170 protein-coding genes, 1 tRNA gene, 2 pseudogenes and 1 other annotated feature are annotated in these 171,294 nt (G+C 48.1%); of the genes and pseudogenes, 69 read left to right on the top strand and 104 right to left on the bottom strand.

Translation table 11 applies throughout. From position 1 onward, the window contains the following. The 7 genes and pseudogenes from ACMHKJ_RS11020 to ACMHKJ_RS10990 all read left to right on the top strand — a co-directional run. A pseudogene (locus ACMHKJ_RS11020) lies at positions 1-298 on the top strand (phospholipase D-like domain-containing protein); the annotation flags it as partial. 3 nt (positions 299-301) lie between these two features. Continuing rightward, entirely contained in the window at positions 302-1,267 is a 966-nt protein-coding gene (locus ACMHKJ_RS11015; protein WP_413493909.1) for an SEL1-like repeat protein, read from the top strand. Between the two features lie 5 nt (positions 1,268-1,272). Beyond that, the gene (locus tag ACMHKJ_RS11010) at positions 1,273-2,271 is read left to right on the top strand and encodes an SEL1-like repeat protein (RefSeq protein ID WP_413493908.1); all 999 of its coding nucleotides are present in this window, start codon (positions 1,273-1,275) and stop codon (positions 2,269-2,271) included. 5 nt (positions 2,272-2,276) lie between these two features. After that, positions 2,277-3,275 carry an SEL1-like repeat protein gene (locus tag ACMHKJ_RS11005; protein WP_413493906.1) on the top strand — a complete coding sequence of 333 codons (999 nt, stop codon included), beginning with the start codon at positions 2,277-2,279 and terminating at the stop codon, positions 3,273-3,275. A gap of 8 nt (positions 3,276-3,283) precedes the next feature. Further along, entirely contained in the window at positions 3,284-3,487 is a 204-nt protein-coding gene (locus ACMHKJ_RS11000; protein ID WP_413493904.1) for a hypothetical protein, read from the top strand. Positions 3,488-3,500: 13 nt separating this feature from the next. Next, positions 3,501-3,764 (top strand): PAAR domain-containing protein, encoded by a 264-nt coding sequence (locus tag ACMHKJ_RS10995; RefSeq protein ID WP_413493903.1) that lies wholly within the window; start codon positions 3,501-3,503, stop codon positions 3,762-3,764. Further along, positions 3,761-4,888: a hypothetical protein gene (locus ACMHKJ_RS10990; protein WP_413493901.1), complete on the top strand. Its 1,128-nt coding sequence runs from the start codon at positions 3,761-3,763 to the stop codon at positions 4,886-4,888. The genes ACMHKJ_RS10995 and ACMHKJ_RS10990 overlap by 4 nt, the downstream gene beginning before the upstream one ends. A gap of 95 nt (positions 4,889-4,983) precedes the next feature. Here the strand turns inward: ACMHKJ_RS10990 and ACMHKJ_RS10985 are convergent, their stop codons facing one another. The 6 genes from ACMHKJ_RS10985 to ACMHKJ_RS10960 all read right to left on the bottom strand — a co-directional run bounded on the left by ACMHKJ_RS10985 (position 4,984) and on the right by ACMHKJ_RS10960 (position 8,448). After that, the gene (locus ACMHKJ_RS10985) at positions 4,984-5,271 is read right to left on the bottom strand and encodes a putative quinol monooxygenase (protein WP_413493899.1); all 288 of its coding nucleotides are present in this window, start codon (positions 5,269-5,271) and stop codon (positions 4,984-4,986) included. 67 nt (positions 5,272-5,338) lie between these two features. Continuing rightward, positions 5,339-5,794 carry a RidA family protein gene (locus tag ACMHKJ_RS10980; RefSeq protein WP_413493898.1) on the bottom strand — a complete coding sequence of 152 codons (456 nt, stop codon included), beginning with the start codon at positions 5,792-5,794 and terminating at the stop codon, positions 5,339-5,341. A gap of 81 nt (positions 5,795-5,875) precedes the next feature. After that, positions 5,876-6,235 (bottom strand): MmcQ/YjbR family DNA-binding protein, encoded by a 360-nt coding sequence (locus ACMHKJ_RS10975; RefSeq protein ID WP_413493897.1) that lies wholly within the window; start codon positions 6,233-6,235, stop codon positions 5,876-5,878. A gap of 871 nt (positions 6,236-7,106) precedes the next feature. Further along, positions 7,107-7,631, bottom strand: coding sequence for a hypothetical protein (locus ACMHKJ_RS10970; RefSeq protein ID WP_413493895.1), 525 nt, complete (start codon positions 7,629-7,631; stop codon positions 7,107-7,109). Positions 7,632-7,791: 160 nt separating this feature from the next. Continuing rightward, positions 7,792-8,190 carry a hypothetical protein gene (locus ACMHKJ_RS10965; RefSeq protein WP_413493894.1) on the bottom strand — a complete coding sequence of 133 codons (399 nt, stop codon included), beginning with the start codon at positions 8,188-8,190 and terminating at the stop codon, positions 7,792-7,794. Positions 8,191-8,265: 75 nt separating this feature from the next. Further along, positions 8,266-8,448, bottom strand: coding sequence for a hypothetical protein (locus ACMHKJ_RS10960; protein WP_413493893.1), 183 nt, complete (start codon positions 8,446-8,448; stop codon positions 8,266-8,268). An 877-nt stretch (positions 8,449-9,325) separates the two neighbouring features. On the opposite strand from ACMHKJ_RS10960, the gene ACMHKJ_RS10955 reads away from it, so the two are divergent. Then, positions 9,326-9,610 carry a DinI-like family protein gene (locus ACMHKJ_RS10955; RefSeq protein WP_413493892.1) on the top strand — a complete coding sequence of 95 codons (285 nt, stop codon included), beginning with the start codon at positions 9,326-9,328 and terminating at the stop codon, positions 9,608-9,610. A gap of 42 nt (positions 9,611-9,652) precedes the next feature. On the opposite strand, the gene ACMHKJ_RS10950 is transcribed toward ACMHKJ_RS10955, so the two are convergent. Next, complete coding sequence (locus tag ACMHKJ_RS10950) at positions 9,653-10,207, bottom strand: recombinase family protein (RefSeq protein ID WP_413493890.1); 555 nt, start codon at positions 10,205-10,207, stop codon at positions 9,653-9,655. Here ACMHKJ_RS10950 and ACMHKJ_RS10945 point away from each other — a divergent pair. After that, entirely contained in the window at positions 10,197-10,832 is a 636-nt protein-coding gene (locus ACMHKJ_RS10945; RefSeq protein WP_413493888.1) for a hypothetical protein, read from the top strand. The genes ACMHKJ_RS10950 and ACMHKJ_RS10945 overlap by 11 nt on opposite strands. Continuing rightward, the gene (locus ACMHKJ_RS10940; RefSeq protein ID WP_413493887.1) at positions 10,832-11,218 is read left to right on the top strand and encodes a tail fiber assembly protein; all 387 of its coding nucleotides are present in this window, start codon (positions 10,832-10,834) and stop codon (positions 11,216-11,218) included. Before ACMHKJ_RS10945 ends, ACMHKJ_RS10940 begins: the two co-directional genes overlap by 1 nt. On the opposite strand, the gene ACMHKJ_RS10935 is transcribed toward ACMHKJ_RS10940, so the two are convergent. The 42 genes from ACMHKJ_RS10935 to ACMHKJ_RS10730 form a co-directional block, all read right to left on the bottom strand. Continuing rightward, a complete protein-coding gene (locus ACMHKJ_RS10935; protein WP_413493885.1) occupies positions 11,202-11,639 on the bottom strand; it encodes a tail fiber assembly protein in 438 nt (145 codons plus the stop codon). The genes ACMHKJ_RS10940 and ACMHKJ_RS10935 overlap by 17 nt on opposite strands. Continuing rightward, the gene (locus tag ACMHKJ_RS10930; RefSeq protein WP_413493884.1) at positions 11,639-12,649 is read right to left on the bottom strand and encodes a gp53-like domain-containing protein; all 1,011 of its coding nucleotides are present in this window, start codon (positions 12,647-12,649) and stop codon (positions 11,639-11,641) included. The genes ACMHKJ_RS10935 and ACMHKJ_RS10930 overlap by 1 nt, the downstream gene beginning before the upstream one ends. A 50-nt stretch (positions 12,650-12,699) precedes the next feature. Continuing rightward, the gene (locus ACMHKJ_RS10925; RefSeq protein WP_413493882.1) at positions 12,700-13,293 is read right to left on the bottom strand and encodes a YmfQ family protein; all 594 of its coding nucleotides are present in this window, start codon (positions 13,291-13,293) and stop codon (positions 12,700-12,702) included. Further along, complete coding sequence (locus ACMHKJ_RS10920) at positions 13,290-14,429, bottom strand: baseplate J/gp47 family protein (protein ID WP_413493880.1); 1,140 nt, start codon at positions 14,427-14,429, stop codon at positions 13,290-13,292. Before ACMHKJ_RS10920 ends, ACMHKJ_RS10925 begins: the two co-directional genes overlap by 4 nt. Beyond that, the gene (locus ACMHKJ_RS10915) at positions 14,430-14,867 is read right to left on the bottom strand and encodes a phage GP46 family protein (protein WP_413493878.1); all 438 of its coding nucleotides are present in this window, start codon (positions 14,865-14,867) and stop codon (positions 14,430-14,432) included. It lies immediately after the preceding gene. Beyond that, the gene (locus ACMHKJ_RS10910) at positions 14,867-15,451 is read right to left on the bottom strand and encodes a phage baseplate assembly protein domain-containing protein (RefSeq protein WP_413493876.1); all 585 of its coding nucleotides are present in this window, start codon (positions 15,449-15,451) and stop codon (positions 14,867-14,869) included. Before ACMHKJ_RS10910 ends, ACMHKJ_RS10915 begins: the two co-directional genes overlap by 1 nt. Before the next feature lie 2 nt (positions 15,452-15,453). Beyond that, positions 15,454-16,524, bottom strand: coding sequence for a phage baseplate assembly protein (locus tag ACMHKJ_RS10905; RefSeq protein ID WP_413493874.1), 1,071 nt, complete (start codon positions 16,522-16,524; stop codon positions 15,454-15,456). After that, the gene (locus tag ACMHKJ_RS10900; RefSeq protein ID WP_413493872.1) at positions 16,521-17,921 is read right to left on the bottom strand and encodes a DNA circularization protein; all 1,401 of its coding nucleotides are present in this window, start codon (positions 17,919-17,921) and stop codon (positions 16,521-16,523) included. Before ACMHKJ_RS10900 ends, ACMHKJ_RS10905 begins: the two co-directional genes overlap by 4 nt. Before the next feature lie 69 nt (positions 17,922-17,990). Further along, positions 17,991-18,152, bottom strand: coding sequence for a hypothetical protein (locus ACMHKJ_RS10895; protein ID WP_413493871.1), 162 nt, complete (start codon positions 18,150-18,152; stop codon positions 17,991-17,993). Between the two features lie 13 nt (positions 18,153-18,165). Further along, the gene (locus tag ACMHKJ_RS10890) at positions 18,166-18,735 is read right to left on the bottom strand and encodes a hypothetical protein (RefSeq protein ID WP_413493869.1); all 570 of its coding nucleotides are present in this window, start codon (positions 18,733-18,735) and stop codon (positions 18,166-18,168) included. 42 nt (positions 18,736-18,777) lie between these two features. Then, a complete protein-coding gene (locus tag ACMHKJ_RS10885) occupies positions 18,778-19,572 on the bottom strand; it encodes a hypothetical protein (protein ID WP_413493867.1) in 795 nt (264 codons plus the stop codon). After that, positions 19,569-21,470, bottom strand: a complete 1,902-nt coding sequence (locus tag ACMHKJ_RS10880; protein WP_413493865.1) for a hypothetical protein — start codon at positions 21,468-21,470, stop codon at positions 19,569-19,571. Before ACMHKJ_RS10880 ends, ACMHKJ_RS10885 begins: the two co-directional genes overlap by 4 nt. 115 nt (positions 21,471-21,585) lie before the next feature. Next, the gene (locus ACMHKJ_RS10875; RefSeq protein WP_413493863.1) at positions 21,586-21,876 is read right to left on the bottom strand and encodes a phage tail assembly protein; all 291 of its coding nucleotides are present in this window, start codon (positions 21,874-21,876) and stop codon (positions 21,586-21,588) included. A 2-nt stretch (positions 21,877-21,878) separates the two neighbouring features. Further along, on the bottom strand, positions 21,879-22,247 hold the full coding sequence (locus tag ACMHKJ_RS10870; RefSeq protein WP_413493861.1) for a phage tail tube protein: 369 nt from the start codon (positions 22,245-22,247) through the stop codon (positions 21,879-21,881). 10 nt (positions 22,248-22,257) lie between these two features. Further along, the gene (locus ACMHKJ_RS10865) at positions 22,258-23,748 is read right to left on the bottom strand and encodes a phage tail sheath subtilisin-like domain-containing protein (RefSeq protein ID WP_413493859.1); all 1,491 of its coding nucleotides are present in this window, start codon (positions 23,746-23,748) and stop codon (positions 22,258-22,260) included. Next, complete coding sequence (locus tag ACMHKJ_RS10860) at positions 23,745-23,912, bottom strand: DUF2635 domain-containing protein (protein ID WP_413493857.1); 168 nt, start codon at positions 23,910-23,912, stop codon at positions 23,745-23,747. Before ACMHKJ_RS10860 ends, ACMHKJ_RS10865 begins: the two co-directional genes overlap by 4 nt. 12 nt (positions 23,913-23,924) lie before the next feature. Then, entirely contained in the window at positions 23,925-24,464 is a 540-nt protein-coding gene (locus ACMHKJ_RS10855) for an ATP-binding protein (protein WP_413493855.1), read from the bottom strand. After that, positions 24,464-24,802 carry a head-tail joining protein gene (locus ACMHKJ_RS10850; RefSeq protein WP_413493853.1) on the bottom strand — a complete coding sequence of 113 codons (339 nt, stop codon included), beginning with the start codon at positions 24,800-24,802 and terminating at the stop codon, positions 24,464-24,466. Before ACMHKJ_RS10850 ends, ACMHKJ_RS10855 begins: the two co-directional genes overlap by 1 nt. Continuing rightward, a complete protein-coding gene (locus ACMHKJ_RS10845) occupies positions 24,792-25,208 on the bottom strand; it encodes a hypothetical protein (RefSeq protein WP_413493852.1) in 417 nt (138 codons plus the stop codon). Before ACMHKJ_RS10845 ends, ACMHKJ_RS10850 begins: the two co-directional genes overlap by 11 nt. A 12-nt stretch (positions 25,209-25,220) precedes the next feature. Beyond that, positions 25,221-26,267: a major capsid protein gene (locus ACMHKJ_RS10840; RefSeq protein WP_413493850.1), complete on the bottom strand. Its 1,047-nt coding sequence runs from the start codon at positions 26,265-26,267 to the stop codon at positions 25,221-25,223. 74 nt (positions 26,268-26,341) lie between these two features. After that, positions 26,342-26,734: a head decoration protein gene (locus ACMHKJ_RS10835; RefSeq protein ID WP_413493848.1), complete on the bottom strand. Its 393-nt coding sequence runs from the start codon at positions 26,732-26,734 to the stop codon at positions 26,342-26,344. Beyond that, the gene (locus ACMHKJ_RS10830) at positions 26,734-27,345 is read right to left on the bottom strand and encodes a hypothetical protein (protein ID WP_413493847.1); all 612 of its coding nucleotides are present in this window, start codon (positions 27,343-27,345) and stop codon (positions 26,734-26,736) included. Before ACMHKJ_RS10830 ends, ACMHKJ_RS10835 begins: the two co-directional genes overlap by 1 nt. A 1-nt stretch (position 27,346) precedes the next feature. Further along, positions 27,347-28,201 carry a S49 family peptidase gene (locus ACMHKJ_RS10825; RefSeq protein WP_413493846.1) on the bottom strand — a complete coding sequence of 285 codons (855 nt, stop codon included), beginning with the start codon at positions 28,199-28,201 and terminating at the stop codon, positions 27,347-27,349. Next, positions 28,198-29,859 carry a phage portal protein gene (locus ACMHKJ_RS10820; protein ID WP_413493844.1) on the bottom strand — a complete coding sequence of 554 codons (1,662 nt, stop codon included), beginning with the start codon at positions 29,857-29,859 and terminating at the stop codon, positions 28,198-28,200. The genes ACMHKJ_RS10825 and ACMHKJ_RS10820 overlap by 4 nt, the downstream gene beginning before the upstream one ends. Continuing rightward, a complete protein-coding gene (gpW, locus tag ACMHKJ_RS10815) occupies positions 29,859-30,110 on the bottom strand; it encodes a gpW family head-tail joining protein (RefSeq protein ID WP_413493842.1) in 252 nt (83 codons plus the stop codon). The genes ACMHKJ_RS10820 and gpW overlap by 1 nt, the downstream gene beginning before the upstream one ends. A gap of 9 nt (positions 30,111-30,119) precedes the next feature. After that, complete coding sequence (locus tag ACMHKJ_RS10810; RefSeq protein ID WP_413493840.1) at positions 30,120-32,093, bottom strand: phage terminase large subunit family protein; 1,974 nt, start codon at positions 32,091-32,093, stop codon at positions 30,120-30,122. Continuing rightward, on the bottom strand, positions 32,068-32,649 hold the full coding sequence (locus tag ACMHKJ_RS10805; RefSeq protein WP_413493838.1) for an RNA polymerase subunit sigma-70: 582 nt from the start codon (positions 32,647-32,649) through the stop codon (positions 32,068-32,070). Before ACMHKJ_RS10805 ends, ACMHKJ_RS10810 begins: the two co-directional genes overlap by 26 nt. Before the next feature lie 239 nt (positions 32,650-32,888). Further along, on the bottom strand, positions 32,889-33,440 hold the full coding sequence (locus ACMHKJ_RS10800; RefSeq protein ID WP_413493836.1) for a hypothetical protein: 552 nt from the start codon (positions 33,438-33,440) through the stop codon (positions 32,889-32,891). 3 nt (positions 33,441-33,443) lie between these two features. After that, entirely contained in the window at positions 33,444-34,103 is a 660-nt protein-coding gene (locus ACMHKJ_RS10795; protein ID WP_413493835.1) for a hypothetical protein, read from the bottom strand. A gap of 247 nt (positions 34,104-34,350) precedes the next feature. Beyond that, positions 34,351-34,557 (bottom strand): hypothetical protein, encoded by a 207-nt coding sequence (locus ACMHKJ_RS10790; RefSeq protein WP_413493833.1) that lies wholly within the window; start codon positions 34,555-34,557, stop codon positions 34,351-34,353. A gap of 74 nt (positions 34,558-34,631) precedes the next feature. Continuing rightward, entirely contained in the window at positions 34,632-35,087 is a 456-nt protein-coding gene (locus ACMHKJ_RS10785; RefSeq protein WP_413493831.1) for a lysis protein, read from the bottom strand. After that, positions 35,084-35,773: a Rha family transcriptional regulator gene (locus tag ACMHKJ_RS10780; RefSeq protein ID WP_413493829.1), complete on the bottom strand. Its 690-nt coding sequence runs from the start codon at positions 35,771-35,773 to the stop codon at positions 35,084-35,086. Before ACMHKJ_RS10780 ends, ACMHKJ_RS10785 begins: the two co-directional genes overlap by 4 nt. A 189-nt stretch (positions 35,774-35,962) precedes the next feature. Then, positions 35,963-36,379: a structural protein gene (locus tag ACMHKJ_RS10775; RefSeq protein WP_413493828.1), complete on the bottom strand. Its 417-nt coding sequence runs from the start codon at positions 36,377-36,379 to the stop codon at positions 35,963-35,965. Next, on the bottom strand, positions 36,372-36,689 hold the full coding sequence (locus ACMHKJ_RS10770) for a phage holin, lambda family (RefSeq protein WP_413493827.1): 318 nt from the start codon (positions 36,687-36,689) through the stop codon (positions 36,372-36,374). The genes ACMHKJ_RS10775 and ACMHKJ_RS10770 overlap by 8 nt, the downstream gene beginning before the upstream one ends. Positions 36,690-36,918: 229 nt before the next feature. Beyond that, complete coding sequence (locus ACMHKJ_RS10765) at positions 36,919-37,077, bottom strand: hypothetical protein (protein ID WP_413493825.1); 159 nt, start codon at positions 37,075-37,077, stop codon at positions 36,919-36,921. A gap of 198 nt (positions 37,078-37,275) precedes the next feature. Then, positions 37,276-38,313, bottom strand: coding sequence for a DNA-methyltransferase (locus tag ACMHKJ_RS10760; RefSeq protein ID WP_413493823.1), 1,038 nt, complete (start codon positions 38,311-38,313; stop codon positions 37,276-37,278). A 351-nt stretch (positions 38,314-38,664) separates the two neighbouring features. Beyond that, positions 38,665-39,621, bottom strand: a complete 957-nt coding sequence (locus tag ACMHKJ_RS10755; RefSeq protein ID WP_413493821.1) for a hypothetical protein — start codon at positions 39,619-39,621, stop codon at positions 38,665-38,667. A 5-nt stretch (positions 39,622-39,626) separates the two neighbouring features. Beyond that, positions 39,627-40,217 (bottom strand): hypothetical protein, encoded by a 591-nt coding sequence (locus ACMHKJ_RS10750; protein WP_413493819.1) that lies wholly within the window; start codon positions 40,215-40,217, stop codon positions 39,627-39,629. A gap of 96 nt (positions 40,218-40,313) precedes the next feature. Further along, complete coding sequence (locus ACMHKJ_RS10745; RefSeq protein WP_413493817.1) at positions 40,314-41,093, bottom strand: antitermination protein Q; 780 nt, start codon at positions 41,091-41,093, stop codon at positions 40,314-40,316. Positions 41,094-41,102: 9 nt separating this feature from the next. After that, entirely contained in the window at positions 41,103-42,989 is a 1,887-nt protein-coding gene (locus ACMHKJ_RS10740; protein WP_413493816.1) for a toprim domain-containing protein, read from the bottom strand. A 112-nt stretch (positions 42,990-43,101) separates the two neighbouring features. After that, positions 43,102-43,917, bottom strand: coding sequence for a DNA-binding protein (locus ACMHKJ_RS10735; RefSeq protein ID WP_413493814.1), 816 nt, complete (start codon positions 43,915-43,917; stop codon positions 43,102-43,104). Beyond that, positions 43,914-44,168: a transcriptional regulator gene (locus tag ACMHKJ_RS10730; protein ID WP_413493812.1), complete on the bottom strand. Its 255-nt coding sequence runs from the start codon at positions 44,166-44,168 to the stop codon at positions 43,914-43,916. Before ACMHKJ_RS10730 ends, ACMHKJ_RS10735 begins: the two co-directional genes overlap by 4 nt. A 101-nt stretch (positions 44,169-44,269) precedes the next feature. On the opposite strand from ACMHKJ_RS10730, the gene ACMHKJ_RS10725 reads away from it, so the two are divergent. From ACMHKJ_RS10725 to ACMHKJ_RS10645, 17 genes are all read left to right on the top strand, one after another. Beyond that, complete coding sequence (locus ACMHKJ_RS10725; protein WP_413493810.1) at positions 44,270-44,977, top strand: XRE family transcriptional regulator; 708 nt, start codon at positions 44,270-44,272, stop codon at positions 44,975-44,977. Between the two features lie 30 nt (positions 44,978-45,007). Continuing rightward, positions 45,008-45,298, top strand: a complete 291-nt coding sequence (locus ACMHKJ_RS10720; protein WP_413493808.1) for a hypothetical protein — start codon at positions 45,008-45,010, stop codon at positions 45,296-45,298. Between the two features lie 108 nt (positions 45,299-45,406). Beyond that, positions 45,407-46,249 (top strand): protein rexA, encoded by an 843-nt coding sequence (locus tag ACMHKJ_RS10715; protein WP_413493806.1) that lies wholly within the window; start codon positions 45,407-45,409, stop codon positions 46,247-46,249. Positions 46,250-46,279: 30 nt separating this feature from the next. Then, positions 46,280-46,708, top strand: coding sequence for a biopolymer transporter ExbB (locus ACMHKJ_RS10710; protein WP_413493805.1), 429 nt, complete (start codon positions 46,280-46,282; stop codon positions 46,706-46,708). A gap of 242 nt (positions 46,709-46,950) precedes the next feature. Next, the gene (locus ACMHKJ_RS10705) at positions 46,951-47,160 is read left to right on the top strand and encodes a host cell division inhibitor Icd-like protein (protein ID WP_413493803.1); all 210 of its coding nucleotides are present in this window, start codon (positions 46,951-46,953) and stop codon (positions 47,158-47,160) included. Between the two features lies 1 nt (position 47,161). Next, positions 47,162-47,335, top strand: a complete 174-nt coding sequence (locus tag ACMHKJ_RS10700; RefSeq protein ID WP_413493801.1) for a hypothetical protein — start codon at positions 47,162-47,164, stop codon at positions 47,333-47,335. Next, positions 47,328-47,723, top strand: coding sequence for a hypothetical protein (locus ACMHKJ_RS10695; protein ID WP_413493799.1), 396 nt, complete (start codon positions 47,328-47,330; stop codon positions 47,721-47,723). Before ACMHKJ_RS10700 ends, ACMHKJ_RS10695 begins: the two co-directional genes overlap by 8 nt. A gap of 2 nt (positions 47,724-47,725) precedes the next feature. Beyond that, the gene (locus tag ACMHKJ_RS10690) at positions 47,726-48,220 is read left to right on the top strand and encodes a hypothetical protein (RefSeq protein ID WP_413493797.1); all 495 of its coding nucleotides are present in this window, start codon (positions 47,726-47,728) and stop codon (positions 48,218-48,220) included. Continuing rightward, the gene (locus ACMHKJ_RS10685) at positions 48,213-48,611 is read left to right on the top strand and encodes a hypothetical protein (RefSeq protein ID WP_413493795.1); all 399 of its coding nucleotides are present in this window, start codon (positions 48,213-48,215) and stop codon (positions 48,609-48,611) included. Before ACMHKJ_RS10690 ends, ACMHKJ_RS10685 begins: the two co-directional genes overlap by 8 nt. Before the next feature lie 73 nt (positions 48,612-48,684). After that, positions 48,685-49,026: a hypothetical protein gene (locus ACMHKJ_RS10680; protein ID WP_413493793.1), complete on the top strand. Its 342-nt coding sequence runs from the start codon at positions 48,685-48,687 to the stop codon at positions 49,024-49,026. A 42-nt stretch (positions 49,027-49,068) separates the two neighbouring features. Then, complete coding sequence (locus ACMHKJ_RS10675; protein WP_413493791.1) at positions 49,069-49,554, top strand: hypothetical protein; 486 nt, start codon at positions 49,069-49,071, stop codon at positions 49,552-49,554. Positions 49,555-49,564: 10 nt separating this feature from the next. Then, positions 49,565-50,398, top strand: a complete 834-nt coding sequence (locus ACMHKJ_RS10670) for an ORF6N domain-containing protein (RefSeq protein WP_413493789.1) — start codon at positions 49,565-49,567, stop codon at positions 50,396-50,398. A gap of 2 nt (positions 50,399-50,400) precedes the next feature. Further along, positions 50,401-51,009: a hypothetical protein gene (locus ACMHKJ_RS10665; protein WP_413493787.1), complete on the top strand. Its 609-nt coding sequence runs from the start codon at positions 50,401-50,403 to the stop codon at positions 51,007-51,009. Beyond that, positions 51,006-51,227, top strand: coding sequence for a hypothetical protein (locus ACMHKJ_RS10660; RefSeq protein ID WP_413493786.1), 222 nt, complete (start codon positions 51,006-51,008; stop codon positions 51,225-51,227). Before ACMHKJ_RS10665 ends, ACMHKJ_RS10660 begins: the two co-directional genes overlap by 4 nt. Next, positions 51,224-51,478, top strand: coding sequence for a hypothetical protein (locus ACMHKJ_RS10655; protein ID WP_413493784.1), 255 nt, complete (start codon positions 51,224-51,226; stop codon positions 51,476-51,478). The genes ACMHKJ_RS10660 and ACMHKJ_RS10655 overlap by 4 nt, the downstream gene beginning before the upstream one ends. Continuing rightward, positions 51,465-51,776, top strand: coding sequence for a hypothetical protein (locus tag ACMHKJ_RS10650; RefSeq protein WP_413493782.1), 312 nt, complete (start codon positions 51,465-51,467; stop codon positions 51,774-51,776). Before ACMHKJ_RS10655 ends, ACMHKJ_RS10650 begins: the two co-directional genes overlap by 14 nt. Before the next feature lie 2 nt (positions 51,777-51,778). Continuing rightward, positions 51,779-51,982: a helix-turn-helix transcriptional regulator gene (locus ACMHKJ_RS10645; RefSeq protein ID WP_413493780.1), complete on the top strand. Its 204-nt coding sequence runs from the start codon at positions 51,779-51,781 to the stop codon at positions 51,980-51,982. 22 nt (positions 51,983-52,004) lie between these two features. Here the strand turns inward: ACMHKJ_RS10645 and ACMHKJ_RS10640 are convergent, their stop codons facing one another. Together ACMHKJ_RS10640 and ACMHKJ_RS10635 are read right to left on the bottom strand one after the other, a co-directional pair. Next, on the bottom strand, positions 52,005-53,192 hold the full coding sequence (locus tag ACMHKJ_RS10640; RefSeq protein WP_413493778.1) for a tyrosine-type recombinase/integrase: 1,188 nt from the start codon (positions 53,190-53,192) through the stop codon (positions 52,005-52,007). A 174-nt stretch (positions 53,193-53,366) separates the two neighbouring features. Then, positions 53,367-53,454: transfer RNA gene (locus tag ACMHKJ_RS10635), tRNA-Ser, on the bottom strand. 201 nt (positions 53,455-53,655) lie between these two features. Here ACMHKJ_RS10635 and ACMHKJ_RS10630 point away from each other — a divergent pair. After that, positions 53,656-53,985, top strand: coding sequence for a TusE/DsrC/DsvC family sulfur relay protein (locus tag ACMHKJ_RS10630; RefSeq protein ID WP_413493776.1), 330 nt, complete (start codon positions 53,656-53,658; stop codon positions 53,983-53,985). A 248-nt stretch (positions 53,986-54,233) separates the two neighbouring features. Then, complete coding sequence (gene hspQ, locus ACMHKJ_RS10625) at positions 54,234-54,554, top strand: heat shock protein HspQ (RefSeq protein ID WP_190973062.1); 321 nt, start codon at positions 54,234-54,236, stop codon at positions 54,552-54,554. A 53-nt stretch (positions 54,555-54,607) separates the two neighbouring features. Here hspQ and ACMHKJ_RS10620 read toward each other — a convergent pair whose 3' ends face one another. Then, positions 54,608-55,021, bottom strand: a complete 414-nt coding sequence (locus ACMHKJ_RS10620; RefSeq protein ID WP_413493774.1) for a CoA-binding protein — start codon at positions 55,019-55,021, stop codon at positions 54,608-54,610. Positions 55,022-55,235: 214 nt separating this feature from the next. Between ACMHKJ_RS10620 and ACMHKJ_RS10615 the strand changes: the two genes are divergently transcribed. After that, positions 55,236-55,700 carry a methylglyoxal synthase gene (locus ACMHKJ_RS10615; protein ID WP_413493772.1) on the top strand — a complete coding sequence of 155 codons (465 nt, stop codon included), beginning with the start codon at positions 55,236-55,238 and terminating at the stop codon, positions 55,698-55,700. Here the strand turns inward: ACMHKJ_RS10615 and helD are convergent, their stop codons facing one another. Beyond that, the gene (gene helD / locus ACMHKJ_RS10610; protein WP_413493770.1) at positions 55,701-57,755 is read right to left on the bottom strand and encodes a DNA helicase IV; all 2,055 of its coding nucleotides are present in this window, start codon (positions 57,753-57,755) and stop codon (positions 55,701-55,703) included. Positions 57,756-57,922: 167 nt separating this feature from the next. On the opposite strand from helD, the gene yccS reads away from it, so the two are divergent. Beyond that, positions 57,923-60,148, top strand: a complete 2,226-nt coding sequence (yccS, locus tag ACMHKJ_RS10605; protein ID WP_413493768.1) for a YccS family putative transporter — start codon at positions 57,923-57,925, stop codon at positions 60,146-60,148. Between the two features lie 59 nt (positions 60,149-60,207). On the opposite strand, the gene ACMHKJ_RS10600 is transcribed toward yccS, so the two are convergent. Continuing rightward, positions 60,208-60,819 (bottom strand): TfoX/Sxy family DNA transformation protein, encoded by a 612-nt coding sequence (locus tag ACMHKJ_RS10600; protein WP_413493766.1) that lies wholly within the window; start codon positions 60,817-60,819, stop codon positions 60,208-60,210. A gap of 223 nt (positions 60,820-61,042) precedes the next feature. Here ACMHKJ_RS10600 and sulA point away from each other — a divergent pair, with 223 nt between their 5' ends. Together sulA and ompA are read left to right on the top strand one after the other, a co-directional pair. Beyond that, the gene (gene sulA, locus ACMHKJ_RS10595; protein ID WP_413493764.1) at positions 61,043-61,561 is read left to right on the top strand and encodes an SOS-induced cell division inhibitor SulA; all 519 of its coding nucleotides are present in this window, start codon (positions 61,043-61,045) and stop codon (positions 61,559-61,561) included. A 350-nt stretch (positions 61,562-61,911) separates the two neighbouring features. Then, on the top strand, positions 61,912-63,006 hold the full coding sequence (ompA, locus tag ACMHKJ_RS10590) for a porin OmpA (protein ID WP_413493762.1): 1,095 nt from the start codon (positions 61,912-61,914) through the stop codon (positions 63,004-63,006). Positions 63,007-63,062: 56 nt separating this feature from the next. Here ompA and matP read toward each other — a convergent pair whose 3' ends face one another. Next, a complete protein-coding gene (matP, locus tag ACMHKJ_RS10585; RefSeq protein WP_413493761.1) occupies positions 63,063-63,521 on the bottom strand; it encodes a macrodomain Ter protein MatP in 459 nt (152 codons plus the stop codon). A 262-nt stretch (positions 63,522-63,783) separates the two neighbouring features. Here matP and ACMHKJ_RS10580 point away from each other — a divergent pair, with 262 nt between their 5' ends. Further along, on the top strand, positions 63,784-65,529 hold the full coding sequence (locus ACMHKJ_RS10580; RefSeq protein WP_413493759.1) for an AAA family ATPase: 1,746 nt from the start codon (positions 63,784-63,786) through the stop codon (positions 65,527-65,529). 86 nt (positions 65,530-65,615) lie between these two features. Beyond that, positions 65,616-66,134: a bifunctional 3-hydroxydecanoyl-ACP dehydratase/trans-2-decenoyl-ACP isomerase gene (fabA, locus tag ACMHKJ_RS10575; protein ID WP_067364065.1), complete on the top strand. Its 519-nt coding sequence runs from the start codon at positions 65,616-65,618 to the stop codon at positions 66,132-66,134. A 69-nt stretch (positions 66,135-66,203) separates the two neighbouring features. Here the strand turns inward: fabA and rmf are convergent, their stop codons facing one another. The 6 genes from rmf to rlmKL all read right to left on the bottom strand — a co-directional run bounded on the left by rmf (position 66,204) and on the right by rlmKL (position 74,325). Continuing rightward, complete coding sequence (gene rmf, locus ACMHKJ_RS10570) at positions 66,204-66,371, bottom strand: ribosome modulation factor (protein WP_082970629.1); 168 nt, start codon at positions 66,369-66,371, stop codon at positions 66,204-66,206. Between the two features lie 346 nt (positions 66,372-66,717). Continuing rightward, complete coding sequence (pqiC, locus tag ACMHKJ_RS10565) at positions 66,718-67,308, bottom strand: membrane integrity-associated transporter subunit PqiC (protein ID WP_413493756.1); 591 nt, start codon at positions 67,306-67,308, stop codon at positions 66,718-66,720. A 1-nt stretch (position 67,309) separates the two neighbouring features. Next, on the bottom strand, positions 67,310-68,962 hold the full coding sequence (pqiB, locus tag ACMHKJ_RS10560) for an intermembrane transport protein PqiB (RefSeq protein WP_413493914.1): 1,653 nt from the start codon (positions 68,960-68,962) through the stop codon (positions 67,310-67,312). Between the two features lie 4 nt (positions 68,963-68,966). Then, positions 68,967-70,250, bottom strand: coding sequence for a membrane integrity-associated transporter subunit PqiA (pqiA, locus tag ACMHKJ_RS10555; RefSeq protein ID WP_413493755.1), 1,284 nt, complete (start codon positions 70,248-70,250; stop codon positions 68,967-68,969). 36 nt (positions 70,251-70,286) lie between these two features. Beyond that, positions 70,287-72,203, bottom strand: a complete 1,917-nt coding sequence (locus ACMHKJ_RS10550) for an ABC transporter ATP-binding protein (protein WP_413493753.1) — start codon at positions 72,201-72,203, stop codon at positions 70,287-70,289. A gap of 7 nt (positions 72,204-72,210) precedes the next feature. Further along, positions 72,211-74,325, bottom strand: coding sequence for a bifunctional 23S rRNA (guanine(2069)-N(7))-methyltransferase RlmK/23S rRNA (guanine(2445)-N(2))-methyltransferase RlmL (gene rlmKL / locus ACMHKJ_RS10545; protein WP_413493913.1), 2,115 nt, complete (start codon positions 74,323-74,325; stop codon positions 72,211-72,213). A gap of 143 nt (positions 74,326-74,468) precedes the next feature. On the opposite strand from rlmKL, the gene ACMHKJ_RS10540 reads away from it, so the two are divergent. Then, the gene (locus tag ACMHKJ_RS10540; protein WP_413493751.1) at positions 74,469-75,596 is read left to right on the top strand and encodes a YcbX family protein; all 1,128 of its coding nucleotides are present in this window, start codon (positions 74,469-74,471) and stop codon (positions 75,594-75,596) included. A 273-nt stretch (positions 75,597-75,869) separates the two neighbouring features. On the opposite strand, the gene ACMHKJ_RS10535 is transcribed toward ACMHKJ_RS10540, so the two are convergent. From ACMHKJ_RS10535 to pepN, 4 genes are all read right to left on the bottom strand, one after another. Further along, positions 75,870-76,415, bottom strand: coding sequence for a cell division protein ZapC (locus tag ACMHKJ_RS10535; protein WP_413493749.1), 546 nt, complete (start codon positions 76,413-76,415; stop codon positions 75,870-75,872). A gap of 184 nt (positions 76,416-76,599) precedes the next feature. Further along, entirely contained in the window at positions 76,600-77,610 is a 1,011-nt protein-coding gene (gene pyrD, locus ACMHKJ_RS10530; RefSeq protein ID WP_067364080.1) for a quinone-dependent dihydroorotate dehydrogenase, read from the bottom strand. Between the two features lie 277 nt (positions 77,611-77,887). Then, a complete protein-coding gene (locus ACMHKJ_RS10525; protein ID WP_413493747.1) occupies positions 77,888-79,099 on the bottom strand; it encodes a TPM domain-containing protein in 1,212 nt (403 codons plus the stop codon). Positions 79,100-79,431: 332 nt separating this feature from the next. After that, on the bottom strand, positions 79,432-82,050 hold the full coding sequence (gene pepN, locus ACMHKJ_RS10520; RefSeq protein ID WP_413493745.1) for an aminopeptidase N: 2,619 nt from the start codon (positions 82,048-82,050) through the stop codon (positions 79,432-79,434). A 270-nt stretch (positions 82,051-82,320) separates the two neighbouring features. On the opposite strand from pepN, the gene pncB reads away from it, so the two are divergent. The 4 genes from pncB to ACMHKJ_RS10500 all read left to right on the top strand — a co-directional run bounded on the left by pncB (position 82,321) and on the right by ACMHKJ_RS10500 (position 88,037). Next, positions 82,321-83,535: a nicotinate phosphoribosyltransferase gene (gene pncB, locus ACMHKJ_RS10515; protein WP_413493743.1), complete on the top strand. Its 1,215-nt coding sequence runs from the start codon at positions 82,321-82,323 to the stop codon at positions 83,533-83,535. A 224-nt stretch (positions 83,536-83,759) separates the two neighbouring features. Beyond that, positions 83,760-85,160 (top strand): asparagine--tRNA ligase, encoded by a 1,401-nt coding sequence (gene asnS, locus ACMHKJ_RS10510; RefSeq protein ID WP_413493741.1) that lies wholly within the window; start codon positions 83,760-83,762, stop codon positions 85,158-85,160. A 293-nt stretch (positions 85,161-85,453) separates the two neighbouring features. Then, entirely contained in the window at positions 85,454-86,548 is a 1,095-nt protein-coding gene (locus tag ACMHKJ_RS10505) for a porin (RefSeq protein WP_413493739.1), read from the top strand. A gap of 298 nt (positions 86,549-86,846) precedes the next feature. Next, a complete protein-coding gene (locus ACMHKJ_RS10500; protein ID WP_413493737.1) occupies positions 86,847-88,037 on the top strand; it encodes an amino acid aminotransferase in 1,191 nt (396 codons plus the stop codon). Positions 88,038-88,132: 95 nt separating this feature from the next. Here ACMHKJ_RS10500 and ACMHKJ_RS10495 read toward each other — a convergent pair whose 3' ends face one another. The 9 genes from ACMHKJ_RS10495 to cmoM form a co-directional block, all read right to left on the bottom strand. Then, complete coding sequence (locus ACMHKJ_RS10495; protein WP_413493735.1) at positions 88,133-88,780, bottom strand: MBL fold metallo-hydrolase; 648 nt, start codon at positions 88,778-88,780, stop codon at positions 88,133-88,135. 38 nt (positions 88,781-88,818) lie between these two features. Then, on the bottom strand, positions 88,819-89,367 hold the full coding sequence (locus ACMHKJ_RS10490; RefSeq protein WP_067364098.1) for a YcbK family protein: 549 nt from the start codon (positions 89,365-89,367) through the stop codon (positions 88,819-88,821). A 489-nt stretch (positions 89,368-89,856) separates the two neighbouring features. Then, on the bottom strand, positions 89,857-91,638 hold the full coding sequence (ldtD, locus tag ACMHKJ_RS10485; RefSeq protein ID WP_413493733.1) for a L,D-transpeptidase: 1,782 nt from the start codon (positions 91,636-91,638) through the stop codon (positions 89,857-89,859). 254 nt (positions 91,639-91,892) lie between these two features. Beyond that, complete coding sequence (locus ACMHKJ_RS10480; protein ID WP_413493732.1) at positions 91,893-92,444, bottom strand: GNAT family N-acetyltransferase; 552 nt, start codon at positions 92,442-92,444, stop codon at positions 91,893-91,895. A 247-nt stretch (positions 92,445-92,691) separates the two neighbouring features. Then, positions 92,692-93,405, bottom strand: a complete 714-nt coding sequence (aphA, locus tag ACMHKJ_RS10475; protein ID WP_413493730.1) for an acid phosphatase AphA — start codon at positions 93,403-93,405, stop codon at positions 92,692-92,694. A gap of 200 nt (positions 93,406-93,605) precedes the next feature. Next, the gene (gene mukB, locus ACMHKJ_RS10470; protein ID WP_413493728.1) at positions 93,606-98,120 is read right to left on the bottom strand and encodes a chromosome partition protein MukB; all 4,515 of its coding nucleotides are present in this window, start codon (positions 98,118-98,120) and stop codon (positions 93,606-93,608) included. Continuing rightward, the gene (mukE, locus tag ACMHKJ_RS10465) at positions 98,117-98,863 is read right to left on the bottom strand and encodes a chromosome partition protein MukE (RefSeq protein WP_413493726.1); all 747 of its coding nucleotides are present in this window, start codon (positions 98,861-98,863) and stop codon (positions 98,117-98,119) included. The genes mukB and mukE overlap by 4 nt, the downstream gene beginning before the upstream one ends. After that, complete coding sequence (mukF, locus tag ACMHKJ_RS10460) at positions 98,844-100,169, bottom strand: chromosome partition protein MukF (protein ID WP_413493725.1); 1,326 nt, start codon at positions 100,167-100,169, stop codon at positions 98,844-98,846. Before mukF ends, mukE begins: the two co-directional genes overlap by 20 nt. Next, the gene (gene cmoM / locus ACMHKJ_RS10455; RefSeq protein ID WP_413493723.1) at positions 100,166-100,951 is read right to left on the bottom strand and encodes a tRNA uridine 5-oxyacetic acid(34) methyltransferase CmoM; all 786 of its coding nucleotides are present in this window, start codon (positions 100,949-100,951) and stop codon (positions 100,166-100,168) included. The genes mukF and cmoM overlap by 4 nt, the downstream gene beginning before the upstream one ends. A 200-nt stretch (positions 100,952-101,151) precedes the next feature. Between cmoM and elyC the strand changes: the two genes are divergently transcribed. After that, positions 101,152-101,943 (top strand): envelope biogenesis factor ElyC, encoded by a 792-nt coding sequence (elyC, locus tag ACMHKJ_RS10450; protein WP_413493721.1) that lies wholly within the window; start codon positions 101,152-101,154, stop codon positions 101,941-101,943. A gap of 54 nt (positions 101,944-101,997) precedes the next feature. Here elyC and kdsB read toward each other — a convergent pair whose 3' ends face one another. From kdsB to ACMHKJ_RS10435, 3 genes are all read right to left on the bottom strand, one after another. Continuing rightward, positions 101,998-102,747 (bottom strand): 3-deoxy-manno-octulosonate cytidylyltransferase, encoded by a 750-nt coding sequence (gene kdsB, locus ACMHKJ_RS10445; RefSeq protein WP_413493719.1) that lies wholly within the window; start codon positions 102,745-102,747, stop codon positions 101,998-102,000. A 5-nt stretch (positions 102,748-102,752) separates the two neighbouring features. After that, positions 102,753-102,929: a Trm112 family protein gene (locus tag ACMHKJ_RS10440; RefSeq protein ID WP_082970632.1), complete on the bottom strand. Its 177-nt coding sequence runs from the start codon at positions 102,927-102,929 to the stop codon at positions 102,753-102,755. A 162-nt stretch (positions 102,930-103,091) separates the two neighbouring features. Next, entirely contained in the window at positions 103,092-103,307 is a 216-nt protein-coding gene (locus ACMHKJ_RS10435) for a cold-shock protein (RefSeq protein WP_067364129.1), read from the bottom strand. 954 nt (positions 103,308-104,261) lie between these two features. Here ACMHKJ_RS10435 and ACMHKJ_RS10430 point away from each other — a divergent pair. Further along, positions 104,262-105,284: an aldo/keto reductase gene (locus tag ACMHKJ_RS10430; RefSeq protein WP_413493717.1), complete on the top strand. Its 1,023-nt coding sequence runs from the start codon at positions 104,262-104,264 to the stop codon at positions 105,282-105,284. A gap of 129 nt (positions 105,285-105,413) precedes the next feature. Here the strand turns inward: ACMHKJ_RS10430 and ACMHKJ_RS10425 are convergent. From ACMHKJ_RS10425 to serC, 9 genes and pseudogenes are all read right to left on the bottom strand, one after another. Further along, positions 105,414-106,196, bottom strand: a pseudogene (locus ACMHKJ_RS10425) (transposase family protein); the annotation flags it as partial. After that, positions 106,186-107,184 (bottom strand): tetraacyldisaccharide 4'-kinase, encoded by a 999-nt coding sequence (gene lpxK, locus ACMHKJ_RS10420; protein ID WP_413493716.1) that lies wholly within the window; start codon positions 107,182-107,184, stop codon positions 106,186-106,188. The pseudogene ACMHKJ_RS10425 and the gene lpxK, both read right to left, overlap by 11 nt. Further along, positions 107,184-108,929, bottom strand: a complete 1,746-nt coding sequence (gene msbA, locus ACMHKJ_RS10415; protein WP_413493715.1) for a lipid A ABC transporter ATP-binding protein/permease MsbA — start codon at positions 108,927-108,929, stop codon at positions 107,184-107,186. Before msbA ends, lpxK begins: the two co-directional genes overlap by 1 nt. 37 nt (positions 108,930-108,966) lie before the next feature. Then, positions 108,967-111,294 (bottom strand): DNA internalization-related competence protein ComEC/Rec2, encoded by a 2,328-nt coding sequence (locus ACMHKJ_RS10410; protein ID WP_413493714.1) that lies wholly within the window; start codon positions 111,292-111,294, stop codon positions 108,967-108,969. 374 nt (positions 111,295-111,668) lie between these two features. Next, a complete protein-coding gene (gene ihfB, locus ACMHKJ_RS10405; protein ID WP_004235823.1) occupies positions 111,669-111,953 on the bottom strand; it encodes an integration host factor subunit beta in 285 nt (94 codons plus the stop codon). Between the two features lie 63 nt (positions 111,954-112,016). Then, entirely contained in the window at positions 112,017-113,690 is a 1,674-nt protein-coding gene (gene rpsA / locus ACMHKJ_RS10400) for a 30S ribosomal protein S1 (RefSeq protein ID WP_067364135.1), read from the bottom strand. A gap of 226 nt (positions 113,691-113,916) precedes the next feature. Then, the gene (gene cmk / locus ACMHKJ_RS10395; protein ID WP_413493713.1) at positions 113,917-114,606 is read right to left on the bottom strand and encodes a (d)CMP kinase; all 690 of its coding nucleotides are present in this window, start codon (positions 114,604-114,606) and stop codon (positions 113,917-113,919) included. 290 nt (positions 114,607-114,896) lie between these two features. Then, positions 114,897-116,177: a 3-phosphoshikimate 1-carboxyvinyltransferase gene (aroA, locus tag ACMHKJ_RS10390; RefSeq protein ID WP_413493712.1), complete on the bottom strand. Its 1,281-nt coding sequence runs from the start codon at positions 116,175-116,177 to the stop codon at positions 114,897-114,899. Positions 116,178-116,265: 88 nt separating this feature from the next. Next, positions 116,266-117,351, bottom strand: a complete 1,086-nt coding sequence (gene serC / locus ACMHKJ_RS10385) for a 3-phosphoserine/phosphohydroxythreonine transaminase (RefSeq protein ID WP_413493710.1) — start codon at positions 117,349-117,351, stop codon at positions 116,266-116,268. A 486-nt stretch (positions 117,352-117,837) separates the two neighbouring features. On the opposite strand from serC, the gene ycaO reads away from it, so the two are divergent. From ycaO to ACMHKJ_RS10360, 5 genes are all read left to right on the top strand, one after another. Next, positions 117,838-119,625, top strand: a complete 1,788-nt coding sequence (gene ycaO / locus ACMHKJ_RS10380; RefSeq protein WP_413493911.1) for a 30S ribosomal protein S12 methylthiotransferase accessory factor YcaO — start codon at positions 117,838-117,840, stop codon at positions 119,623-119,625. A 305-nt stretch (positions 119,626-119,930) separates the two neighbouring features. Then, complete coding sequence (gene focA, locus ACMHKJ_RS10375) at positions 119,931-120,791, top strand: formate transporter FocA (RefSeq protein ID WP_413493708.1); 861 nt, start codon at positions 119,931-119,933, stop codon at positions 120,789-120,791. Between the two features lie 54 nt (positions 120,792-120,845). Continuing rightward, on the top strand, positions 120,846-123,128 hold the full coding sequence (pflB, locus tag ACMHKJ_RS10370; protein WP_413493707.1) for a formate C-acetyltransferase: 2,283 nt from the start codon (positions 120,846-120,848) through the stop codon (positions 123,126-123,128). Positions 123,129-123,232: 104 nt separating this feature from the next. Then, positions 123,233-123,973 (top strand): pyruvate formate lyase 1-activating protein, encoded by a 741-nt coding sequence (pflA, locus tag ACMHKJ_RS10365; RefSeq protein WP_067364152.1) that lies wholly within the window; start codon positions 123,233-123,235, stop codon positions 123,971-123,973. Positions 123,974-124,093: 120 nt separating this feature from the next. After that, positions 124,094-125,275 (top strand): anthrax toxin-like adenylyl cyclase domain-containing protein, encoded by a 1,182-nt coding sequence (locus tag ACMHKJ_RS10360; RefSeq protein ID WP_413493705.1) that lies wholly within the window; start codon positions 124,094-124,096, stop codon positions 125,273-125,275. Positions 125,276-125,359: 84 nt separating this feature from the next. Here ACMHKJ_RS10360 and serS read toward each other — a convergent pair whose 3' ends face one another. The 5 genes from serS to lrp all read right to left on the bottom strand — a co-directional run bounded on the left by serS (position 125,360) and on the right by lrp (position 133,113). After that, on the bottom strand, positions 125,360-126,652 hold the full coding sequence (serS, locus tag ACMHKJ_RS10355; RefSeq protein WP_067364160.1) for a serine--tRNA ligase: 1,293 nt from the start codon (positions 126,650-126,652) through the stop codon (positions 125,360-125,362). A gap of 214 nt (positions 126,653-126,866) precedes the next feature. Further along, positions 126,867-128,210: a replication-associated recombination protein A gene (locus ACMHKJ_RS10350; RefSeq protein ID WP_413493703.1), complete on the bottom strand. Its 1,344-nt coding sequence runs from the start codon at positions 128,208-128,210 to the stop codon at positions 126,867-126,869. Between the two features lie 10 nt (positions 128,211-128,220). After that, entirely contained in the window at positions 128,221-128,832 is a 612-nt protein-coding gene (gene lolA / locus ACMHKJ_RS10345; RefSeq protein WP_413493701.1) for an outer membrane lipoprotein chaperone LolA, read from the bottom strand. A 66-nt stretch (positions 128,833-128,898) separates the two neighbouring features. Next, complete coding sequence (locus tag ACMHKJ_RS10340; RefSeq protein ID WP_413493699.1) at positions 128,899-132,480, bottom strand: DNA translocase FtsK 4TM domain-containing protein; 3,582 nt, start codon at positions 132,478-132,480, stop codon at positions 128,899-128,901. A 138-nt stretch (positions 132,481-132,618) separates the two neighbouring features. Continuing rightward, positions 132,619-133,113 (bottom strand): leucine-responsive transcriptional regulator Lrp, encoded by a 495-nt coding sequence (gene lrp / locus ACMHKJ_RS10335; RefSeq protein WP_004235807.1) that lies wholly within the window; start codon positions 133,111-133,113, stop codon positions 132,619-132,621. A 573-nt stretch (positions 133,114-133,686) separates the two neighbouring features. On the opposite strand from lrp, the gene trxB reads away from it, so the two are divergent. The 5 genes from trxB (at position 133,687) to infA (ending at position 139,306) form a co-directional block, all read left to right on the top strand. Further along, positions 133,687-134,646 (top strand): thioredoxin-disulfide reductase, encoded by a 960-nt coding sequence (gene trxB / locus ACMHKJ_RS10330; RefSeq protein WP_413493697.1) that lies wholly within the window; start codon positions 133,687-133,689, stop codon positions 134,644-134,646. A gap of 104 nt (positions 134,647-134,750) precedes the next feature. Continuing rightward, the gene (gene cydD, locus ACMHKJ_RS10325) at positions 134,751-136,520 is read left to right on the top strand and encodes a heme ABC transporter permease/ATP-binding protein CydD (protein WP_413493695.1); all 1,770 of its coding nucleotides are present in this window, start codon (positions 134,751-134,753) and stop codon (positions 136,518-136,520) included. A gap of 2 nt (positions 136,521-136,522) precedes the next feature. Then, the gene (gene cydC, locus ACMHKJ_RS10320; protein ID WP_413493693.1) at positions 136,523-138,268 is read left to right on the top strand and encodes a heme ABC transporter ATP-binding protein/permease CydC; all 1,746 of its coding nucleotides are present in this window, start codon (positions 136,523-136,525) and stop codon (positions 138,266-138,268) included. Beyond that, positions 138,268-138,963, top strand: coding sequence for a leucyl/phenylalanyl-tRNA--protein transferase (gene aat, locus ACMHKJ_RS10315; protein WP_413493691.1), 696 nt, complete (start codon positions 138,268-138,270; stop codon positions 138,961-138,963). Before cydC ends, aat begins: the two co-directional genes overlap by 1 nt. A 124-nt stretch (positions 138,964-139,087) precedes the next feature. After that, positions 139,088-139,306: a translation initiation factor IF-1 gene (gene infA, locus ACMHKJ_RS10310; protein ID WP_006813614.1), complete on the top strand. Its 219-nt coding sequence runs from the start codon at positions 139,088-139,090 to the stop codon at positions 139,304-139,306. Positions 139,307-139,402: 96 nt separating this feature from the next. Here the strand turns inward: infA and clpA are convergent, their stop codons facing one another. Further along, positions 139,403-141,688 (bottom strand): ATP-dependent Clp protease ATP-binding subunit ClpA, encoded by a 2,286-nt coding sequence (gene clpA, locus ACMHKJ_RS10305; RefSeq protein ID WP_413493689.1) that lies wholly within the window; start codon positions 141,686-141,688, stop codon positions 139,403-139,405. A gap of 33 nt (positions 141,689-141,721) precedes the next feature. After that, positions 141,722-142,042, bottom strand: coding sequence for an ATP-dependent Clp protease adapter ClpS (clpS, locus tag ACMHKJ_RS10300; RefSeq protein WP_067364181.1), 321 nt, complete (start codon positions 142,040-142,042; stop codon positions 141,722-141,724). A gap of 252 nt (positions 142,043-142,294) precedes the next feature. On the opposite strand from clpS, the gene cspD reads away from it, so the two are divergent. Further along, the gene (gene cspD / locus ACMHKJ_RS10295) at positions 142,295-142,522 is read left to right on the top strand and encodes a cold shock domain-containing protein CspD (RefSeq protein ID WP_413493687.1); all 228 of its coding nucleotides are present in this window, start codon (positions 142,295-142,297) and stop codon (positions 142,520-142,522) included. Between the two features lie 153 nt (positions 142,523-142,675). Here the strand turns inward: cspD and macB are convergent, their stop codons facing one another. From macB to ACMHKJ_RS10280, 3 genes are read right to left on the bottom strand one after another with little or no spacing between them, the layout of a single operon-like run. Then, entirely contained in the window at positions 142,676-144,622 is a 1,947-nt protein-coding gene (macB, locus tag ACMHKJ_RS10290) for a macrolide ABC transporter ATP-binding protein/permease MacB (protein WP_413493685.1), read from the bottom strand. Positions 144,623-144,625: 3 nt separating this feature from the next. Next, entirely contained in the window at positions 144,626-145,735 is a 1,110-nt protein-coding gene (gene macA, locus ACMHKJ_RS10285; RefSeq protein WP_413493684.1) for a macrolide transporter subunit MacA, read from the bottom strand. Between the two features lie 14 nt (positions 145,736-145,749). Continuing rightward, positions 145,750-147,435 (bottom strand): DUF2813 domain-containing protein, encoded by a 1,686-nt coding sequence (locus tag ACMHKJ_RS10280; protein WP_413493682.1) that lies wholly within the window; start codon positions 147,433-147,435, stop codon positions 145,750-145,752. 200 nt (positions 147,436-147,635) lie between these two features. On the opposite strand from ACMHKJ_RS10280, the gene ACMHKJ_RS10275 reads away from it, so the two are divergent. From ACMHKJ_RS10275 to artM, 6 genes are all read left to right on the top strand, one after another. After that, on the top strand, positions 147,636-148,535 hold the full coding sequence (locus ACMHKJ_RS10275) for a LysO family transporter (protein ID WP_413493680.1): 900 nt from the start codon (positions 147,636-147,638) through the stop codon (positions 148,533-148,535). Between the two features lie 43 nt (positions 148,536-148,578). Continuing rightward, the gene (locus ACMHKJ_RS10270; protein WP_413493678.1) at positions 148,579-150,027 is read left to right on the top strand and encodes a DUF2867 domain-containing protein; all 1,449 of its coding nucleotides are present in this window, start codon (positions 148,579-148,581) and stop codon (positions 150,025-150,027) included. Between the two features lie 118 nt (positions 150,028-150,145). Then, positions 150,146-150,874, top strand: a complete 729-nt coding sequence (artP, locus tag ACMHKJ_RS10265) for an arginine ABC transporter ATP-binding protein ArtP (RefSeq protein ID WP_067364196.1) — start codon at positions 150,146-150,148, stop codon at positions 150,872-150,874. Positions 150,875-150,913: 39 nt separating this feature from the next. Then, positions 150,914-151,648 carry an arginine ABC transporter substrate-binding protein gene (gene artJ / locus ACMHKJ_RS10260; protein WP_413493676.1) on the top strand — a complete coding sequence of 245 codons (735 nt, stop codon included), beginning with the start codon at positions 150,914-150,916 and terminating at the stop codon, positions 151,646-151,648. Positions 151,649-151,664: 16 nt separating this feature from the next. Continuing rightward, complete coding sequence (gene artQ / locus ACMHKJ_RS10255; protein ID WP_413493674.1) at positions 151,665-152,369, top strand: arginine ABC transporter permease ArtQ; 705 nt, start codon at positions 151,665-151,667, stop codon at positions 152,367-152,369. A gap of 2 nt (positions 152,370-152,371) precedes the next feature. Then, complete coding sequence (gene artM / locus ACMHKJ_RS10250; RefSeq protein ID WP_067364954.1) at positions 152,372-153,040, top strand: arginine ABC transporter permease ArtM; 669 nt, start codon at positions 152,372-152,374, stop codon at positions 153,038-153,040. 74 nt (positions 153,041-153,114) lie between these two features. Here artM and rlmC read toward each other — a convergent pair whose 3' ends face one another. The 3 genes from rlmC to ACMHKJ_RS10235 form a co-directional block, all read right to left on the bottom strand. After that, a complete protein-coding gene (rlmC, locus tag ACMHKJ_RS10245; RefSeq protein WP_413493672.1) occupies positions 153,115-154,239 on the bottom strand; it encodes a 23S rRNA (uracil(747)-C(5))-methyltransferase RlmC in 1,125 nt (374 codons plus the stop codon). Between the two features lie 36 nt (positions 154,240-154,275). Continuing rightward, positions 154,276-154,788 (bottom strand): type III secretion system chaperone family protein, encoded by a 513-nt coding sequence (locus tag ACMHKJ_RS10240; protein WP_413493670.1) that lies wholly within the window; start codon positions 154,786-154,788, stop codon positions 154,276-154,278. Positions 154,789-154,896: 108 nt separating this feature from the next. After that, on the bottom strand, positions 154,897-155,208 hold the full coding sequence (locus tag ACMHKJ_RS10235) for a DUF1418 family protein (protein ID WP_413493668.1): 312 nt from the start codon (positions 155,206-155,208) through the stop codon (positions 154,897-154,899). 140 nt (positions 155,209-155,348) lie between these two features. On the opposite strand from ACMHKJ_RS10235, the gene ACMHKJ_RS10230 reads away from it, so the two are divergent. From ACMHKJ_RS10230 to ACMHKJ_RS10205, 6 genes are all read left to right on the top strand, one after another. Beyond that, positions 155,349-155,480, top strand: a complete 132-nt coding sequence (locus ACMHKJ_RS10230) for a hypothetical protein (RefSeq protein WP_413493666.1) — start codon at positions 155,349-155,351, stop codon at positions 155,478-155,480. Positions 155,481-155,491: 11 nt separating this feature from the next. Further along, positions 155,492-155,755 carry a GrxA family glutaredoxin gene (locus ACMHKJ_RS10225; RefSeq protein ID WP_067364212.1) on the top strand — a complete coding sequence of 88 codons (264 nt, stop codon included), beginning with the start codon at positions 155,492-155,494 and terminating at the stop codon, positions 155,753-155,755. Between the two features lie 411 nt (positions 155,756-156,166). After that, positions 156,167-156,775 carry an undecaprenyl-diphosphate phosphatase gene (ybjG, locus tag ACMHKJ_RS10220; protein ID WP_413493664.1) on the top strand — a complete coding sequence of 203 codons (609 nt, stop codon included), beginning with the start codon at positions 156,167-156,169 and terminating at the stop codon, positions 156,773-156,775. A gap of 909 nt (positions 156,776-157,684) precedes the next feature. Next, positions 157,685-159,007 carry an HAAAP family serine/threonine permease gene (locus tag ACMHKJ_RS10215; RefSeq protein ID WP_413493662.1) on the top strand — a complete coding sequence of 441 codons (1,323 nt, stop codon included), beginning with the start codon at positions 157,685-157,687 and terminating at the stop codon, positions 159,005-159,007. A gap of 1,079 nt (positions 159,008-160,086) precedes the next feature. Further along, the gene (locus tag ACMHKJ_RS10210; RefSeq protein ID WP_413493660.1) at positions 160,087-161,406 is read left to right on the top strand and encodes an HAAAP family serine/threonine permease; all 1,320 of its coding nucleotides are present in this window, start codon (positions 160,087-160,089) and stop codon (positions 161,404-161,406) included. A 132-nt stretch (positions 161,407-161,538) separates the two neighbouring features. Further along, entirely contained in the window at positions 161,539-162,903 is a 1,365-nt protein-coding gene (locus tag ACMHKJ_RS10205) for an L-serine ammonia-lyase (RefSeq protein WP_413493658.1), read from the top strand. Between the two features lie 93 nt (positions 162,904-162,996). Here the strand turns inward: ACMHKJ_RS10205 and ACMHKJ_RS10200 are convergent, their stop codons facing one another. The 4 genes from ACMHKJ_RS10200 to ACMHKJ_RS10185 all read right to left on the bottom strand — a co-directional run bounded on the left by ACMHKJ_RS10200 (position 162,997) and on the right by ACMHKJ_RS10185 (position 167,196). After that, entirely contained in the window at positions 162,997-163,518 is a 522-nt protein-coding gene (locus ACMHKJ_RS10200; protein ID WP_413493656.1) for a LemA family protein, read from the bottom strand. Between the two features lie 279 nt (positions 163,519-163,797). Continuing rightward, complete coding sequence (locus ACMHKJ_RS10195) at positions 163,798-164,565, bottom strand: alpha/beta fold hydrolase (protein ID WP_413493654.1); 768 nt, start codon at positions 164,563-164,565, stop codon at positions 163,798-163,800. Positions 164,566-164,760: 195 nt separating this feature from the next. Next, positions 164,761-165,726, bottom strand: coding sequence for a 23S rRNA (adenine(1618)-N(6))-methyltransferase RlmF (gene rlmF / locus ACMHKJ_RS10190; RefSeq protein WP_413493652.1), 966 nt, complete (start codon positions 165,724-165,726; stop codon positions 164,761-164,763). A 267-nt stretch (positions 165,727-165,993) separates the two neighbouring features. Beyond that, positions 165,994-167,196, bottom strand: a complete 1,203-nt coding sequence (locus ACMHKJ_RS10185) for a serine hydrolase (RefSeq protein WP_413493650.1) — start codon at positions 167,194-167,196, stop codon at positions 165,994-165,996. A 338-nt stretch (positions 167,197-167,534) separates the two neighbouring features. On the opposite strand from ACMHKJ_RS10185, the gene ACMHKJ_RS10180 reads away from it, so the two are divergent. Then, positions 167,535-168,155: a glutathione S-transferase family protein gene (locus ACMHKJ_RS10180; RefSeq protein ID WP_413493648.1), complete on the top strand. Its 621-nt coding sequence runs from the start codon at positions 167,535-167,537 to the stop codon at positions 168,153-168,155. A 3-nt stretch (positions 168,156-168,158) separates the two neighbouring features. Here ACMHKJ_RS10180 and ACMHKJ_RS10175 read toward each other — a convergent pair whose 3' ends face one another. After that, entirely contained in the window at positions 168,159-168,986 is an 828-nt protein-coding gene (locus ACMHKJ_RS10175; RefSeq protein WP_413493646.1) for an SDR family oxidoreductase, read from the bottom strand. 160 nt (positions 168,987-169,146) lie between these two features. Here ACMHKJ_RS10175 and hisL point away from each other — a divergent pair, with 160 nt between their 5' ends. The 3 genes from hisL to hisD all read left to right on the top strand — a co-directional run. Then, the gene (gene hisL, locus ACMHKJ_RS10170) at positions 169,147-169,194 is read left to right on the top strand and encodes a his operon leader peptide (protein WP_101495319.1); all 48 of its coding nucleotides are present in this window, start codon (positions 169,147-169,149) and stop codon (positions 169,192-169,194) included. Further along, positions 169,170-169,293: a sequence feature (His leader region), on the top strand. (Overlaps the previous gene by 25 nt.) A gap of 34 nt (positions 169,294-169,327) precedes the next feature. After that, complete coding sequence (gene hisG, locus ACMHKJ_RS10165; protein ID WP_413493644.1) at positions 169,328-170,227, top strand: ATP phosphoribosyltransferase; 900 nt, start codon at positions 169,328-169,330, stop codon at positions 170,225-170,227. 5 nt (positions 170,228-170,232) lie between these two features. Continuing rightward, positions 170,233-171,294: histidinol dehydrogenase (gene hisD, locus ACMHKJ_RS10160; RefSeq protein WP_413493642.1), on the top strand; the 1,062-nt coding region annotated here is incomplete at its 3' end.

Below are 171,294 nucleotides of genomic sequence, written 5' to 3'. Positions count from 1 at the left end.
TGATACCTTTTTAATTCAGGGCTCTGCCAATATCAATTTACGCAGTATGGCATTTGATAGTGAGATTGCAGTGATATTACAGGATACGGATGATTTTTCGATAGTGAAGCCATTAAGAGAAAAGCTATGGGGATTGCATAAACGGACAGGGAATACAAACTCAGATTTGACAGAGGAATTTAAAGAGTGGGGAAACATTATAAAAGAAAATTCTATTAAAAAGAAAAATAAAATAAAATCGATTAGTTCATTAATTTATTTTGAAGATAAAACCATTAGCTTAAAAAATTCGGATTAGCCAATGAAAACACGGATAAATATTACATTATTATTGGGTATTATTTTACTGATAAGTTGTAAGCCAACGGATAAAAAGGAAGCCATTGTGACTCAAAAAATTGAGCCGGATTTAACTTTTACCTGTGTCTATGAAAAAGACACATTGCCGCCCATCGACCCTGAAGCTGATATTTGGTTTAAACAAGCGCGTGAGCTGGAAAAGGTGGATAAATATAAACGTGATTATACCAAAATTGGTGAACTTTACCGCAAAGCCGCCGAGCGTAATCACCCTAAAGCCATGCTGAACTTAAGTAACTTAATTAGTTATGGCAAAGTGCTACCGATAGCAGGGATAGGCCCTGCCCAAGAGGCCTGGGATATTAACCGAAAAATGGCAAAACTGAATATCAGCTATGGTTATTACCAAATGGGCCATTATCTGGACACGGGTTATGGCGTAGCTGCTGATCGCACAAAAGCGTTAGCTTATTTTCGCCAGGCAGCAGATTTAGGGAGCCCTGAAGCCCAATTTGTTATTGGGGATATATTTATATCACAACGACTATCCAATACAGACAACCCTGCCTATAGACCTAATATCGGAAAAGCCATGTTAGCTTGTGCTACGCAGCAAGGACATGGGGAAGCAGGATACAATCTGGCCGCGTATTCAAGAGATGTGGAAAAAAATATTGATAATACTTTAAAATTTTTTCAAATATCTGCAAAGAACGGGTATCGAATGGGAGCTTCGATGCTAAGTAAAGCATTTGCTTCAAATACAACACCTAAAGATTATTATTATCTCCCTATTAAACCCGATCCAGAACGTTCTGCCCGTTATGCTGCCATTATTAAAGAAATTGACGTATCTGATGAAATAGCTACGTTTCCTGATATTGATAAAATTGTTCCCCTTCCTCCCGCTGAATTACCTGAATGGGATGGCAGCTTTGAATATAAAAAACAGGCTGAGGGGCAATAATAAATATGATGACCTTTTTATCCTGTACTAAATTAATCACACACCGCCTGTTTAAATACAGTGTGCTGGTTTGGGGGTTATTGCTGCTTGTCAGTTGCAATCCTGTGGATAAAAAAGAAATAAATGTGAGTCAAAAAACAGAACCCGATTTAACCTTTACCTGTGTCTATGAAAAAGACACATTGCCGCCGGTTGATCCCGAAGCTGATATTTGGTTTAAACAAGCGCGCGAGCTGGAAAAGGTAGATAAATATAAACGCGATTACGCCCAAATAGGTGAACTTTACCGCAAAGCCGCCGAGCGTAATCACCCGAAAGCCATGCTGAACCTTAGTAATTTAATCAGCTATGGTAAAGTGCCGCCATTACCGGGAATAGGTCCCGCGCAAGAGGCGTGGGATATTAACCGAAAAATGGCAAAATTGAATATCAGCTATGGTTATTACCAAATGGGCCATTATCTGGACACGGGTTATGGCGTAGCTGCTGATCGCACAAAAGCGTTAGCTTATTTTCGCCAGGCGGCGGATTTAGGGAGCCCAGAGGGGCAATATGTTATTGGTGATATTTTCCTGGCTCAACGTTTATCTGATAGCGATAACCCTGCTTATCGCCCTGAGATTGGTAAAAAAATGCTTGATTGTGCTGCTAAGCAAGGAAATGGTGAAGCCGCGTACCAATTAGCTATATATTATCAAGATGTAGATAATGAATTAGGTATAGCCTTGAACTACTATCAGCTCGCTGTAAAAAATGGTTTCAGAACTTCGGCATCAACGTTTATGGAGGCGTTTAAGCCTGACATAAAAGAAAGTTCTATTTACTATCTACCAATAGCACCTGATCTTGAAAGATCCACCCGCTATAAGTCTATTGTTGCCGAAATTAGAAATAACCCTGACGCCCGTTTCCCTGATATTGATAAAATTGTTCCCCTTCCACCTGCTGCATTACCTGAATGGGATGGCAGCTTTGAATATAAAAAACAGGTTGAGGGGCAATAATCAATATGATGACCTTTTTATCCCGCACCAAGTCATTCACTCACAGTCTGTTTAAATACAGTGTGCTGGTTTGGGGGTTATTGCTGCTTATCAGCTGTAACCCGGAGGATAAAAAGGAAATCACAATAACGCAAAAAACAGAACCCGATTTAACCTTTACCTGTGTCTATGAAAAAGACACATTGCCCCCCATTGACCCTGAAGCGGATATTTGGTTCAAGCAAGCACGTGAGCTGGAAAAGGTGGATAAATATAAACGCGATTATAACAAAATTGGTGAACTTTACCGCAAAGCCGCAGAGCGTAATCACCCGAAAGCCATGCTGAACTTAAGTAATTTAATCAGCTACGGTAAAGTGCTGCCATTGCCGGGAATAGGTCCCGCGCAAGAGGCGTGGGATATTAACCGAAAAATGGCAAAATTGAGTATCAGCTATGGTTATTACCAAATGGGGCACTACCTTGATACCGGCTACGGCGTAGCTGCTGACCGCACAAAAGCGTTAGCTTATTTTCGCCAGGCGGCTGATTTAGGGAGCCCTGAAGCCCAATTTGTCATTGGTGATATTTTCCTTTCTAAAAGTCTGGATAATATGCAAAATAACCCAGCCTATCGCCCTGAAATTGGTAAAAAAATGCTGGATTGTGCAGTACAGCAACAACATGGAAAGGCTGCATACTATTTAGCAACATATTATTTAGATGTAGATAATGATTTAGATAACGGGATGAAATATCATCAATTAGCTGTAAAAAATGGTTATCGATCTTCAGCCTCAGCATTAGCAGAAGGTTTTAAGCCTAATGTAAATGAAAAATCAATGTATTATCTCCCCATTAAACCCGATCTTGAGCGTTCTGCGCGTTATGAAGCTATCAAATTAGAAATTAGAAATAACCCTGACGCCCGTTTTCCTGATATTGATAAAATCGTTCCCCTTCCTCCTGCTGAATTACCTGAATGGGATGGCAGCTTTGAATATAAAAAACAGGCTGAGGAGTAATAATAAATATGATGACCTTTTTATCCTGTACTAAATTAATCACACACCGCCTGTTTAAATACAGTGTGCTGGTTTGGGGCTTAACACCATCAGAAAGCTACCTTAAAAATATCTATTTTCTTTATGGTACAACAATTAGTGAGATTGAGATCAGAGGTGCGTTATTTCTTATTCTGCTTCAACGAATGGAAAAACAATCTGTTAATCAATAACAAGGATATTAAGATGCAGGCACTCGTTCGGTTAGGAGATAAAACAACCCATGGTGGTGAAGTGATCACTGCCTCGGGCTCTATAATGTATGGTAAGCCGGTAGCATTAGTCGGAGATAAAGTAAATTGCCCTGAAAAAGGCCATGGCGTGAATGCTATTTTACCCGGTTCAACACGTATATTAATATCAGGGCGCCAAGCTGCATTAAACGGTTTTCCGACAGAATGCGGCTGTACATTAATAGCCAGCCTGTCATCATCAGGAGAACAATCATGATGAGTTGGCGCACTCCCTCATTAGAACATCCGCCTGCCCCTGAAACACCACGCTTCATACTCTGGGTATTCATTATGTTAGTCGTGGGCATAACAGGGTTTGGTATTGGTGTTTATTTATCCGCAAATGAAATGCTGCCGGATACAATGAACAATATGATGATAATATTGGTATTCGCCGTGCTTCCTGCCCTTTTGATTCCTTCAATAGGATATTTTATTTATTCACTGGCCGTCTATCGCCATCAGTTATTTACTGACATGTTAGATGATTCCCACCAGGAATGGCGTTTATGGGCAGGAAAACATCTCGGATTATTAGCGCATTCCCGGCTGACTAAAATCAATGAAGAAAATAAAGATGGGCTGATATTATCATCATTACCACCGAATAAAGATAATGTACTGACACTCAATTTATTAAAATTACTGCCTTCATGGGAAAAAAAAGAAAAGGCAATCCAGACATTACTCACCCCTGTCGCGGAATATTATCATCAACACACACTAACCCAGCCAATTACATTTTATTGGCAAGCTGAACAGAGTGATACCGATTTAACTTCACTCATCAGGGAAGAAGCAACGCGTTTGTCATTAAATATTGAATCCATAGAACCACTTGCGTATGCAACGCTCGCTGAATGGTTGTCAGCACTCTATGAAGAACCTTTTGACCTTAAACTATATGCTATTCTTTCGTATCAATCCGATGATACAGATCTCAGTGAAGAGGCATCATGCTTACTTCTTTCCCCGCAAAAACTATACGAGCGCTTACATATTCCGGCTAACATAAAATTACTCCGACCGTTATCAACCGATATTAATGATTTTCCTCAGGCCTTAAAAATACAATGTGAGTTTCAGTTAACAGGTGCTCAATTAACTTCGGTTTGGCATAGCGGGGTCACTGACAATAACAAAAAAAAATGTACCGAAAGCTATTATCTTCAGGGTATAACCTGCATTTCAGAGCAACTTTACGATGCTGATACATTTTTAGGTAAAGGGGGCTGTGCCCGTCATGCTGCAACACTTTCTCTCGCGGGTGAGTATCCGAAAAATCAGCTTGTTGTTTATCAAAACCAGGAAACGCTGCTGCTACAACAAATACTATCCTGAAGCATTTAACTCTGTATCAATTGAAATTTTAGCCATTCATCATTACCAAACTTGTCAACTATCCGGAAATTCCGGATAGTTGAATCCGCAGTGTTTTAAATTTGTTTTAATAATTTAATGTCCAGCACATCAAGCTTCCCATCAATTTTATTAATTAATTCTTTAAAATGCGGCGTTTCATTATGCTCATCTAAAGCATGCTGTGACTTCCATATTTCAAAAAATACATAGGTTCCATCGTGTTGCATATCCTGATGTAACTCATATTTAATATTTCCGGCTTCCTGGCGGCTCGGTATTACAACGGCCTTGAGTGCATCATATACATCATCTTTGTATTCTTCTTTTGCTACCATTGTGGCAACAATACGGATCTCATTCATGTCCGGCTCCATCAGCTCTTAAAAAGACAAAATACACTATACGAACAGTGTTATAACAATATATAAATTAATAAATTTCAGCTATTAACGCTATCTCAACACAAACGCCGAATGGCAACTGAGCTACCGTATACGCATTACGACTGTGCTTTCCGGCTTCTCCGAATACATCATGCATTAATTGTGAACAGGCGTTAGCAACCACATGCGGCTCTGTAAAATTGAGAGTTCCGTTAACCATACAGTTTATATTCACTATTCTTTTTACCTTACCGAGGTCACTTAATGCCCCCTGCAATGTTCCGATTAAATCGATGGCAACTAACCGGGCTATCTTCGCCCCCTGTTCAGTCGTCATATCATCGCCAAGCTTACCAACGACTAACTGACCATCTATTTTGGGTATATGGCCAGATAATGTAATTAATTTATCAGAAATAACATAGGGTTCAAACTTTGCATCAGGTACAGTTACAGATGGTAATTCAATACCCAATGATTTTAAGCGGTCATATGCGTTCATGGATTACTCCCCTTATAATTAAAAATTAAACTATCCTGGCCTGCCTTCTTATTCGCTCATTTAATGGCGGCTGGTTCTGTGCTATTTTTGAGTTAACCTGTAGCTACCATCAATCAATGATTTAAGTTCAGACTCACTAAAACCATCATCCAGTTTTATGGTAATCCAGTGCTCTTTATTCATATGATACGCAGGAAAAACCCCCTCTTTTAAGCGAAGCGAACCGACCAGTTCAGGCTCAACCTTAACATCTACGATATCAATGATAGTCCCTGAATCACCCTCATGTAATTTATCCGCAGATACATCCATAATGAGTGCAAACCATTTAGAACTACCCTGATGTCTGAATACAACATAATTTGGGTACTTATCCCATGGATATTCAGGAGATACCCCATAATTATTTTGGATATAACTAATCAGATCATTCCTGTTCATGTTGCCACCTTAAAATGAATCATCAACTATTACAGTTAACGCCATTTATCGCAGTCAATCAAGCTGACTAAGCGGTTTTTGTACCTGCCAATAGTTTATGATGTAATACATGCAGATATACCACCGGCCCTGTCCACATAATAAATCGTTATTCACACCGACCTCCGGTTTTAAACAGGCGCTATTTATGCTTAGCTGATAGTACCTATTCACAACATGAGATTAGCTAAAGGAAAAACTCACTTTTTGAATTTCAGGTACAAAAAAATCCGCGAGTGATAGAAATGATCCCACACACAGCTTGGACGTACAGATGTGCGTGAGATTCATTCTGTGGCGGCATATATGAAAAAGACCCGTAATGCGCAACCCGTGAATGAATAATTGATTGAAACAGGTTATACCGATATCGCTACACTATCGCGTTAATGTATAAATATAATCGTCAAACGTTTTGCTACCTATCACATAATTATTTTCAGGCATCAGATCTGATATGAACCTCATAACATCACTATTCATATGCAACTCTTTAACAAATGGCCAATCAGTCTGAAGTATTTTTGTTAAAACAAAATCCATAAGCCCCTCCGGCGATACTGAACTACTATCATATCAAAATAGAGAAGCCTACCTGATTATGTTGTGATCTACGCTATCCGGACATTACGGAGAGTTAAACCTGTAAGCTCAAATTGAATTTCAGGCAGTAAAAAATTCCGGTATTCAATAGATTTCAGATACTCAGGAAGATAACAGGAGACGTTGAAATAGTGGGGAGGAGAGAGCAATGCATGACACATAACCAATTGATATATAGCAATTATTTAAGTTACTGGCTCGCGCCGGATCTTCCACCAACCCGTTTTTTTTACTCAACCGCTCCATCTGAAAATTTATATGTCGTTGTTCCAATAACTCCCAGTCCAGATGCACGATATAATTTCAGTTTCACTGTCCCATAAGCTGTTTTCACAGTTTTACTGTAATTCATCAACCTGTTTTTATTTTGGATATCACATATTTCTTCATAGCCACTAAACTGGCTGATATCAACACCAAGGCTGTCAATGTAGCTGATTTCTTTTTTAGTTTTATCACAGAGGGATTGGGTGTCTATTTCTTCATCTGAAGTAGAGACAACAACAGATACTAATTTTCCATTCCTGAAAACCAATGCAGTATCTTCATTCCAGTCATTAAATTGTTTTTTTTCTCCCAAAAAACAGACTAATTCTTCATTCGTCCCTTTGCATTTTTTTGCTTTAATAAGGCTGATTTCCTCGGGTTTATCCCCCCAATGCAACCCAAATGGAATATTCTCTTTTGACGATATTTCAGTTGCTGATGCAGTCGTACTCAACAACGTTAATGCTAATAAAATTATCTTTTTCATTATAAGATCCAGAATAATGGTTTTTGATTTTGCTTTAAATAAACATTAACATCATAACAAAATCTGTTCATTAAGATAAATCTGTTGGCAGCGCCAGCTTCCCCGCCGCAGTTTTCGTAATTTACTTTACAACCGGAAAGTACCGATAAATCGTCGATACTCACACACCATAGATAACAACATCAGCATGGCTCAGTAATGAAAATGAATTTTCCGGATCTGAGAATGGGTTCATTATTATATTTTTATAACTGTCACATGAAATATCTTTACCCATATTAAATACAATTACTTTATAATCATTAAAATTACCAAGACACTCTAATAACATGCCTATCTGATAGTCGGACAGGCATCTGTTATCCTGTGAGCCATACGGGTTAAGTATTAATATCTTTTCATCAATACTATTAGCAAAATCATGTCCTTTTGAAAAATTAACATCATCAAAGCAAAGAGATGTCTTAAAACCGATGCTGACACCTAAAAGAGAAAGCACATCGATCATTCGTCCGGATACATACTCAGCTTTATTGGCAATAATATTTGTGTCAAACATTGATATCTTTGGTTGATTAAAGCCTGTAGCATGATGTGGGTTGATGTATTTCAGCGATTTTTCCCGATAGTTTATTTAAGTATCATAGTCTGAAAAATCAATAACCAAATCAACTCTCAGATCACCTAATTTATTCTTTACATTACCTTCATCACTTTTATCAAAAATAATAACAACATCAACATTAATGACAGTTGGAAATAAAAATAACAACCTATCAGGAATGATAACGTAAACTTTAAATCCAGCGATTATCATCGCGTTAATAAATCCTGATGTTACAACGGCATCACCAACAGACTAATACACAAACCGATACCACCCCATCAGCATGATATAGGCATTTACCACAGATACAGATAATCCTGAACCATTGTTACCTATAGTTCCGGAGACTGTGTGATTATGACTGCCAATATTAACGATGTGAGAATGATCACCCCCTACCCCAGCTAGCTCAGGGTGAATCAATTCCTGATTTATGATTGTGATTTCACCTGGTATTTGTCGTCTTAGACCCGTGATCAACGTTTGATGTAGTGCCGGAAAAACTATGACTATGTAATGAGGTCAGAGATATTTACTTCCGCTGGTTTTGACAAGCAGGACAGTCCGCCGCCATCAGAGAGCTTATAATCTTTCTCTTTGGCTTTACTGGCATCAATTTGTTTACCGTGAGCTTCATAGAGGAGGTTGCTATCAAGAGATAACAGGAGACGCTAATTTTGCTGTAACGCTTGATTTATCAGGGTTTGAGAGACTTCACAGGATGGTGGGAGACGTTGAAATGGCGGAGGAGGAGAGAACAATACACATCAGTTAATCTACTGATATATAATAGTTATTTAAATTATAACTTTCATTCTATACAATTTTCTATACAACAAAGAACTGTACTGAGTTTCTTCTTGCGCCTCACTTAGCCACACCAATAAAAATTGTTGTATTGCAAAAATATCATCATTACAGTCAGGCGTTGCATATCTATCAACACGTTATTGATATTCAACTCTATGCGTCAGGTTACATTCATTTCGCTTTTCCATCTACCCCACCAACAAACAAGCTTGACATCTGCCCCCTCTGTTATTTACATTGCACTGTATATTTAACCAGTTAATTAAGAGGTGACCGCATGCTCCGTATTGATATTATTTTCAGCAGCAACCAAAAAGAGATGATGCCGCCAGGCATATTTAAGGCTCTGGAAAAGGAAATTGACCGAAAATTACGCGCTCAGTATCAGGATATGAACGTTCGTATTGCGTGGGGAACTAATGCATCGATGTCAGCAACTGGCGGGAAAAATGATAAGGATAATAAAAAAGTGAAGGAAATACTGCAGGAGATTATGGAGGATGACGGCTGGGTACCGGAAGTGGAAGGTGCTTCTGATGATGTAGAGTATTTTGATAAGTAACTGGCAGCCGCGCCGGATATCCACCAGCGCGGCTTTCATAATTTAGCTTGCAGCCGGAAAATACCGGTAAATCGTCGATACCCCCACCCCATAGATAACAGCCAGTTTCTGCCGTGAGTGACCCTTTGCCAATAGGCGGCTGATTTGCTCCCGGTCATTCTGTGTCAGTGCCGCAGGTCTGCCTCCAACTCTGCCCTGTGCTCTCGCTGCGGCTAATCCTGCCAGCGTCCGTTCCACTATCAGCTCACGTTCCATTTCTGCCAGCGCCGACATGACGTGGAAGAAAAAGCGCCCCATTGCAGTGCTGGTGTCGATACTGTCCGTCAGTGACCGGAAGTGTGCGCCGCGTTCGTGTAGATCAGATATCAGGGCTATCAGGTTTTTGACACTGCGCCCGAGTCTGTCCAGTTTCCACACAACTAATGTGTCTCCGGGTTGAATGGCTTTCAGTGCCCGTTTAAGTCCCGGTCTGACGGCTATTTTGCCACTCATTTTATCCTCAAAAATATGGTCACAATTTACGCTTATGAGCGCATTTCGCTGCAAGTCACTGTTTTGGTCAGTTGTTGATACGCGGATATAGCCGATGACCGTCATTGTTTTCCCTCATGTTTGCTGTAATGACGGGATTATTACGGATTTATCCTGTTATGGCTGTATTCCTGAAAACCTTGGTTTACCGGAAAAGTATCAGACGAAGGGGAATTATGCATCCGGAACAATATTTTATTACAGCGGTGGTGAAAGAGGTATTCACGGAAGTAACGGTGAAAGCCTCATTGTCGGCAATGCATCAGGTCATACCGGTGTTTATAAAGATGGCTGGTCATGGATGTTTAATGCTTCCGGCGTAATGATTTATGGTGATATTCCTGTTGCGAGAATTTCTGATTTAAATACAAAGCTGTTTGGTGTCGGACAGTCAGTACAGAATGTGACATCGCAGCGCAGTGTTGGCACCACATACAAAAATAATACAGGGAAGGCGATTTGCGTCTCTGCCGGTGGCACGGCAAAGGCAACCACTGACCCTGTATTCCTGTCTCTGGAAGTTGATGGTTATCTGATGGCAACAAGCAAGACAGCAACAGGGGGTGGGGGCAATGGTATGCCCCATGTCTATGTTTGCGGTACTGTGCTGCCGGGCTCGTCATATATCGTTAAAGACGGCACGGCGGGTAATGACAAAGTTGATTTAAAATTTTGGACGGAGGTGCGCTGATGGAAACCAACATCATTGAGCAACGTTTTTTTAAAGACGCTGAAAATACGGTTTTTTGTCTGGATATCATGCCGATGAATCAGGATTCATGGCAATCAGAAACTCAGGACGGCTGGCAGGAAATCAGCAAGAAAGAAGCCGATAAAATCAGAAATCCGCCGCTGACGAAAGGGCAACTGATTGAACAGGCAGAGGTCAAAAAGCAGTTTCTGATCGCAGAAGTCACCGCCGAAACAGAAATGCTCCGGACAAAACTCGCACTTGGCCGAATCAAAGAAGATGAAAAGGCGCTGTTAAACGCCTGGCTGGATTATCTGGATGAACTGGAAGCAGTGGACGTATCCACCGCTCCCGATATTATCTGGCCGGTTAAGCCGGTGGCATAGGCCATATCACATCAGCCCCGGGTGATGTATCAACACGATTTAGCATCACCCGGTATTTTTTCCATTCTTTCAACAGGGCTTCTTCTTCTGGTGTCGCCATGTCCAGATCGACGGCATCCTGAAGCGGGGCAATCACTGTGGTAGCCCTTGATAGCAATCGCTGCTTCTGTATTTCAGCCGCGGCGATCATTTGTTCTGGTGTGGGCGGTGGCATATTAACCCATGCCGGTTTTCCTTTAAGAACGCCGCGTACCTTACCATCGGGTGGTGTTCCGGAAAATTCAGCAAACACATTATTCTCTACGTTCACCAAATCATCCGGCAATGTTCCGGCATCCCGGTAATCATCAAGCATCGCCTCCGGATAAAAGCTGACCGTTGACGGGCTGAAAAAATACTCTGGTTTATTTTCTGTCTTCATTAGTAACCCAATGCCTCCCAATATGCCGGATAATTTTCATTCCCGCCGTGGTACAACTGAACACCGGACAACCCCGGTTCGCCGGTATAAACGGACTCATTACTGCCGGTTGTGGTCGCCGATGACCGTATTAACAGCATCCCCACGCCAGTACACTTTGACGGGAACGGAATAGGGAATTTAGCCGGATAGCCATTGCCGGCAGCAAAAGGTGTTGTTCGCCCCCACTGACGTATAAGTCCGGTATTCTCATCTTTCTCGTACCCGCTATCGCCTTTAATGATTGTCCTGATCCTGCTGTATCTGGCATCAAATGTTGAATAGTTTGATAATTCCAGCGTACCGTTAATGTAGGTGTCTTTATTCAGAGATATGCCGTTCACATGCAGGGATACCTCCGCACCTGTCAGGTAGTTCCTGAAATATATGGCACTTCCGCCATCAGTGGGATTACCGATGAACCATACCGCTTTATTTTCACTATCTCTTCCCTGGATATAACAGGAGCCATTTTTAGTGGTCGGGAGTATGACAAATGCTGGGCCATCCTGTTTGATAGACAATGGTCCGGTCAGCGTCCCGCCGGTAAGCTCAAGAGATTTAGCGAGAGCTTTCGTCACGCCATCCTGACTCATTACTTCCGTTTTCGATGTACCTGTCGTCTGCTTCAGCCCACTTTTAGCCGCTTCCCCCAAACCAAGGTTTTCGATAAACTTCGGCTTGTCCGGGATATCTGCGCCGTTCTGGTCTTTGGTGAGTTTTTTCTTTAAATCTTCAACAGTGGCATAGTTCCCGCCGGTGATGATTTTGCTGATCGCTTCCGAAAGCTGGTTATCGTTGTTTTTATCCTGCGGAATACCGGCTTTTGTCAGCACGCCGAGAATTTCCCGCTGAACTGAATTCAGCCAGCCTGATTCAAGGACAGTGGGCGGAATACCGGCGGCTACGTTGCCGTTGGTCCATTCGCCGTTTTTGTCGGCGGTACTGGTGACATCACCAATTTTTTTCATAACAAAGCCTCACTCAGTGAAGGTGATAATAATTCGTTAAAATTCGGGGTCTATTGGTCGTAACCGACCTGAAGAATGGTATGGGACGGGGAAATCTGGTTAAACTGACACTCAAGGTAGTGTTCACCCCAGGAGCGCAACGGGTCGCCGCAATAACTGCCGCCGGCAACGGCACAGGTCACTTTGGTGTTACCGGCATTAATGCGCCAGACAAACGGCCATTCATCACCGTTCAGGGCATCGCCGCAAGCTGACAGCCCCGCGCGCGCCTGCCGGAATTCCGTGATAGTGATGTTGTAGCCCATTTCTGCTGCCAGACTGATGTAATAGGGTTTTGACATCCCGCCCGTGCGCAGCAGTTTTGACAGTACCGCGGATTGCCGTTTCGGGATCGTATCAATTTCACCGATAGCGCAATCATCCGGAAGTCCCAGCGTCTTTTCCCACTCGGGCAGCAATACAGAGGCTGTTTTCGGAAACGCACCCTCCAGCAACTGAACCGCGTCATTGTCTGATGCCTCGTAACTGCCTGCCAGCGCCCGCAGGACCGAATGCATATCCGAACCCGGACGCCAGTCCCATGCCATGCCCTGTGGTGCGAGTCCGATCATTGCCTGCGTATAGTCGTTTGTGGTGTAACTCATAAATAGGTTATCTCCCCGCGCTGTGCCAGCTCACCGACTCCCAACTCAATATTTTTGACTGGTTTCTTCAGCACAAAACCGGTGGTGCCGGGAATATCGGCAATCGCATACTGCAGGTCGGAAAGATAGATTTTTGCGCCGCCGGTCGGGTCACTGTCACGGAAAAAAACATTATCAATTGCCAGGCTGATTTGCTGATGTAATTCCGAGGTTGCCCGGCTCAGCCCCTCAATTTCAAAATCTATTTTTTTCGCTATAGGAGAACATACCCACACCAGCGCCGTTACCGTCTGCACATCCCAGATATGATCTGCCACACGTAACTGATCGCCGGTTGCGTGAACGGCATACACTTCTTTGGTTGCCGGTCCGTCAGTGCCCTGCGGAAAGCCACCGTTATTATTATCGTCACACATAATATAAATGCCGACCGTTCCGGCGCCCATCAGGCGGCGCTTTACCCACGCGCGGGTGATGCCGGGGACTTCTTTCGCCCATCCGGTATAGTCGGTGTCACTGCCGCCCTGAGGGGGTTTCTGGTAAGCATGCAGAACACGTTGCCGGAACGCCTCTTCATCTTCAATATTACTGCCGCCCGTGATGGGCTCACCGGTAATACACTCTGAAGACACACCGCTTACCGCGATATCCGGCGTCAGTTTTGTGCCTGAGGGGGAATTGCCTGCCGCCCCGCCGCCCTGCATGTCAGTTTCAAGCCCCGGCAGTACTGCCTCAATCTGAGCAACGCCTTTTCCGTCAGCCCCGATCCGGACTTCCGACACAATACGGTACTGATAGCTGTCGCCCCGGGTCAGCAGACTGCCTGCCGGGATCACGCTGCCGAGTACGCCATTAAACTGCACGTTCGGGCAGGTCGCTTTTGACGGTGGCTTACGGTACACCTGTTTCATTGCCCCCCATCCTGCCAGATGCTCATCTGTTGCAGTAAACGGGGTTGCCTGTTTTGCAATGTAATCGAGATAGGCATAATGCAGATGTGCCATACCGGCATCCATATCAGCCAGCACCCGCATGTTGGAGAACCGCAGCAGCGCACCGGGTTCTTTCAGCTCGTTACGCAGGAAGTTTTGATTCTGCTCCCGCAGCTCCGTCAGTGTTTTACGCTTAAACGGCATTTAATTTTTCTCCCATACCCAGTAATACCGCAGATCTTCCGCACCCGTATCAGGACGGTGATAACGGATCACCATATTCAGCCGTTGCGGCCACACGATTTGTGTTCTGATCTCAATGTCCGATACCACACCGTCTTTTACCATCCACGCCAGTGCTTCACGGGCGTAATCTTCCGCTTTCCGGGCGACCTGAGTGGTCAGTTTCTGCCGCCGGAGCAGCCAGAGACGGGAGCCGATAAAATCCTCTGTTCCGGTATCTGCCCACCAGCCGCGCCGGTGTTCGTCATCATAATCATCATCACTGCGTGCCTGCCTGTCAGTGAACAAACTGATTATCATGGCAGACTGCAAATCATCCCCGGAGAGTAAATCCCCGTTGCCGGACAGCCAGTCCGCCCGCAGGGTATCCGCGTTCCACCAGGTGGAAATATCAGACATCAGACTGTCTCCTTAATGGCTTCACTGGTTACTGAGCTGTTGCCGGACTCGACGTTTTTCACTTCATGATCATGTTTGTTATAACTGTCGCGCAGGGCTTTCAGGGTGGACGGGTTACTTTCATAGTGATCAATCACATCACCGGACACCTTCAGCAGCGGCGTATTCAGCACCACTTCTGTTTTTGCATTTACCGTGACTTTGTCGGCGTTGTTAACAATCACATCTTTGTTATTTGCCTCAATCACCACGCCCTCTTCTGTGAGGTGGATATACATCCCCCACAGGTTGTACACCACGCTTTCGCCGGGACTGAGTCCGACATGCCGCGAACCGGGATGGTTGCTGGCAATGACCACCGCGCCGGAACGGTTGCCGCCGAGATAACCAATAAGCACATCCGACCCCGGTGGCAGTGAGGATGAAAAACCAAATTCTGTCATGCGGTAAGTGCCATCGCGGACTTCCAGCGCGGTGCTGTACTGGATGGTCTGAATAGCACCGTCATCTTTGGTGATGCTGGATTTTCCCGCGCCTAGCATCATCGACATACGGGTCTGTAAATCGCGGATCTGGTCGCTCATTGTCACACCCTTATCACCTGGTAAAATTCATACGGTTCGGCAATGAATGCTTCCGGCGGCATCAGCTGCAATGTGGCGCGTGTCCCGCCCGCATCCCGCATATAGGTCACATCCGATAGCGTCCAGAACTTATCCGTCACCCCGAGTGCCGGGATGTTTATCGGGATCAGCGTATTCGGCTCCCACAGTTTTCCGGACGAATCCCGCCAGCTGTCTACCACCACACTCAGGATTTTGGAACGACCGTAGCGACGGTTCATTTCCCAGTCGATGCTCTCCTGCTCCCGTTTTGCGGTGATCAGAGTGCTTTCGACAATAGTGATGTAATTCCGGTAGCGCATTTTCTCTGCCTGCGGGTCGCGCGCGTGTGCGTTCTGCACCGCTGAGGAGTCCCCTGAAAATGGCGTAACCGACAGTGACACCCCGATATAATCGGAATAGCGTTCTGCCATCGAGTCTGAGTAATCAGCGCTTTCGATGTTCTTTCCCTGCTCCACACCGCTGGCCGCCACTTCATCACTGACGCGGGTCAGCAGCAGATTACCGTCCGGACGCTCGTAATACAGTAATGCGGAGTACCGGCAACAGCGTTCGATCACCTGCTGGCAAACCTCGCCCCAGTTCAGGGTAAATTGTGGGATAACTTGTAATCCTCCATCAGGAATAGTGCTTATTACCTCTATGCCGTACCACTTCGCCAACTTTTGCGCGATTTGCAGGGCGGTTGACTGGCTGATCACGTTATTGGGCCAGTTCGCTGAGCAGTCCACTAAATCCTGACACTTACCGCGTCCGGACACGCTTATCTGATGCTGATTTTTATTGATCTGCCCGTTCCATGTATCGATATAGCCGGTGACCACCCGGTCATCACCGAGAAAGACTTCGCACGGGTCGCCGGGGTTGACCAGTTGCTTTTCATCCGTTGCCGGGTAGTAATCCATCAGGCTGATTTCAAAATCATTCGGTAACCGTTCCGTGCCACGTGTCACGCGCACACTGTCCCAGCCGGAGATCCGTTTGCCGTTTATCACCAGCGATAATTCATCACTTTTTTTCGTGTCTTCAGTCATTTTTTCAGTGCCTTAAACCGGGGCGGCATAAATGCCGGGTGGCGGGGACGAATTTCCATAATCAGTTCATCGCTGCGGGTCGCATCCTGATACAGCCGGTTGGCAATATTCAGGGACGGCAGAACAGACGGCAGCTTATAGTCTGACAACCGCCCGCGCTCAGAGCCTTTGTCGGTGAAGAAGATAATCACCTGCTCCCGCTGGTTCAGCAGGGAGAGATAAATATCATCCAGTGCCAGATCGCCGGTGATGGTCATCGCACCATCCAGTGAGTCGCATACATCACGCTGATATCCGGCTGCTTCATTGCTGTTTGTCGGGTCACATTGCCCGGCAACGGTCGCCAGTGCAGACGATGCCAGTGCCACCAGCATCATTTCCATCAGCGCGGCGATTTTCTTATCCTGCTGCGTCTGCTGATATTCCATGTCACGGAACCGGGAGAGCGCATCCAGAATTTGCATCTTCTGACCAGTATCGCCGCCCATGGTGATCAGCACCACAAACACCTGTTGTATCTGTGCCACGGTATCTTCCAGTGTGACAGCATCACTGACCGCGCTCAGGGTGTCATCCAGCGTTTGCCGGTCAATGACTGCCTGGTTAAGCGTTTTATTGATAACGTCCCGGTCGTCTGCGTCACTCTGGTTTATCCGCTTACCGGTCGCGCCCGAAACCGAACCGCCGGCACTGCCTTTCTGATAGCGTCCGTATTTGCTGCTGCCGAATGTGCTGCTCAGTGCATTGCTGAGGTTGGTTACTTCATTCACTGAGCTGTTGACCATATTTATCCAGAAGTCCGCCGTCTGCCTGACGGTTTTCATCATCTGCGTAACAGAGCGGATTTCTCCTTTGATCATGGCGATCGTTTTCAGGGTGGTATTTGCTGCCTGTTTCAGCCATTGCCCGAAGGTGAGCTCCCCGGTTTTTTCGCTGCCGGTAATGGCGAACACTTTTAGTCCGGACTCAATAACCACCAGTTCAAATTCAAATACCCGTCCGCTTTCGGCATTCTCACTGACACGTAATCCGCTTTCAGTCACACTGACCGTCATTTCGCCGAGTGTCGGATGAACCAGCGTCCCGGTTTCTCCCGCCTCACAAGCGGCGATCAGATTGTCACGCTGCGCGATAACGTCCGGTGCGTCATAGACGAGGCTGTCCTGAATCAGAAAGCCTTTGATAGTGATGCGGCGGTTACTGCGCCCCATGTCTTCTATCCAGGACTGATCGCGGTACGGGTATTCATGTATTGCCTGACGGCGACCGAATACACTTTCACCGCTGAGTACACCGAACGGCACACCCCGGAATGAAGCCTGTAACAGGTGTTCTGACCATATCCAGCCCGGCTCAGTGCCGAGCAGATCGGATATGGCGTCTTTTAGGATTGGCATGCTTAAGCTCCGGGAATGAAAAAAGCCGCACAAGGCGGCTTTATATAACGAACTTAACGTAGTTATCGATTACTCGTTCAGTAACTTCCCATCATATCTTGGTGGTTTAAAGCTTTCTGTGCCAACCACACTATCAAGAAAATTAATGTTATTGTCATACTCAGGGACAGGTTGACCCTGCGCTGATTCTATATCAGGTGTATCTTCTTGACTATCTTGTTGATTATTCAAAATAAAACCTCATTCACACGGAGAAATGAAAAGATATAACCGTTATAACAAAAACAATAAATATAATACCAGAATATGCTATCTCTTCTTCTGCAAATTTAACAAATTTTGCTTTTTCTTCATGAAATGAACTCAATTGTTTTGTATTCTCAAATATTTTTTTTGCTATAGCTATTTTGGCATCACGGAAAGCCAAATCACTACTCATAATGAAATTACGTATTCCATCACCATCACTAGAAAGTACCTTTAGTGGTCTTGTGGTTATTGATGCTAAAATATGACCCCATGCGCAGCACAATATAATAGAAACCAGAAGTAACTCCCCACATACAACCCAAGTCATAAAATCATACTTATAAGGTGAAAATATATCATCTTTATATGACCTCAATAAAAATATAAGAACCGTAATAATAACACTGATGATAGTTAATAATTTCATGGCCTTATCTTCTAATCGCCTATATTTTTCTAGCTTTTCTTTATGTATCTGTACTGCGTAATCATATAAGAAATTAGCCTTTTCGTTAACTTCATCAACCTTTGAAGCTGCTGGGATTACTTGGGATTTATTTTTCATTTAACTCTCTAATAAATTAACAACATTCAATTAGATGAAATTTTAATTACTTTTGCATCTAACTCTTAATCTCCAATCAGGGTCATCAGTTTCAGCTTCACAAATTACCTTTCCTTCCGGCGATACAATATAGTCAATGTACTCTCGTCCTTTACCTTCTATATAAACACCGCGAGTTACTATTAGGTATCTGAAAAATTTCTCTCTATCCTTGGCTGTCAGAGTCGACATCACATGATATTTAATACTCCCATCTATTATAAATTTTTCTTTTACTTTACTGTAATCACCATCGAAAGGAACTTCAAATGCATGAATTGCCATGCTCGTCGCCCACGCTGGAGATTCAAAATAAACGATTCCTTTTTCAAAGTCATAACTTGTAAACCTCATGTCAGTTAATTCTTTTTCAGGATGATCGTTAGAATAATATTCTTTAATAAAGTCATACTTTACAGGCTGACCGAGTGCATTTATGAATATTGCTCTTATTCTGCTTTTTGCTTTATATGATTTTGGATTTATTTCATTCAATGTTATCAGTGCTAAAGCTTTATTTTTCTCAGGAAATATAAATGTTGTTGCTTCCATCCCATCACCAGTGGCCCAACTTGTCACATCCCTTCCCTTGTAACAAATTTTCCCATTAACACTCTTATCAAGCATATAATTTGCATCAGGAAAGGAAAAGTTTTCATCACCCCTTCTCTGGTAATCTTCAGTGCAGGATACAGACCAAGCATTCAGAGATAAAAACATAGTAAAAAGAATTAACACTAATCGCATATCATTCCCTTTCAAGATAATAAATAATTGGAAAATGATAGCACGGTTCATGGCATATTCATCGCTGTTGTAACCCGCCCTTTCGGTTTCGTGTTAACAGTCTGCCGTGTACCGGTTTCTGGGTTAATGAAGGTTATTTCAATAGGAATACTTTCCCGCCCAGCGGTAAGGGATTCCCGGATAGCTTTGGCAATAGAATCAACTAGTTCCTGACCGCTTAATTGCTCTGTCTGGTTAATTACCGGTGAGAATTGGTTTGCCTCCCATTGCTCACGCTGCTCCAGTAATCTGGATGGGTTTCGCTTTCCCGCCCACCGAGGGCTATTCACTGCATCATCTACTGACTCCATCATTTCATTATAGGAGTATGGCTGGTAGCCCGATTCCTTTTTAATGATACCGTTCATCATTTGCAATAATATTTTAGGATCATACATATCCAGTGGTGTATTTGGTGTCACCCCCATGTGCTTTGTCAAATGCTGAATATAGCCGTCGGTATCATTATTGTCAGAACCTGGTGCGTAATCATTCAGGATGCCACCGATAGTGTTATTACCACGATCCATATATAATAATAACTGCCGAGCGAGAGCTGCACGCCCGTCATTTTCATCCTTTAGAATACCAAATCCTTTTTTGTTACCCTGCGCATCAACACCTTCGCGATCTCTACCAATCTCATTATTTGTCCAGCGCACATTACCCTGGTTGTTATTACGAAATGCACGAACGTTTGGATCATAGCCACTATCCTGTTTCCAACCTTCTGGCGCGTTTGCCCGTTGTCGCTCTTCTGCCTCTTTTTCCTGTGTTTTTTTTGCAGACTCCCGCTCTTTCGCCCATTCTTCATAGTTTTTACGGATATCATCAGTCATGATACCGAAATCTACCATCGACTGATCCCACATCCCCAACTTTCCGTAAAGCTCCGGCGTATTGTAGGTGGTTCGGAGAATATCCGAATCATTGTCGTGCAGAAAACCCATCGTCTGCATCAGGGCAACATTATCAGGACCATGAGTTAGTATTTGCTCTACACCATTCAAGCCGTCAATTACTGACTCATCAGAAAGTAATGCCCCAGCAACAGCATCCCCGGTTTTTGTTTTTGCTCCCTCATATGCCGCTGAAATATTTTTAAGGACCACATCCATTTTACTCAGTTGCTCAACAACAGCGTCATCACGCGTATGCCCCATCTGATCTGACTTATCCAGCCGCTTCTGTAGAATTCCTTCACGGATCAGGGCAAGCACCTCAGGAGATAACCCGAGCTTGCTTTGTAGCTCGGCATTACGACTTTCAGGGATATTTTGAATCGCTTTTTCCAGGCTAAACAATGTTTTTGTCAGATCAACACTACCGTCTTCACGCTGAATGATACTGGCACCAATGCTCCGGATGGTCGCCAGTAATTCGTTATTATTTCCTCTTACTGCGTCATTCAGGGCACCGTACAAACTTTCAAATGACTGGCGGGCATCATTTTCTGTAGATCCTTTTTGAATAAGGGTGCCCGTAAGACGAGTGCCCTCTTCAACGCTCATTCCCATATTTTTGGCACTGGTTGAGACTTCAGTGGCTTTCTTGGCTTGTTCCGGTATCTGGCTGACCATTTGATACCCGGCATACCCTATCGCACCAATACCGCCGATTTTCTTCGCCATCCCCATGTACTTGCCGGACAGCTCGCCGAAGTTTTTTAGTGGCGGGATCATATCTCCGATACTTTGAGCGCCTTTTTTAGAGAAATCGGACATATCACGAATTCTGTCGCCGACATCCCGCAATCCGGAAATTGACTCATCACCGCCCATTTTAAGGCTTTCGCGCACATCCTTTAAAACAGGACGAAGCTTATTTAATTCCGCTTCAATATTGGCAATTTCCTGACTGGCCTGATCATCGGCATTCAGTTCAAAATCAAAGGTATTTCCCGCCATCATTGCTGCCTCATTTTGTTAATACGGGCCGCCTGTGAAGCCCACCACAACAACCGGCTGGGAGCCATATTCCATGCATCACCCGGCCCCCACCGGAAAAAGTACGTTAAATCTGCACCTATTTGTTGATATTTTTGCCAGGCGTTAAAGTCAAAAAACTCATCAGGAAATCACGGCATTCCACAAAGTCAGAAATTGCCATTCTCTTAACTACCTGATCCGGTACCCCGCTGACCAGCACAATCAGCAGACGCATAGCCGGAAGAGAGCCAATCGTTTTATCCATCTCGTTATAAAACTGTTCCACTTCAAACAGACACGGCTCACGCAGGTTAATTTCCTCATAACGGGTATTACCGTCATTGGATTCCAGTGCTTTACTCAAAATAATGGTTTTAGTTGTTTCCACGATCAGTTCTCCGTTACCGTTCTGCCTTCGAAGCGCACGTCAAATACGGCATCTTCACTTTTTACTTCCTGGGTCTGAACCACCCAAAGCCCTTCACCAATGATAGTTTTACCGTTCGCCAGCTCTGCCACCACGTTGACATTGGTCATGTCGTTAAAATCAGCGACCGTAGTACCGCCGGAATCGCGGACACTCATCGAAATAAAGCCGGGTGACGGCTTTTCTTTATAGCCGTGCACCGAATCCATCCCGGTCAGGGTTTCGCGGGTCACTTTTGACGGGCTGTAGGTAAAATCAGCCGCCACCATAATTGACATACCGTTGACGGAGACATGGGCCGTTCCCGCCAGGCGGTTTGATGTATCGCCCATAGATTTTTCCTTAGTTGCCCGGCATCAGGCGAAACTGATTAAGCAGCGCAAACACACGCAGCTGATTGATGAGAGTACCGGTCCAGAGAACATCGACACGGTTCGGGTTCTGGCTATTACGCTCGACTTTCAGCCCTTTGGCGAAGCCTTTCGCATCCTGCACATGCCCGTTAAATTCCAGAAAACCATACTGTGCGATCAGTTCTGCGCGGATGATGTTCGGGGTGACAATCGCCGCACCCGGCGCAAAACGGGTGCCGTCAGCTGCCAGTTTCATACGACCGAATTTACTGGTCACCTGAGTGCGCAGGTAGCGGGAAACAAACATCAGCAGATACAGAGTTTCGACCTGTAAATAACTGTCGTCATTGTCGCCGTATGCATTTTTCTGGTAGGTGGTGATGATGTTTTCGATACGGACAGTGCCGTCATCATCCACTGTGAACGTGGAAATCCCGCTGTACAGCAGGTTATTACGCTCAGTCAGGGTTAACTGTTTGGTGTTGTCCGGCGGCAGTACACCGCTGACCGTCAGAGTCTGTAGTGGTCTGCCCGGGTCATTACGCAGGCTCTGCGCAATCGCACCGACATACGCCGCGCTCCACTGATATACCGGAGACGGGGATTCCGTGACACCGAGCAGGGAGGCATGCTGGTCATTACGTTTTTCACCGAAATCAGCCAACTGACCATAAGTGCCGGAAATGGCACCGTAGCTATGACCATATAACTGCTGATCCCACGCCCAGCGACCGCCGTTGTCCGACAAAAAGTCTTTGACTGCATCGAGCGCTGCAGTATCGGTGTACGGGTTGACGATAAAATCAAAGGACCGGTCTTTCAGATTTGCCAGACCGGTGAGCAGATCCGGCGCACCGTTACCGCCGGTCATTGCCGTGATGGTCATTTCAAAGCCGGACGGTGTGCTTTCCCCGCCCATCTGCCCGCGATAGTTCAGGCGGATATCAATCCCGTTACCGTGTGCGCCTTTGTTTTTGGCGGTCAGGGTGACGGTGTCAGTCTCTGCGACAGCGGTGACAGGTAAATCTGCATTGCGGTTAATGACCGTTGCCAATCCGGCGGCAATCACATTGATATCGTCCGTGGCCACAACGGCGAGTTGCACCCGGATACCGGCGATATACAGGGAAATAACCCCGGTGTTATTGGCGGCACTGGTGATTTTCAGGCTGCCCGTTGCTGCTGTCTGTGTTTTGGTATCGCTCAGCGGTATCGCCCACACTTCACCGGCAGTATCGTTGCGAAAATAGGCTTCGGCTTCCGTGTGAAGCACAGAGCCACGCCCGAAACGCTCGGCGGCCTGTGTTCCCGAGCTGATACGCTCAGGGATACTGTCCTCACCTGCTGAACCATCCAGCATCTGTCCGATTAACAGGGTGCGCTGCGTGGCGGTGGCAGTGTTTGCCATCGAGTTATCGAACTCAACGAAAAACAACGGGGTACGCAGGTTATTAGGAATTTTGGCAAATGGCACTGTCATGCTTTTTGCTCCTTCGCTTTCTGAGGATTAACCGGCACGACATCGCCTTGTTGTAAGCGTGCGCGCCAGAATACGTTATCGGGTACGTCCTGCCCGGATTCAGGCAAAAACTCCCCTTTGACCGGACAGCGGACGCTGCGGCCTGTTACGGGTTTTACAAGCATGGTTGCTCCTGATTAAGGCAGGTCAATACTGACGTGATGTTCTGGTGAGCCGTCCGGCTGCTGAATGTTGATGTCGATACCAGTGAGCGGATCCCCGTCAACCGGGTAAAATTCTTCCGGTCCCTGGTAGTATTCGATATCGATGTCCATCAGCAACTGCGCCATGTGACCTTCACCGGCAGCGCTGATGACTATCTGAGAACGGACTTCCGGAAATTGCTGGATTTGCCGGGTTAATTCATAACTGTTGATCACCGCCCGTTCAATCTGTTCACGCAGGGATTCCAGCGCGAGTTCAGCTTTTATGGCACCGTCCAAATCCTCACCGTCAAATTCCTCCAGGCGACCGGTAACGCGCACCGTGGTAACGGTATTGAACTGCGGTACGTTGCGCCCGAGGGATTTTTTGTGGTCAAAGGGTGTCTGCACGATAATGCAGGGGTATTCCGCGCCCGTTGTCGGCCAGTCCTGCGGGGAATACACGCGGTCTTCTGCGTTAGTTTTCCCCTTCAGGGCGGCGACAACCAGTTCACGGACTCTGGCTGCGTTCATTATTTCACCTTATTCAGAAGCAGGTGGGTTCCACCGTGACTGTCCGGCTGCACGTCATACACTACAAACAGGGTGCCGACGCTGTAAATAAATACCCGATCCCCTTTCTGCGGCGATGCTTTAAAAATCACATCGCGCACACCGAGGATAGGTTTTGTGGTATTTATGCCGCTTTCGTCGTCCGTGCTTTCGTAATTCTGAAAATAAGCGCGGTCAAAAATGCCGTCGATATCATAAGGCTCAGTACCGTTGGCACTTTTACCCGGCTCCCACCGGGCTTTTTCAGCGAATACGTTATGCAGCGGGTTCAGCAGGTGCTTATCCCAGTCAACGCCCATTGATGGTTACCGTGCCGGGCGGATTGGCTTTCGCTAATTTTGCCTGCACAGCCTCCAGCGTCATGATCACCCCGAGACTCAGCAGGCGGGCTGCGTCGTCTTCATCCGGTGTAATCTGCTGGTTTTCGTGGTACATAACGCCGTTATGCTGAACACAGCGGCCTTTAATAACGACATAGATACCGGCTGAGTCCTGATCCTGTCTCGTGTCGGATTCAGGATCAAAAACAGACGCCCCACCGCCGGATTTGATGCCGGTATTCTGTGCTGATGTGGTTTCATTACCCTGATTATCACCGGTAACGTCCTGCAGTAACGCCGGATTAACCTGATCGGGTACCATCAGTTCGGGCGGCAGGCCGCCCGGTTCCTGTGGTTTCTCCGGCGTATTTTTTTTATTCGCCATCAAATCCCCCTGTTAAACCACAACGGCACACAATGATGCGTTAACGCGGCTCGGAATAACCAGCGGTGCAGACTGCATCATCAGCATGCGCTGTGCCGGGTCATGCTCCAGCCATGACTTTGGCGCGTATGCCATCGGGCCATAGTTGAATGCCGGGTCAATAATTGCGCCGAATGCACGGGTTCCCATCAGGTCAGCACCGGACATAATCACTGAGCCATCCGTGATCATTGGTTTTTCTTTTCCGTCGAGCGGATCGATAAACCAGTCGTTGTACACCCACAGGTCATAGTTACCCCAGCGGCCTTTATACACAGCGCCTTTCTGAACCTGAGTACCCGGGTTAATCTGGTTACCAAACGGAGAAAGCGCGGGGAATACAATGGCGCTGTCTTTAATTGATGTGTCCAGACGGAAAGCTTTCCACGATTTGGTGGTGAACACGATATCTGTCGCCACCGCCCCGGATTCTTTCAGCATGGCCTGCGCCCAGTCTTCGATATCGTCAGTCGGTTTGGTGTTGGTTTCACCGATATTCACTTTTACCGGCCACTTATCAGCGCCGCTCAGAGCGATAGTCAGGTTCGCTGAGCGACCAAAATCCACTACCTGAGTTTCGTACCCGTCACCGGTTACGGTTACCGTGCCGGTCTGGAGTGCGCTGGATGCCATCCATTCCAGGCGACGGTTAATCATGTCAATCTGATCTGCCAGTTCAAGCTGTACATTCAGCATTTCACGCTCAGCAGCGGTGTACTGCCCACCGATACGCTCACCAATCTGACGGCGGATGGGCTTGCGCAGATCCGGCGCGCGCTTATCTTTGATGTAAGCCGGTTTAAAGCTGTTTGTCTGGAACTTGCGGGATTCAACCAACTTGCCTTCCACCAGCGGAGAAACAAACGGTGCCAGGCGGCGCAGACCGACATCCACATCAATGGAAACTTCTTCAGTATCGGATTCCACGATGTTCGGGAAAAACTTATCCAGCAGCCAGTTCTGACTGGTCATCAGATTCGGGACAACCTGGATTAATACGTTAGTGTCGAAAATATTCATACTTTTTCTCGTATAAAAGACGTCAAAATGCCTGCCATTGCTGACATCAGGACGTCTGTATTAAAGGGAGGGGATCAGGCTGTTACACTGTCGCGCAGAAAAACAGAGAACGGGCGCAGTGCATCTTTCAGTTCTGCCGCAGTCCAGGCGGCATCAAAGATAATGCGGTTTTGGTTAAACTCGCCCATCAGATAAACACCACCGGACACGCTGTCTTCCGTGGTATCAACATCATCCACCAGAATAGCGCACGGGATTTCACTGCCGTCTTCCGCGGCTTTCTTACTCAGCACGTATTCGCCGGAGGCCTTGACCTTACCGAGAATCGTGCCACGCTTCAGAATGCCGGCTTTGGCGATAATGCCGGTGTCAGTGACAACCTGCAACGGACCGGAAATAAGCTGATCCGGATTGAATACCGCCTGACGTGCGCCTGGCTGAAACGGGTTTTGTGAAAACTGTTCCATTATTTCGCTCCCTTATTGGTGTTATAAAGAGTGGTCATTTGCTGAACCAATGCATCCGCTGAACCGCGTACCGGAGCCTGAGCATCGGGATTAATCCGCACCTGTTGCTCTGCACGCATACGGCTGTCGAGTGATGCGCGCTGCGTGGCGGGCTGTACCGCACCCATTGCTTTCAGTGTGCTGACAGCTTCGGATGACGACATGCGGGTGTTGAATGCCAGATGTGCTGCCATATCCGGACGACCGGCGGCGGCTTTGCTGCCGAAGATACGGGCGCAGCGTTTCTGCTCTGCGCGACGACCTTTTTTCACGTCTTTGTTGTCGTCATCATCTTCAGCGTCTTCGTCGTCACCTTCCGCGTCTTCCTCTTCGGCGTCAGGATCTTCATCATCACCTTTGGCTTTTTTGGCTTTCTTGCCTTTTTTACCGTTTTCTTTTTCGTCGTCCTGGTCTTCTGCGTCGGACTCATCGTCTTCCGCATCTTCTTCGCGTTCGTCCTCTTCCGCTTTGCGGCCTTTGGCTTTACGAGCTTTGTCGTCTTCATCTTCTGAGGCTTTGGCTTTTTTACCCAGCCCGATAAGGTGTGCAAAGGTAAACTTATTATCTGCCATATCAAATTACTCCGGATTCTTTCATTAGTTCCTGAAATGCGACATCAGGACTGGCAACCACATCAGCCAATCCCATCTGTACGCCCTCGACTGCCAAGTAACAGGCAGCCTGTGTATTGCGGACAACCGTCTCAGACAATCCGCGGTTACGGGAAACAGTGCTCACAAACAGACGCCCCATTTCATCGACATCGTGCTGAATAGCGGCTTTTGCCTCGTCACTCAGCGACACATACGGGTTGCTTTCCGCTTTGCGGTTCCCGTAGGTAATAATGGATACCTTCAACCCCTCTTCTTTGATGTGCTGTGACCAGTCACAGTGAATGACGATCACCCCGACCGAGCCGACACCGCCGGTGCGCGGGACGTATATTTTGTCTGCGGCACTGGCAAGGGCGTAAGCCGCTGAATAGGCATTTTCAGAGAGGATGGCGTGAACCGGCTTTTTGCCGCGTTCGGCATAAATCAAATCAACCAGGTCGAAACAGCCAGCCACTTCGCCGCCGGGAGAGTCAATATCCAGACAGATGCCTTTCACCTCCGGGTCATTCATCGCAGTCAGAAAGACCCGGCGGATACCGTCATAGCCGGTCATGCCGCTGTACGGACGCAACGTTCCGAGTTTCTGAACCAGGGTGCCGTAAACCGGGATAAGCGCGATACCTTCCAGTACGTCATAACCGCTGTCCTCACGGGCTTTGCGGCTGAAATATTCGTCATCGCCTTCCATCATTGTGCTGCGGATCTGCGTAATACCGAGCCGTTCTGTCAGAGAGGACACAATCACTTCCGCTTTTTGCGGGTGTATGGCAAGAGGCGTATTAAACAGCTTCTGTGCCAGGTGGGGTAAATTCACTTCGCCTCCTGTTTGTTTTCCGGATTTGGTGCAAAGGCATCTGCCAGTGCCCAACTTGGCGGCGGTAAGCCGAGTTCTTTAAACCGCTGAAGTTCATAATTACGCTGGTCTACCAATTCTTCCCAGTCTTCACCCAGATTTTCAGCCGTCTCCATTTCCAGTGTGGATAAACCCGCCTCCATACTGAGGATGGCGCCTTTTTTCTCTGCGACCGGATCTACCCACCCACGCCCCGGTCCCATCCATCTGGCGCGACAATAGGCTGCTGATGCCTCTGCAAAATCAGGCGCACCCGCTGGCAAAGGGACATCCTCAACATCATGGATCTCTTCCGAAAATGCCACAGCGATTGGCTGAGCGAATCCACTTGAGAATTCATCACGGCGGCGGGTCAGGGTTTTCCACGCCTCCAGCATCGCAGCACGGGCAGACGAGTAGTTAACATCTGACCAGTCCTGAGTGATTTGCTGAGCGGATAGTCCGGTAGCGGATGACACATTTCGCAGGACCGCGCTTTCAAATCCGGCGAAATTACTGGTCGGCCGCGCAGCGTCAAGGGTGACAATTTTTTCATTCGGGAAGAGGTGCGGTATGCGCGCGCCATTCTGAAGATCCAGGCGTTTGTCCTGATAATATTCACTACGCTGTGTCTGATAGGCGCTCAGTTCCTCGCCGTCATTAAAACCACCGCCGTTGCTGTCCCCGAGCGCGGAAGCCACCATATTGGAATCATAAGGTGATTCGATATACGCCCCGAAAACAGCATTTAAGATCGCCGCCTCCAGCTCCGATTCATCGTATTTAATCAGCATTTTCAGCTTCTGAACGATGGGAGCCAGAATGCCGATCCCCCTGTGCTGTGCCCCGCGCTCCATATCAAAATCATGCACCACGACAGAGCGCCCCCATGAGGTTTCCCGGGGCACACGTTGCCATGTCATGGTCTTTTTACCTGCCCACCAGTCGCCCATGTGTGCTTCCCGGATGTGGTAAGCAACCGGCGCACCGTCATGATCAATCTCCACACCGCCGCGTATGTTCGGCATATCGAAATTTTGCTGCGGGTTGCTGAGACGGTCGGGATCGATAATCTGGACAGTTGTCGCATAACGGGCTTTCCCGTGTCCGAGGCGGTCTGTCCGGTATTGCAGAACGGCCAGCGCGTCACCGTCTAATAACTTGTGACGAAACCCGAGGCGCAGCATCTGTGATACGGTCTGCTTTCGCTCCGCATCACAATAGCGACCTTTGTCATTCGCCCATGAGCGCCAGTGTGCGGTAATAAACCGGCTGTACTCTGCCGCCCAGGTGGCATCAAATGATTTATTACCGGTCAGTAACTGCAGCATCCGGTAATCCGGCTTGAACACCGGGCGGTAACAGGCGCCCACGGCGTTATCCAGTACGCGGGTAATGGCACCGGCGGCCCACCCGTCATTACGTGCCAGATCACGCATGCGTGACACGATGCGATCCCGGTAGATGTTAATCTCGTTATCCGGTGACCACAGCGCGGGCTGCCAGTTTGCCATCTGATCACTGAACGAGTCCGCTGCGTCATACGGCACCCGGCTGCTGCCGGACAATGCCCCGTATCTCATTTTCGGTGCTGACGGCGGCAGCGGACGACCGTCCGCCCCTAAGATTTGTACAGTCATCAGTATCTCACCCTTATCGGTCGTCTCCGGGAGATCCCGAGCATGGCCTGTATCGTCTGGATCAGCGCCAGTAAATCACCGAGGCTGGTCTGCTGATAAGACACCGAGCGCGTTCCGTCACCCTGCGTATAAGAAAATGACACCCCTTTGGCTCCGGTGGATAAATCGATATACGCCTGCTGTGCCTGATTAAGTGCCTGTTTTAACTGCTCCGGGCTCATACCTGTAAGCAGCGTGGTAACCTGTGACATTGACACTCCTTATGGCAAAAGCTGAGACATACGCTTCCGCCTGGGTTTCTCTTCGGTTGGTTCCGGGATAATTGCCCCGGGAAATCGCAGATTGGTTTTGGTCTGAGGCTCTGCCGGCGGCGCAATAAGACGTGCCGGATTACCGGCAATATTGTCAGCCAGGGCATTGAGTTTCAGCCCCATATACATCAGACCGCACAGCGCGGCATAGCTGTATACACGACAGTCCAGGGCTTCGTTTGCCCGTCCGGGGATTTGTTCCCACACGCGGTATCGCTGACCGCCCGCCGTTTTAACAACCGACCGCTCCGCCAGCATCTGCCCGAAATACTGTAAATCACGATCTGCCGGGAAATGCATATACGCCGGGGATGGCTCACCGGCTTCCGGAGGCTCCAGGTGTAAGCGACCGCGCACGGCATCTTTTGCCGCATTCACGCCGATAATCACCGGCTTAAACCCGGTTTTTGAACGGGAGGTGATCCGCTTTGTCGGCCATATCGGAGAGCGTTTGCCACCCCGCGCCGACTCACCCTTGATCGCCCATATCTGGCGACCGAGCCGCGCTTTACAAAAGTTGTACACGTTTTGAGTATGGTGACCGCCGGAGTCCATGCAGGCCGCCATGATGACGAAGCCGTGACCATCCGCCCGCCGCCAGACTTGTTTCAGGTAGGCATCGAGACGCTCCCACGGCTCATCAGTTTCCAGATCCCCTTCAATCACATCATGCGAAACTGACCAGCTCTCTTCACTGCGCCCCCAGCCGACAACTTCAATTTCAAAGCGATCATCCTGAGTATCGATACCGGCAGTCAGAAGCGTGACACCGTCCGGTACTTCAGCCGCCCATACCTCACACCGCTCCAGTAATTTCTGTTCGCTCAGGGCTTTTTCGCCCCGGTCTTCATACGGCTCACCGAGTACCAGGTTGATAAAAGTCTGCCGTCTTAACGGGTCGTCTTTCACTTCCAGCCACTCAGCCACAAGATTAGGCCATGCCGCATTCGGGAACAGACTGTATGCCGCCCAGATATGAAACCCGGCATGACCGGTAAACGGACGATCAGTCCGCCACTCACCTTTTTTTATCATCATAGATTTATCGCTGTCGTGAATAACACAACCGTTATGACGGCAGACGTAATACGTGGTCTCCGGCAGACCGTTGCCGTCTTTGTCTTTATCCCATTTCATGCCGTAAGGGGTATCGGGTCCGCCCCATTCTAGGATCTGAAATTCACCGCAGTGAGGACACGGCACCCAGTAATGACGCTGGTCGCTGTCATTGAATGATTTTTCGATACGACTGACATTTTTCACCGTCGGCGTTGACCCCAGTACAATTTTACGGTTCCAGAATGTCTCTGAGCGCTTGATACCCAGTGCAATCTGATCTCCCTCTGAACCGGCACCGCCGGACGGAAAACCGTCCACTTCATCAAACAGGATGATCCGGCAGGTGATACGACGAAAGCCGGCGGGCGAGTTCGCACCCACCAGCGTTAAATTAGAGCCGTTGGAGAATTGCTTTTTAAGTATGGTCTGCCCGCTGTCTTTGGCTTTTGCCTCTCCGGCAATAGCTTTCAGTACAGGGGTATCACGCAGCATCGGGGCTATTTCACCTTTACTGTAGTCCTCAGCATCATCCACACGCGGTTGCACGACAAGTATCGGGGACGGGTCATGTGCAAGGTAATAGCCGACAACGTGGTCAAGAATCTTTGTATAGCCGACACGGGCAGATTTCATCACCGACACCTTTGTTACCGCAGGGTCAGTAATGGCATCCATCATGCCGTCCTGATATTTGAATGACCGGAATCGCCCGGTCTGTGCGGCATTCTCTTTCGACAACACTGCGTATTTGTTTGCCCATTCGCTCAGCGATAAGGCTTCCGGAGGTCTGATAACAGCGCGTTTATGACCCAGTGCGCGGGTGAATTGCTGCCATGCATTATCCCCCCTGTTCACTGTGATCAAGGCTTAATTCCTCCATCGCCTCATGAATAATGTCCTGCACCGCTGCCACAAACTCAGCATCTGAGGAGGTAAGTGCCAGCGACCGCAGGCGGGGACCGTGCTCCGGTGCTATCGCAATCAGCCGGGTCCGCATGGCGTGGTACTCTTCACCGATTTTATCGATCATGTCCTGCCACGGCAGCACCAGACCGGATTTCTCTTCATACTCCAGCCGGGCCAGCTCCGCAAAATAGTGTTCTTTGATGGCGCGGGATTCTTCAAGGTCGCGAACCTGTTCATCACCGGAAACCAGTCCGGCATATACGGATTCGGCGCGCTGCTGAAAGTTGCCTTTATCTTTGGCAGGTTTCTTTTCCGGAGCCTCAGTTTTTTTCGCCGCATTCTTAGTGCGCAGATCCTGACTGTCCCGATACTTTTTCAGGTTCTTGTCGCTGGCTTCCACATCGATATCATCACCAACTTTCACGATGTATTTTCCGCTCTGCATCCAGCGGGTGATCGTCTTCCGGTTCACCCCGGCATGATTCGCATAGTCGGAAATATTCATCGTGGTCATGGGACATTTTCCTGCTGACGTGGGACATCGGGACATATGGGACATTGCGTGGGACATGTCCCACATTTCATGGGACACAAAACTCAGCGATTTTTTATGTAACCGACTGAATCAGAAATAAAAACACCTGACCGCCGTCATGGGACATGGGACACAAAATCAAAATTTCACAGCTAGACGCAGAACGCGGCGCGCAATGCCCGTGACATACAAAAGTGCGGGGAAGGACCCAAAAAATTCTAGGGGCAGCGCCACCACTTATTCCGTTGACAAGCAATACGTTTTTTATTATTTTCCGGCAGCTCACCAACCTTAGCCAGGCAGTAATCCATCAGTGACTGAGTAATGCAAACTGCCAACTCGTTGGGGTTCTTGCACTGCTCTGATTTAATATATTTCAGCGCAGATTCGATTTCCAATTGCATCACCTCTAAACAGTTGATGCTGGTACCCGCTGTTTTTTCTGACGATACCTGCTGTGTTGTTATCTTGATTTTCGGACTATCTACGATAGTATCCTGTGGAAAGTACAACACTGGCATAGATGCCCGAAACGTCCGTAGTTCTTCAGCTATCTCTTTCAGTTGTTCATCTGAGGCGGTCAAGCTGACCTGCTGCAATGGCTGTGATAATGACATTTCACCATTAGCCTTTGTCAGCGCATCAATCAGTGCTGTGACAATCTTCTGCTGAGTACCATCTGTCAGATATCCACGGGATGCCACACCTTCACCGCTTTCACTGTCGCGGTACCAGATGGTTACACCGTTATGCTCTACTGTTACTTTCATTGCTCACCTCGCCGTCCGTATCGCCTCTTCTATCGCCCGGTTAATCTCCTGCGGCAATAGCGCCTGTGTCATCTTCATTGCTCTGTCCTGATATCCCAGTACCGGCTCAACAGGCAGGGCATCACCGAACCGGATTAACAGTTTCGGCGGTCTGGATGGCATTCGTTCACGCCGCGTTCCGTTTGGTGACCGCTTTAGTCGTTTCCGGTTCTTCTTGACTTTTTTAGCTTTCTTTCGCTCCCACACACCGTTGACACCTTTGCCGTAACGAGTGGATAGCTCACCAATAAATACGTTTTCTTTATTCTTAAGGCTGCTTAGCTTGTTACGCGGTAAGTTCCCGTACTTATTGAGTCTGATGCTTTTCGGGTTCAGAAGCGCCGCCCCATTGAGTTTATGCACCCCGCCCGTTTCAAATGGCTCAAGGTAACCGGCGGCAGTCGGCAGAATAAATACTTTAGCGGCTAAATCAGCCTTTCTGGCACCCTTACTTCTCACACCACCGACAGTAAACGGTGTCGGGTTATCCAGATGCCGCTGTATTGCCACTTTCTGTGCGCCCTCAATCTTCCTGACGACTGAGGTCATTGCCTGGGCTGTCGCGAATGGTATTTGCTTTCGCAGAGTTCGGAGTTGGTTGGTTAGGTCTGTAAGATTAGCCATGGATACCCCTGAATTTACATTCCACTCACCACTCGTAAATGATGATTGGAATATCGCCGTCTCTCCGGCTGTCACGCCTGACTCTCCGACAGTTGACGTTCCTGTCTACGCACATGATAAATGCTGGATTCGTTGTTTTTGATTCTCACTGTGCACTCGCCGCATAAGATAGACGGGTCATGGTTAACACAGAGAGACTGCGACAACGCACGCATAAGATACGAGAAAATCCCGTATGTAAAAATAATCAGTGCTCTGACTTCATGACCATTACTGCTGGCTTTCCTGTCAGCTCACCCTCTTCAAACCAGCCATCAACACCACGACCATCAGCGGTTAAATAGTGAATGAAGTATTGATTCGGCCCATTGCGATATTCAGCACGGGCTTTGATGTGACCTTCTTCACCACTGATAGTGACCTGTACAATCTGACCTAATTCATGTTCAAACATAGTTTTTGTTCCTCTGATGGTAAAACGCCCCGCTATTTAGCGAGGCGTTGTTGTTCAATTTCCCGTATTGCCCGCTATTTAGCTGGGAACTCGGCTCTCACGTAATCCCTCAAACCAAGGTATTGCTTTTCCAAAGTTTCAAGCTGCTTGCGGAGATGAAAATAATCCGGTTCAGCGTCTCTCGCCAAGGTGGCGGGTCTGCCATCATCCATGCCGGTGGCGGTATCGGTTCCGGTCTTTGGACACTCGGCGCGGACGTACACGCGCTTATTGCCAGACTTAACAGCATCACGCAGGCTATCAATCTCAGTTTTTGCATTGGTTAACTCCTGCGTGTACATAGTGTCGAGTTCGTGAAATGACTGAATGCGGGACTTGTAATCTTTGTTGATGGCGACCTGCTCACTGAACTGTGTGAACAGCAGCTGATAATTATCTTTCAGCCCGCCGTAAAGATGCAGGGTAAACAACAAGCCGATGAGCAGCACACCGCAGATACCGACTAATGCTTTAGTTAGCGTGGTCATCATTCATTTAACCTCGCCTGTTCTTCCATCAGCGGTTTGTGGTAGTTTTTATTATAGATACCCTGCAACGAATCCTTTCTCTGGTGATAATCCCACCCCATAGAGATAAATACCGTATTCGCCCGCTGCAACTCAGTAATAGCTTTGATCTGCCACCGGGTTAAATAATCACGGATAGCCTCATCTTTCCCGATATCATTTTCTTTTTTAAATTTGGCTGATTTTTTACCCAGAACAATACCGTTTATCATGTCGGCTTCGGTACTGTAATGAAAATACTCCGTTTCTTTCCCTTCCTGCTCACGGCTTACTTTCAGCGCATCAGACATCGGGCGGTATTCCATTCTGGCAACATCACGCTGACGCCGGATTTCCTCTTCTTTTTTCGCTTTCTCGCGGAACCGGATGAAGCTGTCGACCAGGCGAACCTGACCGTCCTTTGCTTTTTCGCCGCCGATAAACGGCATGGCAATCAAAAATCCACGTTCAGTCAGCTCATAACACGGCAGTTCCTTTTTCTGCTTAGTGATATAAGAGGAGGCTCTGAAATCGGAGACTCCTAAATGCTGAGACGCTATCAGTGATTCGATGCTGTTCATTACACGAAAGTGATCACGCCCGAATTCACTTGCGATAACATCTGTGTTTACCACGGGCTGATTGCCTGATTTTTTAATTAAATGTTTCATAAACGTATTTCCTATAGAGATAGAACCTGCTGACATAGAAATACCGCCCCGAGAGAGGTCGCCACCTTTAGCGATGTTTCTCAGGCTCTATTTCTATAAGCACTCGGATGAATTTCGCGCATGTCAGTGCGCCGAAAAAAAGAAAGCCCTGCACGATGTCAGGGCTGTAAGCTGTATTCAGTTAACGGGTTAAAGCAATCCCCACGCCTTTTCAAACACATCTGCACCATACGGTTGATATCCCAGCTCAACGCCGACAATCGCAGTCGCCAGCGCAATGCCGGTCTTTTTGTCTTTGGTGTTCAGGTGGTCATTAATGCCGATACCGATATCAGCAGCAGCGCGGTTGATGTAACCGCCGGTGTTGTTTTCATTCGGTGGTGCGTATTTGTTGATGATGGCTTTGACTGAACTCAGACCGTATTTTGTCTGATATGTCTGAAGCAATTTATAGATTGCCCGGATGCCATACTCAGGTGATTGGAACCGGCAGAATCGGGATTCGATTTTTGGGTCATGCGGCAACTGTCCTTGCCACGGATTACGTGGATTGTAGTCGATATTACCCGGATTATTGTTGCGTTCGCCGCGTGCTGGTTTACTCATTATTCACTCCCGCTTTACCTTTAATCATGCCGCTTACCTTCTCTACGCCCCAGTAGCCAATCATGACGCTGGTGATATAGGCCAGATCCTGATTCAGACCCATAAATGCCAGCAGGTCTTTAGCAAACCAACCGAGGACTGCACACAGAACGGCGTCCAGCAGTGTCTTCTTCCATCCGCCGCCGTTGTACATCCCACGCAAGCCGGCAACCAAACCAGCGAGAGCAGCAAATACGCCTTGGTCTTTATATTGAGAAAGGTAGCTGAGTACCTGCTCCCAAAATTCAGGGGTTTTATTCATATGATTCATACTCGCCCCCTGTTGTGGAGGATTCAGTTAATAGGGTGCCGCGCACAGTATCTCTGCGATGGTTACGTTTGTTTGTTCAGGATTCTGTGGCGGCGTATTGGAACCATTACGAGGATGTTCTCGATATGGTGGGGATGGTGCCCTCATCGGTGAGGGTACCAAATAAGCAAATCGAACTATCCGGAAATTCCGGAGAGTTGAACCTGTAAGCTATCGTTACAGGTTGGAATTAAAGCTCAAAATATCCATTACCAAACAGCAATGCGGCATTAAACTTCCGGCTTCGCTCTGCCCGTTCTTCTTCCGATAACCTATCGCGCTCAGTATAAGGCGGTGCTTTGGCTGCATCGGCTCTGGTCGGATATTTAGAATCCTTCAAATTCGTCATGCATCATTACCTCGCTATCGGAATTCCGGCATCGGAACAATATCAATGTGTTACATACATACGAGATTTTCCCGTATCACGGGAGGTCACTGTGACCTCCGGTAATTAAATCAATATGTTATCGATGATGTTCGTTAGTCACTGAATCAATGACCAATGACAGGGGCTACTCCGGAGCTGTGCGGGAATTAAATGATATCAATACATTATCTCTTTCTTAGTCTGCTCAAACCGTTCCGTTTCCATTTCCACACCCAGAACGCGCCGGTTGTGCTTCAGCGCGGCTTTCAGTGTTGCGCCTGACCCCATAAAGAAATCAGCGACCAGATCACTTTCACGGCTGCTGGCTTTTATAATGTGCTCCATCATTGCGGATGGCTTTTCACACGGATGCTTTCCGGGATAATACTGAACCGGTGGAAACGTCCACACATCCGTATAAGGCACATCGACCGATACCGCAAAGTAACGACGCAGCAGCTGATACTGATCTGATAATTCGTGATATTCACGCCGGAGAGCGTATTGCTCACTGACCAGGTCACCGTGTTCACGGCTTAGCGGGTTATTTCGTTGATGATCTGCCGCTACACGTTGAAACAGTACCTGCAGTTTCAGGTAATCAGCCTCATTCGGTAATTGCCACTGACTATACCCAAACCAATGAGAGGACATCTGCTTACCGGTCGCCTGCTGAATATCTTTTGCTGTAATACCCAGCGCATCACGTGCCTGCTTAAAATACTCAATCAGCGGGGTAAATACGTTTTTCTTCAATTCTTCCCGCCGCTGATGATATTCACTGCCTTTACCCATGACCGGCCCCTGGTAGTGCCCGGCAAACAAGATCCGTTCTGTTGACGGGAAGTAGCTACGCAGGCTTTCTTTATTCTGTCTACGCCACGGTCCTGATGGTTTCGCCCATATAATGTGGCTCAGGACATCAAACCGCGCCCGCACTAATAATTCAGTATCTGACGCTAACCGCGATCCGCAAAATAAATACAGACTGCCGTTCGGCTTCAATACCCGCCAGAACTCCACCAGCATTTCATCCAGCCATGATAAATATGCGCCGACATTTTCCCACTGATTATCCCAGCTACAGCTTTTAACTTGGAAATAAGGCGGGTCAGTTGCTATTAGGTCAATGCAATTGTCTGGAAGTGTCTTTATGTAGCAGAGAGAGTCATCATTGACTAAATTTATACTGTTTAAATTAACAGGGTTTTTCATAGATCAGGAGAACCTTTTTTGGTAGGCTTACTCCGCTTTGTCGACATAAGCAGTGGGCCTTGGTTTATCCGTGATCGTCAAGAACGGGTGAATGGCTGGGAAGGTGCTATCAACACCCACCAGCCGCCCATTTCACAGCATGAGAATAGTTAAAGGTGGGATTTCTCACCTTTAAATTTCAGGTATAAAAAAACCCCGCGATCGCGAGGCTTAGGATTTTCGTAGTGCGCTAACCGTAAGATGCCCACTATTTAGAGATGATATAACGGATTTATGCAAAAAGCAACTAACATGTATAAATGCACAGCTATAAATTAAACATCCAACAAGCGTGTCATATCCCCCTGGGAACTAACTATATTTATTCCAATCCCCAAAAAACTGGTCGGCACCATAATTTGGGCTGGGCGGTGTATCAATAACTTTAACTTCTTTCTTCTCTTTTAATGGTTCTGATTTTGGGTCTGATCCTCGTAATATACTGTCAGATGGCAGGTCATTAATAATTTCCATATTTAGTTCACTGTGAGGATAGGGATCTTTTATAGACCTCACATGAATAATGTTATTCCCCACAAGCATCATCCCCTCAAATGTGCCTTTTCTCTTATGGTCAATCACCACGCGGGGATCACAATGTTCGCGCCGTAAATCAAACATACCGCACTCAATCGGATCAGGAAGCAATGATGCGCTGCGAAGTGATTTCCAGGTGAAATCAATACAGCTATTCGATGAGCCGACATAGAGCAAACTAAAATCCGGGTTGGTTCCTTCTTGTGCTGATTTTCCGTAATTTAATAACTGTTGATGCTGTTCCTCGCTGATTTCAATAATTCTCCGGTAATGAGGGTTTTCATAATGGATAGTGTCTTTATTAATAACCATTCCATCACCGAATGGTAATGACGTTTTAGGCATAAAGCCGAATGCTTTACTTTTATCTGAATTTATTTTCTTTGATATTGGCTCTAGTTCATGAACATGAAACCACATATGCCCAGCAACTGAAACAACTCGTTTACCATTTTTTATATATGGCTCACCATCATTATCATTTAGCGGTGTTCCTGGGTAAGCAATATAGATTGTCACCGTATATCGTGTCCCCAACGAACGCAGGATATGCTCAACAAATTCTGTCCTCGCATCTGGTGGAAAGCAGGTTTGACAAGCACCCACGGTAGCGTTGTTTCTTTTACTTGGATAAGCACTGTGCTCAATCAGTATTTTTTTATGCTCTATCTTTGTGTCATCCTGATTTGCTATGTATACAAGTAAATCTTCAGTTTTATTTTTTGGTTCCATGATTTTTATTTATTGAAATAGGTGCTAATAGAAACAAAATAACTTAATCCGTCAATTTTTAATTGCGGCCAGTCTCCCATAACTTTAACTTTTATACGATATTGACCATAATCAGACTTGTTACTAGTCAATGGAGATAGTGAATCTACCCCACCAGGTGAATTCTTGGTTATTATTCTGCTTGATATCATGCTCTCTGTTAAATCAGAATTTATTCTATACAATTCAACATTGAATATTGGTTCGTTGTTAATGTCACCAAGAATACCATTCTTTGCAAATAAATCAGATGGATAAAAAATATCAGTATCAGTAACGTCTTTGTTTTTACTTAGCTTCAAGATAACATGAGGGGATGGTGACTGCAAAGGCGTTATAAAAAACATTCTTCCTTCGGGTAATGGTGTATTCCAAAACACAAAATCAACTTCATAACCCTTCTCATAGAGCTTGATAGGAATATCGATAGGTTCGCCGATAGTTATTTTCGGGGATAAAAAATAGTACGGATTACCAAATGGCGGGAAAACCCACTGATAAGCCAGGGTTCCGCCAATGCCAATCAATACACATAATAAGAGTTTAATTTTCTTCACAGCTAGCCACCTCACAGTTATGCATAATTATTTCATTTAAGTTAATTAATATCAATACCGGTTAAGTGCATTAAACCGGTACAATTCATTCAATAATTAGCGAGTGACTTTATTGAAAAATATCTCTGCTTTATTCTCCTCAATATAACACTTTCCTGTTAACTCCTCGTAAAATGGTTTCCAGTTTCGTGACCAGCTGGATTGAGTCAAATCAGGAACCAGGTGCTTAATTGCATTGTATGCCACAGACGATGGCACCCGCCGGTAACCCCTTCCGGAACAACGCGGGCAATTTTTAATAACCGGAACGCCTTGTAACAACGTCTGCTCTTCATCGGGAACTTTACCCCGGCCTCTGCACTGACACCGGTAGGTTAATTGTCCTTTCCCGTTACAGGTCATGCACAGCTCGCCTACCAGTTCATTACGGATAATCGGCTCAACAATCTCTATACCTTCCATGTTGATGATGCCCGGATGTTTCACTACATCTTTCCGGCTATAAATCAATCCCTTTCCGCCACAGTCCTGACACTCACAGGCCGAACCAGCTGAACGGGCATAATCGGCAAAGGCAGCCGTTGCAAGTTTATCCATACACTGAGCCAGACGATTGCCGGCAGCTTTAACCACCAACTTCGGGGCTGTTTTCATTGCATACAGAGTCAGCATTTTGACAGTGATATTATCGTCTTCCGCGCTGACATCATTTTTACCAAAGAACGCATGCATCCCGAACGCCGCCTTTTGTGACGCCATCCCCATTGCCGCGGCTGAATCCATGCCTTTCAGTCTGTCCGGTGCCGTAGAGTTTGAGCTGTCGCTGAATGTCGGTGATTTCGGATGAAATTGTTTTAATGCGCTTTCGAGTTTCATTTTTTATCCTCAGTATTCAGTTACATTCTGCATTTTCCACACCTCGTCATAATCTGAAGCCGGCATGTTGGCGAAATAGTTGTAAGGTGAAGCATCTTCTTTAGTCAGAAACTGATGTGAAGCAGAATCAAGATATAATCCGGTACCACCTTCCCACCCTTCCCCGTTCCGCTGTTTTTCCAGCAATAACATCGACCCGGGCTTTTCGATAGCTTCCTGATCCTGGTCGGTCAGCTGGCTGTGGTATTTTTGTTTTTCCAGTGCCTTTTCCCGGCGCTTGTTACGCCAGATAATCATCACGTTGTCAGCAAGGTCAGTAATCGCCCCTGTCCCTTTCACGTCCATTTTTCCGGTGGGCTTATCTTCACTGTCTGATTTCCGGCTGTGCGTGACTAAAATTACGTGGCTGTTTGTTTTGTTCTTAAAATCACATAGAGCGTCCATGAATGCTTTCTGCCCGTTATAATCATCATCCCCGCAAACAACCTTAGTCAGACTGTCTACGATAAATAACTTGATCCCGTACCGACGGTTGGCGTAATAAAAGATTTCAAGCAAGCGCTCACCTTTCGCATTTCCGGTGAGTCCAAACAGCCATAGCCGATCATCATAAAATTTGAAGGACGACTCAAACTCAATCTGAGGTGGCTTTGCCTGGCAGGTAACCTGCCGCGTCAGGCGCTTCAGCAGCATGCCGGGTTTGAGTTCCAGGGAAGCTACACAGGATCTTACGCCCTGCCTCATAGCCTCACAGACAATGTGTCCGGCAATTTCTGTTTTCCCGTGTCCGTTCACACCGTTAAGCACAGTCAGCTCCGATTCCCGGAAACTAAAGTTGTAGTTCATCGGTTCCCACGGTGTCCGGAATAAATACTGCTCTTTTCCGTACAAAGCATCCCAGGTGTCCTGATAAAACTCACGGGCACAAAACAGCTCTTCCGGGTCAAAATAGGCAGCCGTTTCGAGGCAGGACACAATGTCCTTCTGACTCACTCCGGCCTGAAGGCATTCGTTGACATCTTTGTGCGGCAGGTTAACCATGCGGCAGCGGTACTCACCCAGCCGGGAAGCTATTTCTTTTGCCGCTTCGCGCCCCACGTCATCGTTATCGAGAGACAGCCAGATCTCCGTAAATCGATCCAGATTGTGAAACTCTGTTTCAATCCACTGCTGCTTCGCCCCTTTACCGCCGCCGAACGGGACCGACAGCGCCGATAACCCATACTGCCGGTAACTCAGGCAATCAATCTCACCTTCACAAATGATGACAGCCCGTGCATCATGGCTCAGTGCCTGCCAGCCAAATAAACACGGCTCACACCCTGCTTCTGCCATGATTATTTTTTTCCCGCCCGGACGTTCTGTGCCGATCCGCTTTACCTGCAGCAACTCACCGTCACGCTCATAGGGAAATGCCACCGCCGGAAGTTCCCGGCTGTCATCGTGAGACCACACCACCGCGTCACTGACCTTGAATAGCTCGGCAACCTCACGCGAAATACCCCGGCCCTCCAGATAGGCGTAGCACCCATCCGGTTTACGCAGATTTTTACTCAGTGCTTTGCGGTCTGGTTTTGAAAACGCTTTTTTCTGTTTCGCCGCAAAGTGGTGATCCTCATCCCGGATACCCATAAACTCCTTCGCCTCAGTCATCGCCTGGTGCAATGAGCAACTCCGGGTCGCGACCCAAAGATCCAGCAGATCACCAGTCTGACCGGTTGCAAAATCAGACCAGACTTTTTTGCCGGCCAGATTGATTTTCAGGCTTTTCCCGGATTCACCACCGACGTTTCCGGCAACCCATTCGTGACCATCAACGCGACCGTTCGGCAGCAGATACTTCGCTACCCGATCGGCACTGTCCCATAATTTTTCTGATAATTCGTTAGGTGTCACTATGCCGCCCTCAAATCCAACTTCCTGAACCAAAAACTTACTGTGTCAGCCCCGATCAGCCCGTGGTTATATCCAAACATCAACAACGCCTTAATCCGGGATTTCATGGTAATCACCTGTCGATAATGATTGTTCCGTCAGGGCACTGGAAGATACCTCCCCGCGTTTGCGGCTGCTGACGCTGATACCCTCCACGAAATGACTTTGCGTTGCGAAGCCAGGTATTCAGTGCCCGCCCCCAGTCAGCAAACAATGACCCTTTGCTGAGGTGGTAGTCGGTGAACTTCTGAAATTCATCCTGCAAATTCATCCCGGTCTCCTGAGCTAATTCCCGATGTTTTTCAGTCGGAGAAAAATCCTCTGGCATGACATGTTTTTTTGTTTTATTTTTTGTTGGTGCAGGCTGAGATTTTTTATTTCCCGCGTTTTCGCGGCCATTAGTAATCTCTGTAGTATTCTCTGTAGTAATCTCTGAAGGATCGAAATCGGGATCTGCCGATCCGCGACGAGGGGTTTCCCCACTCCCCGACGAAGGGTTTCCCGCTTCCCCGAAAACGGGTTTCCCTGTTTCGGGAAAAGTGGTTTCATGGTTTCGCGAAGCAGGTGTGTTTCCGGTGATAATTTCATCCAGCTTTTCGCAGTCAATACGGTAATAAATTTTGTGCTCAAGACGGCGGTTTGTTTCAATCAAAATCCCGCGGGATACCAGTTGCTTCCGGGCTGTAGCCTGTTGTTCAAAACTCAGTCCCGTTTCCTGCTCAATCTCTTCCCGGGTTTTATGAACCCCGAAATCTGAAAATGCCTTATCGTGCCAGTAAAAGATCTGGCTGAAAAAAATAACCGCGTGGGGACTGCCCATAGATTTAACCAACCCAGGGTAGTAGGCAACCGGGTGCCCGAAATCCAGTAACAAATCAGACGGTCTCATGGTGATACCTCATCAGTGTGTTTTGGTTCGGATACATGACATTCCCCAAATAACTCAGGTAAATCAGGGCGGATTTCGCAGGCACGAACGATGCCATTCGTTGACTTCACAATCAGAGGGACAATCTCAGGGGATACCCGGGATTTATTTTTTAACCACTTGTAAACCGCCTGCTGAGTCACGCCACAAGCATCTGCAAGTTTTTGCTGAGTGCCGAGCAAACCTATTGCGGTTTTAATCGCTACATTCATAACAACCTCCGTTTTATTTTTACATAATAAAACTATAGTTGTTTTTAATCAACAACCAAAATCCGATTGCCTAAAAACAACCGAAGTTGTATATTTCGATTATGAAAACGACACTTGCACAACGATTAAAACTCGCCAGGAAGCACGCTAATCTCTCTCAGAAAGAGCTTGGGGATGCTATTGGCGTATCACAGGCTGCAATCCAGAAAATTGAATCCGGAAGCGCTCAGACATCAACAAAGCTGATTGAGATAGCCGGGGCACTGTCTGTACCTGCAGAATGGCTGGCATACGGCGATGGTGATAACCCGTTACTTCCGGCCGGCGATACCTATTCAGTTAAGGCTGAACTGACAATTCCTGCTGTTATAAAGACTTACAAAGTCGAAATACTCGATGTTGAAGCAAGCGCGGGGCCGGGTGTGATGGTTCAGGATGATTTCATTGAAACCATTACGGCTATTGAGTATTCAGCAGAGGAAGCGAAGCGGCTTTTTGGCGGCAGACCAGCAGAAACAATCAAGATGATAACTGTTCGTGGCGACTCAATGGCTGAGACGTTCGAGCCACGGGATCAGATATTCGTTGATGTAACCGTAGATCATTTTGATGGTGACGGGATTTACGTTTTCGTGCTGGACAACCAGATTTATATAAAGCGGCTGCAAATGCAGTACAAGCGCCTCGCCGTGATATCAGATAATCCGCGATATGAGACATGGCACCTTGATGAATCCAGTATTGAGGGTGTGTCTATTCGGGCTAAGGTGCTGGTTAGTCAGTCCATCAAGTATAAGTTCCACGGCTGACAGCCTGACGACACGCTTTAGGGTGAAACCATGAACTTCAAATCAAGAGATGACTTAAGAAACTTTATTCAGGAACGCTTATTTCCTCTACAAATTGAGTTCGGCGAACGCCATAAAATGTATCTATTTGATTATTATGGTAAAATAAAAAATTTAGCCGAAAAACTTAAGCCTGAAATAGTAATGGAGATACACCCTGACGCAGAGGAATGGGCTTCAGATGAGGAAGATTCCGGGATGTATTGGGAGTCTGAAAATCTTTCTATTGATGCTGACCCACTTGATGCCGGAGTGTTTATGGTCATGATTTCAGAACAGTGACGACACGTTTTAGGGTGTGGTAAAAAAATAATAATATCAATTTGATAACTTAACAATGCCAGAGAAATAGATACTAAACAATACTCTACTATTTTAAAAGGGATGGTTATGAAAGTTAGTTTTTGGGCTTACTATGCGCAAGACGACAAAACGAAGGCGAAGAGGAAAGTCAATCTTGACAAGCTATTTGAAGATCTAGTCATTTCTAAAGCTAGCCACTCATTTCAATGCGAAGATTACTACACCTATATGCATCGCATTGATATTAAATCATTTTTATTCACAAAAACGAATGATTCTGATTTAATAAATAAAATTAATAAAACAAACAACTCAGTAAAAGATATCCGCGACAGCTTGGCTGACGATGAGTTACTAGGATTCCCATCGTTTGTTTTTATTGATGACGGTGTAATTGGTTTTGCCTCTTCGTTTCTGGGGCCAAAAATCAGGGAATTACCTGACTTCGTTAAAGGTAAAAAGTTGCTTTCAGAATCAGAAAGCCTAATCGTCGAGCCTTTGATGAAAGGAGTGACAAAGGCTGATGCCCTCAATATGACATTCATCGGAAGAACAACACTGAGAATAGAATCCGATAAAACCATGATAAAAACACTACTTCGCACCTTGGGTGTTAGCAGTGCATCTGATGAACTATTGAATTCAATTGAAATAACATTAAAGCCAAAAATGAGAAAGGATATCAAAGGGATATCTAAGGAAATAATAAGCAGCACCTATGACTCTATTGACCAAATAAACATAAAGGCAAGAGAAAATGCCGCTGATGTATTAACCGAATACTATCTAGATGGTAAGGGACACGTTGGGTGTAATTTACCTAAAAAATCTTCTAATGCAGAAATCGCAAATGAGATATACACTGCCTTTATCCGCATGAAACCTGTTATAATCGAAAGTTACAAAGAAATAAAAGAAGAACTTTCTTAACTCAGATGAATATGACAAAAAGGAGGGGGAATGGACTCTTTATACAAAATTTTTTCGGCTATTATTCTATTTGCCACTCCTTACTTAATAACCATTTTTGCACACAACTGGATCGCACCTGAACTTTCTTTTTCTCTTCATAGAGAAGCACTTGGCGCAACAATGAGTTCATATTCCGGTACCCTGATTGCGGTTCTGATAGCTGCATTAACATTTATGCTCGGAATAAAAAACAACAATTTTGCAAAAATGCAGAGATATGGGTATATGCTATCTATTATAACTCTGTATGCACTGATTTTTGTTGAATTAGGAATTCTATTTTTTATTGGCATCCTATTGATTTCAAACTTAGATATAGTTTTTTTGCCTTCAGTGGCGTTGATTATATCCACTACGTCATTTTTACACTTATGCCTTTTAACAATTCAGTTGATTAATTTAGCAAACAAAAAATAGCCATCTCTCAGCCCTCCCCGCGAGGGCTTTTTTGTGCCTACAATTCCCCCGCCTGTGTGATCTGTGTCCAATCCTGCCGATTTTTTTTTAAAAAACACGCAATAAAAAACAACCAATTAACTAAATAAAAGTATACGATTCTGACATCAAACAACTTTAGTTGTTGACATAAATACAACTTTAGTTTTAAATCAGCTTACGAACACAAAGTGAGGGTTTAAAGAATGCCGAATATACATTGTATGCCAAATTATGATGTACCGAAACCTGACAACTATACAGCGGTTAATGAGATGTTCATTTTTCGGTTCTTTGCTATCAAACGTATAGACCAAAATGCAAAGCCTGAATGCAAAGAAGTACGAGCGGCAGATTTACGGTCTGCAAAATTACAGCTCATTCGCGATTACATTCTATCGCTGGCGACACAGATTCCGGTTAAGGCGGTGTGACATGTCACAGAACGCAATTATCGACCGTACAAAGCTTGTTGATGTATTAACCAGAGTGAAAGCATTTACGGTAGCAGCGCAATACCTGACACGCGATAAAGAAGAACGCCGGTTATCATTAGAATTACTTTGCCAGGCAGAAGCAGAAATTGATGAGGTGCTTGAAAATGAATAATACCCAATTAAAAGAAGCAGCCTGTGATGATTTAACTTACGCAAAATCAACTTTATCTTTAATTATTAATAATGATGTTCCATTTGATACACACGCATGCAATACAGTCGAGGGCGTAGTCGAACAAATAGACCGCGCTCTTAAAAAAATTGCCAGCATCAATACGGAAAAGGCATCAGCCAGCAATGAAGATACCGATGTATTTTACGGAATGAATTTGGAGTCATCGCTTAACTCAGTACTAGGCACCCTGACTGCTATTGAAAACATAAATGTGTCATTTGAAAGCAATTCATTAAAAATAAACAGCACAACCTTAATTGAATTAATTGCATCCGTAAAAATAAACATGGAATCAATCTGCAAACATATTGCTGCAAGGGGCTAATTATGGATATTCAAAACGTTATTTCTCACTTGGATTTCTCAGGACTTAATTCAATAGAAATTCAAAAAGCGATGAATAACATGGAGTTCACTGTTGATTCTATATTATCCGGAATTGCTTCATTAGGTAATATCATGTTTTGGGTTTCAGCTAATGACGATTACTCAGACTTTCGCGATGATAACGCAAACATCGGTCTGATGATAAAGCAAATAGCTTTGATTGCCAGAACGCTGACTGAGCAGGTTAATGACCTTGATTGTAAAAACCGTTTATCACCCCATCACAATCAAAAGCCGGAGGAGCAGCCAAATAAACTTAACAGTGTTATTGGCGACATTAATAACGCTAAGCTGTCACTACAGCAACTTAAAAGTGACCTGTATGAAAATGAACCTGAAAAAGAAATAATATTCGCACAGCTTGATTTAGTGACATCTAAGTTAAGTGGTTCATTAGACCAACTGGAAATAATAGCAGGAAACAATCATGACTAATAAATTTGAAGCAATCGAAAAAGCATCAAAGGGTGAAATCACTATCGAAATGCGCCCTGTGTATATCATCAATGGTGCACCATGCGCCCGCCTGACCGAACGGGCAGCACTGAACAAGCTGGCGTCACTCATTACACAACGTGAATTCCGGAAGGACGACCGCCCTACCAATGAACCGGATGTAATGGTCGATAACGGATATGGTGAAATGATGCCACGCCGTGGTAAGCCAACAGATCAGTTCATGGCGGTAAAAGAAGGTGTCTACATAGGCTTACTTGATAGCCTGAGACAAGAGAAGGAAATAGCCAGGCTGGAAAAAGAATATCAGGCAGCAAATGCAAAATCACAATCGATATTAAAAGAACTTATTGCTGCACAACATAAATAACAAAACATTGAGTTAATTTAAATTACAGCGCCTGCGCTGGGGAATTCCACATCTGAATTTCAGGAATAGTATTATGGAAAATAACAACCTTTTATATAACCGCCGAAAAACATTCATTAACGCTTTCTTTGACCATTTAAAAAAGAAAGGCAAGTCAGCATCGTTTAAACGCTCTGTTGATGGCGTGAAATATCAGATTGATTTAGACAATGAAATATTCACACAGGCACTGATAACCCTTTATGAAAATAAAGCATGTAAGGATGCCGGTTATACAGAGCAGCAAATAATTAACTCTTACGCCGACTATTACAACAAAAACGGAAACATCACACCGGACGGGGAGATGTTTATCAGCTTTATCACGGAATTAATTGCTGAGCAGATTCACCACAAAGGCGCTGGTAATAAATAGTTGCTTGGTTAAATAAAAAATTAGAATCTCGGAGGGTATGTAATGAACGATAAAGAAATGACACCAGAAGAAATTGTTGAATTTTTAAAAAATACAGGCGCACCGTCGTTTCTGTTAGATACGGAACGCCTCAAGACTAATTATCCGCCATTAACTGAAGATGAAAAATTAGAGTATGTGAAGCACTTAATTAAAAACTTCAGAAAAATTATTGTCGGTGAATATCTACTGTCCTGTTTTTATCGGTTCGGGCCGGGCGTGAACAGCACCTACGCATTCCGCCACGACGAAACTATCGCGGCTGTTGATGATGAAGTTATCGAAACACTTCTTAAACATCAAATTGAAAAGCCAATTTTAGAAGAGCGCCAAAACGAGGGGGAATTAGCGGTCTGGCGGTTTTATATCGGGAATGAACAGCATGAAAAAGACACTGGCGAGAAGTGGATGCAGAACTTCATCGATAACGTATTTATTACAGGTTTCCAACTGTTTAAAGCACCAGTCGCTGGCAACTTAACTCACTAAGAGGTGATTCATGAAAAATAAATTACTCACTATTGATGCCAGTGATCTTCCGGTCATTGAATGGAAAGGTGCTCGGGTCGTCACCACCGAAACATTGGCGGCAGGGTATAGCTCAGATGTCAAAAGTATCCAGATGAATCTGGCCAACCATAAAGCCCGGTTTATTGAAGGTGATCACTATTTCAAACTCGAAGGTGACGAGTTGCGTCAGTTTAAGAACCTACCCAATAGCATTGGGGTGGTTAGTAAACATACAAGTCAGCAGATTTTATGGACAGAAAAAGGCGCGGCACGTATGTCAAAAATCGTTGATAGCGACGAAGCGTGGTCATTCTTTGAAAAAATGGAAGATGCCTATTTCCGTCCGGCTCCCGCAGAGGTTAGCCGTAAACAATTAGCCCTCATGGTGATTGAAGCGGAAGACCGCGCTGAGGCGTTTTCAATAGAAAACAAACAACTCAACACCACTGTTGAAAACCTTGAGAAGCACTTCCGCAAAGGCATGACCATTACCGCATTCTGCAAATCGCTGAACGGCGTCAATGTCAGCAAAGTTATGTGGTGGGCTTACGGGCGCAGTTGGGTATTTAACTCACGCCGCGACCAGGACAAAAGCCCTAAATGGCGGGTTGCATCGTATGCGCGTGACAAGTACTTGACGGAAGAGGAAACCCAGATTGCCCCGCACGGCATGGATGAATTTGCCAAATTTACCCCGGTGTTACTGGAGAAAGGATGTCAGCGGGTATTTCAACTCTACATGAAAGGTGAATTACCCATGAAAAAGACATGGAACGGTGAATACAGCCACGACAAAGCCATTTATACACCAGAGGGAAAATAACCATGAAAGAAAAATTACCATACATTGATGCCGACCTGCTGCGTGCCGCACTCACTCTGATCTCCGCAAATGATGATCCGCGCCCGGTGACAAAGGCTGTTCACATTAATAGTGAATTTATCGAATCGACCAACGGTCACGCTCTGGTACGCATGAAGCATAACGCTGAATTTTACCACGATATCAATGTGCAATTTAATGAACCAGTGCCCGATGATGCTGAGTTTGCGGATATCAAAGTGCTTGATGATGGTATCTATGTCGCCGTGTATTACCGTGAAGCCGAGGAAGAAGAGTTTATACCGACAGCAAGATCTGTTCTGGCGACTGTTTCAGTGCCATACCCTGATCTGAATTTTTTCCTGAAAAGTGAATTTGTAGAAATAACTATGCCGCCGGTCAGCGCTAAATACCTGGCGTTACCTTATCTCATGTTCGGCACCAGTGTTGTGGATGTCATGTGTACTGAAGATCGAAAAACCGTCCTATTCACAATGGGAGCGCTGACCAGTGAAATATTCGGCGACCCTCAGTTAATTGCTATGGCAGTTCAGCCGGGATATTTCGATTCATGCAGCACTGCCCGTGACGAAGTTATGGGGGATGAATGAATATCGAATTTATTCCCGATGGCAACACAGCCAAGGTGGTGATCCATTCCTTCATCACCGAACGCCGGGAGCTGATCCGCCTGGTTGATGCGGCCCTGCTCCATGCACCGGTACACGAAACATCTGCAGGTGTATTTTTCAGGACTACGGTGATTTACGGCAAACAGAATCACATCCGCCGCGCTTACAAAATTATCAGCAGGGAGGCGTCATTATGAGCCAGCAGGAAGAAGACTACGAAGTCAGTGTGTATGACGACCCGCTGATTAAAGCTATCCATCATGTGGACGATGGGCGTGATTACAGCCAGCGGATTATTTACGACATGCGCCAGCGGTATTACATCAGAGCGGGGATCTATCTTCCCCGCCCACCAGCACCACAGGTCGTTGCACCAAAATTAACGCCGGCAATGAAGAAGAAAAAGAAAGTTCAGAAAAACAGGAAGGTGATAAATGGAGACGACTGATCTGCACCTGGTGCAAATTATCACAACCGCCGGTCACGATCCGTCTGACATCACGGATGCAGTCTGGGCGGCCGGTTACCGGAAAACGAATTTTACCACTGAGCAAATTATCAAAATGGCGGTGAGCCAGTCTGCTGACATTTTGCTGAATAAATTACCGGCAGCCCAGCTACCGAAGACACTCGACGACCTCAGTCAGTATGAGCTGAATACAGTCATCTTTGAAGCAAAGTGGGAAGGCTCACCTGAGGCAGTGGCAAAGGCAGTATTGGTGAACGGGTATAAGGTGGGGAGCTAATCATGACATACAGATTAATTAGGTTACCCGAGGTTCTGAAAAGAACAGGCTACAGCAGATCATGGACATATAAATTAATAGATAAAGGAGAGTTTCCTGAACCAATTAAAACCGGCTCCCGCTCCATTGCCTTTATAGAGAGTGAAATCAATGACTGGATTGAGCAGCGGGTTAATGAATCCCGCTCCCAAAATAAACATGTTTAAATTATAGCCTCAGATGAACGGTTTATTGCACTTTCCCGGATTCGAGATCATTCATGTAGTTTGCGTACCACTGGAGCATTTCTTTTCGTCCATCCAAATAAAGGGCATGGTTATACGTGCCCCTGATACTGTTTTTATCTACATGAGCAAGCTGTGTTTCAATCCATGCGGTATTGTAATCTTGCTCATGTAGAATGGTGCTCATGGTATGACGAAAGCCATGACCGGTAGCCCTGCCCCCGTAACCCATCCGGCGGATCATGGTATTCAGTGCCATATCCGATATATGCTTTTTGTAATCGGTACGGCTCGGGAAAATATATTGGTAACTGCCGCTAATCGGGTGTATTTGTTTCAGTAACTCAATAACCTGTTCCGACAGTGGCACAATATGAGGACGCCGCATCTTCATTTTTTCAGCGGGTATTTCCCATATTGCCTTATCAAAATTAATTTCCGACCATTCCGCTTTGCGTAATTCACCAGGGCGAACGCCTGTCAAAATTAAAACTCTCAGTGCAGTTCTGACAATTTGGCTGCCCATGTATTTATCAATGGAACTCAGAAAATCAGGTAATTCACTAACCATCAAATGAGCATAATGTTCACGTTTGTGCGGGATAAACGCACCCGCTAAATCCGGTGCCGGGTTATATTCTGCCCGTCCGGTAATAATGGCGTATTTCCATACTTCCCCGCAGCGTTGACGAACTTTCTTTAGTTTCTCTGTAGCGCCACGCTTTTCCATAATGGAAAGCACTTCTAATAATTCCAGGGGCTTGATATCAGTGATCGGGCGATCACCTATATAAGGAAATACATCTTTTTCAAATGCGTCCATCATGTCGTCACGATATCCGACAGACCAGCGGTCTTTACGCCCGCCAAACCATTCAAGTGCGATATTTTTAAAGGTATTTTCAGATTGGCTGATTGATGCCGCTTTCTCTGCTTTTCTGGCTTCACTTGGATTGATATCGTTAGCCACCAGCTTTCTGGCTTCATCTCTTTTAGATCTGGCCTCATTTAATGTCACTACAGGATAAATACCAAGAGAGATCATTTTAGTCTTGCCGGCGAACTGGTAACGAAACCGCCAGCCTTTCGAGCCGTTCGTTTCCACTAACAAAGACAGACCATTGCCATCTGCCAATGTATAAGCCTTTTCTTTTGGCTTTGCCCGCTTGATTGCCATGTCTGTTAGCTTCATAAGTCACCAATATTGTATAGAGGAAATTGTAGAGATAATTCTATACAAGAAACTATACAATAGATTGTAGAGATTTAGGAAGATAGTAGGAGATGTCAGGAGACGCTAATTTTGCCGTAACTATTGATTTATCAGGGCTGGAGAGACTTCACAGGATGGTGGGAGACGTTGAAATGGCGGAGGAGGAGAGATTCGAACTCTCGGATGGTTACCCATCGGCGGTTTTCAAGACCGCTGCCTTAAGCCGCTCGGCCACCCCTCCGCAATGACGTGCACTATAGACCTCTCTCCGGGTTCTGTAAAGTCCCGGGGGGTCTGAATGTTGAAAATTTAGTCATATCTCAATGTGTTAGCTCCATTTTTCATCATCATTACCGATTTATCTGTCCGAAGGCTTGGGATACTCCCTGTTTTTTGCTACATTTTCAGTCTCACCACTTATCAGGTTTATCAGGTTCCGATTATGTTTGTGTTTGAAGGGCGTGAAATCGCCACCGATGCTCAGGGCTATTTGCTCAATGTTCAGGATTGGCAGGAAGGTATGGTCCCGCTGCTGGCTGAGCAGGAAGAAATATCTCTGACAGAGCAGCACCGGGAAGTCATCCGGTTTGTGCGGGAGTTTTATCTGGAATTCAACACGTCACCGGCTATCCGTATGCTGGTGAAAGCCATCACACAAAAGTATGGCGAAGATCGGGGAAACAGTCGCTATTTGTACCGCTTGTTCCCGAAAGGTCCGGCTAAGCAGGCGACAAAACTTGCAGGTTTACCTAAGCCGGTAAGATGTATCTGACACCGGCCGGTTCGCAACGAACCGGAAAATCGCGTCCTGTATTCATTATGTCACTCCTTTTCATGTAATTATCACTATTTTAATCTTTATCGTTATCCGCCGGTTGTAATTTACCGCAGCCGCCGATAACCTGAAATAGTCAGATACCACTGATTACAGAAATAGGTAATACCAATCTATAAAGGGATTGAATCTGTTATCAGTAACCCCCATATTAGTAACAGAGCAACGTTTCTTCGGAGGTGATTATGATGATTTCAAGTAAATTCGGTATCGGACAACAAGTTCGCCATAAGCTGCTTGGCTACCTGGGCGTAATTGTTGACATTGATCCTGAATACTCACTGGATCAGCCGGAAGAGGACGATATCGCATCCAATATGAACCTGCGCTCTGCGCCCTGGTATCACGTCGTGATGGAAGATGATGAAGGTGAGCCTATCCATAGTTATCTGGCTGAAGCTCAGATTACTTATGAGATGGATAAAGACCACCCCGACAATATCACTATGGACGATCTGGCTGAATCTATCCGCAACCAACTGTTATCGCCCCGGTTGCGGAATTAGGGCTTAATACAGACAAGCCCCCGCCACTCACATGCCGGGGCTTTATTTTTTTCTTATTTTTCCAATCCCAGACGCGGAATTTCAATCTTCGGACATCTGTCCATGACAAAACGCAGCCCACCATTTTCCGCCACTAATTTTGCTTCCTCACTGATAACACCCTGCTGTAACCACAACACCTTTGCATGAACAGCAATGGCTTCCTGTGCAATACCGGGTGCTGCATCAGCATTGCGAAACACATCCACCATATCAACCGGTTCCGGAATATCGGCAAGTGTGGCGTAAACCATCTGGCCTATCAGTGTCTTACCTGCAAGCTTCGGACTGACCGGGATTACCCGGTAGCCCTGACCCAGCAGATATTCCATCACATGAAAAACCGGGCGATCCGGTTTATCACTCGCGCCGACAACCGCAATTGTTTTTACCTGCTGAAGAATATCTGTCAAAACGGTATCATTCATATATGCCCCTTATCACAAGCCCGCAAACTAATCTGGGTTATGTACCCGACATTATTCAAGACGCAGTCAGAGCTTGCCGCCAACGAACCTGCAGTTTGAATGAATAAGGGTATAGCATAACAGAGGGATAATCACCTGTTGGCGGGATGGTTTTTTTCGCTTATGTTATTGAATAATATTTTATTCGTCTTATTCGCCGCAAAAAGAGAGTGTTATGGAATCCACAACCCGTGTACTGACCAAGCATAAAAAAATTGCCCTTGTGGCGCATGACCATTACAAAACCAAATTACTGGACTGGGTTAAACGCAATCTGGCAGCATTACAGGAACACCAGCTCTTTGCCACCGGCACCACCGGGCTGCTTATCAGCCGGGAAACAGGGCTGGAGATTACCGGGATGCTGAGCGGACCGATGGGTGGCGATCAGCAAATTGGCGCAATGATTGCTGAGGCAAAAATTGATGTGCTGATTTTTTTCTGGGACCCGCTCAATGCGGTACCGCACGACCCGGATGTCAAAGCACTGCTGCGCCTGGCGACCGTCTGGAATATCCCGGTCGCCACGAATATGTCTACAGCTGATTTTATTATTCACTCCCCGGATTTTGACAAAGATGTGGATATTGTCATCCCGGATTACGCCCGCTATTTAAATGAGCGCACACAATTAAGATAATCAGGGCTTTTTCACCCGGCTGACACCCATATCAGCCAGCTCGGCGGCAAAACAGGATGGTGATGCATTATCATACAGCAACCAGACCTGTTTTTTTGCCCGTGTCAGCGCCACATACATCAGGCGGCGCTCTTCAGCGTGCTGAAATTCTTCCTCGCGGGGTAATAATCCCTGTTCAATCACTGATTCCCGCGCAGCAGCCGGAAAGCCGTCTTTTTCATCTGTCAGACCGGTGATAATGACATAATCTGCCTGCTGCCCTTTTGAGCCGTGCATTGTCATAAAGCGGATATTGAGCTGCGGCCAGCGGGTTGCCGCCACGGATAGAATGTCCGGTTTAAGATGATGATAACGCGCCAGAATTAAAATGGTTTCCTCTGCGGTGACGTAACCGCTCATTTTATTGAGCAATGCGTCCAATTGGGTATCCGGTAATAACAGAACGTCTTTTTTATTCCCTTTTGTCAGGCTGTTCAACAGCTTGACTAACTGCTGCGGATTTCGCTGAATAAACTGATTCGCAACCTCACCGATCCGGCTGTTAAAACGGTATGTGGTATCCAGCGCGCACTGTCCGCCCTCTCTGAATACAGCACTGAAATCCGTGGTCAGCGTCAGTTCGGCACCACTGAAGCGGTAAATCGCCTGCCAGTCGTCGCCGACAGCAAACAGTGTTGTCAGCGGATTTTGTGCCCGCAATGCATGAATAATGTTGGCACGCAGCGGTGAAATATCCTGAAATTCATCCACCAGCACCACTTTCCACGGTGAAATAAACCGTCCCTTTTCGATAAGATTGACAGCCTGGTGAATAAGCCCGGAAAAATCAGTCGCGCCCTCTTCTTTCAGCGCACTTTTCCATGCTTTTAAAAACGGCGCCATCAGTTTGATTTGCTTTGTAAATTCAGGTGCTATATCCGGTTCTGCGGACTCAATCATTGCTTTCTGACTGCCGCCATTCATCCGCATCAGGCTCAGCCAGCGATCTATTCTCGGGACAATGCGGCGACACAGTGCTTCATCCTCCCAATATTCGCCCTCATCAAGCAGCCAGTTCAGACTGGTACTGATAAGTTCCCGCCAGCCTTTCGCCTGCGCTTTTTTCTCACGGCACTGTGTTTGCCAGACCGATTTAATCAGTTCATGGCGGGCAGCTGTATCACTTTCCAGAGCGCTGATAACCGGTGATTTATTGGTTGCTTCGCGGATAATATGCAGTGCCAGCGCATGAAATGTTTTGCTGCGGATCTCATCAGTATGCAGGCAACGCTGAATGCGTTCATTCATCTCATCTGCCGCCTGCCGCCCGAAAGCCAGCATCAGAATTTGTTCCGGTAATGCCTGCTGCCGGCGTAACAACCAGCCCGCACGGGCCACCAGTACCGATGTTTTTCCGCTCCCCGCGCCTGCCAGCACCAGTACCGACGGCTCACCATTTATCACCGCTTCACTTTGTGATTGATTCAGCGGGGAGGACTCAATATCGGCAAAAAAGTCAGCATAGGTTTCAAGACACTGCTGTGTCCAGTCACGATTGCGCTGACGGCGCTTCTTATCTGTGTTATCCAGCCAGTCCAGACAGAACTGATACGCCGAAGCACAATTTTCAAACCTGCTTAAACGCACCTGTGGCAACGGAAGCGCGCTGAATGATTTTATGATGTTATCGCGCAGCTTCCGGCTTTCAGGCTGTGTCAGCCAGCGATCCGCCTGAATGGCGGCGGTGATTTCACCTTCCTGCTTCTCCAGTACCTGCGCACTGACCACACTCATTTCTTCACTCCAGCGGGTCCAGACATCCGTCAGGTAATGATAAAATTGCTGAGTTTCCTGCCATTGTGTGCCGTGCAGACGGACAACCTGTTCATCCGGAAGCTCGAATTCCATCTCGCCCCAGACAATGCCCCGTTTACATTGGATATTGATTAACTCATTGAAAGGAATAACATACCGGTGTTTTTCCCCGCTGACTTCGATACCGGCGTTAAGTAACCGTACGCGATTGTAAGGATGCCGGGCTAATGTCTGCCCCATTTGTGTTGATTTTAATTCCATGAGTTACGCACCGTTACGTTACTGATACAAGATTGAAATCAATATGTGATAAAAGCAGATGTGGTAAAACCTGTGCCTGCGCCATACCATTGCCATATTACAGAAAAGACACGATTAGTTTACTGCCAAATTCCCGTTAAGGGTATTTCTGACTTATTGAGGTTACTGTGCTTGCAGCGTTTCGCGGCTTCAGCCGTTATATTTATAACAGCCATTTTCTTTACTATACCCGCATATTCATTGCGCTGACAGGAACCACACTGGTGCCGTGGCTGCTGCACATGCCGCCGAAAGTCACTATCGCTCTGACACTCGGGATGGTTGCGGCCGCCCTGACTGACCTGGATGACCGGTTGGTCGGCCGTCTGCGTAACCTGTTTATCACACTTATCTCCTTCTTTGTCGCTTCAGCATCTATCGAGCTGCTGTTTGATCACCACATTCTCTTTATGGCGGGTCTTGCACTGTCAACCAGCGGATTTATTCTGCTGGGTGCGCTGGGGCAGCGCTACGCGACTATCGCGTTTGGCGCACTGCTGATCGCCATTTACACTATGCTGGGGAAAAATCTGTTTGATGACTGGTATCAGCAGCCGCTGCTGTTGCTGGCCGGGGCGGTCTGGTACAACCTGCTGACACTGACCGGACACCTGTTGTTTCCGATACGTCCGTTGCAGGACAACCTCTCCCGCTATTACCTGCAACTGTCAAATTATCTGGAAGCCAAAGCGAACCTGTTTGATCCGGATATTGAAGAAGATTATCAGCAGACGGTATTTGAACTGGCGATGGCAAACAGTGCCCTCACCACATCAATGAATCAGGCAAAAACTACGCTGTTCTCGCGGCTGAAAGGTGACCGCGGGCAGCGTGGTACCCGCCACGCACTGCACTATTATTTTGTCGCCCAGGATATTCATGAGCGGGCCAGTTCATCCCATATTCAGTATCAGAATTTAAGTAATGAACTGCGTTACAGCGACATCATGTTCCGTTTTCAGCGCCTGATGTCAATGCAGGGGCGGGCTTGTGCCGCCGTTGCACAGGCTATCTTACAGCGGAAAAAATATGAGCATAATCCGCGCTTTGAGCGGGTATTCTCCTATCTGGAAAACTCCCTGAATCTTCTGGAGCAGCAAAAGCCCGGTAACAGCAGCGTGATGGCACTGCGCCATCTGCTGAGCAATTTGCGGGGCGTGGATTCTCAGCTTAAAGGTCTCAGTGCGGAACAGACCAAATTACCGGCAGAAAAATTGCAGGAAGATGCGAGACTTTCCAATGAAAACCTTCAGGGGCTGCGCGATATCTGGTCGCGTTTCCGGCAGAACCTGACACCACGCTCCGCGCTGTTCCGTCATGCTATCAGGATGTCCGTACTGCTGTGTGCCGGTTACGCCATTATCCAGCTGTTTGATTTAAACCGGGGCTACTGGATTATGCTGACCAGCCTTTTTGTCTGTCAGCCGAATTACAGCGCCACCAAACGCCGCCTGATGCTGCGGATAACCGGGACACTCGCGGGGATACTGATCGGCCTGCCAATCATGTACTTTGTACCGTCCTATGAAGGACAGTTAATTCTGATGGTGATTTCGGGGCTGATGTTTTTTGTTTTCCGTACCAGCCAGTATGCTCAGGCGACTATCTTTATTACCCTGCTCGTTCTGTTCAGCTTTAATTTGCTGGGCGAAGGGTTTGATATCGCTCTTCACCGTATTGTTGATACCATCATCGGCTGTGGCCTTGCCTGGTTTGCCGTCAGTTATATCTGGCCGGACTGGAAATACCGTCAGCTTCCTCTGGTTATTGACCGCACGATGCAGGCAAACGGTCGTTATCTTGAGCAAATTCTGCGCCAGTACTATGACGGTAAAAACGACGGACTGGATTACCGGGTTGCCCGACGGGATGCGCATATCAGCGACGGCGAATTTGCCTCTGTTGTGGCAAATATCTCATCGGAGCCCAGCAGTTACCGGACATCTCATGATGAAGCGTTCCGCCTGCTTTGCCTGAACCACACACTGCTGAGCTATATTTCAGGTCTGGGCGCACACCGGACAAAGCTGACTGATGATACGGTTCTGCGTCTGCTGAATGACACTATCCGTTACACCGAAGCCGCACTGCAACAGGGTCGTCAGGGCGAATTGCAGATCCATGCTATTGCTGATGCACTGGCACAACGTCTTGATAAATGTAAGTGTGAAAACAACAGTGCAGAGCAGCTGGTTGCAGAGCAAATCCGCCTGTTACTCAATTTAATCCCTGATATTGTGATGCTTATCCGCCAGATAACTGAAAAAGAGCATAACAGGCAGCAGGGTACAAAAAGACGGAACAGACCGAAAGCCACAACTGACAGCACAGAGCCCGGTAATCCGTCATCATAATCAGCCGGACCCCGGGGACAAAACAGATAACCCTGTTCCCCGGGGTATAAGCACCTGCCTTAATTTAAACGGTCATGCCAGTGAATAAGATCCTCGCGCAGTGCTTTCGGTAATACCGCACTATGGCAACCTTCAATAGCACCGGCGAGGGCAAATAACAGCTTCAGTTCATTTTTCGGACGCGCTTTTACCTTCAGAAAACTTGCTTTCGCCCCTAATAAATAGAGATCATCCACCTGGCGGATACCCGCCTGCCAGAGGCGGCGCTCTAATGCTCTGTCCACATTAGGTAAATCTTTAATCCGTGACGGAAGCCGTTGCTGTGAAAGTGCAAATGCACGTACATGGAAATAGGCCTGATAAAAAAGAGACTCGCACTGCTGAGGACACAGCCACACGGCGTCAGTCACCCGGTAATAATTAATCCGCATCGGCAGTATCCTTTTCGGATACGTGAACCTGTCATATAACTCCATCTGACAAAAAAGATCCCGGGTCGCCTCTGTGCTTTTCAGCCAGAGCTGACTGTTGGCAATGAGTGCAAAGGTTACCCCGTCAATTGATAACCCCATACATCCGAACTGTGATTTTAACCGGATCCGGCCAAACGGCTGTGTGCTGCGTTGAAGACGATCAAACTGAACATCTGACAATTTCAAATAATCCTTCATATTATCAGTCCCTTGAAAGCAGGTTAAATGTATCGTTATGTCATTCCGTGACTGAGCTCAGCGTCGCCACAAAATAAGGAATGTTTCTGCAATTGCCAACGATAAATTCGTATTTACGCACAGCAATCCTGAAATTTGCGAGTTGCTTGGAAAAAATTTACTTGATCTAAGGGAAATTGAATTGTACTGTACATTCATACAGTATCACTATGTGAGGTCAACTATGCGCCAGCAATCAATCCGGGAATATCTCCCTGCTACGTCTGCATCCGTGTCACCAGCCCTTTCGCAGGCAGGTCACTCACAAACAGGCACAACCGGTATGGTCAGCGAATTGGTCTATCGCAATAATGATATGATCCTGACTCATATCCTGCTTCCGTTGTTACGTCAGCTTGCCGGTGAACCGCGCTGGTTACTCTGGCTCTCACCCGGCGAAAAACTCAGCCGCCGGTGGCTGGCACAAAATCAGCTGCCCCGTGATAAAATAATGCAACTTTCCCGTATCCCGGTAATCAACAGTGTCGATGCGATGGAGAAAGCGCTCGCCAGTGGTAATTACAGTGTTGTTCTTGGCTGGTTGCCGGTATTAACTGAACAGGAAAATTACCGGTTGCAGCGGGCTGCACAGCAGGGTCGCTGCCTGGGCTTTATTATGCGGCCTCAGAAATGGCATAATGATAATGCGCCGCAGGCACGACAACTGAACACAGTACAAATTCACTCTTTCCCTTACCACTAAGTAAAATTAAGAATATTCTCAGTCTTTTTTACAAGCCCGTATCATTTGCTCGGCTTAGTTAATAAAATCACAATATTTCAACGCGTTAAGCCAAATATCCAAAGAAATTGACTATTTTGTATGTTTATGAATCAGTAAGCTTTTTTGCTTTTTTTTAACCGAATTCTGTCGGATACCCTTGTAACTTTTGAACTTCGCTGTAGACTTTACACCGTTAAGGTAGTGCTTAAAATTCCCTATTGGGAGCTATTTACTAAATTGAGCACATAATCCCTGACTATTTTTAAAAACCAAAGGCAAAAATAAGGCTATTTAAGCCAGAGCCTATTTGGATGATAACGAGGCGTAAAATGAAAAAGACAGCTATCGCAGTGGCAGTAGCAGTAGCAGCTTTCGCAACTGTTGCGCAAGCAGCTCCGAAAGATAACACCTGGTACACTGGTGCTAAATTAGGTTGGTCCCAGTATCAGAACACCGGTACAAGCGTAGGCGACAATGGTGAAGGCTTAGGCAACACCGGTCCTACTCATAAAGACCAGATCGGCGCTGGTGCATATGCTGGTTTCCAGCACAACCAGTACATGGGCTTTGAATTAGGTTACGACTGGTTAGGTCGTATGCCTTATAAAGGCGACGGTAACAACGGCGCGTTCAAAGCACAGGGTATTCAGCTGACTACCAAACTGAGCTATCCGGTAATGGAAGACTTAGACGTTTATACCCGTCTGGGTGCTATGGTATGGCGTGCAGATTCAAGCTATTCAACTGTTACCGGCGGTGTTCGCAGCGCACAGAAAACTCAGAACGACACCGGTGTTTCACCGTTAGTTGCTCTGGGTACTGAATACGCAATTACCCGTGATATCGCCGCTCGTGTGGAATATCAGTGGATCAACAACATCGGCGATAAAGAAACTCTGGGCGCACGTCCGGACAACGGCATGCTGAGTGTTGGTATCGCGTACCGCTTCGGTCAGGATGACGTTGCAGCACCAGTTGTAGAACCAGCTCCGGCTCCGGCTCCTGTTGTTGAAAACAAACGTTTCACCCTGCGTTCAGACGTTCTGTTTAACTTCAACAAGTCTACTCTGAAAACTGAAGGTCAGGAAGCTCTGAACCAGCTGTTCAACGAACTGGCGTCAATCGACCCAACTCAGGGCAACGTCCTGGTTATCGGTTACACTGACCGCATCGGTTCACAGAACTACAACCTGCCACTGTCACAGAAACGTGCTCAGAGCGTTGTAGATTACCTGGTTGCTAAAGGTATCCCTACAGGCAGCATCCGTGCAGAAGGCCGCGGTAAAGAAGATCCTATCACAGGCAACAAATGTGATAATATCAAACAGCGCGCTGCTCTGATCGAGTGTCTGGCACCAGACCGTCGTGTTGAAATCGAAATTCAGGGCGTAACTGAACAAGTTGCACAGGCTGCTGCTCAGTAATTTCTGATTCGATTGCATGATGCAATGAATTTATAAACCCCGTCTCCGGATGGGGTTTATTTTTTGTCGCTACCCAATAAGTTTTGCAGATCTTCCTTCAGTGACGTCATCTTCGTCGCGTATTTTTCTTTCCGCTCCGCATCTTCCAGTAACTGAATAATCGTGTCTGACAATGTACTGCCGCGTCGCTGTGATAGTGCAGATAGACGCTGCCAGACTAAAAACTCCAAATCGACAGATTTTTTGCGGGTATGTTGTTGCTCAGCATTAAAATGACGCTTACGACGGGCACGGATAGTCTGACTCATCCGGTTTATAAGTGCCGGCGACATGTGCTTTTGTATCCAGCCGATGACTTTAACGGGGTGAGATTCCAGTTTCAGCAGCAGTGCAACCGCCTCTTCTGCCTGACTTTTTTCCACATGCCGGGTAATAGCTTCACCTTCACGGTGTTTTTTGACCAGATATGCCCACTTCCAGCCACACTCAAGGTTCTCTAGTTGTTGATATTTCATTATTTTTCTCAGTGACAGGGTAACACTTTCATAAGCATAGCAATATTTGTCTTAAAAAACCGCTCCTAAATCAGATTCTCTCTTATCCGACCGGTTAAAAATAAACGTCACGAGGATAGCTATCAGACATACTTACGCGCTACAATGCCCCATTATTTCCGTTACTATTCAAAGGCAGTGCTGAGAGCCGCACACAGCGGGAAGCACCTGATCCTTACATACCCCACATACGCCTGACATCATCAAAAGTAGACAATACCGAGTGAATATTAAACAATTAACCTGGCAATCATTACTGCCTGATGAAAACAGTTACCACGAGCTCCTGCAAACTGCCTCTTCGCTCCCGGCTTTGAGTACCGATGCGGTACAGGCCCGTTTGCAGGAAAGCCTGTCACTTTTCAGTCATCCGGCAGCCAAACGCCGTTTTATACTGGTAAAAAGTGATGAAAGCGAATGTTATCTGAATACGATAGCGCAATTGCTGCCGCCTGATGCCCGGGCTCAGCAGAAGCGTACCGCCGGTGGTGAGTATCATTTTGATAATCACCGGTTTATTTTCACACCTGCGGATAGCGGTCACTTCAGTGCAACACGCCCTTTTGCTGTCTGCGACTGGGTTGAGCCGGAACACCTGTTTGGTCAGATATTTACACATCATCAGCATGTTCAGCTGCAACCCGGCCTGCTCCATCAGGTTAACGGCGGCTATCTGATTATCTCAATGCGCAGCCTGCTCGCGCAGCCGTTAATGTGGCTGCGCCTGAAACAAATGGTCTGTGCTCAGCGTTTTGAGTGGCTGGCACACACAGAACAACATCCGCTGCCGTTCCCTGTTGATGGTATGCCTCTGGATCTGCGTGTCATTTTAGTCGGTGACCGTATGAGCCTTGATGAATTCATGCTGACAGAGCCGGAACTCAGCGAAGAAGCTCTGTACGGGGAATATGAGTTCGACAGTCAGATTGAAGAGATTGATCAGCTTTGTGTATGGTGTCAGTTTATCAATGGTCTGCTGAAAGAAAATCAGCTGCCGTCACTCAGCCCCGATGGCTGGTATGAACTGATCCGCCAGGGAATGCGCCATCAGGATGATAAGAAAAGACTGCCGCTTGATTTATTGTGGCTGACGTCATTGCTGCGTGATGCGGCAACACTGCTGCCGTCTGAAACAATTACAGCAGAAGCACTGCGCAAGATTCAGGAAAACCGTCTCTGGCGTCATGGCTATCTGGCTGACCGGGGTCTGGATGAAATGCTTCAGGGTCAGGTTTATATCCAGACTCAGGGTAGTACCGTCGGTCAGATTAACGGGCTCTCTGTCCTTCAGTATCCCGGTCACCCGCAAGCGGTGGGTGAACCCTCCCGCATCACCTGTGTTGCGCATATCGGTGACGGCGAGTTTGTCGATGTTGAGCGCAAATCTGAGCTTGGCGGAAATATTCATGCAAAAGGCATGATGATTATGCAGGCTTATCTGGTTGCCGAACTGAAGCTGGATCAGCCATTCCCGTTCTCAACGTCTGTGGTGTTTGAGCAATCCTACGGCGAAGTGGATGGTGACAGCGCCTCTCTGGCCGAACTGTGCGCACTGATAAGCGCCCTCTCCTGGCAGCCGGTTGACCAGCAGATTGCCGTAACAGGCTCAGTCGATCAGTTTGGTTTCGTCCAGGCTATTGGCGGCGTGAATGAAAAAATAGAAGGTTTTTTCCGTCTGTGCCAGAGCAGAGGGCTCACCGGAGAACAGGGTGTCATTATTCCTGCCTCCAACGAGCGCCATCTTGTACTGTCAGATGATGTTGTTGACGCAGTACGCACGGGTGAGTTCCATATCCGGACGGTTTCGCATGTATCGCAGGCAGCATCACACCTGATGAAAATGCCGTATTATGAAGAAGAAAACAATCCTTCCGGAGAACACCTGTTAGCTATAATTCAGGATCGGATTTTCCTGGCAAACAATCAGGATAAACCAAGAGCGCCGTGGTTCTCCCGTTGGTGGAAGTAGCTCACATTTTATCTGATCGGACTTGTTCAGCGTACAAGTGTACGCTATTGTGTAGCCTATCTGAAAAACAAGGCAAAGATTGAGTTATGGTCGCAAAACAAGATTCATACACAAAGCAGGAACTTGAAGCCTCAGGACGAGGTGAACTCTTTGGTGAAAACGGGCCACCATTACCATCCGGCAACATGCTGATGATGGATCGCGTCATTAAAATGAGCGAAACCGGCGGTCATTTTGATAAAGGCTATATTGAAGCTGAACTGGATATCAACCCTGAGCTGTGGTTTTTCGGTTGTCATTTCACCAACGATCCCGTTATGCCGGGCTGTTTAGGTCTGGATGCAATGTGGCAATTAGTCGGATTCTATCTCGGCTGGCTGGGCGGCGAAGGTAAAGGCCGTGCGCTGGGTGTGGGTGAAGTTAAATTTAGCGGGCAGATATTACCGACCTCGAAAAAAGTCACTTACCGTATTCACCTCAAGCGTGTAATCAACCGTAAGTTGATTATGGGTATCGGTGACGGTGAAGTCTTTGTTGATGACAAACTGATTTATACGGCCACGGATCTGAAAGTGGGTCTGTTTAAAGATACCAGCGCGTTTTAATCCGCCGGTTTCAGCAGCCTTACCTGTAAAAACCTCCGCATGCGGAGGTTTTTTGTTCTTCAAAACCGGTTACGCAATGACCGCCCTGTTATCGATGGCCTCGCGCCAGCCTCCCAGCCAGTGAGAACGTTCGTCAATCTTTAGATACGGGCAATGCTCTTTAGAACGACCTAAAATACCCGCCTGATAACCTTTGGTTAATGCTCTCGCTAAACGATCACGCTTTTGTCTTTTCATGCCGTTACTTCCCTCATGTTATTCAGTATCAGAACAGGTTGATTTTCACTCAACCCATAACAGGAATACGCTGTCGGGCAACGGATTGCAAGTAAAGAAGATTCAGAGTGTGTCAGACTCTCTTTGCAAAAAAATACACAGTAAAAACAGGGGGATTGTTTTATCAGCGTAATCAGCTGATTAGTTTTTCTGCAACCGTAAACAAAGACAGAGAGTGAAACAAGACAGGGAAGAAATTATTTTTGTGATCAGGCTGTTAATCGAATTAATGAGAGGTATTTCACAAATTTGTTCTTTTTATAATAAACTGCCCTCTGTTTGCACACCACAGAGGGCAATTTTCCGGTTACTTACGTATCTCGCCTGCGACCGATTTAGCTACCTGCGCCCATCCCTCACTGAGGGTACGGATCAGTTCAGGATACCCGTTCTCACTTTGTGTCAGAACAAGGTTAAACGGATGACGGATAACATTTTCGCCGTGAGTATAAATCCAGCTGCCCGCCACAATCACTTTACCGTCATAGCGTCCGTGGAAACCCGTTACACTGATGGTCAGCGTATCCGGTTTCATTTCCAGCGGCTGCACGGAAACCAGTCTGTCCGGCAATGCCTGACTGAGTTCTGTGGTCATGGCATCCAGTAACTGCTGCTCCAGCGGCCCTGCCCATAAATTTGTGCTGCCGATGCTGTATTCCACATCACTGGTCTGATAAACGATGCCGGAATTGCCCAGCACATCACTCAGTGTGATGCGCTGGATCCACAGCTGTGGAGCACGGTTGTCACCGGTACTGCTCCGGTAACCGGTCTGATCCGCATCTGTTTGAGATGAGGTAACAGACGGCAACTGATAATACTGTTTTTCAGGGGTGCTGCTGCATCCCGCCAGTACAAAAACACCCAGAAATGCCAGAGCTTTCGCCAGGTTTTTCATCTTAATTCTTCCCCTTCTTAGGTTGAGGATCAGACTGCGGCTTCGCTTCAAAGACCAGCGCATTGCTCTTATTGTTCAGTGTCCGCAATACCGGTTGCAGTTCACGCAGAACCTGATCCAGGCGCTGCATATCATCGACCAGCTTATTGTAAGCCGGTGATCCCGGTTGAACACCCTGCATACTGCGGTTCAGCTCGCGTAATGTCGATTGCAGATCTTTCGGCAGGGCTTTGAACTCTTTGCTGCCCAGTAATCCATTCAGCTCAGACAAGGTTTTCTGTGCTTCGGCGATCGTTTTTTCACTGGCGCGCAGCGTATCTGTCGCCTGTTTCATCATCGGCTCAATCGGCATACCGTTGATTTTATCCAGTGCGGCGAGGACTTTCTGTTGCAGCTGAACAAGGCCACCGCTGGTGGTCGGCAGAATTTCATAATCAGAAATACTCATCGGCGCTTTCCAGGCATCCTGTTCCGGATAGAAATCGAGATCAACATACAGTGCGCCGGTCAGCAGGTTGCCGGATTTCAGAGACGCCCGCAGCCCTTGCTGGAGTGCAGTTTCCAGCTCTTTTTCCAGTTTGAACCCCTTACCGACATCTTTCTCAAAGCGTTCCGGTTCGATATGGATAAGTACCGGAATACGGAAGTCCTGATCAAAGCTCTGCCCCAGCCCTTTCGCATAGAAAGGTACCTGTGCCACTGTCCCTAAACGGATCCCGCGGAACTCCACCGGTGCGCCCGGAGATAAACCACGGACAGAGTCAGAGAAAAACAGCAAATAACTTTTATACTGTGTATACAGTGAATTCTGTGTACTCTTCTGGTTATCAAACAGTTTAAACAGTGTTTTCGGGTTTACTTCCTCGCCCGGCTGCCAGCCATCCGGCACATCAAAACTGACGCCGCCGCTGAACAGCGTTGATAAAGAACCCATCTGTACACTTACACCCTGTGAGGACATATCAAAGGAGATGCCGCTGTCTTTCCAGAAACGGACATTTGTGGTGATCAGTTTGTCGTAAGGCGCACTGATAAACAGTTCATACTGCATATCGCGCTCGTCGAGATTAAATTCAGCTGTTTCCACAGAGCCGACACGGAACCCCCGGAACAGTACCGCATCACCGGGATTGAGCTGACCAGCCTGCTGGCTGGTTAATATCACGCGGATCCCTTTTGCATCGGGTGCTGCTAGCGGCGGAGAATCGAGCAGTTCAAATTCCTCGCTCACAGCTCCGGTTTTTGCCGGTTGCACCTGGATATACGCACCGGACAACAGGGTGCCCAGCCCGCTTACGCCTTCACGTCCGACAGTCGGCTTGACGACCCAGAACGCCGTATCTTTGCGCAGCACATCCTTCATTTCAGCATTCAGACGTGCTTTGATGATAACGCGGCTGTAGCTTTGATCCAGCATGACGCTTTCCACCACACCGACATCCACGCTGCGGCTTTTGATCTTGGTTTTCCCGGCTTCAACCCCTTCCGCATTATAGGTTATCAGCGTGATCTCCGGTCCCTGCCCGCGAAAATGGCTGATGAGGATCCAGGCGCCAATCAGCACCGTAACGATGGGGATAATCCAGACCGGTGACCAGCTTTTCAGTTTGCTGACCTTCGCCTCTGTCAGGCTGTCTGCATCTGCGTCTGTCAAATCATCATTTTTGTCGTTCAAGCTGAGGCTCCTCTGAAGACTTCGCCCGTTGTTTATCACGTCGATCCCACGTCAGGCGCGGGTCGAACATTTCGGCGGCGATCATCGTCAGGACAACCACCAGCGCAAATAAAATTACACCAATATCAGGATAAATACTCATCAGGCGTCCCATCCGGACTAATGCCGCCAGCACCGCGATCACGAAAACATCGATCATGGACCAGCGCCCGACAAATTCCACCATTTCATAAATAAAGTGCATCCGGCCCGGATCACGCATTCCGTGGCCTTTGGCATCAAGACACAGCCAGCCTATTGCCAGCATTTTCAGGCTCGGCACCATAATACTGGCAATAAAAATGACCATTGCCACCGGATAAGAGCCGTCTCCCCAGAGCAGGATAACCCCCGCCATAATGGTTGAGCCAAATCCGTTACCCAGTGTTTCAGTGATCATAATCGGCAGCAGGTTTGCCGGGATATACAAAATAACCGAGGTAAACAAAAGCGCCAGAGTCAGTTGCAGACTGTTCGGCCGCCGTGCATGTCCTTTGCTGTGACAGCGCGGACACTCCCGCATATCTGCCGGCAGAATAGCCTGACAAGTGCCGCACAACCGTACGCCCTGCGCCAGCCCGCCTTTTCCGGCAATCAGCGGGACAGACAGCGCAGGACGCGGCGCTATCCGTTCCCAGATCCAGTGTTTATCAAGGCACTGAAACGCCCTCACCTGCATCACACAAAACAGACAGTACGGCAGAAAACTCATGCCCAGTCCGATATCCCCGTAAGCCATCAGTTTCACAAAGCTGACAAGGACACCCGCCAGGAAAATTTCAGCCATACACCAGGTGCGCAACCGAAAGAGCAGTTTGGTCACAGGAATAGCCAGCCAGCGCGGCAGGCGTATCCCGTTGCACAGCAAGGTAATCGCAGCAAGACAATACACCGGAACCGCCAGAACAAACCCCATAAAGAAGAGTGCCAGCTCAGTATAATTATCACCAAACATCACTGCCGGTATCTGATAAATAGTGATTTCGCTCTCAATGCCCGCCACTTTCATAGAGACAAACGGGAACATACCGGCCAGAACAAACATCACCAGGCCGCAGAGAGCATACATCAGCGGCTGACGACGTGGTTCACGCCAGCGGGCAGTCAGGTGTGTGTGGCAGCGCGGACATTCGGCTTTCGTTCCCCGGGCAAGCTCAGGGACATCAACCACCAGGTCGCACTGCGGACACAGCACCATGTCAGAATCATGTGAATGATGAGCACACACTGTTACGTTATTTCTCCGGGGTCATCACAGGCGGGATCAGCTCCCGCTCTGCATTGATTCCAACGTCTGCCACCGATCAAACGCCACTTCCAGCGCATGCTCTTTTTCAGCTAACAACGTCAGAACTTTATCGGTCTCTTCGCGCGACTGATTAAAAAACTCAGGCGCCGCCACCTTGCTTTGTAACTGCTGAATGTCCTCGTCGAGGGATTCCAGCAGTGCAGGCAGCTGTTCCAGCTCCCGTTGTAATTTATAACTTAATTTTGCAGAAGTATTTGCTTTTTTAATGTTATCGGTACGTTTCTCTTCCGGCTCCGGCTGTGATTTCTTCTCTGCCGGTGCTTTCAGTGTCTGAACCTGGCTGCGCTGCTGCTGTGCGTCAAAATAGCCGCCGACAAAGCGTTCAATAGTGCCGTCACCTTCAAAAATCCAGCATTCGGTAACGCTGTTATCCACAAACTGGCGGTCATGACTGACCAGCAACACAGTGCCCTGATAGCCGTCCACCAGCTCTTCAAGCAGTTCCAGCGTTTCGACATCAAGGTCGTTGGTCGGTTCATCGAGGATCAGAAGATTGCTGGGTTTCAGGAACAATCTGGCAAGTAATAAACGGTTACGCTCTCCGCCGGACAGTGCACGAACCGGTGTCATCGCACGTTTCGGGTGGAACAGGAATTCCTGTAAATACCCGAGCACATGGCGTGGCTTGCCGTTTACCATCACTTCCTGCTTGCCTTCCGCCAGGTTGTCCATCACGGTTTTATCCGGATCTAATGCTGCGCGGTGCTGGTCAAAATACGCCACTTCCAGTTTTGTTCCGCAATGCACCCGGCCACTGTCCGGTTGCAGATCGCCGAGCATCAGTTTCAGCAGAGTAGTTTTTCCGCAGCCATTCGGTCCGACCAGCGCAATTTTATCACCGCGCAGCACCTGCGCACTGAAATCACTGACCAGTTTTTTGCCGTCGATACCGTAGCTGATATCTTCGATTTCAAATACGATTTTGCCGGAGCGTGTCGCTTCTTCAACCTGCATTTTCGCTTTACCCATCACCTCACGGCGATCGGCGCGTTCATTACGCAGTGCTTTCAGCGCACGAACCCGTCCTTCGTTACGGGTACGGCGGGCTTTGATCCCCTGGCGGATCCACACTTCTTCCTGCGCCAGTTTGCGGTCAAATTCTGCATTCTGCATCTCTTCCACGCGCAGAGATTCTTCTTTGCCGATCAGGTATTCATCATAGCTTCCGGGCCAGGACGCCAGCTTACCGCGATCCAGATCGATAATCCGGGTTGCCATATTGCGGATAAAGGAACGGTCATGGGAAATAAAGACGATACTGCCACCGAAGCTTTTCAGGAAAACTTCCAGCCACTGAATCGTTTCGATATCCAGGTGGTTGGTCGGTTCATCCAGAAACAGCACGCCCGGCGCGCAAACCAGTGCACGTCCCAGCGCGGCTTTACGCAGCCAGCCCCCGGAGAGCGCAGAGAGTTTTTCTTCTGCCGGTAATTCAAGATGGGCAATCACATCTGAAATGCGGCTGTCCAGCAGCCATAAATTCTGAGTATCAAGAATTTCCTGCAAATCTGCCATTTTTGACAGATTTTTATCACTCGGATCCGTTTCCACCAGTTTTGAGATCTGATGATAAGCTTTGATATGCTTAGCCTGCTCAGCCACCCCTTCGGCGACAAAATCAAATACAGTGCCTTCCACATCACGCGGCGGATCCTGTTGTAAGCGGGAGACAATCAGATCCTGCTCATAGGTAACTGTACCATCATCCAGAGGCTGTTCTTTGGTCAGAACCCGCATCAGGGTGGATTTTCCCGCCCCGTTGCGTCCGACCAGACAGACACGCTCATTTGCTTCGATATGAATTTCGGTATTTTCCAGCAACGGAGCATCACTGAATGCGAGCCAGGCGCCCGCCATATTAATCAACGACATAGTTCTGTTATTCCTCGCCTGCGTGGCGGATTAGCCAGCAGTTATGAATCTGACGGTTACGTGCAAAATCTTGTGATTGTGTTTTGGCGGTGATTTCCTGTGCCACCAGTCCGGCTTCATCCATCCCCGCCTGATCTAATTTAAAACCACGTTTGTTATTGGAGAACATCAGTGTTCCGCCACGGCGCAGCAGACGTTTCAGCTGTTTCATCAGCATGATGTGGTCGCGCTGGACATCAAAGGTGTCTTCCATCCGTTTTGAGTTAGAAAACGTCGGCGGATCGATAAAGATCAGATCAAACTGTTCCGGGGTCTGCGCCAGCCAGCTCAGGCAATCCGCCTGCACCAGACGGTGCTGTCTGCCGCTTAGTCCGTTACTTTGTAAATTGCGTTCTGCCCACTCCAGATACGTGCGCGACATATCCACTGATGTGGTGGAGCGCGCCCCGCCAAGTCCGGCATGAACAGTCGCAGAGCCGGTGTAAGCAAATAGATTAAGGAAATCTTTACCTTTGCTCATCTGCCCTAACATTTTACGGGCAATACGATGGTCAAGGAACAAACCCGTATCCAGGTAATCAGTCAGGTTAACCCATAACTGTGCGTTATACTCTTTTACCAGGAAACTGTTCTTTTTCTCGTCCAGCTTTTCATATTGCTGTTTGCCTTTCTGGCGCTGACGGGTTTTTAAAACCAGCTGGTTCGCCGGCAGTTCCAGCACCGCAAGTGTCGCGCTGATCACATCAAACAGGCGCTGACGCGCTTTGTTCGGATCAATCGTTTTCGGCGGAGCATACTCCTGAACCACGACATAATCGGCATAGCGATCAACTGCGACATTATACTCCGGCAAATCAGCATCGTACAGACGATAACACTCAACACCTTCCTGCTTCGCCCATTTTGCCAGTTTTTTCTCATTCTTACGCAGACGATTTGCGAAATCAGAACCAATATCCTGTGCACCCGCCGGCGGTGTTTCACTTAACTGATAGTTTTTCTGTACGCAGTCCAGCGGACCATTTTTTGCTTTAAACTCACGTTCTGCGCGTAATTGCAGGCTGCTGAGCAGTTCCGGCGAACCACTGAACATGGACAGGCGCCAGCCCGGGAAACGGGTGCGGACAACACGGCTGAACACACTGTGCAGCGCAATCAGTGCCGGTTCGCTTTCCAGACGCTCGCCGTATGGCGGGTTGGAAATAATCGTGCCTTTCGGCCCTTCCGGCAGCGGGTTTTCCAGTTTGGTGGCATCTTTCTGCTGGAACGTAATCAGTTTATCCACACCGGCACGGCGGGCATTGGCACGCGCCATATCCAGTACACGTTTGTCAGTATCAGACCCGAAAAAACGTGCCGTGGCACTGACAACACCGGCATTGGCCCGCTCGCGGGCTTCTGCTTTAACAGATTCCCAGAGTGCACTGTCATGGCTGCTCCAGGCTTCAAAGCCCCAGTGCGTACGGTGCAGACCCGGCGCACAATCGGCCGCCATCATAGCCGCTTCAATCAGCAGTGTGCCTGAGCCGCACATCGGATCCACCATAGGGGTATCCTTCTGCCAGCCGGAACGCTGAACAATCGCTGCCGCCAGATTTTCTTTCAGCGGTGCCTGGCCTGCCAGTTCACGGTAACCGCGGATATGCAGGGAATCGCCGCTCAAATCAATAGCCAGTGAGGCTCTTTCTTTATTCAGATACACATTGATACGGATATCGGGCTGCTGCTTTGCCACATCCGGACGCGCATCAATTTTGCGGGTAAAGCTGTCGACGATAGCATCTTTAACTTTCAGCGCGCCGTACTGACTGTTACGGATTTCATCGTTGGTGCCGTTAAAATGCACGGCAAAGGTTTTGTCCACCGTAAAGACAGACGGCCAGTCAATTGATTGCACCGCAAGATAAAGATCCAGATCGCTGTAGACATCGAACTCATTCAGCGGTAATAAAATACGGGATGCCAGACGGCTCCACATCAGGCATTCGTACATTGTACGCGGTGAAGCACGAAAATGAACACCACCCTGTGCAATGCTGAGGTCTTCAGCACCCAGTGTTGCTAATTCAGTTTTTAAAAGCTCTTCCAGCCCACGGGCGGTGCTGGCAAAATACGTGTTCATCATGGTTTACCGTTGAAATAAAAATTTGGAGCGCATTATAGCGGATCCGGGCGTTAAATCATAAAATTGACGTTCACCTTTTTCCCGGTAAACCCGGATGCCACTGTGGTATTTACCGATAACAACAAAAAGAACGGATAACTATGACAAAAACAGCCATCACACTCTCCCGTTTATACACCTTCCCGGTAAAATCAATGAAAGGCGTGCACCTGTCGCAGAGCTATGCCGGGGACACCGGGCTGAGTTTTGACCGCAATTTTATGATAACCGACGAAGACGGAAAATTTCTGACTGCCCGCCGTTATCCGCAAATGGTTCTGTTTACCCCGGCACTGCTGAACAATGGCATTTATCTGCGCAGCCCGGAAGGTAGCAGCGCCACTATTTTATATGACGATTTTCTGCCGGAGAGTCTGGCATGCGAAGTCTGGGGTAATCATTTTACCTCACTCATTGCCCCGGAAAAAATCAACCAGTGGCTGTGCCTGTTTTTTGATATCCCGGTTCAGTTGCGCTGGCTCAGCCCGCACTCCACCAGGCGCGTGAAGCTCTCCCCGGACAACCCGGTTTCCTTTGCGGACGGCTATCCGTATCTGATTGTGAATCAAGCCTCTTTTCAGGCTGTGCAGAAACGTTGCAGCGCAGAAATTAAAATTGAACAGTTCCGCGGCAATATTATTGTCACCGGTGCAGATGCCTTTGCCGAAGATGGCTGGAAAGTGATCCGCATAGGCGATGTTATATTTGACCTGAAAAAACCGTGCAGCCGCTGCATTTTCACGACGATCAGCACAGATAAAGGTGAAAAACATCCGCAGATGGAGCCGCTGTATACGTTGCAAACCTTCAGGACAGCGGTGGATAAAAATGATGTGGATTTCGGCATGAATGCTATCGCCCGCAATACCGGTATTATTCAGGTCGGCGACAAAGTAACAGTATTGGAAACCTGCCCGCCACGTGAGTATCAGGAGCGGGTGATTGAAAAAGTACAGCCCGTTACCGCACAGCCGGAAGCCATGCTGACACTGACGTTCAACGATAAAGAGTATGCGGTGAATAATCAGCATGTCCTGCTCGAGCAACTGGAAGCGCATCAGGTTTCCATTCCCTACTCCTGCCGTGCAGGTGTTTGCGGCAGTTGTAAAGTGACGCTGCTGTCCGGTGAGGTAACACCGCTGAAAGCCGGGGCAATAAAAAGAAACGGCGATATTCTGGCATGCAGCTGTATTCCGAAAACCAATATTACGATCCGTCACGGAAAATAACAGATAAAAAAATACCCTCAGACAGATTAATCCGCCAGGGGGTATTTTACTTGGCGTAACTTGTATATAAACACCGGATCATTTTAATGCGGTACGATCGCCAGTGATCAATAAATTATATCTATACCCAACGTCATTCACGTTGCAGGAAGGCGGCAAGGGAAAATAGACGGGAAGCATAGATAAACTATGTGACCCGGCTATTTGAGCGCAGCCAACGAACCTGCAGTTTGAATGAATAAGGGTATAATTGTCTTTCCGGTATTTTCACCGTCAGACTGCTTTACCCATTAACAGACTTCGTTGTATTGATTTGCGGGATAATAAACGATCGTTCATGATCTTTATCGGATCACAAAAGGACATGGTGCGATCATTTAATTGTAGTTCGGGGTCGACCAGTAAACACAAACTGGCATTCTCACCCGCTTCCGCCACAATAAAACAACTCCGCTGCCGGGTGTTATCCAGCACAACGTCAACAATTTGCCCCTGCGCCGGTTTCGTCATCGCACAGCATAATGAAAAATACCAGCTCTTCGGCATCTGTGGTTTTAAAAATCGTGATGCAATTAAAGCATTGAGTGTTAATTCTGCACATTGCTGCGCCGGGATATTTAATTTTTTAATCTGTTCGTCGAATATGACAAATAAAGCGGCATCATCAACAGAAAACGGACTGTGACACCTGGCATACGGCGCCAGCAGGCGTGGTGCAAAATGGGAGCGGAATACCATTCCGTTGGCAAGATCGAGCATAATACGCTCATGCGTATCATCATAATACCACTGCCATTGATCGTCAGGTTTTATTTTCATCTGATCACATTCCCGGCTAATATCGGGTCAGCGATAAATAGCCACTTCATATTGAATAAAATAATTAAAATTTATTAATAACTTTAACGTGTGCTGCCTGATAATGATAATTTTTGAGCAACATCTTAAAATATAAAAGAAACGGGGGCAAAAATAAACCCCCTCAGAAAGATAAAGCTGAAAATCAGATACAATTTACAATATTTTTAATTAATTTTGGTCCGTGGTAGATAAATCCTGAATAGATCTGGATCAATGATGCGCCTGCATCCATTTTTTCCCGCGCGGCAACCAGTGAGTCAATTCCGCCGACACCAATAATCGGTAATTTACCGTTCAGCTCTTTTGATAACAGACGAATAATTTCAGTGCTTTTACTCTGAACCGGGCGGCCACTTAATCCGCCGGTTTCATTACAGTGATTTAATCCCTGCACTAAAGAGCGATCTAATGTGGTATTAGTGGCAATAACACCATCAATATTATGTCTGACCAAACTGTCAGCAACCTGAATTAATTCTTCTGTCGTTAAGTCCGGGGCAATTTTTACTGCAACCGGAACATATTTCTGATGGCGCTGATGTAATTCCTGCTGTTTAATTTTAATCGCAGTCAGTAATTCATCCAGCATATCGCCGTATTGCAGGCTACGTAATCCCGGGGTATTCGGTGAGGAAATATTAACGGCGATATAACCGGCGTGAGCATAAACTTTATCCATACAAATCAGATAGTCATCTTTGCCCTGCTCAACCGGCGTATCTTTATTTTTGCCGATATTAATACCGAGAATACCCCCGAAACGCGCCTGTTTAATATTCTCAATCAGATTATCCACCCCGAGATTATTAAAGCCCATCCGGTTAATAAGCCCTTCGGCTTCCACAATACGGAACAGACGCGGTTTATCATTTCCCGCCTGTGGCTTGGGAGTCACCGTACCGACTTCAACAAAACCAAAACCCATGGCATCAAAAGCCTCAATACATTCACCGTCTTTATCAAGACCTGCGGCTAACCCCAGCGGATTTTTAAAAGAGAGCCCCATGCACTGTACAGGTTTGGTGGCAACATTTTGCTGAATAAGAAAACGGAAAGGAGAACGGGAAAGGCGTTTGAGTTGCTGAAAGGTAAATTCGTGGGCGCGTTCGGGATCAAGGCGGAACAGCGCCTTCCTGACTAACGGATAATACATCTTGAATACCTTTTGTTATGAGTCATCAGTACATAACCCGCGTACCGGGTGGTTTCTCTGTAACAAAATAGGTTGTGGATTCTGCCTGAAACAGTGCCGCCTATTTCAGGCGGCTATATTAGGACAAATATCCCCTCTCTGCACTGCTTTTTTACGCAGGAAATGATGCACCTGATGTGCACCATTTCCCTGTATTATACCCAACACCATTCAGGATGCAGCCAGGCGGCAAGCTCAGTCAGCCAACGAACCTGCAGTTTGAATGAATAAGGGTATATTACCAGCGCCCGGATGCCCCGCCGCCGCCACTGCGTCCGCCGCCACCGGAAGACGAACGGCTGCTGCTGCTTCCCCCGCCACTGCTGAACCCACCGCCGTCACCCCGTCCGCCACGCCCGGAGCCTCCGCCACCGGAACCGACTGTCACAAATCCGCAATAGTGTCCGATACCGACAAACAGCCCGAATCCGACGCCAACCAGCACACCTGCCGCCAGACTTCCTTCAGAGAACATCAATCCGAAAATAAAGGCAAATCCGCCGAAAAAGAGACCGATGCAAATGGATATCCGCAGTTTCTGAGGTTTGATAATTTTACCTAATATCCAGAAAAATGTGCCTAACACGAGGAAAAATAAGAAAACTGCGGCGATAAACATAGTGAATATCAGCACAATAACCAGCCAGAGCGGCAGAATTTTCAGGAAAATAAACTGACTCCAGCGCGGTAATTCGGTATAGAAAAAATCTTCCCCGAATTCCATACCGTTACCGGCGGGATTATTAAAGCCGCCAAAATACCAGGTCAGATAAATAATGATGCCTATCGGGATAACCGCTTTCAGTTTATAGCGTTTGATCATGCTGAAAATGAAAAAACACCACAGATACGCACTTGCCGCCAGTACCGCACCCAATACAATATCAATCCAGCCGACCGGCGCGGCCTGTTTGGCGATATAAAAAGCCGGGGTAGTCACCGCAGGCAGTGACTCATTTTTTACCAGCGCAGTCAGGGCATCGAGCGTGTTATTGATCCCGCCTGCATAATTTCCTTTTTTAAATTCAGGGATGAAATAAGTATTGAGGATCCGGTTCGCTGTGGCGTCACTTACCGCCCCTTCCAGCCCGTAACCGACTTCAATGCGCATCGCGCGATCGTCCGCTGCAACCAGTAATAAGATCCCGTCATCAATATTGATCCGCCCTAAACGCCATTGGTTGAATACGTTTTCAGCATAGCTTTCAATATCACGCGGTGCGGTGGTTTTGACTGTCAGAACAGCTATCTGCGCTCCGGTCTGCTCCCGCAATGTACCGAGTTTGTCCTCAATATTACTGCGCTCACTGCTGGTCAAAAGCCCTGCAGTGTCTGTTACCGCACCCTGCATGCGGGGAAATTCAGTACCGTCCGCCACTGCAACAGCGGAAAAGAACAGAAAAAATACGCCCCACAACCAGTGGCGGTACAGACTTGTTCTATGTCTCATAATGAAGTCCTTTCTTTATACCCTTATTCATTCAAACTGCAGGTTCGTTGGGTATATATTGCAGATAATTATCCGGAGTTTACTGTATCCGGCAAAAAAATGGTGCAATGTGACAGTAATGCCGTATTTCTGCGTATAAAAAAACACCTCCGGAGAGGTGCTTTGTCTGTAACTATGCCAACCTGATAATCCGACGGGCAGCGAAATAAAAAGTATGCGCGTCATGAATGACGCGCATGAGTGTATAGGGACATATTTACAGCGTCTTTTTATTTTGCCCGTCAGCAGGATCTTCCCCGGGGTAAAAAAATCCCCCGGAGAAGTCTCACAAATCAGTTCTCATCCAGCGCTTTGGTGATTTTCTCAAACAGATCACCGGAGAGATTGTCCAGCCCTTTGAGACGCAGCAGTGCATCACGCATTTTGCTCTGACGGCTGTCATCATAGCGTTTCAGGCGGATAAGCGGCTCAATCAGGCGTGATGCAACCTGCGGATTACGGGTGTTCAGATCACAGAGGATATCTGCAAGGAACTGATATCCCTTCCCGGATTTGTCATGGAACGCTTTCGGATTGTTCATCACAAACGCACCCACCAGCGAACGCACCCGGTTCGGGTTTGCCATGGTAAATGAGCGATGTTTCAGCAAGGCTTTCACATTATCAAGAACATCGGCATCCGGACGGGTGGCCTGTAAAATAAACCACTTATCCATCACCAGACCATCCTGATGCCACTTGTTGTCATAATCCGCCAGCAGAGTGTCACGGCACGCCAGACCCGCTTTCACCGCCGCCGACAGGGCTGCCAGTGAATCGGTCATATTATCTGCCTGTGCATATTGCAGGGAGATGCGTTTATCCGCCTGCGCGCGATCTTCATCCGGTGCCAGGTAACCCAGGCAGACATTGCGCAGATCACGTTTTGCAATATCAGCATGATCAATCCGATACACACCGGTCTTCATACTGATATACACCGCGTAGAGTTCATCCGACAGTTCGCGGGCAAATGTTTGCGCAATAAAGGTCATTACGGCATTGACGGCGTCCGGATCAATCACCGCGAACCACTCCGCCACTTCCGTTTCTGACGGCAGCGTCATAATCTGTGCGGCAAGTGCCGGGTCAATGTGCTCATCAAGCAGCACAGCGCGGAATGCATCAACCACCGCATCCGGAAGCTGTAATACTTCACCATCCTGATAACGGCGGACATTTTCTTTTATATGCAGCGCCAACAGTGACTGCGCGGCATCCCAGCGGGAAAATTCATTGCGCGCATGCTGCATCAGAAATGCCAGCTGTGTGTCAGTGTACGGATAATCCACTTTAACCGGGGCTGAGAATTCACGGAACAGAGACGGTACCGGCTTTTCACTGACGTCATCAAATATGAATGTCTGCTCTTCGCGGGTGATATTCAGCACAGAGTGAACGGCTTCCCCTTTATAACGCAGAGGAATAATATTTCCGTTGCTGTCATACAGTTCCACATCAAACGGAATATGCAGCGGCTGTTTATCCTGCTGATCCGGGGTCGGCGGGGTCATTTGTGTCACATGCAGCTGATACTGTTTTGTCGCGGCATCATAGCTGTCACGGATAGTCACCACCGGTGTGCCGGACTGACTGTACCAGCGGCGGAACAGGGTGAGATCCACATTGGAGGCATCTTCCATTGCCTGCACAAAATCATCACAGGTTGCAGCGCTGCCGTCATGACGGTGTACATACAGTTGCATCCCCGCCTGGAACAGCTCTTCACCCAGCAGGGTGTGGATCATGCGGATCACTTCTGAGCCCTTTTCATACACAGTCAGGGTATAGAAGTTGTTCATTTCAATGACTTTATCCGGACGGATCGGGTGCGCCATCGGACCGGCATCTTCGGCAAACTGCGCTGCGCGCATTACACGGACATTGTTGATCCGGTTAACCGGGCGTGATCCGAGATCAGAACTGAATTCCTGGTCACGGAAAACGGTCAGACCCTCTTTCAGACTGAGCTGGAACCAGTCACGGCAGGTGATACGGTTGCCTGTCCAGTTATGGAAATACTCATGGCCGATAACAGATTCGATGCCCAGATAATCTTTATCTGTTGCCGTTTCATTCTTCGCCAGCACATATTTGGAGTTAAAGACATTCAGCCCTTTGTTCTCCATCGCGCCCATATTGAAGAAATCAACTGCCACAATCATATAAATATCAAGATCATATTCAAAACCAAAACGCTCTTCATCCCATTTCATGGCATTTTTCAGCGAGGTCATCGCCCAGCCGGCGCGGTCAAGATTGCCCTTGTCCACGAACAGTTCAAGCGCCACATCACGTCCGCTGCGGGTAATAAAGGTATCGCGCAGCACATCAAAATCACCGGCGACCAGTGCAAACAGATAGCTTGGTTTCGGGAACGGATCTTCCCATTTAACCCAGTGTTTATCGCCTGCATCACCGGAATCCACACGGTTACCGTTTGATAACAAGAACGGATAACGGGCTTTTTCTGCAGTGATCCGGGTGGTATAACGCGCCAGCACATCGGGGCGATCAAGATACCAGGTAATATGGCGGAAACCTTCGGCTTCGCATTGTGTACAGAGCGCATCACCGGAGACATACAGCCCCTCAAGTGCAGTATTCTGCGCCGGGCTGATTTCATTGACAATTTGCAACGTGAACTGCTCAGGTACATTATCAATATGAAGTGAACCGCCTTCTTCGCGATACGCAGACCACGCCTGACCATCAATTGTCAGCTGTTTCAGTACCAACCCTTCACCGGCAAGTACCAGCGTGGCAGCACTGTCATTCAGGCGTTTTACCCGGCTGGTGGCGGTCACCACTGTTGTTTGCGGGTCGAGTGCAAAATCAAGATCAATATGAGTAATCGTATAGTCAGGTGCCTGATAGTCCCGGCGATACTTCGCCTGCCGCTGTTGTGTCATTGGATTCTCTTCATTAGTTATATATAACAATTACGCTGCCACTTAGGCTCTCACAATTCAAGCTCTGCGGTAAAAGAAATTTTATCAGTCTGTGATAAATTCTTATTTTCAGGCTGTGCCATTCGTAATTATTATGAATGAAATGTTAACAAATAATGTGATAACAGCGCTGATCATCACGCACCGGGAAAAGAACGTGTTACTATACCCGGATAATAGTAAGCTATGACCTGTTTAGGTTGATTGCTCCGTGAGGATGCTGAAAGCGCCATGAATTCAGAAGCAACCCCGATTATCACATCCCTGCTGGATACAGATGCATATAAATTGCACATGCAGCAGGCGGTGTTCCATCATTACCGCACAATCCCTGTTGTTGCGGAGTTCCGCTGCCGGAGCAGTAAACGCCTGGGTCAGTACGCAGACCAGCTGCGCGCCCAGGTATCAATGATGGCTGAGTTATCAGTCAGTGATGACGAATATCACTACCTGTGCGGGCTGCCATTTTTTACAGCAGATTATCTCGCCTGGTTCCGACAGTTCCGTTTTAATCCTTCGCAGGTCACTATCCGCAGCGACAGCAACGGACAACTGGCTATCCGCATCAGCGGGCCATGGGTTGACGTTATCTTGTGGGAAGTTCCGCTTCTCGCGCTGATAAGCGAGCTGGTTCATCGTCACCAATCTCCGCAGGTCACAACTGAAGATGCCGTTATCCGCCTGCGTAAACTGGTTACCCGGTTTTACCGGGACGCTGAGCAGGAAAATCTGGATCTCAGTCAGTTTAAACTGATGGATTTCGGCACACGTCGCCGCTTCTCTTATGATGTTCAGATGGCGATTGTCAGTGAACTGAAACAGAATTTTCCGTACCTGGTCGGCACCAGTAACTACCTGCTGGCACAAAAACTGGATCTGGAGCCGGTCGGCACACAAGCCCATGAATGGTTCCAGGCGCATCAGCAGATAAGCCCGGATCTGGCAAACAGCCAGCGCGCCGCTCTTCAGACCTGGCTTGATGAATATCCCTCACAGCTCGGCGTCGCATTAACTGACTGCATCACTATGGATGCATTCCTGCGTGATTTTGATGCACCGTTTGCACAGGCCTATCAGGGATTGCGCCATGATTCCGGGGACCCGGTTGAATGGGGTGAAAAAGCCATCGCTCATTATGAAAAGCTCAATATTGACCCGATGAGCAAAACCCTGGTATTTTCCGACAGCCTGGATTTGCGTAAAGCGCTCGCGCTCTATGCTCATTTCCATGACAGGGTAAATCTGGTCTTTGGTATCGGCACGCGCCTGACCTGTAATATTCCGGATGTTGAGCCGCTGAATATTGTTATCAAACTGGTGGAATGTAACGGAAAACCGGTTGCCAAGCTGTCAGACAGCCCCGGCAAAACTATCTGTGAAGATGATGAATTCGTCGACCGCCTGCGCCGCGCTTTTGATATTCCGCACGTTCAGCGCGCCTGCTGATCCCCCCGTTTTTACCATCGACGCCTGAAGACAGAAAAAGCCGCCTGTTTTTTCTGTTTTTCGGGCAGTTAACCCCGAATTTCTGCTTGTTTCCTGACAGTGAGCAAGTAACATAGTGAGATTGCCCTTTTCGCGGCAAACTGATGATTATCTGTTACCCGGCATCACGCAATGGCGGGTAACGCGTATAACAGACCTATATATAAGAAGAGAGAGTTTCAACTATGAGCATAGCGCCTGTGGTCGACGTACTGCAAGGCCGTGTACCTGTTGACAGCGAAGTCACAGTACAGGGTTGGGTTCGTACAAGGAGAGATTCAAAAGCCGGGATCTCATTCCTCGCCGTCTACGACGGTTCCTGCTTTAATCCGGTACAGGCTGTCATCGAAAGTAATTTACCTAATTATAATGATGACGTGCTTCATTTAACCGCAGGCTGTTCTGTTGAAGTCACCGGTAAAGTGGTTGCATCACCGGGTCAGGGTCAGAGTTTTGAAATTCATGCCACGAATGTCCGCGTTGTCGGGCTGGTGGACGACCCGGATACCTATCCGATGGCGGCAAAACGCCACTCTGTTGAATACCTGCGTGAAGTGGCTCACCTGCGCCCGCGTACCAACCTGATCGGCGCAGTTACCCGTGTCCGTCATACTTTATCCCAGGCATTACACCGCTTCTTTGATGAGCAGGGTTTCTTCTGGGTATCCACCCCGCTTATCACCACCTCTGATACAGAAGGTGCCGGTGAGATGTTCCGCGTCTCCACCCTGGATTTCCACAATCTGCCGCGTAATGACAAAGGCGAAGTGGATTTCAGCGAAGATTTCTTCGGACAGGAAGCGTTCCTGACGGTATCCGGTCAGTTAAACGGTGAAGCTTACGCGTCTGCACTGAGCAAAATTTACACCTTCGGCCCGACATTCCGTGCAGAAAACTCCAATACCAGCCGCCACCTTGCGGAATTCTGGATGGTAGAGCCGGAAGTGGCATTTGCTAATTTGGATGATGTCGCAGGTCTGGCTGAAGCCATGCTGAAATATGTTTTCAAAGCGGTACTTGAAGAGCGTCGTGACGATCTCGAATTCTTTGCTGAGCGCATTAATAAAGAAGCAATCGAGCGTCTGGAACGTTTTGTCACCTCAGATTTTGCGCAGGTTGATTATACCGATGCGATTAAAATCCTGGAAAATTGCGGCAAGACCTTTGAAAACGAGGTGTTCTGGGGCGTGGATATGTCCTCTGAGCACGAGCGCTACCTGGCAGAAGAGCATTTCAAAGCCCCTGTGGTCGTGAAAAACTACCCGAAAGCCATCAAAGCATTCTATATGCGCGAAAACGAAGACGGCAAAACTGTGGCGGCAATGGATGTACTGGCACCGGGTATCGGTGAAATCATCGGTGGTTCCCAGCGTGAAGAGCGTCTGGACAGACTTGATGCCCGCTTTGACGAACTCGGTATGAATAAAGAAGATTATTGGTGGTACCGTGATCTGCGTCGCTACGGTACTGTGCCACACGCCGGTTTCGGGCTGGGTTTTGAACGTCTGGTTTCATATGTGACGGGCGTCTCAAATATTCGGGAGACCATCCCGTTCCCACGTACCCCCCGCAGCGCGACATTCTGATTGTTCATCAAAAATATTGAACGTAAAAAGCCGGCCTTTAAGCCGGCTTTTTTTATGCACGACAAATTAACTGCTCAAAAAGCTCCCTATAATTTACATTTTGACACATACTATTTCCATTTGTTACAGATTCTTCGTTTTTGTAGCACTTTCAGGGTAGATAAAATATTTTACCAATGGAACACTGGTCGCCGACACAGACGACACTAAACTCTCACAATTAGTTCCAATTTTTTTTCGAACTATTTATGGCAGTGGCAGGTGTCCGAATAACACCAATGAGGGTAATAATAATGAAACGCAATATTCTTGCAGTAGTTATCCCGGCTCTGTTAGTAGCTGGTGCAGCAAACGCTGCTGAAATCTATAACAAAGACGGCAACAAAGTAGACCTGTACGGTAAAGTTGACGTTCGTCACATGTTCGCAGATGCTAAAAGCGGCGAAGATGGCGACAGCTCACGCGTTCGTTTTGGTATCAAAGGTGAAACTCAGATCACTGACCAACTGACTGGTTTCGGTCGTTTTGAAAACGAAATCAAAACCAACAGCATCGAAGGCGACAACAAAAACGAAGTTCGTTTAGCTTACGCTGGTTTCAAATTTGCTGAGTTTGGTTCAATCGACTACGGCCGTAACTACGGCGTAATCTATGACGTCAACGCATGGACCGATGTTATGCCTCTGTTCGGTGGCGACACCATGGCACAGAAAGACGTGTACATGACCAGCCGTACCGGCAGCGTGTTAACTTACCGTAACAGCGACATGTTCGGTTACGTTGACGGCCTGAACTTTGCTCTGCAATACCAGGCAGCTAACGATGAAAACTCAATCGCTAAACACGATGGTGCTAAATCAAACGGCGACGGTTACGGTTTCTCCACTACTTATGACCTCGGCTGGGGCGTAAGCTTAGGCGGTGCATACTCAAACTCAGCACGTACTACATGGCAGCAGGATAAATCTGATGCACGTGGTAAACGTGCTGAAGCATGGGATTTCGGTGCTAAATACGACGCTAACAACGTATACCTGGCAGCTATGTACGGTGAAACCCGTAACATGACTAAATTCGATTTCAAAAATGGTATTAACGATCATACAAGCATCGCTAACAAAACCAAAAACATCGAATTAGTAGCACAGTACCAGTTTGACTTCGGTCTGCGTCCGTCCATTGGCTATAACCAATCTAAAGGTTATGACCTGGGCAACAATACCTATAATTCTGACCTGGTTAAATATGTTGATTTAGGTGCTTACTACTACTTCAACAAAAACATGTCTGCAGTTGTTGATTATAAAATCAACCTGCTGGACAGCGACAACAAAGCCGGTGTTAACTCCGACAACGTTGTTGGTTTAGGTCTGACTTACCAGTTCTAATTTAGCCTTTACGCTAAATCTGAATAAAAAACCCACGGCATGCCGTGGGTTTTTTTGTTATCTGTATACCCTTATTCATTCAGACTACAGGTTCGTTGGTGGCTACTTGAATGACGTTGGGTATATAACACGTTTTGTGATGCATTTTCATGCTAACCTCAACAGGACGTCACCCACTTCACAAGATTTCCGTCTTTTCTCTGTAAACAGTTGGCAAATGATTTACAGCGGGTTAACCTGAGATCCTTGTGTAATTCCGCTTATCCGCACTTATCAGACACTATTGGGATCAACAACTATGTTTGAGAATATTACTGCCGCGCCTGCCGACCCGATCTTAGGTCTGGCTGATACCTTCCGCCAGGACCCCCGTGAAAATAAAATCAATCTGGGTATTGGTGTTTATAAAGATGAAACCGGCAAAACACCGGTACTGAACTGTGTAAAAAAAGCAGAAAAGTATTTGCTGGAAAATGAAACCACCAAAAATTATCTGCCCATCACAGGTATCCCGGCGTTCGGCACGGTAACTCAGGCATTACTGTTCGGTGCTGACAGCGAAATCGTGACCAGTAAGCGCGCCCGCACTGCACAGGCGCCCGGTGGTACCGGAGCATTACGTATTGCCGCTGATTTTATTGCAAAGCAAACCAGTGCCAAACGTGTCTGGATAAGCAACCCGACCTGGCCTAACCACAACGGTATTTTTGCAAACGCCGGGCTGGAGATCTGCACTTACAATTACTATGATGCCGAAAATCATTCCCTCAATTTCGACGGCATGCAGGCAAGCCTTGAGGCCGCCCTGCCCGGTGATGTTATTTTACTGCACGGTTGCTGCCATAACCCAACCGGTATTGACCCGACCGCAGAGCAGTGGGCACAATTATCTGTCATCGTAAAAGAAAAAGGCTTATTACCGGTCTTTGATTTTGCGTATCAGGGCTTTGCTGCCGGTCTGGATGAAGATGCACAGGGGCTGCGCATTTTTGCCAAATCACATCCGGAAATGCTGGTTGCCAGTTCTTATTCTAAAAACTTCGGCATGTATAATGAACGTGTCGGTGCCTGCACACTGGTGGCAACAAGCGGTGATATTGCTGATACCGCCTTCAGTCAGGTGAAAGTGATTATCCGCACCAACTACTCTAACCCGCCGTCTCACGGCGGTGCGGTTGTCACCACTATTCTGTCTGATCCGGAACTGAAAGAAGAGTGGATCCAGGAACTGACCACGATGCGTGAGCGCATCAAACGCATGCGTCAGCTTTTTGTGAACACCCTCCAGGAAAAAGGCGCAAAACAGGATTTCAGCTTTATCATCCGTCAAAACGGCATGTTCTCTTTCAGCGGGCTGACAAAAGAGCAAGTTGAACGCCTACGCGCAGAGTATGCTATCTATGCGGTCAGTTCAGGGCGTATTAATGTCGCCGGTCTGACTCTGGAGAATATGGTTCCGCTGTGTGAAGCGATTGTCGCGGTACTGTAACCTGATTATTTGTTTTTGAAATAAAAAAAGCCTGACAATCACTGTCAGGCTTTTTATTTTCAGCTATTTCTGGTTGGACTATTTCAGTTGAACAATCACCAGACCGGTTGTTCATCTTGTAAAAACGGATTAGTACGGCGCTCATCACCGAGTGTGGACATCGGCCCGTGACCGGGTATAAAGCGATAATCATCACCCAGCGGTAAGATTTTTTCTTTAATTGAACGGATGAGATCCTGATGATTACCTTTCGGGAAATCACTGCGCCCGACACCGCCTTTAAATAAAACATCACCCATCGAAATCAGTTTGTCCTGCTTATTCACGAAAACTACGTGTCCGGGGGTATGTCCGGGACAGTGCAGAACATCAAGCTCAATATTACCGACAGTGACTTTATCCCCTTCTTCCAACCATTGATCCGGCGTAAATGCACGGCATGGCTCGACTCCAAACATCTGGCTTTGTGATACAAGCCCTTCAATCCAGAATTCATCGTCTTTCTGAGGACCGATCACCGGCACATGAAAATGCTCTGCCACATCAGCGGTTGCGCCAACGTGATCAAAATGACCATGAGTAAGAAGGATTTTTTCTAATTTCAGTCCGCGCTGTTCAATTTCACGGATAAGACGCGGCGCTTCACCGCCGGGATCAACAATAGCAGCGGCTTTCGTTTTATCGCACCAAATCAGGGTACAATTTTGCATAAAGCCGGTGACAGGAATAATTTGATATTGCATGACACAAAACTCCGGTTAAATCTGACAATTACATCAGATTACCACGTTCTTACCGGTCCTGTATCCATGTGGACGAAATTACTGCTGGGGTAATAACCGACACCGCCGGCGCGCATTTTCAGTGCGGCTTTGCGCACCTGACTTAACTGAATTCCCGGGATACGGAAATCCATCGCCTGCCCTCGTGTGTGGTAGCTTTTCTTCGCCACGCCGGATGTGGTTCTGCGCAATTCATTATTGGTCACCAGAGAGCGGTAACCTGAAATTAACTGAATAGGTTTATCCGTATTCATCATCACCTGTAACAAGTACATCTGGTCAAACAGGTGCGGATCAATCATTTTAACTTTGTTGCTGCGGTGATCACGGAACAGTTTATTCAGCCGGGCCAGTTCAGAGCGGTTATAACGTTTTCCGTCAAAGAACTCGGCTTTTAATGTTTCGCCGGTATTGAGGTTCTCAAGACGCAAAATTTTAGGTCGCGGTGTCGTTAAGGAAGCAAATGCATGCCCCGGCAATAAAGCCAGCCCCAGCGCCGCCGCACCAAATCCCAGCCATTTACGGCGGTCGTTATTAATTGTATCCATTGATGGTAATCACTCTTTGACTAATTTGATCATTAACATGGCCAACAGTAATAATATTCACTATTCAGACCGCAGCGGATCCGCTTTGTCTATTTCTGTAAATTTACGTCAATTAATTACAGAATTAACGCGTAAAGTGTAAAAACAGCTATAAACAAAACTGACCACCTATTTTTTACCTATTCATTGACTCAGAGTCAAATAAAAAGACAATTTTTTACTCGGAAAGCAAATATTGGCAACACTTAGATACTCCCCGGGAGCTTATCAGTGGCAAGGCTTATCCTGCGCACCTTTGCAGGATAAGGAAACAAAGACCAATTTAATTATTCATCGTTAATTAATAAAATTAACAAATATAGCTTTGGCTGGTCAATTATTCCGGCGCATACATCCGTTCTTGTTTAATTAATATTCGCAAAAAAGTACTATTTTGATAATAATAAAGAAAAAGCCGCTTATTCATAATAAATAAACGGCCTGTTCTGATTATTGTTTAATGAGGAATGGTGAGATATCCGCTAATTTATCAAGCCCGTTCAGGCTGGCGTCATCGTAACGGTAAATATCCGCACGATATTGCGGGACATTATCCGTATTCACCCATGCAGTCTGATAATAGAGGAAAACCGGTATACGGTCAGGGATAGATACATAACGGGTGCTGCCCGCTTTTAATGCGCCATCAACACGCGATGTATCCCACCCCGCATCGCCCAGCAGGATCGCCGCTAAGTCCTTCGCTTTATTGACCCTGACACAGCCGGAACTGATAGCACGCATGTTTTTATTAAACAGTGAGTGGTTTGGTGTGTCATGCAGATAAATTGCCTCTGAGTTCGGCATATTAAACTTATACCGTCCTAATGAGTTTGTCGGTCCGGGCGCCTGTGTTATCCGGTACGGGAAGTTTGACGGCGTAATGACACTCCAGTTAATACTGTAGGGGTCAACAACAGATGAGTTATTGCTCCATCCGTTATAGATAGTATATCCCCGGCTGCTGAAATAGCTTGGGTCAGCGCGTCCGCGCGGCACAATATCCTGGCGGATCATGGTCGGCGGAACCGTCCACGGCGGGTTAATCACCACATTATTAAGCGCACTGCTCATAATAGGTGTTTTACGCGCCTCACGTCCGACAATGGTTCTCGACTCGAGGATCAGATTTTTATCCACATAAAAATAGAGCGAAAAATCCGGGATATTAACAAGGATTGCTGTCGGAACATTATCAGGCACAATATGCAGGCGCTGAATATTCGCGGCCATAATAGCCGCCCGCATCTGCGGGGTCTTATTCAGCCATTCACGTGTTTGCTTACCGATAACGCCATCCGCTTCCAGCCCGTGCTGCGACTGGAACTGCTTAACTGCAGCCACCAGCGTTTTATCATACACCGGGCTTGCACTCATCATGTCATTGGCAGAAATCAGTTTAAAGCGGTGCAAAATTTCCCGCAGCGCAATAACAGATTCATGACTTTCACCCGGACGCAGTGTCCGCGCGATAACCATTTCCGGCCATACTGCCGTATCAGCCAGCTCTGCCAGCATGGCTTTGCGCATTGCCGGGTACATTGAGTTCACCGGCAGCAATCCGTCGGTAAAGGTGGCGAGTGTTCCGTTATGCATGGCAGTATTCAGCCGGGCAAGTGCCGGAGCACTGACCTCAGAAAAGGTAAAGGGCTTTGCGCCATAAAGCCACTTATCCCCTTTTACTTTCACGTTATCAAGATAATAAAGATAACCGAGTGCAGCATCCGTTAAGATAATATCACGCGCCAGCGGAGTCAGATCCGGCTGAGCCAGTGCCGTCAGCCAAAGTGCAAACTGCGGCTGAAAACCGGCAAGAGCAGCTTCTGCCAGTTGATTTTCCAGAGACAGACGCGCTTTTTCATCTGTCCAGAGTGGTTGTAACTGATGCTCTGCATATAATTTCGTCAATGCATCGCTATACACTAATTTAGTCGCCGCAGGTACTTCACTGCGGATTTTTCCTGAGACTTCACTCAGTGCTAATGCAGTGATACCGGTTTCCGGTGCTGATGTCAGCAGCGGTTGTGCTGCCTGCGAAGACTCAGACAGCAACGGCTGCGCCGGTTCTGTCTGCAGTGTTTGTGTCTGCGCTGCCGGTTCAGGTACAACTTTCTGTGCGCCGGCGGTTGCCTGATGGTTTACCGGTGCGGTTGTTGCCCACGAAACCTGCGTCAGTAACAGTGTTCCTATCATGGCGGAAATGGGAACAGCTTTTTTAACTCCCTTCACCATAACATCCCTCTCTCATTTTTTTATTATGTTATTCTGACCAATTGTTAATACTTGTAGTCAGTATAGTAAAAACATCGTTTAAATTACTTCTCCGATGATTTTACCCGTCAGGGAATAATTGGAAATAGGGTAACGAAAAAATCGTAGCAAAAAGGCGCAAAAGCGCCTTTTAAAGATGAATTAACTGCCTGGTTTACTTAGTATTCGCCGTTTATTAACACTTTTTTACTGATGAAACAAAGATCACAACTCTGTCAGTTACTCTTTTTCCGTAAATTCCGGATCTCTTTTGTCATTTCCCATATTTCACTTTTCAGAGTTCCGCAAACATAATCAGCATATCCGTACCCGGTCAGTGTCATTCCGTTTGATTCTGATATTTTTGACGATGCTATATTGTCACAGGCTTTGGATACCGTAAGTTTATCCATGCCCAACACACCGAACCAAAATTCATTCACAGCTTCACTTGCCTCAGAAGTAAAACCGCGCCCCCGCCATGTCTCCGATAACCAAAAACCCCGGTTAAACTGTGCATCGGTATACAGATCGATGACACCGATTAGTTTTTCCGGATCGTCTTTGCGCTTTATCGCCCAAAAATACCCTTTACCCGCCAGCGTATCAGGAATGACAACATGCTGAATAAAATCCTCAGCACCATTTTCCGGGTAAGGCCACGGAATAGCATCAGCATTCAGGTATTTTACCGTTTCCCATGTCGGGAAAATGCGCTGCATTTCGCCGGCATCCGTCATTGACAGTGGCGTTAACAGTAACCGTTTAGTTTCCAGTATGGGGGGCATTATCCGTTCTCAGTAATACAGGGTTACTTCATTTATCTCTGAATCATACTATTTTATCAAGCACGTAAAGGATAAATGCTGATAAAAAAACCCGCCGGTTGGCGGGTGAGTATATACCCAACGTCATTCAGGATGCAGGCAGGCGGCAAGCTCCGACCGCCGGGGAGCATACATTAACCCGGCTGGTATCGTTCCGCCAACGAACCTGCGGTTTGAATGAATAAGGGTATAAAGCGCTATCGCGTAATTAATATTCTGAATTAATAACCACTTCTTCACCGAACTGACCGGCTTTCGGTAACGGCTGATAAGATGAGTTTGACGCACGCAGTACCCTGATCCCACGAATATTCAGCTCATGTGCCGCGGCAATATCCGCATCTGCATCGCCGTAATAAATTTTCAGTTTGTGGTCACGCATCCAGCTGACTTTATTATTCTGCCCTTCCTGGTCGCCCGCAAAAATAACCGGATTCATTTTATCCGCCGGGATATTCAGCCCTTCCTGTACATATTTAGTAACAGTTTCTGTTTTGGTTTTGCTGCGTCCGGTAATGAAATACACGGTATCGCCGCGTTTCAGGTGCATCTGAACCAATTCAGTACCGGATTTTTTCGGCATACTGAATTTATCCCATTCATTATTCATTTTTTCCCAGAATTCCGGGTTTTTCAGGTAACTGAAATCATTCGGGGAATAATCCTGCTTGCCACGGTAAAACCCCGGGCTTGAAAACAGAACGGTATCATCAATATCAAACCCGACAGCCATCGGTGGCTGACCTTTCAGGCTATCTTCAATCTGCGCCACAGATACCCAGTGAACGGCATGTTGCTGTGCCAGTTGTGCAACGGTCACACCTTCACTGGTTTTTTCCGGCATATAGACTTTGGCATCAGCCACGCCGTTAAGGCTCAGTGCAAGTGCCAGCGCACTCAGGGTAAGAGTCAGTTTACGCATTGTGTTTCCTTATTAATGAATCCTGATCACACGAAAGGCTGATTTAACCAATTTTAGCGACATTATAATGTTAACTACGTCACTTAATCATCGCAGTACTGTTTATTTCAGGCAGATACAAAAAGCCCGCTGTTTTTTATTTATATAAATAAAAAACAGCGGGCTTTGTTTACTCAACGGATAACGCTGATTATTGCAAATCAGTTTTCACTGTCATCTGCCATATTCTCATCATCATCGTTTCCGGCATCATCTTCAGAGACTGCATTTGGCAGCATTGCCGGTGTTGGTGCCGGTGTTTCATCCGGCTGACCAAAGCCACGCAGGCCGACAACATGCACATGTTCCTGATTATTGAAAACTTTGCGCACCAGTTTGTATGTTGTCCCTTTTTCCGGACTGATATTTTCCGGTGCCGCGATAATCAGCTGCATCTGGAGACGGTCACATAATTCAAACAGGGTGGCGATAGATTTCGCATCCAGGCGCGCGGCTTCATCGAGGAACAACAGACGGCATGGAACGATGTCTTTGCTGCGCAGGCGGCGGGATTCTTCTTCCCAGCTCTGCACCACCATCACCAGAATCGACATCCCCGTACCAATCGCTTCACCTGTGGATAACGCGCCACTTTCCGCTTTCAGCCAGCCGTCTGAACCACGGTTGACTTCAACATCCAGCTCCAGATAGTTGCGGTAATCCAGCAGTTCCTCACCAATGGTCTGCGGCAGTCTCTGCCCCATATCCACCTGCGGGTTAAGGCGCTGATACAGTTTCGCCATCGCTTCAGAGAAGGTCAGTCGCTGGCTGGCAAACAGATCCTGATGCTGTTCGTGCTCTTCCGATAACACGTCCAGTAAGGTGGCGTGGCTTTCGCGGATATTCACATTCAGCCGCACACCGTTCACCTGACCAAACGCCACAGCCTGAAGCCCCTGGTTCAGCATACGGATGCGGTTCTGCTCGCGCTGAATGGTTTTGCGGATAATATTCGCCACGCTTTTTGAGCTGATCGCCAGTTTTTGTTCACGGGCAGTCAGTTCATCCGTCAGGCGCGCCAGCTCGATTTCCATCTGCTCGATGGCATCAATCGGATCATCCGTTTTCATGATATCCTGGCGGATACGTTCACGCAGATGGCGATAGACTTCAATAAAGAACTGTACTTTGCGCTCCGGTCGTTTCGGATCTTCCGACAGGCGCAGCGCATCACGCAGGTGTTCATTATCCGCCACCGCCTGGCGCAGAGCCCCGAGGGCTTTATCCGACATTGAACGCAGTGTGTCCGCATCTTCATACGCCAGTTCACGGCGGTGCAGGCGGCGCTCAACACCGCTCTCTTTCACCATGCGCATCACCGCGCACCAACCTGCTTTCGCAGTAACAACCTGTTCGCGGATCTGCTGATAATCACGCTCTGCTTTACGCAGGCGTTTTTGCAGATTGTCCATTTCCGACCCGCCTATCCCCAGCTGTTTTTCCAGCTGATTGATGCGTCCGCGGTTATGGCTGACCTGATTGTAAAGCTCATCACGACGTTCGCGGGCACGCGCTTCCGCGTTGGCATCCGCCTGTACGCCGATATCCTTCATTTCGCACTCAAGTTCGCGCAGCATGTCGGATTTGGTTTCATACGAGCTGCGCAGAGACGCAAGTACCTGATTAAATTCAGCACATTTAGCCTGCTGCTGGCGCAACATTTCACGGCTGCGGCTGCGGTCAGATTCTGCATGCTCCAGGCGCTGACGTAATTTATCATTGAGATCGGCATTTTCAGTCAGCATGCCGGCTGATTCACTGTAATTAAAGTGCTGACGGCGCTGTGCGACTTCTTCCAGGGCAAATCCCTGCTGACGCGCCTGCTGCTGTGTCTGTTTCGCCTGTCCGTAATCCTGTTTCAGCGCTTCATGCTGCTCAGGGTCGCTCTGTAAGACAGAAACCATCGGCTCCAGCTTATTCAGGGCATTACCGAATTGTTGCAAATAGCGGGCAGACTCTTGTGCTTCCGATAACGAATCGCGCACTTCTTCAACGCGATCTTCCAACGTTTCATCCAGCAACAGCGCGACATTCGGGATAAGCCGGTTCAGAATACCGAGGCTCTCTTTCACCTGTACAAATTGCTGACGTGCAACAGCGGTCTGGTCTTCAAACTGTGACAAACCGCGCTCCAGCTCATTACGGCGCTGGCTCAGAGTGCGGATTTCCGCTTCAGGGTCATTTTCAAATGCAATGGAAATATTTTTCCCGACAAAGCGACTGAATGCCTGGTGGGCACGCTGCATTTTCTGGACATCAAAGGACAATGTTGCCAGGCGCTCTGCCAGTTCATCACGTTCATTTTCCAGGACTGCCAACTGGTTTTCCCGCGCCGCACGACCGAACAGCGGCACAGACGGAAAGCGGGAATAGCGCCACTGACGATCAGTACTGCGTACCAGCACGGCGCGCTCTAGTTCTTCTGTGGTAAAAACGCTGTCATCAAACGACTGCGGGTCCCCTTCGATCAGATAAATATCTTCCGGGCAATCTTCCAGCGCATCAAGATGCGGGCGTACCGCGTTCAGATCAGGCACCACAATCGCATGGCGCGCAGGACCATATAGCGCGGAGAAGTACGGCGCATCATCGATCGTGATATCGTCATAAATCTCGGATAACAGCATGCCACCGAAACGTTCCGCCAGCCCTAACATCCGGCTGTCATCGGCACCGCTAGGCTGGCTGAGCCGCTCAATATCTTTTTCGCGCTGCGCTTTTTTATGCGCCACATCATCACGCTCAACCGTTACTTCGCGCTCGCGCTCCAGCAACTGCTGCATGTATTCCGTCACATCATTGGCGCTGCTGAATGTTTCATGTGACTGTTCGCACAACTGCGTGAGTGCTTCCTGCGCTGCCAGCCAGGCCGGCGCTTTACCGGTCAGTGTCTGGATCTGCTGTTTCAGCTGTTCAGTCTGCTGGCGCATTTCCATGCGCCGCTCACCGCTTTCGCTGACGCTGACACTGAGGGTTTCCTGCTGCGCCTCAAGGGTCATCAGCATCTCATCCAGCCCGTCAGCCTCAATCTGCTGACCAATACGTTTGCAGAAATCATCCAGGGCTTTCTGTGCGTTGTGCTGACTGTGCAGACGTTGTTCTAATTCGGATAACTGCTGACGCAGCGGTTGTACGCGATCCGCCATCATCTGCTGTGATGGTAAATCACGCAGTAACTCACGTGCGGTCTGATAGGCATCACTGCGGCTGACTTCACCAACCACGGATTTTACCAGGTCATACGCCTGCGAGAACTGACTGTGAGCGGCCTGCGATACACTCATTCTTTGTTCGAGCAGCAACAAGGCTTGCGTCGCTTCTTCTTCGCGGGCGCGGAATGTTTCCAGCCATTCATCGAGTGAATCAATATCCAGCTGCGGTAACTGACATAATGTTTTAGCGCGCTCCAGTGCCTGCATCGCCTGCTGATACTGAATAGCGCGGGTCTGCTGAACATCGAGAGCCTGCTGATAATCGGCTAACTGGCTTTTCAGCCCGTCGACTTCTTCTTCGGCGACCTGATTACGCTCTTCATACTCGCCGTGCAGCTCAGTGGCTTCTTCCGCCACTTCCGTCTGCTCTTCCAGGCGGAAGGTCAGTTCTTCCACATCAGACTGATAGCGGTCGATTTTTTCCTGCTGACGCATCGCCGTCTGCACCAGTGTCAGATGGTCACTGGCTGCCTGAAAATCGGTTTCCAAATCCGCAGACGAGGCGGCCTGTTCAGCCAGTTCGCGGGACATTTCAACCTGGCGGAACTGCTCGCTGATCAGTTGCTTACGACTGCCGAGCAGATCACGGCGTACAACCAGCGCCTGGTCAATATGTACGCGCCGTTCATTGGCGTGACGCATATAATCCGCAGAAACATATGCCGTTGATTCAGTGATCAGGTGCTTGAACAGGTCACGGTCAGATTGTGTTACGCGGATAGCTTCAAGTGTGATCCGGTTTTCCCGCAGTGCGCCTTCCATGTCCTGGAACGCTTTGCGCACGCCGCTGTTTTCAGGCAGTAAATAGTCGCGCAGGGAACGGGTGATGGCACTGGAGATCCCGCCGTAAAGCGAGGCTTCAATCAGGCGGTAAAACTTACTGCGATCACCGGCAGAACGCAGACGTTTCGGAATAACGCCCATATCAAACAGGACAGAATGGTAGTCAATGATCGAGTTAAACTGTTTAAAATGCACGCCTTCAATATCTTCAAGGCGGGTTTTTAAATCATGGAGCGGCAGAACCCGCACCTGGCGTTCACCCAGTTGCTCACTGACGATTTGTGTCGGTGAATACTGTGTCGGCAGCCCCTGGATCATGAATGATTTGATATCAACTTTTTTATCGCGCCCGGCAATTTGTTGCAGACGCACTCCCACCAGTACACGCTGATGACGGGAGTTCAGCACATCCAGCATGGCATAGCAGACGCCGGGACGCAGTTTTCCGTGCAGCCCTTTATCGCGGGAGCCGGATGTCGCGCCCGCTTCCGTGGTGTTACGAAAGTGCAGCAACGTCAAATCCGGGATCATGGCGGTGATAAATGCGGCCATAGTGGTGGATTTACCGGCTCCGTTGCCTCCGGAGAGGGTTGTTACCAGCTCATCCAGATCAAAGGTGCGGGCAAAAAAGCCGTTCCAGTTGACTAACGTGAGTGAGCGGAATTTACCACGATCAATCATTCTTCATCCTCCGCTTCATCCGTCGCGTTATCATTTTCATGTTCATTATTATCATCCGGTTCTTCATCCGGGCTGTCGCCACGCGGGGCGTTTTCATCTTCGGCGAGCGATTGCGCTTCACCATCACGGATAAGGCGCAACTGCGCATCACGCGGGTCATCACCGCTGCGCACATCCGCGCCGAAGCGGAAAACAGATTCTGAAATCACAAACTGGCTGTTATCCGCCCCCACAAATGTGACCATTCCTAACCGGCGCAGGCGATAAAGCGCACCACGGGTTTTTTCCAGTAATTTTTGTTTATCGAGATCAGAGCCGGTAGAGCGGTTATTAATGACTTTCAGTAACTTAGCTTCATCTGCCAGAGAGAGCAGTTCTTCATACAGTTCAGCGGTTGTGAAAATCCCCTGATTTGCCAGACGTTCCGGGCTGAGATACAGGTAGCACAGCACTTTGCCCACCAGCATTTCCAGTTCGGACAGTACAGATCGCGGGATAAGGGTGGTCGAACGCGGGCGCAGGTAAAAGAAACCTTCAGGTGCGCGGACTAATTCCACATTATAGCGGGCGTAGAAGCCTTCCAGTTCATCCTGAAAATCCATTAAGAACGCATGATTATCCAGGTCATCCACACTGATATGGCGACCGGCGCGCAGTTGGCTGTCAAGCTCCGGGAAAAGGGTATTGGCAAGTGCCTGAGCCAGCTTTGCCGGCATAAATTGTTCAATATGTGTCAATGACATGTGCCTGCACCTTTGCTCCGTATTCATTAATCGCTGACCATTCTGCCGGGATGCCGGAGAAATCGGCATCGGCAATGCCGAGCCGGACGGCCTGATCCACAATAATTCTGGCCACATCAAACTGGCGCTGACGCGGGTATCTCATAAGGTAATCACGCAGGACCGCACCCAGATCCAATCGTTTTCCCTGCGCTTTATACACAGCTAATGCGCTTTCCATCATGGCAGCCAGCTCTTCGTTGACCTCACTGTACTTTTCATATTCCAGATCCGGCGGCAATTCGCCGGTCACTTCGTCGTCACGCAGGCCCTGCTCTGTATCGCGCATGTCCAGCAGGCGATCAGCATTTGCCACGTTGAGTGCCCACGGAGAGTCAAAATAGTGCTGAACAGAATGGCGCAGACGCTGTGAGAAAATGCGGTTTTTATCCATATCGATAGCGGTACGGATAAATTTATGGACGTGGCGGTCATAGCCAATCCACAGGTCGATAGATTGCTGACCCCAGCTGATAATGCGATCCAGTTTGGCCTGCAAATCAAAAATCAGTTTATCCACCAGCTCAGACCCGGTGGCGGTTACCATATTCGCATCCTGAATGCGCAGCAGATTAGCCTGTAATTTATCACCGGCGGCTTCCAGAGTATCCTGAAGCTCACGCAGGGTCAGTGAGGTTTCTGACAGTAACTGCTCACAGTTGGCAATCGCCGCCTGCCAGTCCTGATTCAGCAACTTGGCAATATCTTCTTTCACGCCATTTTGCTGCTCATCCATAATGCGCTGTGACATATCAATACTGTCAAAAATTTCCGCAACCGAATATTTCAGCGGCGCAAACACATTACGGTGCCAGTGAAATTCATCACCGCCCTCTTCGGCGGCATCACCCGCGCGGCTCAGTTCGCCTGCAACAATGGAGAGCTGCATGGACAGGCGCAGTGAGGAAAATTCACGCTGACGGATATAATAATCGCTGATACCGATCCCGAGCGGGGTCAGGCGGTAAATCGCATTACCCTCAAATATATCGCTGGTAAAGCGGTTAAATAATTTCTGGCGCACCATATCATTAATGGCGTTGTTGGCACGTACCGCGACAGATTCCGTTGTCTGTTCAAAGCCTTTGCAGACCTCACGGAAAGCATCGACCAGTTCCCCCTCACTCATTTCGCCGTCTATGCGTTCGCTGTTAAGCACAGCAACAGACAGTAAAAATGCCAGCCGTTCCGGCGGCAGCGAGATGGCGAAATCATTTTTTCGCGCCCATGCCACAAGCTCGGGGACTGTTTGGGTAAACTCACTCATTGTCCATCCTTCTGTTCGGGTTTCCGTGCCATAACATGAATATAGCGGCCTAAACTGATGTAAGGCTCCTGACGGCAATAACGTTGCTCCAGTGCCAGCAGCGCCGGAAAATCGCGGTTTTGTAACTGACGGCTTTGCAGATAATCATGAAAAACCCGTACACCGGTTTTCGCCTCAATGGTGAAACGGCAGTCATCCAGCCACTGATAAACCTGTTCAGGCATAAGGGGATTCTGCGGCGATAATGAACGCTTGCGGCGGCGCGGCATGTCCGGCGTTGCCAGATGAAAATTGCCTAATATCGCATTTCGCATGACAAGTCCGTTCGCATTGTAAAACATTAACGACAATACACCACCGCCCGTTATTATAGCGGTCAGCGCTTCAATTGCACCTTTTTGATCAGTTATCCACTCCAGAACAGCATGAAACAAGACCAAATCAAACTCACCGTCAGTATGAAGTGCGATATCCTGGGCTGCGCAATGAATAAAGGACATATTTTCTGTCACGCCATCTTCCGTTGCAGCCTGCTGTGCGCGCAAAATCATCTCTTCAGACAGATCACATAAAACAACATGATGCCCCATTGCCGCAAGACGGCGGGAAAAGAACCCGTCACCACCGCCGGCATCAAGAATGCGCAGCGGACCCGGCCGCAGACGTGTCAGTAAGGCGTCCAGATCCTGCCAGACAACAGCCTCACGGATTTGCCCTTTTGTTGTGCCATATATATTGCGGGTAAATTTTTCCGCGATATCGTCAAAATTACGATCAACCATGAAAACCTGTATTCAGTCCGGGAGTATTTTATCGGTAAGTTTCCGCCGGTTTCCCGCGCGGAGCGATGATATTCAATTGTATTGCAGAGCACAGCCGTGCACTATGCAGATATTGTGTCATAGCTTCGTTTAATGTCACCCGATTTGTGTAGTCAACTATCATTAACCGGTGATAAATCAATCATATTTAAGGTGTACTGATGCTGTTTGCCCTGAAAAAATACCTTGGCGGTTTTCTGATGCCGCTGCCGTTTCTGCTGCTGGTGATACTCGCCGGTCTGCTGCTGCTGTGGTTTACCCCGCGGCAGAAAACCGGGAAAGCCCTGATAAGTGTCAGTTGGCTGCTGCTGGTACTGCTCAGTCTCCAACCTGTTGCTGACTGGCTGCTGTTACCCGCTGAAAAACCGTATGACAAGCGCTATGAGATAATCACACCGCAGGCTGTGCAGCAGCAGGACATACGCTACATAGTAGTCCTCGGCGGCGGCTTTACCTGGAATCCGGAGTGGTCACCTTCTGCGAACCTTACCAGTAATAGTCTGCCACGTGTGGCAGAGGGCGTGCGCCTCGGGCTTGTTTATCCGCACGCTACCCTGATTTTTACCGGTGGACCGGGTATGAACAGCATCAGCAGCGCCGAAGTTGCCGCACAGGTCGCACAATCACTGGGGATCTCACCTGAACGCACATTGCCCCTGACATTGCCGAAAGATACTGAAGAAGAAGCGGCAGAAGTGAAAAAAGTGGTCGGCGATGCACCTTTCCTCCTGATCACGTCCGCGAATCACATGACGCGCGCCAAAGCCTTTTTTGATGCAAAAGGATTGCACCCGATCCCGGCACCGGCGAATCAGCTGGCAGTAACCACGCCGCTGCATATCTGGGAGAAAACCATTCCGTCCGCCTATTATTTATCTCACAGTGAGCGGGTCTGGTATGAAGGACTGGGACGTCTGTGGCAGGCAGTTAAAACCTCAGAGAAAGAGGAATAGCAGGCAATAAAAAACGCGGAAAATTCCGCGTTTTTTCTTTCTGTTCGTTCAGGCTCAGCGGGACATAAATAATTTCCGGACAGTGTCCAGATCTTCCTGTGTATCCACACCCGTTCCCGGTGCCACCAGTGCTTGTGCAACGTGGATTTTTTCGCCGTACCACAATACACGCAGTTGCTCGAGCATCTCGATTTTCTCAAGCGGGCTTGGCGTCCATTGAATATAGCGGCGGATAAACCCGGCACGGTAAGCATATATCCCGATATGGCGCAGGAAATTATCCCCCACGGCGTCGCGGCTCTGCATAAAACGTTCGCGATCCCAGGGGATCGTCGCGCGGGAAAAATAGAGTGCGTAACCCTGTTTGTCCATCACCACTTTAACCGCATTCGGATTAAAGGCTTCTTCCGCTGAGGTGATTTTTACCGCAAGTGTTGCCATACCGGCTTCGCTGGCAGCCAGATTTTCAGCGACCTGCGCAATAATACTTTCAGGGATAAGGGGTTCATCCCCCTGAACATTGACGATAATTTCATCATCAGCAAACTGATAGTGATCAATCACTTCCGCCAGGCGTTCAGTCCCGGACTGATGATCAGCCCGCGTCATACACACTTCACCGCCTTCCGCTGTCACCGCATCAAACACAGCCTGTGTGTCAGTTGCAACAATGACGCGCGCCGCGCCGGAGCGCTTTGCCTGCTCCATCACACGTACAACCATAGGTTTCCCGTGGATATCTGCCAGCGGTTTTCCGGGCAGACGGGTGGATGCATAGCGCGCAGGAATGATAACTGTAAACATGGAGATTATCCTTCAGAGGCCGGCATTTCGCGGGCTTCATTCTCTAATAAGACAGGGATATCGTCGCGGATGGGATAGGCCAGACGGCAGCCTTTGCAGATAAGTTCAAGATTTTGTTTATCGTAGCTGAGTTTGCCGTGGCAAACCGGGCAGGCTACGATTTCGAGTAAACGGTGATCCATACGTCCCCCAATGAGATAAAAACGTTGGCTCAGAATAACATAAGCCTGGTCTCACCGTTAACTCTGTTGTTGCGATATCACTGAGATAATCGCGTGTTGTACTGCTTTTTGTTATTGCCTGTTTTTTGTTACAGACATTTTTCTGTTATGGGCTGACCGCGCTTACAGTGCGATCACATCGTTGGCTGCAATACCGTAACTGCCGCGGGTCAGTGAAAATTCAACTTCCTGTCCTTCGCTCAGTAATTTATTACGGGAATTGGCGATCCCTTTGCGGGTAACCCAGATGTCATCACCGCCGTTTACCGGAGAGATGAAACCATAACCTTCTTTTGCATCAAACCATTTGACGCGGCCAAGCTGTAATTGTTTAGACATAGTTAACTCCTTTTATCACCGCAATGAATGATATTCACAGCGGCTATGTCCGCTCTTTTCTGAGCAGGACACTATTTTTTATTATTTTTTATTGTGTTTGCGGCCACTTCCGGAAAGAAGTCAGACCACAAAACATACCGTTTTCCGCGGGATCCGGTCATCCACACCACAAGATTAGCAAGGTGGTGTGAAAAAATTATGACAGCGGAATCAAAAATTAGAGTTACACGCGGATTGGTTGCACAGTGATATATGAAATACACCACAGAAATACAACTTAATGATTAAGCCACATTTACATAAAAAGCACAAGCCCTTTATACCCTTACTCATTACCTAAATGAAATCGATACAATATCCGATGGGCTACAGGTGCCAGTATTAATCCTGAAGTGGTCATAAATACTAAACTGGTGAATGCGCCATAAAAAGCGAAAAAATCTTTCCCGGAATACTTTGTGGAACAATGTAAGGCCCGGGACCATTCACTATAAATGCACTGTTTAATATTACGTCATGCCAATTTATGTTTGGATCAAATGTAATATGACCTCCTATACCCTTATTCATTCAAACTACAGGTTCGTTGGCTGCATCTTGAATGACGTTGGGTATATACCTATTAGCAACGTGATGATAATAGGAATAAATGCATAACTAACATGCAATAGTATTCTTTTTAAGGATGACTTAAACTAAATTAATGACATGTTTTTTGATTCAACCATGGTTATCGTACCCAAAAATGATCTTAATATGGCTATTGTATAATATTATTTGCGTAAATTTGTTCGAAACGCCTCCGCCAATTTCCAAACGAAATGCAACAAAGTGACACACTGGTCGCAAAAAAATATAGGCTTCCGGCGTAGAACCCTAAACAATGGGGTTTTGGTTGATTTTTTATTACGGAAATCTTACCTCATAAATCAGATTAAACAGAGGTACATAAATATGGAATACATCCGCCTTGGTAATAGCAATATTAACGTTTCCCGTATATGCATGGGTTGTATGGGTTTTGGTGACCCCAAAATTGGTCAGCATAGCTGGACTCTCGGAGAAACGGAAAGCAGAAGCATTATCAGTTATGGACTAGAAAACGGTATTAATTTTTATGATACTGCGATTGCCTATCAACTAGGCTCCAGTGAGCGTTATGTTGGTAAAGCACTTCGTGATATGGCTAAACGAGATGAGGTTGTGGTTGCCACTAAATTTCTTCCGCGCACACCAGAACAAATTACTGGTGGTCTGAGTGGACAACAGGCCATTGAGAACTCATTAAACCAAAGTCTGAAAAACCTGGGTATGGATTATATTGACCTCTATATATACCATATATGGGACTATAATACGCCTATTCTTGATGTGCTTGATGCGCTACATCAAGCAGTTCAGTCTGGTAAAGTGCGCGCAATCGGTATTTCTAACTGCTTTGCATGGCAACTGGCCAAAGCCAACGCTCTCGCAGTGCAAGAAGGGCTGACCCCATTTACTTCTGTTCAGAGCCACTATAATCTGATTATGCGCGAAGATGAACGCGAGCTATTCAGTTTGTGCACAGAAGATAATATTGCATTAACACCTTACAGTGCGCTGGCTAGTGGCCGCCTTTCGCGACAGGAAGATACTCAGACAATGCGCTCAGTCAAAGATGATTATGCCAAAGGTAAATATGAAAAAACGGCACAACAGGATCAACTCATCATCAATCGTGTTGCAGAGCTATCGGCTCAGCACGGTGTATCAATGACTGAAATATCACTGGCTTGGCTTCTTACCAAGGTGACTGCGCCCATAGTTGGCGCAACAAAAAAACATCATATCGATGGCGCAGTAAAAGCAGTCAACTTAAAGCTTAGCTCTGACGAAATTCGCTATTTGGAAGAATGTTACCAGCCGCACAACCTGTCCGGAATTATGGCACAAAATAAATTACAGACAAAAGACCAAAAACAAGTATGGTCAAAATAAGACACTTTCCCTAAATAGTCTGCTTAACAACAACCTGACCGCAGTTATATTTTAAACAGAACGAGTTAATATATAAATTCGTTCTGTTTCCTGTTGCACCAATATAATAATGACATTTTAATAGGGTAATTACTTCCTTAAGCTGGCTCTGTATCCCTCAGGATTAGCTAAGACCGGATTTGGACTCGCCGTTTCGGCATTACTTTACTTCTGCTTCGTTTATCTTACCTATTCAGTTCATCCATTTTGTCCTGTACTCGTTTTAATACCGACCACAAGACGTTTCCTATCAACGAGTTACCCATGATCAATACAATCCTGTTTATCGAAAATCTGATAGCGCAATGAACGATGTCCATATTTAAAGGGCTAACGTCCCATCAGGATAGTCATAGACTTTGATGTTTTCGCCGGCAAGGCGAGAATTTTTTTCTGACGGTTCAACAAGATATATCATCTTATCATAGTGAAAAGTGAGTACTTTCGTGAGCTTACGGGTTTCTTGCCACGAAAAAATATCATCGGTTTCTTCTGGATTTTCAGTTACTGCACGATGGAGATTTTTAAGATGTCGAGGGGCGTGAGCAAAGCGTTGATTAAAATCATTCACAAAGGCTTCTAACCATGCATTGGCCCTTCAATGCTGCGAATGCCTTCTGGCCGCATCTCTTTAATCAGGCTGTCTTGGCGCATTTTATTGGCACGTTCGACACGGCCTTTCGCCTGTGGACTGTTTGCACAAATCAGTTCGACACTAATGTCATGAAGAACCCAGCCAAATGGGGTTGTACCTGTTGTGGCGACGTTTGGATGATTAACGCGAAAAACACCGTGTTTATCACTGTAGAATGCGAGAGGTTCTCCACGTTTTTCAATATATTCTCGTGTTGCCGGCATATAATCAAATGACGTTGGGTATATGCTTTTTTATGTGTAATATAACGTTATCTAGGATTTTATTGGCTGCCTCATCAGAAAATTTGGCGCTGACAGGTAAATACCACCAGTCAGTTTCACAAAAGGCAAAACATTTCACTGCATCCTTCTCCGTCATCAGCAATGATTGGCCCGGTTTTACCAGTGCGGACAGCTGATCACGGCTGTACGACTGATGATCAGGAAAAGAAATACATTCAGCGGGTGTTATACCGAGAGACGCCAGGGTACTGAAAAACCGTGGCGGATGACCAATGCCCGCCATCGCCACGCACTCACCAATCTCACTGACCGGTTTGCGTGTGCCGTCAGCCAGATTAACAGCCTCGCCCGGTACCAGAGACATTGCAGCCTCACCCGCAAGTGCGGTGCCGCCGTTGGTTATCACCGCACCGACACTTTTCAGACGTCCGGCACGTTCACGCATGGGACCGGCCGGTAACCACCAGCCGTTACCAAAGCGGCGCTCACCATCAATCACCACAATTTCAACATCACGCTCCAGCGCATAATGCTGCAATCCGTCATCCGTGATAATGACATCCACCGGACTGTGCTGCAAAATCGCATCGATAGCATCTGCCCGCCGTGGTGCCACCGCAACAGGAACCCCGGTGCGCCTGGCAATCAGTACCGGTTCGTCACCCGCTTGTTCGGTTGTGGTTTCCGGCGTGATAAGCAGCGGATAGTTGTCTGACTTTCCTCCGTAGCCACGGGATACCACACCGGGGCGGTATCCGCGGGCAATAAGTTGCTCCGCCAGCCAGACAACCACCGGTGTTTTACCATTACCACCTGCGGTCAGGTTTCCCACCACCACAACCGGTACCGGCATCCGCCGGGATTTTTTCAGCCCGAGACGAAACAACAGACGGCGCAGACCGCTCACCGCACCATACAGAAAAGAGAGAGGTAAAAGCAGCAGATACAGTTTTGAGCGGCCGGACCATATTTTTTCAATCATTACTGACCAAACTGCATATTATAGAGCTGCGCATAGATACCCGGTTGTTTCACCAGTTCAGCATGTGATCCGCGCTCCTGCACTTCGCCATCCTGCACCACCAGAATTTCATCTGCTTTCTCAATGGTTGATAAGCGGTGCGCTATCACCAGACAGGTGCGATCTTTCTGTAATTCATCCAGGGCAGACTGAATCGCACGCTCAGATTCTGTATCCAGTGCTGATGTTGCTTCATCCAGGATAAGGATCGGGGCATCACGCAGCAACGCACGGGCTATCGCAATACGCTGACGCTGTCCGCCGGAAAGCAGTACACCGTTCTCACCGATTTCGGTATCCAGCCCTTTTTCCATTTTTTTGATAAAGTCCATGGCATACGCCATTTCTGCCGCTTTCTCTATCTGTTCACGGCTGTACTTCCCTTCCGTTGCATAAGCGATATTATTCGCCACGGTATCATTGAACAGATGTACATTTTGCGACACCAGCGCCACCTGGCTGCGCAGGGAAGCCAGCGTATAATCGCGGATATCGTTACCATCAATCACAATATGCCCGCTGTCGATTTCATAAAAACGGGTAATCAGATTGGCAATTGTTGATTTTCCGGAGCCTGAACGCCCCACCAGTGCCACTGTTTTACCTTGCGGAATAGTAAATGACACATTTTTAAGTGCGGGGTGTTCTCTTCCCGGGTAAGTGAAAGTGACATCCTCAAATTTCACATCCCCTTTAACTTCTTTCAGCACTTTGGTACCGGTATCTTTTTCCTGCTCCAGATCCAGCAGCGCAAACAGGGTCTGACACGCAGCCATACCGCGCTGAAACTGTGCATTAACATTGGTAAGGGATTTTAACGGGCGCATCAGTGCGACCATCGATGAGAACACGACAGTGATAGAACCGGCGCTCAGCGCATCTTTAATTTCAGGAAAACTGGCGGCAAACAGTACAAATGCCAGTGCAAAAGAGGCAATTATCTGAATAATCGGATCCGCAATAGAAGATGCGGTAACCAGTTTCATTCCCTGGCGGCGCATGTCATTACTGACTTTATCGAAGTGGTCGTTTTCAACTTTTTGCCCGCCGAAAATCAACACTTCTTTATGCCCTTTCAGCATCTGTTCCGCGCTGGCACTCACCTGACCCATTCCGCTTTGCATAGTTTTACTTATTTCACGGAAACGGACAGAGACTTTGCGGATGACCACCGCCACAATCGGGGCGATTACAATCAAAATAAGCGACAGCTGCCAACTGTTATAAAACATCAGTCCGAACAGTGCCGTAATATAAGCACCTTCACGGACAACAGTGACCAGTGCGCCGGAAGAGGAAGAAGCAACCTGCTCTGAATCATAGGTAATACGGGATAACAGTGTCCCGGTGGATTGCTGATCAAAGAAAGGAACCGGCATGCCCATCATGTGACGGAACAGATTACGGCGCATGACCATAACCACTTTGCCTGACACCCAGGAAAGACAATAGCCGGAAATAAAACTCGATGCTCCGCGCACCAGCATCAGCGCAAGGATAATCAGAGGCATCATCCGGAGAAAATCGTTGTCGGCTTTGCCGAAACCTTCATCAAGCAGCGGTTTGAGCAGCGACAGCATGAACGCATCGCCCCCCGCATTTATAACTAACGCAACAGCCGCTACGATGATACCTGATTTAAAAGGTGCAATTGTCGGCCATAACCGGCGGAACGTTTGCCGGGTTGAAATATCAATATCTTTCATTATTGCGTTTACCAATACTAAAAATTAGTTGCCTATATTACCCGTTTATCGGCTGATCACCAAACCATGCACTGAACCAGCGGGCGGACAGATGATGACGATATGTCACCAGCGCTATATCATCATTAAAAAAATGTACAGTGATCTGACCGCTGTGCGCGGTATCGTGCCAGTCCGTGCCGTGATGACGATAGCGGCGCTGTACTTTATCAGAGGGCAGGCGCCACGGGCTATAGCGGGCAACAGAAACCAGTGCAAAACCGGGATTCACCGCACGAATAAAAGATTCTGTTGATGAGGTATTACTGCCATGGTGCGGAACTTGCAGTACAGTGGCTGACAGTCTCTTTTCTGACTTAACCAACTGCATTTCTGCTTGTTTTTCAATATCACCGGTCAGTAAAACCTGATGCTTTCCGTCACTGATGCGGATAACACACGAGCCGTCATTTTTGCTTTTCTGATACTTTCCGTCGGGCCATAACACCTCGAAATATAACGATTGCCAGACCCAGTGCTCTCCCCGTTCACACACCGTATCTGCCCGCGGGATATTGCCTTTTACAGTTGCAGCCGGATAGTGGCGGCGCAATGTTGCCAGCCCGCCGGTGTGATCCTGATGATCGTGGCTGATAATAATCCAGTCCGGTATCAGTCGGTGATACCGCAGATAAGGCAGGATAACCCGTTGAGCATCATCACTGTGCCCCATCCGGTTTCCGGTATCATACACAACCGCCCTGCCTTCTTTTTCGACAACCACCGCCAGCCCGTGCCCGATATCCAGCAATGTCACCGACCAGTCCGGTACCGGTGTTTTCCGCAGATATAAACAACAGCAGATAATCATTCCGGGCAGCAATACCGGATGCTGACGCCGGAGATCCAACCGGATAAAACAGACACTTCCCCACACAATGACTATCCAGAGCAAAGAGACATGCCCGGTTATCAGCCAGAACGGGGACAGAAATGGCAGCGGCCACAATGCCAGCCCGAGAGAATAATCAGCCGCCTGCCAGATAAACCCGGTCACGGTGACCGGCAGAAATAACGCCGCTGTAATAGCGGAAAAAAGCAAAGGTACGGATAGAAAAGAGATAACAGGGATAACCCACAGGTTGCTCAGCAGTGAGAGCAAATTGACACCGCCGAAGAAAAAAGCCTGCACCGGCAGCAAAAGAAAAAATAATCCCCACTGATAGGACAAAAAACCACGGATATTCCGCCAAAAGCGCTCGCGGCGCGTCATCATCCCGGTCGTTGCCTGCCGTACGCCGGTATGGTGCCAGAATAACAGCGCAGTAACGGCAATAAATGACAGCCAGAAACTGGCGGAAAGGATGGTCAGGGGATCGATCAGCAACAACAGTGCCGCGCTGATGAATACAAACTGATACGCAGGTAACACATAGTGCTTCCATCTCATCAGGTGCCACAGCAACAGCACCGTAAGCGCCCGGCAGGCAGGAACAGCAAACCCCGCCAGCCAGACATACACCACTGCCGCACAGACAGAAAATAACACAGGAATAAAATGTGACATCAACCGCTGCGGCAATACCAGTAAGACTATTCGTCCCGCCCACCAGCCCCATAATGCCGCAAGCCCTATATGCAGACCTGAAATTGCCACCACATGAGCAACACCCGTTTCCTGTACCAGAACCCTCTGTTTTGATGTAATTTTCCTGCGTTCGCCGAAGAGCAGGGCCAGCATCAGCCCGCCCTGCGCAAAATTATCTGTCTGCGGGAAATGCTCAGTAATTACCCGCTGGCGCAAATTGCATACTGACGATATTTTCTTACTGCGCCCCGGGGTCAGAGAAAATAAAACCCGCTGTGACAGTGCATACTGTTGCCGGTCAGGTTGTCCTTCATTTAATTGCTTGTGGACAGGCCGTAAAACAGGCCGGAATATACGCCAGACTTCACCGGCACATTCCGGCAAAAATGCGCCTTTTACTTTTATATTGATATAAATATCATCATTAATTTTTTCATCATTGATATTTATAACCCTCCCTTTTACTGAGTAAAAGTCAGTTGTTTTTATAATAACGTCATGAACTACAATATCTATATTTTTCAGGTTTTTATTATCAGATAAAAACAGTGACAATGTATTATTTATCTGAATATTAACTATTAAAAAAATACTTATTATTATTCGTATAAATATACTAATCCGGTTACGGATAAAAAACAGAAAACATAATACGGCTGACAGATACAATAGCTCAATCCGTGACAGTAACCTTGGCAACACCAGTAGCGGGGCATGTCCGACCAGTACAGCGGCGGCAGCCAACCAAAGCGGTAACGGATGTGGAAAAAGGTATTTCAGAGCAACCGAAATGGACATATATCTCACCAAATGTGTAATCAGTATTTATTATGATGAGAATCGTTTTCTTTTTTGTTCATAAAATAAAAAATGAGATCAATCACGAAGTTATATTTTATATATACATAGAATAATGATTTTTATGAGACGACAGTCACAATTATTTATTTAACTGTGATTACATGATGATTTTTAATAGAGTTTTTCAGAAAATAGCATAAGATACTTTTTTATAAAAAAATAATATAAAGTTTTCTTGCCAACACCAGAATTAATTTTTTTTCAATTAATCAATACATCATTAACATTTATATAATAAAAATAATTCAGGAAGATATTTTCCTGAAAAAAAATGACGCCATCGGCGTCATTTTTATTATCTCTGTCAATAATTAAGCATAGATATTCGCGCGGTCACGTAACTCTTTACCCGGTTTGAAGTGTGGAACGTGTTTACCTTCCAATTCAACCTGTTCGCCGGTTTTCGGGTTACGACCAACCCGCGGAGCACGGTAGTGCAGAGAAAAACTGCCGAATCCACGGATTTCAATACGCTCACCGTCAGCGAGAGTATTTGCCATATGCTCAAGGATCTCTTTTACTGCTTCTTCAACAACTTTAGCCGGAAGATGAGATTGTTGGCCTGCCAGCTTCTCAATCAGTTCAGATTTGGTCATATAACCTCCTGGACTACCCTGATTATCATAAAAGCAGACCGCTTGCGCGGCCTGCCCGCTTAATTACTCGCCTTTAGCTGCTTTGAAAGCATCTGCCATAGCGTTGTTGGAGAAGCTGACTTCTTCCTGTTTGTTTACAGTAGCGACAGCGTCTTTTTCATCCGCTTCGTCTTTTGCACGTACAGACAGGTTGATTACACGGTTTTTACGATCAACACCAGTGTATTTTGCTTCAACTTCATCACCAACGTTCAGAACCAGAGTTGCATCTTCAACGCGATCGCGTGATGCTTCTGATGCACGCAGGTAACCTTCAACGCCATCCATCAGCTCAACAGTTGCGCCTTTCGCATCTACTGCAGTTACTTTACCGGTGACAATAGCACCTTTCTTAGTAACAGCGGTGTAGTTGTTGAACGGATCTTCAGCTAATTGCTTAACGCCCAGAGAGATACGCTCACGTTCTGCGTCAACCTGGAGAACAACCGCTGCGATTTCGTCGCCTTTTTTGTATTCACGGACAGCTTCTTCGCCTGTAACGTTCCAGGAGATGTCAGACAGGTGAACCAGACCATCAATGCCGCCATCTAAACCAATGAAGATACCGAAGTCAGTGATTGACTTGATTTTACCTTCAACACGGTCACCTTTATTATGGGTTTCCGCGAATAACTGCCATGGGTTAGATTTGCACTGTTTCAGGCCCAGGGAGATACGACGACGTTCTTCGTCGATGTCCAGAACCATAACTTCAACAACATCACCAACGTTAACAACTTTAGATGGGTGAATGTTCTTGTTAGTCCAATCCATTTCGGATACGTGAACCAGACCTTCAACGCCTTCTTCGATTTCGACGAAGCAGCCGTAGTCAGTCAGGTTGGTCACGCGACCGGTCAGACGGGTACTCTCAGGATAACGCTTAGCGATTGCGACCCAAGGATCTTCGCCCAGCTGTTTCAGGCCCAGAGATACACGGGTACGTTCACGGTCGAATTTCAGCACTTTAACAGTGATTTCATCGCCGACATTCACGATTTCGCTTGGATGTTTAACACGTTTCCATGCCATATCAGTGATGTGCAGCAGACCATCAACGCCACCCAGGTCAACGAATGCACCGTAGTCAGTGAGGTTCTTAACGATACCTTTAACTTCCATGCCTTCCTGGAGGTTTTCCAGCAGCTGATCGCGCTCTGCACTGTTTTCAGATTCGATAACAGCACGACGGGAAACAACAACGTTATTGCGTTTCTGATCCAGCTTGATTACTTTGAACTCAAGCTCTTTGTTTTCCAGATGCGTGGTATCGCGAACAGGACGCACGTCAACCAGTGAACCCGGCAGGAACGCACGAATACCGTTCAGTTCTACAGTGAAGCCGCCTTTAACTTTACCGTTGATAATACCGGTAACAGTTTCAGCTTCTTCATATGCTTTTTCCAGCGTCAGCCATGCTTCATGGCGTTTCGCTTTCTCACGGGACAGAACAGTTTCACCGAAACCGTCTTCTACTGCGTCCAGAGCAACGTCAACTTCATCGCCGACCTGAATTTCCAGTTCACCCTGAGCATTTTTGAACTGTTCAATCGGAATAGCAGATTCTGATTTCAGACCCGCGTCAACCAATACAACGTCTTTATCGATAGCAACAACGGTACCACGGACAATAGCGCCCGGACGAGTTTCGATAACCTGCAGGGATTCTTCAAAGAGTTGAGCAAAAGATTCAGTCATGTTTGATCTTCAAGTGTTTAAGTATTAACGTCCATTTAGCATCCGGCCGAATGGGGTTGTTTCACATACCTTGCAACATTCCTTGTCACAAAGGGGTGGCAGAAAACTGCGTTTTTGCCTTGTTCTCTGCCGATAAAAAACTTCAACTTATCATTATAAACAAAAACGGATGCAGAAACCTACTAAAAAACACAGATTCAGTCAGATTTCCCGCAAATTTTGTTTATCATTCCGCCGCTTCAGCCAGCATAGCCCTCGTATAACAGAGAGCCTCTGCAATAACGTCATCAATTGACATTGTTGTTGAATCAAGAATAAGGGCATCACCCGCTGCGATCAACGGGGCAACTGCGCGGTTGCGATCGCGGTAATCGCGCTCTTCTATCTCCGCCAGAAGGCGGTCAAAATTAACACTAAAGCCCTTGTCCTGCAATTGCTTCATCCGGCGGTGGGCTCGCTCCTGCGCACTGGCATCAAGGAAAATTTTCACCGGCGCATCAGGGAAAACCACAGTGCCCATATCACGTCCGTCGGCTATCAGTCCGGGGGCGACGCGGAATGCCCGCTGACGGCGCAACAGTGCTTCGCGCACACGCGGAAACGCCGCAATCTGAGACGCGGTCATACCGACATCTTCCTGACGGATAGCCCGGCTGACATCTTCACCTTCCAGAATAATCTCAAGACCAGCTTCTTCTGCCAGAAATTTCACATCCAGATTGGCAGCCAGCGGAACGAGTGCATCTTCCGAGGTGATATCAACGTGATGATGAAGTGCCGCAAGTGCCAGAACGCGGTAGATAGCACCGGAGTCCAGTAAATGCCATCCCATTTCGTTTGCCAGTGCCCGGCAAAGGGTTCCTTTACCCGCGCCGCTTGGCCCGTCAATGGTGATAACCGGAACATATACTGCCATGCACACTCTCCTGTCGCAGTCAGGCAGCCATAAAAAACGGCCACTTTAAAAAAGATGACCGCATTATACGCATGACCTGTCGCCGAAGAAACGCCCGCAAGCATATTCCTGCTTTTTTATATACCCTTATTCATTCAAACCGCAGGTTCGTTGGCGGAACGACGCCCGCCGGGTCACATACTGATGTATGCTCCCCGGCAATCGGAGCTTACCGCCTTCCTGCAAATTGAATGATGTTGGGTATATATACGGACTAAGGCAGGTATCCATAATAATTATTCCGGTAAGAATTATTGTTCCGCCAGCATTGCCAGTTCACGGAAGTAGCCCGGAAACGTTTTTGCCGTACAGCCCGGATCTAAAATAGTAACCGGCGTATCTGACAGCGCCACCAGCGAGAAACACATGGCGATGCGGTGATCGTTATAGGTTTCAATTTCAGCGTGGCGCAGTACCGTTGGTGGTGTGACCTGAATATAGTCATTCCCTTCAACAACTTCAGCCCCGATCTTACGCAGCTCAGTTGCCATCGCGCTCAGGCGGTCGGTTTCTTTGACACGCCAGTTATAAATATTGCGGATGGTCGTCGTCCCCTGTGCAAACAGCGCCGTGGTGGCAATAGTCATCGCCGCATCAGGAATGGCATTCATATCCATGTCGATACCATGCAGTGTGTCGCGGGTACATTCTATAAAGGTATCGCCCCATGTGATTTTTGCGCCCATTTTTTCGAGCACCAATGCAAATTGGGTATCACCCTGCAAACTGTCACGCCCGATACCTGTGACCCGCACTGTTCCGCCTTTAATTGCGGCCGCCGCCAGAAAATAAGAGGCTGAGGATGCATCACCTTCAACAAGGTAGTCACCCGGTGAATGATATTGCTGCTGTCCTGTGACCTGAAAACGGGTGTAATTTTCATTAATTACCGTGATACCAAAACGCGCCATCATTGCCAGCGTGATATCAATATAAGGTTTAGAGACCAGATCACCGGTGATACTGATTTCAGTATCCTGTTCAGCCAGCGGAGCCGCCATCAGCAATGCTGTCAGAAACTGACTGGAGACAGAGCCGTCCACACTGATTTTTCCGCCGGTAAACCCTCCGCGGATCCGCAGCGGCGGGTAGTTTTCATTTTCAAGATAGGTTATCAAAGCCCCGCCGTCGCGCAGTGCATCTGTCAGATGACCGATCGGGCGCTCTTTCATACGCGGTTCGCCGGTCAGAATAATGTCATTATCACCAAGACACAGCGCCGCTGCCAGTGGGCGCATAGCCGTACCGGCGTTGCCCAGAAATAATTCATTACCATGAAAACCACTGAGTGGCCCGCCTTGTCCTTCGACAATACATTCGGTTTTGTCATCAGAAAGCTGAAAACGGATCCCCAGCTCACGCAGCGCATTGAGCATGTGACGGATGTCATCACTGTCGAGCAGGTTAATCAGGCGGGTGGTGCCTGTTGCCTGTGCCGCCAACAGCAGTGCCCGGTTGGAGACACTTTTGGAGCCGGGCAGATTGATTGTTCCGTTAATGCGGGCGATGGGTTGTAACGTCAGGGACTCCATATAAAGTCATTCTCCGGGGTGTAAATAAAAAAAGAACAAAACGGACCCGGGCGAAAACCCGGGTCCGATAAAATGTCTGCAAAAAAAATCAGCTGTGGCGACGCTCAAACTCTGCCATAAACTCAACCAGCGCCTTAACACCCTCAAGGGACATCGCATTATAAATGGAGGCACGCATACCGCCGGAAACCCGGTGACCTTTCAGTGAGACCAGCCCCTGCGCCTGTGCTTCTTCAAGGAATTTGCTGTCAAGTGACGGGTCTGCCATCTGGAACGGGACATTCATCAGAGAACGGTTCGCACCGGCAACGCGGTTAATATAGAAATCACTGTGATCCACGGCTTCATAAAGCAATTTTGCTTTTTCATAATTGCGCTGAGCAATTTCCTGTAAGCCGCCCTGCTCAATCAGCCACTTAAAGACCATTCCGGAAAGATACCAGGCAAAGGTCGGCGGCGTGTTGAACATCGAGTCGTTTTCACTCAGTACCGTGTAATCAAGAATGGACGGGGTTTCTTTGCGCGCTTTACCCAGTAAATCCTCACGGATAATCACCAGGGTCAGACCCGCCGGGCCGATATTTTTCTGTGCGCCGGCATAGATAACCCCGAAGCGGCTGACATCCAGCGGTTTGGAGAGGATCGCAGAGGAGTAATCAGCAATCACAATTTTGTCGCCGAAATCCGGCTCTTCATGGATGGCGATACCATCAATGGTTTCATTCGGGCAATAGTGAACATACGCGGCATCATCACTGAGTGCCCATTCACTCATCGGTTTCACACCGATGCCGTCTGCTGTTTCTGTTCTGATATCAATAATATTTGGTGTGCAATATTTTTGTGCTTCTTCTGCCGCACATTCCGCCCAGTAACCGCCGACAATATAGTCTGCCTTCGTGTTCTCACCCAGCAGATTCATCGGCAGTGCGGCAAAATGCCCGCGTGCGCCGCCGTGACAGAACAGGACTTTATAATTATCCGGCACAGCCAGTAACCGGCGCAGATTATTTTCTGCGTCTTTTGCCACTGCCATAAATTCTTTGCTGCGGTGGCTGATTTCCATCACCGAGGTTCCCAGCCCGTTCCAGTTGCACAACTCCTGCTCAGCACGGCGCAGTACTTCAACCGGCAGCATGGCCGGACCGGCGCTAAAATTATATACCTGACTCATTGATCCCACCCTATTTCGTAAATTTATACCCGGTATACCCAATGTCATTCAAGATGCAGGCTTCCCTACGCCAACGAGCCTGCAGTTTGAATAAATAAGGATATTAAGTTCTTCTTGTGAATACGCACTGTCTACCGGTTTTATCATTCCGGAGCTGTTGCTGCAATGCTTATTGCGTGACAACCGGCAAACCCTTTTTGTCATCTTTCAGCATGACAAACTGCTTTTTAGTCAAAACCCGGAATATTATTCAGACTGTTATGGCAATGCGGTGACCGACGACAGTCATATGAGGAAATAACCCGGCGATAACTTTATATTCACAAAGGTAGTTCCCGGCGGAAAAAATCCGTATCATACCCGTATTCATTCAAACTGCAGGTTCGTTGGCGGCATCTTGAATGACGTTGGGTATATATGCCCCTCTCTTCCCCCCTATTCCGTGCATCCGCCACCGGCGGGGCACTAACGCAGATTGTGGATCCCATGACGCAAACAGAAACCCATACCTTTATTCCCGGCAAAGATGCCGCGCTCGAAGACTCTATCAGCCGTTTTCAGCTGAAATTACAGCAACTCGGATTTAATATCGAAGAAGCGTCCTGGCTTAATCCTGTTCCGAATGTCTGGTCAGTGCATATCCGTGATACCGATTGCCCGCTCTGTTTCACCAACGGAAAAGGTGCCACAAAAAAAGCGGCACTGGCTTCTGCACTGGGTGAATACTTTGAGCGCCTGTCCACAAACTATTTCTTTGCCGATTTCTGGCTCGGTGAACAGATTGCAAACAGTGAGTTTGTACATTATCCGAATGAGAAATGGTTTCCGCTGACAGACGACGATTCCCTGCCGGAAGGTATCCTCGATACATACCTGCGTGATTATTATGATCCGGACTGTGATTTACAGGGCGGTCAGTTGGTCGATCTGCAATCCTCCAATGACACCCGCGGGATCTGTGCTCTGCCGTTTACCCGCCAGTCTGACGGGAAAACTATTTATATCCCGATGAATATTGTGGCAAACCTGTATGTCTCCAACGGGATGTCCGCCGGGAATACCCGTAATGAAGCACGGGTACAGGGATTGTCTGAAATCTTTGAGCGTTATGTTAAAAACCGCATTATTACAGAGCGCATCAGTTTACCTGCTATCCCGCAAGATGTTCTCGCGCGCTACCCGCAGGTTGTTGAATCCGTCAGTACCCTGGAAAATGAAGGCTTCCCGATTTTCTGTTTCGACGCTTCTCTCGGCGGCCAGTATCCGGTTATTTGCGTGGTTCTGTTCAATCCGGCAAACGGCACCTGTTTTGCCTCTTTCGGTGCTCATCCGGACTTTGGCGTGGCACTGGAGCGGACCGTTACCGAGCTGTTGCAGGGACGCGGGCTGAAAGACCTGGATGTCTTTACCGCACCAACTTTTGATGATGAAGAAGTGGGCGATCAGACTAACCTGGAAACCCATTTTATCGACTCCAGCGGTCTTATCAGCTGGGATCTGTTTAAGCAGGATGCGGATTACGATTTCGCTGACTGGCAGTTTTCCGGCACCACCGAAGAAGAGTTTGCCACACTGATGGATATTTTCCGCTCTGTCGGCCGCGACGTGTATATCGCCGATTATGAACATCTGGGTGTGTATGCCTGCCGCATTCTTGTGCCGGGCATGTCTGATATTTATCCGGTTGACGATTTGCACATGGCAAACAATGCGATGGGTATCCATTTGCGTGAAACCTTCCTGGCGCTGCCGGAAAGCAGCTGGCAGCCGGATGACTATCTCTCTTTACTGGCACAGCTGGATGAAGAAGGACACGATGATTATACCCGCGTCCGTGAATTACTGGGTATTGCCACCGGCAAAGATAACGGCTGGTCAACCCTGCGCGTCGGGGAGCTGAAATCGATGCTCGCACTGGCAGGCGGTAATACAGATCTGGCGCTGGTCTGGGTTGAATGGACACAGGATTTCAATTCCGGCGGTCTGAGTGCTGCACGCAGCAATTATTACCGTTGTCTGCATACTCTGCTGCTGCTAACACAGGAGCCTGAGCGTGATACTGCACAATATTTACCGGCTTTTGCCCGGATGTATGGTCAGGAAACACTGGATGCTGCATTAAATGCCATGCACGGAAAGAATTGTTTTTATGGTTTGTGTGCATCAGATAATAATTTAACTGCATTTACAGCGCATAAATCTCTGTTAGCGGCTTATGAAAAACTGCAAAAAGCGAAATCGCATTTTTGGCTAAATAACAAAAATACGAATTAATCATCATAAATGGAATGAATCGTAAATATTAGGTTAATTTGTTCGTTTTAAGTAACACAAACACGACAAGTTAACCTATTATTTTACTTTTATTAAAACTAAAACAAAAAATAAAAATTTATTACAAAATTTAAAATATTGTTTTTTATTTTAAATCATAAGGTTACCTATAAAACTCAACTTTTCTAAGGGAATTTGACGATTCTCTTGAATGGCTTTATGATCCACATCAAGTTTTAATATTTACCCCTTTGTTACTATCATTGCGTGCTATAATCATTGGAATCAAAGAGACAGTTAGCATTATGAAAACTGATACCCTTTTTAATTTATTATCTCCTGCCGAAATGGCACATGTTGCAGACGACGTCGGTGTCTATAAAGCAACCAAAGCACCGTCCATCACTTATTTATCTGCATTTATGGCAGGCATTTTCATCTCAGTCGGTTTCGTCTTCTATATTACCACCACGACCGGAACGGCGGGTGTTATCCCCTTCGGTGTCGCAAAATTTCTTGGTGGTCTTTGTTTCGCACTTGGTCTGATGCTGGTTGTCGTTTGTGGTGCTGACTTATTTACCTCAACCGTACTTACCATCGTTGCAAAAGCAACCGGCCGCATAACGTGGGGTCAGATGCTGGCTAACTGGACCCGGGTGTATTTCGGCAACCTGGCTGGTGCCCTCTTTTTCGTCGCGCTCATTTGGTTTGCCGGACAGCATATGGCAGCTAACGGGCTGTGGGGATTGAATATCCTGCAAACAGCAGATCACAAGCTTCATCACACATTTATTGAAGCTGTCTGTCTCGGGATTCTGGCAAACCTGATGGTTTGTCTGGCGGTATGGATGAGCTACGCAGGCCGTAGTCTGACCGATAAAATTTTGGTACTTCTGTTCCCTATCGGTATGTTTGTTGCCAGCGGGTTTGAGCATAGTATCGCCAATATGTTTATGATCCCTCTGGGGATTATCATCAAAAATTTTGCACCTTCTGAATTCTGGTCTATGGTTGGTTCGTCGCCGGAACAGTTTCCGTCACTGACTATCTCTGATTTTGTCATTGATAATCTGATTCCGGTTACTATCGGTAACATCATTGGTGGTGCAATTTTAGTAGGTCTGACTTATTGGCTGATTCATTTGCGCGGTGAGCAAAAGCACTAGTCTCTGCTTATCACGACTGAATTTCTAAGTTCCATTGTTAAAAGGTAAAGTATCATGTCAGAATTAAATGAAAAATTCGCTTCAGCATGGCAAGGCTTTAACACAGGTGATTGGTCACAGGAAGTAAACGTCCGTGACTTCATCCAGAAAAACTACACCCCATTTGAAGGCGATGAGTCTTTCTTAGCTGGTGCTACAGATGCAACTACTGCTCTGTGGACTTCAGTTATGGAAGGCATCAAAATCGAAAACAGTACCCACGCCCCTGTCGATTTTGATACTGATATGCCGTCTACTATCACTTCCCACGATGCCGGTTATATCAACAAAGATTTAGAAAAAGTTGTTGGTCTGCAGACTGAGAAACCTCTGAAACGTGCAATGCTGCCGTTTGGTGGTATTCGTATGATCGAAAGTTCATGCCACGCCTATGGCCGTGAACTGAACCCGCAGATCGAAACAATCTTTACTGATTACCGTAAAACGCACAACCAGGGCGTGTTCGACGTTTATACTCCGGACATCGTTCGCTGCCGTAAATCAGGTGTTCTGACCGGTCTGCCTGATGCATACGGCCGTGGTCGTATCATTGGTGACTACCGTCGTGTTGCACTGTACGGTATCGACTACCTGATGAAAGACAAATTCGCACAGTTTACTTCTCTGCAAGCCAGATTAGAAAGCGGCGAAAACCTGCGTGATACCATTCAGCTGCGTGAAGAAATCGCTGAACAGCACCGTGCATTAGGCCAGATGAAAAAAATGGCTGCTAAATACGGTATGGATATCTCTGTTCCTGCTGCGAATGCGCAAGAAGCTGCACAGTGGACTTACTTCGGCTACCTGGCTGCTGTTAAGTCTCAGAACGGTGCTGCAATGTCCTTCGGTCGTGTTTCCACATTCCTGGATGTCTACATTCAGCGTGACCTGGAACAAGGCAAAATCACTGAAGTTGAAGCTCAGGAAATCGTTGACCACCTGATCATGAAACTGCGTATGGTCCGCTTCCTGCGTACCCCTGAATACGATGAACTGTTCTCAGGTGACCCAATCTGGGCAACTGAATCATTAGCAGGTATGGGCACAGATGGCCGTACTCTGGTAACGAAAAACAGCTTCCGTTTCCTGAATACCCTGTACACCATGGGTCCTTCACCAGAGCCTAACATGACCATCCTGTGGTCAGAGCGTCTGCCGCTGAACTTCAAACGTTTCGCAGCGAAAGTGTCTATCGATACCTCTTCTGTACAGTATGAGAACGATGACCTGATGCGTCCTGACTTTGACAACGATGACTACGCTATCGCATGTTGCGTAAGCCCGATGATCGTTGGTAAACAAATGCAGTTCTTCGGCGCCCGTGCAAACATGGCTAAAACCCTGCTGTACGCAATAAATGGCGGTGTTGACGAAAAACTGAAAATCCAGGTTGGTCCTAAACACGAACCAATTCATACAGATGTTCTGGATTATGATGTTGTTATGGCGCGTCTGGACGAGTTCATGGACTGGCTGGCAACTAACTATGTCACCGCTCTGAACTGCATCCACTACATGCACGACAAATACAGCTACGAAGCAGCGCTGATGGCTCTGCATGACCGTGATGTATATCGTACAATGGCATGTGGTATCGCTGGTCTGTCTGTTGCAGCTGACTCACTGTCTGCTATCAAATATGCGAAAGTAAGCCCGATCATTGACGAAAGCGGCCTGGCTGTTGACTTCAAAATTGACGGTGAATATCCGCAGTTTGGTAACAACGACTCACGCGTTGATGACATCGCATGTGACATCGTTGAACGTTTCATGAAGAAAATTCAGAAACACCACATGTACCGTAACGCGGTTCCGACTCAGTCAATTCTGACTATCACATCTAACGTTGTGTATGGTAAGAAAACCGGTAACACCCCTGATGGTCGTCGCTCAGGCGCGCCATTCGGACCAGGTGCTAACCCAATGCACGGTCGTGACCAGAAAGGTGCTGTTGCCTCTCTGACTTCAGTTGCAAAACTGCCGTTTGCTTACGCGAAAGATGGTATCTCTTATACCTTCTCTATCGTACCAAACGCATTAGGTAAAGATGACGATGTTCGTCGTACAAACCTGGCCGGCCTGATGGATGGTTATTTCCACCACGAATCAAGCGTCGAAGGTGGCCAGCATCTGAACGTGAACGTAATGAACCGTGAAATGCTGTTAGAAGCCATGGAAAATCCTGAGAAATATCCTCAGCTGACCATCCGTGTATCTGGTTATGCAGTTCGTTTCAACTCACTGACCAAAGAACAGCAGAAAGACGTTATTACCCGTACATTCACAAAATCCATGTAATTTGTGCGGTAACCATTTGCTGTCTTATTAAAATAACATAAACTAAAAGGCCCCTCTGTTTCGGGGCCTTTATTATAACTGGTCAGTTTTGGAGTAATCCTGTCATGTCTGTACTTGGTCGAATTCACTCTTTCGAATCCTGCGGCACCGTTGATGGTCCGGGGATCCGCTTTATCATCTTCTTTCAGGGCTGTCTGATGCGCTGCCTGTATTGCCATAACCGCGATACCTGGGACTTGCATGGTGGTCAGGAAGTGACTGTTGACGAGTTAATGAAAGAAGCTACCACTTACCGTCATTTTATGAACGCTTCCGGCGGCGGCGTAACCGCATCCGGTGGTGAAGCAATATTGCAGGCTGAATTTGTACGTGACTGGTTCCGTGCCTGTAAAAAAGAAGGTATCCACACCTGTCTGGATACCAACGGATTTGTTCGTCGTTACGATCCTGTAATCGACGAATTAATGGAAGTGACTGACCTGGTCATGCTGGATTTAAAACAACTCGATGACAGCATTCACCAGAACTTAGTCGGTGTTTCCAACCACCGCACACTACAGTTCGCCCGTTATCTGGCTGAACGCAATCAGAAAACCTGGATCCGTTACGTTGTCGTGCCGGGCTGGTCTGATGATGAACATTCCGCCCATCTTCTCGGCGATTTCACCAAAGATATGAAAAATATTGAGAAGATCGAATTATTGCCTTACCACGAATTAGGTAAGCATAAGTGGACAGCAATGAATGAAGAATACAAACTTGATGGTGTAAACCCGCCGTCAAAAGAGACCATGGAAAAAGTAAAATCTATCCTCGAAAGCTATGGTCACAAAGTGATGTATTAAGTTCTTACTCTTTTTTAACAGCACACCCCGGTGTGCTGTTTTTGTTTGTGGTTGTTTTATAAATTCTTTTTCCCGTTATTTTTTTATCCTGAGCGACCGTTAAGACAAAGGATAATAAAAATGCGCATAAATAGTTCACATACACTTCCCCGCATAACCCTTTCTCCCCGCAAAATTTACCCTCAGGCCGAGAATAATACTGTCATGAAAGAGAGTTCGCGACCCGGAATACCCGGCATTGAAACGGAACATACACAGGTGATAAATCTGACCGGGCTTGCAGAAGAGCATTTGCAACCATTGCAGGCATTAGCTGAAAAAGAACAACTCGTTATCAGTTTTCGTCCGGTTGAACAGGTGGCGACCGGTCTTATCAGCGCAGGTTATCCGACTAAAGATTTCAGTATTAAAGGAAAAAGCTCAAATTGGGGACCGATGGCAGGTTTCATTCCCGTTGACCAGTTTTACAGCAAATTATGCGGACAAAAACATAAAACGGAGATAATGAATAAAAAAGTAGCGCAATGTATTGAACAGGGACATGCCGGGACGCAGCATCTGCGGCTCTCTGAGAGCAGGATAAATGAACTGGTTGCAACCGGGTTACTTATCCGGCATCAACCGGATGCACAAGGTAATATAATTCTGGATGCAGTATCACCCCACGGACATCATCACCCGTTTACAGCAAAACCGGAGCCTGACGGACAATTTCTTATTTATAATACAAAAAAAGAGATGCCGGTCATAGTACTTAGCGCCCCTGACATCAATATGCCTTTAACCGCCGATTATGACCTGATGATTGTCGCACCACGCACAGAAGACTTCGGTGGTCAGGATATCGCACAGAATCCGGATGTCAGTGCAGACGCTTTTGCAGAAAAACGCCCTTATCTGCTGCGCCGGGGATCAACAACAGAAACTATCCACCGCGAACTGCTCAGACGAGAAGATCCAAAGCTCGGTAATAGTACCCCGAGAATTGCGGCTCTTATTCAGCAAATTAATACCGCGCTTAACCGGACAAAAGGTACAGAGGTTGTGCATCACAGCATGGATGCCACAAATCCCGGTTCTGATATGAGTACTAATTTTCCTGTGACGTTTTTCTTACCCGAATCGGTTGCCGGATTACCACAGATACTGCTGGCACAGGATATTGAGGGTTTACGATTCATCATACACACCCTGGAGTGTAACGGATTTATGGTGCCGCATAATCCGCTGTGGAGTGATGATTTTTCGTCACTGCGCAGAGAAAGTTTTGAAGCCACACGACGGTTATTTAATACATTGTAATTGAGCATATCCGTTTATAATAAAAATCCCGCTGGTTTTTACCGGCGGGATTTTTTATGCATCTGGCAACGTAACCGGGTGTAATCAGCCGATATGTGTCAGACCTTTCATGTACGGACGCAGTGCTTCAGGAACTTCAATACGGCCATCAGCCTGCTGATAGTTTTCCATGATAGCAACCAGAGTACGACCAACTGCCAGGCCGGAACCATTCAGAGTATGAACCAGCTGCGTTTTCTTATCTTCTTTACTGCGAAAACGTGCCTGCATACGGCGGGACTGGAAGTCACGGCAGTTTGAGCAGGAAGAAATTTCACGGTACGTATTCTGTGCCGGTACCCAGACTTCCAGGTCATAAGTCTTACTGGAGCCAAAGCCGATATCACCGGTGCAAAGCAGTACTTTGCGATATGGCAGATTCAGTAACTGAAGAACTTTTTCTGCATGACCGGTTAATTCTTCCAGTGCTTCCATCGATTTTTCAGGATGCACAATTTGAACCAGTTCAACTTTATCAAACTGGTGCATACGGATAAGACCACGGGTATCACGACCATACGAACCGGCTTCAGAGCGGAAGCAAGGGGTATGAGCGGTCATACGCATCGGCAGATCAGCTTCATCCAGAATTTCATCACGAACCAGGTTAGTCACCGGGACTTCCGCCGTCGGGATCAAGGCATAGCTGCTGGTTTCAGATTCTTCTTCCAGTGGCTTGGTATGAAATAAATCACCGGCGAATTTCGGCAGCTGACCTGTTCCGTACAGTGTGTCCTGATTGACCAGGTACGGCACATAGATTTCCTGGTAGCCATGCTGTTCAGTATGCAGATCCAGCATAAACTGAGCGATAGCACGGTGCATGCGGGCAATCTGGCCTTTCATGACCACAAAACGTGCGCCGGTCAGTTTTACCGCAGCAGGGAAATCCAGTCCGCCCGTCAGTTCACCCAGAGCAACGTGATCGCGGACTTCAAAATCATACTGCTTAGGTTCACCCCAGCGGCTGACTTCAAGGTTTTCGCTGTCATCTTTACCCATCGGAACGACGTCATCCGGAATATTCGGGATATTCAGGGAAATAGTGCGTATCGCGCCCTGCACTTCATCAAGCTCAGATTTGGCGGCATCCAGCTTTGCCCCCAGCTGATTCACATCCAGCCGCAGCGACTCAATATCTTCACCGCGCGCCTTCGCCTCACCAATGGACTTCGATCGGGAGTTACGGTCAGCCTGTAAGGTTTCAGTCTCAACTTGTAAAACTTTGCGGCGCTCTTCAAGAGTGCGCAGCGTGTCCACATCCAGGGTAAAACCCCTGCGAGCCAGCTTTTCGGCAACCGCGTTCAGCTCATTACGCAGTAAATTTGGATCGAGCATGCTATTCCTGTGCTTGTTGTTATTAACGTGAGTGTTAGTAACTAAAGTGCAACTAATAAAATATAATTAAATAATCATTAGTGCAGCTGTTATTAACGCGACAATGAAATGCTTTAATACTCTCTGCCGCCCGCTGAATATGCCGGATGAACATGTTGTGTGTTTTAAAGCATTTACCCATTTTGACAATTAATACCTTACCGCAACCGTGGCATTAACGGTAGCGTTTTATCGGGCTATTTTGATCCTGCTCAGCAAGCCAGGTGAGTTTCTCACCAATTTTACTTTCCATTCCCCGGTTTGCCGGAAAATAGTAGCGGGTATCCCGCATTTCAGCCGGAAAATAGACCTCTCCGGCGGCATACGCATTGGTTTCATCATGAGCGTAGCGGTACTCTTTGCCCAGCCCCATCTCTTTCATCAGTTTTGTCGGCGCATTGCGCAGATGCTCAGGCACATCATAATCGCGCCCCTCTTTTGCATCCCGCATTGCGGCTTTAAATGCACTGTAAACGGCATTGCTTTTCGGCGCACAGGCAAGATAAACAATCGCCTGTGCGATCGCCCGCTCGCCTTCGGCAGGGCCAACACGGGTAAAACAGTCCCACGCAGAAACCGCTACCTGCATCGCGCGCGGATCAGCATTTCCCACATCTTCAGAGGCAATGGCCAGCAGACGCCGCGCCACATAGAGCGGATCGCCACCGGCGGTAATAATCCGCGCATACCAGTAAAGTGCCGCATCCGGCGCTGAACCGCGTACGGATTTATGCAGTGCCGAGATAAGATCGTAATAACGATCACCATTTTTATCAAAACGCGCACTGCGCTCACCGCTGACTTCTTTCAGCAGTTCAGTGGTCAGTATGCGCTTACCGTCAGCACTGACCTCCGCCATATCTGCCATCATTTCCAGCACATTGAGTGAACGGCGGGCATCCCCGCTTACCAGTTCAGCAAGCAGTGTCCGGGTTTCATCCGGCAGAATAATTTGTTGCCCGCCGAGACCGTGCTCAGAATCATTCAGCGCCTGAATCAGAACGCTTTCGATATCTTCCGGTGTCAGGGATTTCAGCAGATAAACACGGGCGCGGGACAGCAGTGCAGAATTAAGTTCAAACGAGGGATTTTCGGTGGTGGCACCAATAAAGGTGACTGTTCCGTCTTCAATATGGGGCAGAAAGGCATCCTGCTGGCTTTTATTGAAGCGGTGAACCTCATCCACAAACAAGATGGTGCGCCGTCCCAGATTACGATTCTGACGCGCACGTTCAATGGCTTCGCGGATCTCTTTCACTCCGGACGTTACCGCCGACAGGCGTTCAATATCTGCATCTGCGTAATGACCAATCACTTCTGCCAGCGTTGTTTTACCGGTGCCGGGCGGCCCCCACAGGATCATGGAATGAAGTTGTCCGGCGCGGATAGCGCGCGGCAGAGGTTTTCCCTCCGCCAGCAGGTGTGTCTGTCCGATATACTGTTCCAGCGTCTCCGGCCGCATCCTGGCGGCCAGAGGCTGATAGTCATTTTTGGAAAAATCGAGCGAAAAGTTAGTCACTGACGCCTCATTATTGACGCTGATCGTCCAGTGTAACTCCCTCCGGCAGTGTAAAGGTGAATTTACTCATATTCACGTCTGTACTCTGCTGACCTTTGAGCTGATAGGTACTTTTCTGACCATCCTGCTCAACGGCGGCAAACTGCTGAATGGTGCCTTCCGGAGTTACGGTGATAGTAAACACTTTCAGATTGCCGTTATTTACTTTCGGCTTCAGTTCAAAACTGTCACCACGCTGACTTACCATGTATTGCTGCCAGTCTGACGGGTCATTGCGGGTGATCAACATAAACGGGGTATTCTGTGTGGCATCTTTGAGCCGGGTGGCAGTCGCCTGCTCAACAAACGGGTTATAAAACCACAGCGTTTTACCGTCAGAAACCAGCACGCTCTCATCCGGCGGGCTCATCTGCCAGTTAAACAGGTTCGGACGTTTTACCCACAGATCGCCAGTGCCTTCCTGAACAAGCGCACCATCTGCATCAGTGACTTTCTGCGAAAAATTCGCGTGAAAACTGTTCACTTTTCCTAAACGCGTCTGAAGATCACTGCGGGTATCGGCATGTGCCGCACTGACTGATAATCCTGCCAGCAGGCAGGTTGTGATAAACACCTTTTTCATGTGTGTATTCCTGATGATGCGTTTGGGTAATCAGCCGCCGCCGGTTTTGTTCCGGCGGCATGCTTATTAAAAACTGTTCGGCGGTGGCGCCAGGACTTCCCGGTTTCCGTTATGGCCCGGTTCACTGACAATCGACTGAGCTTCCATCTGTTCAACAATTCGTGCCGCGCGATTATACCCGATACGGAACTGGCGCTGCACGCCGGAAATAGAAACACGGCGTTTTTCTGTGACAAATTGTACAGCCTGGTCAAACAGCGGATCCAGCTCTTCATCACTGTCTGCTCCGCCGCCCTCGCTGTCTTCTCCCCCGCGGGTAATATTATCGATATATTCAGGGCGTCCGCGGGCTTTCCAGTCATTAACCACCGCATGCACTTCCTGGTCACGGACAAAAGCACCATGCACACGCAGCGGTGCGTTCGCGCCCTGCGGCAGATAGAGCATGTCCCCGTTACCCAGTAATGATTCCGCGCCGCTCTGGTCAAGAATGGTGCGCGAGTCAATTTTACTGGAAACCGTAAATGCAATTCGGGTCGGAATATTGGCTTTGATAAGCCCGGTAATCACATCCACAGACGGACGCTGTGTTGCCAGCACCAGATGAATACCTGCAGCACGTGCTTTCTGTGCCAGACGGGCAATATGTTCTTCCACTTTTTTCCCTGCGGTCATCATCAGGTCAGCGAATTCATCCACCATCACCACAATGTACGGCTCTTTTTTCAGTACCGGATGGGTGATTTCCATGCTGTCTGTCGGCTTCCAGTGCGGATCAGGAATCGGGCGTCCCATGGATTCCGCCATGAGCACTTTTTCGTTGTAACCGGCGAGGTTACGCACCCCTAACGCAGACATCAGTTTATAGCGCCGTTCCATCTCTGCCACACACCAGTTCAGAGCATTGGCAGCATCTTTCATGTCCGTCACGACCTGGGTAAGCAGGTGCGGAATGCCTTCATAAACAGAGAGTTCCAGCATTTTCGGGTCAATCATAATAAAGCGGACATCTTCCGGTTTCGCTTTATATAAAATACTGATGATCATGGCATTGACGCCGACGGATTTACCGGAGCCGGTCGTACCGGCAACCAGTAAGTGCGGCATTTTACCGAGATCAGCCACAACCGGCTGACCGGAGATATCTTTTCCCAGGACGATGGAGAGCGGCGACGGTGAATCACGGAATTCGTCGCAGTCCAGCACTTCCCGCAGATAAACGGTTTCGCGTTTTTCATTCGGCAGTTCAAGCCCGACATACGGCTTGCCCGGAATCACCTCCACCACACGCACCGCCTCAGTGGACAGTGAACGGGCAAGGTCACGTGACAGGTTAGAAATACGCGAAGCTTTCACGCCGGGTGCCAGATCCAGCTCAAAGCGGGTGATAACCGGCCCCGGTTCATAACCGACAACCTGCGCTTTGATACGGAAATCATTCAGCCGCGCTTCAATCAGGCGGGAGGTTTGCTCCATCGCGAATTCATCCACCGGCTCGAATGAATCAGGCGGGGATGCCAATAGATCCAGTGACGGCATTGGCGTGGTTGATTTCGGCAGCGGCTGGTCATTACGCACCAGGAACGGATGGAACAGACTCTCTTCCATCTGTTTTTGTAATTGTGTCTGCGGCGTGTCCGGTACAAATGCAGCAACCGGTGGCGGTATAACAACGGGCTGAACCGGTTGTTGTGCGCTGTAAGACGGATAAACCGGAGCCGGTTCTGCGGCAGGTACGGTCACCGGGGTCGGGATAAACAACGGCTCTGCCGGTTCTGAATCAATCAGGTCATCTACCGGAGACAGCGCTTTCAGCTGCGCCAGATCAGATAAAATAGCATTTGCCTGACCACTGTAGCGCTGTTGCTGCATTGACAGAAATTCAGCCTGAAGACGCTGTACTTCCTGCTCATTCTGTTCGTTTTCTTCAGCCGGCTCTTCCTCCGCCTGTAATATGTGGTTATCCGGCACAGGTGAAGTTGCCGCAAACGAATGGTGGCTGACCGGTGCCTGATAAGCAGACGGAGCCGGTATAAAGGCGGAAGATGTCCCGAACGCACTTTCCGGGGACGGATGCGCCGGTACTGCTACAGCAGGCGTTTCATCTTCATCACCATAGCGGGTGCGCTGCTGAGCCATAAACTCTTCCTGTAAACGCGCCTGTAACACATCATCTTCATCCGCCTGAGCTTGTTCCTGAGCATCTTCACCGTGATGCTGCTGTGCAAACTCATCCTGTTCCTGACGCAGACGATCCATATCCGCCTCACGCTGAGACGGAATACGGATACCATAAAGCTCCCGGCGGGTCGGAATACGCACCGGGTTCGGACGGGGTAATTCAGGACCGATCCCCTGTTTTACCTGAGTAAAACCGGAAACAGCAGCAGTGGTGGCAGCAATTGCTGCTGTATTATACACCCCGTGATTATCGTCATCTGACGGTTCCGGAAGATCAAAGGTAAAGACCGGCTCTGTACGCCCGTTGTCTGCAAAATGGCTGTAAAGCGACGTATCCGCAGGCTGATGCCACGACGAACGTACCGGCTCAGGTTCCGGCTCAACTTTCAGTTCAACTTCCGGAAGCGAGATCGGCGCATTGAGATCCAGTGTTGTCCGGTACGCATCCGGCACGTCAAAATGATAGTGTACCGGGGTTTCCGGTTCCGCCGCCGCAGGCACTATATCTTCGATATCTGCGATAGCATTCGTCAGCACCGGTGCGGCCTGAACAGAGGGAATTCGTGCATCAGCCGGTACGGAACACGCCAGTTCGGCGGCAGTCGGTGCAGAAAGCAAAACATCGTCTTCATCTGCAATATCAGGGTCGTAATACGCCTGTTCCTGTGTACTGCTTTGTGAAACAGATGTAGCCGCACCTGTCAGCTCAGGTATTCCGGCTGATGGTAATTCACGGCGTGACGCATCAGAGGTATCGTCGTCAGTCTCATCGTCATACTCATCATCATAAGTATCGTCGTCATAAGCATCGTCATCTTCATGCGCACCGTAATCATCCTCATAGCGCCCCCGGGATCGGTTAGTGATAAAGGTGACGGGAGAGAGCACAGCCGCCCCCAGCTTTTCGGCAATGGTGACCCACGACCAGCCGGTCAGCAGCATCAGCCCGACAGACCACAGGCACAGCAGAGCAAGTGTTGCTCCCAGTGCATTAAACCACGGCACCAGTGCCGTACTGAATAAACTGCCGATAACCCCGCCTGCCGCGAAGTTTTTCATGTCGTCCACATTCAGGGACGCCAGGGCGCAGGAGGAGAGAATTAACGCAAGACCCCCGATGATACGCATCGAGAGTGAAAAGAAATCAACGTAGTCTTTGTTTTCGTTACTGCGAAAAGCCGACCAGCACCCCAGAACCATCAGCGGGGGAACCGTGTAGGCTAAAATGCCAAAGGCGGAAAAAAGAATATCAGCGAACCATGCCCCGATACTGCCGGCAAGGTTTTGCACCGGCTCATGCCAGGTGGTTTGTGACCAGCTCGGGTCTGACGGACTGAAAGATAAGAGAGCGACCAGCAAAAAGACGGCGCACAACCCGGTGACAATCAGAACGGCTTCCAGCAGCCAGCGGCCACTGCTGATTTTTTTAAATTTGATGTGTTTGTCTTCTGTATATTCCTGGCTCATGTCCATTCCGGCCCGCAAGGTCCGGTTTCCCTGTCAGTAAAACGGAACAACGCTGAGGATAGCTCAGCGTTGAAACTGTATGCATAAACAGGAGTGTACCTAATTTTATCCCGTTTTGCACATGACACAGGAAACAAATTAACGCGTCTTAATGACCAGACGGTTACTTTGTTTGACCTCTTCCATCACAACATAGGTGCGGGTATCGTTAACACCGGGCAGACGCAGAAGCGTTTCACCCAGAAGTTTACGATAAGCGGACATATCCGGCACACGAGTTTTGAGCAGGTAATCGAAATCACCGGATACCAGATGGCACTCCTGAATCTCTTCCAGTTTCTGCACGGCGGTGTTGAACTGTTCAAACACATCCGGCGCACCACGGTTGAGGGTGATTTCCACGAAGACCAGCAGGGACGCATCTAAGTAATGCGGATTCAGCAGCGCGGTATAGCCTGTGATAAATCCCTGACGCTCTAAACGGCGGACACGTTCCAGACACGGAGTAGGTGATAAACCCACACGCTTGGAAAGTTCGACGTTAGAAATACGGCCATCTTTCTGCAATTCGTTCAGAATATTCCTGTCAATTCTGTCAAGATCTTTACCCGGACGCTTTTTGTTATCAATCATCTCGTTATCTCTCTTATTTTTACTATTTTCCTACACCCATAACACTTTCCTTGCCTGACGTAACAAAATCAGAACCGGAAAATATGCTCTCAGGCCAAGTCTTTGCATATCTAATTATGAAAAATGCGTAGTTGGCGCCAGCTACCAGGACATTCAGATTATTATCGCTATAGTCGTAAGCTGAAATTACCATGCTTCGTCATCAGTACAAACACATCATCAGTGTAATAATATGGATTAACCTGACGGATAAAAATCTCTTACATAGATGTTTTCGCAAATACGCAGCCGATTGTCAAAGCAAATGAACAAAAATCAGAACAACCTGTCGATTAAAATTACAGAAAAACGTTTCGCTGACAAACAGGACGTGCTTTTGGTGTGACATTCAAACAACTTAGGAATTTTCTGAATAATCATTTTCGCGTACAATCCCCTAAATAGCGACTCATTTCCTGACAGTTTCAATTTTGTGCTCTGTTATTTTTATTCCTCTTTTATTCCTTTTTTTACCCCCCCGTTTCTCCTACAATCCTGTGTATGCTTTTTTGCCATTCTGTTAATGAGGTGTTCATGAGCGCGACCAGACACAGTAAGTTAATTATTCTGGGTTCCGGCCCTGCCGGTTATACCGCCGCCGTTTATGCGGCGCGTGCCAATTTAAACCCGGTACTTATCACCGGCGTGGAAGTCGGTGGTCAGCTGACCACCACCACTGAGGTGGAAAACTGGCCGGGTGACCCGGAAGGTTTAACCGGACCGGGTCTGATGGAGCGCATGCAGGCGCACGCAGAAAAATTTGAAACTGAAATTATTAACGATTATATCAACTCTGTTGATTTCAGTCAGCGCCCGTTTATCCTGCGGGGCGACAGCGTAACGTACACCTGTGACGCGTTAATCATCGCCACAGGCGCATCGGCCCGTTATATCGGCCTGCCATCCGAAGAAGCCTTTAAAGGCCGCGGTGTCTCTGCCTGTGCGACCTGTGACGGTTTTTTCTATCGTAATCAGAAAGTTGCCGTTGTCGGCGGCGGAAATACTGCTGTTGAAGAAGCGCTTTATCTCTCCAATATCGCCTCAGAAGTGCATCTGATTCACCGCCGGGACAGCTTCCGCGCGGAGAAAATTCTGATCAACCGTCTGATGGATAAAGTGAAAAACGGCAATATCGTTCTTCACACTGATCGCACCCTGGACGAGGTTCTGGGTGATAATTCCGGTGTGACCGGGGTTCGTCTGCGTGATACCGGAACCGGTGCGGCAGAAGATCTGACGGTAATGGGCTGCTTTATCGCGATTGGTCACAGCCCGAATACAGCGATTTTTGATGGTCAGCTGGATCTGGAAAACGGCTATATCCGTGTTCAGTCGGGTACACACGGCAACGCAACCCAAACCTCTGTCGCCGGTATTTTTGCCGCCGGTGATGTGATGGATCATATCTACCGTCAGGCGATTACCTCTGCGGGAACCGGTTGCATGGCAGCACTGGATGCAGAGCAGTTTATTGACAGCCTCGCTGACAAATAATCCTGTTTTTTCAAGGCGCTATATCTGTAGCGCCTTTTCGTGTACCATGACATTACCCTGCTGATTTCAGCCTTTGTTTTACTTATCACCTGCATACAGACAAAATGGATAAATCAAGACAGTCAGAACTCATCCGCTGGTTAAAATTACAGGCGGCTCCTGCACGGAAATGGTTACGTCTCTCTATGCTGCTGGGCGTATTCAGCGGCTTACTGATTATCGCTCAGGCCTGGTGTCTCGCGATCCTCCTTCAGTCACTCATTATGGAGCATGTTCCGCGCGAACAATTGCTCACTCCCTTTGCTATTCTAATCGCATTATTTGTTGTCCGTGCCATTGTTGCGGCTATCCGTGAGCGGGTCGGGTTTATCTGCGGGCAACTGGTGCGCCGCGATATCCGCCGGACTGTGCTGGATAAGCTGGAGCAGCTCGGACCGGTGCGGGTGAAAGGCAAGCCTGCCGGAAGCTGGGCAACCATCATCCTTGAACAGATTGATGATATGCAGGAGTATTATTCGCGTTATCTGCCGCAGATGACCCTGTCAGCAACAATCCCCCTGCTTATCCTGATAACACTTTTCCCGATCAACTGGGTGGCGGCGCTTATCCTGCTGGTCACCGCACCGCTTATCCCTGTCTTTATGGCGCTGGTCGGACTGGGTGCGGCTGATGCCAACCGCCGTAATTTTCAGGCGCTGAGCCGCCTGAGCGGGGATTTTCTCGATCGCCTGCGCGGACTGGAAACTATCCGCTTCTTCCATCGCGGACGCGAGGAAGTCCGACAGATTGACAGCGCAACTGAAGATTTCCGTTCGCGCACCATGGAAGTGCTGCGCATGGCATTTCTCTCCTCCGCTGTTCTCGAATTTTTTGCTGCCATTTCAATTGCTGTGGTTGCCGTTTATTTCGGTTTCTCCTACCTCGGCGAATTGAATTTCGGCAGTTACGGTGTTCCGGTCACCCTGTTTGCCGGGTTTATCGCCCTGATTCTGGCTCCCGAGTTTTTCCAGCCTCTGCGTGACCTCGGCACCTATTATCACGCCAAAGCTCAGGCGGTCGGCGCGGCAGAATCCCTGGTGACGCTGCTGAGCGCCGGCGGTGAACCGGAAGATGCGCCGGGCACCGTGCCGCTGATACCGGCGGAACAGATTGCCGTTACCGCAACTGATCTGATTATTTATGCCCCGTCAGGGGAAAAACTGGCAGGTCCCCTCAATTTCACCCTGAATGCCGGACAGCGTATCGCACTGGTCGGACAGAGCGGCGCGGGGAAAAGCTCCCTGCTTAATCTGCTGCTGGGTTTTCTGCCTTATGACGGCAGCATAAAAATCAATCAGCAGGAACTGCGGGATCTTTTACCGGAAAGCTGGCGCGCACAGCTCAGCTGGGTCGGGCAAAATCCGCATCTGCCGGAGCAGACTATTCTGGACAATATCCGCCTGAGCCGCCCGTCAGCATCACCCGCAGAAATTGAGGCGGTGATGGAAAAAGCCTATGTCAGCGATTTTATCCATTTGCTGCCCGATAGTGTTGATACGGTCGTCGGTGACAGCGCCGCACGGCTGTCTGTGGGACAGGCGCAGCGTATTGCGGTTGCCCGCGCCCTGCTGAACCCCTGCCATCTGCTGCTGCTCGATGAACCATCAGCCAGCCTGGATGCACACAGCGAAGAGCGGGTAATGAGCGCACTGAATGATGCCGCCCGCCGTCAGAGCACACTGCTGGTCACTCACCTGCTGGAAGAAACGCGCGATTACGATGAGATCTGGGTGATGGAAAAAGGATTGATTATTGAGCGGGGAACCTATGCCTCCCTGCAACAGCAGCAGGGCACCTTTGCTCAGTTGCTGTCACACCGGACGGGGGATCTGTAATCATGCGTGTTTTACTGCCGTATTTAGCCCTTTACCGCCGCCACTGGTTTCTGTTGTCTCTCGGCATTGTGCTGGCAATTGCCACGCTCCTTGCCAGTATCGGGCTGCTGACACTCTCCGGCTGGTTCCTGGCGGGCACCGCCATCGCCGGTATCCCGGGTATTACCTTTTTCAACTACATGTTACCGGCAGCCGGTGTGCGCGGTGCCGCAATTTCCCGTACAGCCGGACGCTATGCAGAGCGGCTGGTCAGTCACAGCGCAACTTTCCGTGTACTCAAACATCTGCGCGTGTTTGCCTTTGAAAAAATTCTGCCGCTGACACCGGGCGGAATCGCCCGTTTCCGTCAGGGCGAACTGCTCAACCGGCTGGTCGGGGATGTGGAAACGCTGGATCACCTTTACCTGCGCGTCATTTCGCCGATAGTCTCCGCTCTGGTGGTCATTGCTGTTCTGACATTCGGACTCGGGTTTCTGGATCAGAACCTCGCGTATGTGCTGGGCGGATTTATGACCTTCCTGCTGTTTGCGCTGCCGGTGGTGTTTTACCGCGCCGGAAAACCGATCGGTATTCAGCTGACCACACTGAGAGCGCAATACCGCACCCTGCTTACCAGCGCCTTACAGGGCCAGGCAGAGCTGACTGTTTTTGGTGCGCAGCACCGTTTCCGTGACCAGCTTGCTGAAATTGAACAACGCTGGCTGATACAGCAACAGCGCCAGGCAGGTCTCACCGGGATGTCGCAGGCGATTATTATTTTAGCCACCGGGTTTGCGGTTGCTATGATGCTGTGGCTTGCCTCCGGTATTCAGTGGCCGTACCGCGAAAGCGGTGCCATTATCGCGCTGTTCGTTTTCTGCGCCCTTGCGGCGTTTGAAGCCCTCGGTCCGGTTGCGGTGGCATTCCAGCATCTGGGTCAGGTGATAACCTCGGCTGAGCGGGTATCGCAGATTGTGGATACCAAACCGGAAGTGACCTTCCCGGACAGCGGACCGGCTGGCTCAGAGCAGGTCAGCGTGACACTCAGCGGAGTCGGATTTACCTATCCGGGACAACCGTTGCCGGTATTGCAGGATGTCTCTCTGACACTACGCGCGGGTGAGCATATTGCACTGCTGGGAAAAACCGGCTGCGGAAAATCCACATTGTTACAGCTGATTACCCGCGCGTGGGATGTCTCTGAGGGCGAAATTCTTATCAATGATAAGTGTATTGCAGACTATGATGAACATACCCTGCGCTCACTGATGGCAGTCGTACCACAACGTATTCATGTGTTCAATAATACGCTGCGGGAAAATCTGCATATCGGCGATATGCAGGCAACAGACACACAACTGAACGCGGTACTGTCGCAGGTCGGGCTGGATAATCTGCTGGAAAATGATCAGGGACTGAACGGCTGGATAGGTGAAGGCGGGCGTCAGTTGTCCGGCGGCGAACAGCGCCGTCTGGGGATTGCCCGTGCATTGCTGCATAATGCGCCGTTCCTGCTGCTGGATGAACCGACTGAAGGACTGGATGCCGATACTGAACAACATATCCTCGCCTTATTGCGGGACGTCGGACGTAACCGGACGATGTTAATCATCACCCACCGTTTACAGGGCCTGGAACACATGGACACGCTCTGCGTGATGGATGACGGGCAAATAGCCGAACAAGGTACCCACGACGCGCTGCTGGCGCGCAGAGGGCGTTATTATCAGTTTGTGAACCGTCTGCCGGCTGTTACCGGAGCAATCTGATGCCGTTTTATCAGTTAGACGATGATCAGCTTGTGTTTCCGCCGGTAAGCGGTGCGCTGACAGACCCGGACGGATTACTGGCAACCGGCGGGGATCTCTCCCCCGCCCGGCTGCTGCTGGCATACAGAGAAGGTATCTTTCCCTGGTACTCTCCGGATGAGCCGGTTCTGTGGTGGTCACCTGATCCGCGGGCAGTATTGTTCCCGGCAGATCTGCATGTCAGCCGTTCTTTACGAAAAATTCTGAAAAAACATCCTTACCGTGTGACACTGAATCAGGCGTTCGATCAGGTCATCAGCGCTTGTACCGTGCGGGATGAGGGGACCTGGATAGGACCTGATATTGTCGCCGCCTATAACCGCCTGCATCAGGCAGGACGTGCTCATTCTGTCGAAGTGTGGGATGATAGCGCGCTGGTCGGCGGGCTGTATGGTCTGAATGTCGGATCTGTCTTTTGTGGCGAGTCAATGTTCAGCCGTGTCAGTAACGGCTCCAAAATTGCGTTTATGACATTTTTTGCCCATTTTACCGGCTATGGCGGGACGTTATTTGATTGTCAGGTACTGAATGATTACACAAAATCTTTCGGTGCCTGTAAAATTGAGCGCCGTGAATTTATCCGGCAGCTTTATCAGCGGCGTGACATGCATTTACCACAAGAATGCTGGCAGCCACAGACTTTACACAGGAAATGATAGGATTGAGCCTGTTTTGCATCTTAAAAACAGTGCATAAAAAATATCATTCCTTTACATAATCCCGGTTTTTCGGCATTATCTTGCCGTTTAGAAATACTGGTTATTAACATTAGAGGATTAGATGGCCAAAGAAGATAATATTGAAATGCAAGGCACCGTGTTAGATACACTGCCGAACACAATGTTCCGGGTGGAACTGGAAAACGGACACGTTGTGACTGCACATATCTCCGGGAAAATGCGTAAAAACTATATCCGCATCCTGACAGGCGACAAGGTTACAGTAGAACTGACCCCATATGACCTGACCAAAGGCCGTATCATCTTCCGTAGCCGCTAGTATCCCTGCAGACCAAGCCTCATAAAAAGACACCACAGGCAACGCACTGAATGTGCGCGTCCTGTGGTGATCATTTTTATTGCTGCTGTCCGGCTGTCAGGCTACCGGATCTCCGGAACGTTCTTTCTGTGCACTGAAGCGGTATGTCAGATCGTCTTTCTTCGTATCCAGATCGATAATCACTGACCCGCCGCTGACCAGCTCACCAAACAAGAGTTCGTTTGCCAGCGGCTTTTTCAGTTTATCCTGAATCAGACGTGCCATCGGACGTGCGCCCATTGCAGGATCATACCCTTTATCTGCAAGCCAGCTACGTGCGCGGGCTGAAACTTCAATAGACACCCCTTTCGCATCCAGCTGCGCCTGCAACTCAACGATAAACTTATCCACCACCTGGGCAATCACCGGTTTAGACAGTGCGTTAAACCAGATAATGCCGTCAAGACGGTTACGGAACTCCGGTGTAAATACCCGTTTAATTTCCGCCATTGCGTCAGTGCTGTTGTCCTGCTCGGTAAACCCGATGGATTTACGCTGGGTTTCACGCACACCGGCGTTGGTGGTCATTACGAGGATGACATTGCGGAAATCCGCTTTGCGCCCGTTGTTGTCTGTCAGTGTCCCGTTGTCCATCACCTGCAATAACAGGTTAAAGACATCCGGGTGCGCTTTTTCGATTTCATCAAGCAACACGACTGAATGCGGATGTTTGATAACCGAGTCAGTCAGCAACCCGCCCTGATCAAAACCGACATAGCCAGGAGGCGCACCAATCAGACGACTGACAGTGTGGCGCTCCATATATTCGGACATATCAAAGCGCAGCAGCTTAACGCCCATGGCTTTTGATAACTGAACCGTCACTTCGGTTTTACCGACACCTGTCGGCCCCGCCAGCAAAAATGCCCCGATAGGTTTCTGTTCACTGCCCAGACCCGCACGGCTCATTTTGATGGACTCCGCAAGTGCATCAACAGCTTCATCCTGCCCGAAGACCAGCATTTTCAGGCGGCTGTCGAGCTGGCGCAGAAGATCTTTATCACTGCTGGAAACAGTTTTTTCCGGAATACGCGCAATACGCGCCACAATCGCTTCAATTTCACCGACACCGATGGTTTTCTTGCGACGGCTCTGCGGCATCAGACGTGTGCGGGCACCCGCCTCATCAATTACATCAATGGCTTTGTCCGGAAGATGACGGTCAGTGATATATTTCACCGACAGATCAACTGCCGCCTGAACTGCTTTCGCCGTGTAACGGACATCATGGTGCTCTTCGTATTTCGATTTCAGCCCGTTGATAATCCGCACGGTTTCATCCGTAGTCGGTTCCTGTATATCGATTTTCTGGAAACGACGGGTCAGCGCTTTATCTTTATCAAAGATATTGCTGAATTCCTGATAGGTCGTGGAGCCTATTACTCTGATTTTCCCGCCGGATAACAACGGTTTGATCAGATTTGCGGCATCCACCTGCCCGCCGGACGCGGCACCCGCGCCGATGATAGTGTGAATTTCATCGATAAACAGGATGCTTTTGTCATTCTTTTCCAGCTCTTTAAGCAGAGCTTTAAACCGCTTTTCAAAATCACCGCGGTATTTGGTACCCGCCAGCAGTGAGCCGATATCCAGCGAATAAATGGTATAGCCGCTGATAACCTCCGGCACATCATTTTGCTCTATACGCCACGCCAGACCTTCCGCAATGGCCGTTTTACCGACCCCGGATTCCCCGACAAACAGCGGGTTATTTTTACGGCGGCGGCACAATACCTGAATAGTGCGCTCCAGTTCAGCCTGACGGCCAATCAGCGGGTCAATCTGCCCTTTGCGCGCAAGCTCATTAAGATTGGCAGTGAAATTATCCAGATTATCCTCACCGCCACTGCTCTCTTCGCTCTGAGATTGCGCGGAGCCGTCAAATGACGGTCCCTGCTCGTTATCTTCTTCGCCTTTGGCGGTGCCGTGGGAAATAAAATTCACAATATCCAGACGGCTTACATCATGTTTTCGCAGCAGATAGGCGCCCTGGGACTCCTGTTCACTGAATATAGCGACCAGAACATTTGCGCCATTAACTTCATTGCGCCCGGATGACTGAACATGAAAAACAGCCCGCTGTAAAACACGCTGAAAGCTCAGTGTCGGCTGGGTTTCACGCTCGTCCCCTTCCGGCAGAAGCGGCGTGGTTTGTTCAATGAAATGCTCAAGTTCCTGACGCAGAACGGCCAGGTTCACGCGGCAGGCTTCAAGCGCCTCGCGGGCTGATTTGTTACCTAATAATGCCAGCAGCAGGTGCTCTACGGTCATAAATTCATGCCGGTTGTCCCTTGCTTTGGCAAAGGCGATATTCAGACTAAGCTCTAATTCTTGATTGAGCATAAGCACCTCCATTTTGAGAAATAAATTGTGTCTTTACACCTTCTCTGACGTACACAATAACGGATGATCGTTATCTTTTGCATAGGTATTAACAAGTAATGCTTTCATCTCTGCTATTTCCGCAGTGAATACCCCGCAAATTCCTTTTCCCTGATAATGGATGTCCAGCATGATCTGCGTTGCCCGGTCTACATTATAAGAGAAGAATTTTTGCAAAACTTCAACCACAAAGTCCATAGGGGTATAGTCATCATTATTTAACACCACCTGATACATCGCCGGTGGCTGTACCTTTTGCAGCTCTTTCTCCCTGAGCGTGACATCCGTTTGTGATTCTGATTGATAGTGACTCATTGTTATTCCAGTTATAAAAACGTACGCCTGTTGCACGTATTAATACTTGCCGTTGTCTGTATCAAATTTTACTGACCAACGCCTGCCGTTAACAAAGACTTGACGTTACCGTTAAATTCAATAGAGTATAAATAATGTACAACGTTATTAGTGAATGCACTTATTAATAATGCCGTATTAATGGGTATTATGGATCATATTGTGCATTGTGCAGCATTTTTCAATCGTTTGACAGATGAGGGTTATAACAGTATGGAAACGGGTACTGTTAAGTGGTTCAACAACGCCAAGGGTTTCGGGTTTGTCTGTCCGTCAGGGGGCGGTGATGATATTTTTGTTCACTACTCGACAATACAGATGGATGGCTACCGCACGCTGAAGGCCGGTCAGAAAGTGAATTATGACACCACACCGGGACCGAAAGGTCTTCACGTCAGCGTGATTACCCCTATTGCCGGGGATGATGATACTTCTGCTTAACAGCACGAATATCGATACCCGATGTCGTTCAGGGTGCAGCCAACCCACCTGCAGTTTGAATGAATAAGGGTATATTTGAATGTAGCCGGAACGCCGCGCTTATGTCAATCGTCATTGCGCGACGTATTCTGTGGTTTTTCTGATACTGCGCAGCTATTCGCGCGCCAGTGCGTCTATCGGGTCCAGTTTTGCCGCATTTCGTGCGGGTAAAAAGCCAAACACGATGCCGATGGCGGTAGAGCACAGCACAGCACTGATAATCGCCAGCGGACGGAAGACAAACTCCCAGTCCGGCAGTGCCACTTTGGCGGCAAACGCAATGGAGTAAGATAATCCCAGCCCGATTGCCCCGCCCATCAGACAGACCAGCACCGCCTCAATCAGAAACTGCTGCATCACATCCCCCGCCCGCGCACCAACCGCCATACGTATCCCGATTTCACGGGTACGCTCAGTGACACTGACCAGCATAATATTCATCACACCAATCCCGCCGACGACCAGCGAAATCACCGCCACAAGTGTCAGAAAGAGCTGCATGGTGGTCGTGGTTTTATCCACGGTTTTCACGATGCTGTCCAGATTATAGGTAAATGTGTCTTTTTTACCGTGGCGCAGTGTCATCAGGCGAACCAGTTGCTCTTCCGCGTTTTTGGTGTTGTAGCCGTCGCGGATACGCACTGAGATCATATCAAGATAACTGCGCTGCATCAGGCGGCTGGTCAGTGTGGTGTACGGCATCCAGACCTGTAAGGTTTTGGAGTTACCAAACATGGATTTGCGATCAGCAACAACCCCGACAATAGTCGCGGGCATATTCCCCGCAAGCAGTGTTTCACCAATCACATTTTTCTGATGCGGAAACAATTTGCGTTTGGTATTCATGTCAATGATAACAACCTGTGAGCGGCGCTCATACATATCAGGCGAAAATGCGCGACCTTCACCAAAGCGCATATCATAAACAGTAAAAAAGTCAGGTCCGATCCCCGTCACTCTTGCGGCTGAGTCCAGATTTCCCCGGCGCAGGCGCGCACCATTCTCAATTTCTGCTGATGCCGCATAGACATAGGGCTGGCGGCGGATAACATCCACATCAGCAGCTTTAAGGGATTGCTGATCCTGACCCGGGTCACTACCGAAATCTTTCCCGGGATAGACAAAGATCGTATTGGTGCCGATGGATTTGATGTCTGACAACACCAGCGCTTTGGCAGCATCACCAATCACCAGAATTGTCACAACCGAGGCTATGCCGATAATAATACCCAGCATGGTAAGCAATGTGCGCATTTTGTTCACAACCATCGCCCGCCACGCCATCAGCAACGCTTCATTGAAACGCCCGAAAAAACGGCTGACCGTACTGCTTTTGTGCGGCGGTTTTGCATTCAGGTTTTTTGCGGCCGGATTGATTACCGATCCGCTGTCGCTGAGAATATGCCCGTCTTTGATCTCGATAATCCGTGCCGCCTGTGCGGCTATCAGCGGATCGTGGGTGACAATAATGACCGTATGCCCCCGGTCACAGAGCTGGCGCAGAATAGCCATCACTTCTTTGCCCGACTGGCTGTCAAGCGCGCCGGTGGGTTCATCGGCGAGGATAACCTCCCCGCCGTTCATCAGCGCACGGGCAATACTGATGCGCTGCTGCTGTCCGCCTGAGAGCTGTCCGGGACGATAAATCAGCCGGTCACCCAACCCGAGTCTCTGTAACAGCTCTGCCGCACGCGTGCGCCGCTCACGGGCACTCAGCCCGGCATACACGGCCGGCATTTCCACATTTTGCTCAGCACTGAGGTGAGATAACAGATGGTAGCGCTGGAAGATAAAGCCGAAGTGCTCACGGCGTAGTGCCGCCAGTTCATCCCCGCTCAGTTCCGCCGTATTTTTTCCCGCAACATAATACTGCCCGTCACTCGGCGTATCCAGGCAGCCGAGAATATTCATCAGCGTGGATTTACCCGAGCCGGACTGCCCGATAATCGCCACCATTTCACCGGCGTTGATCGTCAGGGAAACATCATCCAGTACCGTGACACTGCTGTCACCGGACGGATAACGGCGGAAAATATTCCGCAGTTCTAATAGCTTACTCATGAATTATTCCGACCCGCCGTCATCAATACCGGTGATAACCTGATCCTGCTCTGTCAGCCCTTTGGTTACCTCCGCTTCCACATCATTACGGGAGCCGAGTGTCACCTGACGGGTTTGTGGCTGACCATCAACCAGCACTTCAACTTCATATTCTGTCGCCGAGATATCTTTACCGAGTGCCGCCAGCGGGATTTTCAGCACATTTTCGCGGTTTTCCAGCGCGATAGTGACCTGTGCGGTCATGTCCAGCTTCAGAATATGCTGCGGATTAGGGACTTCAAAGCGGGCATAATAAAAAATAGCGTCATTGATTTTCTGTGGTTTAGGCAGGATATCCGTGATGGTGCCGCTGAACGATTTATCCGGCGCCCCCAGCACACTGAACGTGGCTTTTTGTCCGGTTTTCAGATACACCACATCCGCTTCAGAGACTTCCGCGTTCACCAGCATGGTATCAAGGTCTGCCAGTGACAAAATAGTCGGCGCCTGCTGCATTGCAATCACCGTCTGCCCCTGAAGGGTTTTCAGTTCAGTGACCACGCCGTCCATCGGGGCGCGGATATTGGTATACTGCAAATCATTACGCGCGGTATCCAGTGTTGCCTGATTACGGGCAATCTGCGCTTTACCGGTATCAATCGCCGCGCGCTGCACATCCATATCGCGCCGTGCCTCATCCACATCCTGCTTTGAGATAACCTGTGTTTTTGACAGTGCCAGGCGCCGCTCATAGGTCGCTTTGGCAAATTCATACTCCGCCTGAGCCTGTTTCAGTCTCGCCCTGTTTTCATTGACTGTCTGTTCGGCTTCAATAACCACGTTCTGTGCTTTAACAGGGTCGATCACCGCCAGCAGTTCGCCTTTCTTAACGACATCCCCCTCTTTCACATTGAGAGTCTGTAACTGTCCGTTGACCTGCGCACCCACATCCACCTTCTGCAATGCATCCAGCTTGCCGGTCGCCATGACTTTTTTTTCTAACGTGCCGCGCTGTACCTGAGTGGTCATGTATCTGACCGGCGCATCTTCACGGGTAAAAAACCAGAAACCGCCGGCGATCACAAAGATCAAAATACCGGCGGTAATTATTCTTTTTTTTGACACTATACGCATTTAACCTTTTATCCTTAGTTAGCACGCCCCCGGGCAAGCCATGCCACACGGGAAAACATCTGACGCAACAGCAGAGGGATTGATTCCACTCCCCGCCCGGCGGCATTATTCGCCACCGCAATTGCAAGATCCGGTTTAGAGGCGCGATGAATCGCTTTGATGATTACCCGCCGTACCGGCATTCTGATATCTTCCGGAACGCCCGCAACCTGATGATACAGGCCGCTGAACCCGTTACGATATAAGAAATGCTCCATATCCGGCGCAGGCAGGCGGGTAAGCCTGTCCTGCTCCACATCATTAAGTTCGGATGAAAAGTGCGTGGCTGTCGCCGCGTATTTCTTTCCGGCCTCATCACCATCTACCAGCGTGTGCCATTCTATACCCATTTTGTTGGCAAACTTTAACAAAGGTTTAAGACCACACTGGGCAAACTCAACAACTTTTATCCCTTCGGTCTCAAAATAGTAATGACACTGCCTTGCCAGATCGTTCATCAGCCAGATTTCGGTTTCCCCTTCCACCAGCAGCCAGCAGCGGGCAAACAGGGCTGACGGGCGGTTTATCCGGATATGAAAGGAGATCCGCCGCAACTCTTCAGGTGAGAGATGATTCTCTCCCAGGCGATAAGCCGCAACGCGGTTGGACTGGCGCACCAGGCGGCAGATATCATGAATAGGCACCAGTGACAGCAGCTCGCCGGAGTTGGTTGTGGTTATCCGCTGTAATGAAAACAGGCTGAGCAGCCCCCACGCCACAGAGAGCATGATCGGGTGCAGCCGGGTTTCCGGGTCTTCCACAATAATAATCGGTCTTGCATACGGGTCGAGTTTCAGACCGCTGTTAGATTGTAATAAGGCGGAAAACATCGCAAGGATAATCAGTCGCACACTGCGCTGATTAGGTCCGGCCACAACCCGGTTAATCCCCTCGAGTGCCTGCCAGGCCCGCTGGCGCGGTTCAATATTCATCCGCTTCGCTTTGCGGCGATCCAGCAGATATTCCCCTTCTTCGGCAAAATAGTGGCTGAGCAATTGTTTCATTGCTTCCAGCCCGTCCTGCAAGTCGTCATCGGATAATGAATGCGGATTATTGACCAGCGCCTGTGTCAGCTCCGCCATCTGCGAATTAAAGGCCTCAGCTCTGTCCTGAGTATCGCATTCACCTTCCGCGCAGGCAGGTACATTACCTATATTGCGTTTATGCATAAAGCGGGCGTCACGCAGGCGCAGCACCGGATAGAGCCGGATAATTTCGCGGATAAACGTATCCGCATCGTCGAGCGGCAAAGATTCACCCTGCTCATCAAGGAAAGTCCGCTGACTGCTGACCGTATTGTCATCCGCTAAATCAGCACTGACGCGGTAATTTATCCGCTGGTATTCATCGCCGTTAGAGCGCCACAGCGGTGCCAAATCACGGAAACGGCGGGAGCGGGAACGACCGGGACGGTTTTCGCGGAAAATCAGGACTATCTGAAGATGGCGCACCGGCCCGTCGTCGCTGTCCGGCGAATGATAAAAATCCCCCGGTATAAATTGTGCGGCGGGTGCCTGCGGGGAGAGAGTCAGTGTCAGCGCATCCAGCAGACTGGATTTACCCCATGCATTTTCACCAATCAGCACCGTGTTATTCGTCAGTGACAGTGACAGGCGGTTAATACCGCGAAAACCCAGAATTTCCACTCTTTCCAGAATCATGATCCCTTCTCCGTTTGTCTGATGCCGCCTGTATACCCTGATGAAACACGATTAATTAACGCAATACCATCAATGTAATCAAAAAAATCACTTTTGACTTATACTAAACATGAAAACAGGGGGATACATAGCATTTATGGTGATAATAACGCTATAATCGCCCGATTTTTAAGCAATATTTTTTAACGGAAGTGACACACATGTATTCTGGGTTATTAATTATTCTTGCTCCTCTTATCATCGGCTATCTCATTCCCGTCAGTAATCAGCCACTTAAAAAACTGATTAACCGCGGGCTGAGCGCAATGGTGTATGTGATTTTATTTCTGATGGGCATCAGTCTTGCACTGGTTGAAAACCTGGGCATAAATTTGCTGGTGATCGTGCAATATACTGCTGTTTTTACTGTGTTTGTTCTGGGATGTAACCTCGCCGGTTTATTTTTATACGGCAAACAATATCCCTGGCAGGTACCTGCACACAAACAACAAAAGCCCCCTTCCCGCCTGCACATGGTATTTGAATCCCTGCAACTGTGCGGCGTGTTACTGGTTGGCTTTGCGGTAGGGTTATTCGGCTGGTCATTTCTCTCTTTTGCCGGTCAGGCCAGTGAATACGCGCTGATTTTTCTGCTGTTTCTGGTCGGGATCCAGCTTCGCAACAGCGGAATGACATTAAAGCAGATCCTGATTAACCGCCGCGGCATGCTGGTGTCCCTGATAGTTGCAGCGACATCTCTGGCGGGCGGCGCACTGGCAGCACTGCTTATTGGTCTGCCGCTGAAAACAGGCATGGCGCTCGCGTCCGGCTTCGGCTGGTATTCGCTCTCCGGTATTTTACTGACCGATGCGTTTGGTCCGGTACTCGGCAGTGTCGGCTTTTTTAACGACCTCGCGCGGGAAATTGCGGCGATTATGCTTATCCCGCTGCTGATTAACCGCCACCGTGCCGCCGCTCTGGGGCTTGGCGGAGCCACAACCATGGACTTTACGCTGCCGGTGTTACAGCGCAGCGGCGGGGTGTCGATAGTTCCCGCCGCCATTGTTCACGGGTTTGTACTCAGTCTGTTTGCACCGGTGCTTATCGCACTGTTTACCTGAAACTGTTTATCCGAAACTATTTATCCGAAAAAAGAGAGACTGCATGTCACAACAACGTATTTTAGTGCTCGGTGCCAGTGGTTATGTCGGGCAACATCTTGTCCCGCAACTGATTGCTGCCGGACATCAGATAACCGCTGCGGCACGCCGTGTTGAGTGGATGCAGGCGCAGGGCTGGAAAAACACCCGTTGCTGTTATGCTGACCTGTATGATAAATCCACTCTGGAACCACTTTTTCAGGACATTGATGTAGTTTACTACCTTGTCCACAGTATGACGGACGAGGAAAACCTGCTGGAGCGCGAGCGGCTGGCCGCACAAAATGTGCAGGACATACTGAATAATTCATCTGTGCGCGAAGTGATTTTCCTGAGCGCCATGCAGCACGGACACACAGACTCACCGCATCTTGCCGCCCGCAAACTAACCGGAGAGATCCTAGCGCACAGCCGGGTGCCGGTCACCGAGATCCGCGCCGCCATTATTGTCGGACCCGGCTCCGCCGCATTCGAAATCATGCGCGATATGGTATATAACCTGCCGGTTCTGACGCCGCCGCGCTGGGCACGATCAAAATCCTCCCCGATTGCACTGGAAAACCTTCTGGCGTATCTGACCGGCCTGCTTGCGCATCCGGCCACTGATAACCGCCACTTTGATGCCACCGGTCCGGAATACCTCAGTTATCTGGAGATGTTCCGCCATTTTATTGCCGTCAGCGGCAAACACCGGCTGATGATCCCGCTGCCGATCCCGCTGCGTCTTATTTCTGTTTATTTTCTTCGCCTGATAACCACGGTTCCTGAAGGAATAGCCAAAGAACTGATCATGGGGCTGAAATATGATTTACCGGGAGACGGACGCCCGCTGGAAGCGCTTATCCCGCAGACACTGCTCAGTTTTGATGATGCCGTGCGCAAAACCCTGAAAGATGAAGCCGATGCCGTGGATAATGAGGACTGGGGATATGACCCTGATGCCCGCGCCCGCTGGCGTCCGGGGTTTGGTTTTTACCCCAAACAGGCTGGATTTACCCTGAATACATCTGCATCCGCTGAGGCACTGTGGCATGTTATTCAGCAAATCGGCGGCAAAGACGGCTATTTTTATGCCAATTTCTTATGGTCAGTCCGTGCCCGGCTCGATGATTTATGCGCAAATAAAGTGATTTACGGACGCCCGGATCGGGACACACTCGAATTAGGGGATAAAATCGACGGCTGGAAAGTGATCACACTGAAGCCCGGTAAGCAACTCTCCCTGCTGTTCGGTATGAAAGCCCCGGGGCTGGGACGCCTGACCTTTACTATCCGCGACCACGGACACCAGCGCGAGCTGGATGTACGCGCCTGGTGGCATCCTGCCGGGTTCAGCGGGCTGCTGTACTGGTTTGCCATGATGCCTGCGCATTTATTCATCTTTAAAGGAATGACGAAATCTGTCATTAAACGCGCGCAGGAGTATGCTCAGTCACATTTTGCGGAGAAATAGGTCGTTGCAATAAGTACATTCGCTGTCTTTTTAGTAATTTTTTATGCATAAATAATTGCATATTTATTCTTATGGCGTTAGTATCGTCTCATCATCACTGAGTATGCAGATTTATAGCATGAGTATTCAATTAAAAAACATAAATTGCTTTTACGGACAGCATCAGGCGCTGTTTGACATCAACCTGGAATGCCAACAGGGCGAAACCATGGTACTGCTCGGGCCGAGCGGTGCGGGGAAAAGTTCCCTGCTGCGGGCACTGAACCTGCTGGAAATGCCGCGTTCCGGTCAGCTGACCATTGCAGATCATCATTTTGATTTTGCCAAAGCACCGGCCGCAAAAGAGATCCGCGCCCTGCGCCAGAATGTCGGTATGGTCTTTCAGCAATATAATCTGTGGCCGCACCTGAGCGTTATGGATAATCTGACAGAAGCACCAATCCGGGTGCTGGGTCTGACAAAAGAAGCAGCACTCGCGAAAGCAGAAAAACTGCTCGCCCGTCTGCGTCTGACTGACTTTGCACTGCGTTTTCCGCTGCATTTATCCGGCGGACAACAGCAGCGTGTGGCGATTGCCCGCGCCCTGATGATGGAGCCTCAGGTTCTGCTGTTTGATGAACCGACAGCGGCACTGGATCCGGAAATCACCTCGCAGGTGGTGGACATTATTAAAGAGCTTTCACAGACCGGAATTACCCAGGTCATTGTTACACACGAAGTGGATATCGCCCGTAAAACCGCCAGCAAAGTGGTGTATATGGAAAACGGCCGCATCGTGGAACAAGGCGGCGCACAGTGCTTCAGCGCACCGCAGACAGAGGCTTTTGCCGGTTATCTGTCACACTGATTTATTTTCTGCCACTGAATAATAAAATGGGATGTTGCTATGAAAAAACTGGTTATTGCTGCATTAATCGGCGCGTTTGCTTTTTCCGCTGCGGCGGCAGAAAAACAAAAAATCCGTTTCGCCACGGAAGCAAGCTATGCACCGTTTGAAACCGTAAATGAAAAAAATGAAATTGTCGGTTTTGATGTGGATCTGGCGCAGGCGATGTGTGCAAAAATCAATGCGGAATGCACATTCACCAACCAGGCATTTGACAGCCTGATCCCGAGCCTGAAATACAAGCGTTTTGATGCACTGATGGCGGGTATTGATGTCACTCCTGAACGTCAGAAGCAGGTTGATTTCACTAATACCTACTATGATAACTCTGCGGTTTTCGTTGCAGTTGCAGGTAAATTTGATAGCATTGACGCCCTCAAAGGGAAACAGATTGGTATTCAGAACGGCACCACTCATCAGAAATACCTGATGGAGCAGTTTAAGGACATGAAAATTGTACCTTATGACAGCTATCAGAATGCCGTACTGGATATGAAAAATGGCCGTATCGATGCCGTCTTCGGTGATACTGCTGTTATCAATGAATGGCTGAAAAGCAACGCTAATCTGAAAACTGTGGGTGAGCGCGTCACTGATCCGGAATACTTCGGAACAGGTCTTGCCATTGCTGTCCGTAAAGGCAACAGTGAGCTGAAAGACAGCCTCAACAAGGCACTTGGCGAGGTTAAAGCGGACGGAACGTACGATACCCTCTACAAGAAATGGTTTGAGTAATTACATATAAGAACTAATGGCTGATTTTCTCTCTTTATCAAGTGCCGCCGGGATAACCGTCGGCCTTGCTGTTTCTGCGCTCATCCTGGGGCTTATCCTCGCTATGCTGTTTACGGCATGGGAAACTGCGCGTCTGAAACCACTCGCCTTCATTGGCACCTGTCTTGTCACCCTGATCCGTGGTCTTCCTGAGCTGCTGGTTGTGCTGTTTGTATACTACGGCACACTGGAAGTGATAATGCGCCTCGGTGATGGTATTAACCTCGGTTTATTCACTTTACAGACTGATATTGAAAATTTTGATTATGTGCCGCTGTTCAGCGGGGTAATCGCCCTCTCTCTGCTCTATGCCTCTTATGCCTCACAAACACTGCGCGGCGCACTGAAAGCCGTGCCGGACGGGCAGCGGGAAGCAGGACAGGCTCTGGGGCTGAGCCGCCCGGCTATCTTTTTCCGCTTTATTATGCCGCAGATGTGGCGTCATGCGCTGCCGGGACTGGGAAATCAGTGGCTGGTGCTGCTCAAAGATACCGCGCTGGTATCACTCATCAGTGTTAATGACCTGATGCTCCAGACAAAAAGTATTGCCACCCGTACCCAGGAGCCCTTTACCTGGTATTGCATCGTGGCACTGATTTACCTTGCCATTACGCTGGTAAGCCAGTTTATCCTCAAACGCATTGAGCTCCATACCACGCGTTTTGAACGGAGCGCCATGTAATGTTGATGGATTATATTCTCGATATCCTGCCCGGTCTGCCGGTCAGTCTGTCACTGACCTTTGCGGCACTGCTGGTGGCATTTATGCTGTCGGTGCTGTTTACCCTGGTGCTGTCTCTTAAACCTAAGATACTGACGCCAATCGTAAAAATTTATATCACCCTGTTTACCGGTACGCCGCTGCTGGTGCAGTTTTTCCTGATCTATTACGGACCGGGGCAGTTTCCGGCGCTGAAAGCCTGGCCGCTGTTGTGGGAACTGATGTCCTCACCGTGGTTGTGTGCGCTGATAACCCTGGCGCTGAACAGTGCGGCATACTCAACATTATTGTTCCATGGTGCGGTAAGAGCGATTCCACAGGGACAGTGGCAGTCCTGTCAGTCGCTGGGGATGTCACGCGGACAAACCATGCGGATTATCCTGCCTTACGCCTTTAAACGCGCACTCTCTTCTTACTCAAATGAAGTGGTGCTGATTTTCAAAAGTACCTCACTCGCCAGCACGATTACACTGCTGGAAGTGATGGGCTACAGTCAGCGCCTGTTTGGTCAGAATTATGATGTGATGGTGTTTGTGGCGGCAGGGATTATTTATCTCGGGGTCAATGGCTGTCTGACACTCGCGATGCGCCTGATTGAGCACCGCGCGCTGGCATTTGAGCGGCGCAACTAATCTGCTGATCGTTGTTGTTAATCAAAAGAAATTACGCCCTGTAAACGGTACCGCATTGCAAAATGCGGTACCGTTTATTTTTTGGTCAGCAGTACCAAAACTTCATAATGTGCGGTGTGCGGGAACATATCAAAAAGCTGTACACGTTCCGGCTGATAAAGCGGGAGATACATCAGATCCTGCGCCAGGCTCTGTGCATTACAACTGGAATAGATAATAGTATCCGGTGCCATAGTATTGAGATAGTCACACAGCGCTTTGCCAATGCCCCGGCGCGGCGGATTAACCAGCACCAATTCAGGTACAGAGGATTTTCCGAGTGCAAACTGTGAGGAGTCCAGCGCCTGAAACGTGACATTTTCCAGTCCCATTTTCTCGGCTGAGCGCGTGGCACACGCTATCGCCTCCGGGCTTATCTCAATGCCGGTCAGGTGTGTGGTTTTATCCGCACAATGCAGTCCGAAGCCACCTGCGCCGCAGAACAGATCCCATAAACGGGTGATCCCGCGCTCGCGCACCCACTCCCCTGCAGTGTGATACAAGTGTGCGGCAACCACCGGATTGGTCTGGAAAAAACTGTGCGGGCGGATATAAAGCGGAATGCCGTTAAAGATCTCTTCCAGCGCCTGTTCAGGCGTAAAGATAATCTCCTGCTCCCCTTCCAGAATCGCCATAGGTACCGGCTGAATATTGGCGGAAATCACCGTCAGCTGCGGGCACTGAGCCTGTAATTCAGGCAAGGCGGCCTGTAACTGAGCCACTTTTTTGTCTGAGCGCAATACAAAGCGCAGCATCATGTCACCGGTGGCACGGCTTTGTGTCAGCAGCAGAAACTTCAGTTCACCCCGGCGGCGTGCCACATTGTAAGGCGTTAGCCCGGCGCGGGCGATAAAGGGCTTCAGTGCAGTGAAGACATCTGAAAAGTGCGGCGGGTAAAGCGGGCAATCTGATAAATCCACCGGCTCATTATCGGTCACAATGCCGAATACCGGGCGCTCAACGCTGCCGCTAACCACCATTTTCGCTTTGTTCCGGAATTGGGTTTCTTCACTGCGGGCAGGTGTTAACCAGCTCTGTACTGAAAATGGTGACAACAGCGCGTGCAGATCCTGCTGTTTATCATCAAGTTGCCGGCTGTATGATTTATCAAGCCACTGACAGGAGCGACAGCGGCCGGCTGAATATTGAGGGCAATGCATGGTGATTTCCCGGGACAGAAAATTCTGGGCAGGCAGTTAATGGATAACCGGAGAAGGCGCATCATCAGCGTGAAAAGTCTCTTCACCTTCATCTTCTGATTCATCTCCGGGTTCAGGCTCCGTGTCATTCGGGTCAAACAGCATATTATTGCTGAATAACTCAAAAACAACCGCCCCGACCTGCTCTTCCATTTGCTGAAGATACAAAGAGAACTGCTCAAACGTCAGTCCCGCTGCCAGCGGCACGGAGTAACAGACGACCAGTTTCGGCATGGCAGAATCCTGGATATCCATAAATGTTTTCACCAACAGAGAGCTGGCGTTGATCTGACTCAGGTTTGCCATCAGCGGGATAATCGCGGTTGGTCTGACCTCGGCAAGTGCCGAGAAAACCAGCGTGTCATCAAGAATGTCAATTTTCGCATCAAACACACCATCCACATTTTGCATGTGGGGCAAATGCAGCGCCTCACAGGAGTCGCATTCAAAGCAGGTATGTTGTAGCTGATCCAGCCATTTACGTAATACCGGAAGATCGGGAATGATCATGAATCTGAAGCCTTTTAACCAAAAAAACGAACAGCACGGCGCGCATGATACTCCAACCCGCCGACCAATGAACGATCTTAGCTGAAAAATGCAAAGGGGAATAACATTTTATTGCTTTTTTTCATTTTTATCCTGCGGTCCTTTTTTTTCTGTCTTTGTTTTACTGTCAATGCCAATCGACGGAAGCGTACTTACTGCCCGCCATACAATATTTACCGCTGCAGGGATAAGACACGCCAACCCGGTAAACGCCATCGCCATCAGCGCGTTTTTGCTGCGCAAAAACTCAGGCAGTGCAATGTGGTCATTGACAGCCAGGTACACCAGGATCAGTAAAATAACGCCAATAACTTCACAGATAATCACCCCGCGCGGCATATCTCCGAGTGATCGCATCTGCCGTGGTTGTTTTTTTTCCATTTTATCCTCTGTCGTTATCTCATTATGCCTATACCCAACGTCATTCAGGATGCAGGCAGGCGGCAAGGAAAGATAGACGGGGAGCATACATCAGTATGTGACCCGGCTGGCTTCCCGCAGCCAACGAACCTGCAGTTTGAATGAATAAGGGTATAGCTGATCCATTGATGCTGCCGACCACACAAATCGTCACAACCCGCTTTCTTATCATTAATGATACAGGCATAATTTACCCTATCAAAGCACCGCTTCCGGTGATTACTAATGAATGAAGGAGCTTTTCATGTATACCGTTATTTTCGGCCGTCCTGGTTGTCCTTATTGCGTGCGTGCGAAAGAGATCGCAGAAAAACTGAAAACTGAGCGCGAAGACTTTGATTATCGCTACATTGATATCCAGGCCGAAGGCATCAGCAAAGCTGATTTATCCAAAACTGTGGGTAAACCGGTGGAAACCGTTCCTCAGATCTTCATCGACGAGCAACACATCGGCGGCTGTACTGAGTTCGAAGCATACGCCAAAGCCAATCTCGGTCTGTTCAGCTAATTTTTCAGGCCGTTTCTCTCCGGGAAACGGCTTTTTTACTCCCCGCATCCTGTTGATTTATCATATCAAAAAAATATTTTCATTTTTTTTAATAATATTTCGAACTTTCCCTCCCCCGCGCAGTCTGAATTAGTGCCACTGCTTTTCTTTGAATATCCTCAAGATTGAGATAGCCCGGTAGTCACCAATTTGGTTTTACTACCGGGTTTTTTATTGCCTGCATCTTGAATGACGTTGAGTATATCCCCCGCCACCGGCTTGCTTCAGCTTTTGTCAATTTTATGCAGTTTTACGTAATAGCACGATTAACCAAGACATTTTTTCTTTACCTTACTGTGTAAGATGGATAATCTGACGCGTCATTTTATGTCAGACTGTATATTTTCACAGGTGAGTATTAAGGAATTTATTGTGCTGGAAAATCTGAATCATTCATTGTTTCTTCTGATCAATGCCACACCGGAAACCCCGCATTCCGGGATAGTGCTTGCCACACTGGCAGCAAAATATCTGGTATTGCTGTTTCCGCTGGTTGCTGCCGGGTTCTGGCTGCGCGGAGCGCCTGACAATATGCCCCGCCAGCGCCGCTTTGTATGTAAAAGTGCCGTGACCTTACTGATTGGTCTTACTCTGTCATGGATTATCGGCACACTGTATCCGCACGCCCGTCCGTTTGCCGAGCCTTTCGGCTACAGTTTTCTTGAACATGCACCAACCGCATCGTTCCCGAGCAACCACGGCATTATTGTGTTTACCTTTGCGCTGGGCTGCCTGTTCTGGTGCAATCTCCGGCCAGGTCTTCTGCTGATGATCCCGGCGCTGATTGTTGCCTGGTCGCGGGTTTTCCTCGGTGTTCACTGGCCGGTTGATATGCTGGGCGCACTGATTACTGTCCTTATTGCATGCGCACTGACTGAGCTTCTCTGGAGCCGGTTTGGTCAGCCACTGCAAAATCAGCTCCAGTCACTTTACCGGCGCTGTTTTTCTCTGCCTATCCGTAAAGGTTGGGTACAGGAATAACTGAACAAACATAACACAGAGAATACCGGCAAATGTGCCGGTATTTTTTTATCCGCATTTAATTATTTCCGGTACCGTTGATATTTTTTAAGCCACACTGCTCCACTGCTGACAGTATTATTTTTGTTCGCAGACTATTACTCTGCCATTTATTTAACATTTCTATTCTGTCTGACACCAGTATCACTCAGGTTACTTAATTCGCGATTAAAATAATTATTTTAATCATCCGGGATACACAATATAACCATTATATATCCCTCTATTTCATACTACCGGATCCCCTGGATACACCTTGTGTCACCACAAACTCAATGACGGAATTATTTTCCGTTTAAAAACAATAAGTAATAAAATATAAACCCTATTGCTATAATGGTTTTTATCCGGTGGTAATCCGGTTTATCTCTATTTTGTAATAATACGATACTGTTCAGCGCATATACTAATTAATATCTGAACAAATAAATTTGTTTAAATAAAAAACAGGCGAAAATGACATTATTGCAAAACATCTAATCACCTATGCTATTTCGGCATACACCATTCCGCAAAAACGGATTAACAACCTTATTAAATGTTGCAACAACGCTAATTTTAATGTTATTTATAGCAATTGAGATAAAGATCACAGTGCTTTTCACTGAAAAACAGTACATTTTCAATACAAAAAATAAAGCCATCAATCTCAGGTTTTTTAAATATGAATTAATGCAGAGACCTTATTTGTTCATTGCAGATATCAGGTCGCTGCTGTTTATTATTTTTACCGGTAAGCAATTACAGGTAACTTTCCCGTTTTACTTATTTTTATCCGGTTGCGTACATAGACCCTGCCTCAGAGACACATTTCGTGCACAGATCACCGTGCAATTTTTAGTTGTTATTGTTGTAAATTTGGAGACATCTATGGAAACAACACAACCGCAGGTCGTGGTCAGCAAGACTGATACCAGCAATGATTACCGCAAATGGCGTAAATCCGATACCGTCTGGATGCTCGGACTGTACGGTACGGCTATTGGTGCCGGTATACTGTTTCTGCCGATTAACGCCGGTATCGGCGGGCTGCTCCCGCTTATCATTATGGCCGTGCTGGCCTTCCCGATGACCTTTTTCGCGCACCGCGGCATGTGCCGCTTTATATTATCCGGTAAAAATCCGGGTGAAGATATTACCGAAGTGGTTGAAGAGCATTTCGGCGCCAGAGCAGGGAACCTTATCACCCTGCTCTATTTCTTTGCTATTTATCCAATCCTGCTGGTTTACAGTGTGGCTATCACCAATACGGTGGAAAGCTTTATTGTCAACCAGATGCATATGACAGCACCGCCGCGCATTATTCTGTCGCTGGTACTGATTATCGGGATTATGTGTATTATCCGCTTCGGTGAAGCCGCGATTATCAAAGCAATGAGCGTGCTGGTATTCCCGTTTGTGGCCGTTCTGATGGTATTAGCGCTCTATCTGATCCCGCACTGGAATACGGCGATATTTGATACGCTCTCTTTCAGCAGTTACTCTCCCGGTGAGACCGGCCGTGGTCTGATGGTGACGCTGTGGCTGGCGATTCCGGTGATGGTATTCTCGTTCAACCATTCTCCGATTATTTCAGCATTCAGTGTCGCAAAACGTCAGGAATATGGCGAAAATGCAGAGAAAAAATGCTCACGCATTCTGGCATGCGCTCACATTATGATGGTACTGACAGTGATGTTCTTTGTGTTCAGTTGTGTACTGAGCCTGTCACCACTCAATTTACAGGAAGCGAAAGATCAGAATATATCCATTCTGTCTTACCTGGCGAACTACTTCCAAAACCCGATGATTGCGTATATCGCGCCGTTAGTCGCGTTTATTGCTATCACCAACGCATTCCTGGGACACTACATGGGTGCCCGTGAAGGCTTTAACGGTTTGGTTAACAAAGCATTACGCGCCAGAGGTAAAAGCATAGCACCGTCTAAACTGAATAAACTGACTGCACTGTTTATGCTGGTAACCTCCTGGATTGTTGCCACACTGGACCCGAGCATTCTGGGAATGATTGAAACCCTGGGCGGCCCGGTTATTGCCATGCTGCTGTTTATCATGCCCATGTACGCTATCCGCAAAGTCCCTGCTATGCGTAAATATGCCGGTCATCTGAGTAATCTGTTTGTGGTTGTGATCGGTCTTATTGCAATTTCAGCTGTCTTTTACAATCTGTATCAGCTGTTTTTTGGTTCATAAATACATGACTCCAGCCCTCTCCGGCGGGTTCCCGCACGGTAGGTCCGGGACCTGGCTTTATCAGGGATGCCGGAGAGCGTAAACGCCTTTTGCCGGCAAACCAACGCCATGAAGGATGAATCAGAGAATACCGGCCGGTACGCCGGTATTTTTTTGGACGGAGGTTTTAATATATACCCAACCGACGTTTTATTTTCCTGCCGTTTTACACCAAAAATACCGCTGATTTAGTCAACAGAATATAATGCTGGTACTTATTTAACATTTCAGCTTTGCACAGCACCAATATCACTCATACCACTTAATTCGCGACAGAAATAATTATTTTAACCATCGGATTATTATGCGAAAATCCGGCGGTAAATTTATAGTGGACCGGCAGAATAATTCACTCAGAAACGGACACAGAACGACACCGTTACCATGAGTTTTTTTTCGATAAAAAACAACGGATTATTGATATAAACCCTACAATCAATCAGGTTTTTATGCTGTAAAAACAGCACTGTTTGCTATTCATAAACAGAGTCTGAATTTATTTTTCATATATTTATTAATATATGAATAAATTAATTTGATTAAATAAAAAACAGAGGGAACTATCATTATCTGCCATTTTTTTCGCCTGCATGCCTTTTTGATATGTTCCATTCCGCAAATGTGGATTAACAATTTTATCAAATTTTGCAACAGGTACCGTTTCACTTGGATTTATAGCATTTGAGACTATGATCACGGTGTTTTCGACTGAAAAAAGGTACATTTTCGCTATCAGAAAGAGAGTTATCAATTTCTGGTTATTGTTAAATACGACATTAAAGCGGAGACCCTTTTTATCAATTTAAGATATCAGGTCACTGCTGTTTATTATTTTTTGCCGGTAAGCAATTACAGGCATATTTTTGCTTTACTATTTTTATACTCTGAATAATTCGGGATGCATGCAGTCAACACACAGGCATCCTGAAGTATGACGAGTATACCTGGTTACGTACATAGACCCTATTTCAGAGACGCATTGCTGCACAGCTTATCGTGCAAAATTTTAGTTGTTATTGTTGTAAATTTTGGAGACTTCTATGGATACAACACAACCGCAGGTTGTGGTCAGCAAGACTGACACCAGCAATGATTACCGTAAATGGCGCAAATCCGATACTGTCTGGATGCTCGGACTGTACGGAACCGCTATCGGCGCAGGCGTACTTTTTCTGCCTATTAATGCCGGTATCGGCGGGTTGATCCCGCTGATTATCATGGCAATTCTGGCCTTCCCGATGACGTTTTTCGCACACCGCGGCATGTGCCGTTTTGTGTTATCCGGTAAAAATCCGGGCGAAGATATCACGCAAGTCGTTGAAGAACATTTCGGCTCACGCGCCGGTGGTCTGATAACTCTGCTCTATTTTTTCGCGATTTACCCGATTTTGCTCGTGTACGCTGTGGCTATCACCAACACCGTCGACAGCTTTATCGTCAACCAGATGCACATGACGGCACCGCCACGCATTATTTTGTCACTGATACTGATTATCGGGATTATGTGTATTGTCCGCTTCGGTGAAGCCGCTATTGTCAAAGCGATGAGTGTGCTGGTATTCCCGTTTGTGGCGGTTCTGATGGTACTGGCGCTGTATCTGGTGCCGCACTGGAGCACCGATGTATTCAAAACACTCACATTTGACAGCAATACCGTCAGTGTAACCGGTCATGGTCTGATGGTGACGTTATGGCTGGCGATTCCGGTCATGGTGTTCTCTTTCAACCACTCACCTATCATCTCTGCGTTTGCTGTCGCAAAACGTGAAGAATATGGTGAGAATGCAGAGAAAAAATGCTCACGCATCCTGGCGTATGCTCACATCATGATGGTGCTGACCGTCATGTTCTTTGTGTTCAGCTGCGTACTGAGCCTGTCACCACAGAACTTACAGGAAGCAAAAGATCAGAATATTTCCATTCTGTCTTATCTGGCTAACCACTTCCAAAACCCGATGATTGCCTATATCGCGCCATTCATCGCATTTATTGCTATCACTAAATCATTCCTGGGTCACTACCTGGGTGCGCGTGAAGGCTTTAATGGCCTGGTTAATAAAGCATTACGTACCAAAGGTAAAAGCATAGCACCGTCTAAACTGAATAAACTGACGGCGCTGTTTATGCTAATCACCACCTGGATTGTCGCGACGTTAGATCCGAGCATTCTGGGGATGATTGAAACCCTGGGCGGTCCGGTTATTGCTATGTTGCTGTTTATTATGCCGATGTATGCTATCAGCAAAGTACCTGCAATGCGTAAGTATTCCGGTCACCTGAGTAATGTGTTTGTGGTTGGAATGGGTCTTATTGCCATTTCAGCAGTGTTCTACAATTTGTATCAGATGGTTTTCGTATAACAGCAGTATTGCTGTTGCTCTCTCCGGCGGGCAACAGCAAACAAAAATAATTAGCCGGAACTGAAAGGTAACGGCTTCGTGAATCTTCACGACACTATTCATTTACGCCTTAACAAATAGGGGGCGAGCAATATGGTCAGTGTATTTGACATCTTCAAAATTGGTATTGGTCCATCAAGTTCTCACACTGTCGGTCCGATGAAAGCAGGTAAACAATTCGCTGATGATCTTATCGCAGCCGGATTGCTGGAAAAAACAACCCGTGTTCAGGTTGATGTATACGGCTCTTTGTCTCTGACCGGGAAAGGTCACGCGACAGATATTGCTATCATCATGGGACTCGCGGGGAACCTGCCGGATGCGGTTGATATTGACGCGATACCGGGCTTTATCAGGGATGTTGAAGAACGTGAACGCCTTTTGCTGGCAAACTTGCGCCACGAAGTGGATTTCCCGCGTGATAACGGGATGAACTTCCACAAAGAAAACCTGCCGCTGCATGAAAACGGTATGTCAATCAGTGCATTTAACGGCGATGAATTACTGTCGAAGAAAACCTATTACTCTGTCGGTGGTGGCTTTATCGTCGATGAAGAGCATTTCGGTCAGTCTGCGGACAACGCAACGCCGGTGCCTTATCCGTATAAATACGCTGCCGATTTACAAAAGCATTGCAATGAAACAGGGCTTTCTCTCTCAGCTCTGGTGATGAAAAATGAAATGGCGCTGCACACTAAAGAAGAATTATCCGCTCACCTCCTGGCTGTCTGGGATGTGATGAAAGCCGGTATCGAGCGCGGTGTGACCACTGAAGGGTTATTACCGGGTCCGTTGCGTGTACCGCGTCGTGCAGCTGCACTGCGTCGTCAGTTAGTTACCAGTGATAACACCACCACCGATCCTATGCAGGTTATTGACTGGATCAATATGTATGCGCTGGCTGTAAACGAAGAAAATGCCGCCGGCGGACGTGTGGTTACCGCACCAACAAACGGCGCATGCGGGATAATCCCGGCCGTGCTGTCATACTATGATAAATTTATCCGCCCGGTGAATGAAAACGCGTATACCCGTTATTTCCTGGTCTCCAGTGTGATTGGTTCACTGTATAAGATGAACGCCTCCATTTCCGGTGCGGAAGTGGGCTGTCAGGGCGAAGTGGGTGTTGCCTGTTCAATGGCGGCAGCGAGTCTGACTGAGCTGCTGGGCGGCAGTCCGATGCAGGTCTTTATTGCGGCTGAAATTGCGATGGAGCACAACCTCGGTCTGACGTGTGACCCGGTTGCCGGACAGGTTCAGGTACCCTGTATTGAGCGTAATGCTATCGCCGCAGTACAGTCCGTCAATGCCGCCCGTATGGCGCTGCGCCGCACCAGTGAGCCGCGCGTCTGCCTCGATAAAGTTATCGAAACCATGTATGAAACCGGTAAAGATATGAATGCCAAATACCGCGAAACCTCTCAGGGCGGTCTGGCAATTAAAGTACAGTGTGACTGATTAATACATTAATCTTCTCAGACAACTGAAAAAAGCCCTGCAACTATCTATGTTGCAGGGCTTTTTAATTTCAGAACTGTTTCCGGCGGTGGTTCAGGAGAGCTCCAGCCATACTTTTGGACCGAAACCAAACAAATGTGCTATCAGCACATCCGGGTAACGCTGAACTGACTGATTATAGTGAATAACTGCCTCATTGAATGCATCCACTCCCGGGCGCAATGCATCATCAATATCACAAATAACCAGCTGAAGCCGGACAAACTGCGGATCAGCAATCAGTGCCGGATGTGTCTGCACCAGCGTCATAATATGATAAAACGTATTATTGATATCATTAGCGGCACGGACACTGTCATTGAGTGTCGCGGCTTGTACATAGCGAGAATACACATCCTGCCATGTGATAAACAGTATGCCATCCTGAATACCGTTTTTTTCTGTGATAGCCACCAGTTGTGCAATTTTATCTGCCCGCTGACGCAACTTACCGTCTATCTCTGCATACGACTCACTGAGCGGCTCCTGAAGACGGTTAATCCTGCACCAGACCCGGCGACACCATAACAGCACGCCCGCAGCAATAACCAGCGCAATAATAAATACAATCCCCATTCCCGTAATCCCTTATTAACCGGTGTATATACCCTTATTCATTCAAACTGTAGGTTCGTTGGCTACGTAAAGATCGCCGAGTCACATAATTTATCTATGCTCCCCGTCGATCTTCCCTTGCCGCCTGCCCACATTTTGAATGACGTTGGGTATAAAATACTGGCTATTTTTCATAAAAAAATCCGATATCAGGAGTAATATCGGATCTTATACGAATTTCAACAGGGTAATTTAGCGGATACCGCGATAAATTACAGGTTAAAAACACAATAGCGGGGGTTATACCGCCAAAAATTGCGTAATAATGTCACCGGTCACAGCCGGACACTCTTCATGTATTGCATGGCCGGCAAACGGCAGATTAAATAACACTGCAGACTCCACGCGCTCCGCAAGCGCAAACGCGTGTTCACGCGACATAAGAAAATCGTCATCACCCCGGATAATCAACAGCGGAACGGACAGATTATCAATATCATTGCCCGGATAGCCTTTTTCACTCATATCCGTCCAGAGTGAAACTAATTCACTGATCAGATGGCTTAAATCCGGCGCCGGGTTCAGTGCTTCATATTCAGCGACATTCTCAGGAAATTGCGCCTGCCATGCTTCTGCGGTCAGTGTGTCATAAATCTCAAGCGCCGGGTCATCCTTTTCCATATTCCACTGAGAACCAATACAGACAACTTTACTGACTTTCACCACGCCGGATAATGCCATTCTCAGCGCCACTGTCCCGCCGTCACTGTGGCCAATGACAATGCACTCATCCACATTCAGGTGTTGCAAAACCGCTTCTGCATCAGCCTGGATATCAGCATAGCTCAGCGGGCCGTTCAGTGTGGAGCGCCCGTGTCCGCGCGTATCTATCCCGATATAACGCAATCCTGACGACGGCAAACAATTCAGTAACGGATTAAATGACGCGATTGACTGCATACCGCCATGCAGGAAAACAACCGCTTTTCCTGTTTCATCACCGGTACTTTCAAAATAAATCTGATTACCGCATTGGGTTAACAAAGAACCTTTTTTATGATCAAACATAAATTACCTTTCCGTATAATTAAAAAGAACCGGTTAATAACATCAATTAAGTAAGATAACTATTGTAGTTTGAATAAATAACTTTTTTAAGATTTTTAGTATCGGAAGACATATTGAGAATAACGCAACATGCAGAAATTGAAAGGGAAATGCGAAGTTTTATCGGTGCCGGTTAAATAACCGGCACCGGAGAAATTAACGCCAGCGTTCTGCCGCCCAGGCGGCCTGCTGTTGTGTGTCGTGGAAAGTCCAGGCCACGAAGCGGCTGATTTTTTGCCCCTGCGCCATTTCAATGGTCCGGACTTCGGCCGCACCCGCCAGCTTCAACGCGTGATAAATCGAAGGCAGGGTAGTGTTTTTAGAAATCAACGAGGTGAACCACAGGCAGTTTTGCGCCAGGCTAACGCTCTCCTCTACCATTTTACGCACAAAGGCTTCTTCACCGCCTTCACACCATAGCTCTTTATTTTTACCGCCAAAGTTCTGTACCGGCGTGTCAGCTACCTCGCCTTTACCCAACTTGTGCAGTTTGCGGCGGGTGCTGGCTTGCGCTTCCTGTTCAGAGCTGTGGAACGGTGGATTACACAGTGTGGCATCAAATTTCTCCGCCACGCCGATGATACCGTTCAAAATAGATTCGGGTTGTTTTTGCAAACGCAGACGCACGCCGTTTCTCAGCGTCGGGTTCATCTCCACGATCATTTTGGCCGCATTGAGCGATACCGGATCAATCTCCGAACCGGTAAAACGCCAGCCGTATTCACGCTGGCCGACGATCGGATAAATACAATTGGCGCCAATGCCCACATCAAGGATCGCCACGCCTTTACCACGGGGGATCTCACCGCCGTTGCCGGTCGCCAACAGGTCGGCCAGATGGTGTAAATAATCGGCACGCCCGGGGATCGGCGGGCACAGATAATCGGCGGGAATGTCCCAGTGTTCAATGCCATAAAAATGTTGCAGCAACGCACGGTTGAGCATTTTAACCGCTGCAGGTGAGGCAAAATCTACCGAGATGTCGCCCCAGGCGTTCGGCTTGACGAACGGCTCCAGTGCAGGGCAGCTGGCGATCAGCGCCGGGAAATCATAGCGCGAGCGATGACGGTTACGCGGGTGCAAGCCGCTTTTCTGCTGCGGGAAGGTTTTCTTTTTTTCCACCGTGACGGGCTCTCTTAAAGGTATTTCTGACGCGTACGATACCATATACCCTATAGCTTTCAAGTTGCAGCTGACAGCCCGGGATGAAACCGTATCAAGCCTGCATTCAGAGTTTATGCCGGGACGATCGGCCCTTTCTGAGTAAGAGACTTATGTATAGCTGAATTTGAGGGGTAATCAGGTAACAGAATAGTAATAACAGCGGACACAAACAATAAAGCCGGACAAAGTTTACTCCGTCCGGCTTTATTTTAATCAAAATCGTAATTAACCAAAGACTGAGCTCCACAGCCCGGCAAAGAAGCGGACAATATAATCCCAGATACGCCCAAAGAAGCCAGCTTCCTCAACTTGCTGTTGTACCACTAACGGGCGCTGATCGATCACCTGTCCGTCGAGGATAAAATTAATTTTCCCGACCACCTGATTTTTCGCCAGCGGCGCTTCTAATGTTGTGCTGTCCAGATCAAAAGAGGCTTTCAGATCTTTCAGTTTGCCTTTCGGGATAGTGACATAGATATCTTTTTCAGCCCCCAGCGGCACTTTTGAAATATCCCCGAACCAGACGCGTTCAGTGGTCAGCGGTGTATCGGCTTTCACCGGGGTGACGGTTTCAAAGAAACGAAAGCCCCAGGTCAGCACTTTTTCACTCTCAGCAAACCGGACACGGTCGCTCGGCGCACCCAGCACCACAGAAATCAGGCGCATCGGACCATCTGTTGCCGATGCCACCAGGTTGTGTCCCGCACCGTTGGTATGCCCTGTTTTCACACCATCCACATTCAGATTGGTACTCCACAACAGGCGGTTGCGGTTCGGCTGGCGGATCTTATTAAAGGTATATTCTTTCTCTTTATGAATACTGTATTCATCAGGCACATCAGTTATCAGTGCCTGCGCCAGCAGCGCCATATCCCGCGCGGTGCTGTACTGCCCTTCGGAATCCAGCCCGTGAACCGTTTTAAAGTAGGTATTTGTCAGTCCAATTTGTTTTGCATCGATATTCATCTGGGAAACAAAGGTTTCCTGGCTGCCCGATACATATTCCGCCAGCGCAATGCTCGCATCATTACCGGACTGAATAACCATGCCTTTGTTGAGATCGATTAATTTTACGCGGTCATCCGGTTTGAGGAACATCAGAGAGGAGCCTTTCAACACCGGATTGCCGGTCGCCCAGGCATTTTTACCGACGGTCACAATGTCATCAGGGCTGATTTTCCCGGCTTTAATCGCCTGCCCGACCACATAACTGCTCATTATTTTTGTCAGTGACGCAGGATCCAAGCGCTCATCGGCATTATTTGATGCCAATATTTTCCCGCTGTTATAATCCATCAGAACATAAGCTTTTGCATCCACTTCCGGAGCCGCCGGTGTTTCAACCGCGAACGCATTACTGATACTTAAAAATCCGAAAGCCAGTCCGCTGAACAAACCGGTTACGCGTAAACTGATTACTGTCTGCATTACTTCTCCCTCTTTTGACCCTGTACATCGTGACAAAATAGTATATACCCAACGTCATTCAAATTGCAGGCAGGCGGCAAGGGAAATCAGACGGGGAGCATAGATAAACTATGTGACCCGGCTGGTTGAGTGCAGCCAACGAACCTGCGGTTTGAATGAATAAGGGTATAGATAACTCAGTGATAATGAATACTATATTCATTTACTAAATAGTACACCACCAACAATTTAGCGCGATTCTTCCTATTAAGGTGATTTCATGTGAATATTTACACTTCATGACACAAGATCATCCGTATTAAGCACAAGTCACTGCATTTTCATCAACAGGAGTCACTATGATAACCGTCTGGGGCAGAAAAAACTCGTCTAACGTCAAGAAAATCTTATGGTGTCTGACTGAACTGAAGCTGACTTATCAGCAAAAAGATATCGGCGGGCCTTTCGGCGGTCTGGATACCCCGGAATTCGCCGCGATGAACCCGAATAAAAGCATTCCGACCTATCAGGATGGTGAATTTATTCTGTGGGAATCAAATGCTATCCTCAGTTATCTTGCGGATAAATACGATGACGGCACACTACTGGCGCACAATGCCGAGTTCCGGGCCCGGGCGGCACAATGGATGTACTGGGCAGACGGCAGTCTGTTTCCGTATATCAAAGCCATGATGGGATTGCTGGTGAGAACCCCGGCAGAACAACGTGATCCGGCAAAAGCAGAGGAACTGAAACAGGCACTGAATCACCTGATTGCCATGCTCAATGATGCACTGTCACAGCAGAACTATATCGCCGGAGATACCTTCAGTATTGCTGATATCGCACTGGTGCCGCTGCTCTATCCGTGGCGGGAAGTGTGTCAGGACAGACCGGACTTCCCGCATCTTGAACGCTGGTATGCGCAGATAATGAGCCGACCGGCATACAAAGATATCGTTGCCCTGCCGGTCAGTTAAGGCTTACTCACTCATCGGCATCCGTCCGGGATCAGGGTACTGATACTCAAAACCCAGTTCCCGGCAGATCAGGCTGCCGTCAATAATTTTGCCTTCAGAGTGATCATCTGCCCTGAAAGTCGGTGGCAGCAAATTAATCTGACGGGAAACCTCCTGATAAAATTCCGCCCGTGACGGGTGCTGAGGCGCACACAGATTATAGACATGCCCGCCCTGCGGACGCTGAATAAGCAAACGGATTGCGGCGATCACATCATCCTGATGCACCAGGTTTACCGCCTGTTCCCCGCCTTTTACCTCTGTTTTCCCTGCCAGAAAGCGCCCTGCATGGCGAAACTGCCCCACCAGCCCCGCCAGCCTTAAAATATCCGCAGAGACACCCGGTAGTGCATTCAGCCAATATTCAATATCGACTATCGCTTTCGCCGATTCAGTCACCGGTTGCAGCGCGCTTTTTTCTGTCAGCCGCCCGGTCTGATTGCCGTAAACAGCCGTTGATCCGGTAAAGATAATGCGTGATACACCCCGCGCCACAGCAGTATCCACCAGGTTTTGGACTGCACGCACATACTGATATCCGCCACCCGCTGTTCTGGATGCCGGCAATGTGATAACCAGAATATCAGTCTCCAGAAATGCATCCAGATCGTCAGCATCACATTCCGGCTCCGGTGTTAAATTCAGCAGATAACACTCAATACCACACATTGTTGCTGCTTCCACACCATCGGGTGTGGTTTTTGTCCCTTTGACATGAATACCGATATCTGTCAGTTGCTGTGCCAGCGGCATTCCGAGCCAGCCCAGCCCTGCAATTGAAACTGTTTTCATCGTGATTGACCTCTCAGTAGCTTATTTTTTAAGAAAAAAAGAAGTTGCAAAGTACGGACGAGTTCTATAGGTTGAAAGACAAGCAAATTAATAGCACCGTTATCATCATCGTGACAAATAGTATTCATGATGACAACTAAATCAACAGTGAGAGATTACCATGACACGCATTCAGTTCAGCCATCACCATCACCATCATCCTGACTAGTCTTTCAGGCAATTGGTGCTGGAAGACTATGTAAAGTCTTCCGGTGGCATGCGTGCAAAAGAGAACCCCCGGAAGCTTACCTTCCGGGGGTTTTTTTATACCCGGAGAATAATAAAATTAAAGGATAATCAAAATGTTAGATAAATCGCGCTTACGGATAGCCATTCAGAAATCAGGTCGTTTAAGTGACGATTCCCGCGAGTTGCTGTCACGCTGCGGCATAAAAATTAATTTACAACAGCAGCGCCTGATCGCTTTCGCCGAAAATATGCCAATCGATATTCTGCGTGTCCGTGATGACGATATCCCGGGGCTGGTGATGGATGGTGTAGTTGACCTGGGCATTATCGGGGAAAACGTACTGGAAGAGGAATTATTAAGCCGTCAGGCTCAGGGACAAAACCCGCGCTATTTCACACTGCGCCGCCTGGACTTCGGCACCTGCCGCCTCTCTCTCGCCGCACCGGTGGATTTTAATTACAGCGGTGTTGAGTGCCTTCAGGACAGCCGCATCGCGACCTCTTACCCGTTCCTGCTCAAGCGCTACTTAGATCAGAAAGGCATTCCTTTCAAATCCTGCCTGCTGAACGGCTCTGTGGAAGTTGCCCCGCGCGCCGGGCTGGCTGATGCTATCTGTGATCTGGTCTCCACCGGTGCCACACTCGAAGCGAACGGACTGCGCGAAGTGGAAGTGATTTACCGCTCCAAAGCCTGTCTTATCCAGCGGGACGGTGAAATGGCAGAAGAAAAACAACAGCTTATCGACAAGATGATGACCCGTATCTGCGGTGTTATCCAGGCGCGTGAGTCCAAATATATCATGATGCACGCCCCGGCAAACCGTCTGGATGATGTAATAGCCCTGCTGCCGGGTGCTGAGCGCCCGACGCTGTTACCGCTCGCCGGAGAGCCGGATCTGCTGGCAATGCACATGGTCAGCAGTGAAACCCTGTTCTGGGAAACCATGGAGAAACTGAAAGCACTCGGGTGCAGCTCCATTCTGGTTCTGCCGATTGAAAAAATGATGGAGTAACACTGATGCCTGCAACTATCTTTAACACCCTGATCCGCTGGGACGAACTGAATACACAGCAACAGGCGGATGTTCTTCTGCGCCCGGCAATGGCGGCATCCGCTGATATCAGCCGCGTGGTGACTGATATTATCAGTGATGTGCGCCAACAGGGTGATACCGCACTGCGTGAACTGAGCGCCCGCTTTGATAAAATACAGATAACTGAATTGCAAATCAGTGCCGCCGATATCGCCGCTGCCGCAGACCGGTTAACGGACTCACTGAAAAGCGCAATGGCGATCGCGAAACGTAATATTACCCGTTTCCACGAAGCCCAAATCCCGCAGGTTATTGATGTGGAAACCCAGCCCGGCGTCAGTTGCCAGTTGGTTACGCGTCCGGTGGACAGTGTCGGGCTGTATATCCCGGGCGGCAGCGCACCGCTTATCTCAACTGTGCTGATGCTGGCGATTCCGGCAAAAATCGCCGGGTGCCGCCGGATCATTCTTTGCTCCCCGCCACCGGTTGCTGATGAAATTTTATATGCCGCGCAGTTATGTGGTGTGGAAACGATTTATCAGGTCGGTGGCGCACAAGCCATTGCCGCTATGGCGTTCGGGACAGAAAGCATCACGAAAACAGATAAAATTTTCGGGCCCGGCAATGCGTATGTGACGGAAGCAAAACGTCAGGTCAGCCAGGCTATCGGCGGCGCAGCTATTGATATGCCGGCTGGTCCTTCAGAGGTTCTGGTGATCGCGGACAGCGGCGCAAACCCGGTATTTGTTGCAGCCGATTTGCTCTCTCAGGCCGAACACGGTCCGGATTCTCAGGTAGTGCTGGTCACGCCGGATGAAACGCTGGCGAAACGGGTGACAGAAGAAACGAACAAGCAACTGGCATTATTATCACGCAAAGAGATTGCCCGTCAGGCGCTGGCGGCCAGCCGGATTATTATTGCCCGCGACCTGGATACCTGTGTGGCGATCAGCAATCAATATGGTCCGGAGCACTTAATTATTCAGACCCGCGACCCGGATGCCCTGCTTCCTGCTATCGACAGCGCGGGATCGGTTTTCCTCGGC

It is taken from the genome of Morganella psychrotolerans, from assembly GCF_965118875.1.
GTDB lineage: Bacteria > Pseudomonadota > Gammaproteobacteria > Enterobacterales > Enterobacteriaceae > Morganella > Morganella psychrotolerans_C.
Note: the sequence above shows the minus strand (reverse complement) of the source record. Positions and strands in the feature narration are given on the sequence as shown.

Bases quoted from the DNA above. Each gene is read 5' to 3' on its own strand.
- ACMHKJ_RS10800 (WP_413493836.1), bottom strand. From the start codon at position 33,440: ATGAAAGTAACAGTAGAGCATAACGGTGTAACCATCTGGTACCGCGAC.
- aat (WP_413493691.1), top strand. From the start codon at position 138,268: ATGCCGTTTTATCAGTTAGACGATGATCAGCTTGTGTTTCCGCCGGTA.
- ACMHKJ_RS10175 (WP_413493646.1), bottom strand. From the start codon at position 168,986: ATGAAAACAGTTTCAATTGCAGGGCTGGGCTGGCTCGGAATGCCGCTG.
- matP (WP_413493761.1), bottom strand. From the start codon at position 63,521: ATGAAATATCAACAACTAGAGAACCTTGAGTGTGGCTGGAAGTGGGCA.
- ACMHKJ_RS10225 (WP_067364212.1), top strand. From the start codon at position 155,492: ATGTATACCGTTATTTTCGGCCGTCCTGGTTGTCCTTATTGCGTGCGT.
- ACMHKJ_RS10885 (WP_413493867.1), bottom strand. From the start codon at position 19,572: ATGAACCGTGCTATCATTTTCCAATTATTTATTATCTTGAAAGGGAAT.
- msbA (WP_413493715.1), bottom strand. From the start codon at position 108,929: ATGAAAGATATTGATATTTCAACCCGGCAAACGTTCCGCCGGTTATGG.
- ACMHKJ_RS10860 (WP_413493857.1), bottom strand. From the start codon at position 23,912: ATGCTTGTAAAACCCGTAACAGGCCGCAGCGTCCGCTGTCCGGTCAAA.
- cmoM (WP_413493723.1), bottom strand. From the start codon at position 100,951: ATGGTTGATCGTAATTTTGACGATATCGCGGAAAAATTTACCCGCAAT.
- ACMHKJ_RS10715 (WP_413493806.1), top strand. From the start codon at position 45,407: ATGAAAGTTAGTTTTTGGGCTTACTATGCGCAAGACGACAAAACGAAG.
- ACMHKJ_RS11010 (WP_413493908.1), top strand. From the start codon at position 1,273: ATGATGACCTTTTTATCCTGTACTAAATTAATCACACACCGCCTGTTT.
- ycaO (WP_413493911.1), top strand. From the start codon at position 117,838: ATGACGCAAACAGAAACCCATACCTTTATTCCCGGCAAAGATGCCGCG.
- ACMHKJ_RS10360 (WP_413493705.1), top strand. From the start codon at position 124,094: ATGCGCATAAATAGTTCACATACACTTCCCCGCATAACCCTTTCTCCC.
- ACMHKJ_RS10950 (WP_413493890.1), bottom strand. From the start codon at position 10,207: ATGACGGTCATCGGCTATATCCGCGTATCAACAACTGACCAAAACAGT.
- ACMHKJ_RS10900 (WP_413493872.1), bottom strand. From the start codon at position 17,921: ATGCCAATCCTAAAAGACGCCATATCCGATCTGCTCGGCACTGAGCCG.
- ACMHKJ_RS10980 (WP_413493898.1), bottom strand. From the start codon at position 5,794: ATGAACGCATATGACCGCTTAAAATCATTGGGTATTGAATTACCATCT.
- ACMHKJ_RS10200 (WP_413493656.1), bottom strand. From the start codon at position 163,518: ATGGGGATTGTATTTATTATTGCGCTGGTTATTGCTGCGGGCGTGCTG.
- cydC (WP_413493693.1), top strand. From the start codon at position 136,523: ATGCGTGTTTTACTGCCGTATTTAGCCCTTTACCGCCGCCACTGGTTT.
- ACMHKJ_RS10830 (WP_413493847.1), bottom strand. From the start codon at position 27,345: ATGGCAGATAATAAGTTTACCTTTGCACACCTTATCGGGCTGGGTAAA.
- ACMHKJ_RS10945 (WP_413493888.1), top strand. From the start codon at position 10,197: ATGACCGTCATTGTTTTCCCTCATGTTTGCTGTAATGACGGGATTATT.
- mukE (WP_413493726.1), bottom strand. From the start codon at position 98,863: ATGTCATTGACACATATTGAACAATTTATGCCGGCAAAGCTGGCTCAG.
- ACMHKJ_RS10700 (WP_413493801.1), top strand. From the start codon at position 47,162: ATGTCACAGAACGCAATTATCGACCGTACAAAGCTTGTTGATGTATTA.
- ACMHKJ_RS10835 (WP_413493848.1), bottom strand. From the start codon at position 26,734: ATGGAACAGTTTTCACAAAACCCGTTTCAGCCAGGCGCACGTCAGGCG.
- ACMHKJ_RS10690 (WP_413493797.1), top strand. From the start codon at position 47,726: ATGGATATTCAAAACGTTATTTCTCACTTGGATTTCTCAGGACTTAAT.
- ACMHKJ_RS10935 (WP_413493885.1), bottom strand. From the start codon at position 11,639: ATGAAGACAGAAAATAAACCAGAGTATTTTTTCAGCCCGTCAACGGTC.
- artP (WP_067364196.1), top strand. From the start codon at position 150,146: ATGAGTATTCAATTAAAAAACATAAATTGCTTTTACGGACAGCATCAG.
- ACMHKJ_RS10760 (WP_413493823.1), bottom strand. From the start codon at position 38,313: ATGAAAAACCCTGTTAATTTAAACAGTATAAATTTAGTCAATGATGAC.
- aphA (WP_413493730.1), bottom strand. From the start codon at position 93,405: ATGCGTAAACTGACTCTTACCCTGAGTGCGCTGGCACTTGCACTGAGC.
- lrp (WP_004235807.1), bottom strand. From the start codon at position 133,113: ATGATTGATAACAAAAAGCGTCCGGGTAAAGATCTTGACAGAATTGAC.
- ACMHKJ_RS10870 (WP_413493861.1), bottom strand. From the start codon at position 22,247: ATGGGCGATACATCAAACCGCCTGGCGGGAACGGCCCATGTCTCCGTC.
- ACMHKJ_RS10785 (WP_413493831.1), bottom strand. From the start codon at position 35,087: ATGATGACCACGCTAACTAAAGCATTAGTCGGTATCTGCGGTGTGCTG.
- ACMHKJ_RS10675 (WP_413493791.1), top strand. From the start codon at position 49,069: ATGAACGATAAAGAAATGACACCAGAAGAAATTGTTGAATTTTTAAAA.
- ACMHKJ_RS10765 (WP_413493825.1), bottom strand. From the start codon at position 37,077: ATGACGAATTTGAAGGATTCTAAATATCCGACCAGAGCCGATGCAGCC.
- serS (WP_067364160.1), bottom strand. From the start codon at position 126,652: ATGCTCGATCCAAATTTACTGCGTAATGAGCTGAACGCGGTTGCCGAA.
- kdsB (WP_413493719.1), bottom strand. From the start codon at position 102,747: ATGTTTACAGTTATCATTCCTGCGCGCTATGCATCCACCCGTCTGCCC.
- ACMHKJ_RS10685 (WP_413493795.1), top strand. From the start codon at position 48,213: ATGACTAATAAATTTGAAGCAATCGAAAAAGCATCAAAGGGTGAAATC.
- macA (WP_413493684.1), bottom strand. From the start codon at position 145,735: ATGCGTATAGTGTCAAAAAAAAGAATAATTACCGCCGGTATTTTGATC.
- gpW (WP_413493842.1), bottom strand. From the start codon at position 30,110: ATGTCACAGGTTACCACGCTGCTTACAGGTATGAGCCCGGAGCAGTTA.
- ACMHKJ_RS10665 (WP_413493787.1), top strand. From the start codon at position 50,401: ATGAAAGAAAAATTACCATACATTGATGCCGACCTGCTGCGTGCCGCA.
- hspQ (WP_190973062.1), top strand. From the start codon at position 54,234: ATGATGATTTCAAGTAAATTCGGTATCGGACAACAAGTTCGCCATAAG.
- ACMHKJ_RS10680 (WP_413493793.1), top strand. From the start codon at position 48,685: ATGGAAAATAACAACCTTTTATATAACCGCCGAAAAACATTCATTAAC.
- cspD (WP_413493687.1), top strand. From the start codon at position 142,295: ATGGAAACGGGTACTGTTAAGTGGTTCAACAACGCCAAGGGTTTCGGG.
- ACMHKJ_RS10505 (WP_413493739.1), top strand. From the start codon at position 85,454: ATGAAACGCAATATTCTTGCAGTAGTTATCCCGGCTCTGTTAGTAGCT.
- ACMHKJ_RS10925 (WP_413493882.1), bottom strand. From the start codon at position 13,293: ATGAGTTACACCACAAACGACTATACGCAGGCAATGATCGGACTCGCA.
- ACMHKJ_RS10340 (WP_413493699.1), bottom strand. From the start codon at position 132,480: ATGAGCCAGGAATATACAGAAGACAAACACATCAAATTTAAAAAAATC.
- ACMHKJ_RS10620 (WP_413493774.1), bottom strand. From the start codon at position 55,021: ATGAATGATACCGTTTTGACAGATATTCTTCAGCAGGTAAAAACAATT.
- ACMHKJ_RS10235 (WP_413493668.1), bottom strand. From the start codon at position 155,208: ATGGAAAAAAAACAACCACGGCAGATGCGATCACTCGGAGATATGCCG.
- pncB (WP_413493743.1), top strand. From the start codon at position 82,321: ATGAATTCAGAAGCAACCCCGATTATCACATCCCTGCTGGATACAGAT.
- ACMHKJ_RS10965 (WP_413493894.1), bottom strand. From the start codon at position 8,190: ATGTTTGACACAAATATTATTGCCAATAAAGCTGAGTATGTATCCGGA.
- ACMHKJ_RS10845 (WP_413493852.1), bottom strand. From the start codon at position 25,208: ATGGCGAATAAAAAAAATACGCCGGAGAAACCACAGGAACCGGGCGGC.
- ACMHKJ_RS10905 (WP_413493874.1), bottom strand. From the start codon at position 16,524: ATGACTGAAGACACGAAAAAAAGTGATGAATTATCGCTGGTGATAAAC.
- ACMHKJ_RS11005 (WP_413493906.1), top strand. From the start codon at position 2,277: ATGATGACCTTTTTATCCCGCACCAAGTCATTCACTCACAGTCTGTTT.
- ACMHKJ_RS10435 (WP_067364129.1), bottom strand. From the start codon at position 103,307: ATGTCTAAACAATTACAGCTTGGCCGCGTCAAATGGTTTGATGCAAAA.
- focA (WP_413493708.1), top strand. From the start codon at position 119,931: ATGAAAACTGATACCCTTTTTAATTTATTATCTCCTGCCGAAATGGCA.
- fabA (WP_067364065.1), top strand. From the start codon at position 65,616: ATGGTCGCAAAACAAGATTCATACACAAAGCAGGAACTTGAAGCCTCA.
- ACMHKJ_RS10640 (WP_413493778.1), bottom strand. From the start codon at position 53,192: ATGAAGCTAACAGACATGGCAATCAAGCGGGCAAAGCCAAAAGAAAAG.
- ACMHKJ_RS10280 (WP_413493682.1), bottom strand. From the start codon at position 147,435: ATGATTCTGGAAAGAGTGGAAATTCTGGGTTTTCGCGGTATTAACCGC.
- aroA (WP_413493712.1), bottom strand. From the start codon at position 116,177: ATGGAGTCCCTGACGTTACAACCCATCGCCCGCATTAACGGAACAATC.
- ACMHKJ_RS10275 (WP_413493680.1), top strand. From the start codon at position 147,636: ATGTATTCTGGGTTATTAATTATTCTTGCTCCTCTTATCATCGGCTAT.
- ACMHKJ_RS11000 (WP_413493904.1), top strand. From the start codon at position 3,284: ATGATGACCTTTTTATCCTGTACTAAATTAATCACACACCGCCTGTTT.
- ACMHKJ_RS10910 (WP_413493876.1), bottom strand. From the start codon at position 15,451: ATGAGCGACCAGATCCGCGATTTACAGACCCGTATGTCGATGATGCTA.
- ACMHKJ_RS10270 (WP_413493678.1), top strand. From the start codon at position 148,579: ATGTCACAACAACGTATTTTAGTGCTCGGTGCCAGTGGTTATGTCGGG.
- ACMHKJ_RS10780 (WP_413493829.1), bottom strand. From the start codon at position 35,773: ATGAAACATTTAATTAAAAAATCAGGCAATCAGCCCGTGGTAAACACA.
- ACMHKJ_RS10240 (WP_413493670.1), bottom strand. From the start codon at position 154,788: ATGATCATTCCCGATCTTCCGGTATTACGTAAATGGCTGGATCAGCTA.
- ACMHKJ_RS10985 (WP_413493899.1), bottom strand. From the start codon at position 5,271: ATGAATGAGATCCGTATTGTTGCCACAATGGTAGCAAAAGAAGAATAC.
- mukB (WP_413493728.1), bottom strand. From the start codon at position 98,120: ATGATTGATCGTGGTAAATTCCGCTCACTCACGTTAGTCAACTGGAAC.
- ACMHKJ_RS10695 (WP_413493799.1), top strand. From the start codon at position 47,328: ATGAATAATACCCAATTAAAAGAAGCAGCCTGTGATGATTTAACTTAC.
- ACMHKJ_RS11015 (WP_413493909.1), top strand. From the start codon at position 302: ATGAAAACACGGATAAATATTACATTATTATTGGGTATTATTTTACTG.
- ACMHKJ_RS10990 (WP_413493901.1), top strand. From the start codon at position 3,761: ATGATGAGTTGGCGCACTCCCTCATTAGAACATCCGCCTGCCCCTGAA.
- ACMHKJ_RS10205 (WP_413493658.1), top strand. From the start codon at position 161,539: ATGGTCAGTGTATTTGACATCTTCAAAATTGGTATTGGTCCATCAAGT.
- ACMHKJ_RS10490 (WP_067364098.1), bottom strand. From the start codon at position 89,367: ATGGATACAATTAATAACGACCGCCGTAAATGGCTGGGATTTGGTGCG.
- pflB (WP_413493707.1), top strand. From the start codon at position 120,846: ATGTCAGAATTAAATGAAAAATTCGCTTCAGCATGGCAAGGCTTTAAC.
- ACMHKJ_RS10795 (WP_413493835.1), bottom strand. From the start codon at position 34,103: ATGGCTAATCTTACAGACCTAACCAACCAACTCCGAACTCTGCGAAAG.
- rlmC (WP_413493672.1), bottom strand. From the start codon at position 154,239: ATGCATTGCCCTCAATATTCAGCCGGCCGCTGTCGCTCCTGTCAGTGG.
- ACMHKJ_RS10995 (WP_413493903.1), top strand. From the start codon at position 3,501: ATGCAGGCACTCGTTCGGTTAGGAGATAAAACAACCCATGGTGGTGAA.
- ACMHKJ_RS10920 (WP_413493880.1), bottom strand. From the start codon at position 14,429: ATGCCGTTTAAGCGTAAAACACTGACGGAGCTGCGGGAGCAGAATCAA.
- ACMHKJ_RS10540 (WP_413493751.1), top strand. From the start codon at position 74,469: ATGACAAAAACAGCCATCACACTCTCCCGTTTATACACCTTCCCGGTA.
- ompA (WP_413493762.1), top strand. From the start codon at position 61,912: ATGAAAAAGACAGCTATCGCAGTGGCAGTAGCAGTAGCAGCTTTCGCA.
- ACMHKJ_RS10890 (WP_413493869.1), bottom strand. From the start codon at position 18,735: ATGAAAAATAAATCCCAAGTAATCCCAGCAGCTTCAAAGGTTGATGAA.
- rlmKL (WP_413493913.1), bottom strand. From the start codon at position 74,325: ATGAACACGTATTTTGCCAGCACCGCCCGTGGGCTGGAAGAGCTTTTA.
- cmk (WP_413493713.1), bottom strand. From the start codon at position 114,606: ATGGCAGTATATGTTCCGGTTATCACCATTGACGGGCCAAGCGGCGCG.
- ACMHKJ_RS10970 (WP_413493895.1), bottom strand. From the start codon at position 7,631: ATGAAAAAGATAATTTTATTAGCATTAACGTTGTTGAGTACGACTGCA.
- ACMHKJ_RS10630 (WP_413493776.1), top strand. From the start codon at position 53,656: ATGTTTGTGTTTGAAGGGCGTGAAATCGCCACCGATGCTCAGGGCTAT.
- clpA (WP_413493689.1), bottom strand. From the start codon at position 141,688: ATGCTCAATCAAGAATTAGAGCTTAGTCTGAATATCGCCTTTGCCAAA.
- ACMHKJ_RS10655 (WP_413493784.1), top strand. From the start codon at position 51,224: ATGAGCCAGCAGGAAGAAGACTACGAAGTCAGTGTGTATGACGACCCG.
- ACMHKJ_RS10615 (WP_413493772.1), top strand. From the start codon at position 55,236: ATGGAATCCACAACCCGTGTACTGACCAAGCATAAAAAAATTGCCCTT.
- ACMHKJ_RS10440 (WP_082970632.1), bottom strand. From the start codon at position 102,929: ATGGATCACCGTTTACTCGAAATCGTAGCCTGCCCGGTTTGCCACGGC.
- ACMHKJ_RS10930 (WP_413493884.1), bottom strand. From the start codon at position 12,649: ATGAAAAAAATTGGTGATGTCACCAGTACCGCCGACAAAAACGGCGAA.
- pyrD (WP_067364080.1), bottom strand. From the start codon at position 77,610: ATGTATTATCCGTTAGTCAGGAAGGCGCTGTTCCGCCTTGATCCCGAA.
- ACMHKJ_RS10210 (WP_413493660.1), top strand. From the start codon at position 160,087: ATGGATACAACACAACCGCAGGTTGTGGTCAGCAAGACTGACACCAGC.
- ACMHKJ_RS10805 (WP_413493838.1), bottom strand. From the start codon at position 32,649: ATGACCACGATGAATATTTCCGACTATGCGAATCATGCCGGGGTGAAC.
- ACMHKJ_RS10180 (WP_413493648.1), top strand. From the start codon at position 167,535: ATGATAACCGTCTGGGGCAGAAAAAACTCGTCTAACGTCAAGAAAATC.
- ACMHKJ_RS10745 (WP_413493817.1), bottom strand. From the start codon at position 41,093: ATGAAACTCGAAAGCGCATTAAAACAATTTCATCCGAAATCACCGACA.
- ACMHKJ_RS10185 (WP_413493650.1), bottom strand. From the start codon at position 167,196: ATGCAGACAGTAATCAGTTTACGCGTAACCGGTTTGTTCAGCGGACTG.
- ACMHKJ_RS10865 (WP_413493859.1), bottom strand. From the start codon at position 23,748: ATGACAGTGCCATTTGCCAAAATTCCTAATAACCTGCGTACCCCGTTG.
- pepN (WP_413493745.1), bottom strand. From the start codon at position 82,050: ATGACACAACAGCGGCAGGCGAAGTATCGCCGGGACTATCAGGCACCT.
- ACMHKJ_RS10775 (WP_413493828.1), bottom strand. From the start codon at position 36,379: ATGAGTAAACCAGCACGCGGCGAACGCAACAATAATCCGGGTAATATC.
- sulA (WP_413493764.1), top strand. From the start codon at position 61,043: ATGCGCCAGCAATCAATCCGGGAATATCTCCCTGCTACGTCTGCATCC.
- ACMHKJ_RS10480 (WP_413493732.1), bottom strand. From the start codon at position 92,444: ATGCCCCCCATACTGGAAACTAAACGGTTACTGTTAACGCCACTGTCA.
- lpxK (WP_413493716.1), bottom strand. From the start codon at position 107,184: ATGATTGAAAAAATATGGTCCGGCCGCTCAAAACTGTATCTGCTGCTT.
- helD (WP_413493770.1), bottom strand. From the start codon at position 57,755: ATGGAATTAAAATCAACACAAATGGGGCAGACATTAGCCCGGCATCCT.
- ACMHKJ_RS10500 (WP_413493737.1), top strand. From the start codon at position 86,847: ATGTTTGAGAATATTACTGCCGCGCCTGCCGACCCGATCTTAGGTCTG.
- ACMHKJ_RS10850 (WP_413493853.1), bottom strand. From the start codon at position 24,802: ATGGGCGTTGACTGGGATAAGCACCTGCTGAACCCGCTGCATAACGTA.
- ACMHKJ_RS10670 (WP_413493789.1), top strand. From the start codon at position 49,565: ATGAAAAATAAATTACTCACTATTGATGCCAGTGATCTTCCGGTCATT.
- ACMHKJ_RS10960 (WP_413493893.1), bottom strand. From the start codon at position 8,448: ATGATAATCGCTGGATTTAAAGTTTACGTTATCATTCCTGATAGGTTG.
- trxB (WP_413493697.1), top strand. From the start codon at position 133,687: ATGAGCGCGACCAGACACAGTAAGTTAATTATTCTGGGTTCCGGCCCT.
- ACMHKJ_RS10725 (WP_413493810.1), top strand. From the start codon at position 44,270: ATGAAAACGACACTTGCACAACGATTAAAACTCGCCAGGAAGCACGCT.
- ACMHKJ_RS10600 (WP_413493766.1), bottom strand. From the start codon at position 60,819: ATGAAGGATTATTTGAAATTGTCAGATGTTCAGTTTGATCGTCTTCAA.
- ACMHKJ_RS10195 (WP_413493654.1), bottom strand. From the start codon at position 164,565: ATGTTTGATCATAAAAAAGGTTCTTTGTTAACCCAATGCGGTAATCAG.
- ACMHKJ_RS10705 (WP_413493803.1), top strand. From the start codon at position 46,951: ATGCCAAATTATGATGTACCGAAACCTGACAACTATACAGCGGTTAAT.
- rpsA (WP_067364135.1), bottom strand. From the start codon at position 113,690: ATGACTGAATCTTTTGCTCAACTCTTTGAAGAATCCCTGCAGGTTATC.
- ACMHKJ_RS10410 (WP_413493714.1), bottom strand. From the start codon at position 111,294: ATGTCCATTTCGGTTGCTCTGAAATACCTTTTTCCACATCCGTTACCG.
- ACMHKJ_RS10735 (WP_413493814.1), bottom strand. From the start codon at position 43,917: ATGAGACCGTCTGATTTGTTACTGGATTTCGGGCACCCGGTTGCCTAC.
- ACMHKJ_RS10710 (WP_413493805.1), top strand. From the start codon at position 46,280: ATGGACTCTTTATACAAAATTTTTTCGGCTATTATTCTATTTGCCACT.
- ACMHKJ_RS10855 (WP_413493855.1), bottom strand. From the start codon at position 24,464: ATGAACGCAGCCAGAGTCCGTGAACTGGTTGTCGCCGCCCTGAAGGGG.
- cydD (WP_413493695.1), top strand. From the start codon at position 134,751: ATGGATAAATCAAGACAGTCAGAACTCATCCGCTGGTTAAAATTACAG.
- clpS (WP_067364181.1), bottom strand. From the start codon at position 142,042: ATGAGTCACTATCAATCAGAATCACAAACGGATGTCACGCTCAGGGAG.
- infA (WP_006813614.1), top strand. From the start codon at position 139,088: ATGGCCAAAGAAGATAATATTGAAATGCAAGGCACCGTGTTAGATACA.
- macB (WP_413493685.1), bottom strand. From the start codon at position 144,622: ATGAGTAAGCTATTAGAACTGCGGAATATTTTCCGCCGTTATCCGTCC.
- artQ (WP_413493674.1), top strand. From the start codon at position 151,665: ATGGCTGATTTTCTCTCTTTATCAAGTGCCGCCGGGATAACCGTCGGC.
- ACMHKJ_RS10430 (WP_413493717.1), top strand. From the start codon at position 104,262: ATGGAATACATCCGCCTTGGTAATAGCAATATTAACGTTTCCCGTATA.
- serC (WP_413493710.1), bottom strand. From the start codon at position 117,351: ATGAGTCAGGTATATAATTTTAGCGCCGGTCCGGCCATGCTGCCGGTT.
- ACMHKJ_RS10495 (WP_413493735.1), bottom strand. From the start codon at position 88,780: ATGCAATATCAAATTATTCCTGTCACCGGCTTTATGCAAAATTGTACC.
- ACMHKJ_RS10790 (WP_413493833.1), bottom strand. From the start codon at position 34,557: ATGTTTGAACATGAATTAGGTCAGATTGTACAGGTCACTATCAGTGGT.
- ACMHKJ_RS10645 (WP_413493780.1), top strand. From the start codon at position 51,779: ATGACATACAGATTAATTAGGTTACCCGAGGTTCTGAAAAGAACAGGC.
- rmf (WP_082970629.1), bottom strand. From the start codon at position 66,371: ATGAAAAGACAAAAGCGTGATCGTTTAGCGAGAGCATTAACCAAAGGT.
- ACMHKJ_RS10840 (WP_413493850.1), bottom strand. From the start codon at position 26,267: ATGAATATTTTCGACACTAACGTATTAATCCAGGTTGTCCCGAATCTG.
- ACMHKJ_RS10730 (WP_413493812.1), bottom strand. From the start codon at position 44,168: ATGAATGTAGCGATTAAAACCGCAATAGGTTTGCTCGGCACTCAGCAA.
- mukF (WP_413493725.1), bottom strand. From the start codon at position 100,169: ATGAGTGAGTTTACCCAAACAGTCCCCGAGCTTGTGGCATGGGCGCGA.
- ACMHKJ_RS10940 (WP_413493887.1), top strand. From the start codon at position 10,832: ATGGAAACCAACATCATTGAGCAACGTTTTTTTAAAGACGCTGAAAAT.
- pflA (WP_067364152.1), top strand. From the start codon at position 123,233: ATGTCTGTACTTGGTCGAATTCACTCTTTCGAATCCTGCGGCACCGTT.
- ACMHKJ_RS10955 (WP_413493892.1), top strand. From the start codon at position 9,326: ATGCTCCGTATTGATATTATTTTCAGCAGCAACCAAAAAGAGATGATG.
- ACMHKJ_RS10770 (WP_413493827.1), bottom strand. From the start codon at position 36,689: ATGAATCATATGAATAAAACCCCTGAATTTTGGGAGCAGGTACTCAGC.
- ACMHKJ_RS10975 (WP_413493897.1), bottom strand. From the start codon at position 6,235: ATGAACAGGAATGATCTGATTAGTTATATCCAAAATAATTATGGGGTA.
- asnS (WP_413493741.1), top strand. From the start codon at position 83,760: ATGAGCATAGCGCCTGTGGTCGACGTACTGCAAGGCCGTGTACCTGTT.
- ACMHKJ_RS10525 (WP_413493747.1), bottom strand. From the start codon at position 79,099: ATGAGACATAGAACAAGTCTGTACCGCCACTGGTTGTGGGGCGTATTT.
- lolA (WP_413493701.1), bottom strand. From the start codon at position 128,832: ATGAAAAAGGTGTTTATCACAACCTGCCTGCTGGCAGGATTATCAGTC.
- hisG (WP_413493644.1), top strand. From the start codon at position 169,328: ATGTTAGATAAATCGCGCTTACGGATAGCCATTCAGAAATCAGGTCGT.
- ACMHKJ_RS10230 (WP_413493666.1), top strand. From the start codon at position 155,349: ATGAATAAGGGTATAGCTGATCCATTGATGCTGCCGACCACACAAATC.
- ACMHKJ_RS10535 (WP_413493749.1), bottom strand. From the start codon at position 76,415: ATGAAAATAAAACCTGACGATCAATGGCAGTGGTATTATGATGATACG.
- ACMHKJ_RS10915 (WP_413493878.1), bottom strand. From the start codon at position 14,867: ATGTCTGATATTTCCACCTGGTGGAACGCGGATACCCTGCGGGCGGAC.
- ihfB (WP_004235823.1), bottom strand. From the start codon at position 111,953: ATGACCAAATCTGAACTGATTGAGAAGCTGGCAGGCCAACAATCTCAT.
- ACMHKJ_RS10880 (WP_413493865.1), bottom strand. From the start codon at position 21,470: ATGATGGCGGGAAATACCTTTGATTTTGAACTGAATGCCGATGATCAG.
- ACMHKJ_RS10660 (WP_413493786.1), top strand. From the start codon at position 51,006: ATGAATATCGAATTTATTCCCGATGGCAACACAGCCAAGGTGGTGATC.
- ACMHKJ_RS10720 (WP_413493808.1), top strand. From the start codon at position 45,008: ATGAACTTCAAATCAAGAGATGACTTAAGAAACTTTATTCAGGAACGC.
- elyC (WP_413493721.1), top strand. From the start codon at position 101,152: ATGCTGTTTGCCCTGAAAAAATACCTTGGCGGTTTTCTGATGCCGCTG.
- ACMHKJ_RS10550 (WP_413493753.1), bottom strand. From the start codon at position 72,203: ATGTCGTTGATTAATATGGCGGGCGCCTGGCTCGCATTCAGTGATGCT.
- ACMHKJ_RS10650 (WP_413493782.1), top strand. From the start codon at position 51,465: ATGGAGACGACTGATCTGCACCTGGTGCAAATTATCACAACCGCCGGT.
- pqiC (WP_413493756.1), bottom strand. From the start codon at position 67,308: ATGAAAAACCTGGCGAAAGCTCTGGCATTTCTGGGTGTTTTTGTACTG.
- artJ (WP_413493676.1), top strand. From the start codon at position 150,914: ATGAAAAAACTGGTTATTGCTGCATTAATCGGCGCGTTTGCTTTTTCC.
- ACMHKJ_RS10820 (WP_413493844.1), bottom strand. From the start codon at position 29,859: ATGACTGTACAAATCTTAGGGGCGGACGGTCGTCCGCTGCCGCCGTCA.
- ldtD (WP_413493733.1), bottom strand. From the start codon at position 91,638: ATGGTGAAGGGAGTTAAAAAAGCTGTTCCCATTTCCGCCATGATAGGA.
- ACMHKJ_RS10755 (WP_413493821.1), bottom strand. From the start codon at position 39,621: ATGGAACCAAAAAATAAAACTGAAGATTTACTTGTATACATAGCAAAT.
- ACMHKJ_RS10215 (WP_413493662.1), top strand. From the start codon at position 157,685: ATGGAAACAACACAACCGCAGGTCGTGGTCAGCAAGACTGATACCAGC.